This is a genomic window from Georgenia muralis (genome assembly GCF_003814705.1).
Classification (GTDB): Bacteria; Actinomycetota; Actinomycetes; order Actinomycetales; family Actinomycetaceae; genus Georgenia; species Georgenia muralis.
In genome coordinates this window covers 113,789-344,474 of record NZ_RKRA01000001.1, presented here as the reverse complement: position 1 = coordinate 344,474, position 230,686 = coordinate 113,789, and the positions used below count along the sequence as shown (strand labels likewise).

Genomic DNA, 230,686 nt, shown 5'->3' with positions numbered 1-230,686 from the left:
CTGCCGGGCCTGGGCAGCCTGGCCGGACCGGCCACGGTCACGCTCACCAACCCCGGCGAGGACGACGTCGACGTCGAGCTGACACCGGTCGGCGGTGACGCCGGCGACGTCGTCGAGGTCACCGTGCCCGCCCGGTCCACGACCGCGACCGACATCGCCGAGGGCGTCGCGGTGGTCATGTCGGCGGACGCCGGCGTCGCCGCCGCGGTGGTCCTCACGGCGGAGTCCGCCGACGGCGAGCTCATCACCGTGCTGCCCGCCTCGCCGGACCCGCACACGGCCCGCTCGGTGCGCGTCGACGTGCGCTAACGTCGGTCAGGAGGGCCCCGGCCCGCGGGCCCGGACGGCGGGGAGCGAGCAGTGCGGTTCCGGTACGAGACCAGGCCCGCCCGGGTCGTGTTCGGGCGGGGCACGGCGCGCACCGCGCTGGTCGGCGAGGTCGAGCACCTGGGCATGCAGCGCGTGCTCGTGGTCACCGACCGGGTCCACGAGGCGACCGCACACGAGGTCACCGACGGCTTCGCGGACGCCGTCGTCGGACGGTTCGCCGGGGCGGAGCCGCACGTGCCGCTCGCCGCCGCCATGCGTGCCGTCGCCCTCGCCCGGGACCTGCGCGCCGACGGGGTCCTCACCCTCGGCGACGGCGCCGCCACCGGGACGGGCAAGATCGTCGCCCGGGAGACCCGGCTGCCGATCCTCGCCGTGCCCACCGGCTATCCCGCCACGGAGCTCACACCCGTGTGGGCGACGATGTCGGCGGGCCGCCGGGAGACCGGCACCGACCCCGCCGTGCTGCCCCGTTCCGTGGTGCTCGACCCCGACCTCACCGACGTCCAGCCGTGGACGGCGGCGGTCGGCGCGGGGTTGACCGCCGTGGCGCAGGCCGTCGAGGCGCACTGGGCGCCGGGCGCCAACCCGGTGAGCTCGGTCCTGGCGGACGAGGCGGTCTCGGCCCTCGCCGCCGGCCTGCGTGGACGCGCGGCGGCCCCGCACGGCCGGGAGCCGGAGGACGAGGTGGCCGACCCCGTCGGCACGTGGGCCGGGACCTCCCAGGAGGCGGGTGAGCAGCTCCTCTACGGCGTCTTCGTCGCCGCCACGGCGAGGTCGGTGACCGGCACGGGCCTGCACCACCGGGTCTGCCACCTGCTGACGAGCACCTTCGACCTCCCGCTGGCCCAGCTCCACGCCGTCGTCCTGCCGCACGTCCTGGCGTTCAACGCCCCGGCGGTCCCCGCGGCGGCCGCCCGGGTGGCGCGGGCGCTCGGTGCGGACCACCCGGTGCTGGGCCTGCGCGGCCTGTGCGCCGAGGTCGGCGCGCCGCGCGGGCTCGTGGAGCTCGGCATGCGCCGGGACCAGCTCGAGGAGGCGGTCGTCCGACTCTGCGCCGCCCTCCCGCTCGCCAACCCTCGGCCGGTGGGCACCGCGGACGTGCGCGAGCTCCTCACGGCGGCCTACCGCGGTTAGTCGACGGGGGAGCGGTGGGACCGGTGTGTGTGCTCCGCCCGCTCGACGTGCTCCGCCGCGACGGCGACCGCGAGCCGGCTCGAGAGCACCTCCTCCGCCGGTGCGCCGGTCCCGGTCCGGATGAGAAGCGCGCGACGGAGGCAGGACCACGCGTGGCGGTCGCGGCCCTGGTCGAGCAGGACCTTGCCCAGGTGCTGCTCCGCGTAGGCGAGGAGAGCGAGCGCCCGGCGGTCGTCGGGGTGGGCGCGCGCCGCGGCGCCGGCCGCCCCCACCGCCGCTCGCATGAGCTGCTCGGCGGGGACGTGGCGCCCCTGCCACTGCAGCACCTGGCCCAGCCGCAGGGCCGGCGCGACCGCGCGCCAGGGCAGGGTGGGGTCCGGGTCCCCGGCACCAGGGCCGCCCGCCCGCACCAGGACCCGTCTGCCGAGCTCCTCGGCGGCGTCGAGGTCGCCGAGGATCCGCAGCCAGGCGACCCGGTCGCCGTCACCCGCCTCGCCGCCGGCCTCGAGCTCGCGGACGTGCCGCCAGGCGGCGCGCGGGTCGTCCGGCACCTCGCGGAGCGTGACCGGGTCGATGCTGAACGTGGCCCCCACAGGGGGATCGTACGGCGGCGGCTCAGTCCTCTCGCGGGTACTCCGGGTCGATCTCCTCCGGTCCCCGGCCCAGCATCCCGGCCACCTGCTCGACGAGGACCACCCGGACGAGCTGGTCGAGCTCCTCGGTGTCCTCGCAGCGGCCGAGGACGGGGCGCCGGTAGACCACCACACGGTGGCTCAGCCCGGCCGCGGGGTCCGCGGGGAAGTACCGCCCCAACGCCACGGTGCGGTGCTCCCACGGCGCCGGGTCGGACGGCGGGACCTCCTCGACCGCGAACTCCACGCCCTTGAGCTGCTTCGCCCAGCGGCGCTCGAGCCGCTCCACGTTGCGGATGACGACGTCGTCGAAGCGGTCCGCCCGGGTCCGCCAGGCGGGCAGCGTGGGGGGCATGAGCGGCCCCCGCAGGCCGCGCCCGTGCCGGTCGCGCCGGTGGGCGCCGCGGCGCGGGGGGATGCCGGGCACGGGGACCAGTGAGCTCACGCGCACGAGCGTAACGGCGTGGACGGTTCGGCCCGCCGTCGTGAGGCGGTAACGTCGCCTGCTGTGAGAGCCGTCCGCCAGTGCACCAGGTCCGCGTGCGACCGTTCGGCGGTCGCCACCCTCACGTACGTCTACGCGGACTCCACCGCCGTCCTCGGGCCGCTGTCCACGAGCGCGGAGCCGCACGCCTACGACCTGTGCGATGCGCACGCCGGGCGCCTCACCGTCCCGCGCGGGTGGCAGGTGGTCCGGCTCGCGAGCGACTTCGTGCCCGCCGCCCCCTCCGAGGACGACCTCGTGGCGCTCGCGGACGCCGTCCGCGAGGCGTCCAGGTCGGGCCCGCACCACACCAGGCCGGCGCAGCGTCCCGGGTCGGCGGTCCCCGCACCCGTGACGCACCACCTGCCCCAGCCCGCCGACCACGAGATCGGCCGCCGCGGCCACCTGCGCGTCCTGCAGGGCGACGGCGAGTAGGCGTCCGACCACCGGCAGCCCCGGAACGGCTCCGTCCTGCGCCGTGCCGACGCCGTCCCCGCGCCGACCGTGCCGCCGTGCCGACGGTGCCGATCGTGCCGACGATGCCGACCGTGCCGACGGTGCCGATCGTGCCGACGATGCCGACCGTGCCGCCGTGCCGACCGTGCCGACCGTGCCGCCGTGCCGCCGCGCCGACCGTGCCGACGGTGCCGCCGTGCCGCGGGTCCCCCGCGCCGTGCCGGCTTGCCGCCCGTGGCGGCCCTATCCTGGACCCGACCGCCCGACGAAGGAGCCCCCGGCATGACCCACGCGACGATCGACCCCTGGGTGCGTCAGCTCCTGCGCTGCCCCGTCACCGGAGCCGAGCTGGTCGACGCGGTCGGCCCCGACGGCGAGCCCGAGCTCGTCTCGACCTCGGAGATCCACACGCTCGCGTACCCGGTCCGCGACGGCGTCCCGATCCTGCTCGAGGCGGAGGCCAGGGCGGTCAGTCCTCTCACGGACCAGGCCGACTGACCACGTCGACGGCGACCAGGTGGTCCGGCGGGCATGCACGCGACCGGCCGCCCGATGTGAGAAGCAGAAGAGTCCGTCAGGCCCTGCCTGACGGACTCTTCGGTACGAGGCTCTGCTGACCGTCGATGGCACAGGTGGGGGAGCACGGCCGTGGTCGACCGGCCCAGCCCAGCGAGACCAGTGCGAGAGCAACCTGGCGCGCCACAGCGCACGGTGCCAGCGCGACGTGCCGCCACCGGTACCGCAGCGTGATCTCACGGGTGGCGACGACGACGGCGTTGTCCCGCCAGACGTCTGTGTCGGTCCGTCCGTGCGGATGAGCCAGGCGCCCGTCCAGCTCGACCCGTAGACCCAGACCCACGTAGCGGCAGTCCGCCCGGAGCCAGAGCCCGTCGAGGATCTCCCGGACCTGCAGGACCGCCTGCGGCAACCCGTGGCGCCCGGCGAGAGCGTGGTAGCGGAACTCGAGCGGGGACTCGATCCCGGTGTCCACCAGCGGGACGAGCTCCTCGATGAGCGCTCGGTGCCGAAGTCGTCCGCGGGCGCGCGCCGCCCGGCGTAGTGCAGCGAGGTCGACGTTGCGCTGGGCGGCCGCACAGACGAGGGCGACGACGTCGTCGGGCCGGCTCGTGGTCTCCGCGACGAGGTCCAGGACGGTGGAGATCGGCGAGGTCGCCCGCAGGCGACCCCACGACGGGGGCGGGTCGTCCCGGTGGTGGATGCGCAGGCCGGGCTGGTGGCGGACGCGGCGCGTCGAGGGAACGCTGACGTGGACCGTCCTGCCGGGTTCCGGGAGCAGCTGGTGGTGGAACGCCGCCGAGGTGTGGCTCAGCGCTGCCCCGTTACCGGCGTAGAGCAGCGCGGCACGGGCGCGCGACCGCCAGGGCGCGGCGCCGGTGTGGACGAGGTACACCCCGGGGTGGAGCCGCAGCCAGCGGCCCGAGGTGACGCGCCGGCTCATCCAGTCCGGGGTGGCGCCGAGATCGATGAGCTGGCGCCTGGAGAGCACGGCGTCCTGGCGTCGTGCGAGGCGGTCGATGGCGTCGACGTCGGCGTTCACGAGGAAACCGTCCCGTGGTGGCGGCCCCCACCGGGGCGGCTGGGGCGCGGCTGGGGATATCGGTGCCTTCAGACGCCTAGCGGTGGAGGGGTTCGGCATCACGGGGCTGGCCCGGCATCGCCGGGAGGTCCGCCTCGGCATGGCCGGGAGGTCCGCCTCGGCTTCGCCGGAGGGGCGCCGTCTGGTCACAACGCAGAAAGTTCTGTACGGATGATCCGTACAGAACTTTCTGCGTTGTGCCGGGCCGGGCCGGCCCTCGGCCGAGCCGAGCCGGGCCGGGCCTCGGCGGAGCCGGGCCGGGCCTCGGGGGGGCCGGGCCGGACTCCGGGGGCCGGGCCCGGGGCCGGAGTCAGGCCGGACCTCGCCGGCGGCCGAGCGACCTCAGCCGGTGATGCCCTCGACGAAGTCGGGGTTGCCCTCCAGCCAGGCCTCGACCGCGGCGTCGTTGTCCTCGCCGCCCATCTCGTTGAACATGATGTTCTCGAGCGAGAACAGCTGCTCGTCGGTGAGGGTGAAGCCCTCGATCCAGCCCGCGACGTCGGCGTTGTCATCCGAGAAGCCCGCGGTCCCCATGACCTTGATCTCCTCGGCGTCGCCGAGGGTGCCCTCGGGGTCCTCGAGGTCCCGGATCGGGTAGGCGTCGTACGCCCAGTGCGGACGCCACAGCGTGACGGCGATGTTCTCCCCTGCCGCGGTGGCGGAGTCGAGCTCGGCCAGCATGGCCGGGGTCGAGGAGATGAGGTACTCCATGTCCTCCAGGCCGTAGGTCGGGATGACCGCCTCCTGGGTGGTCTCGGTCAGCCCGGCGCCCGCCTCGATGCCCACGAGCCGGCTGTCGAACGCGTCGGCGTTCTCCGCGAGCTCGGCGAGGGAGTCGACCGGAGCGTCCTCGTTCACCGCGATGGTGAGCTTGGCGTCGTCGTACCAGGTGCCGAGCTCCTCGAGCTGGTCGCCGTACTGCTCCATGTAGGAGGCGTGCGTCAGGGGCAGCCACGTGTCGAAGTTGAGGTCGTAGTCGCCCTCGGCGAGGGCGGTGAAGACCACACCTGCGTCGGCGGTCTCGAGGGTGACCTCGTGCCCCTCGCTCTCGAGGATGTTCTTCCACAGGTGGGAGACGGCGATGCCCTCGTCCCAGCCGGAGTGGACACCGATCGTGATGGGGCCGGCGTCCGTCCCGCTCCCGGTGCCGTCGGCGCCGGACTCCGCGTCGGTCCCGCCGCAGGCGGCAAGGGTGAGCGCGAGGGCGGTGCCGGTCGCGATGGCGGCGCCCCGACGGCGCGCGCTGATGTTCATCATCGTGTTTCCTTCCTTGAGCGCGGGTGCGCTCGACGGTCTGGTGTGCGGGTCAGGCGGCCGCGCGGACCTTGAGGGCCCGCGCGACGGGGGATCGGTCGCCCAGGGCGGCGGTGACGCGGTCGAGGTACATGGCCAGGACGACGACGGACAGCCCTGCCTCGAAGCCCAGGCCGATGTCGACCCGCTGCAGGGCCTGGACCACGTCCTGGCCGAGCCCGGCGGCGCCGACCATCCCGGAGATGACGACCATCGACAGCGCCAGCATGATCACCTGGTTGACGCCGGCCATGATGGTCGGCAGGGCGAGCGGGAGCTGGACCTGGCGCAGGATGCGCCCGGGGGTCGCGCCGAAGGCGTGGCCGGCCTCGACGACCTCGCCGTCGACCTGCCGGATGCCGAGCTCGGTGAAGCGCACCCCCGGGGCGAGGGCGAAGATGATCGTGGCCACGAGCCCCGGGACCACCCCGACGCGGAAGAGCACCACGGCGGGGATGAGGTAGACGAACGCCGGCATGGTCTGCATGAAGTCCAGCACGGGGCGCACGGCGGCCGACACCCGCACGTTGCGCGCGGCCCAGATGCCCACCGGGATGCCGACGGCGAGGGCGATGACGCTGGCGACGAGCACCAGTGCCAGCGACGCCATGGCGTTGTCCCACTGGTCCACCCCACGGATCACGGCGAACCCGAGGAGGCTGCCGACGGCGAGGCGCCAGCCCTTCGCGGCGAACGCCGCCGCGGCGAGGACGAGGGCCACCACCAGGAACGGGGGCGTGGCCAGGACAGGGAAGACGAGGTCGTAGGACCCTCGCAGGACGGCGCCGAGCAGGTCGAAGACCGCGCCGAGGGCCGACGTGAGCCAGCCGACGAAGGAGTCGGCCCAGTCGCCGAGCGGGATGCGGTAGGTCATCGGGTCGCTCCTTCGGTCGCGGGGGCCGGTGCCATCGCCTCGAGCAGCGCCACGCGAGGCACCACGCCCTGGAGCCGGTTCTGCTCGTCGACGACGGCCAGGGGCAGCCGCGCCTCGGCGGCCGGGGCGAACATCTCCGACAGCGGGGCGTCGGGTCCGACGGCGGAGGAGTCCGGGTGGACGAGCCCGTCGAGGCTCTCCCGGCCCTCCTGGTGGGCGGCGAGCAGCTCGTCGTCGTAGACCGACCCGTGCAGGACCCGGCGCCGGTCGAGGACGTAGGCGGCGGAGACCTGGGCCTCGCGCAGGGCGCGCAGCGCCACCGACGGTCCGCCGGACAGCGGGACGGTCACGACCGGCCGGGTCATGAGCGAGCTCGCGGTCAGGACGCGGGAGCGGTCGACATCGGCGACGAACTGGGCGACGTACTCGTCGGCGGGGGAGTTCAGGATCGCCTCCGCGGTGCCGATCTGGACGATGCGGCCGTCGCGCATGACGGCGATCCGGTCACCGAGGTACATGGCCTCGTTGAGGTCGTGCGTGATGAAGACGATCGTCTTGCCCAAGTTCGCCTGGAGCTCGACGAGCTGGTCCTGCATCTCGCGGCGGATGAGCGGGTCGAGGGCGGAGAACGCCTCGTCCATGAGGAGGATGTCGGTGTCGGCGGCGAGGGCCCTGGCCAGGCCGACGCGCTGGCGCATGCCGCCGGAGAGCTGGGACGGCAAGGAGTCCTCCCACCCGGCCAGGCCCGTCATGGCGAGCGCCTCCGCGGCCTTGTCGCGCCGGCTCGACCGGTCCACGCCCTGGATCTCCAGGGGGTAGGCGGCGTTGTCGAGCACGGTGCGGTGGGGCAGCAGGGCGAAGTGCTGGAAGACCATCGACACCTTCCGGCGGCGGATCTCGCGCAGCTCGGCGGGCGCGATGCCGGAGATGTCGCGGCCGTCGACGGAGATCGTGCCCGCCGTCGGAGCGAGGAGCCCGTTGAGCATCCGGATCAGCGTCGACTTCCCCGATCCCGACAGGCCCATGACGACGAACGTCTCGCCGCTGCGGACCTCGAAGCTGGCGTCGGCGACGGCGGCCGTCCCCAGGGGGCGGACCTCCTCGCGGCTGTGTCCCTCCTCCAGCCGTCGGACGGCCTCGGCGGACCGTCGGCCGAAGACCTTGTAGACGTGCTCGGCGTGAATGGCGCTCACGCTCACCTCGTTCTTCCTCCGGCGTGAACGGCGCCTGAGCGTCGTCCGCGCGTGATGACAGCGCCCGGACCGGGCGCCGTCGTTGCTGTCGTGCGTGCTGTCCCGACCGTTCGCGGGGCGGCGCACGCGGCCAGCCCGGCCGGCTGGGGCCGACCCGGCAGGGTCCGCGGGCCGCGACCTTCCGGCCACCGCAGCCCATCGGCCGGGCAGCGGCGTCCGGAGGACGAGTCGTCCGGCCACCGCATGGGGCGTCCAGGGCCGCGCACGACCTCCGGCACGGCCAGCACGACGGGACGTCCCACCGTGACATCTCCGGCCGGCGATCGCATCCCCCTCATCCGGCTCACGAGACCGCGCGGAGAGGGGTTTTCCGTTGCGATCGTGCGGCTGAGGCCTTGACGGCACCCCAAGGGGATCGTTACTCCATCGTTACCCTTTGCCGTACCAGCGTGTCCGGAACGAGGCGTTCGTCACGGTCGCACGGGACGAAGGTCCTGGACTCCGCGGAGCGAAATTTGTACGGTCAAACCGTGGAGAAATTGGGTCCCCGTCCGTCCCGCGCCGACCGTCGGGCACAGCTGTCCGAGCCGCGGCGCGCGGTCCTCGACCAGCTGGTGGAGCAGGACGAGCCGCTCACCGTCACCCGGGTGGCCCGGACGCTCGGTCAGCACCCGAACACCGTCCGCGAGCACCTCGAGGCGCTGACCCGGGCGGGCCTGGCGCGCCGCGACCACCTGCCGCCGGCCGGCCGGGGCCGCCCGGCGTCGGTCTACACCTACGCGCCGGAGGCGTCGTTCACGAGCCCGGAGTACGCGGTCCTGGCCCGGGTGCTCGTCTCCTACCTCACCCGCACCGTCCCCGACGGCCCGGTGCTGCGCGACCACGCGCTCGAGGCCGGCCGCTCCTGGGGTCGCGCCATCGTCGAGCGCGACCGCGAGCTGGCCGGTGACCGGACGGCGGACGGCGCCGGTGGGCGTGCTGCGAACGCCGGGGGAGGTGCGGCGGCGAGGGGCGGACGGGCCACGCCGACGGGCGGACCTGCCACGCCGGCGGCCCGGGTGCCCTCCGCTCGCGTGCGTCGTGACGCCGTCGACCGTCTCGCCGCGATGCTCGACCGCGCCGGGTTCGACTCCGGCACCCGCCACGACGGCGCCGTCAGCACGGTTCGGCTGGGGCGCTGCCCGGTGCTCGAGCTGGCGCGGGAGCGGCCGGAGGTCGTGTGCAACGCCCATCTCGGCATGGCGCGGGAGATCCTCTCCTCGTCCGGGGTCGAGCCCGGCCAGGTGAGCCTGGCGGCCTTCGTCGAACCGGGTGCCTGCCTCCTGCACGTCGGGGCCGACGCCGGCGCCGCGGGCCTGCGGGTGGGCCCGGCATGACCGGCACCGTGACGGGCACGTCGGGCACCGCGGCGGCGACGGCTGTGCGCACGGCCGCCCGCCCGGTCGTGCGACCCTGGCGAAGCCGGCCGGCCTTCCGCGGGGCACTGCTCGCCCCCGGCGGGATCGCCCTGATCCTCGGGCTCGACGCCGCGCTCGGGCTGCTCGGCCTCCCGCAGCTCGTCGGCCCGATCCTCGGGCTCGAGCGGCTGCCCGCCGTCCACGGACCGCTGATGGTGCTCGGCTTCGTCGGCACCGTCATCGCGCTGGAGCGGGCGGTCGCGCTCGGCCTGCCGTGGGGCTACGCCGCGCCCGCCGTGTCCGGGCTCGCCGTCCTCGCCCTGGTCTCTCCCCTTCCCCTCGCGGCGGGCCAGGGCCTGCTCGTCCTCGCCCAGGTCCTCACCCTCGCCGTGTACGGCCGGCTCCACGCCCGCCAGCCCGCCCCGGCCGTCACCATCGAGGTGCTCGGCGCCGTCATGGCGCTCGGCGCGGCGATCCTGTGGGCCGGCGGCGTCCCGGTGCCCTCGCTCGTGCCGTGGCTGAGCGGCTACCTCGTCCTGACGATCTTCGGCGAACGGCTCGAGCTCGCTCGCGTCGCCGTGCTCAGCCCGGGAGCCGGGCGGTCGGCGACGGCGCTCGCGATCCTCGTGCTGGCGGCCGCCGCGCTCTCCCTGCTCGCACCCGACGCCGGTCACACCTTGACCGGGCTCGCGCTCCTGGGGGTGGCCGGCTGGCTGGCCCGGCGCGACGTCGCGCGACGCACGGTCACCGGAGCCGGTCTGCCGCGCTTCGTCGCCGTCAGCCTGCTCGCCGGGTACGCGTGGCTCGCGGTGGCCGGGGCGATCTGGGCGCTGGGCGGGGAGGTCGTCGAGGGACCGGCCTACGACGCCGTCCTCCACGCCGTCATGCTCGGGTTCGTCCTGCCGATGATCATGGCCCACGCCCCCGTCATCCTCCCCGCGGTGCTGCGCCGGCCGCTGCCCTACCACCGGCTCATGTACGCGCCGGTCGTCCTCCTGCACGCCTCCCTCGTCCTGCGCCTGGCGGTGGGCGACGCGCGGGGCCTGACCTGGGCGGTCCAGGCGGGCGGCGTCGTCAACATCGTGGCGGTGCTGGCCTTCGTCGCCGTGGCCGCGTGGTCGGCCGTGCGCGGCACGGAGCGCCCGGCATGAGCGCGCCCGGGCTGGACAGGCGCACCTGGCACGTGCGCGTCAACGCCGTCGTCGTCGCCTGGCTCGTCGCCGCGGTCGTCGTCGCCGTCGTCCACCGCTGGGTGCCGGGTGCCGGGTGGCTCATGACCCACCTCCTGCTCCTCGGGGCGGTCGGCTCCGCGATCCTCATCTGGTCCGCCCACTTCGCCGACACCCTCCTCGGCCGGCCCGCCCCCGGCGGCCAGCGGTTCATGGTGGTGCGCCTCGCCGCCCACAACGCGGGGGCGCTGGGCGTCGTCGCCGGGCTGTCGACGGGCCACGAGACGCTGACGACGGCCGGCGGCCTCCTCGTCGCCACCACCGCACTCGTGCACGGCGCGGTCATCGCCCGCCAGCGCCGCGGAGCCCTCATGGCCCGGTTCGGGGCCCTGTCGCGCTACTACCTCGCGGCCGCCGGGGCGCTCGCGACCGGTGCCGTGCTGGGCGTGCTCCTCGCCCGGCCGGGCGCCGACGCCGCCACCCACGCGGGCCTGTACGGGGCGCACGTCACCGTGATGCTGCTGGGGTTCGTCGGGCTCACCGTCCTCGGCACACTCGTGGTGCTGTGGCCGACGATGCTGCGCACGAAGATGGTCGAGAGTGCGCCGCTCGCCGCGGGACGCGCCCTGTGGCTGCTCCTGGCCGGCGTCGCCGTCGCGGCCGCCGGGGCGCTCGCGGGCCTGGCCCTCGCCGTGCCGGCGGGTGTCGCGCTCTACCTGACGGGGCTGGGCGTCCTCGTCCGGCCGATGGTGACCGTTGCCCGGGTGAGCCCGCCCCGATCCTTCGCGCCCCTCTCCGCGGCGGCGGCGGTGGCGTGGCTCGCCGGAACCGCGGCCGCCCTCGGCGTCGTCGTCGCCACCGCTCCGGCGCCGGCCGCCGTGCCGGACCGCCTCGGCGCGCTCGTGGCCCCGTTCGCGGTGGGCTTCGCCGCCCAGGTGCTGCTCGGCGCCCTCAGCTACCTCGCGCCCGTGATGCTCGGTGGCGGACCGTCGGTGGTGCGGGCCGTGAACCGAGAGATGGACCGGGCCGCGGTCGCGCGGGTCGTCGTGACCAACGCCTGCCTCGTCCTCTTCGTCCTGCCCCTGCCCTCGCTCGTGCGGGTGACCACCTCCCTGCTGGGGCTGGCCGCGTTGGCGTCGTTCCTCGTCCTCCTCGCCCGTGCGGGCCTCGAGCGCCGCCGGGCTGCCCGCCGCCGCGACGACGACCTGCTCGCCACGAGCCTGCCGCTGGGCCCGCCGGCGCAGCCGCGCCGGCTCGGCGGGGTGTGGGGCGCCGCGGCTGTCGCCCTCGCGGTGGTGCTCGGGGTCGCGGGCGACCCCGCCGCGGCCGGGCTCGGCACGGCCTCGGCCGCGGACGGTGTCGCAGCGACCGGACGCACCACGACCGTCGAGGTGCGCGTGGAGGGCATGCGGTTCGTCCCCGATGTCGTCGAGGTCCCCGCCGGCGACGAGCTCGTCATCGAGCTCACCAACACGGGCGCCGACGTGCACGACCTCGTCCTGGCCAGCGGGGCGACGACCGGCCGTCTCGGGGTGGGCGAGCGAGCGACGCTCGAGGCAGGGGTGGTGGGCGCCGACCTCGAGGGCTGGTGCTCCGTGGCGGGGCACCGGCAGATGGGGATGACCCTGGACGTCGTCGTCACCGGTTCCGGCGTCCCGCGCGAGCCGGTCACCGCCGGTGACCACGCCGCCTCCGGCGATCTCGCCCCCTCCGGCGATCTCGCCCCCTCCGGTGACCACGCCCCCTCCGGCAGCAATGCCGACGGCCCGGCCGCGGCGGACCTCCTCGACCTCATGGCCACCCCCGGAGCGGACTTCTCCGCCCACGACGCCACCCTGGCGCCGGCGCCGGGCGCGACGGTCCACGAGGTCACCCTCACCGTCTCCGAGACCACGGTCGAGGTGGCGCCGGGCGTCGAGCAGGAACGGTGGACGTTCGGCGGCACGGCACCGGGCCCGACGCTGCGGGGATCGGTCGGGGACGTCTTCGACATCACCCTCGTCAACGACGGGACCATCGGGCACTCGATCGACTTCCACGCCGGCGCCTTCGCACCGGACCGGCCCATGCGCACCATCGCACCGGGGGAGTCCCTCACCTACCGGTTCACCGCGACCCGCAGCGGGATCTGGATGTACCACTGCTCGACCATGCCGATGTCGATGCACATCGCCAACGGCATGTTCGGTGCGGTGATCATCGACCCGCCCGGATTGGAGCCCGTGGACCGTGAGTACGTCCTCGTCCAGTCCGAGGTCTACCTCGGGTCGGTCGGCGGGCCCGCCGACGCCACCAAGATCGGTGCCGAGCAGCCGGACCTGGTCGTCTTCAACGGCTATGCCAACCAGTACGACCACGAGCCGCTGGTCGCCCGGGTGGGTGAGCGGGTCCGGGTATGGGTCCTCGACGCCGGACCGTCCCGCGGCAGCGCCTTCCACGTGGTCGGCGGTCAGTTCGACACCGTCTACACCGAGGGCGCCTACCTGCTCGGCGGGCCGGAGGCGGCGGGCGAGCCCACCGGTGGAGCACAGGTGCTGCCGCTCGTCGCGGCGCAGGGCGGGTTCGTCGAGCTCACGTTCCCCGAGGCCGGCACGTACCCGTTCGTCTCGCACGCGATGGTCGACGCCGAGCGTGGCGCGCACGGCGTCTTCGCCGTGGCGCCGTAGGACCCTGCGGGCCCCGGCCGGGCTCCGGCCCGGTCCAGGCCGGGCTCCCGCCGGGCTCCGCCTGGGCCCGCCGGCTCAGGGGACGGGCGGGTCCTCGTGCAGGTCGGTGTCCGGCTCGCCGTGGCGCACCCCGGTGAAGGTCACCACCGTCCCCGCGCGCTCGGGCGCGCACAGGTACAGGCCGGCGCCCGTCGCGGCCCCCACGTCGAAGGGGGCGACCCGGATCGTCCGCCACGCCTCCCCGTGTGGTCGGGCGCGCAGCGTGACGGCACCCGCCGCCCAGCTCGCGCGTACCGTCACCTCGCGGCCCGCCCAGTCCGGGACTGGCGCGAGCGACCAGTCCGAGCGGCCGTGGGTGACGACGGCGCCGACGTGCGGGGAGCCGTCGGTGATCTCCACCCCGGCCTTGATCCAGTGCGCGGCGTCGTTGCGGAGCATGAGTCCCGCCTGGTCGTAGCGGCCGTCGAAGCTCACGAAGAAGCTGACCTCCAGCGAGCCGGTGGACTCGACCGGGACCAGCAGCGCGTGCCCGGAGTCCCGCGTGAACCCGTAGAGGGTCTCGCGCCAGAAGTCCGAGCCGTGCTCGGCCGTGACGGTCAGCGCGTCGTCGTGCTGGACGACGTCGGCTGGCGGGTTGAGCCACTCGCGGGTGCCGCGCATGACTCGATGGTCCCAGCCGAGGCAGCGTCGCGCCAGGGACCCACAGGGTCCCGGGCAGTGTCTCGTTGTGGCCCCGGTCGGATCGTGGCCCGGGTCTTGATGCGGCCTGGTCCCGTTGCGTCGAAGGCCCGGGTCCGGGTGCTGGTTCGGGGACTGTCGGCTGATCGAGAACCGTGTGCGCCGAAGCGGACGCCGAGTCCGTTCCTGTCACCCACGCTCGATCTCGTTGCAGGCGTTCGTTCGTGCTGAGCGTGCTCAAGGGTGGACTGGGGGCGGACGGAGCGTGCTCAAGGGTGGACTGGGGGCGGACGGAGCGTGCTCAAGGGTGGACTGGGGGCGGACGGAGCGTGCTCAAGGGTGGACTGGGGGCGGACGGAGCGTGCTCAAGGGTGGACTGGGGGCGGACTGAGCGTGCCCCGATCTGCCGACTCGCCGTGCTCGATCTGCCGACGGATGAGCACCCATCGGACGGGGGTGACGTCTGGGCGAACGGGAATTCCGGATCGCCGACATCGCTCCGAGCAACGTCCTGGTGCCCCTGTCTGCGTCGCTGGTCATGAGCCGGAGGCGGCGGGGGCTTCGGGCACGGATGGTCGGCCTCCTCCCGAAACCGCCGGGTCCGCGCGTTCACCCATGGCCCGCGAGCCTGTGGGTGGTCGTTGATTGCGGAGGCTGGGGACGAGGGCGTCACGGCATGCGGTCCTCGGCGATGCTGATGTGGAGGCACGTGCGAGGAGCGGAGGACGGATGTATGAGCACATGGCGTACGAGGGCCTGTTCGACGACCTGCCGGACCTCCGGGCTGGGGGCCTGGGTGCGGTCGTCGCGGCCAACATCCGCTACGAGGCCGCACGTCGCGGGCTGACCCAGCAGGACCTCGGCGAGATCGTCGGACGGTCACGGCCCGCCATCTCCCAGCGGGCCACCGGCAAGGTGCCCTGGTCGCTCGACGACGTCGGCCGGCTCGCCCCGGCCCTGGGCATGCGTCCTGGGGACCTGCTCGTCGCGCCGGAGACGGCACGGGCGCGGTCGGACAGACGGTGGTGATCCCGCATCCGCGGCGCCGTGCCGCATCCGCCCGTGGGGCGCCTCACCGCACCTGCGCCTCGGTGACGCTGTGGCGGTCGAGGAACTCGTAGACCTCGGTGTCGTCGACACCGGGAAACGTCCCGGGGGGGATGGCGGCGAGGAGGTGGCTGTGGGCCCGTGCGCTCGGCCAGGCGTGCGTGGACCACCGGTCGGCGAGCTCCGCCGGTGGCCGGCGGCAGCAGGCCGGGTCCGGGCATGACGATCGTGCCCGCAGCGTCGTCTCCCGGCCCTGGAACCACCTCACGTGCTCGAACGGCACACCGACGTCGATCGCGAAGTCGCCGTCCGCGGTGCGCTCGACGTGGGTGGTGCACCAGTACGTCCCGCGCCCCATGTCGGTGTACTGGTAGTGCGTTGCGTAGCGGTCGGGGTTGTGGAAGACCTGCCGGGAGGCCCAGTACCGGCACACGATCTGCCCCTCGATCGCCCCGGTGACGTCGGTGGGGAAAGTCACCCGGTCGTTCTCGTACGCCTTGTAGATGACCCCGTCCTCACCGACGCGCATGAAGTGCACGGGCAGCTCGAGGTGCTCGGTGGCGAGGTTGGTGAACCGGTGCGCGGCGGTCTCGTAGGAGACGGCGAAGGTGTCCCGGAGGTCGTCGATCGCCAGGGACCGCTCCGCCTTCGCCGCGACGAGGAACTCCACGGCAGGTCGCTCGGGCATGAGCAGCGCGGCGGCGAAGTAGTTCGCCTCGACGCGTTGGCGCAGGAAGTCGGCGTAGCCCGTGGGGTCGGAGTGCTCCAGGGCGAAGTGGCCCAGGGTCTGCAGGACGATCAGGCGGGGGTCGTGCCCGCCGCGGACCTCGACGGGCAGGTAGATCCGGCGGTTGCGCAGGTCGGAGATGGAGCGCGTCGAGCGGGGCAGGTCGGTGACCCGGTGGAGCGTGAAGCCGAGGTGCGCGGTCACCGCGGCGACACCGCGCTCGGTGAGCGGGCCTGCGGTGTGCTCGACCGCAGCGGAGATCGCGGACGCCAGCGACTCGATGTGGGCGAAGTAGTTGTGCCTCGCGCGCATCTTGTGGCGCAGGGCGGCGTTGGCGCGCCGGGCCTCCTCCGGGGTGGCCGCGCGGATCTCGGCCCGGCGCTGCAGCTCCTCGTGGAGGCCGACGAGCGCCTCGAGGGCCTCGTCGGGCACCTTCGCGCCGGCCCGCACCCGCGGCAGGCCCAGCGCCGCATACTGCGGTCGCGCCTGCGCCTGGTCGAGCGCCAGCTCGAGCGCGGCCCGCCGGGACGGAGCCTCGGGACGCATGAGGTCGGCGACCGTGACGCCCAGCTCCCGGGCGACGTGGGAGAGCAGGGCTAGCCGAGGCTCCCGGCGGCCGTTCTCGATCTGCGAGAGCAGGGAGGGCGCCCGCTCCACGCGCGCCGCCAGGTCCGCCAGCGTCAGGCCCGCCTGCTGCCGCGCGTGCCGGACGCGGCGTCCGAGCGTCGGCAGATCTACCTCCGGCTCCTCCAACACTTCTTCTCCCTCCGTGAAGATCGGTCGAACTTCACTCAACCTAGTGCTGTCTGTGAGCCACGTCACGTCGCCAGAGTAGAGGAACGCAGAAGTTCACGGGCTGCGAGCCCCGATCGAGGAGCACACGATGACCACCACCCTGGAACCGACCACCACGACCGCCACCACGACCGCCACCACGACCGCCACCACGACCGCCACCACGACCACCACGACGACCGCCGAGCGCATCCGTACCGAGGCAGCCGAGCTCGAGCGTCGCTGGGCGAGCGACCCGCGCTGGGCGGGGGTTCGGCGCAGCTACACCGCCGAGGACGTCGTGCGGCTGCGCGGGACGCTGCGTGAGGACCACACCCTCGCCCGTCGGGGCGCCCAGCGGCTGTGGGAGCTGCTGCACACCGAGGACTACGTCCACGCCCTCGGCGCGATCACCGGCAACCAGGCCGTCCAGATGGTGCGCGCCGGCCTGCAGGCGATCTACCTGTCCGGCTGGCAGGTGGCCGGTGACGGCAACACGGCGGGCGAGACGTACCCCGACCAGTCCCTCTACCCCGTGAATTCGGTCCCGACGGTCGTGCGCCGGATCAACAACGCGCTACGCCGAGCCGACCAGATCAGCTGGTCCGAGGAGCAGGACGGCACCGACTGGTTCGCCCCGATCGTCGCCGACGCCGAGGCCGGTTTCGGTGGGGTCCTCAACGCCTACGAGCTCGCCCGGGCCATGATCGACGCCGGCGCCTCGGGCATCCACTACGAGGACCAGCTCGCGGCGGAGAAGAAGTGCGGCCACCTGGGCGGGAAGGTCCTCGTCCCGACCTCCCAGCACGTGCGCACCCTGGTTGCCGCCCGCCTGGCTGCCGACGTCCTGGACGTCCCCACCGTGATCGTCGCCCGGACCGACTCCCTCGGCGCAAACCTCATCACCTCCGACGTCGACCCCACCGACCGGCCGTTCCTCACCGGAGAGCGCACCCCGGAAGGCTTCTACCGCACCGAGCCCGGGCCGGATCCCGTCATCGCCCGGGCGCTGGCCTACGCCCCGTACGCCGACCTCATCTGGGTCGAGACCGCAACGCCCGACATCGGCCTCGCGCGGCGGATCGCCGAGGCAGTGCACGAGCGCCACCCGGGCAAGCTGCTCGCCTACAACTGCTCGCCGTCGTTCAACTGGCGGGCCAACCTCACCGACGAGCAGATCGCCACGTTCCAGCAGGACCTCGGGGCGCTGGGGTACAAGTTCCAGTTCATCACCCTCGCCGGCTTCCACCAGCTCAACTACGGCATGTACGAGCTGGCCCGCGGCTACGCCGAGCGAGGGATGAGTGCCTACGTCGAGCTCCAGGAGAAGGAGTTCGCCGCGGAGGAGCACGGGTACACCGCCACGAAGCACCAGCGCGAGGTCGGCGCGGGGTACTTCGACCTCGTCGCCACGGCGATCAACCCCGACAGCGAGACCCTCGCGCTGCGGGGCTCCACCGAGGAGCAGCAGTTCCACTAGGCACGACGAGCACGGAAGGACACCGAGATGACCACCACCGCCGGCACCACCCCCACGCGCCTCGTCGTCGCCCCGCCCCGGCGCACCGCCGACCAGGCCCCGCTGCGGGTGGTCGCCCCCAGCGGCCCGAGCGCCCCCAGCGCGTCCACCCCGCCGTCCGCGCCGGTCCTGGCGCCACGCCCGACGCCACGCCCGACGCCACGCCCGACGCGGGTGCTGACGCCACGCCCGACGCCGGCGGTGGAGGTCCTCGCCGACGTCCCCGGAGCGACGACGGTGCTGACCGTGGAGGCCCTGGCCTTCCTCGCCCGGCTCCACACCCGCTTCGCCGCCCGCCGAGCCGAGCTGCTCACCGCCCGTCACGAACGGCGGCAGCAGCTCGTCGTCGGCAGGCTGCCCGACTTCCTGCCCGAGACCCGCCACATCCGCGACGACCGTTCGTGGCAGGTGGTCCCGCCGGCGCCCGGCCTGGTCGACCGGCGGGTGGAGATCACCGGCCCCACCGAGCGCAAGATGACCGTCAACGCGCTCAACTCCGGTGCGAGGGTCTGGCTCGCGGACCTCGAGGACGCCAACACCCCGCACTTCACCAACGTCATCGACGGGCAGGTCAACCTGCGCGACGCCGTCCGGCGGGAGATCTCCTGGACCTCGCCCGAAGGCCGCGAGTACCGCCTGCGGGAGGGGGAGCTGCCCACGATCGTCGTGCGTCCCCGCGGCTGGCACCTGCTCGAGAAGCACCTGCGCGTCGGGGGTGAGCCGATGGTCGCGGGCCTGGTCGACGTCGGGCTCTACCTGTTCCACAACGCGGCCGAGCTCGTCACCCGGGGCACGGGGCCCTACTTCTACCTCCCCAAGCTCGAGAACCACCTCGAGGCCCGGCTCTGGCACGACGTCTTCGCCTTCGCCGAGGAGGACCTCGGGATCGCCCGCGGCACCGTGCGGGCCACCGTCCTCATCGAGTCGATCATGGCCGCGTTCGAGATGGAGGAGATCCTCTACGAGCTGCGCGAGTACTCCGCCGGCCTCAACGCCGGGCGCTGGGACTACCTGTTCTCGGTCATCAAGAAGTTCCGCGACTCCGGCCCCGCCTACGTCCTGCCCGACCGGGCGGACGTCACGATGACCGCCCCCTTCATGCGTGCCTACACCGAGCTGCTCGTGCGGACCTGCCACAAGCGGGGCGCGCACGCGATCGGCGGCATGTCCGCCTTCATCCCGAGCAAGGACCCCGTGCGCGACGCCGAGGTCGAGTCCCTCGTGCGCGCCGACAAGCGTCGGGAGGCCAAGGCCGGGTTCGACGGGTCGTGGGTCGCGCACCCGGGCATGGTCGGCTACGTGCGCGACGTGTTCGACGACGTCCTGGGGCGGTGCCCGAACCAGCTGTGGCGCACCCGGGAAGAGGTCCACGTCACCGCCCGGAACCTCCTCGACGTCGCCGCCACCCCCGGCCACGTCACCCTCGCCGGGGTCCGGACCAACGTCGCGGCGGCCCTGCGCTACCTCGAGGCGTGGCTCGGCGGTCGCGGCGCCGTGGCGATCGGCGGCCTCATGGAGGACGCCGCGACGGCGGAGATCTCGCGGTCCCAGGTGTGGCAGTGGATCCGCAACGGCACCCGCACCGCCGAGGGTGTCACGGTCACCGGCGGGCTCGTCCGGGGGGTCCTCGACGAGGAGACCGCCGCCCTCACCGCGGAGGCCGCCGGCGATCCCGGGCGCTGCGGGCGGGTCGTGCAGGCCGCCGAGCTCTTCGCCGAGGTCGCCCTCGGGGAGGAGTTCCCGACCTTCCTCACGGTGCCGGCGTACACGCTGCGGGTCGGCTGATCGCCGCCCGCGCTCCCCCTCGCGGCGGAGGAGGGGCCGCTGATCGGTCCCTCCGACGGCGGAGGGGGAGCGCGGGAGCCGCGAACTAGGCTGGCTCCATGCCCAGCACGCTCACCGGCCGGCGGCCGGACCCGCTCACCGGGTCCGCCCCTGCAGGGGTCGAGGGGCTCGGCGACGTCGCGGCAGACCCGCGCGGCGCCCGCCTCAACGCCTGGCTCAACGACCCGGCGGACCCCTGGTGGGAGCGGCCCGGCCCCACGCCGGCCCAGCTGCGCAACGACGTCGCCGGGGCCCTGGCGTTCCTCGTGGTGGCGCTGGCGATGGTGGCCGTGGCCAAGTCCATGGGCATGCGCTACGAGAGTGAGGAGATTTGGCGGGCGTACGTCGCCACCGCCGCGATGATCCTGCCGCTGGCCGCGCGCCGGCGCTACCCCCTCGCGGTCCTCCTGGCATCCTCCGGCCTGTTCGTGGGGCTGTCGTACCTCAGCCCCGAGGCCGCCTTCCAGATCGCCTTCCAGGTCGCCTACTTCACGGCCCTGTACACCGCGGTGGCCTGGGCGCGTGACCGGCGCCCGCTGTGGATCGCGATGGGCCTGGTCCTGCTCGCGATGACGCTGTGGGTGGTCGCGTACTTCACCGTGACCGCCGGCTTCGAGGAGGCGGCGGCCAACTACGGCGAGCCCGACGGGCCGCTCCCGCAGCTGACGGCCGCCGTGCTCTACAGCGCGGTGGTCAACCTCGCCTACTTCGGCGGGGCGATCCTCGTGGGGCGCTCGTCCTGGCGCGGCGCCCTCCAGCGCGAGCGCCTGGCCGCCCAGGCGGCGCAGATCCGCGAGCAGGCGGCCGAGCTCGCCCGGCGGGCCGTCGTCGACGAGCGGCTGCGGATCGCGCGGGAGCTCCACGACGTCGTCGCCCACCACGTCTCGGTCATCGGCATCCAGGCCGCTGCCGCCCGGCGGGTCCTGCCGCGCGACCCCGGGGAGACGGCGCAGGCCCTACGGACGATCGAGTCGAGCAGCCGTGACGCCGTGGCGGAGATGCGCTCGCTGCTCGGCGTGCTGCGCAGCGAGACCGGTGCCGGCCGGGAGGACGGCCGCGCGCCCGAGCCGGGGCTGCGGGAGCTCGCCGAGCTCGCCGAGACCCACCGGGCGGCCGGTCTCGCGGTCACGCTGACGGTGGTGGAGGAGCGGGAGGGCGACCTCCTGGGGCTGTCCGGACCACTGGCCCTGTGCGTCTACCGGGTGGCGCAGGAGGCGCTGGCGAACGTGCGGCGGCACTCCACCGCGGCGCGCGTGAGCGTCACGGTCCGCACCGGCACGGCGGCCGCCGCGACGCGGTGGGTCGAGGTCGAGGTCGTCGACGACGGAGCCTCGCGGCCCGGCACCGCGGGCTCCGGGTACGGGCTCCGCGGCCTGCGCGAGCGGGTGCAGCTCCACTCCGGTGAGGCCGAGATCGGACCCCGGGAGGGGGCGCGCGGCTGGCGGGTGCGCGCCCGGTTGCCCCTGCGGAGCGCCTCGTGAGCGTGCGGGTCGTCCTCGTCGACGACCAGTCCCTCGTGCGCTCGGGCTTCGCCATGGTGCTCTCCGTCGAGGACGACATCGAGGTCGTCGGTGAGGCGGCGGACGGCGCCGAGGCCCTCGCGGTGCTCGCCCGCACCCCTGCCGACGTCGTGCTCATGGACGTCCAGATGCCCGTCATGGACGGCATCGCCGCGACGGCGGAGATCGTCGCGCGCGGTCTCGGCAAGGTCGTCATCCTCACCACGTTCGACCGCGAGGACTACCTCTTCGACGCCCTCGCGGCGGGTGCGAGCGGGTTCCTGCTCAAGAACGCCGACCCCGACGACCTCGTCGACGCCGTCCACGCCGTCGCCGAGGGCCACGCCCTGCTGGCCCCGGAGGCGACCCTGCGGGTGATCGCCCGGCTCGTGGGAGACCACCCGGCGCTTCGGCGGGAGCCGGCAGGAGGGGCAACGGCTCCGCCGACCGCCCCACCCGGCCCCGCCCCGGCCGACCGCCGGGCGATCGAGGCGCTCACCCCGCGCGAACGCGAGGTGCTCGGACTGCTCGCGCGCGGCCTGTCCAACGCCGAGATCGCCGTCGAGCTCTTCCTCGGGGAGTCCACCGTGAAGACCTACGTCTCGAACGTCCTCGCCAAGACGGCTTCGCGCGACCGGGTCCAGGCCGTCGTCTTCGCCTACCGCACCGGTCTGGCCGGCTGATTTCCGCCGCGTCCGGCGGCGGGCCCCCGCCGTGCGGGGGAGCGCCGGGACCGCGATCCCCGTCCCGGGAGGGATCCGCGGCCGGCGGTCCGCTCCCTAGCCTGAGGACAGGTCCACACCTGGAGGAGCACCATGAACGGTTCAGCCGCAGCGCACGGCCCGGCGCCCGCGCTCGAGGTTCGGCACCTGACCCGCCGCTTCGGCGAGCGGACGGTCGTCGACGACGTGACGTTCACCGTCGAGCCCGGCCGCATGACCGGCTTCGTCGGTGCCAACGGTGCCGGCAAGACCACGACGATGCGCATGGTCATGGGGGTCCTGGCCGTCCACGGCGGCGAGGTGCGGTGGGGCGGGCGTGCGCTGACCGCGGCGGACCGGGCCAGGTTCGGGTACATGCCCGAGGAGCGCGGCCTCTACCCCAAGCAGCCGGTGACCGACCAGCTCACCTACCTCGGCCAGCTGCGGGGGATGACCCGTCGCGACGCGCAGGCCGAGTCCGCGCGGCTGCTCGACAGGTTCGGGCTCGGCGGCCGTCGGCACGACAAGCTCGAGTCGCTCTCCCTCGGCAACCAGCAGCGGGTCCAGATCGCCGCTGCGCTGCTGCACCGGCCCGTCGCGCTGGTCCTCGACGAGCCGTTCTCCGGTCTCGATCCTGTCGCCGTCGACTCGATGGTCGACCTCCTGCGCGACCGGCTCGCCGACGGCGTGCCGGTCATCTTCTCCAGCCACCAGCTCGACCTCGTCGACCGGCTGTGCGACTCCCTCGTCATCCTCTCCGACGGCAGGGTGATGGCCGCCGGCCCCGCCGAGCAGCTGCGCTCGGGCGGTCCCCTGCGGTTCCGGCTCACGGCCACCGTCGACGCCGGCTGGGTCCGCGGCGCTCCCGGCGTCCGGGTCCTCGACGTCGAGGGCGCCACGGCGGTCGTCGAGCTTGCCGACGACGCCGCCCGCGAGCCCCTCCTTCGCGCCGCGGTCGAGCGCGGTCTGCGCGAGTTCAGCCCGATCGTCCCCTCCCTCTCCGAGATCTACCGCGAGGCACTGCGATGACCACCACGACGACCGACGCACCTCCCGCCACCGCCGGGCCCGGAACCACCAGCCCTCCGCGGCGGCCGTGGGTCGTGGTGACGGTCCGGGAGATCATGGTCAAGCTCACCGACCGCAACTTCCTCGTCTCGACCGCCGTCACGCTCGCCCTCATCGCCGGCGGCGTCGCCCTGAGCGTCTTCATGGAGGGCCGGGCCGAGGAGTACCGGGTCGCCGTCGCGTCCTCGGAGGGGCGCGGTGCGGTCGAGGCCGCCGCGGCCGGGCTCGAGGGCGACACGCTCACCGCGGTCGAGGTCGGCTCGCCCGCCGACGCCCGGGCCGCCGTCGAGGCGGAGGAGGCCGACGCCGCGCTCCTGGCGGAGGACGGCGACTGGGTGCTGGTGGGCCGGGACGGCGTCGGGGAGACCCTGACTGCGGTGCTCACCGAGGGCGTGCGGACCTACGTCGTCTCCGTCAACGCCGAGGCCGCCGGGACGAGTCTGGACGAGCTCACCGCCGGTGCGGGGCTCACCACGGAGCTGCTCGACCCCGACGCCATGCCGGAGGGCACGATCTACGCGGCGACGTTCGTCTTCGCCTTCCTGTTCTACATGGCGGCGATCATCTTCGGGATGACCATCGCCCAGTCGGTCCTCGAGGAGAAGCAGAACCGGGTGGTCGAGATCCTGGCCGCCGCCATCCCGATCCGGCAGCTGCTGTACGGCAAGGTGCTGGGCAACTCCCTCCTGGCCCTCGCCCAGATCCTCCTGTACGGCATCGTCGCCCTGGTGGCGGTCAACGTCGCCGGCCTGGCCTCGGACCTCGGCGGACTGGTCAGCGTCTCGGGCTGGTTCATCGTCTTCTTCGTCGCGGGCTTCGCGGCGCTGGCGTCGGTGTGGGCGGTGCTCGGCTCGCTCGCCTCGCGCAGCGAGGACCTCCAGAGCAACACCGGTCCGGTCATGGGCGTCATCATGGTCGCGTTCTTCGCCGGCCTGTTCGCCGAGGACGTGTGGCTCACGGTGGCCAGCTACGTGCCGGTCGTCTCCTCGGTGGCGATGCCGGTGCGGATGCTCAGCGACGACGTCGCGCTGTGGGAGCCGGCCGCCTCGGTGCTGCTCACCGCCGTCACCGCCTACGGGCTCCTGCGGGTCGGCGAGCGCATCTACCAGCGCGCCGTCATGCAGGGCGGGACCGCGCTCACCTGGCGCCAGGCGCTGAGGCTCGAAGCCTGACCGGCCGGGCCGGCCGCGCGTCGGGCGCCCCCCGACCGGGCTACCAGGACGGCACGACCTCGATGCCCTCGCGCCACAGCTCGCGGTGCAGGACCGGGTCGCGCAGCAGGCGCAGCTCCCACACCCGTTTGCGGCCCTCGGCCGGGACGAGCCGGCCCGCCCCTCCCGGCGGCGCGGGGTGCACCACCAGCTCGGAGGTGCCCGCGGGCAGGTGCCGCAGCTGGGCGAGGACCGCGGCGCGGAGCTGGGCGTAGGACAGGACCAGGCGTCCGGGCAACCAGCAGCTCACCATCGCCACGGGCAGCGGGACGCCGGAGGCGTCGGCGAGGGCCACGGCCCGGGCGTGGTCGCGGCGGAAGCGCGGCCCGAGCACCGCGGCGGTGCCCAGCCGCCGGGGGATCCGCAGGGCGAGCCCGTGGCGGGCGGCGAAGCGCACGGCCTCCTCGGCGAAGGACCGGCCGTGCATGCCGTACAGGGTGCCGGAGTGGGAGTCGACGACCTCCGGCGCCAGCCCCTCGTCGTGCATCCAGCCCAGCTGGGCGGTCATCTCGTGGACGACGTGGTCCGGGTCGCCCTCCCGCTCTACCCGGGCGGCGGAGACGTGGAAGGCGCCGGCGTCGTCGGTGAGGCTGTGGACCGCGGGGCCCGCGAGCGGGTGCCACGGGGCGAACTCGCGGGCGCCGGTGAGGGTCACGTGCAGGCGCGGGTGCGGCACCGCCCGGGCGAGCACCTGGCGGACGGCGTCCCGAGCCGCGGGCGCCACCGGCATGAGGGTGGCCGCCGAGGCGTGCCCGGCGGCGAGGAGGTCGACGATGGCGGCGTTGGTCTCGGGGTCGATCCCGAGGTCGTCCGCCGTGATGACCAGGCGCCGGCCCAGCGCCCGCCGCGTCTCGAGCCGCCATCCGGGCAGCCGGTCGCGGGCGGCCTCGACGTGCGTGGCGAGGGTCGGTGGCACGAGAGCACGCGGACCGGCGGCCCGGGACGCGGGTGTCCGGGGGACGAGCGTGCCGGGTGTGAGGAGGCGGGGTGCGAGCCTCCGGCGGGCGGGGGTCCGTGGGCCCGGTCCGGCCGGCGTCGGGCGCTCCGGGGTGGGGAGCTCCCCGGTGGCTCGCGTCTCGCCGGTGACCATGCCGATCCCTCCCGCTGCGCGTCGTCGCAGCACCGCCGCGGCGACGCCGCCGTGGAGGTGACCTCTCGAGGATACGCCGCGACCGAGGTCCGTTCCCCTCGTGGCCCGGGGTCGGCACACTGGCTGCATGAGAAGTGCCCTGCTCGTCCTCGGCGCCCAGCGCAACATGCTCGAGGGTGACGGTGCGGTCCCCACGGCGCAGAGCGTCCGGACGGCGGTCGACCGGCTCCTCGCCGCCGCCCGCGCCGCGGGCGCGGTCGTCGTCCACGTCCAGAACGACGGTCCGCGCGGGTACCCCGACGAGCCCGGGACCCCCGGGTGGGAGCTGGCCGTCGCCCCGGCGCAGGGCGAGGTGGTGCTGCGCAAGGACGTCTCCGACGCCTTCGCGGCCAACCCCGGTCTCGCCGCGCGCCTGCGCGAGGAGGACGTCGGCACCGTCGTCGTGGCCGGGATGCAGTCCGACTTCTGCGTCCGGGCCACGAGCCGGTCGGCGCTGCAGGCGGGTTTCGCGGTGGTCCTGGCCAGCGGTGCGCACGCCACCCACGACGACGACGCCTCCGCCGCCGTCCTGTCCCGCGAGGTGGAGGAGGAGCTCGCCGCGGACGGCGTCGCCGTCGTGCCCGCGCCGGAGGTCAGGTTCTGACACCGCGCCGTGCCGGTGCGGCTCAGCCTCGGCGGGAGTCGGGCACCCCGTGGGGCAGGCGGGCGACCGCTGCGGACTCCGCGACCTCGCGCTCGCGCGCCCGCACACCGGTGGCGTGCTCCCGGTCCCGGCGGGAGACGAGGACCGCAGTGAGGAAGCGCTCGGGCGGGGTGCCCCACGGCGGCGGAGGGGCGACGAAGGGCTCCACCTCCGCCGCCAGCGCGGCCCCCATCCGGGCCCGGGCGTCCGCCGTCATCGTGGCGGACCGGCTGAGGTAGGACCGGGCCGCGAGGCCGAGGCCGTCGGGCAGGGAGCGGATGTCGGCACCGACCGCCCAGCCGGCGAGCTCGGGGGGCATGTGCAGGGGCCCGGGACGGCGCTGGCCGCCGCGGACCCGGACGGCGTAGGTGCCGGCGAGGAGGTCGCCGAGGCGCTTCCCGCGGCGGTTGAGGCCGGCGACGACGATGGCCACGGAGCCCGCGGTGAGCCACAGCTCGCCCACCCCGGCCAGCGCCCGGACGAGGGCGTGACGCAGGCGCACCGGACCGCCGTCGTCGCGCACGATCGACGTCCCGGCGGCCAGCCTGCCGAGGGACCGGCCGCGGGAGAGGGTCTCCACGACGGTGGGGGCGAGTACCTGGACCCCGGCGAAGGTGGCCACCTGGACGACGCCGAGCTGGGCGGGGTTGAGCTCGGTGAGCACCCGTCCGGCCGCGACGAGGAGCAGGACGGCGACGCCGCCGTAGACGAGCGCGTCCACGAGGCCGGCGAGGATCCGCACGCCCACCGACGCCGGGCGCACGTCGAGCGCCACGGCCTCACCGGTGACGACGAGGTCGTCCTGGAGCCGGGCTCGGGCGAGCGCAGCCTGGGGCCCGGTGGTCCTGCTCACGTGTGGCAGGGTAACGCTCGTGGACACCGATGCCTTCGCCGCGGTGCACGAGCCGCAGTGGCGCCGGCTCGAGGAGCTCAGCCGCCGCCGGCGCCTGACCGGCCAGGAGGTCGACGAGCTGGTCCGCCTCTACCAGGCCACCGCCGGTCACCTCTCCGCGCTGCGGACCTCGGCCCCGGACCCGTACCTCGTGGGCCGGCTCTCGACCCTGCTGGGCCAGGCCCGGGCCCGGATCGCCGGCGCCCACGAGCTCAGGCTCGCCGACGTGGGGCGCTTCTTCACCACGACCCTGCCGGCGGCGTTCTTCCGGGTCCGCTGGTGGACGGTGGCGGTGATGGTGGCGTGGGTCTGCCTCGCCGTCGTCGTCGGCGCCTGGGCCGCCCGGACCCCGGCCGTCATGGCGCAGCTGGGTACCCCAGCGGAGCTCGAGAGGTACGCGCAGGAGGCGTTCGAGGCCTACTACTCCGACAACCCCGCGCCGGACTTCGCCGCGCAGGTGTGGACGAACAACGCCTGGATCGCCGCGCAGGTCATCGGGCTCGGCATCACCGGAATCTTCCCGCTCTACGTGCTCTACGCCAACGCGGTGGGGGTGGGTCACGCCGGGGCCATCATGGCCGTCCACGGCGACCTCGGGGTGTTCTTCGGGCTGATCCTCCCGCACGGGCTCATGGAGCTCACCGCGATCTTCATCGCCGGCGGCACCGGGCTGAAGCTGTTCTGGACGGCGCTCGCGCCCGGCCGGCGCAGCCGCTCACGGGCCCTGGCGCAGGAGGGCCGGGCGCTCGTGACCGTCGCGACGGGCCTCGTGGTGGTCCTGGCCGTGTCCGGGCTCGTCGAGGGCTTCGTGACGCCGTCGCCGCTGCCGACCGGGCTGAAGATCGCCGTCGGCGCCCTCGTCCTGGCCGCGTACTGGGCCTACACCCTCGTGCTCGGCCGCCGCGCGGTCCGGCAGGGGCACACCGGGGACCTCGCCGACGACCTCGCCGGGCACACCCTCGCCGAGGCGGGCTGAGGGGTCAGCGGACCACGCCGCCGAGGTGGACGAAGCCGTACCCGCGAGCGCGCAGCCCCTCGATGACCGCCGGGAGCGCGTCGGCGTCGAGGGTGGTGCCGTCGTCGGGGTTCGCCCCGACGTGCATGAGGACGATCTGGCCGTCCCGGGCGGTGCCGAGCACCCGGTCGGTGACGACGTCGGCGGTGATCCCACCCTCCGTGCCCTGCCACCCGAGCGTGTCGGTGCTCCACCGGAACGGCACGTACCCCTCGCCGTTGACGACGGCGACGTCGAGGTCGGTCCGCGCACCGAACGGGAAGCGGAACAGCGGCCGGGTGGTCCGTCCCGTCAGCGCCGAGATGGCCGCCTCGGCCCCGGCCAGCTCGGCGCGGATGACCTCGTTCGTCGAGTCGGCGAACGAGGGGTGGGTGTCGGAGTGGTTGCCGACCGGGTGCCCGGCCGCCGCCATGGCCCGCACGGCGTCGGGGTAGGTGCGCGCGAAGGCACCGGTGACGAAGAACGTCGCCGGGACGTCGTAACGGTCCAGGGTCGCGAGGATCGGCGCGACGGCCGCGTCGGACGCCCCGCCGTCGAAGGTCAGCGCCACCACGGGCCCGGCGCCGGGGAGCACCTCGATGTCGGCGCCGCGCCACGCGGCCGGCACCAGCGCGGGTGCGGGTGGGGTGGCGGGGGCCGGGGCGGTCGTGGCGGGCGCGGGGTGCGTCGTGGCGGGCGCGGGCTGCGTCGTAGCGGGGGTCGGGGCGGTCGTGGCGGGCGCGGGCTCGGTGGTGGCGGGCGTGGGCTCCGGGGCGGGGCCGGTCGTCCGCGGGCCGGAGGGGGTCTCGGTGGTGGTGCCCGACGGCCCCGGGTCCGGGTCGTCGGCCGGCAGACACGCGACTGTGACCAGGGTCAGGGCCATGGCGGCGACCGTGGCGAGCACGGCCCGCACCACGTCCCTCCCGGATCCCCGGTCGGCGAGCTGCCTGCCGGCGTCCATGCCTCATTCTGGCGCCTCGTCACGGACGTGACCTGGGACTTTCGTTGCGTTCGGGTCACGATCGGCGCCGTGCCGACGCGGGATGGGGCCGTCCCGCCTCCGTCCCGGCGCCGGGTGACGGCCGCACCGGCCTCAGTGGCCACGCAGCCGGGTGATGTCGCGCCGCTCCCGCTTCGTCGGCCGGCCGGCGCCCCGCTCGCGTCGCGGGACCGCGAACACCTCACGCGGCAGCGGGGCGGGGCTGTGGTCGACCACGGCGGCGGCGGCCGCGGACGCGCCGACCCGCTTGAGCAGGACCTGGACGACCTCGACGTCGCGCTCGCGCTCACCGCCGCGCACGACCACCCGGTCCCCGGGGCCGACGGGTGCCGCGGGCTTGGCCCGCTCGCCGTTGATGCGGACGTGCCCCGCCTTGCACGCCGCCGTCGCGAGGGACCGGGTGCGGAAGAGCCGTACCGACCACAGCCACACGTCGACCCGGGCCGTCGGGGGGGCCTGCGCCGGGCTCATCCGACGAGCCTACGTCTCACAGCCGGCCCGCCGCCTTGAGGGCGAGGTAGGTGTCGGCCAGCGCGGGCGCGAGGTCGTCCGCGGTGGCCTCGACGACCTCCACGCCCCGTCGGCGCAGCCGCAGCGCAGCCGCCCGGCGCTCGAGCTCTGCCCGCTCGGCGGCCGCGGCGTCGAAGACGGCGTCGGTGTCGGAGCGGTCCCGGCGCAGCGCCTCGACCTCGGGGTCCGACGCGGAGGCCAGCACCACCGCGTGGTCCCGCGCCAGGGCGGCGGCCACGGGCAGCAGGCCCGCCGCGACGGCCGTCGGCTCGAGGGCGGTGAGGAGGACGACGAGCGTGCGGTGGGGCAGGTCGCGCACGAGCTGGGTGACGCGGGTCCAGCTCGTCTCGACGAGGGACGGCTCGAGCGGCGCCAGGGCCGACGCCAGCGCGCCGAGGAGCCGCGGACCGGTCTCGCCGGCCACCCGGGCGCGCACCTCGGAGTCGACGGCGACGAGGTCGACCCGGTCGCCGGCCCGTGAGGCGAGGGCGGCGAGCAGGAGGGCTGCCTCGATCTGGGCGTCCAGGCGGGGCGCCTCGCCGAGCCGGGCCGCGGACAGGCGGGCGACGTCCAGGACGAGCAGGACGCGGCGGTCGCGCTCGGGCCGCCACGTGCGCACGACGACGTCGGCCCGGCGGGCGGTGGCGCGCCAGTCGATGGCCCGCACGTCGTCGCCGATGACGTACTCGCGCAGGGAGTCGAACTCCGTCCCCTGGCCGCGGATCAGGACGGCGGTGCGTCCGTCCATCTCGCGCAGGCGCGCCAGGCGGGAGGGCAGGTGACGGCGTGAGGTGAAGGCCGGCAGCACCCGCAGCGTCGCGGGGGCCGGGTGGGAGGCCTGCCGGCCGGCGAGACCGAGGGGGCCGACGGTGCGGACCGTGACGAGGTCGGCCGGCCGGTCCCCGCGCCGGGTGGGGCGCAGGGCCGTGCGCACGCGGCGCCGCTGACCGGCGGGGATGTCGAGCCGGTGCCGGTCGGCCGTGGCGCCCGCCGAGGGCGGCCAGGCGTCGCGGAGGACCCCGCGCAGGCGGCGGCTACCGGTGCTCGTGAGGGTCACCACCGACGTCGCCGCCTCTCCCAGCCGCACCGACGTCCCGACCGACCGGTCGACGGTCACCGCCCGCGGGGAGGCCGCCAGCGCGGTGTCGACGGCGCACCCCAGCACGACCAGGCCCACCCAGAGGCCGACGGTGGTGGTCGTGGGCCACACCGCCGCGGGGAGGGCGCCGAGCGCGGTGACCACGGCCGCGCGCGCCGTGGGGACCATCAGCGTGGCACCGGCACCGTGGCCAGGACCCCGTCCAGGACGGTCTCGGCGGTGACGCCCTCGAGCTCGGCCTCGGCCCGCAGCTGCACCCGGTGCCGCAGCGTGGGGTGCGCGAGCGCCTTGACGTCGTCGGGGGTGACGTACGACCGGCCGCTCAGCCACGCCCAGGCCCGCGACGTCGCCAGCAGCGCCGTCGCCCCGCGCGGGGAGACGCCCAGGGACAGCGACGGCGAGGTCCGTGTCGCCCGGACGAGGTCGACGATGTAGCCGAGCACCTCGGGTGCCACCTCGACGCGGCCGACCTCGGCGCGGGCGGCGGCGATGTCGCCCGGGCCGGCGACGGCCCGTACGCCGGCCCTCGCGAGGTCGCGGGGGTCGAAGGAGTGGGCGTGCCGGCGCAGGACCTCCACCTCGTGCCCCCGTTCGGGCAGCGGCAGGACCAGCTTGAGGAGGAAGCGGTCGAGCTGCGCCTCCGGGAGGGGGTAGGTGCCTTCGTACTCGACCGGGTTCTGCGTGGCCACGACCATGAAGGGCTGCGGCAGTGCCCGCGGCTCGCCGTCGACGGAGACCTGGCGCTCCTCCATGGCCTCGAGGAGGGAGGCCTGGGTCTTGGGCGGGGTCCGGTTGATCTCGTCGGCGAGGAGGAGGTTGGTGAAGACCGGGCCCTCCCGGAAGGAGAACTCGGCGGTGCGGGCGTCGTAGACCAGCGAGCCGGTGACGTCGCCGGGCATGAGGTCGGGGGTGAACTGGATCCGCTTCGTACCCAGGTCCAGGCTCGCCGCGAGGGTCCGCACGAGGAGCGTCTTGGCCACCCCGGGGACGCCCTCGAGCAGGACGTGCCCGCCGCACAGCAGGGCGATGACCAGCCCGGTGACCGCCGGGTCCTGCCCCACGACCGCCTTGCCGATCTCGGCGCGCAGGCCGCCGAGCCGCTCGCGCGCCTGCGAGCCGGCGTGGGCGTGCGGGGCGCGGGCGCCCGGCCCGGCGGTCGGCGGCTCCGGCGGGGGTGAGGCCGGGACGGAGGGGGCGGCCGGGGTCGCAGGCGCAGGGCCGTACGGAGGGGTCGTCACTGGTGGACCTCGCTTTCCAGGGCGTCGAGCTCGGCGGACAGCGCCAGGAGGGCGGCGTCGCTGGTGGGGGGTGGGCCGTACAGCAGCTGCCGCAGGCCCGGGTCGGGGCGGCCGGTGGCGCGTGCCAGGGCGCCGAGGAGTGCGTCGGGGCCCGCCGACCGGGGCAGGCCGAGGGTGCGGGCGAGCCGGTCCGCGGTCCCGGCGCGCAGGCTCGCCGCCGCGTGGTCGTGGGCGCCGGAGCGGCGGTAGAGCCGGCCCCGGCCGCGGGTCGTCTCGGCGGAGCGGACCACCACCGGCATGACCTCGGTGACCACGGGCCCGAGCGCCCGCCCGTGTGCGAGCGCCAGGACGAGGGCGGCGGCGGCGAGGACGGTGAGGGCGGCGGTGGCCGCCGGGGGCACGAGGGGGACCGAGGCCCCGGTGCTCGTGGTGTCGACGGCGCCGGGCAGGAACCACACGAGGACCTCGTGCCGGCCGAGCGCCCGCAGGGTCAGGGCGGCGTTGCCCTCGACGGCGAGGAACTCGTTGCTCATGAGGCGCTCGTCGGCGAGGTAGCGGACGGTCCGCGCGCCGTCCGACCAGACGGCGTACCCGCCGTCGCCGTCGCCGACGGGGAAGCAGACCACCGCCTCGCCGCCGGTGCCGCCGTCCGCGGGACCGACGGAGCCGCGGGTGAAGCCGACGCGCCCGGCGGCCACGGCGTCGGGATCGGCGCAGGCGGCGTCGACGGGGTCTGCGGACCCCGCACCGGAGGTGAGCAGCGGGACGCCGAACCCCTCGAGGTCGGTGAAGGGGTCGCCGGCGATGACGAGGTCGGCCCCGGTGGCCACGATCTCGGCGCGCTGGTCGACGGAGAGCAGGCCGGGGTCGACGACGAGGACGGTCGAGCCCGGTCCGGCGAGCGCGCCGACGTCGGCGAGCGAGGAGGCCGGCCGCACCTCCACCCCCTGGCGCCGCAGGATCTCGGCGGCGGCCTGCGCCCCGTCCGGGCGAGGGTTGTCCGGCGCGAGCGGCCGGTCGGAGCTCCGGACGGTCAGCGCGACGGCGGCGAGCATGAGGACGGCGAACGCGAGCGAGGCAAGCACGGGGAACCTGTTGCGCGACCACCAGGTGGGTCCGCGCTCGACCGCCGGCGCGGCGGTGGCTGCGCTCACGGTGCCGCCGGACCGGTTCTCGTGCCGGCGCCGGCGCCGTGCGGAGCGGCGCCCGCTCCGGCGGTCACCAGCGGGTGCACGGCGGAGGCCCGCGCCGCGAGCGAGCGCATGGCCTCGTCCTCCGCGGGACCGGCCGACGCGTGACCGTACCGGACGTCGTCGAAGAGGCGCCCCGCCCAGCCGAGCGGCCCGGCGAGGTCCGGCAGCGCACCGGCCGCCAGGGCTGCGGCCTCGTGCGCGGTGAGGCCCGCGCGGTCGTCCAGGGCGCCGCGCTCGTCCAGTCGGCGGATGATCGCGCGGAAGCGGTCCAGGACGGCGGCGACGTGGTCGCCGCGACGTGCCGCGGCGTCGGCGGCGGCGTGGAGGTCGGCGCTGCTGCGGTCGTCGTCGAACAGCGCCGTCCCGCCCGGGACGTCTCGCGCCCGGCCGCGGCGCACCCGCCCGCCGAGGACCCTGGCGAGCACGAGCACGACGACGAGGCCCACCACGAGCAGCACCGGCACGACCTCGGGCGGGGTGAGCGTGTCGAGGTCACCCACGCGGCCCAGGATCCCGCCGAGCCAGTCGAGGAAGCGCTCGACGAGCCCGGGGGAGTCGGAGTACGCCGCCTTCGCGAGCTCCTCCTGCGCCCAGCGGCGTGCCTCCTCGGCGTCCGGCCGGACCGGGACGCCGACGGGGAGGAGGACGGCCGGCGCCGGGCTCATGCCCCCGCGGCGCGGGCCAGCTCGACGTCGAGGCCCTCCTTGCGCATCCGCACGTCGATGTAGACCAGGGCCAGCACGGCGGCGAGGAACGGCGTCGTGGCGGCGGAGATGAGGACCGACAGGACGGTCGTGACGACGGTGGCGGTGACGATCGCGTCGGGGCTCGTCGCCACCAGGGCGGTGATGAGGGTGGGCACCACCATGAGGGCGTAGGAGATCACCGAGACGATGATCGACGACAGCACGAGGGAGCCGAAGATGCGCCAGAAGTGCCCGGCGGTCAGCGACCACGAGCGGCGCAGCGACGTCATCACCGAGGCGCGCTCCAGCACGAGGACGGGGGCGGCGAGCGCGAGCTTGATCGACAGCCAGGCGGTCGCGACGACCGCGGCGGCGAAGATCAGCAGGCCGAGGAGGACGAGCACGCCGGCGCTGTCGCCGAGGGCGGTGGCCAGCCCGCCGATGAGCAGGGCGGAGACCACGACGACCAGCGTGATCGCGATCGTCGCGGCGACACCGATGAGCAGCGTGAGCCCGACCAGGGCGCCGAGGCGTCCTCTGGCTCGGGTCCAGACCTCACCGATGCTCACCACCCGGCCGAGGACGGACTGGCTCACGGAGATGATGAGCAGGCCGGTGAGGACGATCGTGGCGAGGAAGACGGCCACGGCGGCCGCGAGGAGGCCGAGCACGCTGCCCGGGCCGACGCCCAGCGCCTCGCTCGCGGTGGCACTGCCCTCGAGGAGGGCCGGGTCGAGCACGGGCATCGCCTGGCCGAGGAAGACCACCAGCACCACGGCCTCGATGACCGAGGCGATGCCCAGGACGAGGAGGGACAGGCCGAACATCACCTTGGGGTTGGCCCGGATCGCGCGGAACCCGCCGTCGAGGATCTCCCCGAGGTTGAGCGGTCGCAGCGGGACGATCCCGGGCTGGACCGGTCCGGCGAAGCCGGCCGGGCCGTAGGGGCGGGCCGAGCCCGGCCCGGCCGGTCCGGGCTGGGGGGCGGAGCCGTACTGGCCGTAGGCGGGCGGGCGCTGCGCGGCGCCCTCCCAGCGCGCGGGAGCGGGCGGCCGGGGGTCCTGCCAGGCTGCGGGGTCCGGCCGCGCCGCGGGGTCCGGCCAGGCTGCGGGGTCCGGCCGCGCCGCGGGTTCCGGCCGGCCACCGACGGGGGCGTACTGGCCGTAGCGCGGCTGCGGGCGCGGGTCGGGGCCCTCGGGCGCACCGGCGTCCGCGCCGTACTGCCCGTAGCGGCCGGGGTCCGCGGACGCGCCACGGGGACCGGGTCTGTCGTCCCGGCCGTCGTCCTCGATCGTCATGCCCTGCCTCCCCTGGGGGCGCACCCCGCCTCGTCTGGGTTCATGGTGCCACGCGCCCCCCACGCCGGTGGCCGTCCCACGGCGGGCCGGGCACGAACCGTGGCCGCGGGATGACACCATGTGGACATGAATGCACGCCTCCTCGTGGTCGACGACGACACCGCGCTCGCCGAGATGATCGGCATCGTGCTCGAGGCCGAGGGCTTCGAGGTCGTCTTCTGCGCCGACGGCGCCCAGGCGCCCGACATCTTCCGCGCCGAGCAGCCCGACCTCGTCCTGCTCGACCTCATGCTCCCGGGCCTCGACGGCATCGCGGTGTGCCGGATCATCCGCGAGGAGTCCGACGTGCCGATCGTCATGCTGACGGCGAAGTCCGACACCCTCGACGTCGTCACCGGCCTCGAGGCGGGCGCGGACGACTACGTCGCCAAGCCGTTCAAGCCCAAGGAGCTCGTCGCGCGCGTCCGCGCCCGCCTGCGGCGCCAGGAGGACCCCGAGCCCGAGCGCCTGCGGATCGGCGATCTCGAGCTCGACGTCGCCGGCCACGAGGTCACCCGGGACGGCGTGCCGATCTCCCTCACGCCGCTCGAGTTCGACCTCATCGTCGCCCTCGCGCGCAAGCCGTGGCAGGTCTTCAGCCGCGAGGTGCTGCTCGAGCAGGTCTGGGGCTACCGCCACGCCGCCGACACGCGCCTGGTCAACGTCCACGTCCAGCGCCTGCGGGCCAAGGTCGAGAAGGATCCGGAGCACCCCGAGGTCATCGTCACCGTCCGTGGTGTGGGGTACCGGGCGGGGGCACCTCAGGGGTGAGCCGGGACGTCGCCCAGAGCCGCGGCGCGAGCCCCCCGGCCGCGCCCGCGCTCCCGCGCGGCTCCGTCCCCCACCGCGCGGGACCGGCCACGACCTACCGGCCGCGCGCCACCGAGCCGCTGCGCCTGCGGGCCCGCCGCAAGATCCTCACGGCCGCCGGCCGGTGGCGCACCTCGCTCAGCGTCCGGGTGGTGACCATCACCGTCGTCGGCGGAGCCGTCGCGCTGGCCCTGCTCGGCGGCGTCATCGGCAACCAGGTCCGTGACGGCCTCTACGACGCCCGGGTCGAGCAGATCCTCGCCGACGCGGCTCTGCGCTCGCGCGACGCGCAGGAGACGTTCGACTCCGCGACGGCGACCACCGGGCAGCAGGTCCAGCAGGTGGCCAACGACTGGATCGACGCGCTGGAGTCCTCCTCCTCCGGCGCGCTCGGCACCGTCCTCATGCGCTCGCCCAACGAGTCGTCGGCGGTGACCATCGCCGAGCCGGCCACGAACAACGCACCCCGCGAGGTCGTCTCCGACCAGATGCGCGCCGCCCTCGCCGCCGAGGGCGGGCAGCACTGGCAGGCGGTGGGTCTGCCGGCCGAGGACGGCGAGGAGCCGGGGATCGTCGTCGGCGCCACCGTCACCCTGCCTGCCGCGGGCACGTACGAGCTCTACACGATCTACACCCTCGCCCCCGAGGAGGAGACGATCCGGCTCGTCCTGCGGGTGCTGTCGGTCGGGGCCCTCGCCCTCGTCGTCGTCCTCGGGGCCATGGTGTGGGTCATCACCCGCTGGGTGCTGCGTCCCGTCCAGGAGGCGGCGCGGGCGGCCGAGCGGATCGCCGACGGGCTCCTCGCCGAGCGGGTCCCGGTCCGCGGCCACGACGAGCTCGCGGTGCTGGGGGACTCCTTCAACGAGATGGCGGAGTCGCTCCAGCGCCAGATCGAGCGCATGGAGGAGCTCTCCCGCCTCCAGCAGCGGTTCGTCTCGGACGTCTCCCACGAGCTGCGGACCCCGCTGACGACCATCCGCATGGCGGGCGAGCTCATCCACGACGCCCGGGACTCCTTCGACCCGGCGGTGCGCCGCTCCGCCGAGCTGCTGCACACCCAGCTCGACCGGTTCGAGTCGATGCTCGCCGACCTGCTGGAGATCTCGCGCTTCGACGCCGGCGCGGCCGCCCTCGAGGTCGAGGAGCGCGACATGCGCGACATCGTCGAGCGGGTGGTCGAGCTCAACGCCATCCTCGCCGAGCGCAAGGGGTCCGAGATCCGGCTCCAGGTGCCGGCCGGGCCGTGCACGGTGGAGGTGGACTCCCGCCGCGTGGAGCGGGTCCTGCGCAACCTCCTGGCCAACGCGATCGAGCACGGCGAGGGCCGCCCCATCGACATCACCGTCGCCGCGTCCGCGACGACGGTGGCGGTGCGCGTCGTCGACCACGGCGTGGGCATGAGCGCCGAGGAGGCCCTGCACGTGTTCGACCGCTTCTGGCGCGCCGACCCCGCCCGTGCGCGGACCACCGGTGGGACCGGCCTGGGGCTGGCCATCTCCCAGGAGGACGCCCGGCTGCACGGCGGCCTCCTCGAGGCGTGGGGGGAGATCGGCGTCGGCGCGTCGTTCCGGCTCACCGTGCCCCGCCACGCCGGCGCGGTCCTCGGCGTCTCTCCCGTGCCGCTGAACCCCCACGAGGAGCCGGCCACGATCACCCAGGAGGTCTCGAGCGCCGCGGGGCCGGAGTCGTGGTCGGAGCTGGCGGAGGAGGGCTCGTGACGCCGCGTCGCAGCGTCCGGCTGCTGGCCGTCCTCGTCGCCGCGCTCGTGGCGCTCGCGGGGTGCGTGAGCCTGCCCCGCTCGGGCCCGGTCTCCGCCTCCCAGCCCGAGCTCCCGCCGTCGGAGGGCATCGGCCTGTTCGCGGCCGGCCCCCGTGAGGGCGCCTCGCCCCAGGAGATCGTCGAGGGGTTCCTCACCGCCTCGGCCGCGGGGTACTCCGACGAGTTCCTCGTCGCCCGGCAGTTCCTCGCCGGGTCCGCGGTCCAGGCGTGGCAGCCGCTCGAGCAGGTGAGGATCTACGCCGACAACCCGGCGCCGTCGTTCGGGCGCACCGACGACGACGGCGTGCGCCTCACGGTCGCCGCGGAGGCCTCGGTGGACTCCGCCGGGCACTACACGGAGTCGCCGCCCGAGACGACGATCGAGGCGGGCTTCACCCTCGTGCGCAACGCCGCGGGGGAGTGGCGCATCGTCGAGCTCGACGACGGGGTCCTGCTGCCGGCCGCGAACTTCCGCTCGCTCTACGCCCAGGGTGCGGTGTACTTCCTCACGCCCGAGCAGGACGCGCTCGTCCCCGACGTGCGGTGGTACCCGCGGGAGAACCAGGCGACGGCGCTGGTCCGCGGGCTGCTCGACGGCCCCTCGCAGTGGCTCTCGCCCGGCGTCGTCACCATGGTCCCGGCCGGCACCCGCATGACCGTCGAGGCGGTCACGGTCGCCGACGGCGTCGCGCGCGTCGACCTCTCCGCCGACGCCCTCTCGGCCGACCCGGAGCAGCGGGCCGCGCTGTACGCCCAGGTCGAGCGCACGCTGCTCGGCGTGCCCGGCGTCCAGCTCATCCAGATCACGGCGGCCGGCGCGCCGTACGAGGTCACCGTGCCGATCCCCGAGCTCTCCTCCTACCCCTACACCACCGGCTCGCTGGTGGTCGTCGCCGACGGCGCGCTCGCCGAGGTGGTGGCCGGCGAGGTCGTCCCGCTGGCCGGCGGCAGCCTCGCGGGCCTGGACGCACGCTCGCCCGCCCTCGGGTACGAGTCCGAGCAGCCCACGCTCGTCCTCCTCGACGGCGCCGACCGGCTCGTCACCGCCCCCGCGGCGCAGTCCCAGTCCTTCCTCCTGGCGCAGGGCTCGGCCCTGGTGGCGCCCTCGGTCGACATCGACGGGTGGGTGTGGACGTCGCCGCAGGAGTCCGCGGGCGACGTCGTCGCCGTCCAGGACTCCGGCACCCGGGTCGCGGTCGACGTGCCGTGGCTCGAGGGGGGCCGGGTCCACGCCCTGCGGATCTCGCGCGAGGGGGCCCGCGCCGTCGTGGTGTGGGAGTCCGGCGGACGCACCCTCGTCGACGTCGCCGCCGTCGTGCGCGGCCTGGACGGCGTCCCGCGCGCCCTCGCCGAGCCGGTGCGCATCGGCGAGCGGATGACCACCGCCACCGACGCCGCCTGGGTGGACGAGCAGACGGTCGCCGTCCTGGGCACCTCCGGCGGCGACGCCGCACCCGTGGTCCACCTGCTGCCCATCGGTGGTCCCACCTCGCGGCTGCCCGCCGTCGACGGTGCCGTGACGATCACCGCGGGCCGGGGCGACCGCTCCCTGGTGGTGGGCACCGAGAGCGGGCGCATCTACGAGCGCAACGGGGCGTCGTGGCGACCGGTGCTGACCGAGGCCTTCTTCCCCACCCTCCCCGGGTAGCCCGCCGTCCACAGCCTCGCCGCCGCGGCGGCCCGGCCCGGCCATGCTCGCCGGTGTGGTGGGCGCCGGCGGACCGGACGGGGCGGGACGGTGGCTCGGCGCCCTGAGGTCCGCGGGGCGGCTCGTCCTGCCCGTGGAGTGCGCCGGGTGCGGGCGGTGGGACGTGGCCCTGTGCCCGCGGTGCCGCGACCTGCTCGCCGCGACCCCGCGGCGGTGCGGGCAGGACGCGCCGATGCTCGCCGGGGACGGCCCGCCGGTGTGGTCGGTGGGCGCCTACGCCGGCGCGGTGCGCTCGGTGGTGCTGGCCTGGAAGAACCACCGCCGCCGGGACATCTCCGCGGCGCTGCTCGGTGCCGTCGCCGGGGCCGCCCGGGCGTGGGCCCTGGACCCGGCCCTGCGTGCGGCTCTGGGACCGGCCGTCGGCGCCTCCCGCACGGTGCTCGTCATGCCCGCGCCGTCGGGCCTGCGCCGCCGGCTGGCGCACCGGTTCGTCGTGGGCGAGCTCGCCGACGCCGTGGCGCGCGGCCTCGCGTCCGGCCTCGCCGACCACCCGGCCGGGGTGGACCGGGTGCTCGTCGTCGACGCCCTCCGGCGCCGGGGTGGCGGCGCCCACCAGGCGGGCCGGGGCGCCCGGTCGCGGGCGCGCAACCGCCGCGGCGGGGTCGTCGTCGCCGCCCCGCTGCCCGCCGGTGCCGCGGTCGTCGTCGTGGACGACGTCGTCACCACCGGGGCGACCCTGGCCGCGTGCGTCAGCGCGCTGTCGGACGCCGGCGCGCACGTCGTGGCGGGCCTCGCCCTCGCCGGCACCCCCGCCCCCGCGCGGCCCCTGCGCGTTCCCGGCGGGAGTGTCCGCGCGGACATGCCCGCGGCCACCAAATGCGACTAACGTTGGTGCATGGAGCACAGCCCGAGGCCGCAGGCGCCGCGCAGGGAAGCGCGACCCGGCCAGGGCCGGGAGGAGGTGGTCCGCACCCCCCTCGCTCGCCCGTGAACCAACCGGCGCGAGATCGTCACGTCCGGGGCCGGAAGAGCCCCCACCTATGGAGGTCACCATGGAGATCGTCGTCAAGGGCCGCAACACCGAGATCGCCGACCGCTTCCGCGAGCAGGTCGAGGAGAAGCTCGGGAAGATCGAGCAGCTGGCCCCCCGGGCGCAGCGCGTGGACGTCGAGCTCACCCACGAGCGCAACCCGCGCCAGAGCGACCAGGCCGAGAAGATCGAGATCACCGTGCGCGACAAGGGGCCCGTGATCCGTGCCGAGGCCAGTGCCTCCGACCGGTACGGTGCGCTGGACCTCGCCGTCGGCAAGCTCGTCGAGCGGCTTCGCCGGGTCCGTGACCGCCGCAAGGACCACCACCGCTACTCGCCCCCGCCGCCCGGGCAGGTTCCCAGCGTCGAGCAGGAGCCCGAGGTCGAGCAGGAGGAGCGGCCCCAGCCACCGACGAGGCCGGGGGAGAGCGTCGAGGCCCAGCTGGGCGACTCCCCGGTGATCGTGCGCCAGAAGCTGCACGAGGCCACCCCGATGACGGTCGACCAGGCCCTGTACGAGATGGAGCTCGTCGGGCACCCGTTCTACCTCTTCATCGACGAGGAGACCGGCCAGCCGTGCGCCGTCTACCACCGCCACGGCTGGACCTACGGCGTGATCCGCCTCGACACGGTCGTGACGGCGTCGAACCACGTCCTCGACCCCGCCGGGCGGCCCGCCTGACCGTCGGGTCCCACCCCTGACCAGTCCCGACCCCGGGGCCCCGTCGCCCGCCGGCGACGGGCCCCGGCCCCGTCCGGCCCCGCCGTGCCCGCCGGTCGTTGCGTGGTCCCGGCCGTCGCACTGCACCCGCTCGCCGCACCGGCCACCCCGATCTATGGTCGGGCCATGGCCACCGTCCACGTCGGCATCTCGGGCTGGCGGTACGCGCCGTGGCGGGGCACCTTCTACCCGCCCGGTCTGGCCCAGCGCCGGGAGCTGGAGCACGTCGCCAGCCGCCTGTCCACGGTGGAGATCAACGGGTCGTTCTACTCCCTCCAGTCGCCGTCGAGCTACCGGGCGTGGTCGGCGCAGACCCCGTCGGACTTCGTCTTCGCGGTCAAGGGCGGCCGGTTCATCACCCACATGAAGAAGCTCGACGACGTGGCGGGGGCACTGGCGAACTTCTTCGCCTCGGGGGTCCTCGCCCTGGGGGAGAAGCTGGGCCCGGTCCTGTGGCAGCTGCCGCCCCAGCTGCCTTTCGACGCCGGCCGCGTGGAGCGGTTCCTCGACCAGCTCCCGACGACGACGGCGGCCGCGGCGGCGCTGGCCCGCGGGCACGACGCCCGGGTGAAGGACCCCCTGACGGAGGCCCCGGCCGACCGGCTGCTCCGCCACGCCATGGAGGTGCGGCACGAGAGCTACCGGGACCCCGACTTCACCCGGCTGCTGCGCGAGCGGGGTGTCGCGCTCGTCGTCGCGGACACCGCCGGACGGTGGCCGCTGCTCGAGGAGGTCACCGCCGACCTCGTCTACGTCCGTCTGCACGGCGACGAGGAGCTCTACGTCAGCGGGTACGACGACGCCGCGCTGGACCGGTGGGCGGACCGGGTCCGACGGTGGCACGCCGACGGCCGCGACGTCGTCGTGTACTTCGACAACGACGTCAAGGTCCGGGCCCCGTTCGACGCCATGGCGCTCGCGGGCCGGCTGGCGGGCATCGCGGCGGAGCCCACCGGGGTCCGGCCGCCGGTCGGGCCCGTCCGGGCGCGGCGGGCGGTCGGTGACGGTGCGCCGGGCGGCTCCGACCCGTCGGCCCCGCCGGATGCGCCGGCCGGGCTGGGCGGGGCGGGCAGTGCGGCACGTCACCGCACTGCCCGCCCCGACCCCCTCCCGGGACGGTGACGCCTCCCCGCTAGGGGAAGGTGATGTCGTCCGCGTAGTAGGTCGTCCCCGACCCCACGGTCCCGAAGTCGAAGAAGATGACCACCCGGTCGTACTCGGCGGCCGGGTCCAGCGGCGTCGCGACGGCGTTCGTGAAGTCGAACGTCAGGGTCTCCCAGGCGCCGGCGACAGTGGTGGTGGCCTCCGTCTCGACGTTGACGGCGGGGTCGGTGCCCTCGACCTTGAGGCGGACGGGGACGCCCGCCTCGGGCGACCACACCCGCACGGTGATCGTCGTGTCCGCGTCGGTGAACGGGATCACCGGGACCCGCAGGTCGTCCTCGGTCGCCACGATCGTGCCCGCCCACACCTCGGGCGGGTTCTTCACGACCCGCAGCACCTCGTTGGCGGGGTCGGTCGGGTCGGTGGCGACCGTGGAGTCCTCGGCACCGCCGAAGCCGAGCAGGTCGGCGCCGGGTCGAACGAGATGACCAGCCCGGGCGCGACCGGGTACCCCAGGTCGTCGAGGTAGAAGGTCGCGGCGGCGTCCTCGGCCGAGTACGCGGTCCCGAAGTCGAAGAACACCGAGACCTTGTCGTAGGTCGCCGCCGGGTCGAGCGCGGCGGTGCCCGGCACGTGCTCGGCGAGGTCGAACGTCAGGGTCTCCCAGGCGCCGGCCGTCGTCGTGGTGGCCTCGGTCTCGACCGAGACGGCGCCGTCCGTGGCGTCCTCCACCTTGAGGCGGACCGGGACGCCCGCCTCGGGTGACCACACCCGCGCGGTCATCGTGGTCGCGACGTCGAACGGGATGGCCGGGACGGTGAGCCCGGGTCCGGTCGAGACCGTGACGCCCGCCCAGAGCTCCGACGGAGCCGACCTGACGATCTGCGCGACCTGGTTGCCGGCGTCGGTCGGGTCCGCGACGACGGCGCCGGCGGCGCCACCGAAGCCGGTCAGCCCCGGCGCCGGCTCCTCGTCGAAGGTGATGACGACGCCGCCGGACGGGGCGGGCGGGGTGTCGTAGGCCTGCCGGGCGCTCGCGCCGGCGGTGTTCGCGTTGCCGGCGAGGTCGCTGAAGGCCCCCGCGGCGACCGCGACCTCGAGGGTCCCGGTGCTGTCGGCCGGCGGACGTGCCACGAGTGTGGCGTGCGTCGCGTCGACCCGGGTGAACGCCCCCTTCGTGCCGCCGGTCAGGACGACGTCGGAGGCGGTGAAGCTGGTGCCCACGTCCTCCGAGAAGGCGAAGGTGAAGGTCACGTCACCGTTCGCGGTCTCGGCCGTGACGTCGTCCGTGATGCTCACCTGCGGCGCGGTGGTGTCGCTCAGGCGCACCTGGTCGAGCAGCACGGTCCCGGACCCGCTCGGGACGCCGAACCCGTAGCCCCAGACCTCGTCGAGACCGAACCCGTCGTCCGGGGCACCCGCAGGCTGGTCCGCGCTGCGCTCGAAGTCGGTGAAGGGGAGCGAGACCTCTCGCCAGCCCGTGGAGTCGTCGACGAAGGAGGCCTCGAAACGCTCGGCCGTGTCCGGACCCTGGAAGACCCGGACGTAGTCCACCTTCATCTCCTGGGGGAAGGTCGTGGCCGGGTCGACGACGCCGCCGAAGCTCCCGCCGACCGCCATGTTGAGGAGCAGGAAGACCGGGTCGTTGAACACCCACTCGTCCGGTGCCACGTCGGCCGGGGTGGCCGTGTGGTAGCGCTCGCCGTCCAGGTACCACTCGATGCGGTCGGGTCCCCACACGACGGTGGTGGTGCGGAACTCCCCGGGCACGCCGCCCTCGACGGTCACGATGTCCCCGTAGGCCTCGCCGCCGGAGTAGCCGGGGCCGTGGACGGTGCCGAAGACCTCGCCGGGGATGCGGCTGACGTACTCCATGAAGTCGATCTCACCGGTCTGGGGCCAGCCGACCTGGTCGATGTCCGTGCCGAGGCTCCAGAAGGCCGGCCACAGGCCGGCGCCGCCGTCCGGCACCTGGATGCGGGCCTCGATGCGGCCGTACGCGAACTCGGCCTTGTGCTTGGACAGCAGGCGCGCCGAGGTGTGCTCGCACTCGCCGTAGTAGCACTGCTCGCCGTCCGCCTCGCGCGCGGTGATGACGAGGTTGCCCTCGCCGTCGGTGGCGGCGTTGTCCGGGCTGTCCGTGTAGTACTGCAGCTCGCTGTTGCCCCAGCCGGGGATGCCGTTGACGGTGCCGTCACCGAGCTCGTAGCCCCAGTTGTCGGGGTTCGGTCGGGTGCCGGCCGCCTCGTCGAACTCGTCCGACCAGACGAGGTCCCACCCCTGCGGGCCCGGGTCGGGGGCACGGTTGTCGAGGACCTCGACGCCGATCTCGTCGCCGCTCCCCTGCCCGCGGTACCAGAACGACATCCCTTCGGTCTCGGACCAGTCCTGACCCAGCGCGAAGTCGCGGCCGAAGCGCTCCTGGGCGGGCAGGTTCGTGATCGCCCGGCCGTCGAAGGTCTCACCGGCCAGGGGGAGCGCCTGGTCGTCGCACGCCAGGCCGGTCTCCTTGGCGCGGACGTGGAGCACGAGGTCCGTCCGCCCGTCGCCGTCGGTGTCCGCCTCGTGGCGCCGCGGCTGGCCCGTGGGGTCGACGTGCGTCTCGTGCGCGTCCCCGAGGGTGACCGTGGTGTGGTCCACGCTCGTGGCGTCGAAGTCGGGGGTGCTGAGCACGCTCACGGTGACGACGCCGTTGCCGGCGTTGCACAGCTGCCCCTCCACCTCGACGTCGACGCCGACCGGCCCGCCGACGGTCGCCGCGAGGACACGCTCCTGCGCGCCCTGACCGGGTACCGCGTCCGGGTCCGCGGAGGCGATCTCGGGGTTGTCCAGGGTCACGGCGTCGCTGCCGTCCCACAGGTCGGGTGCGCGCTCGAAGTCGTCCAGGAGCAGGGGGTCGTACGGCTCGTCGTCGAGGATCGTGCCGGCCGCCTGCATGATGCCCGCCGCGGCGCCGACCGGGTCGGAGAGGCGCAGGATGACGCGTCGGTCGCCGTCGTCCTTGCCGTTGTCGACCGTCTCGAGGGGGAAGGTGAGCTCGCGCGGCCCGTCCTTGGTGAAGGTGAGGGTGCCGGTGACGGGCGTGTAGTCCCGACCCGCCTGCGCGGTGCCCGGCTCGACCGCGTAGCCCACCGTGACCTGGTCCGGGTCCTCCTCCCTCATCGTCCGGTTGAGCCTGACCGTGACCTCACCGGTCGTTCCCTCGGGGACGTCGACGTTCCGGGCGGCGAGGCCCACGGCGAGGTCCGGGACCTCCGCCACGCCGTAGACGCCGACGTTGTCCACCCAGTAGGTGCGCGCTCCGCCGGTGCCGAGGGCGCCGAGGGCCCACCCGTGCACCTCGGTGCCCTCGAAGCCGTCGTCCGGCGCGTTGTTGCCGACGCCCTTGCGGGTGAGCTCGGCGAAGGGGATCGAGATCTCGCGCCAGCCGGTGAAGTCGTCCACGACGTCCACCGACCACCGCTCGGCGTCGTCGCTCGTCGAGCCCGGGTTGCGGTTCTCGAGCAGGTCGACGAACAGCGTGTTCCCGGTCCCGAGGCCGCGGAGCCACATGGTGAAGCCCTTGTAGGCGCTCCAGTCCTGCGGGACCCACCGGTTCACCGCCTCGTTCGGGAACGCGTCGACGACACCGGCGTAGGAGGTCACGTCGACGTCCATCCGGAGCGCCTGACCGTCGACACCGTCGGTGGGCGCGGGCGGCGCGGCGGTGTCGATCGTGACCGTGCTGCCGGCGCCCTGGAACGTGGTGAACCCGACCGGGACGCCGTCCGGGTCGGTGCCGGCCGGCAGGGACTCGAAGTCCTCCACGACGAGCACGGGCGGCTCGGCGCCCGCGGCGCCGGCCACGCCGACCGCCGTGAGGGAGAGTGCGGCCGCGGTGGCCAGCGCGGCCCCTCGCCGCAGGCGTGACGGGGGATGTGTCGAAGCGGTCATGGCATGGGTCCTCTCGATGGGGTCCTTCGTGTGCGGTGCCGGACGTCCCACGGCCGGCCCAGGACTGGTGGGTCGTCCCGGGCGCCCGTCCGTCGGCGACCCGCCCGTGGGCCGACGACGTACGGGCGGCCACGTCCGTGTGAGAGCGCTCTCATCGCTGAGCGCGCTTCGGGACGGTGCCGAGTGGTGGGGGGTCAGGCAGTGAGAGAGCGCTCTCTCGGGAGTGAGCATGGCACGGGGGTGGGTTCCGTCACAAGGGCGGCGTCGACCGGCCGGGTCCACCCGTAGGATTCGGGTGATCCGGCCGTATGCGGCACGTCCCCCGAGGGGAGATCAGGCCCATGCCCCCCAGCGGTCGCGCCGGCCTCGAGCAGGTGGCCGCGCACGCCGGCGTCTCTCGCGCGACGGTCTCGCGGGTCGTCAACGACGTCCCCACCGTGGCGCCCGAGCTCCGGCGCCGCGTCGAGGAGTCCATCAGGGTGCTGGGCTACCAGCCCAACCTCGCGGCGCGAACCCTCGTCACCCGGCGCACGGACACCATCGCCCTCGTCGCCTCCGAGCCGGACGTGCGGGTGTTCGGTGACCCGTTCTTCAGCGGCATCGTCCGAGGGGTCACGATGGAGGCGGGCGCCGCGGGGCTGCAGCTGGTCATCATGATGACCCAGTCCCCGGAGGAGATCCGGCGCGTCTCCCGGTACCTGACGTCGGGAGCGGTCGACGGCGTCCTGATGATCTCCGAGCACGAGAGCGTCGACCCGCTGCCTCCCGCGCTCCAGGCGGCGGCCGTCCCCCTGGTGATCGGTGGCCGTCCGATGCAGCCGGGTGTCTCGGTGCCGTACGTGGACAACGACAACGTCGGTGGGGCCCGCATGGCGGCCGAGCACCTGCGCGGGCTCGGGCGCACCGTGATCGGCACGGTGGCCGGACCTCAGGACATGACCGCCGGGCTCGACCGGCTCGACGGTTTCCGTGACGGGCTCGGCCCGGCGTTCGACCCCGGCCTGGTCGAACCCGGTGACTTCAGCCAGGCCGGTGGCGAGGCCGCCACGGCACGCCTTCTCGCGAGGGCGCCGCACCTCGACGCCCTGTTCGCGGCGTCGGACCTCACCGCGCTGGGCGCACTCAAGGCGCTGCACGACGCGGGACGGCGCGTGCCCGACGACGTGGCCCTGGTCGGGTTCGACGACATCGAGGTCGCCGCCTTCTCGTCGCCGCCGCTCACGACCGTCCGGCAGCGGACCGTCCTCCAGGGCCGTGCCATGGTCCGGCTCCTGCTCGCACGCATCCGGCCCGACCGGGTGGTCGACGGCGACGGCATCCCGGACGCGCGCGGGGTCGACCACCTCGTGCTGCCCGTCGAGCTCGTCGTCCGTGCGTCGACGTCGGGGTGTGAGTCGTGGCCGTGTCGTTGAGGGTGTTTGTGCTGGTGGCTCCATATGCTGATTGTGGGTCACATAATCAGCATCAGGGGGTAGTGATGGGCAAGGACTACTCGAGGAAGAGCGAGCGGGAGCTCGCCGAGCTGCGCTCGTTGGTTCTGGACCGGATCGCCGCGGTGCCGGCGTTCCGGCGCGGGTCGTTGCAGGTCGGTTACCGCAGGTGCGGGCGGGCGACGTGCCGGTGCGCCCGCCCGGGCGAGCAGGGCCACGGGCCGCGCGGGTTGTGGACCCGTACGGTCAAGGGCGAGGGTTCGCGCGGGCAGTACGTCCCGGTCGACCAGATCGACCAGGTCCGCGCCGAGCTGGACCACTACGCCGAGTTCGCGGCGCTGGTGGAGGACTACGTGGAGATCAACGAGGCGTTGTGCCGGGCCCGGGTCGGGCCCCCGGGGCCTCGCTCGCGCCGCGTCGCCCCTTCCGGGACGGACGGGAAAAAAGGGGGCTCTGCGACCCCGAAGAGCTGAGCGTCCTGGCCGAGCGGGTCGGCGAGCTCGCCGCGGCCGAGGCCCGCCGGCTGGTCCATGGCGCGGCCGGCCTGCTGCGCGGCGGGGAGCAGGGCGTGCTGGAGGCGATCGAGCGCGCCGCCCAGCAGGCCGGGGCACGGATCGGGCTGGCCGCGCTCGCCGGGGTCATCGACTGGGCCGGCCAGGACACCCCGACCCAGGCGCCGTGCCCGGGCCAGGGGCACGGCGCGCGGTTGGTCACCCGGCGCGCCCGGACGGTCCGGACCCTGCTCGGCGCCCTGCAGCTCAGCCGTGGCTACTACCACTGCGCCACCTGCCGGGAGGGGTTCGCCCCCCTGGACCTCGTCCTGGACGTGGCCGGCACGAGCCTGTCACCGGGCCTGTCCCGGGCTTGCGCGCTGGCCGGGGCCGAGATGCCGTACGAGAAGTCCAGACAGTTCATCGCCACCGTGACGGGCCTGGACCTGGCCTCGACCTCGACCCTGGCCCGGACCACCCGGGCCCAGGGACGACGGGCCCGGGTCCTGATCGGCGCCGAGCACACCACCGCGGCCAGAGCCACCGCCACGCCCGCGCCCGCACCGGGTGAGGGCCCGGACGTGTGCTACATCGTGCTGGACGGCACCGGCGCCCCCATGCTGCCCAGCGAGACCACCGGCCGGCCCGGCAAGGATGGCGGCAGAGCCGGGACGCGGGAGGTCAAGATCGGCTGCTTCTTCACCCAGTCCGGCCGCGACCCGGCCACCGGCGAGCCCGTGCAGGACCCCGACTCCGCGACCTACATCTCCACCTTCGAACCCGCCGCCACCTTCGCCACCCACGCCAAGGCCGAGTACCACCGGCGCGGCTTCGACCACATCCGCCAACCCATCGTCCTGGGCGACGGCGCCAAATGGATCTGGAACATCGCCGATACCCACTTCACCCACGCGACCCAGATCGTGGACTACTTCCACGCCCGCGAGCACCTCGCCGACCTGACCAAGCTCCTCACCCTCGTCCTGGACGACCCCGGCGCGTTCGAGGCCGACCTCGTCGACCAGCTCGACCTGGGCCACACCGCCGCGATCGCCGCCGCCGTCGACCGCCTCGACCTATCCGACCACGCCCCCGACCTGGCCCGCCCCGCCGCCACCGAGGTCGCCTACTTCACCACCAATCACCACCGCATGCAGTACGCCGATTTCCGCGCCAACGGCTACTACATCGGCTCCGGACCCGTCGAGGCCGCCTGCAACACCATCGTCAAACAACGCGCAAAACGAGCCGGCATGCACTGGACCATCCACGGCCTCGACCCCGTCCTCGCCCTCCGCACCCTCCACCAATCCAGACGCGACGACCTCCTCTGGCCCACGACCACGAGCCCGACACCACAAACCTGACGCACACCCTCGACGTCGTCGTAGGGGCGCCGGTGTCGGTGGTTGGCGGCAGGATGGGGAGATGACCGGAACGACGCCGTCACGCGTGCTCACTCCCGGCCAGGCGCGGCGGGTCGCCGTCGCGGCTCAGCGGCTCGACCGGGCCCGGCCGGTGGGACCGGTCGGCGTCGGGCACGTGACGAGGCTCGTCGAGCGGATCGGGCTGCTGCAGATCGACTCCGTCAACGTCCTCGCCCGCGCCCACCTCCTGCCGGTCTTCTCCCGGCTGGGCCCCTACGACGTCGGCCTGCTCGACCGTCTCGCCGGGCGCCGGCCGAGGCGGCTGGTGGAGTACTGGGCGCACGAGGCGTCCTACGTCCCGCCCGCCACCTACCAGCTGCTCCGGTGGCGGATGGAGCGCCACCGGGAACGCAACCACTGGGGTCGTGAGCTCGCCCACCACCCGGGCGTCGTCGACGCCGTCCGTGGCCTGGTCGCCGAGCACGGGCCCGTCACCGCCACCCAGGTCCACGACCTGCTCGGCCACCGACGGGGCCCTCGGGAGGGGTGGGGCTGGCACTGGACGCCGGCCAAGCACGCCCTGGAGCACCTGTTCAACATCGGGGAGATCGCCACCGCTCATCGCACGCCCCAGTTCGAGCGCGCGTACGACCTCACCGAGCGGGTGCTGCCCGCCGAGGTGCTCGCGCGTCCCGTCCCGGCGGAGGCCGACGCCGTCCGCGAGCTCGTGGCGATCGCCGCCGCCGCGCACGGCGTCGCCACGCTGCGGGGCCTCGCGGACTACTTCCGCCTCCCCGTGGCCCCCACCGCCCGGGCCGTGGCGACGCTCGTGGCCGACGGCACGCTCGAGGAGGTCCGCGTGGCCGGGTGGTCCCGTCCGGCGTTCCTGCAGACCGCGGCGAGGCTGCCCCGGAGCACCCGTGCCCGGGCCCTGCTCGCGCCGTTCGACCCCCTGGTGTTCGAGCGCCGGCGTCTGCACGAGATCTGGGGGATGCACTACCGGATCGGCATCTACACCCCGGTGGCGCAGCGCACGCACGGCTACTACGTCCTGCCGTTCCTCCTCGGTGAGCACCTGGTGGCTCGGGTGGACCTCAAGGCGGACCGTGCCGCGGGCGTCCTGCGGGTGCGGGCCGCGCACGCGGAGGATCCGGCCGGGGTGCCGGGCCTGCCGGCCGGCGGTGCGGGGGTGTGGCCGGGCGCCGCGGAGGTCGTGCGTGAGCTGGCCGCAGAGCTCGCCGTCACGGCGCGGTGGCTGGGGCTGGGACTCGTCGTGGTCGACGGCGACGCAGGCGGCAGCCTCGCCCGCGACCTCGCGGGACACCTCGCCCGTGACGCCGGACACCTCGCGCGCGACGCCGGACACCTCGCCCGCGACGCCGGACACCTCGCGCGCGACGCCGGACACCTCGCCCGGAGCCCCGCCGCAGCCGGTCCCGAGTAGGTGCCCGGGCGCGCCACCGGACCTGTCACGCGGTCCGCGGACGGGCCGGAGCACCTCGTCGCCCGCACCGGCGGGGCGTGTCCGGTTCGCCCGCGGCTGACCCGCGGTCGCCCGGGGCGGCGCTACGCCTACGATGGGGACGGGCGCGCCCGCCGGGGCCGCCCGCGCCGTGCCGTCCGGCCGGCGCCTGGAACACTCACCGGGAGCTCGCGCGTGCCGACGATCCTCGACAAGATCCTTCGAGCCGGCGAGGGCCGTGTCCTCAAGAAGCTGACCGCCATCGCCGACCAGGTGGACGCCCTGGAGGAGTCCTTCGCCGCCCTCACCGACGCGGAGCTGCGCGAGGAGACCGACAAGTTCAAGGAGCGTCTGGCTGCGGGCGAGACCCTCGACGAGCTGCTCCCCGAGGCCTTCGCGACGGTGCGCGAGGCCGCGAGCCGCACGCTGGGCCAGCGTCACTACCGGGTGCAGATCATGGGCGGTGCCGCCCTGCACCTGGGCAACATCGCCGAGATGAAGACCGGTGAGGGCAAGACGCTCGTCGCGACCCTGCCCAGCTACCTCAACGCCCTGACGGGCAAGGGCGTGCACGTCGTCACCGTCAACGACTACCTCGCCGGCTACCAGAGCGAGCTCATGGGCCGTGTGCACCGCTTCCTGGGGATGAGCACCGGCACGATCCTGTCCGGGCAGACCCCGGACCAGCGGCGCGAGGAGTACGCCGCCGACATCACCTACGGCACGAACAACGAGTTCGGCTTCGACTACCTGCGCGACAACATGGCCTGGTCGACCGCCGAGCTCGTCCAGCGCGGCCACAACTTCGCCATCGTCGACGAGGTCGACTCCATCCTCATCGACGAGGCCAGGACGCCGCTCATCATCTCCGGGCCGGCCTCCGGGGACGCGAACAAGTGGTATGCCGAGTTCGCCCGCCTCGTGCGGCGGCTCGAGCGGGAGAAGGACTACGAGGTCGACGAGAAGAAGCGCACCGTCGGTGTGCTGGAGCCGGGGATCGAGAAGGTCGAGGACTACCTCGGCATCGAGAACCTCTACGAGTCCCTCAACACCCCCCTCATCGGCTTCCTCAACAACGCCATCAAGGCCCAGGAGCTGTTCAAGCGGGACAAGGACTACATCGTCGACCGTGGTGAGGTCCTCATCGTCGACGAGCACACCGGCCGCGTCCTGGCGGGCCGCCGCTACAACGAGGGCATGCACCAGGCCATCGAGGCGAAGGAGGGCGTGGTCATCAAGGCCGAGAACCAGACGCTCGCCACGATCACCCTGCAGAACTACTTCCGCCTCTACGGCAAGCTCTCGGGCATGACCGGTACCGCGGAGACCGAGGCTGCGGAGTTCTCCAGCACCTACAAGATCGGCGTGGTGCCCATCCCGACCAACCGGCCGATGGTGCGCAAGGACCAGTCCGACCTGGTCTACAAGGGCGTCACCCAGAAGTACACCGCCATCGTCGAGGACGTCGCCGAGCGTCACGCCAAGGGCCAGCCGGTGCTCCTCGGCACGACGAGCGTGGAGAAGTCCGAGATCCTCTCCGCCCAGCTCAAGGAGCGCGGCATCGGCCACGAGGTCCTCAACGCCAAGCAGCACGCCCGTGAGGCCGCCGTCGTCGCGATGGCCGGACGCAAGGGCGCGGTCACGGTCGCCACCAACATGGCCGGCCGAGGCACGGACATCATGCTCGGCGGCAACGCGGAGTTCATCGCCGTCCAGGCGCTCAAGGCCAAGGGGCTCGACCCGGCCGAGACGCCGGAGGAGTACGAGGCGGCCTGGCCCGAGGCGCTGGAGGCGGCCAAGAAGGCCGTCGCCGCCGAGCACGACGAGGTGGTCGCGCTGGGCGGCCTCTACGTCCTGGGGACCGAGCGGCACGAGTCGCGGCGGATCGACAACCAGCTGCGCGGTCGGTCGGGCCGGCAGGGCGACCCCGGCGAGTCGCGGTTCTACCTCTCCCTCGAGGACGACCTCATGCGCCTGTTCAACTCCGGGCTGGCCATGCGGGTCATGGACGGCGCCTCCTACCCCGACGACATGCCGCTCGAGCACAAGTTCGTCTCCAAGGGCATCGCGTCGGCGCAGGGCCAGATCGAGGCGCGCAACTTCGAGATCCGCAAGAACGTCCTCAAGTACGACGACGTGATGTCCCGCCAGCGCGAGGTCGTCTACGAGGAGCGCCGGCGCGTCCTGCACGGTGAGGACCTCGAGGACCAGGTCGTGGGCTTCCTCGACGACGTCGTCACCGGGCTGGTCGAGGAGCACACCGCCGGTGGGAACCCGGAGAGCTGGGACCTGGACGCGCTGTGGACGGAGCTGAAGAACGTCTACCCGGTCTCGATCACTCCTGAGGAGGTCGTCGAGGAGGCGGGCAACGCCACCCGCGTCACCCCCGAGATGCTGGTGGAGGAGCTGCGCTCCGACATCCACCTCGCCTACGAGGCACGCGAGGCCGAGCTCGGCGAGGAGGTCATGCGCCAGCTCGAGCGGCGCGTCGTGCTGTCCGTCCTCGACCGCAAGTGGCGCGAGCACCTCTACGAGATGGACTACCTCAAGGAGGGAATCGGGCTGCGGGCCATGGCCCAGCGCGACCCGCTCGTGGAGTACCAGCGCGAGGGGTTCCAGCTCTTCCAGGCCATGAACGAGGCCATCAAGGAGGAGTCCGTCCAGTACCTGTTCAACCTTGAGGTCAAGCGTCAGGAGGCGACCGGCGAGGGTGGACCCGTCGTCACCGCGACGTCGGCCGCGGCGACCGCGACGTCGGCGCCGGGTCAGCCCACCGGCCGCCCGGTGCTCGCACCCGGCGCGGCGCCGGCAGGCGGCGGCTCCGCCGCCCCGGCAGCTGCGCCGACGGACCGGGCGGAGCCGGCCCCCGCCGCTGCGCCGGCCGCCGCGCCGGACCTGCTCGGCCTCGAGCCCCCGGAGCGGCCGACGAACCTCACGTACACGGCGTCCGCGCTCGACGGCGACCCGCAGGGCGACGGCGCCGGCAGCGAGAGCGGCGGCGCGAACCGTGAGGCCCGCCGTGCGGCCGCCAAGGCGGCCAAGAAGCGCCACTGAGGACGATGACCGACGGGGCCCGCACCTGCCCCGCGCAGGTGCGGGCCGTCGTCGTCGGGGAGGGAATAGCCGCACCGGGGTCGTCGTTGACGGACACGAACATGCAGGTGCATCGAAGTGGGAGGCGCGATCATGCAGTTCGGGATCTTCACCGTCAGTGACGTCACGACCGACCCGAGGACGGGTCGGACCCCGGACGACACCGAGCGGGTCCGGTCGATCCTCACGATCGCCGAGCACGCGGACCAGGCGGGGCTGGACGTCTTCGCCACGGGTGAGCACCACAACCCGCCGTTCGTGGCGTCCTCGCCGACGACGATGCTGGGCTACCTCGCGGCGCGGACGAAGAACATCGTCCTGTCGACCGCGACGACGCTCATCACGACGAACGACCCGGTGAAGATCGCCGAGGACTACGCGATGCTGCAGGTCATCTCGGGCGGGCGGATGGACCTCATGATGGGCCGGGGCAACACCGGGCCGGTCTACCCGTGGTTCGGCAAGGACATCCGGCAGGGCATCAACCTCGCCATCGAGAACTACGCCCTCCTGCGCCGGCTGTGGGAGGAGGAGGTGGTGGACTGGCAGGGGAAGTTCCGGACCCCGCTGCAGGGCTTCACCGCCACCCCCCGGCCGCTGGACGGTGTGGCCCCGTTCGTGTGGCACGGCTCGATCCGGTCCCCGGAGATCGCCGAGCAGGCGGCCTACTACGGTGACGGGTTCTTCCACAACAACATCTTCTGGCCGATGTCCCACACCAAGCGGATGGTCCAGTACTACCGGGAGCGGTTCGAGCACTACGGCCACGGCCGGGCGGACCAGGCGATCGTGGGTCTGGGTGGGCAGTTCTTCGCCCGGAAGAGCTCCCAGCAGGCCAAGGCCGAGTTCCGGCCCTACTTCGACAACGCCCCGGTCTACGGGCACGGGCCCTCGATGGAGGACTTCACCGCCGAGACCCCCCTGACGGTGGGCTCCCCGCAAGAGGTCATCGACCGCTACGCGGCGATGAAGGACGCGGTCGGGCACTACCAGCGTCAGCTGTTCCTCATCGACCACGCCGGCCTGCCGCTCAAGACCGTGCTGGAGCAGATCGACATCCTCGCCGAGGACATCGTCCCGGCACTGCGCAAGGAGAACGAGGCAACCCGGCCCGCCGACGTCCCGTCCGGCCCCCCGACCCACGCCGAGCGCGTCGTGAAGGCGCGCCAGGCGGGCGCCACCGCCGGTGGCCACGTCGCCGGTGACGACAGGTGGACCGGCAAGACCGCCGAGGACGACACCGAGGCCGCGGACCGCGCCGGCGCCGCGTTCGGGCTGTGAGAGCACGGACCGGGAAGCAGGATCACTCATGACCGAGCGCACCATCGTCGTCGTCTCGGCGGGCCTCGGCCGGCCGTCCTCCACCCGGATGCTGGCGGACCGCCTGGCCGGCGCCACCGTCACCGAGCTCGCCGCCCGCGGGATCACCGCGACGGTCGAGACCGTCGAGCTGAGGGACGTCGCGCACGAGATCGTCAACACGATGCTCACCGGCTTCGCGACCGGGGCACTGGCCGAGGTGATGGAGAAGGTGACCCGGGCGGACGGTCTCGTCGCGGTCACCCCGATCTTCACCACGACGTACTCGGGCCTGTTCAAGTCGTTCGTCGACGTCATCGACAAGGACGCTCTCGTCGGGATGCCCGTCCTGCTGGGCGCCACCGGTGGCACCGCGCGCCACTCGCTCGCGCTGGAGTACTCGGTCCGTCCGCTGCTGACCTACCTGCGGGCCGACGTTGCGACGACGTCCGTCTTCGCGGCCACGGCGGACTGGGCCGGCGAGACGGACACCGTCAACCCCCTGCCGAACCGGATCGGCCGGGCCGGCCGGGAGCTCGCGGAGATGGTCGCTGCCCGCGAGAACGCGGGACCGGCGGACCTCTACGGTGACGTGCCGTCGTTCGACCAGATGTTCCGGAACCTGTAGCCGGTCAGCCGATCTCCAGGGCGGTGGCCCGCCAGCGGCCGCGGTGCGCCTCGAGCCGCACCGCGGCCGCTCGCACACGCTCGCCGTCGTGGACCACCACCGAGGCCTCGACCGTCCCGGGTCCCACCTCGCACACGTGGACCCGCCGCACCATGGCGCGACGTGCGACTGCCGGACGTCCCAGCACCCGCACCGCCAGGCCCGCCCGGCGGGCGAGGGAGTCGTACAGCTCCGCGCTGAGCCAGCGAGCCAGCTGCGCCGTCGGCCGGACGCCGAGCAGGGCCTCGACGGCGGACCGTACGAGCGCCCCTGCCCACTGCTGAGGATCGGGAAGCTCGCCCGGCTCGCCCGGCGGGTCCTGCGATGCCCGCGCCGGTGCCGGGCCGGTGAACCGGACCCGGTCCCACGGGCGGGCGGAGGACGTCCGGGGCACGTCGGTGGCGGCCAGGCCGTGCGGAGGCCGTCGGACCGCGCGGTGCGGTTCGCCCGCCGTGGGGGGCCGGGTGACGGTCGGTGTACTCATGGGATCTCCTCGGTCGGGGCCTGGAGCAGCTGGCCGGGATGGATGAGGTCTGGGTCAGGACCGATGGTCGCGAGGTTGTCGCGGTACCAGCGCGGCCAGGCGGCGGCCACCTCTGCGTCGCTCGCGCCCGCCCCGAGGTGTCCGGCGGCGACGCTCCACAGGGAGTCCCCGGCCCGCACCAGGTGCGCGACCTCGCCGCCGCGGGTGGGCGTCGCCCTGCGGGCGTCCGCGCCGGTCGCGGGACCCGGCACGGAGGCGGGGCCCTCGCCGACGCCGGTCTGTGTGCCGGGTGCGGCTGGTGCGCCCGGCGGGGCTGGTGCGCGCGGTGCAGCTGGTGCGCCTTGTGAGGCCAGTGGCTCGGTCGCGGTTCTCGCGACCGGCGCTCCGGTGGACGCAGCAGCGGGGTGGGCAGGGACAGGTGAGCCGGCCCCTTCGGAGGCCTTCTCGGACGTCGCGGACGGCGCCTCGTCCGGCCGAGGAGCGGACGTCGAGGTCGGGCGGGCTGGCTCGTCCGGACCTCCGGGGTCGGACGCCCCCGGTGCCGCGCTGGTCGCCCTCGGTGCAGGGGTGCTCCCCGCCGGTGCGGCGGGAGCGTCGGCTAGGACGGCGGGGGTGCGGGACGGGGCGGGGGCGCGCTCGTCCGGCCGCGACGGCGCCGGCGCTCCCCAGCCCAGATCGGCCGGCACCGGGTCGACCTGCTCTGCCGACACGGCCGGCACGTCGACCGTGCTCGACGGGCCGTCGGTCGGGGCGGCCAGGGCGCTCGTGCTGACGGCCACGCCCAAGCCCATGGACGCCACCGCTGTGGTGGCGAACGCTCGACGCAGCGCTGGGGCGCCCCAGCGCGTGAGCGACGCCTGGAGCCGGATCGACGCGCGACCGCGGCCCCGCATGAGCAGCAGCGCGGCCGCGGTCAGCGCGCTGAGGAGGTACCAGCCGGCGACCACCGCACCGACGAGCACCATGGCGAGGGCGACCACGTCCGGCACGTCGGAGCTCCGGAGAGGGGCGGTTGCGAGGAGTGCGGCCGCCAGCTCGCGCGCGTGGAGGGTCAGGGTCGAGGTCGCCAGCGCGGAGCCCACGAGGGCGAGGGGCACGGTGACCGCCGCCGCAGCGCCGCCGCGGGCGGTACCGCTCCGGACGGACCCCCTCTCTGCCGCCCTGGTGGCGCCGGTCCGGACGGACCCTGCTTCCAGACCCATGCGTCCTCCGTCCTTCCCAGTGATGGTCGTGGATCAAGAATAGTGCTGTTTGATGCGTTTTGATGACGTTAGGTGTACCGCAGTGGGGGCCCGGCGTAAAGCCTTGGCGGCGGATCTGTGGACGACAGGGCTCCCATCTGGGACGACGTGTGCACTCAAATCGGACCACCCGGTGTCCGAAGTGCCCTACGGTGCACAACGTGCGGTGGGAAACGCTCTTCCAGGACCTCCAGAGCCAGTACGACGCCGCCGCGCGCGAGGAGCAAGACCTCCAGGTCGTCGAGCTGGCCGAGGCAGAGGTCGGGACGGTGCGTCTGTCCGACCGGATCCGCGCGCGGACCGGCTCGGACCTGCGGGTGCGGTTGCGGTCAGGCGACGGCCTGCACGGACGCGTGCTGGACGCCGCCCCGCAGTGGTTCCTGCTCGCGGAGGGCGATCGGCGCACCGTGGTCCCGGTGGACGCGGTCGCGATGGCATGGCCGCTCGGTCGGGCCGCGCCCGAGGCCGGTGTGGCGGAGTCGCGGCTGCGGATCACCCACGTGCTGCGGGGGTTGGCGCGATCGGAGGCCCTCGTGCAGGTCAGCAGCGACGCCGGCCGCTACACCGGCTGGCTCGAGCGCGTCGGGGCCGACCACGTCGACCTGCGCCCGCAGCGCCCCTCGGTGCGCGGGGAGGAGCTGGTCAGTCTGACCCTGACGTCGTTGCTGTCGGTGAGTCATCCATGACGCGCCCGGTCTCGATCCGTTCGCGGGTGCGCGCGTACTGCTGCTGGATGTACTCCTCCAGCGAGGAGATCTCCACCCGCCACTGGTTGCGGCCACCCACCTGGATCGCGGGGAGCTCGCCGGAGCGGACGAGGACCCGGACCTGCGCCACGGAGACGGCGAGCTCCTCGGCGACGTCAGCGAGGGTGAGGAAGCGTTGCGCCATGTCCACATCATCCCACCGTCAACGCGCATCCCGGCGCATCCCGGGGCAGCTGTGGACATCTGACGGCACCACCAGGCATCAACGGGCACGATGGGCCGTGGTCGACGGCGAGGGGGACGACGATGGTGCACGATGACGCGGTGCGGCGACTGCGCCGCCCCACCTGGCGTGACCCGCGGCTCGGGGTCGGGGTGCTGCTCGTCGCCGCCTCGGTGGCTCTGGGAACCTGGGCGGTGCGCGACGCGGCCGACACGGTCGAGGTCTACGCCACCCGCGAGGCCGTCACGCCGGGGCAGTCCCTGGACGCGTCGGCGCTCGTCGTGCAGGAGGTGAGGCTGGGGGCGCAGGAGAGCCTCTACCTGCGGGCGGACGCCGCCCTGCCCGACGGAGCAGTCGCGGTCCGGACCGTGGGGGCGGGCGAGCTCGTGCCGCGAAGCGCGCTCGGGCTCTCCGACGAGGTCGACGCGCGCCCGGTCGTCGTGCCGCTGGACGCGTCGGTCCCGGCGGACCTCGCGGCCGGCTCCGTGGTCGACCTCTGGCTGGCCCCACCACCGCCCGTGAGCGGGCTCGGCGAGGACGAACCCGCGGAGCCGTCGCTGCTGGCGGCCGACCTCGTCGTCTCCGACGTCGTCGAGGACGAGTCCATGTTCACCGGGGGCACCGGCGTGTCGGTGGAGCTGCTCGTCCCGCGGCTCGACCTCCCTCAGGTGCTGGCGGCGCTGCCCGGGGACGGCCACCTCGTCGTCGTTCCGACGTTCGGCGGTGAGCCGTCGGACGTGGCGGTGCCCACCGACGGGGCGACCGGACCGGCAGGGACGGACGGCGGGGCGTGATCGGGGTCCTCGTCGCCCTGACCGGCCCGGAGGAGACCGACGTGGTCCGCCGTCTGGATGCGCCGGGCAGCGGGACGCGGGTCGTCCGGCGCTGCGCCGACGTCCCGGAGGTGCTGGCCGCGGCCGTGGCGGGTCTCGGCGAGCTCGCCGTCCTGGCAGCCGACCTGCCCGGGGTCGACCGGCCGGCCGTGACGGGACTGCGTGCGGCGGGGGTCGACTGCATCCTCGTGGCGGCGCCGGAGGAGCTCGAGCGCTGCGCCGCGCTCGGTGCCACGGAGGTCGTGACGAGCACCGACGCGCTCGTGGCCGCGGTCCTCGACCGGACGGTGCGCGGCCGCGGCTCCGGAGGGGCTCCCGACGGTCACGGCACCGGGGACGCGCCGAGTGCCGCCCCACCCGGCGGCGGGACCGTCCACGCGACGGGCGCCCGGGCGCGAGAGCGCCCGGACCCCGAGCCGGACGGCGCGGTTGGTACCGAGGTCGGTACCCCCGGTCGGGCGTCCCCGCCGCCCGTCGACAGTCCGTTGGCAGTCCCGGACGTGCGCCCACCCGGGCGCCTCGTCGCCGTGTGGGGCCCGCCCGGCGCTCCGGGGCGTACGACTGTCGCGGTCTCCCTCGCCGCGGAGCTCGCGCTGCTCGGCAGGTCAGCGCTCCTGGTCGACGCCGACACCGAAGCCCCCTCGGTCACCCAGACGCTGGGCCTCCTCGACGACTCGTCAGCGGTGGCCGCCGTGGCACGCCACGCCTCTCACGGGCGGCTCGACGCCCCGACGCTGCTGTCCCTGTGTCCCAGGGTCGAGCCCGGGATGCGCGTCCTCACGGGTCTGACGCGGGCGGACAGGTGGCGCGAGCTTCCCGCGGCCGCTCTCGACGTGCTCTGGGAGGTGGCCCGCGAGATCGCCGACGTCACCGTGGTCGACCTGGGACCGGGGCTGGACGAGGCTGCGGGCGCGGACCAGACCTATGGGCCGCGCCGGCACCAGGCCGCCACGTCCGCGCTGGGTGCCGCGGACGTCGTCGTGGTGGTCGGCTCCGGGGAGCCGGTGGGGATGCGGCGGCTCGTCATGGCCCTCGGCCAGCTGACGGAGGCCGGTGTGCAGCCGCCCGAACGGGTCGTCGTGGTGAACCGGCTGCGCGCCTCCGCGGCGGGACCGGCCCCGGACGAGGCCGTCCAGGAGGCGCTCGCCCGGTTCGGTGGGGTGACGGACGCCGTGATCGTCCCCGACGACCGGCCGGCGACGGACCGGGCGCTCCTCCAGGGCAGGACCTTGGCCGAGGTGGCCCCTAGCTCGGCCGCCCGGCTCGCCCTCGAGCAGCTCGCCCGCCGGTTGGCGGGGGAGAGCCGGCCGCGACCTCGGGCCCGGTTCGGGCTGCTCCGCATGGCGCGGAGCCGCTGAGCGCCGATCGCGCCACACTGTGACCATGCGTCTGTACCTGCCCGCCACCTCTGCCGACCTGCGGTCCGGCCTCACGCCGCGATGGGCCCACGCGGTCACGACGGCGTTGCGCGCCGAGCTCCCCGAGGAGGACGACGAGGGCCTGGAGATGGTGGCGACCCTTGCCGCCGCGGACGAGTCCGTCACACTGCTCGCGTCCGGCACACCCCTCGCGGGCGGCCATGTCGCGCCGCGCAGGGTGGTGATCGTCGCCGACCTGCCGGACTCCGCCGTCCTGGTGCCGGAGGTGCTGGGCGAGGAGCAGCTCCCCACGGCGGTCGAGGTCGTCGAGCCGGTGGACTGGTCCGCGGTCGTCGCGATCCTCGTCGACGAGCCGGAGGCCGAGCAGGACGTCCGGGCCGCGGCGGGTGGTGACGAGGAGGCGCTCGAGCGGGCCGCCGAGCGCGACCTCCTGTGGTTCGACGTGGTCGAGCTGGCGGACCTCCGCCGTGACCTCTCCGCCTAGCAGCGCACCCGCAGCGTCGACGCCCCGTCCGGGGTGCGCCGGACCTCGATGCGCTCGGGGATCCGGTCCTTGAGCTCGGTGACGTGCGAGACGATCCCGACGGCACGGCCGCCTTCCCGGAGCCGGCCCAGCTCGGCCATGACCGCGTCGAGGGTGGCCGGGTCGAGCGAGCCGAACCCCTCGTCGACGAACAGCGTGCCGAGCTCGACGCCGCCGGCCTCGGCCCGCACGACGTCCGCGAGGCCGAGGGCCAGGCACAGCGAGACGTAGAACGTCTCGCCGCCCGAGAGGGTGCGCGGGTCGCGGGGGGTCTCGGTGACGTGGTCCTGCACCTGGAGGCCGAGGCCCGCGCGGCGCGAGCGCTGACCACCCTCGCGCTCGTCGATGCGCTCGAGCGAGTATCGGCCGTCCGACATCTCCGCCAGGCGGTCGTTGGCCGCGGCGACGACGTCCTCGAACCGGCGCACCAGCACATAGGTGGCCAGCGTCATGTCGGTCATGTCGGTGGCGTTCGTCAGCGCCGCGGTGCGCAGGAGGGGAGCGGCCTGCTCCACGTCACGCGTGTGGGCGGCAAGGTCCGTCTCGAGTCGGTGCGCGGCGTCGGTGACGCGGGTGGCGGTGAGCTCGGCCTCGCGGGCGGCGGCCGCGGCGTCGGCGAGGTCCGCCATCGCGGCGGCGTGGGCCGCTGCGGCAGCCTCGACGTCCGGCCGCTCGTTGCCCGTGAGACTGCTCACGGCCGGCTCGGCGAGCTCGGCGCTCACCCGTTCGACCGCGCTCTCGTGGCGACGCACGGACTGCTCGAGCCGGGTCCGCTCGTCGGCCGGGAGCGCGCCGCGGCGCGCTGTCTCGGCGTCGGGGAGCCCCGTCTCCGACAGTGCCCTCGCCAGCTGGGCGAGTGCGTCGTCCCGCGCGGCGGTGGCGCTGCGCCGCTCGAGGATGGCGTCGAGGAGGGCCAGTGCGGCCGTGGCGCGACGCTCGAGCGCCCGTGCTCGCTCAGCGACCGAACCGGCCGGGCCGCAGGCGAGCGCACACCGTGCCTGGTCCTCGCGCAGGCGGGCGGCGAGCTGCTCGAGCCGCTCGGTCTCGACGGCGAGCGCGGACTGCACTTTGCCGAGCTCCGCGGTGAGGCGGGCGGTCTCCGCGTCGTGGTCCGCCAGCTCCTGCTCGAGCTCGGCCGAGCGGTAGATGGCGGCCTTAGCGTCCGCCGCGGCCCGCTCCGCATCCTCGAGCCCGCTCCGTGCGGCAGCGACGTCCAGGCCTCCCGCGAGATGGTGCAAGCCGGCCAGCTGCTCACGCAGACCGGCGACGCGTGTCCGGGCGCGGACGAGAACCTCGTCAGCGGCTTCCCGGACCGCCGTGGCCGCTTCGACCTCGTCCTCGGTGGCGTGCTCGGGCGAGAGCTCCGCCGGGGCGGGGTGCTCGCTCGACCCGCACACCGGGCAGGCCGCGTCCGGTACGAGCTCGCGCGCCAACGCGCCCGCCATGCCGGCCACCCACCGACGCCGTGCCGTGTGCTCCGCGTCGGCGGCACGGACCGCCGCGACCGCTCGGTCGGCCATCTCGGCCTCCGCCGCGGCGAGGTCGCGTGACCGGTCGGCGGCCTCGGTCGCGGCGGTGAGCCGGGCGCGTGCGTTCGTCGCGGCCGCCTGCGCCTCGGCGTGGGTCGCCCCTGCGTCCCGGAAGGCGCTCAGGGTCTCGACGAGCAGCTCGCGTGCGGCAGGGCGCTGGTCGAGCCGGTCCTGCGCGCGGGCGTAGGCCAGTGTGTCGGCCTCGTGCTGCGCTCGGGCGTCGGACAGACCGGTTCCGCGGGCAGCGAGGCCGTCCTCCAGCGTCACCAGTGCCGAGAGCGAGCCCAGCTCCGCGGTGACGGCGTCGTGGGCGGCGCGAAGGTCGTCGACGTCGTCGAGAGAGGCCAGGTCGGCGTCGGGGCCCAGGTCGAGACGTTCGCACGCCTCGTCCGCCTCCACGAGGCTGCGGCGTGCCCGGTCGAACAGATCCAGCACGGGCGCGACCGCGGCGGCGCGACCGGCGAGGCCGAGCCGGGCAGCGGCGCTCCTCACGGCCCCGTCCCGTGCGGCGAGCCCCTCCTGCTCGGCCAGGAGCTCGCGCCGGCGCTCCACGAGGCGGGCGAGCTGCTCCTCGGCGTGGAGCCGCGTCCTCGCACGCTCCTCGGCGACCCGCGTCTGCGTGCGCAGCGCCGCCGAGACGTCCACGAGTCTCCGGGCGGACGAGCGCTTCTCCGCGGTGATCCGGCACAGCGCCCGGTGGTCCATCCCGGCGGCGGCGTCCAGCACACGGCGGGTCGTCTCGTCCTCGGCCGGCACTGCGTGACGGGGCTCCTCCTCCTCGTGGCCGGCACCGGTCTCCTGGCGGGCCGCTGTGACGTGCAGGGCGGCCTCGGCGAAGGAGCGAGCCGAGGCCAGGACCTCGGCGCGGGCCCGCTCGACCGCCGCCCGCGTGTCGCGTGCCATCTCGGCGAGCGTGCGCTGGAGCTGCTCGTAGACCTCGGTGCCGAAGACGTCCTGCAGGACGGTGCGGCGGTCCTCCGGACGTGCCCGCAGGAACGACGCGAACTGGCCCTGTGGGAGGACCACGGTCTGGGTGAACTGCGCCCGGTCGAGGACGACGATCCGGCTCAGCTCCGTCCCGACCTCCTGGACGTGGGCGGAGACCGGCTCACCCTCGTCGCCGACCGCCACGAGACGCCAGAGCCGAGCCCGGGCGTTCTGCTGCGTGAAGCCGCCCCCGCGCTTCTTGGGCCGAAGGTAGGCGGGTGAGCGCCAGATCCGGAAGATGCCGGCAGCCGTCGAGAAGGTCAGCTCGACGGACGGCTCCGCCTCGGGACCGGCGAAGTCGGAGTGGAGCCGGTCGTCGGAGGCCTCGGCGCCCGCGACCTTGCCGTAGAGGGCGAAGACGACGGCGTCGATCACGGTGGACTTGCCGGCACCGGTCGGCCCCTCGAGAAGGAACAGCCCCGAGGTGGCCAGGGCGTCGAAGTCGATCTCGTGACGGCCGGGGAAGGGACCGATGGCCTCCAGGACGAGGCGGTGGATGCGCATCAGGCGCTCCGATCCCCGGCCAGGACGGACTCGTAGGCCCGGCGCAGGACCTCCAGCTCGGCCTCCTCCGGGGCGCGGCCCCCGGCGGTGAGGAGGAACTGGGCGGCGACCTCGAGCGGGTCCTGCGCGGCGGTGACGGCGCTCGGGCCCGAGGTCTCCAGGAGCCGCGCGGGCCGGTGCTGGACCACGAGGGCGTGGGGGAACCGTCGGGTGACCGTCGCCCACAGGTGCTCCGGCCGGGCGTCGTCGGTCACGGTGACCCGTAGCCAGTGGTCGGCACGGTCGTCGTAGGCGCGGGAGAGCAGCTCGCTCATCGTGCCCGTGACGTCACCGAGCCGGCGCGGGACCGGCGCCTCGAGCAGCCGGACGTCGCGGACACCGTCGGGACCGAGGTCGACCAGCGTCGTCGACTTGCGGTGGTGCTGCTCGGAGAAGGAGAAGGCCAGCGGCGACCCGGCGTAGCGCATGACCGGGTCGGTCCCCTCACGGCCCACGCGCTGGGGTCCGTGGAGGTGGCCCAGGGCGACGTAGTCCAGGCTGCCGAGCGGCCCGTAGACGCCCGAGGGGACGCTGTCCACCCCGCCCACCCGGATGTCGCGCTCGGACTCGCTCACGTCCCCGCCGGTGACGAACGCGTGCGCCAGGAGGACGGCCGGGACGCGCCGCCCGTCCGAGGAGCGGCGCGGCGCGAGGTCCGTCTGCACGCGCCGCACGGCGGCGGACGTCACCGCCTCGTGGCACCGTGCCGGCCGGACGGCCCGACCGTCCGGTCCGTCGTCGGCGAGGTGGTCGCGGGCCATGTCGGGGTCGAGGTAGGGCAAGGGGTAGACGTACGCCCCGGCGTCGCCGTCACGGTCGGGCAGGGTGACCGGCGTGCCGATCTCCGCCACGCGCGAGCGAACCGACAGCCGGTTGCGGAACATCGCGGCCCCGAACCCGAGCCGGGCGGCGGAGTCGTGGTTGCCGGGGGTGAGGACGACGTGGGCGGCCTCAGTCAGCCGGGCGAGGGTCTCGGAGAGCAGCTCCACCGACCCGACCGGGGGGACGGCACGGTCGTACACGTCACCGGCGACCACGACGGCGTCGACCGCCTCGTCGCGCACCACCTGGACGAGGTGCTCGAGGAACGCCTCGTGGTGGACACCGAGGTCCACCCCGTGCAGGGTGCGGCCCAGGTGCCAGTCGGAGGTGTGGAGGATCCGCATGTTCGTGACGCTAACCCGACCCACCGACATCGACGCCGAGTGACACGGCGGGGGACGCCCGGTCCTCGGGCGGCTCAGTCCTCCTGGGAGGCCAGCTCGGCGAGGACCGCCTCGTGGAGGAGGGAGTTCGTCACGACCGCGCTGCCGCCCCAGGGTCCGTCCACGCCTTCGAGGCTGGTGAACCGCCCGCCCGCCTCGGTGACGATCGGGACGAGGGCCGCCATGTCGTACAGCTCGAGGTCCGGCTCGCAGGCGATGTCGACCGCCCCCTCGGCCACGAGCATGTACGACCAGAAATCGCCGTAGGCGCGGGTGCGCCACACGTTCTGGGCCAGGCCGAGGAACGCGCGCAGGCTGCCCCGGTCCGCCCACCCGTCGAGCGAGGAGTAGCTGAGGGAGGCGTCGGCCAGGTCGCCGACGGCGGAGACGTGCAGCTGACGCGCCGCGGAGAGCGACCGGCCCGTCCAGGCGCCGGAGCCCCGCGCCGCCCACCAGCGCCGGTTCAGCGCCGGTGCGGAGACCACTCCGAGGACGACCTCGCCGTCCTCGACCAGCCCGATGAGCGTGGCCCAGACGGGCACGCCCCGGACGAAGTTCTTCGTCCCGTCGATGGGGTCGATGACCCACTGCCTCGACGAGTGACCGGTGGTGCCGAACTCCTCCCCGAGCACCGAGTCGCGCGGCCGGGTCCGGGCGAGCTGCGCCCGGACGATCTCCTCGGCGCTGCGGTCGGCGTCCGAGACGGGGGTGAGGTCGGGCTTGGACTCCACCCGGAGGTCCTGCGCGCCGAACCGGGACATGGTCTGCCCGTCGACCTGGTCAGCGACGACGTGCGCGAGGCGCAGGTCGTCGGTGTAGCGGCTCGCGGCTTGCTGCATGGCTGGCACCGTACCGCGCCCACGCGGTTCGGCCGGTCAGGCCTCCGCGGCGCCGGAGCGTGCGGCGAGGAGACGTCGGAACGAGTCCAGCCTGGCGCGGCCCGCGTCCCCGGCCGAGCCGCTCCGCACCCACTCGTCGAGGGCGCAGTCGGGGGCGTCCTCGGCATGGCTGCACCCACGCGGGCACTGCGCGGCGACCTGGGCGAGGTCGGCGAAACCACGCAGCAGGTCGTCCGCGCCGACGTGGCTCAGGCCGAACGAACGCACCCCCGGGGTGTCGATCGCCCACCCGCCGCCGGGCAGGGGCAGGGCGACGGCGGACGAGGAGGTGTGCCGGCCGCGTCCGGTGACGACGTTGACCACGCCCGTGGCGCGGAAGGCGTCGGGCACCAGGGCGTTGACCAGCGTCGACTTGCCCACCCCCGAGTGCCCGATGAGTACGGAGACCCGCCCCGTCAGGCGGTCGCGCAGGGCGTCGAGCCCACGGATCTCGTCCCCGACGATCGAGGTGACCAGCGCGGTGACGTCGAGAGCCTCGTACTGGGCGAGGAACGGTCCGGGGTCGGCCAGGTCCGCCTTGGTGAGGCACAGGACCGGCTCCATCCCCGCGTCGTAGGCGGCGACGAGCGTGCGGTCGACCATGCGTGGGCGTGGCTCGGGGTCGGCCAGTGCCGTGACGATGACCAGCTGGTCCGCGTTCGCGACGATGACGCGCTCGACCCCGGGGGCGTCGCCGTCCTCCGCCGAGCGGCGCAGGACCGCCGTCCGGTCCTCGAGCCGGACGATGCGCGCGAGGGAGTCCTTGCGGCCGGAGACGTCGCCGACCACGCCCACCCGGTCGCCGACGACGACGGCGGTCCGGGCCCCCCGGCCGAGCTCGCGCGCCTTCATCCCTGTGACGCGTGTGCCGTCGTCCGTGAGGAGGTGGTAGCGCCCCCGGTCGACGCCGAGGACCATCGCGCCCACGGCGTCGGCGTGGTCCGGACGGTTCTTGGTCCGGGGCCGGTTCCCGCGGGGGTTCGGCCGCACCCGGACGCGGTCGTCGTCGGTGCCGGTGTCCCGGGCCATCAGCGGGTCCTCATCCGACGAGCATCCCGTGCCACATGCCGGTGAAGTCGGGCAGCGTCTTGGCGGTCGTGGCGACGTCACGGACCCGCACCCCCGGTACCCGCAGCCCGATGATCGCGGCGAAGGTGGCCATCCGGTGGTCGGCGTACGTCTCCAGCTCGGCGCCGTGCAACGGCGACGGGTCGATCTCGACGCCGTCCGCCGTCTCGCGGGCCCGACCGCCCAGCCGGCCGATCTCCGCGACGATCGCCGCGAGGCGGTCGGTCTCGTGGCCCCGCAGGTGCGCGATGCCGCGCAGCCGTGACGGCGTGACGGCGAGGGCGCACAGGGCGGCGATCGTGGGGGCGAGCTCGCCGACGTCGTGCAGGTCCGCGTCCAGGCCCAGGATCCGTCCGTCGGCGGGGCCGGTCACGCTCAGCGTCCCGTTCTCGAGGTGCACCCGGGCACCCATCCGGGCCAGGAGGTCACGGAGCCCGTCGCCCGCCTGGGTGGTGGTGGCGGGCCAGCGGGGCACCCGCACGGTGCCACCGGCCGCCAGGGCGGCCGCGAGGAACGGGCCGGCGTTGGACAGGTCGGGCTCGACGACGATGCGCCCGCCCCTGACCGGTCCGGGATGGACCCGCCACCGCGTGGGTGCCCACTCGTTCGTCCCGCCGGCCGGAGAACCCTCCTCGGTGAGCTCGTCGACGCGCACCCCGCGCTCGCGCAGCAGGGCCACCGTCATGGCGACGTGCGGCAGCGACGGCAGGGTGGCCCCGGTGTGCCGGAGGTCGATACCGGCGTCGTAGGCGGGTGCGGCGAGGAGCAGGGCTGAGACGAACTGGCTCGACCCGGAGGCGTCGACGTCGACCGCGCCGCCTGGCAGGGAACCGGCGCCGTGAACGGTCATCGGCAGGACGGCGTCTCCGCCCGGGTCCGTCGCGCTGTCGACACGCGCACCGAGATCGCGCAGCGCCCGGACGACGGGCCCCATGGGGCGCTGTCGGGCCCGCGGGTCACCATCGAGTCGGACGTCGCCGTCGGCGAGGACGGCCAGCGCCGGGACGAAACGCATGACGGTGCCGGCCAGCCCGCAGTCGACGTCGGCCGGCCCGCGCATCCGGGCGGGCGTGACGCGCAGGTCCGCGCCGGTCTCCTCGATGGAGACGCCGAGCGCCCGGAGCGCACCGACCATGAGCGCCGAGTCGCGGGAGTGGAGAGGCGCCACCAGCTCGGTGGGCCCGTCGGCAAGGGCCGCGAGGATCAGGTACCGGTTCGTGAGGGACTTGGAGCCGGGGACGTCGACAACGGCGTCGAGCGGTCCCGTGGCGACGGGAGCGGGCCAGGGATCCACAGGCGTCGTCATGGTTGCGAGGGTAGTGCGCGGGGCCGACGTGGGCGGTGCCGTCTCCCGAGGCCGGGCGGACGCCCGACTGCCCGTGGCCCGGTAGGCACCAGCGGTCAGCTCTTGTACCGCTGCTTGAGCGTGGTCCTGACCTCGCGGAGCTCGGCGCGCTGATCCTTGGCGTTGGCGAAACGCCACGAGAGGGAGGGCCTGCCCGCCAGGTCGGCGGCCGCGAGGAGGAGGCCGCCCGCGATCCCGGCTCCGCGCAGCAGCCCGGAGAGTTGTTCCTTGCGCTCGGCGGCCGATCGGGCGGTCCAGGCGGGGTTGTTGACGATCGTCAGCGGGATGTTGATGACCGCCAGGGTCAGCGCTGCAGACCGGGGGTTCCGGCCGGTGGCGAGCATGAGGCCGGACAGTGCGCTGATGACGCCGACGGCGCGCGTGAGCATGGTGGCGTCCGCGGTGAGGACGGGCGGGAGCCCGGCCCTCTCCATCGCGGGGGCGACCTTCTTGAACCTGGCGACGTGGCCTGCCGGACGGAGCGCGGCGTCGACGCCGTCGACGATGAAGGCGGAGGCGAGCAGGGGCCGGGCGACCAGACGTGTGAGGCTCATAACACATTGCTACCGCACCAGCGGCCGGCCGGCGACCTGATCGGCCGCTCGATCGTCGACCCGACGGGGGAGAGGTGACGGTTACCGCCGGCGGTCGGACGACGACACGGCGGAAGCCCTGTGGATTGGCGCGGTTTTCCACAAATTGAAGTACACGAGTCGGACCTCTTGCGGTGTCGAACGTGCGTTCCATATCGTGGTGGGAAGGAGAGGGACCGGACCCGGGAAGGGGTGGGGTGGATGAGCACCGACGGCACCGACGGCGTCTCGTCCGAGGCCGGCCGCCCGGGGGCCGCGCCGGCCGCGTCCGAGTCGTCTGGGCCGGTGTCGTTGTCGGTGGGGTTGGCGCGGGTCGCGGTCGAGGTCGCGGCGGTGCTCGAGGTCGACGTGCTGGGCGCGGCGGGGCAGGAGGTCCTGGACGCGGTCACCGTCGTGGAGGGGCTGCGCCGTCAGGTCGAGGCCCTCGCGGGCCGGGTCCTCGCGGCGGTGGACGCCCACGGGCTGTGGGCGGCCGACGGGGCCCGGTCGCTGCCCGCGTGGTACCGCGCCCGGACCGGGCGTACCGACGTCACCGCCCGGGTCGAGGTGGCCCGGACCCGGGCCCTGCGCGACCACCTGCCCGCCACCGCGGCGGCGCTGGCCGCCGGGCGGGTCAGCCCCGACCACGCCGCGGCCCTGGTCCGCCACGCCCTGACCACCGACACCCTGCGGGGGCGGTTGGCGGACCCCGACACCGGTGAGGACTTCCTCCTGGGCCACGCCCAGGGCATGGACGCGTCCGCGTTCACCCACCTGGTCAAGGCGTGGGCGATCCGGGCCGACCCGGCCGCGGCGGACGAGCGCTACCGCGCCGAGACCGACCGGGAAGAGCTCTACCTCTCCCGCACCACCGGCGGGTGGTCCCTCAAGGGCTGGCTCTCCGAGACCAACGGGGAGGTCCTCAACACCGCCCTGACCGCCCGGACCGGCACCCCGGCCCACACCGACCCGGCCACCCCGGCCCAGCGCCGCGCCGGGGCCCTGACCGGCATCGCCCGCCTGGCCCTGGACTCCGGGACCCTGCGCCCCCACGCCCGCACCCGCCCCCACCTGAGCGTGATCGTGCCCTTCGAGACCCTCCACCGCCTCACCACCACCGGCCCCCACCACCGCGACACCACCGGGGCTGGGGCTGCCGGGGCTGCCGGTGGGGCGGGCAGCGCGTTCCACCCGCCGGCCGCCCCGGCCGGGTGCGGGTGCGGCCAGAGCGGGTGCGGGACGGTGATCTCCACCGACTACGACACCACCACCATGGTCGACGCCGACCCCGCGACCCTGGCCGACGGCACCCCCCTGCCGCACGCCCTCCTGGCCCGCCTGGCCTGCTCCTCCGCGCTGCACCGGGTCATCTTCGGCCCCGACTCCCAACCCCTGGACGTCGGCCGCGAGGAACGCCTGTACACCACCGCCCAGACCCGGGCGATCATCGCCCGCGACCGGCACTGCCAGTACCCCGACTGCACCGCCCCACCCGGCGAGGGCGAGATCCACCACAACCTGTGGTGGTACGCCCACCACGGCCCCACCGACACCAACAAAGGCATCCTCCTCTGCTGGCACCACCACGACCACGTCCACGCCCGCCGCATCACCATCACCCGCGAGCACCACCGATGGCGATTCCACCGCCACGACAACACCGAGATCCTCCCCACCACCCACCACCTCGCCGCCTGACCCCGAGCGCACGCGCTTGTCGGGGTTTCCCGGCGCGCTTCTCGGAATGCCCCGACGCGCGGTTCGGTTGTAGGAGACATGACCGCGACGCTCCAGGCTCTGGCCCCGAACCTCGCGCCGCTCCATCCCTTCGCACTGACGGTCCGGTCGGCGAAGGCGGCAGCCGGCTTCTCGCTGGCCGAGCCGGCCGAGAGCGGCACCGGCTTGCAGGCCGGGCTAACCTGGATGTCGATGACCGAGAGCCACGAGGGTGACCTCGACCGCACCTCCGACGGCGAGACCGACGCCGAGCGGTCGCTCCGCTTCGAGCAGGACGCGCTGCCCTATCTCGACCAGCTCTACGGCGCGGCCATGCGGATGACGCGGAACCCGGCCGACGCGGAGGACCTGGTCCAGGAGACCTTCGCCAAGGCGTTCGCCGCCTTCCACCAGTACCGGCCGGGCACCAACCTCAAGGCCTGGCTCTACCGGATCCTCACCAACACGTTCATCAACTCGTACCGCAAGAAGCAGCGCGAGCCGCTGCAGTCCGACGCCGACTCCGTGGAGGACTGGCAGATCCACCGGGCCGCCTCGCACACCTCGACCGGTCTACGTTCGGCGGAGGCGGAGGCGCTCGACCTCCTGCCCGACTCGGAGATCAAAGACGCGCTCAACCAGCTTCCAGAGGACTTCCGCCTCGCCGTCTACCTCGCTGACGTCGAGGGCTTCGCGTACAAGGAGATCGCCGAGATCATGGCCACCCCGATCGGGACGGTGATGTCCCGGCTCCACCGGGGACGACGGCAGCTGCGGGAGCTGCTCGTCGACCATGCCCATGAGCTCGGACTTCGGACGGAGGCCAAGGCATGACCGAGGACAATCCCGACCTGATCGACCGCGCCGAGCGAGCGGTGCGTGAGCGTTCCGGAGATGGTCGCTGCACGTGCGAGGAGCTCCTCGACAACCTCATGGAGTTCCTCGACTCCGAGCTCGACGAGGACCAGTGCGCGCGATTCCGCGCCCATGCCGACAACTGCCCCACCTGCCACGAGGCAGCTGATGCGGAGCAGCACCTCCGGGCGCTGCTGCGACGGTCCTGCTCCGAGGTCGCGCCCAGCTCGCTTCGCGTCCGGGTCGCCTCCCAGCTCAGCGTGCTGCGGGTGACGAGCGTCCGAACCGTGGAGTGACGTACACGCGGTCCGGCGACGTTCGTACGTCCGGGTGACGTCCGCATGCCGGGTGGCGTCCGCACCGATCCCGAGTGGCACCGGCCTCGGTGAAGCGCGCCGAGCGCGAAGTGTGGGATCATGATCGGCGAGATTTCGCCCGTCGCCCGGCGGACGATGAGCCGAGCAGCAGGAGACAACCATGAGCAAGCGCGGTCGCAAGCGCCGTTCCCGCAAGGGGAGCGCCGCCAACCACGGCAAGCGTCCCAACGCCTGAGGACTCGTCCTCCTAGACGGGCCGGTCCCCGCAGAGGTGACCGGCCCGTCGCCGTCCCCGGCCCTATCGTGATGGCCATGCGATGCGCCTACGTGAGGACCCAGAGCGCCGACGACCCGCTGTCCGGGCTCGTGGTGGGGGACCTGCCGGACCCTGGGTCGCCGGCCGAGGGCTGGCTGCCCGTCGACGTCCGCGCGGCCGCGCTCAACCACCACGACCTGTGGTCCCTGCGCGGGGTGGGCCTCCCGTCCGAGCGGCTCCCCATGGTCCTCGGGACCGATGCCGCCGGCACGCTGGGGGACGGCACCGAGGTGGTCGTGCACGCGGTGATCGCCTCCTCGTCGTGGACCGGTGAGGAGACTCTCGACCCGCGGCGCACCCTTCTCTCCGAGCTCCACCCGGGCACGCTCGCCGAGCGGGTCTGGGTGCCCGCGCGCAACGTCGTCCCCAAGGCTCCCGAGCTCTCGTGGGCCGAGGCGGCGTGCCTTCCGACGGCGTATCTCACCGCCTACCGCATGCTCTTCGACGCCGCTGATCTCCGGCCGGGGCACACCGTCCTCGTCCAGGGCGCGGGCGGTGGGGTCGCGACCGCCGCGATCGTGCTGGGCCGGGCCGCGGGCCTGCGGGTGTGGGTGACGTCCCGCAGCGAGGCCAAGCGCGACCGGGCGCTCGAGGTCGGCGCGCACCAGGCCTTCCCCGTCGGGGCGAGGATGCCCGAGCAGGTCGACGCCGTCCTCGAGACCGTCGGCGAGGCCACCTGGGGGCACAGCCTGCGGTCCTTGCGACCCGGCGGCACGGTCGCGGTCGCCGGGGCCACCTCGGGAGCGATGCCCCCTGCCGAGCTCAGCCGGGTGTTCTTCCGCTCCCTGCGCATCGTCGGGACGACCATGGGCACTCGCGAGCAGCTTCGTGATCTCCAGCAGCTCCTCGTCGCCACCGGTACCCGGCCTCTCATCGACACCGTGGTCCCGCTCGCCGAGACCGGCACCGCACTCGGCCGGATGGCCTCCGGCGAGGTCAGCGGCAAGCTGGTCGTGGACATCGTCGGCGAGTCCGGGCCGCAGCGCTGATCGCCGCAGCGCTGATCGCCGCAGCGCTGACGCCGCGGCCTCCCGGTCATCGCCCTCCGGTGATCGACAGCGCTGCGCACCCGCCGGGGCTCCCGAGCCGCCCGCGACCGCTGCCACACCGCTCCGGGCAGCCTCGGCGCGCGTTACCGTGGCGCCATGGCTACGCGCTCGTGGATCGTTCCCGGACCGGCACGGCACGACGTCGAGGGGGTTGACGCACTACGGGTCCAGCTCGTCGCCGGAAGCGTCTCGGTCCACGGCCACGACAGCGACCACGTGCACGTCGAGGTTGCCGAGGTGACCGGCAACCCGCTCGAGATCTCGGTGGAGGGGACCCGTCTGAGCATCGGTTACCCCACGCTCGGCTGGGACGGCTGGGCCCGCCGCCTGGGCTCGTACAGCTCCTCCGACGTCGCCAGCCTCACCGTGCACGTCCCGCACGGAACCACCGTCCACGTGGCGACGGCCACGGCCGACGCGACGGTCTCCGACGTCGCGGAGGACCTCACGCTCATGACCGCCTCCGCCGCCCTCCGGGTGCTCCGGTGCCGCGGGGCGGCCACCCTCCGTTCGGCGTCGGGCACCGTGGAGGTCAGCGACCACGTGGGCCCCGTCCGGGTCTCCACCGCCGCCGCGCGCACCGAGGTCACCGGAGAGCTGCCGCGCACCGAGGTCACCTCGGTGGCGGGCAGCATCTCCGTCACGACGACGGCGCACTCGGCCATGGCGGACCTGGCCACGGTCTCCGGCGCGATGCGGGTGCAGCTCCCGGCCGGGACGGGGCTGTCGATGACGGCACGGACGGTGACGGGCCAGGTGCGGGTCGACGGCGTCGACCGCAGGCCCGGCGGGCTCACCCCCACGACCGTGGAGGACCGGGGCGACGGCGCGGTGTGCTTCCTCACCACGCGCTCGGTCGCCGGTTCCCTCGACGTCGTCCGTGGTGCCCTGGGAACCTCCGCGTGAGCGGCGGGGCAACGGGCCCGGCCGGCGCCGGCCCCGACGGACGTGTGGCTCCGGTGGAGGGCATCGGTGACGACACCGTCGCCTCCTTCCACGCACAGGTGGCCCAGGCGGCCCGCGACCGGGCCGGCTCCTGGGACGTCGTCGCCGAGATCCTCGACGGCCCCGACGCGAGTCTGGCGGAACGGTTGCGCTCAGGAGAGCTCGCGACCCGGCTCCGCCTCGCCGCACGCTGGCTGGGCGGTGACGCCGAGATCTTCGCCGGCGACCTCATGCGGCTGGACGTGCACGCCCGCGGGGCGCGACGACGGTCCCTGGACGCCGACCTGGCGTCGCTCGCCGCCGACCACCACCTGCTCGGTGACGACGTGCCTGGTCTCGTCGCCGGCGCCCGGCAGATCGCCGCGGCCTGCCACGAGGAGGCGGCCGCCTGGGCGGCAGGGGACACCGCCGGCGGTCGCTCGCTCAGGGCGCGCGAGCAGGAGCTCATCGCCGGCCGTCTGCTCCCCGCCCTTCCCGACGCCGCGGGGCGGCTGGCCCGCGACGGCGCGTCGGTGGTGACGCGGGCCCTGGGCTCCCTGGTGCTGGCCGTGCTCTCCGTGGAGAGCGGACGGGACTACCAGCGCGCCGTTCTCCGTCCGGACGCGTGAGGACGGTGCCCTCCGGCAGGGTCACCGCCGATCAGGTCAGCGGCGCCGTGCCCGCCTGACCCGGGCTGTGACGATCGTGCGCGCCCGGTCGGTGAGGATCGTCGTCAGCACGCCGGCGCGGAAACGCAGCTCGTCGGTCTCGGGCATCACGCCCAGCTGCTGGAGCAGGGCGAAGGTGTCGAACGTCGTCGTCCACTCGCCCACGGCCTCGTCCCGGAGCCGCATGAGGGTGGTGCCGCGGATGTGGAAGGACCGGCCCGTCACCGGCAGACCCATCTCCAGGTGACCGCTCAGCGTGCCGGTAGCCGTCCACGTCGCCACCACGGCCGGCGGGTCGAGCCGGGTGAAGATCTCGATGTCCTCGACCGGGAAGTGGATGTCGGGGAAGCCGGTGAAGGTGTCGGTGAGCTCCTCACGCACGGCGTCCTTGCCGTACAGGCCCACGCTGACCGGCCAGTCCCACAGGACGTCGCCGGCGAGGTACCCGAGGACGGCGTCGACGTCGTGGTCGTTCCAGGCGCGGAAGACCGCCAGGGCGGTGCTCCGCAGATCGGCCTCGCTCAGCGGCATGGCGGACCCTCCCGTCCCGGCCGCGGGCGGTGCGCGGCTCTGACAGAAGGCTCGCCCCATGGTCGGGCGCCGGCAAGGGACGCAGGTCCTTCGGTGCCCCGGCCTGTTGCTCAGACGGGTCGGGCGGCAGCCGGGCGCCCGGGGGCGGGCACGCTCCCGAAGGGGTTGCGCCGCCGGAAGTCGCACACCGGGCACCAGGCGCCACCCGAGGTGGTGGGGAAGCGGGTGCCGCAGCGTCGGCACCGCGCGGTGGCGAGGGTGACCACCGGCACGGGCACGCCCGAGAGGACGTCCGCCCAGCTCCGCTGACCCTGCTCCGTCAGGGCACCGGCCGGGCACAGCGTGACACACCGCAGGCACCCGTCGCACGCCGCCGTGAGCTGCTCCAGCGTGGCCAGGACCGGGTCGGTGCCGGACTCGCGCCACCCCAGCGCCCCCGCCGGGCAGGCCTGGACGCAGACGCCGCAGGCCGTGCACCCGCGTGCGCCCAGGTGGCTCGCCGGCGCCGGGTACGCCTCCAGACCGTCGGTGCCGGCGGGGACGACGGCGGCCACCGCAGCGGCGAGTCGTCCCGGCGCGGGACCGTCCGGCGGGAGCTCCCGCCCGGTGCCGGAGCCCAGTCCGAGGAGCCCGCGGCGGGAGACCGGCATGTGTGAGGCGTCGAGCACCCGCCGGCGCCTGTGTCGGGACGGCGGGGAGGGGTGGGGACGACGCGTGGTGCCAGGACGGACGGTCGGACGAGGGACCGCCCCCCCGGGCACGGCCGTGGCGGTGCCCGCAGACGCGACGGCGCGCTCGTCCTCGTCGGTCGAGGTGTCGGCCGGGTCGTCCCCGTTCGCTGACGAGGTGTCGTCCGGGTGGCCCGACGCACGCGCGCCGAGGACGAGGCGTCCGGGCGCGCCGGCAGCGACGATGGCGCCGACGGGACCGAGGTGCGCGAGGGCGCCGTCCGCGTCGGCGCAGCCGTCGAGGTCGACCCGCACCCGGCGCGCCCCGAGGCCGAGCAGCTCGACGAGCTCGTACGGCGCCACGGTGGCGGCGCACCCCGGCAGGCGCACGAGGGTGCCCGCACCAGCCCCGTCACGACGGGCACGCGCGCCCGCATCCGCCGGTGCACCTCGCCCCGGGTCGGGGTGCTCGGCGCACACCAGCTCGAGGTCGACGGGCTCGGGCTGGTGGGAGAGCCAGACCTGGAGCGACCGGAGGGTCACCGGCTCAGGCGAGGAACGTCGCCCGGGCGGAGGTGAGGGTGCCGAGCCCGAGGGCGGCGACACCCTGGTAGAAGAAGGTGGTGGACGCGTTCGCCGCCTGGGTGAGGCACCGCGGGGCCCACACGAGCAGGTGGTCCGCGAGGAACGAGACGAGGCCGCCCAGCAGACGGCGGAGCTGGTCGTCGCGCCGGGACTCCAGCGCATCCATCGCGCGTTCGCACAGCGCGGCGACGAAGCTGAGCTCGAGGCCGATGTGGTCGTCCGGCTCCTTGTTCAGGCGCGGCGCAGCGAGCCCGAAGGCGGCGTAGGAGGCCCGGACCTGCATGGTCTCGGCCTCGAAGAGCAGGTGCTCCTCGGAGCGGTGCACCGACTCGTAGGGCGGGGCCTTCATGCGCTCCGGGCCGACGAAGAGCCGGTTGTAGTCCCGGTGGACGACGTCCTGCTTCTCCCCGGCCAGGGCCGACTCGGCGAGCAGCGCGGTGCCCCGGCGGCAGTCCGCGTCCATGAGCAGCGGCCACTCCTCGAGCAGCTCGGGGTCGCGCACCCGGGCGAGGACGTACGCCGTCGGCGCGGTGAGCAGGAGCCGGGAGAGGGTGGTGAACGCCGCGGCGTAGTGGTCGAGCGTGACGGCGAGGAGGCTGCGGTCCTCGAGCAGGCGGTCGACGCTCGCCTCGACCGTGGTGTCGGGGCTCGCGGGTGGCAGCGGCTGCACGGGTTCGATGGCGGCGGTCATGACCATTCCCTCCGGTGGCTGCGTCCGGAACCGGGCGCACTCCTCATGGTGCCCCGGACCTTCGGACGCCCTGTGGGCCTTTCGCCCCAGCGGCGCCCCCGTGCGGCGAGGCGTCCGTCTCCGTCCAGTGGTGACGAAGGGCCCAGGACGGGTGTGCCACCATGGCCGCACGCCCGTCGCGACGGCGCGGACGGACCCGTGGGAGGAGCACCTTGAGGGGCGACGAGACCGAGAAGATGGCCGCGATGAACCGCTGGCTCGACGCCGTGTGCGCCGAGCTCGAGGTGGACCGGTCGGTGATGGACGCCAACTCCGCCGCGCTGCTCCGGCTCATCAGCGACGTGGCGCACGGCCCCAGCCGCCCGGGGGCGCCGCTGACGGCGTTCCTCGTCGGCCTCGCCGGGGCGAGCGCGCCGGGACCCGCCGCGCCGGCCGTCGGCGAGCGCATCGAGAAGGTGAGCCGGCTCGTCGAGTCCTGGCCGGGCGCCGGGGCGCCGGCGTGACCCCCGACGGCGCGGCGGTCCCGGACCGCCTGACCGAGCCCGGTCACCGCGTCGCCCTGGCGGACGTGCGCGAGGGTCTCACGACCGTCGCCGAGTGCGCCGACGCCGTCGAGGACGCCGCGGCGGGGGCCGTGGTGACCTTCGGCGGGGTGGTCCGCAACCACGACGGCGGTCGTGCGGTCACCGAGATCGAGTACGTCGCGCACCCCAGCGCAGCGGCCCTCGTGGCCGACGTCGCGGCCGACGTGGCGAGGCGGTTCCCCGTCGACGCGGTCGCCGTCGTGCACCGGGTCGGCGTGCTGCGCGTGGGCGACGTCGCGCTCGCGGCCGCCGTCTCCGCGGCGCACCGCGCGGAGGCGTTCGCGGCCACCGCCGAGCTGGTCGAGGAGGTCAAGCGGCGGCTCCCGGTGTGGAAGCGTCAGGTCTTCGACGGCGGCGAGCACGAGTGGACGGGCAGCGCCTGACAGCGCCCGGGCACGCCGACGCGGCCTGTCGTGCACCGGGGCGCCGGCGTCGTCACGGCGCCCCGGTGCAGCTGGCCTACATGCCGATGCGGGTCATGGAGTCGTAGAACTGGGACCGGCCGATGAGCTCGCCGGCGAGCACGAGCGCGAACGCGGCGGTGGCCAGGACCGCCAGCGTGCGCGGCCGGGCGTCGGGGGAGGCGTAGCGGAAGAGCAGGACCGCCAGCAGGCCGGCCCCGAGGAAGACCAGCACGAGGCGAGCGACGAACCACGCACCGGTGAACACCTCGGCCGAGGTGGCTGCCGCCCCGCCGGCTCCGGCGAGGTTGGCGATGTGCAGCGGGATGATGAGGAACTCCGCCCCGAGCAGGACGACGGCGGCGATCCCGATGCCCTTGAGGGTGCCGGCGACGAGGGAGCTGTCGGCGAGGTCGGCCGTGGTCGCCCCGCCTCGGCGGCGTCGGACCATGAGCGTGGCCATGAGCGCGGCGCCGACGGCCAGCGCCCCGAGGAGCAGGGCCGTCGTGAAGAACTGCGCCGGGGTGGTCCAGGAGTGCCACGCCGGGACGGCGACGAGCGAGTAGTAGATCATCGACATCGACCACACCAGCACCAGGCCCACGAGGGCGGTGAGCGCCGCGAGGCCCTGACGCTGGCGGGAGGTGCCCCAGCGGAACCACTGCGCCGCGGCGAAGAGGAACCCCAGGGCCGCGAAGCCCGCGCCGAAGAGGATCTCCCGGCTGAGCCACGAGGTGGCGACGTGCCGCAGCACGTTGAGCGTGTTGCCGACGTCGTTCATGTGGAACATGGACGCGACGAGCCCGAGGACCATCACCGGTCCGATGGCGTAGAGGACGGGGTCGGTGATCGTGTCGACGGCCTCACGGCCGTACCGGCGGGCGGCGACCAGCTGGACGACGCCGAGGACGACGAAGGCGCCCACGCTCATCTGGGCGAAGAGGTGAAGACCATCATGGGCAGCTCGTGGGTGTTCACGTCACAGCTCCTCGGGGTTGGCCAGGGCGCCGGTGCCGGCCCCGCTGGGCTGGGCGTCGCGGTGCGGGGTGATGACGAGGTTGGGGCGGGTGATCGACGGGTCGGGCAGGGGCTCGACGCCGGCGAGCGTGCCGTGCTCCGCGCGCAGCTCGTCGATCGGGCCCCAGGCCAGGGCCCGGGACGGGCAGGCCGCGACGCACGCCGGGTCCTGACCCTCCGCGCGGTAGTCGGCGCACATGTCGCACTTGGACATGTGCCCGGTCGCGGGGTTGAACTGCGGCGCCGAGTAGGGGCACGCCCACTCGCAGTAGCGGCACCCGACGCACTTGTCCTCGTCGACGGTGACGATGCCGTTCTCGTCCTTGTGCATCGCGGTGGTGGGGCAGACCTGCACGCACACGGGGTTCTCGCAGTGGTTGCACGAGATCGAGGTGTAGTACGCGAAGACGTTGGGGACGAACGTGTCCCCGTCCTGCTGCCAGGTGCCGCCGGAGTACTCCGCGACGCGGCGCCAGGTGACGCCGACCGGTAGGTCGTTCTTGTCCTTGCACGCGACCTGGCAAGCCTTGCAGCCGGTGCACAGCGTCTGGTCGAAGAGGAAACCGAGCTGGGTTGCCATGATGATCTCCTTCCTCAGGCCTTGACGATCTCGACGAGCGTGGTGTGCTGGGCGTTGCCCTTGGCGATGGCGGTCGGGTGCCACGAGGTCAACGTGTTGACCGACCCCCCGACGTCGACGCCCTGGGCGTCCGGGGTGTACCAGGCGCCCTGCGGGACGGACACGACGCCGGGGGCGATGCGGGCGGTGACCCTGGCGGGGAGCCGGATCCGGCCGCGGTCGTTGAAGACGTCCACGAGGTCACCATTGACGATGCCGCGGTCGGCGGCGTCACCCGTGTTGATCCACACCACCTGCGGGTGGGCCTCCTGCATCCAGTCCACGTTCCCGTAGGAGGAGTGCGTCCGCTGCTTGTAGTGGTGGCCGATGCACTGGAGCGGGTGCTTGGCGTTCGTGCGTGCCTCCTCGGCGCCCTCCCAGGTCGCGACGTACTCCGGCAGCGCCGTGATGACGTCACCCTCCGGCAGCTCCCAGGTTTTCGCCATCTCCCACAGCCGGTCGGAGAAGATCTCGATCTTCCCCGACGGCGTGGTCAGCGGGTTCGCCACGGGGTCGTCGCGGAAGTCCTTGAGGCCGATGTAGCTCTCGCCCTTGACCTTCCACACACCCATCTCGCGAAGCTCGTCGAACGACGGCAGACCAGGGACCGCCTCGCGCGAGTCCTCGACGACCTGACGGACCCAGTCCTCCTGGGTCCTGCCCTCGGTGAACTCCTTCTCCACACCGAGCCGGGCGGCGATCTGGCTGCACATCTCGTAGACGGTCCGGCAGTCGAACAGCGGGTGGATCACCTGGTCGGCGACGATCGCGTACCCCATGTTCCCGGCGCTGCCCTGCTGGACGACGTCGAGCTGCTCGGCGTTGGACACGTCCGGCAGGAGGATGTCGGCGTAGCGGGCCGAGACGGTCATCTGGTTGTCGATGACGACGATGAGCTCGCACTTGGTGTCGTCCTCGAGCAGCCTGACCGTGCGGTTGATGTCGGCGTGCTGGTTCACGAGCGCGTTGCCGGCGTACTGCCAGATCATCTTGATCGGGACGTCGAGACGATCCTTGCCCACGACGCCGTCCGCGAGTGCGGTCATCTCGGGACCTCGCTCGATGGCGTCGGTCCAGCCGAAGACCGAGATGGCGGTCTCGACGGGGTTGGTCGTCGCGAAGGGGTTGGCCATCGGCAGGCCGTAGGAGCCCTCGCGCTCACCGGTCCCGCCCCCGGGGACGCCGATGCTGCCCGTCATCGCGGCGAGCACGAAGATCGACCGCGCCTGGTTCTCGCCGTTCGCGTGGCGCTGCGGACCCCAGCCCTGCGTGATGTGCACCGGCCCCGAGGTGGCGATCTCCCGCGCGAGGCGGACGATCGTCGAGGCGGGGATGCCGGTGATCCGGGCGGCCCACGCGGGCGTCTTCTCGGTGCCGTCGGGCCCGTCGCCGAGGATGTACGAACGGTAGGAGCTCCCCGCGGGGATGCCCTCGGGGAGGTGCTCCTCGTCGAAGCCGACGCAGTAGGTGTCGAGGAAGTCCTGGTCGTGCAGGTCCTCGCTGATCATCACGTGGGCCATGCCGGCCACGAGGGCGGCGTCGGTCCCGGGTCGGATGGGCACCCACTCGTCGGCCAACGACACGGCCGAGTCGGTGTAGCGCGGGTCGATGACGATGACCCGCTGGCCGTTGTCCTGGCGGGTGCGCTGGGTCACGAAGGTCTCCCCGCCGCCGCTCATGCGGGTCTCGAGCGGGTTGTTGCCGAACAGCACCTGCAGCCGGGAGTTCCTCGCGTCGTCGAACGAGTTCGACCCGATCCACGAGCCGAACGTGTAGGGCGCAGCCTGCTCGATGTTCGCCGCGCTGTAGTCGCCGTAGTGGTTGAGGTACCCGCCCACGCAGTTCATGAGCCGGGCGATCGGTGTCTGCGAGGGCGGCCAGCTCCGGGTGATCGTGCCGCCCAGGGTGCCGGTCCCGTAGTTGAGGTAGATCGACTCGTTCCCGTAGTCCTTGACGAGCCGTTGGATCGTCGAGGCGATCTCGTCGTAGGCCTCCTCCCAGGAGATCTCCTCCCACTCGCCGCCGCCGCGGCGGGTCCCCGGCCGGCGCCGCATCGGCGTCTTGAGCCGGTCGGGGTTGTAGATGCGGTGGCGCATCGAGCGGCCCCGGACGCACGCCCGGATCTGCTGCGTGCCGATCTCGTCGTCGCCGGTGTCGTCCGGCAGCACGCGCACGATCCGGCCGTCCTTGACCTGCATGCGCAGGGGGCACCGGGACCCGCAGTTGACGTTGCAGGAGGACCAGACCGTCCGGTCGACGTCCAGGCCGCTCGCCGCCGTCGCGGCGCTCGCGGGACCGACGCCGGGCAGGCCGCCGAAGTACGCGCCCGCGCCGACGAGCGCGGCTCCACCCCCCGCCGCGGCCGACCACTTGAGGAACGACCGGCGCGGGACGGTGGTGGTCACCGGCGGGACGGGGGGCGCGCTCATGAGGGGTCCTCTCGGAAGGGATAGGTCGGGTTCGGGACCAGGCTTCCCGACGCCCGGACGCCTCCCGTGGGGCGACCGTCCCCGTCGGCGCAGGACGAAGGGCCCGCCGGGGTGCTGCGGGGCGCGCGGTGCGCTCGGCGAGGTCGGCTGCCGGCCGGCGAGGTGGGCTGCCGGCCGCCGAGCTGGGCTGAAGGTCGCCGCAACGGGTGGCCGGACCGCGTCCCCGCGGGTGGTCGCGTCCCGGTCCACCGGCGCCCGGCGGCATGACGACGGAAACCGACCGCGCCGTCGCGCGGTGTGCCGGACGAGCGGGGAGCGGCTCCGTCAGCCGCCGGCGAACGGCGGCAGGACGTCCACGCGCACGACCGGGCGGTCACCGGCGGCGAGCGGCCCGTCGAGCTCCTCGCGGACGACGTCGTCGACGAGGAGGCTGGAGATGCCCAGGATCCGGCCCAGCTCGGACCCGTGCCGGACGGCGAGCAGGTCGGCGAGGTCGGCGGCGGTGGCAGCCGCGGGGAGCGTGAGGTCCTCGGCGGCGACGCCGGCCGCCTCGGCGGCGGCGGCGAAGTACCGCAGGTGGACGGTGAGGGTGGTGGTGGTCGCGGCAGTCACGTCAGCCTCCGATCGCGCTCATGGGCCGCTGGGGCTGCAGGAAGCCGGGGTCGTCGATGCCGTGGCCCGCGAGCTTGCCCCACATCGCGGTGCGCCAGGCCGCGGCGATCTGCTCGTCGTCCGCCCCGCCGCGGACCAGGCCGCGCAGGTCGGTCTCGGTGCGCGAGAAGAGGCAGGTGCGCACCTGCCCGTCGGCGGTCAGCCGGGTGCGGTCGCAGGCGCCGCAGAACGGCTGGGTCACCGAGGCGATGATGCCCACGGAGCCGCCGGGCAGGTCGCCGGAGGGAGCGACGCGGAACCGCTCCGCCGGTGCGGCACCACGCTCGGCGGCGTCGGTGGGCGTGAGCTCGAAGCGCTCGCCGAGGGCGGCGAGGATCTGCGCCGCCGTGATCATCTCCCCGCGCACCCAGCGCTCCGGCGGGCCCAGCGGCATCTGCTCGATGAAGCGGAGCTCGAACCCGCGGCGCAGGGCGTAGGCGAGCAGCTCGGGCGCCTCGGTGTCGTTCACCCCGCGCATGAGCACGGCGTTGATCTTCACCGGTGTCATGCCGGCGGCCTCGGCGGCGTCGATCCCCGCCAGGACGTCGGGGAGCCGGTCCCGACGGGTGAGCGTGGCGTAGGCCTGCCGGTCGAGGGAGTCCAGGGAGACGTTGACCCGGCGGAGCCCGGCAGCGGCGAGCCCTGCGGCCCTGCGGTCCAGGCCCAGCCCGTTGGTCGTCAGCGAGGTCTCGGGCACGGCGCCGTCCACGGTGCGCAGGGCCGTCGTCGCCGCCACGATCCGCTCCAGACCCTTGCGCAGGAGCGGCTCCCCGCCGGTGAAGCGGACCTCCCGCACGCCGAGCCGCTGGACGGCGACCCGGATGAGATGGATCACCTCGTCGTCGGAGAGGACCTCGCGGGGCGGCAGCCAGTCGAAGCCCTCGGCCGGCATGCAGTACTCACAGCGCAGGTTGCACCGGTCGGTGAGCGAGACGCGCAGGTCCTGGGCGACCCGGCCGAAGCGGTCCACCAGCGCGGGTGTCTCCGGTCGGTCCGGCGACGCGGCGTCACGCGCGCCCGCGTCGCGCACTGCGCGGGCGCCGGGCATACCGAGCTCGACCGACATCCCACCACTGTAACGACTGCCCGGTGGGACCTCGGCGGTGGAGCGTCGGGTGAGGTCTCGGCGCGCACCCTGCCCGCGCACCCGACCCGGGCGCCGCGGCCCGGGACAGCCGTCCGGCGGGGGAGGTCAGGAGGCCGGCTCGGCGCCCAGCCAGTCGTGCCAGCCCGAGTGCAGCACGAGCCAGGCGAGGAGCCCGTAGCCGGCCTGCCCCGGGTGCGTGCCGTCGCCCGCGGCGACGTCCGCGTGCCACTGCTCGTGGGTCCGCAGGGGTTCGAAGGTCTCCGCGTAGGGCACGTGGCGGCGCTGGCAGACGTCGGCGTACGCCTGCGACAGCGCGGCCAGCGCCTCCGGGTCGGCCGCGGGGCGCGGCGGGGGCCCCACGACGAAGCAGCTCACCCGCGACGCGGCGGCGCCGTCGAGGATGTTCGCGAGGTTGAGCCGGGACCGCGCCAGCGAGAGGCCCTCGTCGAGGTCGGTGGAGCCCAGGCCGATGACGAGCCGGTTGTCGGTGTGGGCGCCGAAGCGGCGACGGCACTCGGTCTCCCAGCGCGCCGACAGGGCGGTGCTGGACTCGCCCGGGACGGCGAGCTGGGCCACGAAGGCCGGCTCCTCCGTCGTCGTGCGCGCCATCACCCGGCCGACCCAGCCCAGGCCCCGGGCGTCGCCGGTGCCCGCCGTGAGCTCGTCCCCGATGACGCAGATCCGCAGCTGTCCCTCGCCCACCGTGCTCCTCCCGTGATGCTTCGGTGTCCCCATCCTGCCCGGTGGAGCCGCGCACGCCCCGCAGCACGCGCGGGAGCGCCGACGGGCCGGGACCTCGAGGTCCCGGCCCGTCGGCGGTGCTCAGCGGGCGAAGGCCTGCCGCATGAGCTCGGCGTTCTCCTCCACATGACGCTTGTGCGAGCCGGTCGACGGCGACGCGGCCGCCGGCCGCGAGACCACCTCGAGCGCGCGACCGTCCAGGGCGGGGGCCAGGTGGTCGGAGACGAAGGTCCACGGACCCTGGTTCTCCGGCTCGTCCTGCACCCAGACCACCCTGGCGTTGGGGAAGGCGGCGAGCTCGGACCGCACCGCGTCGAGGTCGAGCGGGTAGAGCTGCTCGAGCCGGGCGATGGCGACACCGGAGTCGTCGGCCTTCACCCGCTGCGCGGCGAGGTCGTAGTAGATCCGGCCGGAGCACAGCAGGAGCTTCTCGACCTGCTCGCCCGCCGTGCGCACCCGCTCCTCCACCTCGCCGATGACCGGGCGGAAGGTGCCCGAGGTGAAGTCCTCCACAGGGGAGGCCGCCGCCTTGAGGCGCAGCAGCTGCTTGGGCGAGAAGACGATGAGGGGCTTGCGCGGCCGGGCGTAGGCCTGCCGCCGGAGCATGTGGAAGTGGTTCGCCGGCGTCGACGGCTGGGCCACCACCCAGTTCTCCTCGGCGCTCATCTGCAGGTACCGCTCGATGCGCGCGGAGGAGTGGTCGGGGCCCTGCCCCTCGTAGCCGTGCGGCAGCAGCAGGACGAGCGAGGACCGCTGGCCCCACTTCTGCTCGGACGAGGAGATGAACTCATCGATGACGGTCTGGGCGCCGTTGGCGAAGTCGCCGAACTGGCCCTCCCACAGCACGAGGGCGTCGGGCCGCTCGACCGAGTAGCCGTACTCGAAGGCCATCGCCGCGAACTCGCTGAGCGAGGAGTCGTAGACCCAGAACTTGGCCTGGTCGGGCGTGAGGTACATCAGCGGCGTCCACTCGGCGCCGTTGGTGTAGTCGTGCAGGACGGCGTGGCGCTGGGTGAACGTGCCACGCCGCGAGTCCTGCCCGGACAGCCGCACCGGGGTGCCCTCCATGACGAGGGAGCCGAAGGCGAGGATCTCCCCGAAGCCCCAGTCGATCCCGCCCTCGCGGGTCATCTCGTCGCGGCGGTGGAGGAGCTTGTCCAGCTTGGGGTGGACCGAGAAGCCCTCGGGCGGGCGCACGTGCGCCTGCCCGATCCGCTCGAGCACCTCGGGGCCGACGGCGGTCTGCCAGCCGACCATGACGCCGGCGTCCTCGAGCTGGGACTCGGGGCGCTCGAGGCCCGCGACCTGCTCGTCCGCGGTCTCGGGCGGGGTCCACCCGCCCTCGCGGGTCTCGGTGAAGGCCTTCTCGAGCTCGCGCTGGTAGTCCTTGAGGGCCTCCTCGGCCTGCTCGGCCGTGAGGTCCTTCCGCCCGATGAGCGACTCGGTGTAGAGCTTGCGCACCGAGCGCTTGTTCTCGATGAGGTTGTACATCACCGGCTGCGTCATCGAGGGGTCGTCGCCCTCGTTGTGGCCGCGCCGGCGGTAGCAGACGAGGTCGACGATGACGTCCTTGTGGAACTTCTGCCGGTAGGCGTACGCCAGCTCCGCGACCCGGGCGACGGCCTCGGGGTCGTCGCCGTTGACGTGGAACACCGGGATCTGCAGACCCTTGGCGATGTCCGTCGGGTAGTAGGACGAGCGTGAGGACGACGGGCCGGTGGTGAAGCCGATCTGGTTGTTGACGATGATGTGGATCGTGCCGCCGGTGCGGTACCCGCGCAGCTGGGAGAGGTTGAGCGTCTCGGTGACCACGCCCTGGCCGGCGAACGCGGCGTCGCCGTGGATGAGGATGGGCAGGACGGAGAAGCCGTCCTCGCCGAGGTCGATCCGGTCCTGCTTGGCCCGGACCACGCCCTCCAGGACGCCGTCGGCCGCCTCGAGGTGCGACGGGTTCGCCGCGAGGTAGACGGCGGTCGTCTCCCCGTCCGGTGCGGTGAACGTGCCCACGGTCCCGAGGTGGTACTTCACGTCGCCGGACCCCTGGACGGTGCGTGGGTCCTGGTTCCCCTCGAACTCGGAGAAGATCTGCCCGTAGGACTTCCCGGCGATGTTGGCGAGCACGTTGAGGCGCCCGCGGTGGGCCATGGCGATGCCCACCTCGTCGAGTCCGTCGTCGGCGGCACCGGTGAGGATGACGTCGAGGAGGGGGATGAGCGACTCGGCGCCCTCGAGGGAGAAGCGCTTCTGCCCCACGTACTTCGTCTGCAGGAACGTCTCGAACGCCTCGGCGGCGTTGAGCTTCTTGAGGATCTGCAGCTGCTGCTCGCTCGACGGCTTGGCATAGGGCGTCTCGAGCTGGCTCTGGAACCACCTGCGCTGGCTCGGGTCGCCGATGTGCATGTACTCGATGCCCACGGTCCGGCAGTACGCGTCCCGCAGGAGCTGCAGCACGTCGCGCAGGCTCGCCCGGGACGTCCCGCCGATCCCGCCGGTGGGGAAGGTGCGGTCGAGGTCCCACAGGGTCAGCCCGTACGCGGCGACGTCGAGGTCCGGGTGCCGGCGCTGGCGGTAGGCGAGCGGGTCGGTGTCGGCCATGAAGTGGCCCCGGGAACGGTAGGCGTGCACCAGCTCGGCGATCCGCGCGGGCTTGCCCAGCTCGGTCTCCGGGTCGTACTCGATGTCCTGGAGCCAGCGCACCGGCTCGTACGGCACCCGCAGGGAGGTGAAGACCCGGTCGTAGAAGCCGTCGGTGCCCAGCAGCTTGGTGTGGATGATCTTGAGGAACTCGCCGGAGGCCGCGCCCTGGATGATCCGGTGGTCGTAGGTCGAGGTGAGGGTGAGGACCTTGGAGACGCCGATCCGCGCCAGGCGCTGCTGCGAGGCACCGGCGAACTCGGCCGGGTAGTCCATCGCGCCGACGCCGAGGATCGTGCCCTGGCCCTTCATGAGCCTCGGGATCGAGTGCACCGTGCCGATGCCGCCGGGGTTGGTCAGCGAGATCGTCGTCCCGGCGTAGTCCTCGAGGGTGAGCTTGTTGTTGCGCGCCTTGCGCACGAGGTCCTCGTACGCGCCCCAGAAGCCGGCGAAGTCCATCGTGTCGGCGGCCTTGACGGAGGGCACGACCAGGCTGCGGGTGCCGTCGGGCTTCGGCAGGTCGATCGCGAGGCCGAAGTTGACGTGCGCCGGCTGGAAGACGGCGGGCTTGCCCTCCTCGGTCTCGGCGTAGGAGTAGTTCATCTCCGGCATCTCCGACAGCGCCTCGACCATGGCGAAGCCGATGAGGTGGGTGAAGGAGACCTTGCCGCCGCGTGAGCGGGCGAGGTGGTTGTTGATGACGATCCGGTTGTCGACCATCACCTTGGCGGGGACGGCGCGCACGCTCGTCGCGACGGGGAGCTCGAGGCTGGTCTCCATGTTCTGGACCGTGCGCGCGGCGACGCCGCGGAGCTTGACGGTCTCGTCCTCGGCCGGGCTCTCCGCCGTCGGGGAGGGACGCCCGGTGCGCTCGACGTAGGCGGAGGTGGGGGGCTGGGCCGAGACGGGCGGCGCGGGCGGCAGGTCGTCGCGCACGGTCTCGACCGACTGGTCGGCGCGGGCGCCGGGGGAGGGCGTGCCGGCCGAGCGCGCGGCGCTGCGCGGCGGTGCGCCGGGCTCGGTGGGGGCCGGGCGGGCCGGGCTCACCACGGAGGGCGCCCCGGCCGACGGCCCGGGGTCGGCGGGCACGGTGCGTCCGGCCGGGGCGGCCTGGCCCGTCTCGGCGCCGGGTGCCTGGTCCGCGTCGCCGCCGTTGCCCGCGCTCTCGTAGTCCTCGAAGAAGTCCCACCACGCAGGGTCGACGGACCTCTTGTCCTTCTTGTACTTCTCGTAGAGCTCCTCGATGAGCCACTCGTTGGCGCCAAAGGTGGAGCTGATGTCGTGTTCCTGCGTGGACACTCGCTGTTCGCCCTCTTCCAGGGGTGTGATGAAGATCGCCTACAACCCTAGGCGACCTGCTCCTCCGACCCCACATCGAGAACGACTCCCGGCCCGAATTCGGGCGGCCTCGGCGGCCGCTGCGCCGACTCGCTCAAGAGCCGGTCAACGGGGCGTCACACGCGCCTAGGACGAACGTCCCGAACGGGTGATGTCGGGATGCACCGTCCGAGCGGGTCGCTACCATCGAGCCACCATGCGTCGCTCACGCCGCGGTCGACATCCCGCCGACCCTCCTGAACCCCCGCCCGCGGATGACACGCGCGGGTCCCGCCGAGCCACCGGGCGGGCGAGGCCGTGCTGACCGAGTGGCTGCTCGTCCTCCTCGGCGTCGTCCTGACCGCCGGGACCGCCGTCTTCGTCGCGGCGGAGTTCTCCCTCGTCGCGCTCGACCCGGGCACCGTCGACCGGCGGATCGCCGCGGGCGACAAGCGTGCGGTCGGGGTCGGCCGCGCCCTCAAGCACCTCTCGCTCGAGCTCTCCAGCGCCCAGGTCGGCATCACCGTGACGACCATCCTGCTGGGCTACACCACGCAGGCCGCCCTGGCGACGCTCCTGGCCGGCCCGCTCGGCAGCGCCGGCCTCGCCAGTGCCGCGGCCACCGCGACGGCGGTGGTGCTCTCCCTGGTGGCGGTCAACACCTTCTCGATGGTCTTCGGCGAGCTCGTGCCGAAGAACCTCGCCCTCGCCGACCCGCTCGTGACCGCAGGTCACGTCGCCCCGCTCCAGCGGGTCTTCACCCGGGCCCTGCGCCCGGTCATCACCGGCCTCAACAACTCCGCCAACGCGCTCCTGCGACGCTTCGGGGTCGAGGCCGCCGAGGAGCTCTCCGGCGGCCGCTCCGCCTCCGAGCTCGCCGCGCTGGTGCGCCGCTCCGCGGAGCAGGGCACGCTCGACGTCTCGACCGCGACGCTGCTCACCCGCTCGATCGGCCTGGGCGCCCTCACCGCCGTCGACGTCATGACCGACCGCGGCCGGATCCACGCGCTGAGCCGGGAGGACACCGCGGCCGACGTCGTCGCGCTGGCCCGGGCCACGGGCCACTCGCGCTTCCCCGTCTTCGGTGAGGACCCCGACGACGTCGTCGGGCTGGTCCACCTGCGCCGCGCCGTGGCCGTGCCCTACGAGCGCCGTGTGGACGTGCCGGTGGCCTCGTCCTCGCTCCTGGTCGAGGCACCCCGCGTGCCCGAGACCGTCGCGCTGGGCCCGCTGCTCGTGCAGCTGCGCGACGAGGGGCTGCAGATGGCCGTCGTCGTCGACGAGTACGGCGGGACGTCGGGCATCGTCACGCTCGAGGACGTCGTCGAGGAGCTCGTCGGAGACGTGGCCGACGAGCACGACCGCCGCCGCTCGGGCACGCACGCCGGCCCCCGCGGCACGTGGGTGGTCCCCGGGGTCCTGCGCCCGGACGAGCTCGCCGACCAGACCGGCCTGCGCGTTCCGGACGACGGCCCGTACGAGACCCTGGGCGGGCTCGTCATGGACCGGCTCGGCCGGATCCCCGGCGAGGGCGACGAGGTCGCCGTCGGCGACGTCCTGCTCACGGTGGAGCACATGGAGGGCCGGCGGGTGGACCGCCTGCGGGTCCGCCCCGTCCCGGCCGGGGGTGCGGCATGAGCACCTCCACGGCGCTCGTCGTCGGCCTCGTCCTCCTCGCGCTCAACGCCTTCTTCGTCGGTGCGGAGTTCGCCGTGATGTCCGCGCGGCGCTCGCGCATCGAGCCCCTGGTCGAGCAGGGGCGCCGGGGCGCGCGGAGCGTCCTGTACGCGATGGAGAACGTGACGATCATGCTCGCCTCCGCCCAGCTGGGTGTGACGGTGTCCTCGACCGGTCTGGGTGCGGTGGCCGAGCCGGCCATCGCCCACCTCGTCCAAGGACCCCTCGAGGCCGCAGGCCTGCCCGCCGAGGCGGGGCACGTCGTGGGGTTCACCCTCGCGCTCGCGCTGGTGGTCTACCTCCACGTGGTGCTCGGGGAGATGGTGCCGAAGAACCTCGCGGTGACGTCCCCCGAGAAGGCCGCGCTGATCTTCGCCCCGCCCCTGGTGTGGATCTCCAAGGTGCTGCGACCGGTCGTGGGGGCCCTGAACTGGTTCGCCAACCTCGTGCTGCGGCTGGTCGGCGTGGAGCCGAAGGACGAGGTCGTCTCGGCCTTCACCGCCGAGGAGGTCGCCTCGATCGTCGAGCGCTCCCAGGCCGAGGGGGTCCTCAGCGACGACCTGGGCCTGCTCACCGGCGCGATCGAGTTCTCCGAGCGCACGGCCGCCGAGGTCATGGTCCCGGTGGACGAGCTCGACGCGCTGCGCGTGGGGTGCACGCCCGCGGAGGTCGAGCGGGAGGTGGCGCGGACCGGGTTCTCCCGGTTCCCCCTCGTCACCGGGACCGGCGAGCTGGCCGGCTACCTCCACCTCAAGGACGTCCTGTACGCCGAGGGCGACGCGCGGGACCTGCCCGTGCCGCCCTGGCGGGTCCGGGCGCTCGCGGCGGTGGCGCCCGATGACGAGGTGGAGGACGCCCTGGCGGCGATGCAGCGCTCGGGCGCGCACCTGGCGCGCGTGGTCGCCCCGGAGGGCGACGCCGCGTCCCTGGGCGTGGTGTTCCTCGAGGACATCCTCGAGGAGCTCGTCGGCGAGGTGCGCGACTCGATGCAGCGCGAGGAGTACCGCACGCAGACGTGATGCGGACCGGTGTGTGAGCCAGGTCACGTGCGTCAGGTCGGGGATCGTCCGGTTCGTCGACATCGGTCCGTTACTGTTTCGTCACCAACCCAACTTCGGGGCTCGCGCCCCTCGTGCTCCCGCTCGGCCGTCGACAGGCCGGCGCCCTCCGGAGGTCCTCGTCGATGTCAGGTCCCGCTGTGCCAGAACGATCGGCACCGCCGACCCGGCGTCAGCTCCGCGAGGCTGAGCGGGCCCGCCTCGAGGCCCTCGTCGGTACGCCCGCGCCGGTGAGGTCGCGACGCGACCTGCGCGTCGCCACCGCCGGCGGGCAGGCTCGGCCGGCCGAGGTGGGCGCCGCCGCCGTCCCGGTCGCGGACGTGCGCGCCACGCCCGCTCCTGCTGCCGCGCCCGACGGTGCGCACGTGCGACCCCGCTCCCGACGTGAGCTGCGCACGCGCGCCGAGCAGGTGGCCCCGGCCGGTGCGGCGGCGCCCGAGCAGGTCGCCCAGGCAACGGCTCCGGCGCTTGCCGAGCAGGTCGCCCCGGCGCCCGCGCCGACCGCCGTGCCCGTCGAGGCCGTGGTCTCCGTGACGCGGCCGAGCGTGTCGGCGGCCGTCCCGGTGACGGCCCCCGCCCCGTCCGCGCCTCGTGGCAGCCGCCCGGCCCCCCAGCCCAGCCCCGTGCGTCTCGCGCCGGGCACCGTCGCCGGTCCCGCGCCCAGCCCGGCTCCCTCGTCCCCCGCGGACGACACGGCCACCTGGACCATCGCCCTGCCGGGACTCCTCCCGGCCACCCGGGAGTCGGCCCCCATGCTCTCCCGGCCGCCAGCGCGCCGGCAGCGCCGTCCGCCCGCCCCGGCCGCCGGCCGTCGCCCCGTCGCCGGCTGGGTGCCGCGAGCCGCCGTCCTGTCGGCCCTCGGCGTGCTGACGATCGCCGCACCGATGGCCGGGTTCGCCACCCCGGCGGACAGCACCCGGGCCGAGATCCCGGTGACCGCCAGCGCCATGGCGCGCCTCGACGCGGCCGCCGTCGCGCTCGCCGGCCCCGCGCCGGCGGCGCTGCTCGCGGACCCCGCGGCCGCGAGCCGGGCGGAGGTGCTGCAGACCTCCCGCGCCGCCGACCGCGACGCGCTCCGGTGCGCACCGGTGACGGGCGCCAGCGGGACGCGCGCCGCCGTGGCCGAGGAGCGCGCCGAGCTGGTCATGCCGATGGCGACCGGGACCTATCGCTTCACCTCGAGGTACGGCAACCGCTCGGACCCCCTCAGCGGGATCTTCGGTATGCACACCGGTAGCGACTTCGCCGGGTCCATCGGCACCCCGATCTACGCGGTGGCTGACGGGACGGTGGAGTACGTGGGTGCCGGCAAGGACGGCCGGTCGGGCACGCTCGTGGTGATCCGGCACGAGCTCGACGGCGCCACCTTCTACAGCTGGTACGGGCACATGTACGCCTCGGGCGTCCTCGTCGACGTCGGTGAGGAGGTCGAGGTCGGGCAGCACATCGCCGGGGTGGGCAACAACGGGCGGTCCACGGGTCCGCACCTGCACCTCGAGATCCACACGGACGACCAGCTCACCACGGTCGACCCGGTCGCCTGGCTCGCCGAGCACGGCGCGCAGGAGCCCTCACCCACCTGCTGAGGCACGCCGCGGGGTCAGGACGGGACCCGTGTCGTCACGTCGCGCACGAGCCGCAGGCCGTCAGTCGGGGTGCCGGACGAGCGCCTCGAGCCGCAGCGCCAGCTGGACCTCGAGACGGCGCTCCGGCGCCGACCAGTCGGCGCCGAGCAGCCGTGTCACGCGGTCCAGGCGCTGGGTGACCGTGTTCGCGTGCAGGTGCAGCGCCGCAGCGGTGCGGGCCACGGCGGCGCCCTCGGCGAAGTACGCGCGCAGCGTCGCGACCAGCTCGGTCCCGCGCCGCTCGTCGTAGTCGAGGACGGGCCCGAGCACCGAGCGCACGTACGTGGGCACGTCCCGGTCGTCCGCGAGGAGCAGCCCGACGAACCCGAGGTCGGCCGAGCCGGCCGCCTCGCCCGTGCGGCCCAGCGCCTGCAGGGTGCGCAGGCAGCGCAACGCCTCGGCGTGCGCCGCGCGGACCTCGTGGCTGCCGGCCGCCGGCCCGGCGACCCCTGCCGTCGGCGACCGACCGGTCCGCCGGGCCACCTCGGCCGAGACCAGGGCGCCCGCAGCGGCGGGGGAGAGGTGGGGCAGCACGATGACCAGGCGGCCGTCGTGCACCGCCGAGAGCCCGCCCCGGGCGGCGGCGACGGAGGCGCCGGCGTCGGCGGCCAGGCCGCGCTGACCCGCGATCTCGGCGACGACGACGGCGTGCGGGACGGACAGGTCGATCCCGGCCCGCCGGGCACGCGCGGGCAGGCCCGACCCGTCGCGGTCGAGCAGCACGTCCTCGAGGAGCTCACCGCGCAGACGGTCCTCGGCTGCCGCGACCGACCGCCGGAAGAGCAGCAGCAGCGCGCTGACGAGCGCCGCCCGTTCGAGGATGCGCCGGTCGGCCTCCTCCAGCGGCTCGCCCCGGCGCAGCAGGAGCGCGCCGAGGACGTCCGCCCCGGCCACGACCGGCGCGGCGTGCACGCCCTCGGCGCGCAGCGTCCGGCCGGCGGTTGCGGCGCGGCGGGCGAGCGCTGCCTCCGCGGCGGTGGGGCCCGCCGAGGACCCGGCCGCGGCGAGGACGGTGCCGTCGGCGTCGACGACGAGGACGTCGCCGGCGAGGAGCGTGCGGACCTCGGCGGCGACGGCGGCCGCGTCCCCGCCGCGCAGGACGAGACCGAAGAACCGGTCGTGCGCCTCCGCCGCGCGCTCGACGGCGACCGTCCGGGCGCGGAGCATCTCGTCGGCGACCTGCAGGTCCCGCAGGGCCGCCCGGGTCTCGCTGAGCGCCCGGGCCTTGTCCAGGGCGATCGCGGCGTGCGCGGCGAAGGAGGTGAGCAGGGCGATCTCCGCCGCCGCGAACGGGCGCACCGAGCGGTGCGCGGCGTACAGGACCCCGATGAACTGCCCGCCCAGGACGAGGGGCACCCCGAGGATCGCGCTCAGCCCCTCGTCCGCGACGGCCGCGTCGATGGTGGCGGTGTGGTCGATGCGGTGGTCCTCGAAGTACGCGGAGGTCGCGTACGCGGTGCCGGTCTGCGCCACCATCCCGCCCAGGCCGGCCCCGAGGGAGAGCCGGACCGCGCGGAACAGCTCGGAGGTGCAGCCCACGGTGACCCGCATGTAGGTGTCCCCGGCGGCGGCGTCCATGAGGGAGAGGTAGGCGACGTCGCTGTGGAGGAGGTCGCGCGACCGGCTGACGATGGCGTGCAGGACGGCGTCGACGTCGGTCAGCGAGGCGAGGTCGCCGGCCGTCTGGAAGAGGGCTGACAGCTCGTGCTCACGCCGGCGGCGGGCCTCGAGGACCTCGCGCACGCGCAGCGCGGACTCCCGGGCCCGTTCGACCTCGGCGACCGCGGCCGGGTCGGCGCCCGCGCGACGCGCGGCGTCGACCGGCCGGTCGAACTCCGCCGGGTCGGCGTCGCGCGCGAGCAGGTCGAGGTACGCCGTCGTCCACACGGCCGACATTCTTCCCGACCGGACCGCCGCGACGTGGCGCGACGACACGAGGAGGGGATCCGGGGCGCCGGGCGGCGCGGTGACGGGGTCCGGTGCGGGGCGTCGGAGGTGGCGGCCCGACGGGACGCGGCGGGCACCGTGCGGTGCCCGCCGCGTCAGCGCCGGCCGGGCGCGACGCCCCTCAGCGCCGCTGCCGGGCGTCCGCCCGGGCGATGGAGGCGTCGAGGTCGGCGGGGGCGGTGCCCTCGCCGGGGATCTCGCTCAGCCCCTCGGTCACCACCACCCGCGGTCCCTGCACGCCGTCGGGCTCGGCCTCCTCGGCGCTCTGGTCGCGGACCGCGGCGCGGTCGATCCGCACCTGCTCCACACCGACGCCGTAGTAGGCCGCCTGCATCATGTCCTTCATGTCCTTGACCATCGGCAGACGGGGGTTGGCCGGGGCGCACTGGTCCTCGAAGGCCCGCATGGCGAGCGTGTCCAGCGCGGGGACGAAGGCCTCCTCGGCGATGCCCATCTGGGCGAACGAGCCGGGCATGCCCAGCGAGGCGCGCAGCTCCTCCACGGCCCGGGCGTAGGCCTCGACGGCCTCCTCCGGCGTGGCGGCCGGCAGGCCGAGGTGGGCCGCGATCTGCTGGAAGCGCTGCGGTGCGGTGTAGGTCTCGTACTTGGGCCAGTTGCTGAGCTTGGTGGGGACCTGGCCGTTGTAGCGGATGGCGTGGGGGAGCAGCACGGCGTTGGTGCGTCCGTGGACCTGGTGGTAGGTCGAGCCCACCGTGTGCGCCATGGCGTGCACGACGCCGAGGAAGGCGTTGCCGAACGCCATGCCCGCGATGGTCGAGGCGTTGTGCATCCGCTCGCGGGCCTTGCCGATCACCGTCGCGGCCAGCCCGTCGCGCTCGCCGTTGACCGAGGTGGCGATGTTGTCGAAGACCATCTTGATCGCGTGCAGCGCCAGGGCGTCGGTGAAGTCGTTGGCGTAGACCGAGACGTAGGCCTCGGTGGCGTGGGTGAGGGCGTCGAAGCCGGAGTCCGCGGCGAGGCTGGAGGGCATCCGGGCGGTGAGCTCGGGGTCGACGATCGCGACCGACGGTGTCAGGGCGTAGTCCGCCAGCGGGTACTTGTACCCCGTCTCCGGGTCGGAGATGACCGCGAAGGGCGTCACCTCCGCACCGGTGCCCGAGGAGGTCGGGATGCAGACGAGCTTGGCGAGCTCGCCCAGCGCGGGGAAGCGGAACGCCCGCTTGCGCACGTCGAGGTACTTCTCCCGCAGGTCCTCGAACCGGACCTCGGGGTGCTCGTACAGCAGCCACATCACCTTGGCGGCGTCCATGGGTGAGCCGCCGCCCAGGGCGATGATGGTGTCCGGGCGGAACGAACGCATCGACTCCGCGCCGCGGCGCACCGTGCCGATCGACGGCTCGGGCTCGACGTCGTCGATGACCTGCAGGGCGACGGGACGGGCTCGGCGGTCCAGGACGTCGCGGATCTTGTCCACGTAGCCCAGCCGGGTCATCGTCGCGTCCGTGACGATCGTGACCCGGTCGATGCCCTCCATGTCGTAGAGGTAGCGGATGGCGTGCGGCTCGAAGTAGGTCTTGGCCGGCACCTTGAACCACTGGAGGTTGTTGGTGCGCCGGCCGATGCGCTTGATGTTGATGAGGTTCACCGCCGAGACGTTGTTGGACACGGAGTTGTGGCCGTAGGAGCCGCACCCGAGCGTGAGCGAGGGGATGAAGGCGTTGTAGATGTCGCCGATGCCGCCGAGGGACGAGGGCGCGTTGGTGATGATGCGCACGGCCTTGACCCGGGCGCCGAAGCGCTCGACGAGCGCGGTGTCGCTCGCGTGGATGACGGCGGAGTGGCCGAGCCCGTCGAGCTCGACCATGCGCTCGGCGAGGGTGATCCCCTCCTCGGTGGAGCCCGCGCGCACGACCGCCAGGACGGGGCACAGCTTCTCCCGGGTCAGCGGCTCGTGCGGGCCGACGCCGGAGACCTCGGCGAGGATGATCGAGGTGTCCTCGGGGACGGTGAAGCCGGCGTGCCGCGCGATCCAGCCCGGGGACTTGCCCACGACGGCGGCGTTGAGGCGGGCCTCGCCGCAGTTCTCCGAGTTCGCGCCGACGCCGAAGATGAACTCCTCCAGCATCGCCTTCTCCTCGGCGGTGGCGCGGTAGGCGTGGAGGCGGTCGAGGTGGGTGAGCATCTCGTCGTACACCGCGTCGTCGAGGATGACGGCCTGCTCCGACGCGCACACCATGCCGTTGTCGAACGACTTCGACATCACCAGGTCGGTCGCGGCCCGCTCGAGGTTCGCGCTGGTGTGGACGTAGGCGGGGACGTTGCCCGCACCGACGCCGAGGGCGGGCTTGCCGCAGGAGTACGCGGCCCGGACCATCGAGTTGCCGCCGGTGGCGAGGATGAGGGAGACCCCGGGGTGGTTCATGAGCGAGCCGGTGGCCGCCATGCTCGGCTCGCTCACCCACTGGATGCAGTTCGCCGGCGCCCCGGCGGCGACGGCGGCGTCGCGCACGACGCGGGCGGCGGCCACCGAGCAGTCCTGCGCGCCCGGGTGGAACGCGAAGATGACGGGGTTGCGGGTCTTGAGGCAGATGAGGGCCTTGAAGATGGCGGTCGAGGTCGGGTTGGTCACCGGGGTGACGGCGGCGACGACGCCGACGGGCTCGGCGATCTCGACGATGCCCTTGAGCTCGTCGCGGTGGATGACGCCGACGGTGCGCAGGTCGCGCATCGAGTACGTCACGTGCTCACAGGCGAAGATGTTCTTGGTCGCCTTGTCCTCGAAGACGCCGCGGCCGGTCTCGGCGACGGCGGCCTCGGCGAGGACGCCGTGCTGGTTCAGCGCCGCGACGGACGCCTTCTTGACGATGCGGTCGACGTCCTCCTGGGTGAGCGAGGCGTAGTCGGCGAGGGCCGTGAGGCCCTTCGCGACGAGCTGATCGATCTCGGGGGTGTCCACTGGTGCTCCTTCGACGGTCCCGGCGCCGGTCGCCGGCCTGCTGCTTGAAAAAGTAGGTCGGAGATCCGGCGCCGAGGCGGGCTTCGGTCCCACGGCCCAAGGTCCTGCGCCCTTGGTCCCGGCGCCACGAAGCCGCAGGATCACGCCGTTCCGCGGCCCGGCGCGGGGCACGCCGGGAGCCTCGTGCGAGCGTCTTTGGTGAACTTCCCCACCGCCCCGTGAGGGGCGCGCGGGGTCCCGCGGCGTGCTCGCGGCCCCGGTACGGGCAGGATGGGCCCGTGAGCTCCTACCTCGACGGTCCCGGCCCGGTCGCCCTCGCCCACCGCGGCGGGGCCGGTGAGGTCCCCGAGAACTCCCGAACCGCCGTCGAGCACACGGTCGCGCTGGGCCTGCGCTACCTCGAGACGGACGTGCGGGCCACCTCCGACGGCGTCGTCGTGCTCAGCCACGACGAGACCCTCGAGCGGGTCGCCGGTGTGGGCTCCGCCGTCGGGGAGCTGACGTGGGCGGAGGTCTCCCGCCTGCGCGACGCGGCCGGCGAGCCGCTCCTGCGCCTGGACGAGCTGCTGGGCGACTACCCGGACCTGCGGGTGAACATCGACGCCAAGGACGACGCCGTCGTCGGGCCCCTCGTGGAGGTGCTCGACCGTACCGGCGCCGCCGACCGGGTGTGCCTGGCGTCCTTCGACGACGCCCGGCTCGAGCGGCTGCGCGCGCTGACCGGGCCCGGCGTGGCGAGCTCCCTGGGGCGCCGGGCGGTGGTCCGGCTCGTCGCCGGCGGTGCGGTCGGGGTGGTGCGCGGGGTCCCGGGCCCGGAGGTCGGGGTCGTGTGCGTGCAGGTGCCGGTGCGTCACCGCGGCGTCCCCGTGGTGACCGCGCCGTTCCTGCGTGCCGCCCACCGTCGCGGTCTCGCCGTGCACGTCTGGACGGTCGACGAGCCGGCGGAGATGACGCGTCTGCTCGACCTCGGCGTCGACGGGCTGGTCTCCGACCGCCCCCGGGTCCTGCGCGACGTCCTGACGGCGCGCGGTCCGTGGCACTGATGGCGCACAGCCCCCACTTCGCACGGCATGATGTGTCCCATGACTGACGAGCAGGCCAGGGTCGACCCGAGGACGCGCCGCACCCTGGAGGCCCTCACCGCCGCGATGGCGGAGCTGCTGCCCACGACGCCGCTGCGGCAGATCAGCGTCGCGCGCCTGTGCCGCACGGCCGGGATCCACCGCACGACGTTCTACAAGCACTACGACACGGTGGGCGAGGTCGCCGCGGTCGTCGTCGAGGACCTCACCGAGGGACTCAGCCCCACCACCGGCGGGAGCGACGACACCTTCGCGCAGTGGCTCGACGCCCTGCTCGGCTACGTCGGGGCCCGGCGCGTCGTCCTGACCGGTCTGCTCGGCCCCGAGGGCGACCCCGCCCTCGTGCGCGCCCTGTGCGACCACCTCGTCGACCGAGCGGAGGACTACCTCCGCGCGGCGGTCGCACGGCAGGGCGGGGAGGACGTCGGGACGGACCTGCGCACGGCCGCGCGCGTGGTCGGCTTCGCCTCCTACGGCGCGGTCGAGGCCACCCTCGCCGACGGCCTCGAGGTCCGGGCGGACTCCTACCTCGCGGCGCTGCCGATGCCCTGGTCCGACCTGCTCGCCCCGGTCCCCGTCGGGGTCTGAGGGCGTCCCCGAGACCTGCCCGTCGGGTCCGTCGCCGCGAGCCGCGCCGGGCACCCGCGAGCGGACCGGCCCAGCGGGAGGAGTACCTGCGACGAAGGCCCGGACCAGGTCCGGGCCTTCGCGTCGGTGCCCCCTACTGGATTCGAACCAGCGACCTTCTGCTCCGGAGGCAGACGCTCTATCCACTGAGCTAAAGGGGCCCGCGCCGCTCTCGCAGCGCCAGGTGATGCTATCAGTCCGGCAGGGCCGCCTTCACCTCCGTGGTGCCCGCCGCGCGGCCGTGACCAGCGTCACGATGCCACCGCGGACGGCGGCGACCGTGCACGGCGGTCGGCGCCTCGGTGCCCCGGCACGGCCGGTACGTCGGCACGGCCGGTACGTCCGCACGGCCGGCACGCGCCGGCGCCCGCCGTCGCATCGCCCCCCGATCGTCGGCGAGCGGGCGCGCCCCGCCCTAACCTGTCGGGAGGAGACGGCGAGGAGGCACACCATGGGCGCGACCCCGGGCCACGGCCGGCCGCCGGAGCGCACCGGAGCGCCGCGCCGGCTCCTCCTGGCGGTCGTCGGTGCGGTCGTCGTCGTCGCCGCCGTCGTCCTGGCGCTGCTGTACCTGCCGGGCGACCGCGGCGCCACCGATGGCGCGACCGGCGCCGGTCCCTCCTCCGGGCCCACGGCGACGGCCACCGGTGCGGGCACGACCGGGCCGACCGCCGGCCCGAGCGCGACCCCGTTCCCCGACCGCACGGTCGACCCGGCCCCGCTCGCCGACCGGCTGGGCACCGAGGTCGTCGACGCCGTGGACCCCGGCGTGCCCTTCACCCTCGATGACCCGGGCTGGGCGCCCGTCGACGACGCCCCCGACGGCGCCCGGGAGGCGGTCACGGGCACCCTCACCGACGGCACCGACACGGTCGGTCTCACCGCGGTCGCCTTCGACAGCATCGCGGAGCAGGACGTCCACGCCGAGGAGGTTGTCGCCGGGCTGCGCGCGGACGGCGCGACGGTCATCTCCGAGGGCACCGTGTACTCCGACGGCTCAGGCCGGCACTGGGCCTTCCTCATGCCCGACGGCGTCTCCTCCACGGTCGTGTGGCGTACCGACGACGGCGTCGTCCTCACCCTCACCGGCCCCCTGCGGGTCACCGAGGTCGTCTACTCCGACATGCTCGTGTGACCGGGCGGTGTGACGAGCCCCGCACCTCCCGGACGCCGGCCGGCCCGGCGGGCGTGTCGGGGCGACCACTACCCTGAGGCGGGTGACCCCAGCCGAGCTCGCAGCCCTCATCCGCTCCGTCCTCCTCGACGCCGTCGACGCCGGCGACGTCGCGCTCGCGGCCGGCGACGTCCCCGAGCCCCGGGTCGAGCGGCCCCGTCAGCGCGAGCACGGCGACTGGGCGACCAACGTCGCCATGCAGCTGGCCAAGCCGGCCGGCACCAGTCCCCGGGCGCTCGCCGAGCTCCTGGCGGCGCGTCTGACCGCGGCCCCGGGCATCGCCTCGGCCGAGGTCGCCGGGCCGGGCTTCCTCAACATCCGCCTCGAGGCGGGCGCGGCGGGCGAGCTGGCCCGCGCGATCGTCGAGGCCGGGCCGGGGTACGGGCGCAACGACGCCCTCGCCGGGCAGGTCATCAACATGGAGTTCGTCTCGGCCAACCCGACCGGGCCGCTGCACATCGGCCACACCCGGTGGGCCGCGCTCGGCGACGCCCTCGTGCGGCTGCTGCGCGCCTCCGGTGCCGAGGTGACGCCGGAGTACTACATCAACGACGCCGGCGCCCAGATGGACAAGTTCGGCGCCTCCATCCTCGCCCGCGCCACCGGCACCGAGGTGCCCGAGGGCGGCTACCAGGGGGAGTACGTGGGCGAGCTCGCCACGCGGGTGCTCGCCGAGCGGCCCGACCTCGCCGACCTGCCCCACGACGAGGCGGTCGCCGCGGCGCGCGAGCTGGGGTACCGGCTGCAGATGGCCGAGATCGAGGAGACCCTCGCCCACTTCAACGTCCACTTCGACGTGTGGTTCTCCGAGCGCGAGCTCCACGAGGGCGGCGCCGTCGAGCAGGCCGTCGCGCGCCTGCGCGAGCAGGGCCACGTCTACGACGAGGGCGGCGCGGTGTGGCTGCGCACCACCGACTTCTCCGACGACAAGGACCGCGTGCTCGTCCGCGCCGACGGCACCCCGACGTACTTCGCGGCGGACGCCGCCTACTACCTGTCCAAGAAGGACCGCGGCTTCCCCGGCAAGATCTACCTCCTCGGCGCCGACCACCACGGCTACGTCAACCGGCTCAAGGCGATCGCCTCGTGCGCGGGCGACGACCCGGAGGCCAACATCGAGGTGCTCATCGGCCAGCTCGTCTCGGTCGCCGGGGCGCGGATGAGCAAGCGCGCGGGCAACATCATCGAGCTGCGCGACCTCATCGAGTGGATCGGCACGGACCCGGTGCGCTACACCCTGGCCCGCTTCCCCGCGGACTCGCCGCTGACCCTGGAGGGGGAGAAGCTGCGCGAGCAGAACCTCGACAACCCCGTCTACTACGTCCAGTACGCCCACGCCCGCACCCGCAACGTCGCCCGCAACGCCGCCGACCACGGCGTCACCCGCGACGACTTCGACCCGGCCACCCTCGACCACGAGGCGGACGCGACCCTCCTGGGCGCCCTGGGGGAGTTCCCGGGGGTCGTCGCGCACGCCGCGCGGCTGCGGGAGCCGCACCGCGTGGCCCGCTACCTCGAGCAGCTCGCCGCGGCCTACCACGCCTGGTACGGGCAGTGCCGGGTGACCCCGCGCGGGGAGGAGCCCGTCGAGGCCTCCCACCGGGCCCGGCTCTGGCTCAACGACGCCACCACGCAGGTCCTCGCCAACGGCCTGGCCCTGCTCGGCGTGGGCGCCCCGGAGCGGATGTGAGCGCCGCGCACGCGGCCGCCCCGCCGCCGGCCGCACCCGCCCCGGAGCCGGACGGCACGAGCACGGGGGTGTGGCCGACCTCGGTCCGGCGCGGGGATGACGGCGCGCTCGTCGTCGCCGGGGTCGACGTGCGTGACATCGCCGCCGAGCACGGCACCCCGGCCTACGTGCTGGACGAGGCGGACCTGCGCGGCCGGGCCCGGGCCTACGCCCGCGCCTTCGCCGCGGCGTTCGCAGACCTCGCGGGCGCGGACGTCTACTACGCCGGCAAGGCGTTCCTCAGCGTGGCGGTGGCCCGGTGGGTGCACGACGAGGGCCTGCGGGTGGACACCGCCACCGGCGGCGAGCTCGCGGTCGCCCTGCGCGCGGGCGTCCCCGGCGGGCACATCGGCCTGCACGGGAACAACAAGTCGGTCGACGAGATCGTCACGGCTCTCGAGCAGGGTGTCGGCCGCATCGTCGTGGACTCCCTCGCCGAGGTCGACGTCGTCGCCCGGCTCGCCGCCGAGCGCGGGGTCCGCGCCCCCGTCATGGTCCGCGTCACCACCGGCGTGCACGCGGGCGGGCACGAGTTCATCGCCACCGCGCACGAGGACCAGAAGTTCGGCCTCTCCCTGACCTCCGGTGCGGCGCGCAAGGCCGTCGACGAGATCCTCGCCCGGCCCGACCTCGACCTGGTGGGTCTGCACTCCCACATCGGCAGCCAGATCATGGACCTCGCCGGCTTCGAGGTCGCCGCCCGTGCGGTGCTCGGCCTGCGCGCCCAGGTCGCCGCCGACACCGGGTACCTCATGCCCGAGGTCGACCTCGGCGGCGGGTACGGCATCGCCTACACCGGCGCGGACGCCACCCCGCCCACCCCCGAGGAGGTGGCCGCCGCGCTCGCCGGCGTCGTGCGGCGCGCCTGCGCCGAGCTCGGCACCGCCGTGCCCCGGGTCTCCGTGGAGCCCGGCCGCTCGATCGTCGGCCCGTCGGCGCTGACCCTGTACACCGTGGGCACCGTCAAGGACGTCCAGCTCGACGACGGCGGCCGGCGCACCTACGTCAGCGTCGACGGCGGGATGAGCGACAACATCCGCCCGGCGCTGTACGAGGCCGACTACACCGCCGCCCTGGCCGGGCGGGCCTCGGCCGCCGAGGCGGTCCCCTCGCGGGTGGTGGGCAAGCACTGCGAGAGCGGGGACATCGTCGTGCGCGGCGTCGCCCTGCCCGCGGACGTCGCCGCCGGGGACCTCCTCGCCGTCCCCGCCACCGGTGCGTACGGGCGCTCGATGGCGAGCAACTACAACCTCGTGCCCCGCCCGCCCGTGCTCGCGGTGCGCGACGGCGCCGTCCGCGTCCTCGTCCGGCGCGAGACCCTCGAGGACCTGCTCGCGCTCGACCAGGGCTGATCGTGGACACCTCGGCCCGGCGTCCGGACCGGCCCCTATGCTGGCGGGGCCCGCGCGCCGCGCGGGGTCGAGCCGGCCCGACAGGAGAGACCGCGTGAGCGCAGCGAGAACCGAGGACCGCACCGCCGGTGCCGAGGACCGGACCGTGCGGGTCGCCCTGCTCGGCTGCGGGACCGTCGGCAGCCAGGTGGTGCGCCTGCTGCGCGAGCACGCCGACGACCTCGCTGCCCGCAGCGGCGCCCGCCTGGACCTGGTGGGCATCGCCGTGCGCGACACGGCCGCCGACCGTGAGCCGTGGGTGCCGCGCGAGCTGCTCTCCGACGACGCGCAGGGCCTCGTGCGCCGCGCCGACGTCGTCATCGAGCTGGTCGGCGGCATCGAGCCCGCCCGCACGCTGGTCCTCGCCGCCCTGGGCGCCGGGGCGAGCGTCGTCACCGGCAACAAGGCCCTGCTCGCCGCGCACGGCCCCGAGCTGCACGCCGCCGCCGAGGCCAGCGGCGCCGACCTGTACTACGAGGCCGCGGTCGCCGGCGCCGTCCCGGTCGTCTACGCCCTGCGCGAGTCCATGGCCGGGGACAACGTCACCGCCGTGCTGGGCATCGTCAACGGCACCACGAACTTCATCCTCGACGAGATGGCGACCCGCGGGCTCGGCTTCGACGAGGCCCTCGCCCTCGCGCAGGAGCTCGGGTACGCCGAGGCCGACCCCACCGCCGACGTCGACGGCCACGACGCCGCCGCCAAGGCCGCGATCCTCGCCTCGCTCGCGTTCCACACGCGGGTCGGGATCGACGACGTCCCGGTCGCCGGCATCCGCTCGGTCACCGCGCAGGACATGGCCGAAGCCCGCGACGCCGGCTACGTCATCAAGCTCCTCGCCGTCGCCCGCCGGGTCGGCGACGACGGCGCGCGGGGGATCAGCGTGCGCGTCCACCCGGCCCTGCTGCCCGCCACCCACCCGCTCGCCGCGGTGCGCGGCGCGTTCAACGCCGTCGTCGTGGAGTCCGAGGCCGCGGGTCGGCTGATGTTCTACGGCCAGGGCGCCGGCGGGGCGCCCACCGCCTCGGCGGTCATGGGCGACGTCGTCGCCGCCGCCGCCCACCGGGTCGGTGGCGGCAACGCCCCGCGCGAGTCGGTCTACGCCCAGCTCCCCCTCCTGGCGCCGGAGCAGACCCCGGCCCGCACCCAGGTGCAGCTGCTGCTGGCGGACCAGCCCGGCACGCTGGCGGCGGTGGCGGGGATCTACGGCGCCAACGGGGTCTCCATCGAGAGCGTGCGCCAGTCGCGCCCCGCCGAGGGCGAGTCCCAGGCCCGGATCACGATCGTCAGCCACGAGGCGAACGAGGCCGCGCTCGCGCGGACCGTGGAGCAGCTGGCGGAGGAGCCGCGGGTGCGCGAGGTCCTGTCGGTCATGAGAGTCGAGGGGGAGTGATGGCCCACCAGTGGCGAGGCGTCGTCGAGGAGTACCGGGACCGGCTGCCGATCGCCGACGGCGACCCGGTGGTCACCCTGGGGGAGGGCGGCACGCCGCTCGTGCACGCCCCCGCGCTCTCCCGCGCCACCGGTGCGGAGGTCCACGTCAAGGTCGAGGGCGCCAACCCCACGGGCTCGTTCAAGGACCGCGGCATGACGATGGCGATGTCGAAGGTGGCCGCGACCGGCACGAAGATGGTCGTCGCCGCCTCCACCGGCAACACCTCGGCCTCGGCCGCGGCGTACGCGGTGCGGGCGGGCCTGGGCTGCGCCGTCGTGCTGCCCTCGGGGAAGATCGCCGCGGGCAAGCTCGCCCAGGCGATCGTCCACGGCGCGACGCTCGTGGCCGTCGACGGCAACTTCGACGACTGCCTGCGCATCGTGCGCGAGCTCTCCCGGGCCTACCCGGTGGCGCTGGTCAACTCGGTCAACCCCTTCCGCCTGCAGGGTCAGAAGACCGCGGCGTTCGAGATCGTCGACGCGCTCGGCGACGCACCGGACATCCACGTCCTGCCGGTCGGCAACGCCGGCAACATCTCGGCCTACTGGATGGGCTACAACGAGTACGCCGGGCGCACCACGTCCGCCTCGGTCGACGACGCCGCCACGTCGATGCCGCCCGTCGCCACCCGCACCCCGGCGATGTGGGGCGTCCAGGCCGAGGGGGCCGCCCCGTTCGTCAAGGGTGCGCCGGTGGAGCACCCCGAGACCGTCGCGACGGCCATCAGGATCGGCAACCCGGCCTCGTGGGACCACGCGATCGCGGCACGGGACGACTCCGGCGGCCGCATCGACGCGGTCACCGACGCCCAGATCCTCGACGCGCAGCGGCTGCTGGCCGCCGAGGTCGGCGTGTTCGTCGAGCCGGCGTCGGCGGCCTCGGTCGCCGGCCTGCTCCAGGCCGCGGAGCTCGGGCTGGTCCCCGCCGGGGCGAGGATCGTGTGCACGGTGACCGGCAACGGCCTCAAGGACACCGCGACGGCGCTGGGCGAGACCCGGGTCGAGCCGCAGGTCATCGCCCCCACCCTCGAGGCCGCGGTCGCGGCCCTGGGTCTGTAAGCCGCCGTGCGCCTCGTGCGCGACGTCGTCACCGTGCGGGTGCCGGCCACCTCGGCGAACCTCGGCCCCGGCTTCGACGCGCTCGGCCTCGCCGTGGGGGTCTGGGACGAGGTGACGGTGCGCGCCGTCGCCGGGCCCACGACCGTCACGGTCCGCGGTGAGGGGGCCCACGACCTCCCCGACGGCGAGGAGCACCTCGTCGTGCGCGCGGTCCGGGCCGGGCTCGACCTCGCCGGCGCCCCGCAGGCGGGACTGGAGCTGACCTGCACCAACGCCATCCCGCACGGACGCGGGATGGGCTCGTCCGCCGCCGCCGTCGTCGCAGGGCTCGTCGCCGCCCGGGCGCTGGTCTCCGAGCCCGAGGTCCTCGACGACGCCGCGGTGCTGGGCCTGGCCACGCAGATGGAGGGCCACCCGGACAACGCCGCGTCCGCCCTGCTCGGTGGGGCGACCGCGGCGTGGGTGGATGCCGGCGGCGCCCACGCGGCCTCGATCCCGCTCGACCCGGGCCTGGGTGTGAGCGTGCTCGTGCCGCAGGCACGGCTGCTCACCCGAACCGCCCGGGCCGTCCTGCCGGCCGAGGTCCCGCACAAGGACGCCGCGTTCAACGCCGGGCGCACCGCGCTGCTCGTCCTGGCCCTGGGGGGGCGGTCCGACCTCCTCGTGCCGGCCACGGAGGACCGCCTGCACCAGGACTACCGGGCCGACGCCATGCGGCCGACGGCCGAGGCCGTGCGGGCGCTGCGCGCGGCGGGGTGGCCCGCGGTCGTGTCGGGCGCGGGCCCGAGCGTGCTCGTCCTGGACCGGCTCGACGAGGTCACGACCGCGATGCTCGCCTCCCGCGGCTGGCGGGTGCTCTCGCCGGGCGTCGCCGAGCGCGGGGCGCACCAGGTGCCGTGACCGCCGCGCGGTGACGAACCGGTCACGAATTCCCCCGGAACCCGCGTCGGCTGGTAAAGTGTGCCCTGCACCGACTCCCTGCGGACGTCTTCCGCGCACCTGGGTGCGTCCAGTCGTCGTCGCAGAGGCGGAGCACCGCCCCGACCGCAGCACGATCGAGCGTGCCGCGCGCGTGCGACCCTCATCCGCCCAGCCTCCCGGCTGGGATCTCACACGTGTCCCCGAGACCGCTCGGTGGACTCTTCCGAGGGAAGGAACCTCGTGACCGAAGCCGTCGACGCCCCCCGTGGGGGCTCGTTGACCACCATGCGTCTGCCCGAGCTGCAGGCGATGGCCGCCCAGATGGGCCTCAAGGGCATCGCGAAGATGCGTAAGAGCGACCTCATCGCCGCGATCCGCGAGTCGCGCTCCCGGAACGCCGCGACCGGCGCCCACCAGCCGGCCGGGCAGACGGCGCTGCCTGTCCCCGCCGACCGGGACGAGAGCGCCACGTCCTCCCGCCAGGAGCAGCCCGCCACCCGCCCCCGTCAGGACGAGGCGGCGGCCGGTCGCGCCGGCGAGAACGAGCCCGTCCGACGCACGCGCCGGGTGGAGCAGCCCGAGGTCGACCGCGGCCGGGAGGAGACCCCCGCCCGCTCGCGTCAGGACGAGGCCCGCCGCGCCGACGGGCAGGACCCCGCCGCCCGCGCCGACGGGCAGGACCACGCCGCCCGCGCCGACGGGCAGGACCCCGCCGCCCGCGCCGACGACGCGGCCAGGTCCGCCGCTGAGGCCCCCCGCCGACGTGGCTCCCGCCGGGTGACCGCGCCCGCCGGCCAGGGCGTCCCCGCCACGAGCCCCGCCGACGACGCCTCGCACGACGAGGCCAAGGAGGCGCTCAAGCGTGAGCTGGCCGCTCGCGCCGCGAGCGCGGGGCGTGGGGACCAGAGCGACGAGGAGCGCGCGCGGCGCGCCCTCGACGCCGTCGGGGAGGCGGCCGCCCGCCGCCGCGAGGGCGACGGTGGCGGCCAGCAGCCCCGCCGGTTCGACGACGCCGAGGACGAGCGCGGGGGCCGCAGCCGCCGCCGCAACCGCGACCGGGGGCGCGACCGCAAGCGCCGGACCGGGCGCCCGGGCGAGTACCAGGACGACCAGGAGGTCGAGGTCAGCGAGGACGACGTCCTGCTGCCCGTCGGCGGGATCCTCGACATCCTCGAGAACTACGCCTTCGTGCGGACCTCGGGGTACCTGCCGGGTCCGAACGACGTCTACGTCACGCTCAACCAGGTCAAGAAGTACGGCCTGCGCCGGGGCGACGCCATCACCGGCGCCGTGCGCCAGCCCCACGAGGGCGAGAACCCGCGGCAGAAGTTCAACGCCCTCGTCCGGCTGGACAGCATCAACGGCATGAGCGTGGAACGGGCGCGCCAGCGGCCCGAGTTCAGCAAGCTCACGCCGCTGTACCCCCAGGACCAGCTCCGGCTGGAGACCACGCCGAAGGCCATCACCCCGCGGGTCATCGACCTCGTGGCGCCGATCGGCAAGGGCCAGCGCGGTCTCATCGTCTCCCCGCCCAAGGCCGGCAAGACGATCATCATGCAGCAGATCGCGAACGCGATCTCGGTCAACAACCCCCAGGTCCACCTCATGGTCGTGCTCGTCGACGAGCGCCCCGAGGAGGTCACGGACATGGAGCGGATGGTCAAGGGCGAGGTCATCGCCTCCACCTTCGACCGCCCGGCCACCGACCACACCATCGTCGCCGAGCTCGCCATCGAGCGGGCCAAGCGGCTGGTCGAGCTGGGCCAGGACGTCGTCGTGCTGCTGGACTCCCTCACCCGGCTCTCCCGCGCCTACAACCTCGCGGCACCGGCGTCGGGGCGGATCCTCTCCGGCGGCGTGGACGCCTCGGCGCTGTACCCGCCGAAGAAGTTCTTCGGCGCGGCCCGCAACATCGAGAACGGCGGCTCGCTGACCATCCTCGCCTCCGCGCTGGTCGAGACCGGCTCGAAGATGGACGAGGTGATCTTCGAGGAGTTCAAGGGCACGGGGAACATGGAGCTGCGGCTCTCGCGCCAGCTCGCCGACAAGCGCATCTTCCCGGCGGTGGACATCAACGCCTCGGGCACCCGGCGCGAGGAGCTCCTCATGCCGCCGGAGGAGCTCAAGATCGTCTGGAAGCTGCGCCGGGTCATGGGGGCGCTGGACCAGCAGCAGGCCATCGACCTGCTCCTGGGCAAGCTGCGGGGGACGACCTCCAACGCCGAGTTCCTCATGACCGTCCAGAAGACCACCCCGAGCCCCACCCACGAGCCGGAGCTGGCCATCCACTGACCCGCGGGCGGGGGGCGTGCCCGATCTCACGCCCCCGCCGCGTTTCGTCCCCGGACCTCCGTGGGGCACAATGTCTCGTCGGCCTCCGGTTCACGTGCGCCACGCGGCGTGCGACCCGGGGCACCACCGAACCTAGGAGAGAACCATGAAGCAGGGCATCCACCCCGAGTACGTGACCACCACGGTCACGTGCACCTGCGGCAACACCTTCACCACGCGCTCGACCGCGACCTCCGGCCAGATCCACGCCGACGTCTGCAGCGCGTGCCACCCGTTCTACACCGGCAAGCAGAAGATCCTCGACACCGGTGGCCGCGTCGCCCGCTTCCAGGCGCGCTACGGCAAGAAGGACGCCTAGCACCACACCAGCGCCGGCGGTGACGCCGCGGCCCCCCGGCCGCGGCTCCCGCCGGCGCTGTCGTGCATCCGGGCGCCTGCGGCGCCCACGGGCCGAGGAAGGGGCACGGACGTGAGCGAGGACTTCGACGGCGTCGCACCGCTGATCGCCGAGCACGAGGAGATCGAGCGGGCGATGGCCGACCCGGCCGTGCACGCCGACCCCGGGCGTGCCCGCACGCTCGGACGGCGCTACGCCGAGCTCGGCCGCGTCGTCGCCGCCTACCGCGCGTGGGAGGCGGCCACCGGCGACCTGGCCGCCGGCCGCGAGCTCGCCCAGGGCGACGACGCCTTCGCCGAGGAGCTCCCCGCCCTCGAGGCCTCCGCAGCGGCGGCCGAGGAGCACCTGCGCCGGGTCCTCGTGCCCGCCGACCCCGACGACGCCCGCGACGTCATCCTCGAGGTCAAGGCCGGCGAGGGTGGGGAGGAGTCCGCGCTCTTCGCCGGCGACCTGCTGCGCATGTACCTGCGCTACGCCGAGCGGCAGGGCTGGACCACCCAGGTCCTCTCGGCCACCGAGTCCGACCTGGGCGGGTACAAGGACGTCTCCGTGGCGGTGAAGACCCGCGGCGTGCCCACCGACCCCGCCGACGGCGTCTGGGCGCACCTGAAGTACGAGGGCGGCGTCCACCGTGTCCAGCGGGTCCCCGTCACCGAGTCCCAGGGCCGGATCCACACCTCCGCCGCGGGCGTGCTCGTCCTGCCCGAGGTCGACGACCCCGGCGAGGTGGAGATCGACGCGGGCGACCTGCGCATCGACGTCTACCGCTCCTCCGGCCCGGGCGGGCAGTCGGTCAACACGACCGACTCGGCGGTGCGCATCACCCACCTGCCCACCGGCATCACCGTCTCGATGCAGAACGAGAAGTCGCAGCTGCAGAACCGTGAGCAGGCCATGCGCGTGCTGCGCGCCCGGCTGCTGGCCGCCCGCCAGGAGGAGGCCGCCGCCGTCGCGTCGGAGCAGCGCCGGTCCCAGGTGCGCACCGTGGACCGGTCCGAGCGGATCCGCACCTACAACTACCCCGAGAACCGCATCGCCGACCACCGCACCGGTTACAAGGCGTACAACCTCGACCACGTGCTCGACGGCGACCTCGGTCCCGTCATCGCCTCCGCCGTCGAGATGGACGAGGCGGCCCGGCTCGCCGCGGCCGCCGGCGGGCAGTGAGCGAACGGCCGGCCGGCGCCGGCGGCCGGGCCGGCCGGACCGTGACCGTGCGCGAGGCGGTGCGCGGGGCGGCGGCGCTGCTCGCGGAGGCGGGCGTGCCCTCGCCCGAGGTCGACGCCCGGCTCCTCGCCGAGCACGTGCTCGGCCGCGCCCTCTACCTGCTGCCCGCGGGCGCCACCTTCGACCGTGCCGACGGCGGGCCCGACCTCCAGGCCCGCTTCGCCGACCTCGTGGAGCGGCGCCGTCGCCGCGAGCCGCTGCAGCACCTCACCGGCGCCATGGCGTTCCGTCACCTCACCCTCGCCGCCGGGCCGGGCGCGTTCGTGGTGCGGCCGGAGACCGAGGTCGTCGCGGAGGCGGCCATCGACGCACTCCGGCGGGCCGGTTCGGCCGTCCCGGTCGCGGTGGACCTGTGCACCGGCTCGGGCGCCATCGCCCTGGCGGTGGCCACCGAGGTCCCCGGCGCGCTCGTCCACGCCGTCGAGCTCTCACCCGCGGCGGTGGCGGTGGCGCGGCGCAACGTCGCCGCGCTCGCCCCGTCGGTGCACCTGGTCGAGGGCGACGCGGCCACCGCGCTGCCCGAGCTCGACGGGAGCGTCGACGTCGTCGTCGCGAACCCGCCGTACATCCCGCCCGGCGCGGTCCCGCGCGAGGTCGAGGTGCGCGAGCACGACCCCGACCTGGCCCTCTACGGCGGGGGCGCCGACGGCCTGGACACCCCTCGCGCCGTCGTCGCCCGCGCGGCCCGGCTGCTGCGCCCGGGCGGGGTCCTGGTCATGGAGCACGCCGAGGTCCAGGCGGCGGCCGTGCGCGACCTCGTCACCGGTGCCGGGTTCGTCGACGTGGTCACCGGCACGGACCTCACGGGCCGGGACCGCTACGTCACCGCCCGTCGCGCCGGCTGAGCCACCACGCGGCCAGGAGGCCGGCGACGACGCCCGCGACGTCGGCGGCGACGTCCCCGCCGTCCCCGGTGCGCCCGGCGAGCAGGACGTGCTGCAGGGCTTCGCTCACCCCGGCGTGCGCCAGGCCGTAGGCGGCCACGACCCAGCCCGAGAGCCCCGCACGCAGGGCGGTCAGGGTGACCGCGGCGAACACGGCGGCGTGGACGACCTTGTCCGCGCCGGGCACCGAGGTCCCGGGCACGTCCGGCACGGCCGGCGCGTAGAGGACGACGAGCTGGACGGCCAGGGCGAGGACGAGCGCCACGACCCACGCCCGGCGCCGTGGCGCGGCGACGGTCGTGCCCGCGGTGGCGGGGGGACGGGCGGGTGAGGGAGGCATCTCACCGCAGAGGATGTCACGACGGCCGCACGGGCCGTGCGAGACTCGCCTGCGTGAGCGTGTACGACTGCCATGACCCCGAGCAGCGCAGCGCCGGCCTCGACGAGGCGGTCAACGCCCTCGGGCGGGGAGCGCTGGTCGTGCTGCCCACCGACACCGTGTACGGCATCGGTGCCGACGCCTTCGACGCCCGGGCGGTCGCCGCGCTGCTCGCCGCGAAGGGCCGCGGTCGCCAGATGCCCCCGCCGGTGCTCGTGGGCAACCTCGGCGCCCTCGACGGCCTGGCCACCGAGGTGCCGGAGGTCGTCCGGGACCTCGTGCGCGAGTTCTGGCCCGGCCCGCTGACGGTCGTCTGCCTCGCGCAGCCCTCGCTGGCGTGGGACCTGGGCGACACCGACGGCACGGTCGCCCTGCGGATGCCCGCCGACGAGACGGCCCTGGCGCTGCTGCGCCGCACCGGCCCGCTCGCCGTCACCAGTGCCAACCTCACCGGCGAGCCGGCGGCCGAGACCGCCCAGGAGGCGGTGGACTACTTCGGCGACGGCGTCGCCGTCTACCTCGACGCGGGCCGAGCGGGCGGCGGGACGGCGTCGACCATCGTCGACGCGACCGCCGAGCGGCTGACCGTGCTGCGCGAGGGCGCCCTCACCCGGGCCGCGCTCGCCCGCGTGGCCCCGGAGCTGGCCGAGGACGCGGGGGAGGGGACTGCGCCCGCCGAGAGCGGCGGCCCCCCGGCCGCGGAGACCGACAGGATCCCGGGCGACGTCGCTGTCGATCCCCCGCCCGCCGGGACCGACGGGACCCCGGGCGACGTCGCTGTCGATCCCCCGCCCGCGCGCACCACGGAGCCCGGGTGAGGGTCTACCTCCTCGTCCTGCTCACCGCCGCGGCCGTCACCTTCCTCACGACGCCGGCGGTGCGGCGGGTCGCGCTGATGACCGGCGCCCTGACCCCGGTGCGGGTGCGTGACGTCCACACCACGCCCACGCCGCGGCTCGGCGGCGTCGCGATGCTCGCGGGTCTCGCGGTCGCGATGGTCGTCGCCTCCCAGGTGCCGTTCCTCCACGAGGAGTTCTACGGCACCTCCATGGCCTGGGGGATCCTCGGGGGCGGAACGCTCGTGGCCCTGCTCGGCGTGGCCGACGACATCTGGCAGCTGGACTGGATGACCAAGCTCGTCGGGCAGGTCCTCGCCGCCGGGTTCATGGCCTGGCAGGGCGTCCAGCTCATCACCTTCCCGGTGTTCGGCCTGACGATCGGGTCCAGCCGGCTCTCGCTGGTCGCCACCGTCCTGGCCGTGGTGGTGGCCATCAACGCCGTGAACTTCGTCGACGGCCTCGACGGCCTCGCCGCGGGGATGATCGCGATCGGCGGCGGCGCGTTCTTCCTCTACACCTACCTCCTCACCCGCGACGCGTCACCGGGCAACTACGCCAACGTCGCCACCGCGGTCATGGCCGCCGTCGTGGGGGTGACCCTGGGCTTCCTGCCGCACAACTTCCACCCCGCCCGGATCTTCATGGGCGACTCCGGCTCGATGCTCCTGGGGCTGACGGTCGCCGGGGTCGCGATCGTCGTGACCGGGCGCATCGACCCCGCGGCCCTGTCGGGCAGCCAGGTGCTGCCCGTGTTCGTGCCGATCCTCCTGCCCGTCGCGGTGCTCCTGCTGCCGCTGGTGGACATGACGCTGGCCGTCCTGCGGCGCCTGCGCGCCGGTCAGTCGCCGTTCAAGCCCGACCGGCTGCACCTGCACCACCGGCTGCTCGACGCCGGGCACTCCCACACCCGCGCGGTCCTGGTGATGTACCTGTGGACCTCGGTGTTCGCCTTCGCCGCGGTCGCCCTCGCGGTCTACACCCCTGCCCAGGTGGCGGTCGGCACGGCGGTCGCCGTGGCCCTGGCCGTCGCCGTGACCTACGCCCAGCTGCCCGGCCTGCGCCGCCGGGTCCGAGAGGACCGACGATGACCGAGACCGACCGGACCATCCGGACGATGTACGAGCGGATCCTGCGGCGCCTCGCCGTCCTCGTCGGCGCCCTCGCGGTGGGCGGCGCGGGCGTCGGGTGGCTCGTCGCCGGCCTGCCGGGGGTCTGGGGCGCGCTCATGGCCGCGGGCATCGCGACGCTGTTCATGCTCGGGACGGTCGTGACCATGATGGTCACCGCCGACAAGCCCCTGCCCATCGCCAGCGCCGCGGCGGTCGGGGGGTGGCTGGTGAAGATGGTCCTCCTCTTCGTCGTCCTCGTCCTCGTCCGCGGGCGGGACTTCTACCACCCGGGTGTCTTCTTCGTCGTCCTCGTCCTGGCGATCCTCGGCTCCCTCGCGATCGAGTCGGCCGCGGTCCTGCGGGCCCGCGTGCCGAACGTGGAACCGGGCCCCGGCGCCCCGGGCGCCCGCTGAGACGGGTCGGGAGCACCACCGCCCATGCGTTAGGCTCATCCCGTCCCCAGCACGTCCGCGTCGCTGCACGGTGCCTGGGACACGCCCTTTGCCCGATCACGAGGAACACCGGGGGGACGTCCTGTCTGCCGCATCTCTGCTGACACTTCCCACCTCGGCGCACGTCGTCGCCGCCGAGGAGGGGGCGGGCTTCCACGGCCCGTCGCTCGCGGACTTCTTCCCGCCCGCGATCCTCTTCGACGGGACGATCTTCGAGTTCAACCGCATCGCGCTCGTCCGGCTCATCGCCGTCGGGCTGCTGGTGCTGCTGTTCTGGCTGGCGGCCCGCCGCACCACGCTCGTGCCCAGCCGCGGTCAGTCCCTGGGCGAGATGGCGATCGACTTCGTGCGCACGGGCATCGCCGAGGAGTCCCTGGGCAGGGAGCTCGGCCGGCGTTACACCCCGGTCCTCGTGGTGATCTTCTTCGGCGTGCTCGCCATGAACATCACCGGCATCATCCCGTTCCTCAACATCGCCGGCTCCTCGGTGATCGGTGTGCCGCTGATCTTCGCCCTCATCGCGTACGTGACGTTCATCTACGCGGGTGTCAAGGCCATGGGCGGCGGGCACTTCATGAAGTCCCAGCTCTTCCCGCCCGGTGTGCCGTGGCCGATCTACCTCATCCTGACGCCGATCGAGTTCCTCTCGACGTTCATCATCCGGCCCGCGACCCTCACCGTCCGTCTCCTGGCCAACATGCTCTCCGGGCACCTGCTGCTCGTGCTGACCTTCAGCGCGACGAACTACCTCTTCTTCGAGGCCGCCGGCGCCATGGCGCCGCTGGGCGCGCTGACCTTCGCCGCCGGGTTCGCCTTCACGCTGTTCGAGATCTTCGTGGCCGCCCTCCAGGCCTACGTCTTCACCGTGCTCACGACGGTGTACATCCAGCTGTCCGTCGAGTCGCACTGATCGGCGGCCGGGCCCACGGGCCCGACCACAGGCACTGAAAAACGACGCGGCCGGGACGTCCCCGGCCCGCCACAAAGGAAGGAAGACCTCCTCATGGAGATCACCGGCGACATCGCGACCATCGGCTACGGCCTCGCCACCATCGGCCCCGGTATCGGCATGGGCATCCTGGTCGGCAAGACCCAGGAGGCTGTCGCCCGTCAGCCCGAGCTGGCCGGTCCGCTGCGCATCAACATGTTCATCGGTATGGCGCTGGTCGAGGCCCTCGGTCTGATCGGCCTCGCCGCAGGCTTCGTCTTCTGATGACCCCCACGGCCCTGGTGCTGGCCGCGGAGACGCAGAACCCGCTGCTCCCGGCCACCTACGACATCGTCTGGTCGCTGGTCGCGATCGCGATCATCGCGTTCTTCCTCGTGAAGTACGCGGTGCCGCGCCTGACCGCGGTCCTCGACGAGCGCGCCGCCAAGATCGAGGCGGGTCTGACCCACGCCGAGCGCGCGGAGCAGGCCGCGGCCGAGGCCGAGGCCCGCATCGCCGAGGAGCTGACCCTGGCCCGCCGTGAGGCCGCCGAGGTCCGCGACAACGCGCAGGACGAGGGCAAGGCCATCGTCGCGGAGGCGCGGAACAAGGCGCAGGCCGAGGCCGACCGGGTCACCGAGGGTGCCGCCCGCCAGATCGAGGCGGACCGCCAGGCCGCACAGATCTCGCTGCGCACCGACGTCGGCATGCTCGCCACCGAGCTGGCAGCCCGGATCGTCGGGGAGTCGGTGACCGACCAGGCCCTGCAGTCCCGCGTCATCGACCGCTTCCTGGACGAGCTCGAGACGGCCCCGGCGCCGGTGCGGGAGGCGTGATGCGCGCGTCCAGCCAGGCGGCGCTCGACCAGGCACGGGAGCGGTGGGAGCCGGTCCTGCGGCAGGTGGGCGGCCGGGGCGTCGCCATCGGCGAGCAGCTCTTCGCCGTCGTCGACCTGCTCGACGGCTCCGCCTCGTTGCGTCGCGCGCTCACCGAGCCCACCCGGTCCGGCCAGGACAAGGCCGGTCTGGTCCAGCACCTCCTCGGCGCGCGGGTCGACCCGGAGGTCGTCGACCTCCTCGGCGGGCTGGTGCGCGAGCGCTGGTCCACCGACGCGGACCTCGCGGACGCGGTGGAGTCCCTCGCCGTGACCACGGTGCTGGCCGCCGCGGAGAGCGCGGGCCGCCTCGCCGTCGTCGAGGACGAGTCCTACCGGCTCGCCCGGATCCTCACCGACGAGCGCGAGCTGCGCCTGGCGGTGTCGGACAAGCACGCCGACCCGGCCCGCCGGGCCGAGCTCGTCGAGACCGTCCTGGCGGGCAAGGTGGCGCCGGAGACGGCCATGCTCGCCGCCCGTGCGGCCCGGGCCCCCCGGGGCCAGCCGGTGCCCTCGCTCCTGCGACGCGTGGCCGAGCTGGCCGCCGCCCGGCGCGAGCACGTGGTGGCCTCGGTCACCTCGGCCGTCCCGCTGACCCGCGAGCAGATCGATCGCCTCGCCGCGATCCTGCGGCGCCGGTACGACCGTGCCGTGCAGGTGCACGTGGGGATCGACCCGGCCGTGGTCGGCGGCCTGCGTGTGCAGGTCGGCGACGACGTCATCGACGCCACCCTGGCGAGCCGCCTCGCCGAGGTCCGACGCCGCGTCGCCGGCTGAGCCTCACCGACCCATGACTGACGGACCGCGACCGCGGTCGCCAAGAGACGAAGGAAGAGCAGATGTCTGAGCTGACGATCCGGCCGGAGGAGATCCGCGCCGCGCTGGACAGCTTCGTGAGTTCCTACGAGCCCGCCCAGGCCGTGAGCGAAGAGGTCGGCCACGTCACTCTGGCCGGTGACGGCATCGCGCAGGTCGAGGGCCTGCCCGGTGCCATGGCGAACGAGCTGCTGCGGTTCGAGGACGGCACGCTCGGCCTGGCCATGAACCTCGACGTGCGCGAGGTCGGTGTCGTCGTGCTGGGCACCTTCACCGGCATCGAGGAGGGCCAGGAGGTCCGCCGCACCGGCGAGGTGCTCTCGGTGCCCGTCGGCGAGGGCTACCTCGGCCGTGTCATCGACCCGCTCGGCCAGCCGCTGGACGGCCTCGGCGAGATCACCGGCGTCGAGGGACGTCGCGCACTGGAGCTCCAGGCACCCGGCGTCATGATGCGCAAGAGCGTGCACCAGCCGCTGCAGACCGGCCTGAAGGCCATCGACTCGATGATCCCCATCGGCCGCGGCCAGCGTCAGCTCATCATCGGCGACCGCCAGACCGGCAAGAGCGCCATCGCTCTGGACACGATCCTCAACCAGAAGGCGAACTGGGACTCCGGCGACCCGGAGAAGCAGGTCCGCTGCATCTACGTCGCCGTGGGCCAGAAGGGCTCGACCATCGCCGCGGTGCGAGCCACCCTGGAGAAGGCCGGCGCGCTGGAGTACACGACGATCGTCGCGGCGCCCGCGTCCGACCCGGCCGGCTTCAAGTACATCGCCCCCTACACCGGCTCGGCGATCGGCCAGCACTGGATGTACCAGGGCAAGCACGTCCTCATCGTCTTCGACGACCTGTCCAAGCAGGCCGAGGCCTACCGCGCCGTCTCCCTCCTCCTGCGCCGCCCGCCGGGCCGTGAGGCCTACCCCGGCGACGTCTTCTACCTGCACTCCCGCCTCCTCGAGCGCTGCGCGAAGCTCTCGGACGAGCTCGGGGGCGGCTCGATGACGGGCCTGCCGCTCATCGAGACCAAGGCCAACGACGTCTCGGCGTACATCCCGACCAACGTCATCTCCATCACGGACGGGCAGATCTTCCTCCAGTCCGACCTGTTCAACGCCAACCAGCGTCCCGCCGTCGACGTCGGCATCTCGGTCTCCCGCGTCGGCGGTGACGCCCAGATCAAGGCCATGAAGAAGGTCTCCGGCACGCTCAAGATCACCCTGGCGCAGTACCGGTCCATGGCGGCGTTCGCGATGTTCGCCTCCGACCTCGACCCGACGACGCGCCAGCAGCTCATCCGCGGCGAGCGCCTCATGGAGCTGCTCAAGCAGCCCCAGTACACCCCGTACGACGTGGAGGACCAGGTCGCCTCGATCTGGACCGGCACCAACGGGTACCTCGACGACGTCGAGGTCAAGGACATCCCGCGGTTCGAGGCCGAGCTGCTCGACCACCTGCGCCGTCACTCCGACGTCCTGACCACGATCGCCACCACCGGCAAGCTCGAGTCCGACACCGAGGACGCCCTGCGCGCCGCGGTCGAGGACTTCCGCAAGGGCTTCGTCGACGCCGCGGGCAACCCGCTCGGCGCCGAGCCGGAGCTGGGCGGGGACGAGGTCGAGGCGGAGCGCGCGCAGGAGCAGATCGTCTCGACGAAGCGAGGCTGACCGTGGCGGGATCCCAGCGTGTCTACAAGCAGAAGATCAGGGCCACGCAGACCCTGAAGAAGGTCTTCCGTGCGATGGAGCTCATCGCGGCCTCACGCATCACCAAGGCACGGAAGAAGGCGCAGGGGCGCGACCCCTACACCCTGGCGCTGGTCCGGGCAGTCTCGGCCGTGGCCGAGCACGCCAACCTCGACCACCCCCTCATCAAGGGCCGGCAGGACACCAACCGGGTCGCGGTCCTGGCCATCACCTCCGACCGCGGCATGGCGGGCGCCTACTCGGCGACCGTCCTGCGCGAGACCGAGCGCCTGCTCGAGCGGCTGGAGTCCGAGGGCAAGGAGCCGGTGCTGTACGTCTCGGGGCGGCGTGGCGAGAGCTACTTCCGCTTCCGCGGGCGTGAGGTCGTCCGGTCGTGGACCGGCAGCTCGGACAACCCCGACGCCGAGACGTCCACGGAGATCGCGGACGAGCTCCTCGCGGCGTTCCTCGCCCCGGCCGAGGAGGGCGGCGTGGGCGAGCTCCACGTCGTCTTCACCCGGTTCGTCTCGATGGTCTCCCAGGTGCCGCAGGTCCGCAGGATGCTGCCCCTGGAGGTCGTCGAGGGTGTCACCGAGGCCGGCGCACACGCGCTCCCGCTGTACGAGTTCGAGCCCAGCCCGGACGAGGTGCTCGACGCGCTCCTGCCGCTGTACGTGCGCAACCGGATCTACGCCCAGCACCTCATGGCGGCGGCGTCGGAGCTGGCCGCCCGTCAGCAGGCCATGCACACGGCCACGGACAACGCCGAGGACCTCATCCGCGACTACACGCGGCTGGCGAACCAGGCCCGCCAGGCCGACATCACCTCTGAGATCACCGAGATCGTCTCCGGAGCCGACGCGCTCGCGTCGAGCCGGTGAACAGCGAAGGAACAAGGACAATGACTGCCACTGACACCGACACGACGAAGCAGGGTGCGGCCGGCGTCGGCCGGATCTCCCGCGTCACCGGCCCCGTCGTCGACATCGAGTTCCCGCCGGACGCCATCCCGGAGATGTACAACGCCCTCACCACCGAGGTCGACCTCACCGGCCAGGGGGAGGGCGAGGGCAGCGGCAAGCTCCACATGACCCTCGAGGTCGCCCAGCACCTGGGCGACAACCTCGTCCGGGCGATCGCCCTGAAGCCGACCGACGGCCTCGTGCGCGGCGCCAAGGTTCTCGACACCGGCGCGCCCATCTCGGTGCCCGTCGGCGACGTCACCAAGGGCCACGTCTTCAACGTCACCGGCGAGGTCCTCAACCTCGCCGAGGGCGAGCAGCTGGAGATCACCGAGCGGTGGCCGATCCACCGGGAGCCGCCGCGCTTCGACCAGCTCGAGTCGCGGACCCAGATGTTCGAGACCGGCATCAAGGTCATCGACCTGCTCACCCCGTACGTCCAGGGCGGCAAGATCGGCCTGTTCGGCGGTGCGGGCGTCGGCAAGACCGTCCTCATCCAGGAGATGATCCAGCGCGTGGCGCAGGACCACGGCGGTGTGTCGGTGTTCGCCGGCGTCGGCGAGCGCACCCGTGAGGGCAACGACCTCATCGCGGAGATGGAGGAGGCCGGCGTCTTCGACAAGACGGCCCTCGTCTTCGGCCAGATGGACGAGCCGCCGGGCGTGCGCCTGCGGGTGGCCCTGTCCGCGCTGACGATGGCGGAGTACTTCCGCGACGTGCAGAAGCAGGACGTGCTGCTCTTCATCGACAACATCTTCCGCTTCACCCAGGCCGGCTCCGAGGTCTCGACCCTCCTCGGTCGCATGCCCTCCGCGGTGGGCTACCAGCCGAACCTCGCCGACGAGATGGGTCAGCTCCAGGAGCGGATCACCTCGACCCGCGGGCACTCGATCACCTCCCTCCAGGCGATCTACGTCCCCGCGGACGACTACACCGACCCCGCCCCCGCGACGACGTTCGCGCACCTGGACGCCACCACGGAACTCTCCCGCGACATCGCCTCGCGCGGCCTGTACCCCGCGGTGGACCCGCTCACCTCGACCTCGCGCATCCTCGACCCGCAGTACGTGGGCCAGGAGCACTACGACGTCGCCACGCGGGTGAAGTCGATCCTGCAGAAGAACAAGGAGCTGCAGGACATCATCGCCATCCTCGGCGTCGACGAGCTCTCCGAGGAGGACAAGGTCACCGTCGCCCGCGCGCGCCGGATCGAGCAGTTCCTCTCGCAGAACACCTACATGGCCGAGAAGTTCACCGGTGTGTCCGGCTCGACCGTGCCGGTGAGCGAGACCGTCGAGGCGTTCAAGAAGATCGCCGACGGCGAGTTCGACCACATCGCGGAGCAGGCCTTCTTCAACATCGGCGGCCTCGAGGACCTCGAGCGGTCCTGGGCCAAGCTCCAGTCCGAGCTGCGCTGACGGAGGGCACCGACATGATGAAGGTAGAGGTCGTCTCGACGGACGCCTCGCTGTGGAGCGGCGAGGCGACGAGCGTCGTCGTGCCCGCCGCCGGCGGCGACATGGGCATCCTCACCGGCCGGCAGCCGGTGCTCGCGGTGCTGCGCCCGGGCAAGGTGCGCATCACCCCGTCCTCCGGCCAGGTCGTCACGCTCGACGTCCACGAGGGGTTCGTCTCCGTGGACGAGGACATCGTGACGGTCGTGGTGGACAACAGCGCCGCCGACCGGGCGAGCTAGGACGACGTTGTCAGGGGCGGGCGCCGTGTGGGGCATCCTCACGGCGCTCGCCCTCGTCGTCCTGGCGGTCATCGCCCTCACCGGGCGGGTGCGCCACCTCGGCCGGCGCGTCGGCTCGTTCGAGTGCGCGCTGCGACGGCCCGGGCAGCGTGACTGGACGTCGGGGATCGCCGTCTTCGGCTCGGGCCGCCTCGACTGGCACCGGCTCGTCTCCCTCGCCCACCGGCCGGCCCGCAGCTTCGTGCGGCGCGACCTGGAGATCGTCGGTCGCCGGCCCCGGGGGCCGGGCCCGCGCGGCGTGAGGGTGGTCGAGGTCGCGTTCCGGTACCGGGGCGAGGACCTCGAGCTCGCCATGGGCGACCAGGCCCTGGCCGGCCTCGTGAGCTGGCTGGAGGCCGCACCGCCCAACGAGGGGCGTCCGTGAGGGGCGCCGGAAGGTAGGGTTCCACCCCGTGCGTGTCGTCATCGCGAAGTGCTCCGTGGACTACTCCGGTCGTCTGGACGCCCACCTGCCCCTCGCCACCCGGCTGCTCATGGTCAAGGCCGACGGGTCGGTGCTCGTCCACTCCGACGGCGGCTCCTACAAGCCGCTGAACTGGATGAGCCCACCGTGCCGGCTCGACGTCGCCGCGGCGGCCGGGCCGGACGCCGCGGCCGGGGCCGTCGAGGTCTGGACCGTGCAGAACGCCAAGACCGACGACCGCCTGGTCGTGCGGGTCCACGAGGTCCACGCCGACCACAGCATCGAGCTCGGGGTCGACCCGGGCCTGGTCAAGGACGGCGTCGAGGCCCACCTGCAGAAGCTCCTCGCCGAGCAGATCGCCCTTCTCGGCCCCGGCCACCAGCTCGTGCGGCGCGAGTACCCGACGGCCATCGGCCCCGTCGACATCCTGGCCAGGGACCCCGCCGGCGCCAGCGTGGCGGTGGAGATCAAGCGGCGCGGCGACATCGACGGCGTGGAGCAGCTCACCCGCTACCTCGAGCTGCTCAACCGCGACCCCCACCTCGCCCCGGTCCGGGGGGTCTTCGCCGCCCAGGAGATCAAGCCCCAGGCCCGGGTCCTGGCCACCGACCGGGGGATCCGCTGCCTCGTCCTGGACTACGACGCCATGCGCGGCCTGGACGACGTGGGCTCGCGGCTGTTCTGACGGTGTTGGATAGGGCCATGACTGTGCTGCGCGGGCGGGTGGTGACCCCCACCGGCGTCCTCGACGACGGCGTGGTCCTCCTCGACGGCGACCGCATCGCGCTCGTGGCCGACCTCACCACCCCGGCCGGCCGCGGCGCGGCCGAGGCGGCGCTGGCCGCGGCGGGCGAGGCCCTGCCCGACCCTGACGGCGGCCTCGTCCTGCCGGGCCTGGTGGACCTGCACTGCCACGGCGGCGGGGGAGCGTCCTTCCCGGACGCCACCGACGCCGACGAGGCGCTCCGGGCCGTCGCCGAGCACCGGCGGCACGGCACCACGACGCTCGTGGCCTCCCTCGTCACGGCCGCCCCGCACACCCTGCGGGAGCGGGTCGCGCTCCTCGCCGACCTCGCCGACGCCGGCCAGGTCGCCGGGATCCACCTCGAGGGCCCGTTCCTGTCCACGGTGCGCTGCGGGGCCCAGGACCCCGCGCTCATCGCCCTGCCGGACGTCGAGCTGACCGAGGAGCTGCTCGCGCTGGCTCGCGGGCACCTGGTCTCCATGACGCTCGCACCGGAGCACGCCGGCAACCTCGACGTCGCCGCACGGCTCGTGGCGGGCGGGGCGCTGCCGTCCTGGGGTCACACCGACGCCGGGCCCGAGGAGACGCGCGGCGCGCTCGCGGCGTCCGCGGCGCTGCTCGCCGGCGGGGGGCGGTCGCCCCGCGCGACGGTGACGCACCTGTTCAACGGCATGCACCCCTGGCACCACCGCGAGCCCGGCCCGGTGGGGGAGTTCCTCGCCGCCGCCCGGCGCGGCTCCGCCGTCGTCGAGCTCATCGGCGACGGCACCCACCTGCACCCCGCGCTCGTCCGGGAGGTCCACGAGCTCGTCGGGCGCGAGGGCGCGGTGCTCGTCACCGACGCGATGGCGGCCGCGGGCATGGCCGACGGCAGCTACCGGCTGGGCTCGCAGGACGTCACCGTCTCGGGCGGCGTCGCGCGCCTGACCGACGGCGGCGCCATCGCCGGGGGCACCGCGCACCTCCTGGACGTCGTGCGCACGACCGTCGCGGGCGGGGTGCCCCTCGCCGACGCCGTCCACATGGCCTCGGCGGGTCCGGCAGCCGTGCTCGGCGCGGACGACGTCGGCGCGCTCGAGGCGGGCCGCCGCGCCGACGTCCTCGTCACCGACGCCGACCTGCGCCCCCTGCGCGTGCTGCGCGGCGGCGTCGAGGTGCCGCTCCCGCAGACCCCCGCACCACCGACCGACGAGAGGCCAGCGACATGAGCGAGCGCACGTTCCCCGAGGACTTCGTCTGGGGGGCGGCCACGGCGGCCTACCAGATCGAGGGTGCGGTGACCGAGGGCGGCCGCGGGCCCTCGATCTGGGACACCTTCTCCCACACCCCGGGGCGCACGCACGAGGGCGACACGGGCGACGTCGCCGTGGACCACTACCACCGCTGGCGCGAGGACGTCGCGCTCATGGCCGGGCTCGGCCTGGACGCCTACCGCTTCTCGATCTCGTGGCCGCGGGTGCAGCCCGGCGGGCGCGGGCCGCTCAACCCCGAGGGCGTCGGGTTCTACCGGGCCCTGGCGGGCGAGCTCGCCGCGGCGGGGATCAACCCGGTCGTCACGCTCTACCACTGGGACCTGCCCCAGGAGCTCCAGGACGCCGGCGGGTGGACCAACCGGGAGACGGCCTACGCCTTCGCCGGGTACGCCCGTGCGATGGCCCGCGAGCTCGGCGACCTCGTCGAGGTCTGGACGACGCTGAACGAACCCTGGTGCAGCGCCTACCTCGGGTACGCCTCCGGCGTCCACGCCCCCGGCGTCACGGACCCGGCGGCCGCCCTGGCCGCCGCGCACCACCTCAACCTCGCGCACGGCCTGGCCGCGGCGGCCATCCGCGAGGAGCTGGGCGACGACGCCAACGTCTCCATCGCCCTCAACCTCCACGTCACCCGGCCGGCCGACCCCGAGCGTGCCGCCGACCTCGAGGCCGCGCACGAGGTCGACCTCGTCGGCAACCACATCTTCCTCGGCCCGCTGCTCGACGGGTCGTACCCCGTCGAGCTGCGCGAGCTCACGTCCTCGGTCACCGACTGGTCGTTCGTCCAGGAGGGCGACCTCGCCCTCATCCGCCAGCGCCTGGACGTGCTCGGGGTCAACTACTACTCCACGAACTACGTGCGCCGGCTCGGTCCCGGTGAGCGCCCCACCGGCACCGGCGGCCACGGCGACTCGGCCGCCAGCCCCTGGGTCGGGCTCGACACGGTGGAGTTCCTGGCGCCGCGCGGTCCGGTCACCGCGATGGGCTGGAACATCGAGCCCGAGGGGCTGCACGAGCTCCTCACCGCCCTGACGATCGCCTACGACGGGCTGCCGCTCATGATCACGGAGAACGGGGCGGCCTTCGACGACACCGTCGGCGCGGACGGTGCGGTCCAGGACCCCGAGCGGCAGGACTACCTCTACCGGCACATCGACGCCGTCGGGCGCGCGATCGACGACGGCGCGGACGTGCGCGGCTACTTCCTGTGGTCCCTCCTCGACAACTTCGAGTGGGCGTACGGCTACGCCAAGCGGTTCGGCATCGTGCGGGTGGACTACGCGACCCAGGAGCGCACCCCCAAGGCCTCGGCGCGGTGGTACTCCGAGCTGGTCCGCTCCGGCGTGCTGCGCCCGCCCGCCTGAGATGCCCTCCTCCCGACGCTCGCGGCGCCGTCCCTACGGGGACGGGCACGTGCCGCTCGACCCCGACCGGCTCGGTGGGCTGACCCGCAGCGAGTCGGGCCCCGGGGGGCAGACCTTCGCCGTGCGGCGCGTGCGCGGGTCGGACAAGAGCTACCGGTGTCCCGGGTGCGACCAGATCGTCGCGCCGGGGACGCCGCACGTCGTGGCCTGGCCCACGGAGCACCTCCTCGGCGCCCAGGCCGGCCTGGACGACCGCCGGCACTGGCACGCGGCCTGCTGGCAGGCGCGGGAGCGGCGCCGGCCGACCCGCTGACCTCACGAGGGTCGGAGGGGACCGCGGGGTCGAGGGGACCGCAGGGTCCGAGGGCCGACTGTCGCGGACCGACCAGGCGGCCCCAGGAGTGGGGGCGCCGACGGTGCCGGGCCGTGCCATGCTCGGGACATGAGCCTGGCACTGCACCACCACGGCCCCGACTCCGACCTCCCCCTCGTCCTGCTCCACGGCTTCCCGCTCGACTCCTCGATGTGGGACGACGTCGTGTCGCACCTCCCCGACCTCCGCGTCGTCACCGTCGACGCCCCCGGTTTCGGCTCCTCGCCCGCGGGCAGCGCCGTCTCCGAGGCGCTCGGGCACCCGCGCCGGCCGGCCCTGACCACGTACGCGGACGCCGTGGCGGCCGCGCTGGACGGGGCCGGGATCGGCCGGGGCGTCGTCGCGGGGCTGTCCATGGGTGGCTACGCCGTCCTCGCCCTCGCCGAGCGTCACCGGGGCCTGCTCGCCGGCATCGGGCTCCTCGACACCCGTGCCGGCGCCGACGACGAGACGGCGCGCCGGAACCGCCTCAAGGTGGCCGAGGCCGCCCTGGGGGCCGCGGGCTCGTCCGCCGTCGCGCCGATGCTGGAGAAGGTGGTCGGGCCGACGACGCTGGCCGAGCGGCCCGAGGTCGTCGAGCGGCTGCGGGCCGCCCTGGCCGCGGCGCCCCCCGGCGGCATCGCCTGGGCGCAGCACGCGATGGCCAACAGGCCCGGCCGGCTGGCGGTCCTGCGCGACCTGGACGTCCCGGCACTGGTCCTGCGCGGCGCGGAGGACGAGATGAGCCCGCAGGCGGCCGCCGAGGAGATGGCCCACGCCCTCACCGACGTCGAGGTCGTGGTCGTCCCGCGGGCCGGCCACATGAGCGCCCTCGAGGCGCCCGCGGAGGTCGCCGTCGCGCTGCACCGGCTGCACGAGCGGGCCGCGCAGCGCTGAACGGGACGGCCCCGGCCGGCGGTGTGCCGGTCGGGGCCGTGTGCGGCGCGCGTCAGACCTTGATGAGCCCGTGCGGGTCGAGGACGTACTTCTTGGCCGCGCCGGAGTCGAACTCGGCGTAGCCCTGCGGCGCCTGGTCCAGCGGGATCGGCGTCGCGTGGACGTTCTTCGCGATCTGCACCTTGTCGTGGAGGATCGCCATCATCAGGCCGCGGTGGTAGCGCATCACCGGACACTGGCCGGTGGTGAAGCTCAGCGACTTGGCCCAGCCCGTGCCCAGGCTGATCGACAGGGTGCCGTGCTTGGCCGCCTCGTCGACCGCCCCGGGGTCACCGGTGACATAGAGGCCCGGGATGCCCAGCGCCCCGCCGGCCGCGGTGATGTCCATGATCGAGTTGAGCACGGTGGCCGGGGCCTCCTTGGCCGACCCGGCTCCGTGCCCGCGCGCCTCGAACCCGACGGCGTCGACGGCGCAGTCCACCTCGGGCACGCCGAGGATCTGCTCGATCTGGTCCTTCGGGTCGCCCTTGGAGACGTCGACCGTCTCGCAGCCGAACGCCCGTGCCTGGGCCAGCCGCTCCTCGTTGAGGTCGCCGACGATGACGACGGCGGCGCCGAGGAGCTGGGCCGACGTGGCCGCCGCGAGACCCACGGGCCCGGCGCCGGCGATGTAGACCGTGCTGCCGACCTTGGTGCCCGCGGTGTAGGCGCCGTGGAAGCCGGTGGGGAAGATGTCGGAGAGCATGGTCAGGTCGAGGATCTTCTCCATCGCCTGGTCCTTGTCGGGGAACTTCAGCAGGTTCCAGTCGGCGTACGGCACGAGGACGTACTCCGCCTGGCCGCCGACCCAGCCGCCCATGTCCACGTACCCGTAGGCCGAGCCCGGCCGGTCGGGGTTGACGTTGAGGCAGATGCCGGTCTTGCCCTCCTTGCAGTTGCGGCAGCGACCGCACGCGATGTTGAACGGCACGGACACCAGGTCACCGACCTTGATGAACTCCACGTCGGAGCCGACCTCGACCACCTCGCCCGTGATCTCGTGACCCAGCACGAGCCCCTCGGGAGCGGTCGTGCGGCCCCGGACCATGTGCTGGTCCGAGCCGCAGATGTTCGTGGACACCACCTTGAGGATCGCTCCGTGGTTGACCTTCCGGCCCACGTTGGCCGGGTTGACCCCCGGTCCGTCCTTGAGCTCGAACACCGGGTAGTCGATGTCGATGACCTCGACCTTGCCCGGACCTGCGTAGCTGACTGCCTTGTTGCCCACCTGGGGCCTCCTTCTTGTCGGACGTCGTCGTACGAACTTCGGAGTCCGGCCCCGGGCACAGTCGTCCGCGGCCGGACCCTCACCCTCCCACGCCCGTCCGCTACTGGGAAGGGTGGTCAGTCCCGGGCGCCCCAGCCGGGCAACAGGCGCTCGAGGGCGGTCGCGAGGTCGATCGAGTCGCCGTCCTTGCCGCCGGAGCCGATGACGAGCGGGGGCTCGGCGGGGCGGAGCGTCACCCCGCGCAGCCGGTCCGTGACGGAGAGGCGTGCGGTGAGGACGTAGAAGGAGCCGTCCGTCCCGACCGCGACCGTGCGGTCCGCGCGGAGGTACCAACCGGTGGTGTCCGTACGGGCCGAGCCGCGCCCGCCGTAGCCCTGGACCCGCAGGGCCTCGGCGGGCAGGCCCGCGGCGGCTGCCGCGGCGGCGAAGCCGTCGAGCATCTCCTGCGCACGCCGGGCGTCGGCCCGCCGGCGCCGGTCGAGGGCCTCGGCATGGGCACCGGCCGCCTCCCGGCGCCGGCGCGACCACTCGTCGGTGTCCATGGTCGACAGCGTACGACCGGCGTGACGATCGCCACCGATACCCTGGGACCGTGCCCGCCCTGCCCTCCGCCCGGATCCGCCCGGCGTCGGTCCTCGACGCCGCGGCGCTCGCCCGAGTGCACCAGCAGGGCTGGCGCGAGACCTACCGCGACCGGGTCCCGGAGACGGTCTACACCGAGCGGGACCACACCCTCGAGGGCCAGTGGGCGGCCCGCCTCGCCGACCCGGGCGACACCCACACGTGGATCGCCGAGCGGGACGGCGAGGCCGTGGGCCTCGCGAGCGCCCGCGCGACGGGACCGGGCCAGGTCCGGCCCCTCGAGCTGACGCTGCTCTACGTCCTCGCCGCCGAGCAGGGCCGCCGCACGGGCCTGCACCTGCTGCGCCTGGCCGTCGGGGACGCGCCGTGCTTCCTGTGGGTGGTCGAGGACAACGACCGGGCGGTGGCCTTCTACCGGCGCCAGGGGTTCGAGCTCGACGGTGCCCGCCGCGAGCAGGCGGCGCACGGGCTCCTGCCCGAGGTGCGGATGGTGCGCTGAGCGCGCTCCGTCGTCAGGCGGGCGGCGGTGGGGGCGGGCCCCCGACCGGACGGGCGCCGGACGGGCGTCCCTTGCCGGGGCGGGCTCCGGGGCTGCCGGGAGGCCGCCCCGGTCCCTCGGCGGGCGGCTGGTCGGCGGAGCTGTCCTCAGGCGCGGGGGGAGACCCCTCCTCCCGGGCAGCGAGCAGGCCTCGAAGGTCCTCGACGTAGCCGGCGATGGACTCACGCTGCCTGCTCAGCTCCTCCACCTGGCGCTGCGCCGTCGTGCGGGCCTGCTCCGCCTCGTCGACGGCCTCGGCGCGTATCCGCGCGGCGTCGGTGCGGGCGTCGGCCAGCAGCTGCTCGACCTCGCCGTGGGCGGCGTCGAGGCGGGCGCGCACCTCGTCATCCGTCTCGACCCGGAGCCGTTCCGCGCGCTCCAGCGCCGCGGCCAGGCGCCGCTCCGCCTGCTCGGCACGTTCCTGGGCGTCCCCGAGCATCGTGCGTGTCTGCTCCACGGCGGCGGCGTGGGTGTCGGCGGCGGCCTGCTCGGTCCGGGCGCGCAGCTCGGTGGTCTCGGTCTCGGTCCGGGCGCGGAGCTCGGTGGTCTCGGTCTCGGTCCGCGTGCGCAGCTCGGTGGTCTCCCGCTCCGTCAGGGCACGCAGGAGCCCCAGCTCCCGCTCGAGGCCGGCCCGCCGCTCGGAGGTCTCGGCCGTGACGGCGGCCGTGACCCGGCCGGCCTCCCGCTCGGCGGAGGCGACGAGCTCCTCGGCGCGGTGCCGGGCGTTGGTCATGGCGGTGTCGGCCTGGGCCCGGGCGTGGGTCGAGAGCTGCTCGACCTCGCGCCGCGCGTCGGCGAGGAGGGCGGCGGCCTCCTGCTCGGCCCGTTCGGTGAGGGCGCCGGCGTTGGCCCGGGCGCGGTCGAGGATCCGCTGGGCGTCGGTGTTCGCCCGCCTGACGACGTCGAACGCCTGCTCCTCCGCGGACCGGAGCAGCTGCTCCACGCGTGAGCCGAGACCGGCGTAGGTGGGGCGCTCGTTCTCCCGCAGGAGCCGCTGGGCCTCGGCGAGCTCGCCGGCGATCTTCAGGGTGCGGGCGTCGAGCGCCTCGACCTCGTGCCGAGCCTCCGCAAGGGCGCTCTCGAGGGCGTGGATCCGCTGGTCGACCTGGGCACGGTCGTAGCCGCGCATCACCACCGGGAACGCCGGGCCCTCCTCGCTCATGGCAACCTCCTGCGATCGTCGTCGCCGCGGTGGCGGAGCCCGGACGCCCTGCCCACGTCGGCCGTCCTCAGGGTAGCCGGGCCCGTGACCGGCACCACCGCCGGGCCGTCGAGCCGCCGTCCCCGGCGGGTCCGGGCCGCCCGCACCGGGGGCGCCGGCAGGTCCCCGGGGGCGCGAGGGGACGGCGCGACGTATTCTGGCTGGTTGACGATGCCACACAGGGCATCCTGAACGGGAGGACACCCACCCTCGTGACACGTCGGATCATCTCTGTCGCGCTCATCGTGCTCGGCGTCGTCGCGATCGCGCTGGCGATCGCCTCCGCCACGGTGTGGCGTCCCACGGACACCGCCACCCTCACCCTGCCCGACCGCCCCGAGGCGCCCGTCGTCGTCTCGGACCCCGGGGTCCTGGACGCGGTCGCCGAGGACGTCACGATCACGGCGACGGCCGGCGACGACGAGCCGGTCGTCCTGGTGGTCGCCCGGAGCGAGGACGTCGACGCCTGGGTCGGTGAGGACGCTCACGTGCGCATCACCGGGCTGAGCTCGTGGGAGCAGCTCGACGCCGAGACCCGGGGCGAGTCCGCGGAGGCTCTGCCGAACCCGGCCGGGTCAGACCTGTGGCCCGTCGAGCAGACCGGGACGGGCACCGCCGAGATCGAGTGGGAGGACGTCGAGGGACGATGGAGCCTCCTCGCCGCCACCGACGGCGAGTCCCCGGCGCCGCAGGTCGCGCTGAGCTGGCCCGTCGAGGTGCGCACGCCGTGGTTGGTCCCCGGACTCGTCGCCGGCGCGGTCCTGCTCCTGGCCGGCCTCGCGCTGCTGGCGCTGGACCTCCTGACCCGCCGGGAGGCCGGCCGCCGTACGGCCGGTCCCCGGTCCACCGCGGACACCACGACCACGTCCGAGGTGCCCACCACGGCCGCGGCAGGTCTGACGCGGCGGGAGCTGCGCGAGCGTGCGCGCGCCGAGGAGGGCCGCGGCCGCACGGGAGAGATCCCGGTGGTGGCCGGGATCCCGGGCGAGGACGTCCGCGACCAGGGCGACGCCGGGGCTGCCCGCGGGGCCGCAGTGGTACCGGGCTCGATCCGGTCCGCCGAGCTGCGCGCCACCCGGACCTCGGTCGCGTCCGCGCCGGGTGCCGACGACGCCGCCACAGGCACCGGCGACGGCGACACCGACCAGCCCGAGATCCACGCCGGCGACGGCGACACCGACCAGCCCGAGATCCACGCCGGCGACGGCGAGCGCGTGGCCGCCGGCACCGCCCGCGGAGCGGGGATCGTGCCCGCCTCGCGGCGCGCCGATGAGTACCGAACCGCTCGCGCCGACCGGTCCGTCACCGACGCGCCGGTCCCGGCGGGGCCAGCACGCGGTGCCGAACACACCGGCGGTGCTGCCGCCGGTACCGAGCACACCGGCGGTGCTGCCGCCGGTACCGAGCACACCGGCGGTGCTGCCGCCGGGACGACCGACGAGGAGGCACCGAGCTGGCGAAGCATGTGGGGATTCAGGGAAGCCCGGGACGAGGGGGAGCAGCGATGAGGCGCATCACGCACCGTCGCGCCGTGGCCGGCGGCGCCGTCGTCGTCGCCCTGCTCGCGGGATGCTCCCCGGCGGAGCTGCCGCAGCCGGACCCGGACCCGGTGGCCGAGACGCCGGCGCCGGTCCTCGACGCGAGCCGCACCGAGCGCATCCTCCAGGAGATTGCGGACGACATCGCGGCGGGTGACGAGGCGCAGGACGTCGAGGCCATGTCCTCCCGCGTCATCGGGCCCGCCCGGGACATCCGCCAGGCCGAGTACCGGCTGGCCGAGGCCACCGACGGCGACGCGGCCGCCGGCCCGCTGACGACCGAGCCCCAGGTGGAGGCGGTTGCGGCGACCGCCGAGTTCCCACGCACCGCGATGGTCATCACGCAGGTGCCGGAGGGGGCCAACCTGCCGCTGCTCATGGCGCTGACCCAGGGCAGCGCCCGGCAGCAGTTCGCGCTGTGGGGCTGGGTCGAGCTCTTCCCCGGCACCGAGACGCCTGCCCTGGTGCACCCGGACACCGGCTCGGCGCAGGTGCCCAACGACGCCACGGGCCTCGCGGCCGCGCCGGCGGAGGTCGTCGACCGCTACGCCGAGGCGCTGACCGACCCCGAGGGCGAGGCGGCGGACCTCTTCGCCGAGGACCCGTTCGCGACGAGCGTGCGCGAGGGGGTCACCGGGCTGGATGACGCTGTCGAGGCGGGTGGTGAGGCGACCCTGGGCGCCGAGGCCGGCGACGACGGCCCGGTGGCACTGGCCACGGCCGACGGGGGCGCGATCGTCATGGGGGAGATCACCACGGCCACCACGATCCGCAAGACCGTCGCCGGCGCGACCGTCACCGCCGGCGGCGCCCTCGGCAGGCTCCTGGGGGAGGACGCCGAGGTGCGAGGCACGGTGACCGGGACCTCGCTGGTGCTGCTGGCGTTCTACGTCCCGCCGGCCGACGCCGAGGACCAGACGATCCGGGCGCTGGGCGCGAACACCGTCCTCTCCGAGGTGACCAGGGACGACGCCGCTGCGCCCGCCGAGGAGCCCGAGGGCTGACCCGACCGCGCCGCGGTGCGGCGCGAGCACGATGACAGACGAACGAAGGAACCACCCATGAGCCAGCCCATGCCGCGGATGAACCTCGCCGGTGCCGTGGACCTGTCCACGCTCCGCGCCCCCTCACCCGGCGGTGCGCCGGGTTCCGCTCCCGGCGCCCCCGCCCCGGGCGCTCCCGGCGCGACAGTCCCCGGGCCACTGGTCACCGACGTGACCGAGCAGACGTTCGGCGCCCTCGTCCAGCTCTCCTCGCAGGTCCCGGTGGTGCTCGAGCTGTGGTCGCCGCGGTCTGCGGCGAGCGCACAGCTCACGGAGGTCCTCGAGGGCCTCGCCCGCGAGTACGCCGGGCGCTTCCAGCTGGCGAAGGCCGACGTCGACACGGCCCCGCAGATCGCGGCGGCGCTGCAGGTCCAGTCGGTCCCCACCGTGGCGGCCGTCGTCGCCGGCCAGCCCATCCCGCTGTTCCAGGGTCTCTACCCCGCCGAGCAGCTTCGCCAGGTCCTCGACGAGGTCCTGCGGCTCGCCGCCGAGAACGGCGTGACCGGTGTGATGGCCGGCGAGGAGGAGCCGCTCCCGGAGCCGGAGGAGCCACCGCTGCCGCCGCTGCACGCGGAGGCGATGGAGGCCCTGGAGCGCGGCGACCTGGCCGCCGCGGAGGACGCCTACCGACGGGCGCTGAAGGAGAACCCGGGTGACGCGGAGGCGCACGCGGCGATGCTGCAGGTCCAGCTGCTCCAGCGGGCGGACGCGGCTGACGCGGCGCAGGCGCTCGCCGCGGCGGACGCCGGCGGGCCCCGCGACGTCGACGCGGCGCTCACCGCGGCGGACGTGGAGGCGGCCGTCGGCGACTTCGGCGCGGCGTTCGCGAGGCTCCTCGCCTCCGTGCGCGTCACCGCCGGGGACGACCGGGAGCGCGTGAGACAGCGACTGGTCGACCTCTTCGAGATCGCCGGCCCGGGGCACCCGGAGGTCGCCCCTGCCCGCCGCAACCTGGCGAGCGCGCTGTACTGATCACGACGGACGAAGGGCCCGGAGCATCCGGGCCCTTCGTCGTGTCCGGGGACGGTCAGCGCGGGGCGACGCCGGAGGAGGGTCACATCGGGTGCGTGCGGGCCGGCCCTGTGACGTTGTGGCGCGAGGGCGGGCCCTGTGACGCTGTTGCTGCCGTGCGGGCCGGCCCTGTGACGTTGTGGCGCGAGGGCCGGCCCTGTGACGCTCCGACGGCCGTTCTCGTCAGCGGCCGGCCGGGACCAGCCAGACCGCCCCGAGCGGCGGCACGCGCAGCGCGACCGAGTGCTGCCGACCGTTCCAGCTGACCTCCTCGGCCTGCAGGGTGCTTGGGTTGAGGACGCCGGAGCCGCCGTAGGACTGGTCGTCGGAGTTGAGGACCTCCACCCAGTCGCCGCCGTGCGGCAGCCCGGTGCGGAACCCCTCGTGCGGTGTGCCCGCGAAGTTGATGATGCAGACCACGAGGTCCTCGCCGTCGGCGCTTCGACGGACGAAGGAGATGAGGTTGTGGTCCCCATCGGTGCTCTCGATCCACTCGAAGCCGCGGTGCGAGAAGTCCTCCGACCACATCGCCGGGTGCGCGCGGTAGACCTCGTTGAGCCTCGCCACGAGCCGGGCGACCCCCTGGTGCTGGGGGACGTCCATGTGCCACCAGTCCAGGCCGCGGCTCTCGTCCCACTCGGCGCCCTGGGCGAACTCCTGGCCCATGAAGAGCAGCTGCTTGCCGGGGTGCGCCCACTGGTAGGACAGCAGCGCCCGGACGTTGGCCAGCTGCTGCCAGTAGTCGCCCGGCATCTTCGACAGGAGCGACCCCTTGCCGTGGACGACCTCGTCGTGGCTGATCGGCAGGACGAACTGCTCGGAGAAGGCGTAGACGAGGGAGAACGTCAGCTCGCCGTGGTGGTAGCGCCGGTTGATCGGCTCCTCGGCGACGTAGCGCAGGGTGTCGTTCATCCACCCCATGTTCCACTTGAGGCCGAACCCGAGCCCGCCGCGGGAGGTCTCGGCCGTGACGCCGGGCCAGGCCGTGGACTCCTCGGCGATCATGACGATGCCGGGGACCCGCTTGTACGCCGTGGCGGTGGTCTCCTGGAGGAAGCTGATGGCTTCGAGGTTCTCCCGGCCGCCGCGGGCGTTGGGCCGCCACTCGCCGGGCTTACGGGAGTAGTCGAGGTAGAGCATCGAGGCGACGGCGTCGACGCGCAGACCGTCGACGTGGAACTCCTCGAGCCAGTACAGGGCGTTGGCCACGAGGAAGTTGCGGACCTCGCGCCGGCCGAAGTTGAAGATGTGGGTGCCCCAGTCGGGGTGGTCCCCGCGCAACGGGTCCGGGTCCTCGTACAGGGCGGTGCCGTCGAACCGGGCCAGGGCCCACGCGTCCTTGGGGAAGTGGGCGGGCACCCAGTCCACGATGACGCCGATCCCGGCCTGGTGGAGGCGGTCGACGAGGTGGCGGAAGTCGTCCGGCGTCCCCAGCCGGGACGTGGGGGCGTAGTAGCCGGTGACCTGGTAGCCCCACGACCCGCCGAAGGGGTGCTCGGCGACGGGCATGAACTCCACGTGGGTGAAGCCCAGCGTGGTCACGTACTCGATGAGCTCGTCGGCGAGCTCACGGTAGGACAGCCCCGGACGCCACGAGGCGGCGTGCACCTCGTACACGCTCATGGGCCCGGTGTGGGGGTTCGTGGTGGCGCGGCGGGTCATCCACGCGTCGTCGGACCAGGTGTACGAGGACTCGGTCACCACGGACGCGGTCGCGGGCGGCACCTCGGCGTAGCGGGCCATGGGGTCGGCCTTCTGGTGCCAGGAGCCGTCGCGGTAGCCGATCTCGAACTTGTAGCGCTCGCCGGCGCCGATCCCCGGCACGAACAGCTCCCAGATCCCCGAGCCGCCGAGGGAGCGCATCGCCGTGCCGGCGCCGTTCCAGGAGTTGAAGTCACCGACGACGCGCACGGCCCGGGCGTTCGGCGCCCACACCGCGAAGCTCACGCCGGTGACGTCGCCGAGCTCGCCGGGGTAACGGCGCACGTGGGCGCCCAGGACGTTCCACAGCTCCTCGTGCCGGCCCTCGGTGATGAGGTGCTGGTCGAGCTCGCCCAGGGTGGGCAGGTAGCGGTAGGGGTCGTCCACGGTCGTGGTGGTCGCGCCGTACGTGACCCGGATCCGGTAGTCCGGGACCGTCGTCCCCGGCAGCACGGCCACCCACACGCCGTCGTGCTCGTGGTGGGCCTCGTACACGTCGTGGGCGGTGACGACGGCGACGGCGTCGGCCAGGTGGCGCACCGTGCGCACGGTGACCGCACCGTCCCCGACGTGGGCGCCGAGGACCGAGTGCGGGTCGTGGTAGGCGCCGTACGCGACCTCGTGCAGGACGCCGGCGTCGACCGGTCGGGCGGCGGGGGGTCTGGTTTCACGATCCATGGGTCAACTCTCTCCCATCAGGGGGCCGCTCGCGCGGTTTGTGGCCCCGGCGGCCGAGGGGTCGGCGGGGGTGTGTCGGTGGGTCAGGTGCCGCCGGCCCCGGCGAGGATCCGCTCGATCCCCGCCACCGGGATGGGCAGCCAGTCGGGTCGGTTGCGCGCCTCGTAGACCGCCTCGTACAGCGCCTTGTCGAGCTCCAGGGCGCGCAGCAGCTCGGCCCCGGCGCGGGGGTCGCCGCCCGAGACCGCGGCGTAGCCGTCGAGGAACGCCTCGCGCGCGGCGCCGGCCCAGCCGGCCGGGGCGCCGGCGGCGGAGGCCGCGGCGTAGTCGAACGACCGCAGCATCCCGGCGACGTCGCGCTGGGGGAGGTCCGGCTCCGTGCGCTCGGCGAGGGGACGCAGGGGCTCGCCCTCGAAGTCCAGGAGGACCCAGCCCCGGCCGGGGACGTCGAGGACCTGCCCGAGGTGGTAGTCGCCGTGCACACGCTGCAGCCGCGGCCACGGTGCGCCCGCGCCGGCGCGCAGCACGGCGCCGATCTCCTCGGCCCGGCCGGCGAGCGCCGGCACGTGGGCGACGGCGTCGCCCTGGCGGCCCTGCCAGCCGCGAAGCGTGGCCGCCCGCGCGGCGTCGTCGGCCGTGCGGGTGGGCAGCACCCGGGCGAGGACCGCGTGGACCTCGGCGGTGGCCTCGCCGAGGGCGCGGGCCCGGTCGGTGAAGTCCTCGCCCTCGGTGGCCGCGCGCAGCGCGACGCGCCACGCGTCCTCGACCCCGGGCAGGAACTCCTGGGCCAGGGCCAGGTGCCCCTCGACCAGGGTCTCGCCGGCGCCGGCGCCGGTCACCACCCCGGGCGAGCCGGCGTCGCGGACCGGCCAGCGACCGACGAGGTCGCCCACCGGCCGGGGGACCCGGGCGGACCCGGCCGAGGCGAGCGCCTGCTGGACCTCGACGTCGGGGTTGTACCCGGGGTGCAGGACACGGAAGACCTTGAGGATGACCGGCTCGCCGTCGGCGACGTCGTAGATGACCGAGGTGTTGGACTGTTCGCCGGTGAGCACCCGCGACCCGGTGGGGACCGGGGCCGGTCCCGCGCGGTGCCCGGTGCCCAGCCCGCGGCCGTCGACCGGGTCGAGGCGGCGTTCCTGGGTGATCGCCCGGAGGAGGGCTGCGGCGCCGTCGGGGTCCTGGCAGCCGTCGTAGACCCAGCCGGCGGGCCCGGCGGCCACGAGCGCGCCCTCGAGCCCGGCGACCGGTGCCCCGTGGCGCGTGAGCGGGACCTGGTAGAGCACCGGCTCGGGGCCGGCGTCGTCGCGCACCAGCCACGTCTGCGACAGCTCGTCCAGGCGCAGGCCGGAGACCGCTGTCAGGCGGGGCGTGCGCCCCTTGCCGGTGTACCACCGCCGCCCGGCGAGCCACGTGCCGAGGGCGCCGAGGACCTCGGCATCGAGGATGCTCATGCCGTCCCCTCCGGGGTCGCGGCGCTGGGGTCGGAGAGCCGGGGCGCCGCCGCGGCGGGGTCGGCGCCCCGGGCCCCGGCGGGCGGCGCGACGGCGTCGGTGGGTCGCGGCCCGGCGGGCCCGTGGCCGGCCGCGGGCGCGGTCAGCACGGGCATCCCGGCCGGCGGCGTGGGCGGCCGGTGGTCGGACGGCAGGACCGGGGCCCGGGGGCCGGTGCCGTCCGGGGTGACGTGGTAGGACTCCGTGCGGTGGTGCTCCTCGCCCTCGGCGGGCGCCGGGCGCACGTGCGCGGGCAGGCCGCCCATGGGTGCGCTCACCGCCTCCTCGGGGCGGGTGACGACGAGCCAGAAGAAGTCGCGCGAGCCCAGGGTGAAGGTGACCGTGCCGTCGGCGGACACCGCCGGGAAGCGGGCGCCCCCGAACACGTCGGTGAGGTGGTGACCAGCGTGGTCGGGCATGCGCACGGTCGTCGACCGGGCGGTGTTGGCCATGTTCATCACGCAGAGCACCGTCTCGTGCCCGTTCGAGCGGGTGAAGGCCAGGACCGCGTCGTTGTCCACCCGCAGCGGGACGAAGTCGCCGTTGCCGAACACGGGATGCTGGCGTCGCACGTCGAGGATGCCCCGGACCCAGTGCAGCAGCGACGTCTTCTGCGCGATCTGCGCCTCGACGTTGACCGCCGCGTAGTGGTTGACGAGGGACTGCACGACCGGCAGGTAGAGCTTGCCCGGGTCCGCGGTGGAGAAGCCGGCGTTGCGGTCCGGGGTCCACTGCATGGGGGTGCGCACCGCGTCACGGTCCGGTAGCCAGATGTTGTCGCCCATGCCGATCTCGTCGCCGTAGTACAGGCACGGCGAGCCGGGCAGGGACAGCAGGAGCGCGTGGGAGAGCTCGATCTCGGCCCGCGAGTTCCCCAGCAGCGGCGCCAGCCGGCGCCGGATGCCGACGTTCGCCCGCATGCGGGGGTCCTCGGCGTACCAGCCGTACATGGCGGCGCGCTCCTCGGTGGAGACCATCTCCAGCGTCAGCTCGTCGTGGTTGCGCAGGAAGGTGCCCCACTGCGCCCCTGCGGGGATGGGCGGGGTGTCGGCGAGGATGTCCCGGATCGCGCTCGCCCGCTGCTCGCGCAGCGAGAAGTACAGACGCGGCATGACCGGGAAGTGGAAGCACATGTGGCACTCGGGCCGCTCCTCGCTCCCGTAGTACTCCACCACGTCCTCGGGCCACTGGTTGGCCTCGGCGAGCATGACGACGCCGGGGAACTCGGCGTCGACCATGGCGCGCAGGTCCGCGAGGAACTCGTGGGTGCGGGGGAGGTTCTCGCAGTTCGTCCCCTCCTCCTCGAAGAGGTAGGGCACGGCGTCGAGCCGGAACCCGTCCACCCCCACCTGGCACCAGAAGCGGACGACGTCGAACATCGCGTCGCGGACCCTGGGGTTCTCGAAGTTGAGGTCGGGCTGGTGGGAGAAGAACCGGTGCCAGAAGTACTGCCGGCGCACCGGGTCGAACGTCCAGTTCGACGTCTCGGTGTCGACGAAGATGATCCGGGCGTCCTCGTAGCGCTCGGTGGTGTCGGACCAGACGTAGAAGTCGCCGTAGGGCCCGTCGGGGTTGGACCGCGACGACTGGAACCACGGGTGCTGGTCGCTCGTGTGGTTCATGACGAGGTCGACGATGACGCGGATGCCGCGGGCGTGGGCCTCGCGCATCAGCTCCTCGAAGTCCTCGATGGTGCCGTACTCGGCCGCCACGGAGGTGTAGTCCGAGACGTCGTACCCGCCGTCGCGCAGCGGCGAGGGGTAGAACGGCGGGAGCCACAGGCAGTCCACGCCGAGCCACTGGATGTAGTCGAGGCGGTCGATGAGCCCGCGCAGGTCGCCCGTGCCCGAGCCGCGCGAGTCGGCGAACGCGCGCAGGAGCACCTCGTAGAACACCGCCGTGCGGTACCACTCCGGGTCCTCGGAGAGGCCGGGCCGGTGCCCGTCCTGCAGCGCCGCGACCGGCTCGACCGGGGCGGGCAGGGCGCCCTCGGGGGCGGGGACGGTCTGCGCGGGGACGGTGGTCTGCGCGGGGGCAGCCGCACCCGCGGCCGTCTGCGCCGTCACAGCGGCCTCACGCTCAGGACGTGGGCCACCTGGGCGTGCGGATCCAGCCGGACGAACGGGTCGGGTCCCCAGTAGTACGTCTGGCCGCTCAGCTCGTCGCTGACCGCCATCGCGGGGGCGCCGGGCTCGCCACCCGGCGTGACGCCCAGGGCCGCGAGGTCGAGGTGGAGGACGCCCTCGCGGGTGAGGAAGGGGTCGAGGTTGACGACCACGACCACCGTGTCCGCCGTCCCGGTGGGCGACTGGTCGGCGGGGACGTGCTTGGAGAAGCACAGGATCCCGTCGTCGCTGGTGGGGTGGACGGTGACGTTGCGCAGCCGCTGCAGGGCGGGGTGCGCCCGGCGCAGCCGGTTGAGGGCGGTGAGCAGCGTCGCGATGCCGTGGTCGCCGGCGCGGGCGAAGTCGCGCTCCTTGAACTCGTACTTCTCGTTGTCGATCTGCTCCTCGGCACCGGGCCGGGCGACGTGCTCGACCAGCTCGTAGCCGGAGTAGATGCCCCACGTGGGTGAGCCGGTCGCCGCCAGGACGGCCCGGATCGCGAACGCGGTGACCCCGCCCTGCTGCATGTAGGGCGTGAGGATGTCGTGCGTGGTGGGCCAGAAGCTCGGCCGGACGCGGGCGTCGGTCTCCCGGGCGAGCTCGAGCAGGTAGTCGCCGATCTCCTCCTTGCGGGTCCGCCAGGTGAAGTACGTGTAGGACTGGTGGAAGCCGATCGCACCGAGCGTGCGCATCATCGCCGGCCGGGTGAAGGCCTCGGCGAGGAAGATCACCTCGGGGTGACGCTCGTGGAACTCCGCGAGCAGGCGCTGCCAGAAGCTCAGCGGCTTGGTGTGCGGGTTGTCCACGCGGAACGCGGTGACCCCGTGCTCCACCCACAGGTCGAGCACGTCGCGGATCGCGACGTAGATGCCCTCGGGGTCGTTGTCGAAGTTCAGCGGATAGATGTCCTGGTACTTCTTCGGGGGGTTCTCGGCGTAGGCGATCGAGCCGTCCGCCCGCGTGGTGAACCACTCCGGGTGCTCGCTCACCCACGGGTGGTCGGGGGAGGCCTGCAGGGCGATGTCCAGGGCCACCTCCATGCCCAGCTCCCGTGCCCGGCCCACGAAGGCGTCGAAGTCCTCGAACGTGCCCAGGTCCGGGTGGATGGCGTCGTGCCCGCCCTCCCACGAGCCGATCCCGTACGGCGAGCCCGGGTCCTGCTCGTTCGCCCCAAGGGTGTTGTTGCGGCCCTTGCGGTTCGTCAGGCCGATCGGGTGGACGGGGGTGAGGTAGACGACGTCGAACCCCATCCCGGCGATCCGCGGCAGGTCCTGCGCGGCGGTGCGCAGGGTCCCCGAGGTCCAGGTGCCGGTCTCCTTGTCCAGGTGCGCCCCGACGGACCGGGGGAACATCTCGTACCAGGACCCGTACAGGGCGCGCTCGCGGTGCACGACGACGGGGTAGGTGGCCGACGCCGAGACCATCTCCCGCAGGGGGTGCGCGGCCAGCACCGCGCGGACGTCGGGGGACGTCGCGGCCGCCATCCGCGCCTGGGGGGGCCGGCGCGCGTCGCGCAGGGCGGCGACGGCGTCGGTGAGGACGGCCCGGGCGCCGTCGTCCAGGCCCGGGGCCTCGGCCGCCCGGTCGAGCACCAGCGCCCCCTCGGTCATCATGAGGCCGACGTCGACGCCGGCGTCGACCTTGATCGTGGCGTCGTGGGCCCAGGTGGCGTACGGGTCGGACCAGCCCTCGACCCGGAAGCCCCAGTCGCCGGGCGCGTCGGGGACCAGCCAGGCCTCGTAGCGGTCGAGTCCCGGGGCGACGTCGCGCATCGCCGCCCAGGAGTGGTCCGTGCCGTCGGGCGCGACGAGGACCGCCGTGGCCGCGACCGCGTCGTGCCCCTCGCGGAAGACGGTCGCCCGGACCGGGAACGCCTCGCCCACGGTGGCCTTGGCCGGCCACCGGCCGTCCTCCAGGACGGGGGAGACCTCGACCACCGGGATGCGCCCGACCGGGGCGAACGGCGCCGGCACGGGAGCGGGCACCGGGGCGAGCGGGTCGGCGACGTCGGGTGCCTGCTCGGCGGGGGAGGCAGGTGCCTGCTCGGCGGGGGAGGCGGGTGCCTGCGCCGCGGCGGGGGAGGCCGGCGTCTCGGTGGCCCCGGGTGCACCCGCCCTCTCGGCGGGGGCGGCGGGCTGCGAGCCGGCGGGACGGTCGGAGCGACGTCGGGCGGGCTGCTGCGGCTTCGAGGTGTGCACGGACCGAACCTACCGAGGACGGGCCCGGATGGCAGGTCCAGGGGAGGATCCGCGGCACGTGTCCCGCCGACGCCCCCAGAGGTGCCGCCACCGTGCCCCCGGATGTAACGCAGTGCAAGCGTTGCAGTGATTTCCCCCTACACTGGCGCGCGTGAGAGCCATCCGACGATTCACCGTCCGCACCGTCCTGCCCGAGGCGCTGAAGCCCCTGGACACCCTCGCGCAGAACCTGCGGTGGTCCTGGCACACGCCGACCCGGGAGATGTTCGCCTCCCTCGACCCGCAGCTGTGGGAGGAGGTCCACGGCGACCCCGTCGCGCTCCTCGGCGCGCTGGACCCGAGGCGTCTCGAGAAGCTCGCCGCCGACCGCGCGCTGGTCGCGCAGATCCGCGAGCTCGACGCCGACCTCGCCCGTTACCTCAGCGAGCCCCGCTGGTACCAGCGGGACTACGCCGACGCCGACAAGCCGGCCGCGGTGGCGTACTTCTCCGCCGAGTACGGCATCACCGCCGTGCTGCCGCAGTACTCGGGCGGCCTGGGCATCCTCGCGGGCGACCACCTCAAGTCCGCCTCCGACCTCGGCGTCCCGATCGTGGGCGTGGGCCTGCTCTACGGCGCCGGCTACTTCAAGCAGTCCCTCACCCGTGACGGCTGGCAGCACGAGACCTACCCCCTGCTCGACCCCGACAACCTGCCGCTGACGCTCCTGCGCGAGCCGGACGGCACCCCCGCGCGCGTCTCGCTCGACATGCCTGGTGGTCGCACCCTCAGCGCCCAGGTGTGGCTGGCCCAGGTCGGTCGTGTGCCGCTGCTCCTGCTCGACTCCAACATCCTCGACAACGACGAGCAGGCCCGCCGGGTCACCGACCGCCTCTACGGCGGCTCCGCCGACCACCGCCTGCGCCAGGAGCTCCTCCTGGGCATGGGCGGTGTCAAGGCCGTGCGCCTGTACTCCCGCCTCACCGGCTCGCCGAGGCCCGAGGTGTACCACTGCAACGAGGGCCACGCCGGGTTCCTCTCCGTCGAGCGGGTGCGCGAGCTCGTCGAGGCCGAGGGCCTGACGTTCGAGGCCGCGCTCGAGGCCGTCAAGGCCGGCACCGTCTTCACCACCCACACCCCGGTGCCCGCGGGCATCTCCCGGTACAGCACCGACCTCGTCGCGCAGTACTTCGGTGGCGGCGCGGAGATCCCGGGCATCCCCCTGGAGAAGGTCCTCGCGCTCGGCGCGGAGGACTTCGACGGCGGTGACCCGGGCGTGTACAACATGGCCGTCATGGGCCTGCGGGCCGCCAAGCGCGCCAACGGCGTGGCCAAGCTCCACGGGCGGGTCTCGCGCGGCATGTTCCACCAGCTCTGGCCCGGCTTCGACGTCCGCGAGGTGCCCATCACCTCCGTGACCAACGGCGTCCACGGCCCGACCTGGACCGACCCGGCGTTCGCCGAGATGGCCGAGCGCCACCTCACCCCCGAGCAGCTCGCGACCGGCGAGGGCTGGCTGCTCGGCCCCGACGCCGGCGGCGTCGACGACGCCGAGCTCTGGGCGGTGCGCCGCACCCTGCGCAGCAACCTCGTCACCGAGGCGCGGCGCCGCGTGCGCAAGTCGTGGATCGACCGCGGGGCCTCCCCGGCCGAGCTGGGCTGGACCGACGACGTCCTCGACCCCGACGTCCTCACCATCGGCTTCGCCCGACGGGTTCCCACCTACAAGCGCCTGACGCTCATGCTCTCGGACCCCGAGCGGCTCTCCCGCCTGCTCACCGACCCCGAGCGCCCGATCCAGATCATCGTCGCCGGCAAGTCCCACCCCGACGACGAGCTCGGCGTCACCCTCATCCAGAAGCTCGTCCAGTTCGCCGACCAGGTCGGGGTGCGCGAGCGGATCGTGTTCCTGCCGAACTACGACATCGCCATGGCCCAGTCCCTCATGCCCGGCTGCGACGTGTGGCTGAACAACCCGCTGCGCCCGCTCGAGGCGTCCGGCACGTCGGGGATGAAGTGCGCCCTCAACGGCGCGCTCAACCTCTCCATCCTCGACGGCTGGTGGGACGAGTGGTTCGACGGGCGCAACGGCTGGGCGATCCCCACCGCCGACGGCGTCGAGGACCCCGCCGAGCGCGACCGGCTCGAGGCGGCCGCCCTGTACACCCTGCTCGAGGACACCGTCGTGCCCCGCTTCTACGAGCGCGACGCCGACGGGATCCCGCGGCACTGGATGGAGATGGTCCGCCACACCCTGGCCACGCTCGGGCCGAAGGTCCAGGCCACCCGGATGGTCCAGGACTACGTGCGCAACCTTTACACGCCCGTCGCGGTGTCCTCGCGCCGGCTCGACGGCGCGCACCAGTACGTCGGCGCTGCCGCGCTCGCGGACTGGAAGGCCGGGGTCCGGGCCGCCTGGCCCGGCGTTCGGGTCGATCACGTCGAGGCGTCCGGCGTCGCGGACGTCGTCAACGTCGGTGACACGGTCTCCGTCACCGTCTACGCCCACCTCGGTGAGCTCTCACCGGCCGACGTCCAGGTCCAGGTCGTCGGCGGCCGCGTGGACGAGGAGGACAACCTCACCGAGTTCCGGGTCTTCGCGCTCGAGCCCACCGAGGCACTGGAGGGTGGCCGGCACGCCTTCACGGGCTCCTACACCCTGGAGTTCGCCGGGCCCTTCGGCTACACCGCCCGGATCGTGCCCAGCCACCCCGACCTGGCGTCCTTCACGGAGCTCAGCCTGGTCACCAGCGCCGAGCACTGACGCACCGGCCCGGCCGGCCCGTGACGGGGCGCCCGGGATGCGGACGGGCCCGTCCTCCTCGCGGAGGACGGGCCCGTCCGGCGTCGTGCGGTGGTTCCGTGGTGCGGTGGTTCCGTCGTGCGGTGGTTCCGGCGCGGCGGTGGTGCGGGCCCGCGGCCGGTGTCAGTACACCATCTGCATGGCCGCACGGACCTCGTCGAGCGTGGCGTCCGCGACGGCGCGCGCCCGCTCGTTGCCCGCGCGCAGGACGGCGAGGAGGTGTCCCTCGTCGGCGACGAGCTCGGCCCGCCGGGCCCGGACCGGGGCGAGCATCTCGTTGACGGCCTCGGTGGCGGCGCGCTTGAGCGCCGCGCCGCCGCCGTCGCCGATCTCCCGGGCGACGTCGTGGGGGTCCCGGCCGCTCGCCATCGCGGTGAGCTGGACGAGGTTGGACACCTCCGGGCGACCGACGGGGTCGTAGGTGATGTGCCGGTCGGCGTCGGTGACCGCCCGCTTGAGCAGGCGGGCCGTGGTGTCGGCGTCCATGCCGAGCTCGATGGCGTTGCCGCGCGACTTCGACATCTTCTGCCCGTCGGTGCCGAGCACCGAGGCCGCCTCGGAGAGCAGGGCCTCGGGCCGCGGGAAGACCGGGGCGTCCCCGGCGCGGCCGTAGCGCTCGTCGAAGCGCCGCGCCACCACGCGAGCCTGCTCGAGGTGGGGGAGCTGGTCCTTGCCGACCGGCACGAGGTTGGCCTTGCAGAAGAGGATGTCCGCCGCCTGGTGCACGGGGTAGGTGAGCATGAGGCCGGACATCGGCCGGTCGCCCGTGGCCTCCATCTCCGACTTCACGGTGGGGTTGCGGCGGAGCTCGGCGTCGGTCACGACGCTGAGGAAGGGGAGCATGAGCTGGTTGAGCGCCGGCACGGCCGAGTGGGTGAAGATCGTCGAGCGGTCGGGGTCGATGCCGACCGCGAGGTAGTCCGCGACCAGGGAGAGCACCCGCTCGCGGATCGGCCCGACGCCGTCACGGTCGGTGATGACCTGGTAGTCGGCGACCAGCACCATCGTCTCCACGCCCGCGTCCTGCAGGCGGACCCGGTTGAGGAGGCTGCCGAAGTAGTGGCCGAGGTGGAGGTTGCCGGTGGGGCGGTCCCCGGTCAGGACGCGGAAGCCGGTCGGGTCGGCGGCGATCTGGGCCTCGATCTCCTCGCTGCGCCGGCGGGTGCGCTCGAGGGAGGCGTCGGTGGTCGCCTCGGCCAGGTCGTTGCCGGCCTGGTCGGCGGGGGTCTGTCGGGGCTCGGACGTCAGGGGCTGTGCGGGCACGCGGGCCACCCTACCGTCGCGGCGGCCGCCGCCGTTCAGGGCATCGAGAGGTACAGCCGCATGCTCAGCGACTCCATCTCCACCGCCTCGTGGGGGGAGGCGATGAGGCTCAGGGGGTCGGAGTCGGAGGTGGTGCGCTGGTACTCCGGGCGCTCCCACGCCGAGTCCCAGACGAGCTCGTAGTCCCCGCCACGACCCTCGGCGAGGGTGACCATCTGCTGGTCGAGCGAGCCGTTGATGAGGACGAGGGCGTCCCGGTCGGCCGAGCGCCGGCCCGAGCGCAGCATCTGCAGGACACGGTTGTGGACGTCGTGCCACCGGTGGGCCGTCATCGCCAGGCCCGCGCCGTCGAACCAGGCGAGGTCGGCGACGTCGTCGCCGGGGTCGGGCCGGCCGGTGGCGAAGCGGGTCGGCCGCAGGACGGGGTGCTCGGCCCGCAGCCGCAGGAGGTACTGGGTGGTCTCGAGCATGTCCCGACGCCACGGTGCGAGCTCCCAGCCCACCCAGGAGATCTCGTTGTCCTGGCAGTAGGCGTTGTTGTTGCCGTGCTGGCTGCGCCCGAACTCGTCCCCGGCGGTGATCATCGGGGTCCCCGCCGAGAGCAGGAGCGTGCCCATGAGGTTGCGCATCGAGCGCCGGCGCAGCGGCAGGATCGGCGCGGCGATGGAGTCCTTCACCGCGCCCTCCACGCCGTGGTTCCACGACCGGTTGTCGTTCGTGCCGTCGTGGTTGCCCTCGAGGTTGGCCTCGTTGTGCTTGTGGTCGTAGGCCACGAGGTCGGCCAGGGTGAAGCCGTCGTGGGCGGTGACGTAGTTGACCGAGCTGAGCGGACCGCGCCCCCCGGGGACCTCGCCCAGGCCGAACAGGTCGGCCGAGCCCGACATGCGGGTGGCCAGCTCGCGCAGGTCGTGACCGGTGTGCCCGTGGGAGGCCGCGCCGGCGTCGGCGAGCCAGAAGGTGCGCACGGCGTTGCGGAACTTGTCGTTCCAGTCCGCCATCGGCGCGGGGAACTGCCCGGTGCGCCACCCGCCCGGCCCCAGGTCCCACGGCTCGGCGATGAGCTTGACCGAGGAGAGCACCGGGTCCGTGACCATCGCGACGAGGAAGGGGTGGTAGGGCGTGTAGTCACCGCCGTTGCGGCCCAGCGTCACCGCCAGGTCGAAACGGAAGCCGTCCACGTCGACCTCCTCCACCCAGTAGCGCAGCGAGTCCAGGGCGAGCTGGACCACCCGGGTGCGGCGGAAGTCCAGGGAGTTGCCGCACCCGGTGACGTCGACCAGCCGGGCCGGGGCGACGCCGTCGTGGAGGTAGTACCCGGTGTTGTCCAGCCCGCGCAGGCTCAGCGACGGCCCGTGGGCGCCGCCCTCGCAGGTGTGGTTGTACACGACGTCGAGGACGACCTCCAGGCCCGCCGCGTGCAGGAGGGCGACCATGCCCTTGACCTCGGCGAGCACCGCCTGGGGGCCGGCCTCCCGGGCCGCCCGCGTGGCGTAGCGCGGCTCGGGGGCGAAGAAGGCCAGGGTGTTGTAGCCCCAGTAGTTGCTCAGCCCCTTGGCCGTGAGGAAGGGCTCGGACATCGACGCGTGGATGGGCAGCAGCTCGATCGTCGTCACGCCCAGGGACTTCAGGTGCGCGATCGTCACCGGGTTGGCCAGGCCTGCGTAGGTGCCGCGGAGCTCCTCGGGCAGTCCCGGCAGCCGCATCGTCAGGCCGCGCACGTGCGCCTCGTACAGCACGGTGCGCGACCACGGCACGCGGGGGCCCGGGACGCGCCCGTCGAACGCGTCGTCGACGACGACGCCGTGGGGCACGTAGGGGGCCGAGTCGGCCGGGTCGGCGCTCGCCCCGCCGTCGAGCGGGGCCAGGTCGGGCCCGACGAGGTGGTCGTGGATCTGGGGGACGAGGGCGACCTCCCCGTCGATCGCACGGGCGTACGGGTCGAGCTGGAGCTTGGCCGGGTTGTGCCGCAGCCCCGTCGCGGGGTCCCAGTGCCCGTGGACGCGGAAGCCGTAGCGCTGGCCCGGTCCCACCCCGGGGACGTGCCCGTGCCAGACCCCCGCCACCGGGCCGCGGAGCAGGTAGCGGCGTTCGGTGAACGTGCCGTCGCTGGCCGGGTCGAGCAGGCACAGCTCGACCTCGCGGGCTCGGGAGGCGACGACCGCGACGTCGACGCCGTCCCCGACGAGGTGGGCGCCGAGCCGGCGCGGGTTGGCGGCGTGACCGGCGCGCCGGACCTCCACGGGGGCCGGCGGCGGTGCCGGGGCGGGCGGCGGTGCGGGAGCGGTCGCCCGCGGCTTCGTGGCCGGCCGGGGGGCCGGGCGGGCGGCGGGGCGTGCGGTACTCACGGTCCCATTCAACCTCAGCGCACCCCGGGCGTGAGGCCGACCACACCGCTGCCGTGCGGGGCGGCTCGATTGCCGGCACCGGCGCACCAGGTGGCAGGCTGGGGGGCATGAGGATCGTCGTGTGCGTCAAGCACGTCCCCGACCTGCAGGCCGAGCGCTCGCTCGACGCCGCCGGGCACCTGGTGCGCGGAGACGACGACGTGCTCAACGAGCTCGACGAGAACGCGGTCGAGGCCGCGCTCGCGCTCGCCGAGGCCGTCGGCGGCGAGGTGGTCGCCCTGACCATGGGGCCCGACGACGCCGTCGACGCCGTCCGCCGCGCGCTGCAGATGGGCGCCGCCTCCGGGGTGCACGTCGTCGACGAGCGCGCCGCCGGGTCCGACGTCGTCGGGACGGCCCGGGTGCTCGCGGCCGCGGTCCGCAAGGTCGGGGAGGAGGCCCCGGTCGACCTCGTCGTCACCGGCATGGCGTCCATGGACGGCCTCACCGCGATGCTGCCCTCCGCGCTCGCGGCCTCGCTCGAGCTGCCCCAGCTCACCCTCGCCGGGCGGGTGGCGATCGACGGCCGGACCGTGACGGTCACCCGGACCATCGGCGACGCCGACGAGGTCCTCGCCGCCGAGCTGCCGCTGGTGCTGTCCGTGACCGACCAGGCCAACGAGCCGCGCTACCCAAACTTCAAGGCGATCATGGCGGCGAAGAAGCGGCCCGTGGCCATCTGGGACCTCGACGACCTCTCCCTGGCCTCCACCGGCGCGGAGGCCGACGGCGGCCCCGAGGTGGGCACCGCGGGGGCGGGGGCCGTCGTCGTCTCCGCCGCGCCGCGCCCACCGCGCGAGGCCGGCCGCGTCATCACCGACTCCGGCGACGCCGGTACGCAGCTCGCGGCGTACCTCGTCGAGAACAAGCTCGTCTGAGGCAGGGAAGAGACATGACCACGCTCACCGGAACCGTCCTCGTCGTCGTCGACCACGCGGGCGGCGCGCTGACCGGGCCGTCGGCGGAGGTGCTCACCCTCGCTCGGGGCCTGACCACCGGCGACGTCGACGCCGTCGCCCTCGCCGAGCCCGACACCACCGCCCTCGCCCGCCTGGGCGTGGCCACCGTGCACGTGCCCGACCTGGGCCCCCTCGCCCCCGAGATCGCCCCGGTGGCCGCCGAGGCCGTCCTCGCCGTCGTCGCCGCGGTGCGCCCCGAGGCGGTGCTCCTCGTCTCCAGCTTCGCCGGGAAGGAGGTCGCCGCGCGCCTGGCGGTCGCGCTCGGCTCCGGTGCCGTCGTCGACGCCACCGCCGTCTCGGTGGACGGCGGCGGTCGCCTCCTCGCCTCCCGCTCGGTGCTCCAGGGCACCTGGGAGACCAGCTGCGCGGTGCGTCGCGGGCTGCCCGTGGTGGCCGTCAAGCCGACCGCGGTCGAGGCCGCCGACGCCCCGGTCCCCGGGCCGGCCACCGTCTCCGCCGTCCCGGTGACCTTCTCCGCGGTCGCGCGCGCCGTCCGGGTCGTCTCGCGCACCGCCCACCCCGGCGGGAGCCGGGCGCCGCTGGGGGAGGCGAAGGTCGTCGTCGTCGGTGGCCGCGGCGTCGAGGGCGACTTCTCCCTCGTCGAGCAGCTCGCCGACGAGATCGGCGGCGCCGTCGGCGCCACCCGGGTGGCCACCGACGAGGGCTGGATCGACCACTCCGCCCAGGTCGGCCAGACGGGGGTGACGATCTCCCCGCGCCTGTACGTCGGGCTCGGGGTCTCCGGTGCCATCCACCACACCGCGGGCATGCAGACCGCGGAGACGATCGTCGTGGTCAACAACGACCCGGAGGCGCCGATCTTCGAGATCGCCGACCTCGGCGTGGTCGGCGACCTCACCGAGGTCGTGCCCCAGGCCGTCGCCGAGCTGCGCCGCCTGCGCCAGGGCTGAGCGTTGGGCGCCCGGCACTACCTCGACCACGCCGCCACCACCGCGGTGCGGCCCGAGGTCGCCGCGCGCTACGCCGAGGAGCTCGCCCAGCTGGGCAACCCCTCCTCCCTCCACAGCGCGGGTCGCGACGCGCGCCGGCGCCTGGAGGAGGCGCGCGAGCAGCTCGCCGCCGCGCTCGGCGCGCACCCGGGGGAGGTCGTCTTCACCTCCGGCGGGACGGAGGCGGACAACCTCGCCGTCAAGGGGGCCTGGTGGGCCCGCCGCGCGGACCGCGACGCCCTGGCGGTCTCCGCCGTCGAGCACCACGCCGTCCTCGAGGCCGCGGCCTGGCTCGCCGCGCACGAGCACGCGCAGGTGGACCTGCTGCCCGTGGGGCCGGACGGGGTCCTCGACCTCGGCGCCGCCGAGGACGTGCTCGCCCGGCGCGCCGGCCGTGTGGCGCTCGTCTCGGTGATGTGGGCGAACAACGAGACCGGCGTCGTCCAGCCCGTGCCGGGGGTCGTCCAGCTCGCCCGCCGGCACGGTGCGGCCGTGCACACCGACGCCGTCCAGGCGGTCGGCCACGTCCCCGTGGACTTCGCCGCCGGAGGTCCGGACGCCCTGACCCTCTCCGGGCACAAGCTCGGCGCGCCGGTCGGCACCGGCGCGCTCCTCGCCCGGCGCGAGCTCGCCCTCGCGCCGGTGGAGCACGGGGGCGGGCAGGAGCGCGGCGTGCGCTCGGGGACGATCGCCGTCGCGGGCGCCCGCGCGCTGGCTCTCGCGGTCGAGCTCGCCGTCGCCGAGGTCGCCGACGAGGGCCGGCGGCTGCGCGCGCTGCGGGACCGGCTGGCCACCGGGGTGCTGGCCACGGTCCCCGGCGCACGGCTGACCGGCCCCCCGCCGGGCAGTCCCGACCCGCGCCTGCCCGGGACCGTCCACGTCACCGTCGACGGCGCCGACGCCGACGCGCTGCTCCTCGGGCTGGACCTGGCCGGCGTCGCCGCGTCCTCCGGCTCCGCCTGCCGGGCGGGCGTGCAGGAGGCCTCCCACGTCCTGCTCGCCATGGGCCGTGACGAGGACACGGCCCGCTCGGCCCTGCGCCTCTCGCTCGGCCGGACCAGCACCGACGCCGACGTCGACGCCGTCCTCGCCGCGCTGCCCTCGGTCGTCGACGGCGCCCGGCGGGCCCACGAGGTGCGCACCCGGCGCCGCGCCGCCGCGGCCCGGCCGGCCCGGACGGCCCTGTGATGCGCGTCCTCGCGGCCCTGTCCGGCGGGGTGGACTCCGCCGTCGCGGCGGCACGTGCGCTCGACGCCGGGCACGACGTCGTCGGTGTCCACATGGCCCTGTCCCGCTCCCCGGCCCAGCACCGCACCGGCTCGCGCGGCTGCTGCTCCATCGAGGACGCCGGCGACGCCCGCCGGGCGGCCGACGTCCTGGGCATCCCCTACTACGTGTGGGACCTCTCCGAGGAGTTCGAGGAGACGGTCGTGGCGGACTTCCTCGACGAGTACGCCGCCGGGCGCACCCCCAACCCGTGCGTGCGCTGCAACGAGCACATCAAGTTCTCGGCCCTGCTCGACCGCGGCCTCGCCCTCGGCTTCGACGCCGTGGTGACCGGGCACTACGCGCGCATCACCGAGGCCACCGGCCCCGCCGGCCCCCGCCGCGAGCTCCACCGCTCCGCCGACCCCCTCAAGGACCAGTCGTACGTGCTGGCGGTCATGGGCCCCGAGCGCCTCGCCCGCTCGATCTTCCCCCTCGGGGACGCCCCGTCGAAGGACCACGTGCGGGCCGAGGCCGCCGCCCGCGGCCTGAGCGTCTCCGCGAAGCCGGACTCCTACGACATCTGTTTCGTCGCCGACGGCGACACCCAGGGCTTCCTGCGCTCGCGGCTCGGCGCCCGGCCCGGCGCCGTCGTCGACCCCGACGGCGCCGTCCTGGGCCGGCACGAGGGGGCCTACGCGTTCACCGTCGGCCAGCGCAAGGGCCTGGGTCTGCCCGGCCCGGCCCCCGACGGGCGGCCCCGCTACGTCCTGGAGGTCCGGCCCGCGTCGAACGAGGTGGTCGTCGGGCCCGCCGAGCTGCTCAGCGTCGACGACCTGACCGCCACCGCCACGGTCTGGCTGGCCGACGACGTGCCCGCGGGGGCGTGGACGGGCGCGGAGGTCCAGGTCCGCGCCCACGGAGAGCCGGTGCCGGCGCGGGTGCGCCGCACGGGGGACGAGCTCCGCGCCCACCTCGAGCGGCCGTTGCGCGGGATCGCGCCGGGCCAGTCCCTCGTCGTCTACGCCGGCACCCGGGTGCTCGGCCAGGCGACCCTCGCCCGCGCGGGTCGTCTCGGCGCCGCCAGCCGCGCCGGGTGAGCACGGCCGCCGCCCTAGGGTGAGCAGGTGCGCGCCGACCTCCCCCTCGCCCGGTCCACCGTCGACCCCGACGCCGTCTCGCGGTCGCGGCCGGGGCTCGTCACCGCCCTCGCCGGCGAGGCCGGCACGCGTGTGCTCCTCCTGCGCCACGGGCACCTCGCGCTGCGCGGGACCGCGCTGGACCTGCGGCCGGCCGCCGAGCTCCCGGCCCTGGACCCCGAGCACGCGGTGTACCTCGGTCGCGACCAGGACGGCGCCTACCTCGCGCTGACCCTCCCCGAGGACCTCGGCGACGAGCGTGACCTCGACGGGGTGCCCGTCGTCGGCGACGCCGCCCTCGTCGACCTCGTCGCGGGGCTGACCTTCGGGCACCTGCGCGACGTCGGGGACTCCCTCGGTGACCGGGACGCCGGGCTGGCCACCACAGCCGTCGCCGTGGCGTCCTGGCACGCCCGTCACCCCCGGTGCCCGCGGTGCGGGGAGCTGACCGAGGTCGTCGACGCGGGCTGGGTGCGGCGCTGCCCCGCGGACCACTCCCTGCACTACCCCCGCACGGACCCCGCCGTCATCATGGCCGTCACCGACGGCCGCGACCGCATCCTCCTCGGCCACGCCGCCCACTGGCCGCAGCGGCGGTTCTCCACCCTCGCCGGCTACGTCGAGCCGGGCGAGTCGGTCGAGGCGGCGGTGCGGCGCGAGGTCCTCGAGGAGGCCGGGGTCGTCGTGACCGACGTCGAGTTCGTCGCCTCCCAGCCGTGGCCCTTCCCGGCCTCCCTCATGCTGGGCTTCCGCGCCCGCCTCGCCGAGGCGGACCCGGTGGTGCAGGTCGACGCCGAGGAGATCACGGAGGCGCGCCTGTTCACGCGGGCGGAGCTGCGGGCGGCGGTGGAGGCGGGGGAGGTCCTCCTGCCCACCCGGGCCTCGATCGCCCTGGCCCTCATCGAGGACTGGTACGGCGACACGCTGCGGCACTGATTCCCGCGCGCAGCGCGCGTGCGCACCTCGTCCCCCGCCCGGTCCACGCATCGAGGCCCTCTCGCCGCGTTCGCGCGCGCGGACGGCTCCGGGAAGAATCGGACCGGAAGGGATGTTGAAAGGGCAACGACCGAGAGGAACTCCATGACCACCCCCGCCGCCGGCACCGTGACGATGTACTCCACGACGTGGTGCGGCTACTGCCGCCGCCTGAAGTCGCAGATGGACGCCGAGGGCGTCAGCTACGTCGAGGTCGACATCGAGGACGACGCCGACTCCGCCGCCTTCGTCGCGTCGGTCAACGACGGCAACCAGACCGTTCCCACCGTGGTCTTCCCGGACGGCTCGGCCCTGACCAACCCCTCCCTCGCCGAGGTCTCGCGCCGCCTGGGTCGCCTCAGCGCCTGAGCCGCCGGCGCGGTGCGGCCCGCGACCACGCCCGGGTCGGGGTGACGCGCAGCGCGGTGTCCGGGGGGCCTGCGACACTGGCGGTGATGAGCACCGACGACCTCCTGGCAGCCCTCGACGACGACCAGCGCGCCGTCGCGGACCACCTCACCGGCCCGCTGTGCGTCCTCGCCGGCGCCGGCACGGGCAAGACCCGGGCGATCACCTACCGCATCGCCAACGGGGTCCGCACGGGCACCTACGACCCCCGCACGGTCCTCGCCGTGACGTTCACCGCGCGGGCGGCGGGGGAGATGCGCTCGCGGCTGCGCGACCTCGGGGTCGGCGGCGTCCAGGCGCGGACCTTCCACGCCGCGGCGCTGCGCCAGCTGTCCTACTTCTGGCCGACGGCGGTCGGCGGCCAGCTCCCGCGCATCGCCGAGCACAAGGCCTCCCTCGTCGCCGAGGCCGCGGGGCGTCTCGGGCTCGGGGCCGACCGGGTGGCGGTGCGCGACCTCGCCGGTGAGGTCGAGTGGGCGAAGGTCTCCCTCGTCACCGCCGATGACTACGTGGCGCGCGCGGCGCGGGCGGGCCGGGAGGCCGTGGCGGGGCACGACCACGCGACCGTCGCCCGGCTGCTCTCGGTGTACGAGGACGTCAAGGGCGAGCGCGGGGTCATCGACTTCGAGGACGTGCTCCTGCTCCTCGTGGGGGTCCTCCTCGAGCGCGACGACGTCGCGGCCGAGGTCCGCCGGCAGTACCGCCACTTCGTCGTGGACGAGTACCAGGACGTCTCCCCGCTCCAGCAGCGCCTGCTGGACCTGTGGCTCGGGGGCCGGCGCGAGCTCTGCGTCGTCGGTGACGTCTCGCAGACCATCTACTCCTTCACCGGGGCGACCCCGTCCTACCTCACCGAGTTCCCGCGCCGGTACGAGGGCGCCGCCGTGGTGCGCCTCGTGCGCGACTACCGCTCGACGCCCCAGGTGGTGGACCTGGCCAACAAGGTCCTGGCCCGCGCGGGGCGGCACCGCAACGCCGCCGCCGTCGAGCTCGTCGCCCAGCGCCCGTCCTCGGTGCCGGTGCGGTTCGAGACCTACGACGACGACCTGGCCGAGGCCCGCGGGGTGGCCGAGCGCATCACCGCCCTCGAGCGCGAGGGGGTGGCCCTGTCCGAGATCGCGGTGCTCTACCGCACCAACGGCCAGTCCGAGGCGCTCGAGCAGGCTCTCGCCGACGCCGGGATCGGCTACCTCGTCCGCGGCGGCGAGCGGTTCTTCTCCCGTCGCGAGGTCCGCGAGGCGATCGTCCTGCTGCGCGGCGCGGTCCGGGCGAGCGCCGAGCAGCCGATGCCCGCGGCGGTGCGTGACGTGCTCTCCTCGGTCGGCTGGGCGCAGGACCCGCCGGCTGCGCGGGGCGCGGCGCGGGAGCGCTGGGAGTCGCTGAGCTCCCTCGTCGGCCTCGCCGACGACCTCCACGCCGCCCGGGGCGCCGACATGGCCGGGCTGGTCGCCGAGCTCGACGACCGGATGGCGGCGCAGCACGCACCGACCGTCGCGGGCGTCACGCTGGCGTCGTTCCACGCCGCCAAGGGCCTGGAGTGGGACGCGGTGTTCCTCGTCGGGGTCAGCGAGGGGCTGCTGCCCATTTCGCTCGCCGAGGGCGACGACGCCGTCGCCGAGGAGCGCCGCCTGCTGTACGTGGGGGTCACGCGCGCCCGGGAGCACCTGCAGATCTCCTTCGCCCGGGCGCGCACCGTGGGCGGGCGCGCCTCGCGCAAGCGCTCGCGCTTCCTCGACGGCATCTGGCCCGAGGGCACCGGCGCGGGAGGGGCCGGGCTCTCGCGGCGCGGCGCCGCCCGGGCCCGCACCGAGTCCTTCCTCTCGGACAACCCCGCCGATGCCGAGCTCTTCGAGCGGCTGCGCGGCTGGCGCGGCGACGTCGCCCGGGCGATCAGCAAACCGGCGTACACGGTCCTGCACGACACGACCCTCCAGGCGATCGCGACGGCCAAGCCCAAGGACCTGCGCCAGCTCGGCGTCCTGCGGGGGATCGGGGCGACCAAGCTCGAGGCGTACGGCCCCCAGGTGCTCGCCGTGGTGCGCGGTGAGGACGTCGACGTCGAGGCCTGGCTGGCGCGCTGAGACCGTCCGCGGAACCCGCCGAAAAGTCGTCGCGAAAAAGGATTGCCCGCCGATCCGGCGCGGGTCTAGGCTTCCCATGTCCGATTCGACCGGGTCCTGCCTAGCCAGCACAGAGGATCCCCCACGCCGGAGGAGGTGCTCGAGAGTGATGCTCACCAACGCCACGTACGCGATTGCCCGGTTCAGCGTCGCGCCCAGCCTCGGCACCTCCGTGGCTGGCGCGCGCCCGCGCACGCTGCGCATCGCCGCCCTCGGGACCGCGACCCGGACCTAGACCTCGTTCAGCACGAGCTCCGGCCGCGTTCCCACTGGGACCGCGGCCGTCGTCGTCGTACGACACCCGGCCCCTCCCCGGACATTAGACGACACGCATCAGGAGCAGGCTCGTGCAGCTCACCGCCCTTCTCGACCAGATCAGCCAGGGATCATCCACCACCTGGCCGGCCGCTCCGGCGGACCTGACGTTCGCCGGCGACCCCGGCTGGGGCGTCCTGTCCACCCCGGGCCGGCCCGGGGCCGTCGCGACCCCCTGCCAGGTCGCGGACGACACCGACCTGTGGTTCGCCGAGCGCACCGCCGACGTCGAGCGCGCCAAGGCCCTGTGCCAGGCCTGCCCGGTGCGCGAGGCCTGCCTCGCCGGTGCCGTCGAACGTGCCGAGCCGTGGGGCGTGTGGGGCGGCGAGGTGTTCGTCGACGGCGTCGTCGTCGCCCGCAAGCGCGGCCGCGGTCGCCCGCGCAAGCAGGACGTCGTCGCCTGAGCGGACCCGCCCCACGAGGGCAGGACGTGCGTGACAGGGCAGGACGGCCGTGACGCCGGTGGTCAGCCGGGGCCGAGCGCCCCGGCCGCCACCGGCGTCCGCGCGTCCTCCCCGACCCGGTCGCACCCGCACCGCGGGTGCACGGTCCAGCGGCGCACCACGGGCACCGGGTCCAACGCGCTGACCTCCAGGCTGGCAGCGTTCACGCCGACCTCCCGGCCGTCGATCGCGGCCAGGACCTGGTGGGCCGCCAGCGCCGAGCCCAGCGCCGCGACGGTGACCTCCGTGCCCGGCGCAGGCGCGACCCGCAGCTGGGTGGCGAGCGCCGGCCACGCGTCGTCGGCGTCGGTGCGGTGCAGGTCGAGGCAGCGGGTGCACGGCCCCCGACCGGGCACCACCAGGGGTCCCACCACGACGTCGACGTCACCGACCACCACCGGGAGGTGGACGACGTCCTCGCGCAGCAACGGGCGCAGCCGGACCGGGTCGGGCACGCCGTAGGACACCGCCACCAGGACGTCGGGGCGCGTGCCCGCCGGGGCGGAGGTCCGCAGCGCGGGGAACGCCGACCGCAGGTGCTCGGTCGCGCAACGCCCCCGGCGACGGCCCACGTCCCGCGGGTGGAAGACGCCCAGGTCCGCCGTCGTCACGGGGGCGTCGTCGTCGAGGAGCAGCGTGCCGACGCCTGCGGCGGCCAGCGTGACCGCCAGCGCCATCCCCAGCCGGTCGACCCCGCGCAGGGCCACCCGGGCGGCCGCCCGCGCCGCCATGACGGCGCCACCGTCGCCGTCGGCCCGCAGCCGCGACCAGTAGGCCTCCTCGGGCGGGACCGGGCCGTGCCCGGGCGCGTCGGAGGGGTCGAGGACGCCGGAGCGCTCGAGGAGGGCCGTGAGCTCCCGCACGCGCTCGGGCGGCACGCCGCGCGTGCGGCCCAGCCGCAGCAGGTCCGCCGCGGTCGGGCTGCGCCGCAGCGCCTCCACGAGCCACTGCTCGCCCTCGGTCAGCCCCTCCAGGACGACGGCGCAGCGCGGGTCGGTGCCGACCTGGCTCTCACCGGGGCGGCGCCACAGGACCGTCAGTCCGGGTCGCAGTCGCACCGTGCCCTCCCTCCCGCCGGTGGCCCGGCGTACGGGAGGAACGGTGGCACGTCACGGCGCCGGCCCGCCGGCGTCGTCCACAGGCTCAGGCGCGGGGCGTCCCGCCCGGCTCGTCGCCGGCCCCGTGACCCGTCCCGCCCGGCTCGTCGTCGGGCTCGTCGCCGGTCGCGGTCCCCTTCGTGCCCTCGTCCCGTTCGGCACCTCCGCGGTCGTCGCCGCCGCCGGCGAGCGTGCCGTCGAGGAGGGCGGCTAGTGCCTCGTCGACGTCGTGCTCGGCGTCGCGCGCGGCCTGGCGCGAGCTGACGAACCCGCCCGGGTCGTCGAGCTCCTCCGGCGTGGGCATGAGGTCGGGGTGCGACCAGAGCGCGTCGCGGTCGGCCACGCCCCGCTGCGCGCCCAGGCTCGCCCACAGCGAGGCGGCCTCGCGCAGCCGCCGGGGCCGCAGCTCCAGCCCGACGAGGCTGGCGAAGGTCTGCTCGGCCGGTCCGCCGCTCGCCCGGCGCCGGCGCAGCATCTCGCGCATCGGCACCCCGGCGGGCAGGTGCGGCGCGACCGCCTGGGCCGTCACCTCCTCGACCCATCCCTCGACGAGGGCGAGCGCCGTCTCCAGACGGACCAGGGCCGCCTCCTGAGCGGGGGACCGGTCGAGGGCGAAGACACCACCGGCGAAGGCCTCGCGGAGCTGCTCGGGGTCCGTCGGGTCGATGCCGCGCACCGCCTCCTCCATCGCGCCGGTGTCGATGGTGATCTCACGGGCGTAGGAGGCGACGATGCCCAGCAGGTGCCCGCGCAGCCACGGCACGTGGGTGAAGAGCCGGGCGTGGGCGACCTCACGGACCGCGAGGAAGAGGCGCACCTCATCGGCCGGGACGTCCAGGCCCTCGGCGAACTCCGCGACGTTGGCCGGGACCAGGGCGACCACCGGCTCCTCCACCAGCGGCAGGCCGGTGTCGGAGGTGCCGAAGGCCTCGCGTGCCAGCGCGCCGACGGCCTGGCCCAGCTGCATCCCGAAGACGGCGCCGCCGAGCTGGCGGAGCATGCCCTGCGCCGCGCCCACCTGCTCGGCCATGGCGCGGACCTCGGGGGGCAGGTGCTCCGCCTGAGCGGCGATGGTGTCCACCAGGGCCTGGGAGAGCGACGTCGCCACCGGCTCGGAGAGGCCCTTCCACGCCGGCAGCGTGCGCTCGACCCAGTCCGCCCGGCTCCACGCCTCGTGCCGGCCGCCCGCGGGGCCGAGCTCGGTGGCCGCGTCGAGCCACAGCTCGGCCACCGACAGGGCCGAGCGCACCTGCTCGGCCTGGGCGGCGGTGACGGCGGGGTCGCCGCCGGCGAAGGCGCTCTGGCGGGCGAGGGACTGGGCGAGGTCCCAGTTGACGGGGCCGCCCCCGCCGGAGGCGAGCAGCTGCTGCATCTGCCCGATCAACATCATCAGCTGGTTGCGATCGGTGGGGAGCCCGGCCGCCTTCGACATGGCGTCCGGGTCCAGGCCGGACGCGCGCATCGCGCGCATCGCCTCGGCGGCCGCCTCCGGTCCCATCATCGAGCGCAGGAGCTGCTCCCAGCTCGCGGGCTCGCCGCCGGCCGGCTGGTCGGGGTGCTGGCTCATCGCTGCTCCTTGGTCGTGGACCACCACGGTAACCGCCGGGGTCCCGGCGGGTCCCGGCCCGGGCCCACGCGCCGGGCCCGGTTCGCTCAGGGCGCACCGCCGGGGCCGGTCCGGCGCTCCGGCCATCCTCCTCCGGGAGGCCGGCCCGGCGCTCCCGACATCCTCCTCCGGGCGGTCCGGCGCTCCCGGGATCCTCCCGGGCGGCCCCCGGGGTTCTCCCAGACTCGTGCGGCATGATGTCCCGGTGATCGAGCAGGAGACCGCCGCAGCGGGCGGGGTCGGAACCCGCGACGGCGAGTCCCTCGTGCCCCGGCGCGCGGTGACCCTCGTCGTCTCCGGCGCCCTGGTCGCCCTGCTGCTCCTCGTCATGGCCATGGTGCCGCTGCCCTACGTCGTCCAGCAGCCCGGACCGACGGTCGACACCCTCGCCGAGCACGACGGCGAGCCGCTCATCACGGTCGAGGGCGCCGAGACCTACCCCACGAGCGGCGAGCTGCGCCTGACCACCGTCTCCTACCTCGGGGGCCCGGGTTTCCGCCCGGTGAGCGCGCTGCGAGCCCTGGGGGCATGGCTCGACGGGACCGAGGTGGTCCTTCCGCGCGAGGCGGTCTACCCCGAGGGCGTCTCGCGCGAGCAGCTCGAGGACCAGTCCTCGGCCCAGATGACGTCCTCGCAGACGAACGCCACCGTCGCGGCCCTGACCGAGGTGGGCTACGACGTCCCCATGGTCATGACCGTGGGGGAGGTCGCCGAGGGCTCGGGCGCCGACGGCGTCATCCGCCCCGGCGACGTCATCACCTCCGTCCAGCCCGCCGGCGAGGCGCGCTCCGACGTGGCCGACTTCGCCGACCTCGTCGGCGTCCTGGACGTCACCCCGCCCGGCACGGTGGTCCGGGTCGGCGTGGACCGGGACGGGATGGCGGAGGTCGTCGAGGTCACCACGACCGCGCCGGTGACCGCGCCCGACGTCGAGGCGCCGCAGGGCAGCCTCCTGGGTGTGGGCCTGCTGCCGGACGTCGAGCTGCCCGTGGACGTCTCGTTCGACATCGACAACATCGGCGGACCGAGCGCCGGAACCATGTTCGCCCTCGGGATCATCGACACCCTCACCCCGGGAGAGATGACCGGTGGGGAGGTCGTGGCCGGCACCGGCACCGTCGACCTCGCCGGCGGGGTCGGCGCCATCGGCGGCATCCGGCAGAAGCTCGTCGGTGCCCGCCGGGACGGTGCCGAGTGGTTCCTCGCCCCTGCGGGCAACTGCGCCGAGGTGGTCGGGCACGTGCCCGACGGCCTGCGCGTGGTGCCGGTGGGCACCCTCGCCGAGGCCCGGGCCGCCGTCGAGGAGATCGGGACGGGCGGCGGGGACGGCCTGCCCTCCTGTACGGGATAGGCCACCCGCGGCGGCGCCGGACGGCGGCGGCCGGTCAGCGGAAGGTGTCGCGTAGCGCCTCGACCAGGCCGGGCACGGCGTCGGGGGAGCCGCCGACCTCGTCGTCGGAGTCGTTGGCCCGGGTGCGCAGCGCGCACCACGACTCCCCGGTGCGCAGCACGCCCGCGGCGATCCGCACGTCCTGCCGGTCGGGGTGGGCCATGAGGTACTCCACCGCGGCGTCGGCCTCGCGGGGCATCCCTGACTCGGCCTCCGGCGGCACGACCATGCGCTCGACGACGATCGCGGCGCCGTCGACCTCCTCGGGCCACGCGAGCCGGCCGAGGAGCTCCTCGAGGGTGGCGGACTCCGGCAGGCCGTCCTGCTCGATGCTGGTGAGGTGCTCGGGGTCCTCCTGGGCCGCCAGGACGGCGTCGGTGGGCAGGTCCCGCTCGAGGGCCGGGTTGGCGGCCAGTGCCCCGGCGGTGTTCACGAGGGCGAAGACGAGGACGGGGGAGTCCCAGCCCAGGCCGGCGACGTGGCGCTCGATGTCACGCACGGCCGTGCGCAGGGCCTGGAGACGGGGCGTGGGCAGCTGGGGGGCGTCGGTCATGACCCCATGATCGCGCACGGGCCGCCGCGGTCCGCGCCGCCGGTCGGCGCCGGGCAGGGCCGGTGGTGTGGGAACCTTGGACCCGGGCGGCACGTTGAGCACGCAGGGCACGCGCGCGAGGCGCCCGTCCCCGTAATGCTCGACCAATCAGCTGAGGTGCTGCTCCGTGACGTCCCCATCCGTCCCCCGTCCACCGAGCCAGAACGGACCCGCGCCGCGGCGGGGGGCGCTCGTCCCCACGATCGTCGTCCTCGCCGTCCTCGCGGCCGTCGTCATGGGGCTCGCCCAGGTGTGGACCGAGATCCAGTGGTTCAACCAGCTCGGCTTCACCGACGTCCTCATCCGTGAGTGGACGACCCGCGGGGCGCTGTTCGCCCTCGGCTTCCTGCTCATGGGCGGGGCGGTGTGGCTCAACCTCCACCTCGCCTACTCCCAGCGGCAGGTCTACCCGCCCACGACGCCGGAGGAGCGCAACCTCGACAAGTACCGCGAGTCGATCGAGCCGCTGCGCCGCCTCATCATGATCGGCGCCCCGCTGGTGCTGGGCCTGTTCGCGGGGTCCTCGCTCTCCGCCCAGTGGCGCGAGGTGCTGACGTTCCTCAACCGTGAGCAGTTCGGGATCGACGACCCGCAGTTCGGGCTCGACATCGGCTTCTTCGTCTTCACCCTGCCCGTGATCCGGATGCTCATCTCCTTCCTCATGACCGTGGTGTTCCTCTCGGCCGCCGCGGCCGTGGTGACGCACTACCTCTATGGCGGGATCTCCCTGGCGCCGCGCGCCCAGCGCATCTCCCCGGCCGCCCGTCTGCACCTGGGCATCCTCGCGGCGGTGTTCGTCCTGCTCATCGCGGCCAGCTACTGGCTCGACCGGTACTCCGTGCTCGTGGGGGAGAACGCCCGCTTCGCCGGGGCCTCCTACACCGACGTCAACGCCAACATCCCGGCCAAGGCGATCCTCGCCGGGATCGCCGTCGTCGTCGCGGTGCTGTTCGTCGTCGCCGCCTTCCGCGGCACCTGGCGGCTGCCGGTCGCCGGCATCGGGGTCATGATCGTCTCGGCGATCGTCGTGGGCTCGGCCTACCCGGCTGTGGTCCAGCGCTTCCAGGTGGAGCCCAACGCCATCGAGCTCGAACGGGAGTTCATCCAGCGCAACATCGACGGCACGCTCGCCGCGTACGACCTGCAGGACGTCGAGGTCGAGACGTACTCGGCCACCACCGAGGCCGAGGCCGGCCAGCTCCGTGAGGACAGCCAGTCCACCGCCTCGATCCGGCTGCTGGACCCGCAGATCGTCGCGCCGACGTTCAACCAGCTCCAGCAGAACCGCCAGTACTACGGCTTCCCGACCACCCTGGCGGTGGACCGGTACGAGATCGACGGCGAGAGCCGCGACACCGTCATTGCCGTGCGCGAGCTCAACCAGGACGGTCTCGGCGCGGAGCAGCGCACCTGGGTCAACGACAAGACCGTCTACACCCACGGGTTCGGCGTGGTCGCCGCGTACGGCAACACCACGCGCTCGGACGGGCGTCCGGCGTTCTTCCAGCAGGGCATCCCGAGCACCGGTGAGCTCGGCGAGTACGAGCCGCGGGTGTACTTCGGCCAGTTCAGCCCCGACTACTCCATCGTGGGGGCGCCCGAGGGCACCGACCCGTGGGAGCTGGACTACCCCGACGACGACGCGCCCAACGGCGCCGTCAACAACACCTACACCGGCGACGGCGGGCCGTCGATCGGCAACATCGCCGCCAAGCTGCTCTACGCGCTGAAGTTCGGCGACATGCAGATCCTCTTCTCCGACCGGGTGACCGAGGAGTCGCAGATCCTCTTCGACCGCGACCCGCACCAGCGGGTGTCCAAGGTCGCCCCGTACCTCACGCTCGACGCCAAGGCCTACCCGGCGGTCGTGGACATGGACGGCGACGAGGCCACGCCGAAGGAGCTGGTCTGGATCGTCGACGGGTACACCACGACGAACGACTACCCCTACTCCGCCCGCGAGTCGCTCGAGGAGGCGACGACGGACTCCCTCACCACGGTCAACGGGGTGCCGGCCGCCGTCGGCGTGGCGCCGGCCCAGGTGAACTACATCCGCAACTCCGTCAAGGCGGTCGTCAACGCCTACGACGGCGACGTCACCCTCTACGAGTGGGACGAGGACGACCCGATCCTGGACACGTGGCAGAACATCTTCGGCGACCACGTGCAGCCGGTCGAGGACATCAGCGGTGACCTCATGAGCCACCTGCGCTACCCCGAGGACCTGTTCAAGGTCCAGCGGCAGCTCCTCAGCGAGTACCACGTCACCGACGCGGCGTCGTTCTACTCCGGGTCGAACTTCTGGAACATCCCGACGGACCCGACGGCCGCCGCCGGCGTGCCGCAGCCGCCGTACTACCTCACCATGCAGATGCCCGCCCAGGACGAGGCGCAGTTCTCCCTGACGTCGAGCTTCATCCCGGGCGGCCAGACCGACCGCAACATCCTCACCGGCTTCCTCGCCGTGGACTCCGAGACCGGGGACACCGCCGGCGAGGTGCGCGAGGACTACGGGCAGATGCGGCTGCTCGAGCTGCCCTCGGACCTCACCGTGCCCGGTCCGGGCCAGGTGCAGAACAACTTCAACTCCAACCCGGCCGTCTCCTCGGAGCTGAACCTGCTGCGGCAGGGCAACTCGGACGTCCAGCTCGGCAACCTGCTCACGCTACCCGTCGGCGGCGGCCTGCTGTACGTCCAGCCCGTCTACGTCCAGTCGGCGCAGGGCACGTCCTACCCGCTGCTGCAGCGCGTGCTCGTCTCCTTCGGTGACGAGATCGGCTTCGCCTCCACGCTCGACGAGGCCCTCGACGAGGTCTTCGGCGGCGACTCCGGTGCCGAGGCCGGCGACGCCGAGGTGGCCCCGCCGGAGGAGACCCCCGATGGCGAGGAGCCCGATGGCACCACCGAGGTGCCTGCCGCCGCCCAGGAGCGTCTCACCGACGCCCTCGCCGACGCCCAGCAGGCGATCGCCGACGGCAACACCGCTCTCGCGGAGAGCGACTGGACGGCCTACGGCGAGGCGCAGCAGCGCCTCCAGTCCGCCATCGAGGACGCTCTCGCCGCCGAGGCCGAGATCGCCGACGCGACCGGGGAGGTCGCGCCCGACGACGAGGCCACGGCGGAGCCGACGGCCGAGGCCACCGAGGAGGCGGCCCAGGGCTGACGCGTGTGACCCAGGGCACGGCCCCACGATTTGCTCCGCGAGGAGCCGGGGACGTAACCTGGAGTCACCGACGCGGGGTGGAGCAGTTCGGTAGCTCGCCGGGCTCATAACCCGGAGGTCGCAGGTTCAAATCCTGCCCCCGCTACGAATCAGGCCCGGGAATCTGCGGATTCCCGGGCCTGAGGTGTCTAGAGATTTGATCCACCCTCCACAAACCCTCCACTTTGACCTCTCCGTCGAGGTCGGGTCGGGTCGGCCGTGCGGTCGACGCCGGTCGCTGCTGGGGTGTCACGGCTGCCACGGCGTGCCCGGCGCACCTGGCAGGCATGGGAACCTCAACGACACAGTGGGGCGGGCTGGACCCGCTCCTGGGCGTCCAGGACCTTGCCGAGTACCTCGGCGTGCCTGTGCGGACGATCTACGACTGGCGCCAGACCGGGCACGGCCCGCGTGGCTTTCGGGTCGGCCGGCACCTGAAGTTCGCCGTCTCCGACGTCGTGGCATGGTTGGACGCCCAGCGGGCCGCGACGCCACGCGATCGTCTGGCGAGGTGACCTGAGGTGGCACGGCCCCGCACCCCGATCGGCACGTTCGGTGACATCGAGTTCACCGCCCTGGCGAACGGGGTGGTCCGCGCCCGGGTGCGCGTCAGGGACCTCGACGGTCGACTCCGGCGGGTCGAGGCCAGCGGCACGACGCGCAAGGCGGCAGAGCACCGCCTCAAGGAGAAGCTCGCCCGCCGGGCCGACTACGCCACCGGGACCGGAGAGCTGACCCCCGACACCTCCTTCGGGCACCTCGTCGACATCTGGCTCGAGGATCTCGACCTCGAGGGCAAGCTCGCACCGAGCACCAGAGCGCTCTACGAACGCAACATGCGGCAGCTGGTGATGCCGGCCTTCGAGCACTACACCTTGCGCGAGATCAGCGTCCGCAAGGTCGACAGGTTCATCAAGGCGCTGGCCACCACCAGGAGCTACAGCATGGCCAAGCAGGCGCGCACCGTCCTCAGCCTCGCCCTCGGCCTGGCGGTCCGCTACGACGCGCTCAGGGAGAACCCGGTGCGGGACACGGCCCGGCTCAGGAAGCCGCCGACTCGGGCGATGGCCCTGACCCTGGACCAGGTCGACGCGATCCGGGCCGCGGTGCGGGGATGGCGCCGAGAACCAGGGATGCCCGGACCGCCGCCGGACGGCCAGCTCGACCAGATCATCGAGGTCATGCTCGGCACCTCGGCCCGGATCGGTGAGGTGCTGGCGATCCGCAAGTGCGACGTCGACGTCACCGTCTCGCCCGCCACCGTGCGGCTCAGCGGGACGATCGTCTCCCCGACGGGTAAGCCGACCCATCGGCAGCCGCACCCCAAGACCGCGAAGTCGGCCCGCACCGTGGCGGTGCCGTCGTTCACCGCTGAGGTGCTGCGCCGGCGGCTCGTCGCGATCGCCGACGAGGACCCGGAGCACCTGATCTTCTTCAGCCGCAACCACACCCCGCTGACCACCAACAACGTGCGCCGTCGCCTGCGCGCCATCCTGGACGAGGCCGGCATCGCGGGTGTCACGCCGCACTCGTTCCGTCGGACCGTCGCGACGGTGATCGACCGGGCGGGCGGTGCGGACCTCGCGGCCGAGATGCTCGGCCACACTTCGTCCCAGATCACCAAGGAGCACTACATCGAGCCCGACGAGAAGGTGAACCCGGTGACCGCCGAGATCCTCGAGTCACTGGCTCCTCGTGACAGCAGCAACGACGAGAACTGAACGCCCGGCGTGGTCGTGAGGAGTCCTCACCACCGCTCTCTTCCCCCGAGGTGCCGGCCCCACCGCGCACTTACCCGGGGATGGTGGCCGCGTCTGCGGTCGTGACGAGTCGTCACCACCGCTCTCTTCCCCACGGGTGCGGTCGTCGGGGAGCGTCGCGTTGCCGGCGTCCGGCTCATGTGTGCGATCGCGGGTTCCATGGGTCTAACTCTCGCGTGGGTGCGTTGCCGAGAACGTACGGGGTGCCTGACCCCGTACGCACCCCGTACGCACCCCGTACGCACCATGGCGGCGCATATCGGCCCAGGCCAGGGTGCGTACGGGGAAAGGTCGCCGCGTGTTGGCGACCGGACCTGAGGTCACTCCTCTCCGCCTTCCTGCGGTAGCTGGTCGACCAGCGCGCCCACGCCGGCGACAACGTCCGAGATGGTCCGTTCGACTATCAGGTGTGCCTACGACGCCAGAGGCCCATGCCACCGACGTGCCGTCCGTCCGGTGTCGCCCGGGAGACGCGTGGCGGAGCCGACCTCCGCGTGGACGGCTTGCCCGCGTCCCGGCCACCCGGGAGGGTCCGCGACGGTCGCCGGTGGTGGTCCTCACACCTCTGGCACCCGAGGTGGACTGGGTCGCGCACCTGGTGGGTGTGACGGTCTCGATGCGGGTGGTCTCGGCGGGCAAGGGGTACGGGTACCTGCTGCGGTCGGTGGTGCAGGGCGACGGCGACGCCGCCCAGGCGACGGCGCTCACCACGCGGTACTTCACTGAGGCGGGCACACCGCCGGGGGTGTGGATGGGGAAGGGGGTCGCGTTCTTCGGGGCGGGGGAGCTGCGCCCGGGGATGGCGGTGACTCCCGAGCAGCTGCAGACGCTCCTAGGGCGCGGCAACGACCCGGTCACCGGGGCGAGCCTTGGTCAGCCTTTTCGGGAGTACCCGAGCGTGGTCGAGCGGACCGCGGCGCTGACCGCCCGGGTGGACCGGGCCCTGCCGGCGGGGGAGTTCGACGCCGAGGTGACCCGCATCCAGGCCTCGCAGGCCGCGCGGGGGCCGCAGACCGCGACGGCGGGGTTCGACCTGACGTTCTCGGTGCCGAAGTCGGTGTCGGTGCTGTGGGGCCTGGCGGACGCGAACACCCAGGAGCTGATCGTCGAGGCGCACCAAGCCGCCGTCGCGCAAGTGCTCGACTTGTTCGAGCGGGAGGTCGCGGCCACCCGTACCGGGCACGCCGGCATCGCGCAGGTGCCCGTCGTCGGGGTCGCCGCGACGGCGTATGACCATTGGGACTCGCGCGCGAATGACCCCCAGCTCCACACCCACGTGGTGGTGTCGAACAAGGTCATGGCCGCCCACGACGGGCGGTGGCGGACCCTGGACTCCCGGGCGGTCCACCACGCGATGGTCGGCCTGTCCGAGCACTACAACGCCGTCCTGGCGGACCGGCTCACGGGCACGTTCGGTTTGTCGTGGGAGCGGCGCGAACGGGGGGAGGACCGCACTGCGCAGTGGGAGATCCGCGGCGTCGGCGAAGACCTGATCGCCGCGTTCTCCAGCCGGGCCCGGGCGATCGACGTCGCCACGGACGCGAAGATCGCCGCCTACGTGGCCGAGCACGGGCACCGCCCCACCGGCCGGCGGATCGTGCAGCTGCGTGCGGAGGCCACCCTGGACACTCGGCCCGAGAAGACCATCCGTGCCCTGTCGGAGCTGACGGCCGAGTGGCGGACACGCGCGCGGGACCTGGTGGGGGGCGACCCCACGGCGTGGGCACGCAGCCTCACCACGACCCGAGAGCCCGCGCGAACGCTGACCGGGGAGTCGGTGCCGATGTTCCTGATCGACCAGGCCGCCGCCGACGTCGTGGACGCGGTCTCGGAGCGGCGATCGACCTGGCGGCACTGGAACCTGGCCGCGGAGGCCTCGCGCCGGACGCTGGGCTGGCGCTTCGCCACCGCCGCGGATCGCGAACAAGCCATGGCGCTCATCACCGAAGCCGCCACCCGCCGGTCGGTCCAGCTCAACCCGGGCGAGGTCGCCATCACGCCAGCCGGGATGCGACGGGAGGACGGCACCAGCACCCTGCGGCCCCGGCACTCGACCTACTACTCGAGCGAGCGGCTGCTCGGCGCGGAGGACCGGCTGCTCGCCCTCGCCGAGGACCACGATGCGGCGCTCGTCGTCCACAAGCACACGGTCGAGACCACGGCCGGAGCTCGGGGTGGCGGCGTGGTGGTCGACGGGGAGCAGGCCACCGCCATCACGCAGATCCTGACCTCGGGTCGGCGGCTGGATGTGTTGGTCGGTCCGGCCGGAACCGGGAAGTCGACCGCGATGGCCGCCCTGGCCGCTGCCTGGACCGCGGCGCACGGACCCGGGTCCATGGTCGGGATGGCGCCGTCGGCCGCCGCCGCCCAGGTGCTCGCCGGCGACCTCCGCATCGGGTGCGACAACACGGCCAAGTGGGTCCACGATCACGCTCGCGGCCGGGCGGACTTCCGCCCGGGCCAGCTCGTCATCCTCGACGAGGCCACCCTCGCCTCCACCCGCACCCTGGACGCCATCGCCACCCGCGCCGCCGAGGTCGGCGCGAAGACCGTGCTCGTCGGGGACCCGGCCCAGCTGCAGTCCGTCGACGCCGGCGGCACGTTCAACATGCTCACCCAGGCCCGCGGCGCCGACCTGGCACGGCTGGTCGAGGTGCGGCGGTTCATCCACGAGTGGGAGAAGACCGCGTCCCTCGCCCTGCGCGACGGCGACCCGACCGCGATCGACGCCTACGACAGCCACGGCCGCATCGTCGAAGGCAGCACCGACGCCATGGTCGACGCCGCCTACCAGGCGTGGCAGCACGACCTGGCCGCCGGGCGGTCCTCCATCCTGGTGACCGAGGCCGCGGAGTCCGTGCGGCACCTCAACGAACGCGCCCGCGCCGAACGCATCCAGCTTGGCCTGACCGCCACCGGCCGCCAGGTCCGGCTGCGCGACGACGCCCGCGCATCCGTCGGCGATGTGGTCATCACGCGCCGCAACGACCGTCGCCTGCGCACCGGCCCCGGCACCTGGGTCCGCAACGGCGACCGGTGGACCGTCACCCACGTCGGACGCGACGGCACACTCGACGTCCGCCGGGCCGGCGGCACCGGTAGCGCGGGCGTGAGGCTGCCGGCCGGGTACGTCGCCCGGCACGTCGACCTCGGCTACGCCGTCACCGCCCACCGCGCCCAGGGCCTGACCGTCGACACCGCCCACGTCGTCGTCTCGCCGTCCACCACCCGCGAGAACCTCTACGTCTCCATGACCCGCGGCCGCCACGCCAACACCGCCTACGTCGCCATCGACCAGCCCGACCCCCTCCACGCCCCTCGAGCCGAGACCGAAACCTCCGCGCGGACCGTGTTGTTCGGAGTGCTCAACCACTCCGGGCTCGAGCTCTCCGCCCACCAGACCATCACCGCCGAGCACGAACGGTGGACCGGCATCGCCCAGCTCGCCGCCGAGTACGAGACCATCGCCGCCACCGCCCAACAAGGCCGCTGGACCAGGCTCGTCACCGACACCCTCACCGGCACAGGCGGGCTCACGACGGCCAAAGCCGCCCAGGTCACCGAGTCTGAGGCCTTCACCGTCCTCACCGCCGAGCTGCGCCGCGCCGAGGCCAACCGCCACGACGTCGCCACCCTGCTGCCGCGCCTGGTCGCCCAGCGGACCCTGCTCGACGCCGACGACGTCGCCGCCGTCCTCGCCGCCCGCCTCGCCCGAGCCACGGCGCGGCCCGCACCTGGCACGACCCCGGACCTCGTCGCCGGACTCATCCCCGCCGCATCCGGCCCGCTACCCCCCGATGCCGCCCTCGCCCTGGCCGAACGCCGCCACCTCATCGAGACCCGCGCTCACACCCTCGCCGAGACTGCGATCCGGGACCGGGCACCCTGGGTGTCCCGAGTCGGGGAGCGACCAACCGGAGCCGGCAGTTATGAGCGGTGGCTGAACCAGCTCGCCGTCGTCGCCGCCTACCGCGACCGGTACACCATCACCAGCCGCGCACCGCTCGGACCCTCGACCCACACCCTCGCCCAGGAACGCGACCGGCACCGGGCCGCCGAAGCCCTGCACCTCGGCCAGGCCATCACCCACACCCGCAGGGCCGACGTGATCAGGGCGCAAACCCACACGCGCAGCTTCTAGCCTGTCGCCGGCCCGTCCGAATCGGGCGCGCGTACCTGCCCGAGGAGAACGATAGCGTCCGACAATGGGACCCGTCCGCGCTCGGAGCTTGTGGCCTCGCCCCGGTCGAACTGCTGCCACCCCCGGCTCGGTGATCTACGGCCGATACGTGGGGCGGTGTCCCGGCCGGCCACGCGACCTTGGCCTGCGCGCTCTCGGGCCGGGTGGTCCGTCCGGTCCCGGAGAACCCCACGGAGATGACGCGGGAGTCGATCACGTCCGCGGACGTTGCCGTTGAGGCCGACCTGTTCCGCACGTTCGCCGAGGATCTGGGCCTCGACGTGGCGACCTACGACCGGGCGGTCGCGGACCCGGCGACGCTCGAACGGGTCCAGCAGGACATGAACGACGCTCTGGCGCTCGGGGTGCAGGGCACACCGACGTTCTTCCTCAACGGCAAGATGATCGCACCGGCGACCACCGACGAGTTCCGCAAGTTGATCGATGACGCCCTTGAGGGCTGACGAGGTGTCGCCGCAAGCCCAACGAGGTGACGGCCTGGGCGACGTCTCCGCCCACGCCGGCGGTGGTACGACGCGCCAGCTCGCACTGCTGCTGGCTCTGGGAGGGCTGGTGGGTCTGGTCTCGGCAGTGGTGCTGCTCGTGGAGAAGATCGCCCTGATCGCCGACCCCCGCTACGTGCCCAGCTGCAGCATCAACCCGGTCCTGAGCTGCGGCTCGGTCATGACGACCCCGCAGGCCGAGGCCTTCGGCGTGCCGAACCCGCTCATCGGTGTCGCGGGCTTCGCTGTCGTCACCACCGTCGGTGTGGGACTCCTTGCCGGTGCTCGGTACCGGCGTTGGTTCTGGCTGGGCCTCCAGGCCGGCGTCAGTTTCGGTGCCGTCTTCGTGCACTGGCTGATCTTCCAGAGCCTGTACCGCATCGAGGCGCTGTGCCCCTACTGCATCGTGGTGTGGATCGTGACCATCGCGCTGTTCTGGTACACCACTCTGCGCAACCTCACCGCCGCCCACGCCTCCCTGCCCCGACTGACGCGCCGGGCGACCGAAGTCGTCGCCGGTTACCACGGGGTCGTGCTCACCGGCTGGTACCTGACCATCCTGGCGCTCATCCTGTTCCAGTTTCGGACGTACTGGCAGACCCTTCTCTGACCCGGGCGTGACGTCCTGGGCGCGGCGCACGGGCCGTGATCGAGAGCAGGTCGTGCCGCTGCACGCTCAGCGATCCGGCTCAACGACGCCGGCCAGCCGTCCGACGCCAGGTACGAAGCGTCCTGCGGTCCGGGCGTAGGTAAGGTATGCCTTCCCGTGCACCCGCACCAGGTACGGCTCCTCGACGAAGCGAACCTGCAGCTCGACCGCGACCACCAGGGCGAGCAGGGCGGCCATGGTCACGACACCGGGAACCATCAACATCATGCCCAGCAGGGCCGTGACCATCGCGGAGAAGACGGGGTTGCGAATCTTGGCGAAGGGCCCGGAGGTCACCAGGTCGGTGCGCTCGCTCGCGTCGACGCCGATACGCCAGGAGCTGCCCATTCCTCCCTGAGCGATCAGCACACCGACCATGGCGGCGGCCACTGCGAGCAGACCTACCCAGCTGAGCCATCCCGGCGTCCACGCGAACACCTCGACGGTGCCCGACAGGGCCAGGGCAGGACCCAGTGAGCCAAGCACCAGCGCCGCGGCGAAAAGGACGCCGCCCCACCACTCGAGCGACCCGATCGGGCCGGAGATCCCTCGGAACCCGCTCGAACCGGTCCGGCGGCGATGCACCCACGACCGATTCACGAACGCCGCCACGAGACCGGCGCCGTACAGGCCCAGGGCCAGCCACGCGGCCACACCCGTCGACATCATCCTGCGCCATCCCTTCGCGGCTCCGCGGCCCACGGTCGAGGTTGATCCACGACCGGGCACCGCCTAGTATCGCTCTATGACGATGCAAGCAGCAAACTCCGATTTCAGCGGCGAGCGAGGTGTGGTCGACCCCGCCGTTCTCGCACCGGCGGCGGCGTTGTTCCACGGGTTGTCCGACCCGGCCCGGTTGGCGATCCTGCAGCACCTGACGATGGGGGAGCACCGGGTGCGGGACCTGACCGAGCACCTGGGTCTGGCCCAGTCGACGGTGAGCGCGCACCTGGCGTGCCTGCGCGACTGCGGTCTGGTGACCTCCCGCCCGGAGGGACGGGCGTCGATGTTCACCCTGACCACCGCCCCGGAGCTGCTTGCGGTCCTTGCGACGGCGGAGCAGCTGCTGGCCTCCACCGGGTACGCCGTCGAGCTGTGCCCCAACTACGGCATCGGGGCCACCACCACGCCGGATGCCGAGCACCTGCAGCCGCACCAGAACCTGGAGACCGCCCGATGAGCGACGCCTGCTGCGCACATCCCGAGGACGAGCACACCGACACCGGCGACGAGCACCGCGACGGGCCTGGCGAGTCCGTCGAGCGGCTGTGGGACGTCGACGACATCCGCGGGGCCGCTCTCTCGGGCGTGCTGCTCCTCGCGGGCTTCCTGCTCTCCTGGACCGGGCAGGACGGCTGGGCGCTCGGGCTGAACCTCGCCGCCCTGCTGGCGGGCGCGGCCACCTTCGTCCCCGGCACGCTCCGTGCCCTGGCCAAGGGCCGGATCGGGGTCGGCACCCTGATGACCATCGCGGCGGTCGGGGCGGTGCTGCTCGGTGAGATGCAGGAGGCCGCGATGCTGGCGTTCCTGTACTCCATCAGCGAGGGCCTGGAGGAGTACTCCCTGGCCAAGACCCGCGGGGGTCTGCGCGCGCTGCTCTCCCTCGTGCCCGAGCGAGCCACCGTGCGCCACGACGGCATCGAGGTCAGCGTCGCACCCAAGGACCTGCGCGTCGGCGACCTCATTATCGTCAAGCCCGGTGAGCGCCTCGCCACCGACGGGACCATTCTCGCCGGGCGCAGCTCGCTGGACGTCTCGGCCATCACCGGGGAGTCCATGCCCGTCGAAGCCGGCCCGGGCGCGGAGGTCTACGCCGGGTCCATCAACGGCACCGGCGCCCTCGAGGTCGAGGCCACCACGACCGCGGAGAACAACTCCCTGGCACGCATCGTGCACATTGTCGAGGCCGAGCAGTCCCGCAAGGGGGCGACCCAGCGCCTGGCCGACAAGGTCGCCAAGCCGCTCGTGCCCGGCATCATGATCCTCGCCGCCCTCATCGCCGTCATCGGCTCCCTCGCGGGCGAGCCCGGGTTGTGGATCGAGCGGGCCCTGGTGGTCCTCGTCGCCGCGTCCCCGTGCGCCCTGGCGATCTCCGTCCCGGTCGCGGTGGTCTCCGCGGTCGGTGCCGCCAGCAGGTTCGGTGTGCTCATCAAGGGCGGGGCCGCCCTGGAGACCCTCGGCCGGGTCCGCACCATCGCCCTGGACAAGACCGGGACCCTCACAGCGAACCGGCCGGTCGTCGTGGAGGTCGCCACCGCCAGGGGAGCCACCCGCGAGGAGGTGGTCGCGCTGGCGGCCGGGCTCGAGGCCCGCAGCGAGCACCCCCTCGCCCGGGCCATCGTCACAGCCGCCGACACCGTGCCGGCGGCGGCCGACGTCGAGGCCGTCACCGGCGCCGGACTGACCGGCACCATCGGCGACCGCCGGGTGCGCCTGGGACGCCCCGGCTGGATCGAACCCGCCGGGCTGGCGGCCGAGGTCACCGCCATGCAGCAGGCCGGCGCCACCGCCGTGCTCCTGGAGGTCGACGACCGGGTGCTCGGCGCCATCGCCGTGCGCGACGAGCTGCGCCCCGAGGCCCCCGAGGTCATCGCCCGCCTGGGCCGCGAGGGCTACACCCTGACAATGCTGACGGGCGACAACACGGCCACCGCCCAGGCGCTGGCCGCCGAGGCCGGCATCACCACCGTGCACGCCGAGCTGCGCCCGGAGGAGAAGTCCCGCCTCGTCGGGACGCTCCGCGCTCGGGGCGTCACGGCGATGGTCGGGGACGGCGTCAACGATGCACCCGCCTTGGCCACCGCGGACCTCGGTGTGGCGATGGGCGCCATGGGCAGCGACGTCGCGATCGAGACCGCCGATGTCGCCCTGATGGGCGACGACCTCCGGCTGCTGCCCCAGGCCCTCGCGCATGCCCGCCGCTCCCGGCGGATCATGCTCCAGAACGTCGGCCTGTCGCTGGTCCTGATCGCCGTGCTCATCCCGCTCGCCCTCGCCGGTGTCCTCGGCCTTGCCGCGGTCGTCCTGGTCCACGAGCTCGCCGAGGTCGTCGTCATCGCCAACGGCGTCCGGGCCGGTCGGTCCACGGACCTGCGCACCATTGCCGCACGGACGGGGTCCCCCGCCGCGGTGCCCGTCGCCACCCACAGCTGACGAGCACGGGGGCCGACGGGCACACCCGCCGGCCCCAAGAGTCCCCTAGGAATCCCCGCCGGGTAGGGCCGTGGTCGCACGACCACGGCCCTCTTCCGTGCCCCGGTCCTCGCACACCCGTGCCGGCACCAGCGCCGGCGCTTCACCGAAAGGCAGTCATGGACCTGCTCGCCCCGATCCTGCAGGCGATCGGCCTGTTCCTGGTTACCAACATCGACGACATCATCGTGCTGTCGTTGTTCTTCGCCCGCGGCGCCGGCATGCGTGGCACCACGGGCAAGATCATCGCCGGTCAGTACCTCGGCTTCGGTGCCATCCTCGTCGCGTCGGTCCTGGTCGCCCTGGGCGCGGCCACCTTCCTGCCGCAGGAGGCGATCGCCTACTTCGGACTCATCCCGCTGGCGCTCGGACTGCTTGCGGCCTGGAACGCCTGGCGCGGGGTCGATGACGACGACGATGAGAAGGTCGCCGGCAAGGCGATCAGCGTGTGGACCGTCGCCGGCGTCACCTTCGCCAACGGCGGGGACAACATCGGCGTCTACGTCCCGGTCTTCGTCACCGTGGGCACCGGCGCGATCGTGGCCTACTCCATCGTGTTCCTGGCCCTCGTGGCCGTGCTGGTGCTGCTGGCGAAGTTCGTCGCCACCCGCAGGCCCATCGCGGAAATTCTGGAGCGCTGGGAGCACGTGCTGTTCCCGCTCGTCCTGATCGGCCTGGGCGTGGTCATCCTCGTCGAGGGCGGCGCCTTCGGCCTGTAGGCCAGGGCGACCTCGGCGAGCTTTCGAAGGAGCATCCGTGATCCACTCGCACCCGCACCTCACCGACCGCAGACGGCTGGCAACCGCCTCCACGATCACCCAGCTTGCCGAGGTCGTCGGCGATGACACCGTGGTCTTCTCGTCGCCTGCCCGGGCGGTCGAGGTTCATGAGATCACCAAGGATGAGGGAGTGTTCTCGTGACCACACAGGAATCCACGAAGGCGATCGGGGTGACCCGGGCGCGGGCCGCCTTGGTTGCCATCGTGACGCTGCTGGCCGCGGTGGACCTCAGCCTGAAGCAATGGGCGGGCGCGGCCCTGGCCGACGGCCAGGCGGTGGACCTGGGGCCCGTCGAGCTCCGCCTGGGTTTCAACTCCGGGGTGGCGTTCAGTCTCGGCGCCGACCTGCCCGCCGGTGTCGTGCTCGGCATTACCGGGTTGATCGTTGTCGCGCTGGCGGCCTTCGCCTGGCGGGCTACCCGCACCGCGACGGTGCCCGTGCGGCTAGCGCTGGCGGCGATCCTGGCAGGCGCGGTGGCCAACCTGCTCGACCGGGCCGGTGACGGGGTGGTGACCGACTACCTGCACAGCGGCTGGTTCCCCACCTTCAACCTGGCCGACGTCTTCATCACCGCCGGCGCTGCGGCGCTGGTCCTGGTCAGCCTCACCGGCAGCGACAGGGCCGAGGACTAGCGTGACCGGCCACGGTGAGCGCGCGGCGGTGAGGCGGGGGCTGACCCTGGCGTGGTTCATCGTGGTTGGGACATTACCGAGTGCGTCGTCGCCGTGACCGCCGGGGTGATGGCAACTCCAACCGCGTCGAGATCCGTCTCGGCCATGCAATCCGGGCAACCCCGCCGGCCGGTCAGGTCACCGACCACGAGCGCGCACGCCAACACCGGCAGCTCGGATCACCAACGACGGGCTTGCGGTCCGGAGATATCGAGGACGACGGCGCAGTCGGTGACACCGATCAGGGGTGTTGGAACCGGGCCCCTCCGGTGGCCGGATTTCGCAACGATCCCCGCAATCGGTCCATCACCGTCCTGCTAACCGGGCGCCAGCGTCCGGACGACTTCGCCAAGACAGTTCGGCGTAAGGCTCGGTCGGCATTGCCTGACAGGGGCATCACGACTTACCCGACGTGCGGGTCAGCGCACACACGGGTTGCCGGGATCATGACGTGGGTGCACCAAGCGGTCTGTTCGGGCCCCGCTATTCGCCCAGGTAGGCCGAGATGGCGGCGAAGAGCGCGAAGCCGGCGACGAGGGCTAGGGCGTTGAGCCGGGGCTCCTCAGTGTCTTCCTCGCCGTTCTCCCTGCTCGCGGTGTGAGCCTCGGGGACCATCTCTTCGATCACCACGGCGGTCAGGGCGCCGCCCGTGAGTGCGAGTACGGAGAGGGTGACCAGCTCCGGCGCGGAACGCAGGGCGAAGTACCCCAGGGTGGCGCCGATCAGGATCGGGATGGCGAAGGCGGCCGCCAGTGCAAGGCGCCGACTGCGCGAGACCCCCGCTCGGCGCAGGGTCGCCACCGCTGCGAAGCCCTCGGGGATATCGGCCGGCACCTGGCCTGCGGCAAGCAACAGGCCCAGCGCGGGGTTGACGACGGTGCCAGTACCGATCATCACGCCGTCGCTGAACAGGTCGAGCGATACCCCGGAGAAGATCGCCCACGGACCCGACTGTCCGTCGGGGGCGAACCTGGCCTGGACATAGCCGATCACCTTGTCCAGAGCGAGGAAAAACCCGCCGCCGCCGACGAACGCGACGATCGGCACCCACGGTGTGGACGACGCCAGCGCCTCCGGCATCAGCTCGAGACCGACGACGGCGAGGACCACCCCAGCAGCGGCGTGTAGGGCGACACCCAGTCCGTTGCCCGAGACACGGAACGCCTCCGAGGCCAGGCCGCCGAGGAAGTTCCCCGCCGCGGGCAGTGCCGCCAACGCCAGGACAAGCAGGTATCCCTCCATCCGGCCGATCCTTGCAGCACCTGGTCAGTACGGCATTCCACCGGAACCGAGCACTGGTTTCCCCGGCCCTGCTCAAAGTGCCGTCACGGGCCGCATCCCGCGGGCAAGCCGCGCGTACGACGGGCTGCCGTCCGCAACGCCCGGATGAGAGTCGGGAAGCTGCGGATGATGGGATCAGCCAGAACGCGGGGCGTACATGATGACGGCGACCCCTGCGAGACAGAGGACCGCGCCGGTGAGGTCCCAGCGGTCCGGGCGGAAGCCGTCGATGAGCATGCCCCATGCGAGTGAGCCGGCGACGAACACTCCGCCATAGGCGGCCAGGATGCGGCCGAAGTTGGCGTCGGGCTGGAGGGTGGCGACGAACCCGTAGAGCCCGAGGGCGATGGCTCCCGCGCCGATCCACACCCATCCCTTGTGCTCTCGTACTCCCTGCCAGACGAGCCAGGCGCCGCCGATCTCGAACAGCGCGGCGATGACGAACAGCAGAACGGAGCGCAGCGGCATGGGTGGTCCCCTCTCGACCTCGAGGAGACGCTATCGGGAATGAGTTGTCTCCATCCGCACCCGGCAGGGACCAAGGTGCTTGCGAGTCGATGAGGGACGGCGCGGAGGATGGGCGGACGCATCGCTGACACGAGCCGGCGAGGTTGGCCTCTGCGGTCCACGATGGCCGACGCATTCATGCTGCTCATGACCGCCAGACCGCGGCCACCGCGACCCCGCGGCCTCTCCGGCTGTGCCCCGCGACGGCGATTTGCTGCGTCCGTGCAGGACGCCGGCGGCGTGTGTTGCCCAGCAGGCGCGCGGTTGACTCGATGGCCCTCCACTTACCCTCCAGATTGAGTCGTCACAGACCGTCATCGATCGGCTAGAGTCGGAGCTGCCAACTAGGAGATTTCCTGATCAATACAAGCGAACCCGCTCTTTCCCGAGCCAACCGGCGGTAGCCGAGAGGCCCTCGATTCGTTCCGGAGGTCGCAGGTTCAAATCCTGCCCCCGCTACCGATGACGAAGGCCCGGACCACATGGTCCGGGCCTTTGTCGCTGCCGTCGCGGAGGACGGCGTCGGGGCGGCGATCTTGTTCGCCGCGTCCCAGGACGCCGAAGTCGTTGGTGGTGAAGTACAGGATGTCGTCGGGCCCCTGCTCGATGTCCTCGAGGAAGCAGTCGCAGTCGACCCGCAACTCGGTGATCTCGCCGGTGGGCACGATCATCCCGATGATGCTGTGGAACGTGCCTGCGCCATCGGGGTCGGGGCCCGGCGTGAAGTCCTGCCCGCCTTCGGTGAACCAGAGGTTCCCGTCGGAGCCCGGGGTGATGAACCTCGGCTGGCTCACCTCGGTCGGCACCTTACGTCTTGTACTTCATGACCCCCGCGGCCTGGACGGGGAGCGTTCCCAGGACGACGGCGCCGCCCACCAGCGCAGCGAAGAGCGCGGTGGCCGAGCGATGCGCCTCTCGGCGCCGGTACGGCGGCTCCCTTCGGGACAGTCGTCGGCCGCCTCCGCCCTCGGGCCCGGCGTGTGGTGGCGGGCAGGGGGACATGGGGCCTCTTCGTCGTGGCCTGCTCCCGGGATCCGGGAGGTGCAAATGTCCGCTCCGGGGGGTCGGCTGTCAAGACTCGTCAGCTCCGGCGCGACCATGCGCTCCGGGCCCGGCCCCGGCCCCGGCCTCGTCCGCGTGACGCGGAATACTCGGCACTCGTATTGAGTTGAACGTTCAAGTACGTGTACCGTGACAGCATTCCGACCGACGACCGAGGGACCAGACCCATGAGCCAGACCGTCGCGCCGATCTCAAACCGGCCCGTCGAGGACCTCCTGCCCGCAGCCACCGCCATGGGCAGCGTCACGTTGCTCGTCGGCGACCTCGACCTCATGACCACCTACTACCGCGACGGCGTCCTGCTCCAGGTGCTGCGTGCCGAGGGTGACGAGGTGTCGCTCGGCCGGCACGGCGTCGAGCTCCTCGTGCTGCGCCACGACCCGTCGCTGCCGCCCGGGTCCCCCCGCAGCGCGGGCCTGTTCCACACGGCGTTCCTCTTCGAGGACCACGCGTCGCTCGCGGCCGTCGTCGCGTCGCTCGCCGTCCGGGCCCCCCGCACCTTCGCCGGGTCGAGCGACCACCTGGTGTCCGAGGCGTTCTACTTCACGGACCCTGAGGGCAACGGCGTCGAGCTCTACGTCGACCGCCCTCGTGACGCGTGGGTCTGGACCGGCGACCGCGTGAAGCAGGTGGCGATGGCCACCCACTACCTCGACCCCAACCGCTTCCTCGCCGAGCACCTGACGGACGAGGCTCGTGACCTCATCACCACGACGGACCGGACGGTCCCCGCGACGCTGCCGGGTGCGGTCGTGGGGCACGTGCACCTGCAGGTGGGCGACGTGCCCACGGCCCGGGACTTCTACGTCGCCATGCTCGGCTTCGAGGAGACCACGACCTACGGCACCCAGGCGCTGTTCGTCGCGGCGGGCGGCTACCACCACCACATGGCCATGAACACCTGGAACAGTGCTGGCGCCGGGCCGCGCGTGCCGGCTCTCGGCCTCGGCACGGTGGACATCGTCGTGCCCACCGCGCAGGACGTCGCGGCCCTGTCCGAGCGCATGCGCGGTCACGGCGTCGACGTCCGGCACGACGGCGCGGTCCTGCGCCTCAACGACCCGTGGAACAACCTCATCGAGGTCCGCGCGGCCTGACCGGCGGCCTGACGGCGGGTCCGGCCGGCGGTTAGGCCCGCTGTCTGACTCGGGCGCGTGGCGCAGGCGTGAGCCTGCCGCCCCGCGAAGTCAGGCGCGCCCGTACGTCGTGAACCGGTAGCGCAGCCCGTTCGCCGCGGTGTGCCAGCCGCGGTCGGGGTCGGCCGACAGGACGGCCCAGACCGCGTCGTCGATCGCCGGGGCCCGGGTGTCGCCGTCGACGTCGATGTCGATGTCGGTCACCACGAGGGTGTCGGCCCGGTCGATCACCTGGGCGAAGACCTCCGCCCCGCCGATCACCCACACGTCCCCGTCGCCCGCCCGGGCCAGGGCGACGTCGAGGTCGTCGGCGAGGAGTGCTCCGTCGACCTGTGCACCGCGACGGGAGAGCACGACGTTGGTCCGGCCCGGCAGCGGTCGGTAGCGCGGGTCGAGGGAGTCCCAGGTCGCCCGGCCCATGACCACGGCCGAGCCGGTCGTGGTCCGGCGGAAGTGGGCGAGGTCCTCCGGCAGGTGCCAGGGCATGGTGCCGCCGGCGCCGATGACGCGGTCGTGGGCCTGGGCCCAGATGAGGCCGAGCATCACACGGCCACGGGGGCCTTGATGGCCGGGTGGTGGCGGTAGCCCACGACCTCGACGTCGTCGTAGGAGTACTCGAACAGGCTCGGGGCCTTGCGCAGCTCGAGCGTGGGGAAGGGGTACGGCTCGCGGGAGAGCTGCTCGCGCACCTGGTCGACGTGGTTGTCGTAGATGTGGCAGTCCCCGCCTGTCCAGACGAGGTCGCCGACCTCGAGACCGGCCTGCTGGGCCATCATGTGCGTGAGCAGCGCGTAGGAGGCGATGTTGAAGGGCACGCCGAGAAAGAGGTCCGCGCTGCGCTGGTAGACCTGGCACGAGAGCCGGCCCTCGGCGACGTAGAACTGGAAGAAGGCGTGGCACGGCATGAGCGCCATCTGGTCCAGCTCGGCGACGTTCCAGGCCGAGACGATGATCCGGCGCGAGTCCGGGTCGGAGCGCAGGGTGTCCAGGACCTGCTGGACCTGGTCGACGTGGCCGCCGTCGGGGGTGGGCCAGGAGCGCCACTGGACGCCGTAGACGGGACCGAGCTCGCCGTCGTCGTCGGCCCACTCGTCCCAGATGTGCACACCCCGCTCCTGGAGGGTGCGGGCGTTGTGCTCCCCGCGGAGGAACCAGAACAGCTCCTCGGCCACCCCGCGTAGGAACACGCGCTTGGTGGTCACCAGCGGGAAGCCGGCGGTGAGGTCGAAGCGCATCTGGTGGCCGAAGACGCTGCGTGTCCCGGTGCCCGTGCGGTCGCCCTTGGCGGTGCCGTGGGCCAGGACGTGCCGGAGGAGGTCCTCGTAGGCGGTGCTGCTCGCCGTGCCGGGCTCGCCGACGGTCGTGGGCTCGGCGGTGGTCTCGACGTCGCGGGTCTGGCTCACCGGGTCATCGTAGGCGCGGGCCACGGCGCGCTGCGCGTCCCGGGCCGCGCCGTGTCGTGTCGTGGGGCGCCCGGCACGGCGGGTGGACGTGCGGAGGGCGCGGCGCGCGGTGCGCGCCGCGCCCGTGAGCTGGACCCGGTGGATCAGGCGGTCGAGCCGGACTCGATCGTGCGTGCCTCACCGCGGTCGAGGGCCGGGGTGTGCGCGACCTCGATCTTGCGCGGCCTGGCCTCCTCCGCCATGGGCAGGGTGAGGGTCAGCACGCCGTCGGCGTAGCCGGCGTCGATGTTGTCGAGGTCCACCCCGTGACCGAGGGTGAGCTGGCGGGCGAAGGTGCCCGTGGGGCGCTCGCGGGAGAGCCACTGCAGGCTCTCGGGCTCCTCGGCCGCCCGCTCGGCACGGATCGTGAGCGTGCGGTCCTCGACGTCGATGTCGATCGTGGCGGGGTCCACCCCCGGCAGGTCGACCCTGGCGACGAAGGACTCGCCGTCGCGGTACAGGTCCATCGGCATCGGGTGAGCCGTGGGCACCTGACGCAGGACCGTGTCGAGCCAGCGGTCCATCTCTCGGAAGGGGTCGGTTCGCAGGATCATCTCAGTCACCTCCAGGTGCTCGGGCCCGGGTGTCCCGGGCCCTGGCGGGCACCGGCCCGAACTGGTGCCGGGCCGGTGTGTGGTCGGGTGGTCGCGGGTGCCGGCTTGCAGGCCGCGGTGGGGCACCCGTCGGCCGGACTACTGGTCGATCGTCGCCGTGGACCCGGTGTGCGCGACCTGGATCTTGCGCGGCTTGGCCTCTTCGGCGACCGGGATCGTCAGGGTCAGCACGCCGTCGGCGTAGCCGGCCTCGATCTTGTCCAGGGCCAGGCCGGTGCCCAGGGTGAGCTGCCGGGCGAAGGTGCCGCTCTGCCGCTCGTGGGAGAGCCACTGGACCTCGCCGGCGGTGGCGGTGCGCTCCGCGCGCACGGTCAGCGTCCGGTCGTCGACGTCGATGTCGATGGACGACGGGTCCACACCCGGGAGGTCGAACTTTGCGACGAACGCCTCGCCGTCGCGGTACAGGTCGAGCGGCATCCCGGGGGAGGAGGGCGTCTGGCGCATCGTGGCCAGCATCTGGTCGATGTCGCGGAACGGGTCGAATCGGTTGGCCATGGTTCCACCTCCACGTCTGGTGGGCCCGGGCGGTCCGGGCCGCGTCGCCCGCCGGGGTCCGGCGGTGCTTCCGAGATCAGTTCTAGCACTCTCAGCTGGTGAGTGCTAACGCTTGGAGGGTCTGTTTCGCTCAGGACGAAAAAGTTGAGCATGATCGACTCAAGTCCGGACGTTATCGCAGGTGAGCCCGGCACCTATGGTGCACCAGACGCCGGCGCGTGCTGTGCCAGGTCTCCGCTCATGACGGTCGCGACCCGGCTGATTCCTCCGTCCCCGACTGAGAGTGGTGGGCGGGGATCGTTCGGTCACCGGGGGATCGTTCGGCGACGAGGGGATCGTTCGCCGGGGACGTCCCGGCTCCCGTGGATCGTTCGGCGACGAGGGGATCGTTCGCCGGGGACGTCCCGGCTCCCGTGGCTGAGAACGGCCGCGCGAGGGAGGACCACGCCGGGGTGACGCTCCAGGGGGCCCTTGGTCCCTGTCTTGCCCGGCACCGGTGACGGCACGGTGGTGGGACGGATGCCGGAGGAGGTGCGTGATGCGCGTGCTCGTCAGCGTCGCCAGCAAGCACGGCGCCACGGCCGAGATCGGCGAGCAGATCGCCGAGGTCCTCGCCGCCGCCGGCCACGAGGTGGTCGCCAGGGCCCCACAGGACGTCGCCGACCTCGAGGGCATCGACGCCGTGGTGCTCGGCAGCGCGGTCTACGTCGGCCGGTGGATGGCACCGGCGCGTGAGCTCGTCGAGAGGCTGGGCGCGGACCTGGCACGCCGTCCGGTCTGGCTGTTCTCGTCCGGGCCGGTGGGGGATCCGCCCAGGCCCACGGAGGAGCCCGCCGACGGCGCGGCCGCGGTCGAGGTGACGGGCGCCCTCGAGCACAAGGTCTTCGCCGGCCGCATCGAGCGGACGAGGCTCGCCTTCGGTGAGCGCACCATCGTGCGGACCCTGCACATCCCGGACGGCGACTTCCGCGACCGCGACGAGATCGCCGACTGGGCCCGATCCGTCGCGCGCCGGCTGGACACCCCCGCCTGAGCGGCGTCGCGGCGGGGGCCGCGACGCCGCAGCGAAAGCGCCTACGCCCGCGTGCGGGCGGGGACGCCGAAGCGACGGCTGATCCCACGGGGCGGGCACGCCGCCGAGGAGGCGCACGCCCGCTTACGGGCTGGGGGCGGCGGACCCGGTCCCGTGCGGCGGCCTCACCCCGCCGGGGCGCCTCAGGCGGGGACGGGGTCGGCGAACCGCGCCGGTACCGGGCCGAGCGCCTGCGCGGTGCCCTCGACCACGTTGCGGGCGAAGACCCGTGTGCCGTAGAAGCCGACCACGGCACCGACCCCGAAGGGGGCCAGCCGGCCCAGCGCCAGGGCGCCGACCCGTCCCACCCCCCAGGTGAGCAGGCGACCGGTGAGTCCGCGGTTCACCGCCCGGACCGTCCCGAGCGGCAGCTTGGTCAGCGCACCCTTCGCCCAGTAGAGCGTGCCCAGGCCGAGCTGGCCCTGAACAGCGGCGGCGCCCTCCTCGCCGAGGAGGGAGGCCAGCAGCAGCAGCCGGCGACGCTCGGCGTCGTCGACCTCCACGCCGTGGAGGGACGCCACGGCCATGACGTAGTCGCCGGAGGCGTTGAGGAAGCTCCCGAGCTGCCCGGCGGTGAGGACCCCCGCGGTCACGGTCCCGAGGGCGGGTACCGCCGCGACTGCGCCGACCGCGCCACCGAGCCGGGCGACGCGCTTGACGTAGCGCTCGTCGAGGAGGCGCAGGACCTGCCCGGGGGTGGCGCCGGGGTTCTCGCGCCGCAGCTCGGCGAGCACCTCGTCGGCGCGGTCGCTGCGCGCGACGGCCCGGTCGAGGAGCCGGTCGACGGCCGCCCGTGCCGCCCTCATCGGGGGGTCTCGCTTGTGAAGACGGTGCGGTAGGTGGCACCGGCGCCGAGGGTCCGCCCGACGGTGCAGCCCCGCTCGATCGCGGAGGTGCCCCGCTCGACGGCCTTGTCCCGGGTGGCCTCGTCCACCGAGCCGAGGTCCGCGATGACCTCGACGTCGAAGGACTCGTAGCGGTTCTCGTCGGCGTTCTTCTCCACCGACACCACCACCGTGCCGTGGAAGTCGTCGCCGAGGGCGTGGGCGAGGCGGTGGTCGGTGGACTGTCCGACGCAGCCCGCCAGCGCGATCTGGAGCAGCTCGCCCGGGGTGAAGACGCCGGGCGCGTCACCGTTGCCGATGAGCACCTCGGCGCCTCGGAGGTTGCGTCCGGTGAAGGTGCGGGTACCGGTGCGCTCGGCCCACAGGGCCGGCCGATCGGTCTCGTCGGGTTCGCTCATGGGCCGATCGTCGCACGTCCCCGCGCCGCCGTCGCGACGACCGCGCGCCGCCGTCGCGACGACCGCTCGCCGCCGTGGCGACGACCGCGCGCCGCCGTGGCGACGACCGCTCGCCGCCCGCCACGCCCGCCGATACGTTGAACCCGTGCCTTCGAACCAACCCGCGCTGCCCGAGTCCGTCGTCGTCGTCCTCTTCGGCGCCACCGGCGACCTCGCGAGCCGCATGGTCCTGCCCGCCCTGCACGAGGTGCACGACCGTGGCCTGATGCCGGCGCACTGGCGTCTCGTGGGCTGTGCCACCGACGTCCTCGACGACGACGGGTTCCGCGACCTCGTCCGCGCCTCCCTGGAACGCTCCGAGCTCGGCGTGCCCGCCGGGTGGGACCCCTCGGCCGTGCGCTACGCCGGCGGGGGCTTCACGGCCGAGGACTCCGGCGAGCTGCCGACGGTGCTGGCGCAGGTCCGCGAGGAGCTCCGCGACACCGCCGGTACCGAGCCGGTCGTCCTGCACTTCCTCGCCGTGCCCCCGGTCGCCTTCGCCGCCATCACCAAGGGACTGGGAGCCCACGGCCTCGCCGACGGTGCCCGGGTGGTCTTCGAGAAGCCCTACGGCACCTCCGCCGAGTCGTTCAAGGAGCTCGACGCCCTCGTGAAGGAGGTCCTCACGGAGGACCAGGTCTTCCGGATCGACCACTTCCTGGGCAAGGAGGGCGTGCAGACCATCTACGTCCTTCGGTTCGCGAACCAGCTCTTCGGCTCGGAGTGGAGCCGGGCCAGCATCGACCAGGTCCAGATCGACGTCCCGGAGGATCTCGACGTCGCCAACCGGGCGACGTTCTACGAGGCCACGGGCGCCGCCCTGGACATGCTCGTCACCCACCTGTTCCAGGTGGCCGGGCAGGTGGCGATGGAGCCGCCCGCCGACCTGCGCGACCCGGAGTCGGTCATCGCGGCTCGTGAGGCGGCGCTGCGCGCGTTCCGGCCGCTCGACCCGGTCGAGGACGTCGTCCTCGGTCAGTTCGAGGGCTACACCGACATCGAGGGTGTGCCCTCGGACTCGGTGCAGGACACCTTCGTCGCCGCCCGGCTGTGGGTGGACACCGAGCGGTGGCGCGGCGTCCCGTTCCTCCTGCGGACCGGCAAGCGCATGGCACGCAAGACCCAGCGGATCACGCTCGTCCTCAAGCCGCCGTTCGGCCCGCTCGCCGGGGAGCTGTCCGAACCCAACACCATCGAGATCTGCTTCGCCGGGGACGGCGAGATCCGCCTGGGCATCACCGTCAAGACGCCCGGTCCCGACCTCACCTTCTCCCCGGGCAAGGCGGTGCTCGAGCTCGACGACGTCCCCGGCGGCGAACCGATCTCGCCCTACGCCTCGCTCATCCACGACGCCCTGATCGGCGACCGGTCGCTGTTCACGACGGCGGAGGGCCTGCGGGCCGCGTTCGCCGCGTTCGCACCGCTCCAGGGTGAGGCGCGGCCGCAGCCGGAGCCGTACGCCCCCGGCACGTGGGGGCCGGCCGCGGCGCACCGCCTCGCCGCCCCGCACCGATGGATGCTGGGGGAGTAGGAACCTGTGGCCCACGTCACGGACGGAGTAGGGTGTGGGCCGCACCTGGCTCAACGGCGAGCCAGGCGCCCTCGACCTGGGCGGCACCTCGGCCCCGATCCGACCGGCACCGTCAGGCGCGATCCGGGCGGCACCGTCAGCGGGCGAGGTGCTCCAGCCCCAGCTCGCGCTCGACGTCGACGACCTGCTGCACCGTCCGCACGGCGGCCTCCTCGATCGGCCCGCCGAACAGGGGCACCGACGCCGTGACCTCCCCGGCGTAGGTCTCGGTGCAGCCGGCGGCCGTGGCCTCGAGGCGCTGGGTCCCCGCCACGCGGACCGGCACACCGTGGATGTCCAGCGCGAGGGTGGAGTGCCGGGCGCCCCCCGCCCCCGGCTCCTCCCACGCCTCGACCATCCGCACGTCGAGGGAGTCGCCGACGACGGAGCGGAAGGCTGCGGGCACGATCGTCGTCGGCATCTTCATCCGGGTGGTGATGGTGAACGCCCGCCCCTCGCGGTGGACCTCGACCCGGTGCTCGAGCGCGCCGGCCCGCTCGGCGCGCGCGCCGGCGAACTCCTCGTCCGCGAGCATGGCGGCGACGGTCTCGACGTCGGCGGGGTAGTCGATCGTGGCGGCGAACTGCACGGGGCGCTCCTCGGTGCGGCGGCCGGTCCGGGGCGAGGGACCGGCCGTCAGCGTAGCGGGGGGTGTGCGCACCCGCCGCCGGACCGCGTCGCCGGCTCCCCTACGCTGGAGCGGTGCCGACCCTCGCCAACATGATCGCGATCGCCTCACCTCTCGAGCCCGCAGAGGTCGACTGCATCCACCAGCTGGTGGGCGACTGGCAGGTCGTCGCCGACCTCGCCTTCGCCGACCTCGTGCTGTGGCTGCCCACCGAGGACGGCTCCTTCGTGGCGGGCGCGCAGTGCCGGCCCTCGACGTCGGCGACCATCCACTACGACGACGTCGTGGGGTCGGTGCCGAGGGAGCCGCGGCGCCAGCTCATGCGCCAGACGATGGCCGACGGCGGGGTCCACCTGCGTGCCGAGCACGACCGGTCCGAGCGGGGTATCCGCGAGGTCGTCGTCCCGGTCGTCCACGAGCACCGGGTCATCGCGATCATGACGCGGGAGTCGGCGCTGCCGGCCTCGCGGGTGCCCTCACGGCTGGAGATCTCCTACGTGGAGATCGCGGACGTGCTGTGCGCGATGATCGGACGCGGCGAGTTCCCCCAGCCGCAGGCCCCGGCGGGCAGCCGGCGCGGTGCGCCGCGCGTGGGCGACGGCCTCGTGCGGCTCGACGCCGAGGGACGGGTGGTCTACGCCAGCCCCAACGCGGTGAGCAACTTCCACCGTCTCGGGGTGATCGGCGAGCTCAAGGGAGAGGTCCTGGCAGAGGTCGTCACCTCGCTCCTGGAGGACCACAGCACGGTGGAGGAGACCCTCGCCGTGGTGATCATGGGCCGGGCCGCATGGTCCACCGAGGTCGAGGCGCGCGGGGTGAGCCTGTCGCTGCGGGCGGTGCCGCTGACCGACCACGGCGAGCGGCGCGGCGCCCTGCTCCTGTGCCGCGACGTCTCCGAGGTCCGTCGGCGCGAGCGCGAGCTCATCACCAAGGACGCCACGATCCGCGAGATCCACCACCGGGTGAAGAACAACCTCCAGACGGTCTCCGCGCTGCTGCGCCTGCAGGCCCGGCGCTCGACCAACGCCGAGACCAAGTCGGCGCTCGGTGAGGCGACCCGGCGCGTCGCGACGATCGCACTGGTCCACGAGACGCTCTCGCAGAACATCGACGAGGTCGTCGACTTCGACGAGGTGTTCGGCCGGGCGCTGCGCCTGGCGGCCGACGTCGCCTCGCCGGACTCCTCCGTGCGGACCGTCGTCGACGGCACCTTCGGGGCGGTGGGGGCGGAGGCGGCCACGGCGCTCGCGGTGGTGCTCACCGAGCTCGTCACCAACGCCGTCGAGCACGGGCTCAAGGGCCGCTCGGGGACGGTCACCGTCCACGCCGAGCGTGAGGGGTCACACCTGCACGTCTCCGTCCGCGACGACGGCGTCGGCCTGGACACGGACCGGGTGCACTCCGGTCTCGGCACGCAGATCGTCTCGACCATGGTGAACAACGAGCTGCGCGGGAAGATCAGGTGGAAGGCGGTGCCCACGGGGGGGACGGAGGTCGTGCTGCGCGCGGACCTCAGCGCCCGCTGACACGACGACGCCGCCGGGCGTAGGCCCGGCGGCGTCGTCCTTGTCGGTCGTTCAGCCGGCGCGGCGGGCGCGCGCGGTGCGGCGCTTGAGGGCGCGGCGCTCGTCCTCGCTCAGGCCCCCCCACACCCCGGAGTCCTGCCCCGTCTCCAGCGCCCACTTCAGGCAGGTGTCGACCACCGGGCAGCGCTGACACACGGCCTTGGCCTCCTCGATCTGCACGAGGGCCGGACCGGTGTTCCCGATCGGGAAGAACAGCTCGGGGTCCTCGGTCAGGCAGGAAGCGCGGTGACGCCAATCCATAGGGCTTGCTCCTTCGGGCACACGTCGGAAGCACTCGTTCACCATTCGGGGGGAGCAGCTTCCGACAAGGGGTGTTTGCTGCTGCCACCAAGGTTGACACGGCGTCCGGTGGGCCACAAGAGGTTTCAGGAAAATGTCCGTCGGGTAACGGGGGTGGTGTTACTCACAGGGTTTCACCGCTGCCGCCGCCGCTCCCGCGACCGGCGGCAATGCGTACGCTCGTGGATGTGACACGCCCTGCGACGCCCTCGGCCGCCGTGCCCGGCAAGGCCGGCCCGACCCCGCCCGCGCCCCTCCTGGGCGCCCTGCTGGTGGTCGCCCTCGAGGCCCTCGCGCTCGTGGTCGCCGCGGTCGTGCTCGTGGCCGAGACGGTGCGCGGGCTGGCGCTAGACGTCGGCTCCGCGGTGGCGCTCGCGGTGTTCTTCGTCGGGTTCGCGACCCTCCTCGGCGGGGCGGGCCGGGCCCTGTGGCGCGGCAGCAGGTGGGGCCGCGGGCCCGTCATCACCTGGCAGCTCCTCCAGGTCGCCACCGCGCTCGCGCTGGCGGGCTCCCTCCCCGCCTGGTTGCCGGTGGTCCTCGTGGCCGGTGCCGTCGTCGTGGTGGTCGGTGTGCTGTGGCCCTCCTCGCGCGTCCACGCCTCACGGACGAACGCCCCCGACGCCGTGGCCTGACGCCCTGGCCGGCCGCGGTGCCTCGGCCGGTGGCCGTGGACCGCGGGTGCTCGCCTGCGGACGCCGGTGGCCACCCGGCGCGCCGGTGACCGGCACGGCTGGCACAGTGGGCGCGTGAGCGAGCAGAGCAGGACAGCCGTCGTCGTGGTCACCGGGGCCAACGGCCTGGTGGGTGCGGCCGTCTGCCGCGCGCTGGTCGCGCGGGGCGCCTCCGTCCGGGCCGTGGTCCGGCGCGCCGGGACGGCCCCCGGCCTCGCCGGCGTGGAGGAGCGCGTGGGGGAGCTCGACGACCCCGCCCTCGCCGCGACCGCCGTCGCGGGCGCCGACGCCGTCGTCACCACCGTGCACCCGATGGGGTCCGACCGGGCGACGCAGCACCGGATCGGCGTCGAGGGGACCCGGTCGGTCGCCCGCGCGGCCCGGGATGCCGGCGTCGCACGCCTGGTCCACGTCTCCACGGCCGCGGTCTACCGACGCGGGCCCGACGTCGGTGACGTCGACGAGTCCGCCGCGCTCGTCGACGACGCCGCGGGCGCCTACGCGGTGACCAAGCGGGACGCCGAGGCCGCCCTTGCTGACGTGGGCGGGATCACCCGGGTGCTCCTCCGTCCGCCCGCCATCCTGGGCCCGGGACCGACCTCGGTGTGGAACACCCTGCGGCCCGATGCCATGCGCCGCTCCGTGGACGCCCGGCGCGCGAACCCGTCCGGGACGTTCGCGTGGGTGCACGTCACCGACCTCGCCGCGGTGGCCGCGGACGTCGCCACCGGCCGGGTCACAGCATCGGCCGACCCCGACCACGGTCCGGTCGAGGCCGGGTGCACCGCCCTCGACGTCGCGGCGGGGCCGGCCACCGCGCGCGACTACTACGGGACGGTCACCCGCGCCCTGGGGATCGACCCGGTCTGGGACGACGATCCCGCCTGGACCGGTCGGATCCGCGCCACGCGGGCCCACGCCTGGGGGTGGACGCCGTCCGTCGACCTCGACCAGGCGCTGGCCGAGATCGACGAGGGACTGCGCCGGTAGGCCCGCCGGCGGGCGATCCGGAGGGTCAGGGCGTCGCGACCTGGACCGGGATGGCGCGACCCCCGCGGACGAGGACGGCCAGCCCGGCGTGACGTGGCCGCACCGGGTCGAGCGCACCGCGGACGTCGACGTCGGTGACCTGACCGGCCAGTGGGTGGCCGGGCCGGAGCAGGACGAGGTCCGCACGTCCGCGCCAGGTCGTCAGCGGGCCGCGAAGCGTGGTCGCCGCCGCCTCCGTGCGCGCCGCGGCCAGCACCGTGACGGCGGTGAGGTCCGGTAGCGCGGCGAGGGGATCGAGGTCGTCGAGGACGACGACGTCCCCCGGCCGGGCTCGGGCGGCGTCCGCGGCGACCGTCCGGCCGGCGCGCCGGAGCTGCCGGGCGAGGACCTCCAGGGCCGTGGTCCGGCCGCTCCCGGGCGGCCCGACGACCAGCACCCGTTCCCCCGGGGCGCACCCGAGCGTGACCCAGCCGGCGTCGTCCCCACCCCGGCCGAGGACGACCCCGAGTCCCACCGGTGCGTCCGAGAGCCGCACGACGCCCGGGAGCGGGCGGAGCAGCGGGACGCCCGCCGGCGGTTCCCGCGGGGCCGTGGCCGGCCGAGCGCCCGGTCCGGCGAGCGCGACCTGGAGCAGGACCGCCCCCTCGGGTCGCACGAGCACGCCCCGGCCGGGCGGCCCGCCGCGCAGGCGCAGCGCCGCAGGGACCCCGGACAGCAGGGCCTCGGTCTCGTCGCGGGGGGACAGGACGACCCGGGTCCGCACCGCCTCGAGCCACCGCGCCCCGGCGAGCGTGGGCGGGCCGGCCAGTGCGACGGCGACGCCGTTGCGGCGGGCTCCGCGCACCGCGGCGCCCAGCAGGGCCGGGCCCCGTCCCGGCCCGGTGAGGTCGAGGTTCTCGGCGACGTCGTCGGCGTCGTCGACGAGGAGGACCTGCGTGCCGTCCACGGCGTCCCCCAGCAGGTCGAGCAGGCGGGCGACCAGCCGGGGGTCGCCGGCGGGGACGAGCGAGCCGGCGGCCCGGTCGTGGACGTCGGCGAACGCCGCCGGGTCGGCGGCGACGACATGGACGGGGACCCCCGCGGCGCTCGCCGAGGCGGCCACGGTGCGCAGGGCCTGGGTGCGACCCGTGCCCGGCCCGCCCGTCACCAGCAGCGCGGGGCCGGACCACGACCAGGTGCCCAGCCGCTGCTCGTCCGGCAGGTCGGTGCGGGCCAGGGGCAGCGCGACCGGGGCCCGGACCGGGCGGGGCGGGGCCGCCGCCGCAACCGGTGCGGCTCGTGCTGCTGGCGGCGGTCCCGCCGGTCCGCCCGGCCGGGCGATCTCGTCCAGCGACACCACGGCGGGCAGCGGAGGTGCCCACGGTGGGGCCGTCGCGGCGGCGGGACCGCGGCGTTCCCAGGCGAGTGCCGCCCCGGCGACCACCTCGCGGACGAGTCCCTGGCCCGGGGGGCCGGCCCAGGCCACCTGGAGCTCACGCACGCGGTCGGTGCGCAGCAGCGCGCGCCCGGGGCCGTCGAGACCGGCCGCCCGCGGCGTGCCGACGACCTCGACCGAGTCCGCCGGCTCCACGACCCGCAAGCACACCCGGACGCCGAGGTTGGCGCGGATCTCCGGGCCGACGGCGCCACCCGGCCGCTGGGTGGCCAGGACGAGGTGGAGGCCGAGCGAGCGTCCCTGGGCGGCCAGCCGGACGAGGGCGGAGAGGACCTCGGGGTGCGCCTCGGCCAGCACGCGGAACTCGTCCACCACGACGAGGAGCCGCGCCAGCCGGTGACCGGCGGCGGTGTAGGAGGCGATGTCGGGCGCACCGGCGCCGGCGAGCAGGGCCTCGCGCCGCCGCACCTCCGCGCGCAGGCTGCTCAGGGCGCGCTCGGTCCCCGCGGGATCGAGGTCGGTGAGCACCCCCGCGGTGTGCGGCAGCCCGGCGAGGGGCGCGAAGGTGGCGCCGCCCTTGTAGTCCACGAGCACGACCTGGAGCGTGGCCGGGGAGCACCGCACGGCCAGGGCCGTCAACCAGCTGAGGAGGAGCTCGGACTTGCCCGACCCCGTCGAGCCCGCCACGAGCGCGTGGGGACCGTCCAGGGCGAGGTCGAGCTCGACGACCCCCTCCGCGCCGACGCCGACCGGTGCGGCCAGGCCCGGGAGGCCGCGGTCCCAGGCCGCGGCCAGCCGATCGGCCGTGGCGACGACGTCCGGGCCTCCCGCCCCGAGCCCGAGGAGGTCGGCGAGGAGCGCGACCCGCGGCGGGGCGGCCGCCCGCGGGCCGCCGGTCAGGGCGGCGGCCACCGCGACGCACCAGCTCGGGCCCGGCAGGCCCGGTGGCGTGCGGGGCAGGTGGACCACCCGCGAGCACCACGGGGGGATGGCGGCGACGTCCGCGGCCAGGACCAGACCCGGCGCGGCGACGAGATCGGGCCGGGCGACGGCCACGCGCAGACGTGCGGTGCCCTCCTCGGGGCCGGCCGAGCCGCCACTCGGCCCCGCAGCGGCCGTGCGGTGGGGCAGCCGGGACGCCCACCGCCATGACGCCGGCAGGTCCAGGGCCAGCTCGCCGGGCCGGTGGTGGGCGGCGAGCTGGCACACCAGCCAGCCGGCGACGGCCTCGACGACCGCCGGTGGTCCGACCAGGGCCACGGGGCCACCCGTCAGGTCGAGCGGGGCGGGGCCCCGCCGTGGCCGGCGCGCCCCGCCGGGATCCACCGAGACGTCCAGCTGCGCCGGGCGCCCGCTCACGTCCGTCGTGCCCGGGCCGGCGCCGGCGAGGAGGAGCACGGCGCCGGGGTCCGGCAGGGGCCCGGGCGGCTCGCTGCCGCGTCCTGCGCGTACCGCCGACCACAGCAGCGCGACCGGCACCAGGAGCAGCAGCCAGCGCCACGGACCGGCCGAGGAGGAGATGACCATCGGGACGGTCGTGACCGCCATGAGGCCGGGCAGGAGGAGCCGGCCGGTGTCCCGACCGGACCGTGCCCTCCGGTCCGCCCCGTCGGAGGCGGGGCGAGCCGCCTCGACGGGGCGTGGTCGCAGCTGGAGGTGGGTGGACCCGATCTCGAGCACGTCCCCCTCGCTCAGCGCGCGCCACCGCGTGCCCAGCCGGCGACCACGGCCCGGTCGGCCGTGCCGGGCCGCCCAGGGGCGACGCGCCCGCCCCCACGGCGGGCGCAGCGACGTCCCCGGCCACCGGAGTGCGGCCCGCCGCAGGCGCGTGCCGTTCGCCGAGCCGGCGTCCCTGGCCTCGACCCGGCCCCGCCGCAGCCGCACCTCCAGGTGCCGGGCCGAGACCAGCGGGTCGCCGAGGACGTCGGTGCGGCCCACGAGCGCCGTGCCCGGCTCGAGCCCCAGGCACCTGCCCGCGCCCGGACCGGTGAGGACCGCCAGGTGCCATGCGCAGCGCAGCACCGCGGGCGGCTCGGCCGGGGGCCGGCGCGGTGCCCGGGCCGGTCCGGACACGAGGGCCTGCGTGGTCATGGCGTCACCCTCGTCCGCCGACCGCGGCCCCGGTCGGCCCGCTGGGGACCGGCGCCCGCCGCCGGCGCCTGTGGACGGCCGGGGCGGGACGTGGGGCTCCTGGCGCCGGGGGTGCGGCATGATGGGCACACCTGGTCGAGGAGGATGGCATGGCCGAGGACGCCGGCGAGGGCACCGCCGAGATGGCGGTGGGTCTGCGCGAGGCCGTCGGCGTCGCGCTCGATCCCACCGAGCCGCTGTTCGGGTACGACTCCTCGGCGCGCTTCCTCGAGGAGTTTCTCGAACCGTTCCTCTCGGTCCTGCAGGCCTCCGGACCGGTCCAGGGCTGAGCCGCCCCGGCCGACCTCCCGGGCGGATGTCGGGGGCCTGAGCCATGATGTCCACCGTGAGCGACCAGAGCCCTGACGACGACGAGGTTCCCGCCGGCGTGCCTGCGGCCGCCGTGCCTGCGGCCGCCCGGGCCGAGGCGCGGCAGCGGTGGCAGCACCTCGCCGAGCAGGTCGAGGCCGCCCAGTTCGCGTACTACGTGCGGGACGCGCCCACCCTCTCCGACGCGGAGTACGACCGTCTCCTGCGCGACCTCGAGGCGCTCGAGGCCGAGCACCCGGACCTGAGGGTCCCCGAGTCGCCGACCCAGCGGGTCGGCGGGACGTTCTCCACCGACTTCGCCACCGTCGAGCACCGGCAGCAGATGATGAGCCTGGACGACGTCTTCTCGCTCGAGGAGCTGCGCGAGTGGGCGGCGCGGGTGCACGCCGAGGCCGGGCGCAGCGACGTCGTGATGACGTGCGAGCTCAAGGTCGACGGGCTGGCGGTGAGCCTGACCTACGAGGACGGCCGCCTGGTGCGGGGCGCGACCCGCGGGGACGGGCGCACCGGCGAGGACGTCACCCTCAACGTGCGCACCGTGGTGGGCGTCCCGCACCAGCTCGCCGGTGGGCCCCACCCGGCGAGCATCGAGATCCGCGGCGAGGTCTACTTCCCGGTGGAGGCGTTCGAGGCCCTCAACGCCTCGCTGGTGGAGGCGGGCAGGGCCCCGTTCGCCAACCCCCGCAACTCCGCGGCCGGCTCCCTGCGGCAGAAGGACCCGCGCGTCACCGCCTCGCGCCGCCTGGCGATGGTCGCCCACGGCATCGGCGCCGTCGACTGGGGACCGGTGGGTGCGGCCGCCCCGGCCACGCAGTCCGCGCTGTACGAGACGCTGCGCTCGTGGGGGGTGCCGGTCTCGGACCGCACGCGGGTCGTGGACAGCGAGGCCGGCGTCGAGGAGATGATCGCCTACTTCGGTGAGCACCGGCACGACGTCGAGCACGAGATCGACGGCATCGTCGTCAAGGTCGACGACTTCGCGCTGCAGCGCCGCCTGGGCGCCACGTCGCGGGCGCCCCGCTGGGCCGCGGCGTACAAGTACCCGCCGGAGGAGGTCAACACCCGGCTGCTGGACATCCGGGTGCACGTGGGCCGCACCGGCCGGGTGACGCCCTACGGCGTCATGGAGCCGGTGCTCGTGGCAGGCTCGACCGTGGCGATGGCCACCCTCCACAACGCCAACGAGGTGCGTCGCAAGGGCGTGCTCATCGGTGACACGGTGGTCCTGCGCAAGGCCGGTGACGTCATCCCCGAGATCGTCGCCCCCGTCGTCGACCTGCGCGACGGCAGCGAGCGGGAGTTCGTCATGCCCGAGCGGTGCCCCTCCTGCGGCACGCCGCTGGCTCCGGCGAAGGAAGGCGACGTCGACCTGCGCTGCCCCAACGCCCGCTCGTGCCCCGCCCAGCTCACCGAGCGGGTCGCCCACATCGCCGGGCGCGGGGCGCTGGACATCGAGGCGCTCGGCGGCGAGGCCGCGCTGGCCCTGACCGACCCCGAGGCGGGTCGCGAGGAGGCTGCCCTCGCGCTCGCCGTCGAGGCCGGGCACGGACCGGTGCCCACCCCCGACGACCTCGCCGCGGCGGACGCCCGCCTTCCCGGGCGTCAGCAGCCGGTCCTCACGACGGAGGCGGGGCTCTTCGACCTCACCCCCGACGCCCTCTCCGACGTGCGCGTGTGGCGCGAGATCAAGAAGGCGGGCGTCGGCACGGGCCGCTGGGAGCAGCGGCTGTTCTTCTGGACGGCACCGACCTACAAGCGCGACGGCACGCTGGCCCGCCCCTCGAAGCCGACGGCCACCACGGAACGGATGGTCGCCGAGCTCGACAAGGCCAAGGACAAGCCCCTGTGGCGGGTGCTCGTCGCGCTGTCCATCCGGCACGTCGGACCCACGGCCGCCCGGGCCGTCGCCACCGAGTACGGCTCGCTCGAGGCGATCCGCGCCGCGACCGAGGACGAGCTCGCCGCCGTCGACGGCGTCGGTCCCGTCATCGCCGCGGCCCTCAAGGCCTGGTTCGAGGAGGACTGGCACCTCGACATCGTCCAGCGGTGGCGCGCCGCCGGCGTGCGGATGGCGGACGAGCGCGACACCACGGTCGAGCGCACCCTGGCGGGGCTCACCGTCGTGGTGACCGGCTCGCTCGAGGGCTTCAGCCGCGACTCGGCGAAGGAGGCCATCATCGCCCGGGGCGGCAAGGCTGCCGGGTCGGTGTCGAAGAAGACCGACTTCGTCGTCGTGGGGGAGAACGCCGGGACCAAGGAGGACAAGGCGCGCGCCCTGGGGCGGCCCGTCCTCGACGAGGCGGGCTTCGTCAGCCTCCTGCAGGGCGGTCCGGCAGCGGTGGAGGGCGTCGTCCCGCAGGCCTGACGTCCGGCGATAATGAGGCTGTGACCCGCACCGCGCGCCTGGCCGTCGACCTCGTCCGGCCCGAGGAGCACGCCCGCGTGGGCGAGCTGTGCGTGGACGCCTACCGGGCCGCGGCGATCCTGGCGCACGACGACGGCGGTTACGCGGCCACGCTGCGCGACGTGGCCCACCGCGCAGCCGAGACCGTGGTCCTCGTCGCGCGGGAGGGCAGCCGCGTCCTCGGCACCGTCACGCTGGCGCCGCCCGGCAGCGGCTACGCCGACATCGCCGCGGGGGACGAGCTCGAGGTGCGGATGCTCGCGGTCGACCCGGCCGCGCAGCGGCGCGGCGTCGCCGAGGCGCTCCTGCGCGGCGCGGCGGAGTGGACCCGCGAGCAGGGCTATCCCGCGCTGGTCCTCTCCGTGCTCTCCGTGGCCGGCCCGGGCACCCCGCACCGGCTCTACGAGCGGGTGGGGTACCGGCGCGTGCCGGCGCGCGACTACATCGGCGCGTGGGACCCGGCCGCGGTGATGTGGTTCTACGAGCAGCGGGTCTGAGCCGCCGGCGCCGCCATCACGCGACCACGGGTGTCCCCGCGACCGTCACAGGAGCGGCCCCAGCGGCTTGAGGATCCGCTCGAGCACCCGGCTGACGCGTCCGCGGGCCTCCCACTCCTCGACGGTGAGCCGGCGCGCGTTGGTCATGTCCACCTCGAAGATCCGCTCCATCTCGGCGGCGAGGTCGTCGTCGTGGAGCTCGAGGTTGATCTCGAAGTTCCCGGTCATCGACATGCGGTCGATGTTCGTCGTCCCGACCGTGGTCCAGCGCCCGTCGACCGTCATCGTCTTGGCGTGGACCATCGCTCCCTGGAAGAGCCAGATGCTCACCCCCGCCTCCAGGAGGCGGGAGTAGTAGGTCCGGGCGGCCCAGTCGGCGAGGATGTGGTTGGAGTACTCCGGGATGAGCACCCGCACGTCCACCCCGCGGCGGGCGGCGGCCACCAGACCGGCGAGGATCTCCCGGTCGGGGATGAAGTAGCCCTGGGTGATGTAGATCCGGTGCTGGGCCCGGTCCATCGCCTCGAGGTAGATCCCCCGGACGGGGAAGATGAGCCGGTTGGGGGAGTTCTGCGCCGCACGGATCCGGGCGTCCCAGGACCGGGCGCCCCGGTCGGGGATGAGCGGGTGGTGCTTGCGGCGGTGGTCGTTCCAGAAGTCGACGAACGCGTTCTCCAGCTCCCACGCGGACGGGCCCTCGACCCGCACGTGGGTGTCGCGCCACTGCGTGGCGTAGAGGTCGCCGATGTTGTACCCGCCCACGTAGCCGACGCGGCCGTCGACGACGAGGACCTTGCGGTGGTCGCGGCCCGTCTTGCGGAGGTTGAACGTGACCAGGCCCGGGCGGAACAGGGGGAAGCGCAGCACGTGCAGCCCCGGCAGGTCCGGGAAGCGCTTGAAGGCCGGGGGGACGACGAGGTTGCCCCAGCTGTCGTAGACGACGTAGACGGTCACCCCGCGCCGGGCGGCCGCGACGAGGGCGTCCTTGAAGGTCTGGCCGACCGTGTCGGACTTCCAGATGAAGGTCTCGAAGTAGATCGTGTCCCGGGCCCCGTGGATCGAGGCCAGCATGTCCTCGTAGAGGTCGGCGCCGTAGGTGAACGTGCGCACGCGGGAGTCCGCGACCTCGACCTCGGCCGGCTCCTTGTGGGGGAACTCCCCGGTCGGCGGCTCGCGGTGCTTGCGTACCCGGTCCACGGCCAGGACCGTCACGACCGCGGCCGTCTGCGCGGCGGCGGTGGCCGCGACGTAGAGGCGGGCCGCCCGCCACACGTGGCGCACGGTCAGGTGGGGCCGGGTCAGCAGGGCGTGGCCGAGGCGCTGGGTGAGCGTCATGGCGCCAACCTATCGGTGGTGGCCCCCGCCGTCCCGGGGGCCGCCGTCCCGGGGCGCGCAGGCCCGGCTCGGGCGATACTGGAGCGATGACCACCACCACGACGACGATCTCCACCGACCTGGCCCGGCGCCTGCGGGCGGCGGGCGTGCGCTGGCGGCCGGCGTCGGGGGACCGCTTCCTCGTCGACGCCCCCGAGCTCGCGGGGGAGGTCTTCACCCTCTCCGAGATGACGATCGAGGCGCGCCGGTACGCCACCGGCACGGTCCTGGCGTTCAACGGCACGACGGAGTGGGCCCTGGACTCGGTGATGATCGAGCGCACCCTCTGGCTGCCCCGGGAGGACCAGCTCCGCGAGCTCCTCGGCGGGACGTTCCGCTCGCTGCGGCGCGAGGACCTCTACGTCGTCACCACCGTGGTGCCGGAGGGCTCGCGGGAGGTCGAGGTCGAGCACCGGGCGCCCGAGGCGGCCGACGCCTACGCGCTCGCCGTCCTGGACCTCGTGGGCCGCGCCGCCGGCTGAGCCGACCCCGGCCCGGCGTCTAGACTCGCGGGCATGTCCACCATCTCTTCCGACGAGGTCGCGCGCGTCGCGGCCCTCGCCCGCATCGAGCTGACGCCCGAGGAGGTCGACCGCCTCGCCGGCGAGCTCGACGTCATCGCCACCGCGGTGGCCCGGGTCAGCGAGGTCGCCACGCCCGAGGTGCCCGCCACCTCCCACCCGATCCCGCTGACGAACGTCATGCGCGAGGACGTCGTGGTCGCCACCCTCGACCGCGACGCCGTCATGGCGGCGGCGCCCGCCGCGCAGGACGGGATGTTCGCCGTCCCGCAGATCCTCGGCGAGGACGCATGAGCGCCGACCTCACGCGCCGGACGGCGGCCGAGCTGGCCGCCCTCCTGCGTGACGGCGACGTCTCCAGCGTCGAGGTCACGCGCGCCCACCTGGACCGCACGGCCGCCGTCGACGGCGCCGTCCACGCCTTCCTCCACGTCAACACCGACGAGGCGCTGGCCACGGCCGCGGACGTCGATGCCCGTCGCGCCGCCGGGGAGGAGCTGCACGCCCTCGCGGGTGTGCCGATCGCGGTCAAGGACATCGTCGTCACCCAGGGGCAGGTGACCACCGCCGGCTCGAAGATCCTCCAGGGCTGGGTCCCGCCCTACGACGCCACCGTCGTCACCCGCCTGCGCGCCGCCGGCATGCCGATCCTCGGCAAGACGAACCTCGACGAGTTCGCCATGGGCTCCTCGACGGAGCACTCCGCCTACGGCAACACGCACAACCCGTGGGACCTCGACCGGATCCCGGGCGGCTCCGGCGGCGGCTCCGCGGCCGCGGTCGCGGCCTACGAGGCGCCGCTGGCCATCGGCACCGACACGGGCGGGTCCATCCGTCAGCCGGCCGCGGTCACCGGCACGGTCGGGGTCAAGCCCACCTACGGCTCCGTCTCGCGCTACGGGCTCATCGCGCTGGCCTCCTCCCTGGACCAGGCCGGGCCCGTCTCGCGCACCGTGCTGGACTCGGCCCTGCTGCACGAGGTCATCGGCGGGCACGACCCGCTGGACTCGACCTCCCTGCCGGGCCAGGCGCGCGGCTACGCCGACGCCGCCCGCGACGGTGACCTCGCCGGCGTGCGCGTGGGCATCGTGCGCGAGCTCGGCGGGGAGGGCTACCAGGAGGGCGTGCGCGCCCGGTTCGAGGAGGCCGTCGCCCTGCTCGAGCAGGCCGGCGCGGAGGTCGTGGAGGTCTCCTGCCCGAGCTTCGACTACGCCCTGGCCGCCTACTACCTCATCCTGCCGGCCGAGTGCTCGTCGAACCTCGCCAAGTTCGACGGTATGCGCTTCGGGCTGCGGGTCGAGCCGGCCGACGGCCCGGCCACCGCCGAGCGCGTCATGGCCGCCACCCGCGGCGCCGGGTTCGGCGACGAGGTCAAGCGCCGCGTCATCCTCGGCACGCACGCGCTGTCCGCGGGCTACTTCGACGCCTACTACGGCTCCGCGCAGAAGGTGCGCACCCTCATCCAGCGCGACTTCGCGGCGGCGTTCGACCAGGCCGACGTCCTCGTCTCGCCGACCACGCCGACGACGGCGTTCCGGCTGGGGGAGAAGCTCGACGACCCGCTCGCCATGTATCTCAACGACGTCGCGACCATCCCGGCGAACCTTGCCGGGATCCCCGGCATGTCCCTGCCCGCCGGCCTGAGCGACGACGGCCTGCCCGTCGGGTTCCAGATCCTCGCCCCGGCGCGTGAGGACGCCCGGCTCTACCGGGTGGGGGGCGCGCTCGAGCGCCTGCTGGAGGAGAGGTGGGGCGGGCCGATCCTCGGCCGTGCCCCGGAGCTGGAGGTGGCCCGATGAGCGCGGCGCTGGTGGACCTCGACGAGGCACTCGACCGCTACGACCCGGTGCTGGGGATCGAGGTCCACGTCGAGCTCGGCACGGCCTCGAAGATGTTCGACGGCGCCCCGCAGACCTTCGGCGCGGAGCCGAACACCGCCGTCACCCCGGTCTCGCTCGGCCTGCCGGGCGCCCTGCCGGTCGTCAACGGCAAGGCGGTGGAGTACGCGGTACGTATCGGTCTGGCCCTGAACTGCCGGATCGCCGAGACGTGCCGCTTCGCCCGGAAGAACTACTTCTACCCCGACGTGCCGAAGAACTTCCAGACCTCCCAGTACGACGAGCCCATCGCCGCCGACGGTCACCTCGACGTCGAGCTCGAGGACGGCACGGTCTTCCGGGTGGAGATCGAGCGCGCCCACATGGAGGAGGACGCCGGGAAGAACACCCACGTCGGCGGGTCCACCGGACGCATCCACGGGGCGGAGTACTCCCTCGTGGACTACAACCGTGCGGGCATCCCCCTGGTGGAGATCGTCACCCGGCCGATCGAGGGGGCCGGCCGGCGTGCGCCGGAGGTGGCCCGGGCCTACGTCGCCACGCTGCGCGACATCTTCCGCGCCCTGGGCGTCTCGGAGGCGCGCATGGAGCGCGGCAACGTCCGGGCCGACGTCAACGTCTCCCTGCGCCCGAGCCCGGACGCCCCGCTCGGCACCCGGACGGAGACCAAGAACGTCAACTCCTTCCGCTCCGTCGAGCGCGCCGTGCGCCACGAGATCTCGCGCCAGGCCGCCGTGCTCGACGCCGGGCAGAGCGTGGTCCAGGAGACCCGGCACTGGCACGAGGACTCGGGCACCACCTCACCCGGCAGGGTCAAGTCCGATGCCGAGGACTACCGGTACTTCCCCGAGCCGGACCTCGTGCCGCTGGCCCCGCCCCGGGAGTGGGTCGAGGAGATCCGGGCCTCGCTGCCCGAGATGCCCGCCGTGCGCCGTCGGCGCCTCCAGGCGGAGTGGGGCTTCACCGACGCGGAGATGCGCGACCTCGTCAACGCCGGCGCCGGGGACCTCGTCGAGGCCACCGTGACCGCGGGGGCGAGCCCGGCTGCGGCCCGCAAGTGGTGGATGGGCGAGCTGTCCCGCACCGCCAAGAACGACGGGGTCACCCTCGAGGAGCTGGCCGTCACCCCGGGCCAGGTCGCCGCGCTGGCCGCCCTGGTCGAGGCCGGCCGCATCAACGACAAGCTCGCGCGGCAGGTCCTCGAGGGCGTCCTCGCCGGTGAGGGTTCGCCGGAGGATGTCGTCGTGGCCCGCGGGCTCGAGGTCGTCTCCGACGACGGCGCGCTCGAGGCGGCCGTGGACGAGGCCATCGCCGCCAACCCCGACGTCGTGCAGAAGATCCGCGGCGGCAAGGTCCAGGCCGCGGGCGCGATCGTCGGCGCCGTCATGAAGAGCACCCGCGGCCAGGCCGACGCCGGCCGGGTCCGCGAGATCCTCATGGCGCGCATCGGCTGAGCCTTCGCCGCGCGGCGCCGTCGCGCGACGAGAACGGAGCGGGGCCCCGGTCGTGAGGACCGGGGCCCCGCTGGCGTTCAGGACGTCGCGAGTGTCAGCGGAGCCAGCCGTTGCCGACCTTGCCGGCCCACCACTTGCCCAGGCCCCAGGTGTCACCGGAGAGCGTGACCGCGGAGATGACCAGAGCCGCAGCCTCGAGCCAGTGGGATGTGGTGATCGGGTTGGTGCCGCCGAGAGCGGCGGGGAACTGGGACAGGTACATGAAGAACAGCAGGAGTGAGCCGCCGACCGCAGCGATCTTCAGACCTGCGCCGACGACCATCGCGATGCCGATCCCGGCGAGGCCGAACATGAAGAGGAAGTCGCCGACCGGGTTGGCGAAGACCTGGAAGAGGCCGGCGAACGGGCCCTCGATGCCCGACATGTACCCCTGGGCGGGGCTGCCGCCGTTGATCCAGGCGCGCTCGGACGGTGTCGCGAAGCCCAGGCCGAACAGCTTGTCGACGAAGGCCCAGAGGAAGGTCCAGCCGATGATGATGCGGCCGACGGCGAGGGTCTTGCGGACGGCCGAGGAGGTGACGATCTCCTCCTGGAACATCGTCGTCCCTGCGGCGGTACGGTTCGGGGTTGCAGTTGCCATGGTTGCTCTCCTTGTGAGCAGCGGGTGAGCCGTGTGGTGGCTCTTGACATGAATCGTGGCAGGGCGCAATGTCCGATTCTTGGGGCGAAAGTCCCGGTCCGCCGTAAATTCCCTGCTCGTCCCCTCCCGAGGCGTGGGGGCCCCTTCTCCCGCGAACGGCCATCCGACCGCCTGACCTGCGGAGATCCCCTGAAGGGAGGCGAAATGGAACAGCCCGCCGCCGGCCGCGGTGGCGCACCGCCGGGTTTCCCTCGACGGACATTCTCGGCGATTTCCCGCCCGCGCGGCCTTGACAGCGGTGGGCCGACACGCTTGGATTCATGCCACGGAACTTACGTTCCGGCAGACGGAAGTGGGGACGGAATGGTCGACCTGCCCGACGGTCTCGCGCGGTTCAACGGCGCCTCGCCGGAGGACGCGCTCGCCACCGCGATGAGCTGTGCGGCGGTGCCCCGGTGGGCGCGGGACGTGGCTGCGGGGCGACCGTACCCCGACGTCGCCGCCGCCCTCGAGCGCGCACGCGGATCGGCGGTGCCGTTCACCGACGACGAGGTCGGCGCCGCCCTGGCCCGGCACCCGCGCATCGGGCAGCGCCCGACCACGGTCGGGCGCGACGCGGAGCACTCCCGGCGCGAGCAGGCCGGCGTCGGCGTGGACCCGGAGAGCGCGCGGCGGCTCGAGGAGGGCAACCGGAGGTACGAGGACCGGTTCGGCCACGTCTTCCTCATCCGGGCGGCCGGCCGGGACGCCGCGGAGATCCTCGCGGCGCTCGAGGAGCGCCTGGGCAACGACCCTGCCACGGAGCGTCGGGTGGCCGCCGAGCAGCTGCGCGAGATCGCCGTCCTCAGGCTCGAGGGAGAGCTGTCGTGACCTCGCACGTCACGACCCACGTCCTCGACGCCGTCGCCGGCGTGCCCGCTGCGGGCGTCGCGGTGTCCCTGGCCCGTCACGACGGCGCCGGCACCACCGAGGTGGCCGCCGCCGTGACCGACGCCGACGGGCGCTGCCACGAGCTCGGGCCCGCCCGGCTGGAGCCGGGGACCTACCGTCTGGTCCTGGCCACGGGGCGGTACTTCGCCGCCCGGGGTACCGAGACCTTCTACCCGCAGGTCACCGTCGACTTCCGGGTCGAGGAGGGGCGGGACCACTACCACGTCCCGCTCCTGCTGAGCCCGTTCGCGTACACCACCTACCGCGGCAGCTGAGCGCCGCCCGAGACCGGACCACCGAGGAGCGAGCATGACCGAGAGCACGGCGACGCCCACGATCGCGCTGGGCGAGAACCAGTACGGCAAGGCCGAGGTGCGGCTGGTGCGCATCGACCGCGACACCGAGCGGCACCGCATCACGGACCTGTCGGTCACGTCCCAGCTGCGCGGGGAGTTCACGGTCGCCCACACCGAGGGTGACAACGCCCCGGTCGTCCCGACCGACACCCAGAAGAACACCGTGTTCGCCCTCGCCCGCGACGGCGTGGGCGCGCCCGAGGCGTTCGCCCTGCGCCTGGCCGAGCACTTCACGTCGTCCTTCGACTGGGTGACCGGCGGGCGGTGGGCGGTCCAGCAGTACACCTGGGACCGCATCCCGAGCGCCCTGACGTCCCACGTCACCGACGGCACGCACGACCACGCCTTCGTCCGGGGCGGCACCGAGACCCGCACCGCCGTCGTCCAGCGCGACGGCGACGACGTCTTCGTCGTGGCGGGGCTGGAGGACCTGGCGGTGCTGAAGTCCACCGGGTCGGAGTTCCACGGGTTCCCGAAGGACCGTTACACGACGCTGCCCGAGACGACCGACCGGATCCTCGCGACGTCGGTGACGGCACGCTGGCGCTACCTCGGTGAGGTCGACTACGACGCGGTCTTCGCCGACGTCCGCCGGATCATGCTCGAGACCTTCGCCGACGTCCACTCCCTCGCCCTCCAGCAGACGCTGTACCGGATGGGCGAGCGGGTGCTGGCCGAGCACGGCGAGATCGGGGAGATCCGCTTCTCCATGCCGAACCTCCACCACTTCCTCGTGGACCTGGAGCCCTTCGGCCTGGACAACCCCGGCGAGGTCTTCTACGCGGCGGACCGGCCGTACGGGCTCATCGAGGCCGAGGTGCGCCGCACCGACGTCGCCCCGGAGCCGCGCGCCTGGGCGAGCGTGACCGGCTTCTGCTGAGCGGGGCGGTCAGTGGGTCCCGAGCAGCTCGGCCGTGATGCGGGCGGCGACCTCCTGCAGCACCGGGACCGCCCGTTCGCCGAACGTGTCGGTCACCCGCACCGCGGGCCCGGAGATGGACACCGCGGCCGGGGTGGGCGCGTCGGGCACGGCGACCGCGTAGCACCGCACCCCCAGCTCCTGCTCGCCGTCGTCGACGGCGTAGCCCTGGGCGCGGATCCGGTCGAGCTCGGCGATGAGCGCGTCCGGGTCGGTGATGGACAGCTCGGTCTGGGCCGGCATCCCCGCGCGCGCGACGATCTCGCGGACCGTCTGGTCGGGGAGCTGGGCGAGCACGGCCTTGCCCACGCCGGTGCAGTGGCAGAACACCCGGCGTCCCACCTCGGTGAACATCCTCATCGAGTGCCCGGAGGCGGCCTGCGCGACGTAGACGGCCATGTCGCGGTCGATCATCGCGAGGTTGACCGTCTCGCCGAGCTCGCGCGCCACCTGCTCGAGGTGCGGCCGGGCCCCGGCGCCGAGCTGTCGGCCGGCCCCCTCGCCGAGCCGGATGAGGTTGGGGCCGAGGGTGTAGCGGCGGGAGGGCGCCTGTCGGGCGTAGCCGCGGGCGACGAGAGTGCGCATGAGCCGGTGGATGGTCGGCATCGGCAGACCCGAGGCCGCCGCCAGCTCGCTGAGGGTGGCGTCGCCGCCGAGGTCGGTCATCGCCTCGAGGAGGTCGATCGCCCGGTCCACCGACTGCACGCCCTGGTTGCTCGCCACCTGCTGCTCCTCCTGCTGCCGGCGGGAACCGGCTCCACCCACGTCCTGCCACCACAATGCCTACCAGAGTTCGCTTGGCAGAACTAGTCTTCCAGATAACGAAATCACCGGCGGTGACGACGTCGCCCCCGCCCGACAGGAACGAGAACGCCATGGTCATGCCCAGCCCCAGCTACACCATCACCCTGCGGGTGGAGGTCCCCGCCTCCCAGCGCGCCACGTCGACCGTCGTCTCGACCGTCGCCGAGGCCGGCGCCGCAGTGATGGGCGTGGACATCGCCCACTCCACCCCGACGAAGCTCATCGTCGACGTCACCTGCGACACCGTGGACACCGAGCACGGCGAGCGGGTCGTCGCGGCCCTCAACGCCCTCGAGGGCGTGCACGTCCTGAAGTGGTCCGACTCGACCTTCCTCATGCACCTCGGCGGCAAGATCGAGGTCAACGCGAAGGTCCCGCTCAAGACCCGCCGCGACCTCTCGCGCGCCTACACCCCGGGCGTCGCACGGGTGTGCCTGGCCATCGCCGAGAAGCCTGAGGACGCCCGGCGCCTGACCATCAAGCGCAACACCGTCGCCGTCGTCACCGACGGCACCGCCGTCCTCGGCCTGGGCGACATCGGCCCCGCGGCGGCGCTGCCGGTCATGGAGGGCAAGGCGGCGCTGTTCAAGGAGTTCGGCGGGGTCGACGCGTGGCCGGTGTGCCTGGACACCAAGGACACCGAGGAGATCATCTCCATCGTCAAGGCCCTGGCACCGGTCTACGGCGGGGTCAACCTCGAGGACATCTCGGCCCCGCGGTGCTTCGAGATCGAGGCGCGGCTGCGCGAGGAGCTCGACATCCCCGTCTTCCACGACGACCAGCACGGCACCGCCATCGTCGTCCTCGCCGCGCTCATCAACGCCCTCAAGGTCGTGGACAAGAAGCTCGAGGACGTGCGCATCGTCGTCTCCGGCGTCGGCGCCGCGGGCAGCGCGATCATCCGGCTGCTCAAGGCCCAGGGGGCCCGGCACGTCATCGGCTTCGGCCGCAACGGCGCCCTGCACCGCGGGGAGACCAACGGCGACGTGTACCGGCGCTGGATCGCGGAGAACACCAACGAGGAGGGCTTCACGGGGACGCTCAAGGAGGGCATGGCCGGGGCCGACGTCTTCATCGGCGTCTCCGCCGGCAACATCCTCACAGGCGCCGACGTCGCCACCATGAACGACGACGCCATCGTGTTCGCCCTGGCCAACCCCACCCCCGAGGTCGACCCCATCGACGCGGGCGAGACGGCCGCGGTCGTGGCGACCGGCCGGTCGGACTACCCGAACCAGATCAACAACGTCCTGGCCTTCCCCGGTCTCTTCCGCGGCCTGCTCGACGCCGGCGCCCACGTCATCAGCGACGAGATGCTGCGGGTGGCGGCCGTGGCCATCGCCGAGGTCGTCGGCGACGACGAGCGCAACGGCGCCTTCATCATCCCCGGCGTCTTCGACCACCGCGTGGCCGAGGCCGTCGCCGAGGCCGTGCGCTCGCAGACGGTGGCCGAGAAGGGCGGGTCCGCCGCCGAGGCCGAGCGGTGACGGCCCGCACGGTCCTGGGCGGCGCGGACCTCGCCGCCGTCGACGAGCTCCTCTCCGCGGCCGACGCCCACCTCGCCGGGGCCTACCCGGGCGACGACGGCTCCCGCCAGCCGGTCCACACCGTCTACGTGCCCGCCGACCGCTACCGGGCGGGTCTGGCGCAGGACTGGGGTCGCGAGGCGCTGGAGGCGGTCGACGCCGCGGGCGGCCCGGCGGCGCTCGTCGAGGCGGTGGGTGTGGCGGACCCGCTGCGCGAGGAGGTCGCGCGGCGGGTGGGGGAGAAGCTCGGGCGGGAGCCGGTCGAGGACCTGCGCATCGACCTCGAGGACGGCTACGGCGACCACGGCGACGCCGAGGACGACGTCGCCGTCGCCGCCGCGCGCCACCTGCGGGCCGAGCTGGACGCGGGCACCGCCACGCCCTTCGTGGGGATCCGGTTCAAGAGCCTCGAACGGCCCACCCGCGCGCGCGGCCTGCGCACCCTCGACCTGTTCCTCTCCGGCCTGGCCGGCTCCGGGGACCTGCCGGGCGGCCTCGTCGTGACCCTGCCCAAGGTGACGTCGGTCGACCAGGTCCGGGCGATGGTCCTCGTCTGCGCGGCCATCGAGCGGGCGCACGGGCTGGCGCCGGGGCGTCTGCGCTTCGAGGTCCAGGTCGAGACCCCGCAGGCGATCCTCGGCGCCGACGGCACGGCCCCGGTCGCGGCCATGGTGCACGCGGGGGCCGGGCGGGTGAGCGGGCTGCACTACGGGACCTACGACTACTCCGCGGCCCTGGGGATCGCCGCGGCCCACCAGTCCATGGAGCACCCCGCCGCCGACCACGCCAAGGCCGTCATGCAGCTCGCCGCGGCCGGCACCGGCGTGCGCCTGTCCGACGGCTCCACGAACGTCCTGCCGGTGGGCGGGCCGGGCCGGGTGCGCGAGGCCTGGTCGCTGCACGGCCGGCTCGTCCGGCGCTCGCTCGAGCGGGGCTACTACCAGGGCTGGGACCTCCACCCCGCCCAGCTGCCCAGCCGGTTCGCCGCGACGTACGCGTTCTACCGCGAGGGCCTCGCCGCGGCCACGGACCGGCTGCGCGCCTACCTCGACGGTGCCGCGGGCGGCGTCCTCGACGAGCCGGCCACGGCGCGCGCGCTGGCGTGGTTCCTCCGCCGCGGTCTCGACTGCGGCGCCGTGGACGGAGAGGAGCTGCGCTCGGCCGGTCTCGACCCCGCCGAGGTGGGAAGGCTCGCGACCGGGCGGGGGTGATCCGCCCGGGGTTGACCCGTGGGACGGTCACCCTTAGGCTTTCACAACTAGGAAGCAAGATTCCATGATGTGGAAGTGAGGTCCGGGGTGACCGTCCCGTACACCGTGAACTGCTCGATCCTCCTCACGGACCTGCCGCTGCTCGAGCGCCCCGCCGCAGCCCGCGCCGCGGGCTTCGACGGGATCGAGCTGTGGTGGCCGTTCCCGACCTCGGTCCCCGATGCCGACGTCGTCGACGCGCTCGTCCGCGCGATCGACGACGCCGGGGTGGCGCTCACCGGCCTGAACTTCAACGCCGGTGACATGCCCGGCGGTGACCGTGGCCTCGTCTCCTGGCCCGAGCGCTCCGAGGAGCTGCGCGCGAACCTCGACGTCGTCACCGCCATCGGCGAGCGCACCGGCTGCCGGGCGTTCAACGCCCTCTACGGCAACCGCGTCGAGGGCGCCGACCCCGCCGCCCAGGACGCGGTCGGTGCGGAGAACCTCGCCCTGGCCGCCCGGGCGGTGGGACGGATCGGCGGGACGGTCCTGCTCGAGCCGGTCTCCGGGACGCCCGCGTACCCGTTGAAGTCCTCCGTCGACGTCGTCGCCGTGCTCGACCGCGTGGCGCAGGAGCACGGCGAGACCAACCTCGGGCTCCTCCTCGACGTCTTCCACATCTCCGTCAACGGTGGGGACGTCGACGCCGACCTGGCCGCCTACCGCGACCGTGTCGCGCACGTCCAGATCGCCGACGCCCCGGGGCGCGGCGCCCCCGGGTCGGGCGAGCTGCCCATCTCCCGCTGGATCGAGGACCTGCGCGCCGGCGGCTACACCGGTCCCGTGGGCCTGGAGTACAAGACGACCGACGCCGACCCCTTCGCCTGGCTCCCGCGCGAGCAGCGCGCCGCCCGGGCCTGAGCGCCACCGAGACGGAAGGACCTCCATGAAGATCGCATTCATCGGCCTGGGCATCATGGGCAGCCCGATGGCCGTCCACCTGCAGAACGCCGGGCACGACGTCACCGGGTACAACCGCAGCCCGGAGAAGACCCGTGCCCTGGTCGAGGCCGGCGGGACCGCCGCGTCCTCGGTCGCGGACGCCGTCGCCGGCGCCGAGGTGGTCGCCGTCATGGTGCCGGACTCCCCGGACGTCACCGAGGTCCTCGCCGGCGAGGACGGGGTCTTCGCCAACGCCGCCCCGGGCGCGCTGGTCATCGACTTCTCCACCATCCGTCCCGACGTCACCGCCGAGCTGGCGGAGGAGGCCCGGGACAAGGGCTTCCGCCTGCTCGACGCCCCGGTCTCCGGCGGCGAGGCCGGCGCGCAGAACGCCGCCCTGTCGATCATGGTCGGCGGCTCGGCCGAGGACTTCGCGGCCGCGCAGCCGGTGTTCGAGGCGGTCGGGAAGACGATCGTCCACGTGGGACCGTCGGGCTCGGGACAGACCGTCAAGGCCGCCAACCAGCTCATGGTGGCCGGCAACATCGCCCTCCTCGCCGAGGCGGTGATCTTCCTCGAGGCCTACGGCGTGGACACCGCCGCCGCGGTGAAGGTCCTCGGCGGCGGGCTCGCGGGGTCCGCCGTGCTCGACCAGAAGGCCCAGAAGATGCTGGACCGCTCCTTCGAGCCCGGGTTCCGCATCGAGCTGCACCACAAGGACCTCGGCATCGTCACCTCCGCCGCGCGGGAGGCCGGCGTCGTCACCCCGCTCGGGGCGGTCGTCGCCCAGCTCATGGCCTCGGCCCGCGCGAACGGCGACGGCAGCCTCGACCACTCCGGGCTCCTCCGCGTGGTCGAGCGGCTCTCCGGCCGCTCGGGCTGACCGACTCCCGCCCCACCACCCGCCCGGCCCCACCGCCCGCCGGCCCACCGCCGGCGGGCGCACCGACCCACCCCCCGCCGGCCCCACCGCCGGGGCGCCACGTGTGGCCGTCACGACGCCGTGACGACGCCGCGTCGGCGCCGCACCCATCCGAGCACCCAGCGGGCCCAGCCCGCCGCAGAAGAATCGAGACCGACATGCCTCGCATGCGAGCCGTCGACGCCGCCGTCGCCATCCTCGAGAAGGAGGGCGCCACCCAGGCCTTCGGACTGCCCGGCGCCGCGATCAACCCGTTCTACGACGCGATGCGCCGCCACGGCGGCATCCGTCACGTCCTGGCCCGCCACATGGAGGGCGCCTCCCACATGGCCGACGGGTTCTCCCGCGCGGCCCCGGGCAACATCGGCATCTGCGTGGGCACCTCCGGTCCCGCCGGGACGGACATGATCACCGGCCTGTACGCCGCTCACGCCGACTCCGTCCCGATGCTGTGCATCACCGGCCAGGCGCCGGTGGCGAAGCTGGACAAGGAGGACTTCCAGGCCGTCGACATCGCCGCCATCGCGGCCCCCGTGACGAAGATGGCCAAGACCGTCCTCGAGGCGGGGCAGGTCCCCGGTGTCCTCGCCCAGGCGTTCCAGCTCATGCGGTCCGGCCGGCCCGGCCCGGTGCTCATCGACCTGCCGGTCGACGTCCAGACCGCCGAGATCGAGTTCGACCCCGACACCTACGAGCCGCTGCCCGTCCTCCGTCCCGCCGCGACCCGTGCCCAGGTGGAGAAGGCGCTGGACATGCTCGGCGCCGCCGAGCGCCCGCTCGTCGTGGCCGGCGGGGGCATCGTCAACGCCGGCGGCGAGGACCTCCTCGTCGAGCTCGCCGAGACCCTCGACGTCCCCGTCGTCCCCACCCTCATGGGCTGGGGCGCCATCCCCGACGACCACCGCCTCGCGGCCGGGATGGTCGGCATCCAGACCTCCCAGCGCTACGGCAACGCGACGTTCCTGGAGTCCGACCTCGTCCTCGGCGTGGGCAACCGGTGGGCCAACCGCCACACCGGCGGCCTGGACACCTACCGCCGCGGCCGCACCTTCATCCACGTCGACATCGAGCCCACCCAGATCGGGCGTGTCTTCGCCCCCGACTACGGGATCGTCTCCGACGCGAAGGCCTTCCTGGCGCTCGCCGTCGAGGTCGCCCGCGGGCGGCGCGACGCCGGGGCCCTGCCGGACCGCTCGGCCTGGGTGGAGGCCACCGCCGCCCGCAAGCGCGAGCTCGGACGCCGGACCGACTTCACCGACATCCCCATCAAGCCCCAGCGGGTCTACCAGGAGATGAACCGCGCGTTCGACCGCGACACCGTCTACGTCACCACGATCGGGCTCTCCCAGATCGCGGGCGCCCAGCACCTGCACGTCTACCGGCCCCGGCACTGGGTCAACGCCGGGCAGGCGGGGCCGCTCGGCTGGACGGGTCCCGCCGCGCTCGGGGTGGCCACCGCACGCCCCGACGCCGAGGTGGTGGCGCTGTCGGGCGACTACGACTTCCAGTTCATGCTCGAGGAGCTCGCGGTCGGCGCCCAGCACCACCTGCCCTACGTCCACGTCGTGGTCAACAACGCCTACCTCGGGCTCATCCGGCAGTCGCAGCGCGCCTTCGAGATGGACTACCACGTCTCCCTCGCCTTCGAGAACATCAACTCCCCCGACGGGGGCGGGTACGGCGTCGACCACGTCAAGGTCGCCGAGGCGCTCGGGTGCAAGGCCATCCGGGTGACGGATCCGGAGGACCTGGCCACCGCGTTCACCAAGGCCCAGGCCACCGCGCAGGAGTTCCGTGTCCCGGTGGTCGTGGAGGTCATCCTCGAGCGGGTCACCAACATCCCCATGGGGGCCGAGCTCGACGGCGTCAACGAGTTCGAGGACATCGTGCTCTCGGCCGAGGACTCGACCAGCGCCGCCGCGCTGCTGGACTGAGCCGTGCCCCCGACCGGGCAGACCCCGCCGCCCTCTGCTGGGATGGGTACATGAAGGTCGTCCTCGCCCCCGACAAGTTCAAGGGCTCGCTGACGGCCGCGGAGGTGGCCGCCCACCTCGCGGCCGGCCTGCGGCGGGGCGTCCCGGACCTGGACGTCGACATCCTGCCGGTCGCCGACGGCGGTGAGGGGACGGTCGAGGCCGCGCTCGCCGCCGGGTTCGAGCCGGTCGCGGTCGATGCCACCGGCCCCCTGGGTGAGCCCGTCCACGCGCGGTACGCCCGCCGTGGTGCCACGGCAGTGGTGGAGATGGCGGCGGTGACCGGTCTGCAGATGCTCGACCCCGACCCCACGACCGCTCGGCGTGCCTCCTCACGGGGGCTCGGCGAGGTCGTCGCCCACGCCCTCGACGCGGGGGCCCGGGAGGTCGTCGTCGGCATCGGCGGCTCGGCCAGCACCGACGGCGGCGCGGGGATGCTCGCCGCCCTCGGGGCCCGCCTCACCGGTCCGGGCGGGGAGCTGCCCGACGGCGGGGCGGCGCTGGCCGACGTCACCGGCGTGGACCTGAGCGGCCTCCACCCGGGCCTCCGCACGGCGGCGCTCGTGCTGGCCTCCGACGTGGACAACCCCCTCCTCGGCCCGCACGGCGCCGCCGCCGTGTACGGCCCGCAGAAGGGTGCCGACCCCACCGCCGTCGCCGAGCTCGACGCCGCGCTCGCCGCCTGGGTCCGGGCCCTGACGCGCGCCGGCGCGCACGACGCGCAGGACCTCGCGGCGGCGCCGTCGGCCGGTGCCGCCGGGGGCGTCGGGTACGCCCTGCTGCTGCTGGGCGCCCGACGGCGGGCGGGCATCGAGGTCGTGCTCGACCTCGCCGGTTTCGCCGGGCGCGTCCACGGCGCGGACCTGGTGGTCACCGGTGAGGGCCGCCTCGACGAGCAGTCCCTCCACGGCAAGGCCCCGGTGGGCGTGGCCGCCGCGGCGGGCGACGTGCCCGTCGTCGCCGTGTGCGGGTCGTCCGCGCTCGACCCGGCGCGCGCCCGCGCCGCCGGCATCGCGGCCGTCCACGCCCTGACCGACCTCGAGCCCGACGTCGCCACGTGCATCGCGCAGGCGGGCCCGCTCCTGGAGCGGCTCGGCGAGCGGATCGCGGCCGAGCACCTGGGCGCCGGCCCCACCGACGCGTCGACCCCACCCGCCACCGCACCGCTGGACCTCGTCGTGCGCGGCCGCCGGGTCCTCACCCCTCAGGGGTGGCGCGCGGCCGAGGTGGGCGTGCGGGACGGGGTGATCGTCGAGGTCGCCGACCTCGGTGCCGGCCTCGACGCGACCGAGACCCTCGAGCTGGCCGAGGACGAGGTGCTCATCCCGGGCCTGGTGGACACCCACGTCCACGTCAACCAGCCCGGCCGCACGGAGTGGGAGGGCTTCGCCAGCGCCACCCGGGCCGCCGCCGCCGGGGGCGTGACGACGATCGTGGACATGCCGCTGAACTCCGTCCCGCCCACCACCGACGTGGCGGCGCTGGACGTCAAGCGCGCCGAGGCCGAGGGCGGCGTCCACGTCGACGTCGCCTTCTGGGGCGGCGCCGTCCCGGGCAGCGCCGCCGACCTCGCCCCGCTGCACGACGCCGGCGTCATGGGCTTCAAGTGCTTCCTCGTGGACTCCGGGGTCGAGGAGTTCGGCCACCTCGACGCCGCCGAGCTCGAGCGGGACCTGGCGGAGCTGGCGCGGCTGGACGCCCTCATGGTCGTCCACGCCGAGGACCCGGGCGTCATCGGCGCCGCGCCCGAGCCCCACGGCCCCCGCTACGCGGACTTCCTGGCCTCGCGCCCGCCCGCCGCGGAGGAGGCGGCCATCGCCACCCTCCTCGGTGCCGCGGCGAGGACCGGCGCCCGCGTGCACGTCCTGCACCTCTCCGACGCCGCCGCGCTGCCCCTCATCACCCGCGCCCGCGCCGAGGGCGTGCGGGTCAGCGTCGAGACCTGCCCGCACTACCTCACCCTCGAGGCCGAGGACGTCCCGGACGGCGCCACCGCGTTCAAGTGCTGCCCGCCCATCCGCGGCGCCGCCAACCAGGACGCGTTGTGGCAGGGCCTGCTCGACGGCGCCATCGACATCGTCGTGACCGACCACTCGCCCTCGACCCCGGACCTCAAGGCGCTCGACACCGGCGACTTCGGCGAGGCCTGGGGCGGCGTCGCCTCGCTCCAGCTCGGCCTCGCCGCGGTGTGGACCGAGGCCCGGTCCCGGGGGGTGGCGCTGGAGCAGGTGGTGCGCTGGATGTCGACCTCGCCGGCCGCCCTGGTCGGGCTGGACCGCAAGGGTGCGATCGCCCCGGGCAAGGACGCCGACCTCGCCGTCCTCGCCCCGGAGGACTCCTTCGACGTCGACCCGGCCCGCCTGCACCACCGCAACCCGGTCACCCCCTACGCCGGCCGCCGCCTGACCGGCGTCGTGCGGCGCACCCTGCTGCACGGCCGCACCATCACCGACGTCCCCACCGGGACGCTGCTACGACGAGGAGACGCATGAACCACGCCGCCGACGCGGGCGCCCCCGACTTCACCGCCCTGACCGACCTGGCGTCCCGCTCGCTCGGCGCCGGCGTGATCGCCGCCAACGACGAGCTGTTCGCCCAGCGGGAGAACCTCATCAACCCGTGGCCCGCGGCGTTCGACCCCGGCGAGTTCGGCCACAAGGGCAAGGTGTACGACGGCTGGGAGACCCGCCGTCGACGCGAGCCCGGCAACGACTGGGCCGTCGTGCGGCTGGGGGCACCGGGGGTCGTGCGCGGCGTCGTCGTCGACACCGCCTGGTTCCGCGGGAACTACCCACCCTTCATCTCGGTCGAGGCCACGGCCGCCGACGGGTACCCGTCCGTGGCCGACCTGGCCGAGGCCGAGTGGACCACCCTCGTCGCCAGGACCGACTGCGCCGGCGACACCAAGAACTACTACGCGGTCGAGGACGGCCGCTGGTGGACCCACGTGCGCCTGTCGATCTATCCCGACGGCGGGGTGGCCCGCCTGCGCGTCCACGGTGAGGTGGTGGAGGACCCCCGCTTCCTCACCGGCACGATCGACCTCGTCGCCGCGGAGAACGGCGGGCGCCTCGCGGCCACGTCCGACGCCTTCTACTCCTCGCCGGCGCAGATCATCATGCCCGGCCGGGCCCGCAACATGGGGGAGGGGTGGGAGAACGCCCGCCGCCGGGGGGACGGCAACGACTTCGCCGTCTTCGCCCTCGGCCGCCGCGGGACCGCCCGCCACCTGGAGATCGACACCGGCTACTACGTCGGCAACGCGCCCGGCTGGGTGCGGGTGAGCGCGGCCGACGTCCCGGACGGCGACCTCGAGGGCGCCACCTGGACGGAGATCCTGCCCCGGGTCGCCGTCCAGCCGGACACGCGGCACCGGTTTCTCACGGCGGTGGCCGCCGAGGCCACCCACGTCCGCCTGGACGTCTACCCCGACGGCGGTCTGAGCCGGTTCCGGGTGTGGGGCGAGGTCGCGGCCGAGGCGCTGGAGGAGGCCCGGCAGCGGTGGGCGGAACGTCGGTGAACGGACCCGAGGCGGCCGCGTCACTGCTCCGGCCGCCCCGGGCCGCTCGCGTTGACCAGGGGTGAGCCCCCGTCTACTGTTTCCACTGGGAAGACATGTCGTTCCGTATCGTGAAAGTAGGGGAGCCATTTGACCACCACACAAGGTCTCGAGATCACCGGACCGACCAGCGAGAGGTACGAGGAGGTGCTCACCCCGGCCGCGCTCGACCTCGTCGCACGGCTGCACCGTGAGCTGAACGCCAGGCGCCTGGAGCTCCTCGAGGCACGCCGGGCGCGGGTCGCCGACCTCGCGAACGGCGGCACCCTGGACTTCCTGCCGGAGACCGCGCACGTGCGCGAGGACGACAGCTGGCAGGTGGCCCCGCCGGCCCCCGGGCTCGTCGACCGCCGGGTGGAGATCACCGGCCCCACCGACCGCAAGATGACCATCAACGCCCTCAACTCCGGCGCGAAGGTCTGGCTCGCCGACCACGAGGACGCCAACACCCCGCAGTGGGAGTCCGTGGTGGGCGGCCAGCTCAACCTGCTCGACGCGATCAACCGCACCATCGACTACACCGCCGAGAACGGCAAGGAGTACAAGCTCCGCCCCGACGAGGAGCTCGCCACCATCGTGGTGCGCCCGCGCGGCTGGCACCTGCCCGAGAAGCACATCCTCGTCGACGGCGAGGAGACCTCCGGCTCCCTCGTGGACTTCGCGCTGTACATCGCCACCGCGGGCCTGCGCCAGATCGAGAAGGGCCTCGGGCCGTACTTCTACCTGCCGAAGATGGAGTCCCACCTCGAGGCGCGGCTGTGGAACGACGCGTTCAACCTCGCCCAGGACGCCCTGGGGGTCCCGCGGGGCACCATCCGCGCGACCGTCCTCATCGAGACCTACCCCGCGGCCTTCGAGATGGAGGAGATCCTCTACGAGCTGCGCGAGCACTCCGCGGGCCTCAACGCCGGACGGTGGGACTTCATGTTCTCCGTCATCAAGTCCTTCCGCACCCGCGGCGAGGAGTTCATGCTCCCCGACCGCAACGCGGTGACCATGACGGTGCCGTTCATGCGGGCCTACACCGAGCTGCTCGTCCGCACGTGCCACAAGCGCGGCGCCCACGCCATCGGCGGCATGGCCGCCTTCATCCCCTCCAAGGACCCCGAGGTCAACGCCGCGGCCTTCGAGAAGGTGCGCGCGGACAAGACCCGCGAGGCCGAGGACGGCTTCGACGGCTCGTGGGTGGCCCACCCCGGCATGGTGGAGCTGTGCAAGGAGGTCTTCACCGACAAGCTCGGCGACCGGCCCAACCAGCTCGACCGCAAGCGTGAGGACGTCCACGTCACCGCGGCCCAGCTCCTCGACGTCTCCGCCACCCCCGGCGACGTCACCGAGGCGGGGTTGCGCAACAACATCTCCGTCGGCATCCAGTACCTCAAGGCGTGGCTCGAGGGGCTCGGCGCGGTGGCGATCTTCAACCTCATGGAGGACGCCGCGACCGCCGAGATCTCACGCTCGCAGGTGTGGCAGTGGCTCCACAACGACGTCACCCTCGCCGACACCGGGCACAAGGTGACCCGGGAGCTCATCGACCGGATCGTCGCCGAGGAGATCGCCAAGCTCCCGGGCGAGGCTGCGGACTACGACCGCGCCAAGGAGACGTTCCTCGAGGTCGCCGTCGCCGACGACTACGCCGACTTCCTCACCCTCCCGGCCTACGAGCGGATGCCGTAGACCGCACCGCGGCGGGACAGGCCCCGCCGCACGGGCGCGGCGGGAGCTCCCCGCCGCGCCCCGCACGGCCCCACCGGCTGTCGCCGGCGGGTGCGGGCCCGGCACTCCCGGGCCCGTGACGACCCCTCCCCGGACGGGGAGCAGGCACCAAGGAGGCTGCCATGGACCCGCTGCAGCAGGTCACCGCCCGGCTCACCGCCGAGCTCGGCGACGAGCAGGTCATCACCGACCGTCAACGGCTGCGCACCTACGAGTGCGACGGGCTCGCCCAGTACAAGGTGGTCCCCGGCCTGGTGGTCCTGGCCCGTGACGCGGCCGACGTCGCGACGGCCGTGCGCGCCTGCGCGGACCTGCGGGTCCCGTTCGTCGCGCGCGGCTCCGGCACGGGCCTGTCCGGCGGGGCGCTGCCCCGCGCGGAGGGCGTGCTCGTCGTGATGTCCCAGATGCGCGAGATCCGCGAGATCGACGCGGCGAACCAGCGCGCCGTCGTCGACCCCGGCGTCATCAACCTCCGCCTCACCCAGGCCACGACGCCCGACGGCTACTACTTCGCGCCCGACCCCTCGAGCCAGTCGGTGTGCTCCATCGGCGGGAACGTCGCGGAGAACTCCGGCGGCGCCCACTGCCTGAAGTACGGCTTCACGACCAACCACGTCACCGGGCTCGACCTCGTCACCCCGGGCGGGGAGCTCGTCGAGATCGGCGGCAAGGCGCCCGACCCGCCGGGCTACGACCTGCTCGGTGCCCTCGTGGGCTCCGAGGGCACCCTCGGGATCGTCACCGCCGCCACCGTGCGCCTGACCCGCCTGCCCGAGGACGTCCGCACGATCCTCGCCGGGTTCGCCTCTACCGACGACGCCGGGGCGGCCACCTCGGCGATCATCGCCGCGGGCGTCATCCCCGCCGCCATCGAGATGATGGACGCCCTGGCCATCGAGGCCGCCGAGAAGGCGGTCCACTGCGGCTACCCCGCCGGCGCGGGGGCCGTCCTCGTCGTCGAGCTCGACGGCGCGGCCGCGGACGTCGAGGGGGAGTTCGACGAGGTGGTGCGCCACTGCCAGGAGGCCGGTGCCTTCGAGGTGCGGGTCGCCGCCGACGACGTCGAGCGCGCCCTCATCTGGAAGGGCCGCAAGTCCGCCTTCGCCGCCGTCGGGCGGATCAGCCCCGACTACATCGTCCAGGACGGCGTCATCCCGCGCACCGCGCTGCCGAAGGTGCTGCGCGAGATCGCCCAGATGTCCGCCGAGCGCGGGGTCCGGGTCGCCAACGTCTTCCACGCCGGGGACGGCAACCTCCACCCCCTCGTCCTCTTCGACGACGCCGAGGAGGGCGCGGCAGAGCGGGCCGAGGAGGTCGCCGGCGGCATCCTCGACCTGTGCATCGCCAACGGCGGGTCCATCACCGGTGAGCACGGCGTGGGCTCGGACAAGGCGAAGTACATGCCGCGCATGTTCTCCGAGGACGACCTGGCCACCATGCAGGCGGTGCGGTGCGCCTTCGACCCTGCCGGCATCTCCAACCCGGGGAAGGTCTTCCCCACGCCGCGGCTGTGCGGCGAGCGTCCTGGTCGTCACCAGGGCGCCCACCCCCTGCAGGAAGCCGGACTGGCGGAGGTCTTCTGATGAGCATCGACATCACCACGCTGGCCCGCAGCCTCGACGGCGCGGGCGAGGTCCGCCCCGCGCAGGACACCGACACCGTCGACGGCGTCACCGCCGCCGCCGTCGCCCGGCCCACCTCGGTCGAGGCGACCTCCGCCCTCCTGCGCGAGGCCACCGGGCAGGGCCTGGTGACGGTCGCCCGCGGGGCGGGCACGGCGCTGACGTGGGGCGTCCCGCCCGAGCGGGTCGACCTCATCCTGGACACACGCGGTCTGGACCGCCTGGTGGAGCACGAGGCGGGCGACCTCGTCGTCGTCGCCGAGGCGGGGCTGGCGCTGAAGGACCTCCAGGAGGAGGTCGGCCGGGCCGGGCAGGAGCTCGTGGCGGACGTGCCGCGCGAGCGCCTCGAGGCCGGCTCGACGATCGGCGGCGCCCTCGCGACCGCCGCGACGGGGCCGCGCCGGCTCCAGCGTCTCGCCCTGCGCGACCTCGTCCTGGGCACCACGGTCGTCCTGGCGGACGGCACGGTGGCGACGTCGGGCGGCAAGGTGGTCAAGAACGTCGCCGGGTACGACCTGGCCAAGATCATGACCGGCTCCTACGGCACCCTCGGGGTCATCGTGCGCGCGGCGTTCCGCCTCCACCCCGTGCGACCGGCCCGCCGGTTCGTCCTGCGCACCGCTCCGCTCGCCGAGGCGGCCGAGCTCGCGCGCACCGTCGTCGCCTCCCGGCTCGCCCCCGCCGCGGTGGAGATCGACCGCCCCGCAGGCAGCGACGAGGCCACGGTCGCGGTGCTCCTGGAGGGCACCGAGGAGGCCGTGGCCGCGCGCGCCGAGGAGACCGTCGCCCTGGTCGGCGGCGAGATCGGTGAGCCGCCGTCGTGGTGGGCGCGCCTGCCCGGCGGGGACGTGACCGCCAAGGCCACCGCCACCCTCACCGGTGTCGCGGACCTCCTCGCCGCGGCGCGCTCGAGCGAGGAGCGCCACGGTGCGTCCGTCGCGCTGCGCGGCAGCGCGCTCGGCGTGCTCCACGCCGGTCTCACGGCCCCGGCGCCGGACGCCGTCGCCGGGGTGCTGGCGGACCTGCGCGCGGCGGCGCCGAGCCCGCGGGAGGGCACCGTCGTCGTCCTCACTGCTCCGGCCGAGCTGCGCGACGGGCTGGACGTGTGGGGGCCGGTGGCCGGTCTCGGCCTCATGCGTGGCATCAAGGAACAGCTCGACCCCGGACGCAACCTCGCGCCGGGCCGGTTCGTGGGAGGTATCTGATGAGCGTCGACGCGACGAAGGGGACCATGGGGTCGGCGGAGCCGGCGCAGTCGGGCACGACGCTGCCGGACGTGCTGGGGCTCGCCGCCTTCGACGACCACCACCCGCCCGCTCGCGAGCTCATCGACGACTGCGTGCACTGCGGGTTCTGTCTGCCGGCCTGCCCCACCTACAACCTGTGGGGCGAGGAGATGGACTCCCCGCGTGGGCGCATCTACCTCATGAAGGAGGGGCTCGAGGGCGAGCCGATGAGCCCGTCGATGGTCGAGCACATCGACAACTGCCTCGGGTGCATGGCGTGCGTGACGGCCTGCCCCTCGGGCGTGCAGTACGACAAGCTCATCGAGGCCACGCGCCAGCAGGTGCAGCGGCGCGGCTCGCAGCACCGTTCGGTGGGGGAGCGGGCCGTCCGCGAGGCGATCTTCGCGCTGTTCCCCCGGCCGGACCGGCTCCGGCTCATGCGCGGACCGCTGGCCCTGTACCAGCGCAGCGGGCTGTCCAGGCTCGTCCGCGGCTCGGGCGTCCTGGAGCGGATCTCCCCGACGCTGGCCACGATGGAGGCCATCGCCCCGCCCGTGCAGCGCCAGGTGCGCATCCCGGAGGTCATGCCCGCCAAGGGGCCCCGCCGGATGACCGTGGGGATGCTGCTCGGCTGCGTCCAGCGCGAGTTCTACCCCGGGGTCAACGCCGCCACGGTGCGGGTGCTCAACCTCGAGGGCTGTGACGTCGTCACCCCGCCCGCGCAGGAGTGCTGCGGGGCGCTGTCCGTCCACGCCGGGCGCGAGGAGGAGGGCCTGCGGTACGCCCGTGCCCTCATCGACGCGTTCAGCGACGCCGGCGTCGAGCGCATCGTGGTCAACTCCGCGGGCTGCGGCTCGACCATGAAGGACTACGCGCACCTCCTCGCGGACGACCCCGCCTACGCCGAGCGTGCGCGGGCGTTCTCGGACAAGGTCCGCGACATCTCCGAGATCCTCGTCGAGCTCGGTCCGGTCGCGCAGCGGCACCCGTTGCCCGTCACGATCGCCTACCACGACGCGTGCCACCTCTCGCACGCCCAGGGGGTGCGGGCGCAGCCCCGTCAGCTCCTTCGCGGGATCCCCGGGCTGTCGCTCAAGGAGATCGCCGACGGCGACCTGTGCTGCGGGTCTGCCGGCATCTACAATCTCGTGCGTCCCGAACCGGCCCGCGAGCTGGGCGACCGCAAGGCGACGAACGTCGCGGCCACCCAGGCCGAGCTGCTCGTGACGTCCAACCCCGGGTGCCTGCTGCAGATCACCGACGCCCTCGGGCGCCAGGGCAAGCACATGGCGACGGCGCACATGATCCTCGTGCTCGACGCGTCGCTGCGCGGGCTGCCGGTCCAGACACTCCTGGAGAACCCGCCGCGCAAGGACCCGACCCGGCCGAAGGTGGGCCGGTTCGGCGCGGGACCCGCGCCGGAGGCGGTCCCGGCCGCCGCGGACGCGGCGGGCGGCGGGTGCGGGACGTGCGCCTGCGGCGCAGGTGGGTGCGGCTGATCCCGGCCCAGAGCGGATCGGCACCCTGAGCGCCGACCCTGGCCTGAGCGGCGTCGCGTGAGCGGCGCCGCTCCTCGGCGTGCCCGCGTTCTCGCCCTTCCTGGCGAGCCGGGTGGCTCTGGCGTGCCCCCTGGCTCGCCCTCGGCGTGCGCCCGCCGGGGGCACCCCTGCACCGGCGCGCTTGCGGGGGCAGCCGTCCGCCGCCCGCCGCAACGTTCTCCCCCTCCCCGCCCGACTCGTCCTGGTTGACGCGGGCAGCCCTGCGACCCTTGTTATCGGAACTCGTCTGGGGTATTGCCCTCGCGGTGTGATGCGGACTACTGTCCTGTCGTTACTCCGGTACGTGAACCATAGTTTCCGTATCGTGAAATTCACGGACATGACCGGCGAGGGTGCCGGTCCCTGGGAGGGCTCGTGGACAACCTAGCTGTACTGGCACTACTCGCAGCGTTGCCGATCATCATCGTCGGCACGCTCCTCATCGGATTCCGCTGGCCGGCCAAGTACGCCATGCCGGTCGGCCTCGTGGCCGTGGTGATCATCGCCGCGGCGGTCTGGCAGATGAGCTGGAACGCCATCGCCGCCTCGACGGTGCAGGGCGTCCTCATCGCCATCGGGCTGCTCTGGATCGTGTTCGGGGCGCTGCTGCTGCTCGAGACCATCACCAAGAGCGGAGCCCTGGACACCATCCGGGCCGGCTTCACCCGGATCAGTGCGGACCGTCGCATCCAGGTCATCATCATCGCCTGGCTCTTCGGCTCCTTCATCGAGGGCGCCGCCGGCTTCGGCACGCCGGCCGCCGTCGTCTCGCCCCTGCTGCTCGCGCTGGGCTTCCCGGCCATGGCGGCGGTCATGGCGGGTCTGATCATCCAGTCCACCCCGGTGAGCTTCGGCGCCGTCGGGACGCCGATGAACGTCGGCATCGGCACGGGCCTGTCGGGCACCGACGGCACCCTCGTCGAGAACGCCGCCGCACGTGCGGGGGCTCTCGGCCTGGACCAGAGCGAGTTCATCGCGCACACGGCCACCCAGGTGGCCACGATCCACGCCATCGTGGGCCTGCTCGTCCCGCTCTTCATGGTGACGCTCATGACCGGCTTCTTCGGCGAGAAGCGCGACTTCCGAGCCGGCCTCGCCGTGGCCCCCTTTGCGCTCTACGCCGCGCTGGCCATGATCCTGCCCTACCTGGCGGTCGCCTACCTGCTGGGCCCGGAGTTCCCCTCCATGCTCGGGGGGTTCATCGGCCTGGTCGTGGTCATGTACACCTCGTCCAAGGGCTTCCTCATGCCCAAGGACGTCTGGGACTTCCCGCCGCGGGAGCGGTGGAGCCCCCGGTGGATGGGAACCGTGGACCCCCTTGAGGAGGCGTCGCACCTCACCAAGCGGATGTCGATGACCCGGGCGTGGGCGCCCTACGTCATCGTCGCCGCGCTGCTCCTCATCACCCGCAACATCCCCGCCGTCAAGGCGTTCCTCACGGGTCCGGCGGTCATCAAGGTCCAGGACATCTTCGGCTCGGGCATCTCGCAGAACATGGACCTGCTGTACTCCCCGGGCGCCATCTTCCTGCTCGCGATCCTCATCACCTACGTGCTGCACCGGATGAACAGCAAGAAGATCGCCGCGTCCTGGAAGGTCGCCAGCGGCCAGCTGCTCGGGGCGGCCTTCGCGCTGCTGACGGCCCTGCCGCTCGTCCGGATCTTCATCAACTCCGGGACCAACTTCAACGACTCGGGGTACAACTCCATGCCGCTCACGCTCGCCGAGGGCGCTGCGGATCTGATGGGGCAGAACTGGCCCGTCATCGCCCCGACCATCGGCGCGCTCGGCGCGTTCGTCGCGGGGTCGAACACGGTGTCGAACATGATGTTCTCGCTGTTCCAGTTCTCCACCGGTGAGGGGATCGGGGCGTCCAGCCCCGAGACCGTCGTGGCCGCCCAGGCCGTCGGTGGCGCGGCCGGCAACATGGTCGCCATCCACAACATCGTGGCCGCCGCAGCCACGGTGGGCCTCCTCGGCCGCGAGGGCGACCTCATCCGCAAGACCATCATCCCCATGACCTACTACGTGCTGGCCGCAGGTGCCATCGCGTACATGTGGATCTTCGGGATCGGCCTCAACATCGGCCTCGTCCTCTTCGTCGCGGTCTACCTCGTCCTCGCTGTCGTCGCGCGGAAGCTCTGGACCGCCCCGCAGGTCGACAACAAGGAGCTGCAGCTCGCGAAGATCTGACCCCGTCCGGCCGCCTCACGGCCGGCTGCTCGACCGACGACGCGACCCCCCGGCCGGGGGGTCGCGTCGTTGCGGACCGGACCTCATCCGCCGGCCCACCGGAGGTCGACTCGTGCTCGGTCCACGCGAAGCCAGCTCCACGGGTGCGGGACACCGCGACCACCGGCGTCACGGGCGACGTCTGCCGGTGCTCGGGAAGTGGCGCCACGACTCGCTCGCCTCGTTCGGGTGGTGTGGGGGGGGCGGTCGGGTGGCGTGTGGCGGCTGGGTGGTGGGGGTGTGGTGTAGGCCATGGTGGGTGGGTTTGACGGTGGGGGTGGGGGCTGCTTAATATTTCTGAGTCCCGCCAGGGAGGTACGGACACCGTGATGGTGGCCGTTCCCGCGGGACTTTCCCTCTTCGGTTCGTGGTGTTGTGCTGCGGTCGTTGGTGGGGTGCCTGGCCGGCGTGGTTCGGTCGATGGAGCTGGGAGACTGGTGAAGTTGACTGGGTGCGGTGGGGGGTATAAGTTAGAGAGGTTGCCCCAGTTCGGGTCCGAGGGTTGTTTCGGGTCTGGGTGGTGTGTGTCTGTTTCTTGAGAACTCAACAGTGTGCCAAGTTTTTGATGCCATTTGATTCTGGGTGTCGTGGCTGGTCTTCCTGCTTTTTGTGGGTGGGGGGGTTGGTTGTGGTGTCTGGGGTCTTTGTTTTGTTTTGGTTATCGCGCCTGGTCCTGGCCCCCGGTTGGGTCTGGGTGTGTGTAGTCATGGGTTTGCTCTTGGCCTGCTTTGGTGGGTTGGGGGTGTGCTCTTCGTATGGTTTGTCGGCCGCGCTTTTGGGTGTGGTTTGGCGAGTGTTTTTTAACGGAGAGTTTGATCCTGGCTCAGGACGAACGCTGGCGGCGTGCTTAACACATGCAAGTCGAACGATGATGCCAGCTTGCTGGTGGATTAGTGGCGAACGGGTGAGTAACACGTGAGCAACCTGCCCCTGACTTCGGGATAACCGCGGGAAACCGTGGCTAATACCGGATATGACGCGCTATCGCATGGTGGTGTGTGGAAAGATTTATCGGTTGGGGATGGGCTCGCGGCCTATCAGCTTGTTGGTGGGGTGATGGCCTACCAAGGCGACGACGGGTAGCCGGCCTGAGAGGGTGACCGGCCACACTGGGACTGAGACACGGCCCAGACTCCTACGGGAGGCAGCAGTGGGGAATATTGCACAATGGGCGCAAGCCTGATGCAGCGACGCCGCGTGAGGGATGACGGCCTTCGGGTTGTAAACCTCTTTCAGTAGGGAAGAAGGCCTTCGGGTTGACGGTACCTGCAGAAGAAGCGCCGGCTAACTACGTGCCAGCAGCCGCGGTAATACGTAGGGCGCAAGCGTTGTCCGGAATTATTGGGCGTAAAGAGCTCGTAGGCGGTTTGTCGCGTCTGCTGTGAAAACGCGAGGCTTAACCTCGCGCCTGCAGTGGGTACGGGCAGACTAGAGTGCGGTAGGGGAGACTGGAATTCCTGGTGTAGCGGTGGAATGCGCAGATATCAGGAGGAACACCGGTGGCGAAGGCGGGTCTCTGGGCCGTTACTGACGCTGAGGAGCGAAAGCATGGGGAGCGAACAGGATTAGATACCCTGGTAGTCCATGCCGTAAACGTTGGGCACTAGGTGTGGGACCCATTCCACGGGTTCCGTGCCGCAGCTAACGCATTAAGTGCCCCGCCTGGGGAGTACGGCCGCAAGGCTAAAACTCAAAGGAATTGACGGGGGCCCGCACAAGCGGCGGAGCATGCGGATTAATTCGATGCAACGCGAAGAACCTTACCAAGGCTTGACATACACCGGAAACATCCAGAGATGGGTGCCCCGCAAGGTCGGTGTACAGGTGGTGCATGGTTGTCGTCAGCTCGTGTCGTGAGATGTTGGGTTAAGTCCCGCAACGAGCGCAACCCTTGTCCTGTGTTGCCAGCGGGTTATGCCGGGGACTCATGGGAGACTGCCGGGGTCAACTCGGAGGAAGGTGGGGATGACGTCAAATCATCATGCCCCTTATGTCTTGGGCTTCACGCATGCTACAATGGCCGGTACAAAGGGTTGCGATGCCGTGAGGTGGAGCGAATCCCAAAAAGCCGGTCTCAGTTCGGATTGGGGTCTGCAACTCGACCCCATGAAGTCGGAGTCGCTAGTAATCGCAGATCAGCAACGCTGCGGTGAATACGTTCTCGGGCCTTGTACACACCGCCCGTCACGTCACGAAAGTCGGTAACACCCGAAGCCGGTGGCCCAACCTCTTGTAGGGGGGAGCCGTCGAAGGTGGGACTGGCGATTGGGACGAAGTCGTAACAAGGTAGCCGTACCGGAAGGTGCGGCTGGATCACCTCCTTTCTAAGGAGCTTCACAGCGCATCCGCGTCCCTGTTCGGGGGGTGGGTGTTTGTGGCTGCTGTCGGTGGCGAGTGTTCACCGGGCAGTTCGCTCACGGGTGGAACGTCAAGGACTTGTGCATGCTGTTGGGTCCTGAGGGAACAGGCCCGCGCCGACCGGTTGTGCCGGTGGGTGTGGTGGCTGGCCTTCTGGTGACCATTCCTGGTCCGGTCCCCCGTGTTGGTTGGGGGGTTCGGGCGGGTGTTGGTGCGTTGTTTGAGAACTGTACAGTGGACGCGAGCATCTTTGATCTTTTGTGGCAAGTTTTTAAGAGCATTCGGTGGATGCCTTGGCACCAGGAGCCGAAGAAGGACGTTGTAGCCTGCGATAAGCCTCGGGGAGCTGGCAAACGAGCTGTGATCCGAGGGTGTCCGAATGGGGAAACCCGGCCAGAGTCATGTCTGGTTACCCGCGCCTGAATATATAGGGCGTGTGGGGGGAACGTGGGGAAGTGAAACATCTCAGTACCCACAGGAAGAGATATTCCGTGAGTAGTGGCGAGCGAAAGCGGATGAGGCTAAACCGGGGGTGTGTGATAGCCGGCGGGCGTTGCACCTTCGGGGTCGTGGGACCTGCTTACCGTCTCTGCCGGGGCGGTGTGGAGTGAGAAAGTCGTGGTGTAGTCGAACGGTCTGGGAAGGCCGGGCGTAGTGGGTGAGACCCCCGTAGACGAAACATCGCGGCCTCCTTGGAGGTATCCCGAGTAGCACGGGGCCCGTGAAATCCCGTGTGAATCTGCCAAGACCACTTGGTAAGCCTAAATACTACCTGGTGACCGATAGCGGACTAGTACCGTGAGGGAAAGGTGAAAAGTACCCCGGGAGGGGAGTGAAATAGTACCTGAAACCGGATGCTTACAATCCGTCGGAGCCTCCATGGTTGGGGTGACGGCGTGCCTTTTGAAGAATGAGCCTGCGAGTTAGTGGCATGTGGCGAGGTTAACCCGTGTGGGGAAGCCGTAGCGAAAGCGAGTCCGAATAGGGCGTCTTTAGTCGCGTGCTCTAGACCCGAAGCGGAGTGATCTACCCATGGGCAGGTTGAAGCGCGGGTAAGACCGCGTGGAGGACCGAACCCACTTAGGTTGAAAACTGAGGGGATGACCTGTGGGTAGGGGTGAAAGGCCAATCAAACTCCGTGATAGCTGGTTCTCCCCGAAATGCATTTAGGTGCAGCGTCATGTGTTTCTTGCCGGAGGTAGAGCTACTGGATGGCCGATGGGCCCTACAAGGTTACTGACGTCAACCAAACTCCGAATGCCGGTAAGTGAGAGCATGGCAGTGAGACTGCGGGGGATAAGCTTCGTAGTCGAGAGGGAAACAGCCCAGACCACCAGCTAAGGCCCCCAAGCGTGTGCTAAGTGGGAAAGGATGTGGAGTTGCACAGACAACCAGGAGGTTGGCTTAGAAGCAGCCACCCTTGAAAGAGTGCGTAATAGCTCACTGGTCAAGTGATTCTGCGCCGACAATGTAGCGGGGCTCAAGCACACCGCCGAAGCTGTGGCATTCACGCATACCCCAGCACCTACTTGATGGGTGTTCAGGGGCGTGGATGGGTAGGGGAGCGTCGTGTGGGAGGTGAAGCTGCGGGGTGACCCAGTGGTGGATCCCACACGAGTGAGAATGCAGGCATGAGTAGCGAATGACGGGTGAGAAACCCGTCCGCCGAATGACCAAGGGTTCCAGGGCCAGGCTAATCCGCCCTGGGTAAGTCGGGACCTAAGGCGAGGCCGACAGGCGTAGTCGATGGACAACGGGTTGATATTCCCGTACCGGCGAAGGACCGACCATACCGAGCCCGGTGATGCTGACCACCCAAACTTGTCTTCTGGCCTTCGGGCCGGGCGGCGAGGGCGCGTGGGACCCGATCCGGTAGTAGGTAAGCGTGTTAACAGGGGTGACGCAGACAGGTAGCCACCGCGTGCTTAATGGCAATGCACGTCTAAGGATGCAGGGCGGGGTGCAGGCAAATCCGCACCCCATATGAGCCTCAGATCCGATAGTGACCCCGTAGGGGGGAAGTAGGGTGATCCTATGCTGCCTAGAAAAGCCTCGACGCGAGGGACTAGCCGCCCGTACCCTAAACCGACTCAGGTGGTCAGGTAGAGTATACCAAGGCGATCGAGAGAATCGTGGTTAAGGAACTCGGCAAAATGCCCCCGTAACTTCGGGAGAAGGGGGGCCTGAGGGGTGAAGCCACTTGCTGGCTAGCCTTTGAGGGCCGCAGAGACCAGGGAGAAGCGACTGTTTACTAAAAACACAGGTCCGTGCGAAGTCGCAAGACGATGTATACGGACTGACGCCTGCCCGGTGCTGGAAGGTTAAGAGGACGGGTCAGCCGCAAGGCGAAGCTCAGAATTTAAGCCCCAGTAAACGGCGGTGGTAACTATAACCATCC

Annotated in this window: 196 protein-coding genes, 2 tRNA genes, 2 rRNA genes and 2 pseudogenes (2 of these 202 cut by a window edge); 132 read left to right on the top strand and 70 right to left on the bottom strand. The window is 73.8% G+C overall.

Annotated elements, in window-relative coordinates:
- Positions 1-309 carry the 3' end of a DUF5719 family protein gene (locus EDD32_RS01520; protein ID WP_123913999.1) on the top strand. 1,530 nt of this gene lie to the left of the window's left edge, so only the last 309 of its 1,839 coding nucleotides appear in the window; its start codon lies beyond the left edge, outside the window; it ends in the stop codon at positions 307-309.
- A gap of 51 nt (positions 310-360) precedes the next feature.
- Positions 361-1,464, top strand: coding sequence for an iron-containing alcohol dehydrogenase (locus tag EDD32_RS01515; protein ID WP_123913997.1), 1,104 nt, complete (start codon positions 361-363; stop codon positions 1,462-1,464).
- Here EDD32_RS01515 and EDD32_RS01510 read toward each other — a convergent pair.
- A complete protein-coding gene (locus EDD32_RS01510; protein WP_123913995.1) occupies positions 1,461-2,057 on the bottom strand; it encodes a hypothetical protein in 597 nt (198 codons plus the stop codon). The genes EDD32_RS01515 and EDD32_RS01510 overlap by 4 nt on opposite strands.
- 22 nt (positions 2,058-2,079) lie before the next feature.
- Positions 2,080-2,541, bottom strand: a complete 462-nt coding sequence (locus EDD32_RS01505; RefSeq protein WP_246005921.1) for a metallopeptidase family protein — start codon at positions 2,539-2,541, stop codon at positions 2,080-2,082.
- 63 nt (positions 2,542-2,604) lie between these two features.
- Between EDD32_RS01505 and EDD32_RS01500 the strand changes: the two genes are divergently transcribed.
- Both EDD32_RS01500 and EDD32_RS01495 read left to right on the top strand, forming a co-directional pair.
- Positions 2,605-3,015, top strand: a complete 411-nt coding sequence (locus EDD32_RS01500; RefSeq protein ID WP_123913993.1) for a DUF3499 domain-containing protein — start codon at positions 2,605-2,607, stop codon at positions 3,013-3,015.
- 303 nt (positions 3,016-3,318) lie between these two features.
- Entirely contained in the window at positions 3,319-3,534 is a 216-nt protein-coding gene (locus EDD32_RS01495) for a Trm112 family protein (RefSeq protein ID WP_123913991.1), read from the top strand.
- 76 nt (positions 3,535-3,610) lie between these two features.
- Here the strand turns inward: EDD32_RS01495 and EDD32_RS01490 are convergent, their stop codons facing one another.
- The 4 genes from EDD32_RS01490 to EDD32_RS01475 form a co-directional block, all read right to left on the bottom strand.
- The gene (locus EDD32_RS01490) at positions 3,611-4,594 is read right to left on the bottom strand and encodes a type IV toxin-antitoxin system AbiEi family antitoxin domain-containing protein (RefSeq protein WP_123913989.1); all 984 of its coding nucleotides are present in this window, start codon (positions 4,592-4,594) and stop codon (positions 3,611-3,613) included.
- Positions 4,595-4,975: 381 nt separating this feature from the next.
- Positions 4,976-5,890, bottom strand: coding sequence for a glycine betaine ABC transporter substrate-binding protein (locus EDD32_RS01485; protein WP_342771386.1), 915 nt, complete (start codon positions 5,888-5,890; stop codon positions 4,976-4,978).
- A gap of 49 nt (positions 5,891-5,939) precedes the next feature.
- Positions 5,940-6,800: an ABC transporter permease gene (locus EDD32_RS01480; protein WP_123913987.1), complete on the bottom strand. Its 861-nt coding sequence runs from the start codon at positions 6,798-6,800 to the stop codon at positions 5,940-5,942.
- Positions 6,797-7,993 carry a quaternary amine ABC transporter ATP-binding protein gene (locus EDD32_RS01475; RefSeq protein ID WP_123913985.1) on the bottom strand — a complete coding sequence of 399 codons (1,197 nt, stop codon included), beginning with the start codon at positions 7,991-7,993 and terminating at the stop codon, positions 6,797-6,799. The genes EDD32_RS01480 and EDD32_RS01475 overlap by 4 nt, the downstream gene beginning before the upstream one ends.
- Before the next feature lie 530 nt (positions 7,994-8,523).
- On the opposite strand from EDD32_RS01475, the gene EDD32_RS01470 reads away from it, so the two are divergent.
- Genes EDD32_RS01470 through EDD32_RS01460 form a run of 3 tightly spaced genes read left to right on the top strand, consistent with a single transcriptional unit; the run spans position 8,524 to position 13,225 of the window.
- The gene (locus EDD32_RS01470) at positions 8,524-9,369 is read left to right on the top strand and encodes a helix-turn-helix transcriptional regulator (protein ID WP_170175157.1); all 846 of its coding nucleotides are present in this window, start codon (positions 8,524-8,526) and stop codon (positions 9,367-9,369) included.
- Positions 9,366-10,541: a hypothetical protein gene (locus EDD32_RS01465; protein ID WP_246005920.1), complete on the top strand. Its 1,176-nt coding sequence runs from the start codon at positions 9,366-9,368 to the stop codon at positions 10,539-10,541. Before EDD32_RS01470 ends, EDD32_RS01465 begins: the two co-directional genes overlap by 4 nt.
- Positions 10,538-13,225, top strand: coding sequence for a multicopper oxidase domain-containing protein (locus EDD32_RS01460; RefSeq protein WP_211338690.1), 2,688 nt, complete (start codon positions 10,538-10,540; stop codon positions 13,223-13,225). Before EDD32_RS01465 ends, EDD32_RS01460 begins: the two co-directional genes overlap by 4 nt.
- Before the next feature lie 75 nt (positions 13,226-13,300).
- Here EDD32_RS01460 and EDD32_RS01455 read toward each other — a convergent pair whose 3' ends face one another.
- Entirely contained in the window at positions 13,301-13,885 is a 585-nt protein-coding gene (locus EDD32_RS01455; RefSeq protein WP_123913981.1) for a DUF1349 domain-containing protein, read from the bottom strand.
- Positions 13,886-14,632: 747 nt separating this feature from the next.
- Between EDD32_RS01455 and EDD32_RS01450 the strand changes: the two genes are divergently transcribed.
- Positions 14,633-14,932 carry a helix-turn-helix domain-containing protein gene (locus EDD32_RS01450; RefSeq protein ID WP_123913979.1) on the top strand — a complete coding sequence of 100 codons (300 nt, stop codon included), beginning with the start codon at positions 14,633-14,635 and terminating at the stop codon, positions 14,930-14,932.
- 43 nt (positions 14,933-14,975) lie between these two features.
- On the opposite strand, the gene EDD32_RS01445 is transcribed toward EDD32_RS01450, so the two are convergent.
- A complete protein-coding gene (locus tag EDD32_RS01445) occupies positions 14,976-16,433 on the bottom strand; it encodes an XRE family transcriptional regulator (protein ID WP_246005919.1) in 1,458 nt (485 codons plus the stop codon).
- A gap of 127 nt (positions 16,434-16,560) precedes the next feature.
- On the opposite strand from EDD32_RS01445, the gene aceA reads away from it, so the two are divergent.
- The 6 genes from aceA to EDD32_RS01415 all read left to right on the top strand — a co-directional run bounded on the left by aceA (position 16,561) and on the right by EDD32_RS01415 (position 24,234).
- Positions 16,561-17,931: an isocitrate lyase gene (gene aceA / locus EDD32_RS01440; RefSeq protein ID WP_123913977.1), complete on the top strand. Its 1,371-nt coding sequence runs from the start codon at positions 16,561-16,563 to the stop codon at positions 17,929-17,931.
- A gap of 216 nt (positions 17,932-18,147) precedes the next feature.
- Positions 18,148-19,755: a malate synthase A gene (gene aceB, locus EDD32_RS01435; RefSeq protein WP_454778683.1), complete on the top strand. Its 1,608-nt coding sequence runs from the start codon at positions 18,148-18,150 to the stop codon at positions 19,753-19,755.
- Positions 19,756-19,853: 98 nt separating this feature from the next.
- Positions 19,854-21,275 carry a sensor histidine kinase gene (locus EDD32_RS01430; protein WP_123913973.1) on the top strand — a complete coding sequence of 474 codons (1,422 nt, stop codon included), beginning with the start codon at positions 19,854-19,856 and terminating at the stop codon, positions 21,273-21,275.
- Between the two features lie 53 nt (positions 21,276-21,328).
- The gene (locus EDD32_RS01425) at positions 21,329-21,976 is read left to right on the top strand and encodes a response regulator (protein WP_123920041.1); all 648 of its coding nucleotides are present in this window, start codon (positions 21,329-21,331) and stop codon (positions 21,974-21,976) included.
- Positions 21,977-22,108: 132 nt separating this feature from the next.
- Positions 22,109-23,023 (top strand): ABC transporter ATP-binding protein, encoded by a 915-nt coding sequence (locus EDD32_RS01420; RefSeq protein ID WP_123913971.1) that lies wholly within the window; start codon positions 22,109-22,111, stop codon positions 23,021-23,023.
- On the top strand, positions 23,020-24,234 hold the full coding sequence (locus EDD32_RS01415; protein ID WP_123913969.1) for an ABC transporter permease: 1,215 nt from the start codon (positions 23,020-23,022) through the stop codon (positions 24,232-24,234). The genes EDD32_RS01420 and EDD32_RS01415 overlap by 4 nt, the downstream gene beginning before the upstream one ends.
- 40 nt (positions 24,235-24,274) lie before the next feature.
- Here EDD32_RS01415 and EDD32_RS01410 read toward each other — a convergent pair whose 3' ends face one another.
- On the bottom strand, positions 24,275-25,189 hold the full coding sequence (locus EDD32_RS01410; RefSeq protein ID WP_170175156.1) for a carbohydrate deacetylase: 915 nt from the start codon (positions 25,187-25,189) through the stop codon (positions 24,275-24,277).
- 301 nt (positions 25,190-25,490) lie between these two features.
- On the opposite strand from EDD32_RS01410, the gene EDD32_RS01405 reads away from it, so the two are divergent.
- Complete coding sequence (locus EDD32_RS01405; protein WP_123913965.1) at positions 25,491-26,006, top strand: isochorismatase family protein; 516 nt, start codon at positions 25,491-25,493, stop codon at positions 26,004-26,006.
- Between the two features lie 22 nt (positions 26,007-26,028).
- Here EDD32_RS01405 and EDD32_RS01400 read toward each other — a convergent pair whose 3' ends face one another.
- Entirely contained in the window at positions 26,029-26,898 is an 870-nt protein-coding gene (locus tag EDD32_RS01400; protein ID WP_123913963.1) for an RDD family protein, read from the bottom strand.
- A gap of 19 nt (positions 26,899-26,917) precedes the next feature.
- Here EDD32_RS01400 and EDD32_RS01395 point away from each other — a divergent pair, with 19 nt between their 5' ends.
- Positions 26,918-27,913 (top strand): stage II sporulation protein M, encoded by a 996-nt coding sequence (locus tag EDD32_RS01395; protein ID WP_123913961.1) that lies wholly within the window; start codon positions 26,918-26,920, stop codon positions 27,911-27,913.
- Positions 27,914-27,917: 4 nt separating this feature from the next.
- Here EDD32_RS01395 and EDD32_RS01390 read toward each other — a convergent pair whose 3' ends face one another.
- The 7 genes from EDD32_RS01390 to EDD32_RS01360 form a co-directional block, all read right to left on the bottom strand.
- On the bottom strand, positions 27,918-28,892 hold the full coding sequence (locus EDD32_RS01390; protein ID WP_246005918.1) for a polysaccharide deacetylase family protein: 975 nt from the start codon (positions 28,890-28,892) through the stop codon (positions 27,918-27,920).
- A gap of 132 nt (positions 28,893-29,024) precedes the next feature.
- A complete protein-coding gene (locus EDD32_RS01385; RefSeq protein ID WP_123913959.1) occupies positions 29,025-29,402 on the bottom strand; it encodes an RNA-binding S4 domain-containing protein in 378 nt (125 codons plus the stop codon).
- 16 nt (positions 29,403-29,418) lie between these two features.
- Complete coding sequence (locus tag EDD32_RS01380) at positions 29,419-30,708, bottom strand: DUF58 domain-containing protein (protein WP_123913957.1); 1,290 nt, start codon at positions 30,706-30,708, stop codon at positions 29,419-29,421.
- Complete coding sequence (locus EDD32_RS01375) at positions 30,708-31,778, bottom strand: AAA family ATPase (RefSeq protein ID WP_123913955.1); 1,071 nt, start codon at positions 31,776-31,778, stop codon at positions 30,708-30,710. The genes EDD32_RS01380 and EDD32_RS01375 overlap by 1 nt, the downstream gene beginning before the upstream one ends.
- On the bottom strand, positions 31,775-32,932 hold the full coding sequence (locus EDD32_RS01370) for a DUF4350 domain-containing protein (RefSeq protein WP_123913953.1): 1,158 nt from the start codon (positions 32,930-32,932) through the stop codon (positions 31,775-31,777). Before EDD32_RS01370 ends, EDD32_RS01375 begins: the two co-directional genes overlap by 4 nt.
- On the bottom strand, positions 32,929-33,636 hold the full coding sequence (locus tag EDD32_RS01365) for a DUF4129 domain-containing protein (protein ID WP_211338689.1): 708 nt from the start codon (positions 33,634-33,636) through the stop codon (positions 32,929-32,931). Before EDD32_RS01365 ends, EDD32_RS01370 begins: the two co-directional genes overlap by 4 nt.
- On the bottom strand, positions 33,633-34,955 hold the full coding sequence (locus EDD32_RS01360; RefSeq protein ID WP_123913951.1) for a glycerophosphoryl diester phosphodiesterase membrane domain-containing protein: 1,323 nt from the start codon (positions 34,953-34,955) through the stop codon (positions 33,633-33,635). The genes EDD32_RS01365 and EDD32_RS01360 overlap by 4 nt, the downstream gene beginning before the upstream one ends.
- A gap of 126 nt (positions 34,956-35,081) precedes the next feature.
- Between EDD32_RS01360 and mtrA the strand changes: the two genes are divergently transcribed.
- The 6 genes and pseudogenes from mtrA to EDD32_RS01330 form a co-directional block, all read left to right on the top strand.
- A complete protein-coding gene (gene mtrA / locus EDD32_RS01355; protein WP_123913949.1) occupies positions 35,082-35,765 on the top strand; it encodes an MtrAB system response regulator MtrA in 684 nt (227 codons plus the stop codon).
- Entirely contained in the window at positions 35,762-37,522 is a 1,761-nt protein-coding gene (gene mtrB / locus EDD32_RS01350; RefSeq protein WP_246005917.1) for an MtrAB system histidine kinase MtrB, read from the top strand. The genes mtrA and mtrB overlap by 4 nt, the downstream gene beginning before the upstream one ends.
- Complete coding sequence (locus EDD32_RS01345; protein ID WP_170175155.1) at positions 37,519-39,210, top strand: LpqB family beta-propeller domain-containing protein; 1,692 nt, start codon at positions 37,519-37,521, stop codon at positions 39,208-39,210. Before mtrB ends, EDD32_RS01345 begins: the two co-directional genes overlap by 4 nt.
- Positions 39,211-39,253: 43 nt before the next feature.
- Entirely contained in the window at positions 39,254-40,096 is an 843-nt protein-coding gene (locus EDD32_RS01340) for a ComF family protein (RefSeq protein ID WP_123913945.1), read from the top strand.
- A gap of 166 nt (positions 40,097-40,262) precedes the next feature.
- Positions 40,263-40,922 (top strand): ribosome hibernation-promoting factor, HPF/YfiA family, encoded by a 660-nt coding sequence (hpf, locus tag EDD32_RS01335; RefSeq protein ID WP_123913943.1) that lies wholly within the window; start codon positions 40,263-40,265, stop codon positions 40,920-40,922.
- A 165-nt stretch (positions 40,923-41,087) separates the two neighbouring features.
- Positions 41,088-41,909, top strand: a pseudogene (locus tag EDD32_RS01330) (DUF72 domain-containing protein); the annotation flags it as partial.
- A gap of 184 nt (positions 41,910-42,093) precedes the next feature.
- On the opposite strand, the gene EDD32_RS01325 reads toward EDD32_RS01330, so the two are convergent.
- Positions 42,094-42,450 carry a hypothetical protein gene (locus EDD32_RS01325; protein ID WP_123913939.1) on the bottom strand — a complete coding sequence of 119 codons (357 nt, stop codon included), beginning with the start codon at positions 42,448-42,450 and terminating at the stop codon, positions 42,094-42,096.
- Positions 42,447-45,998 (bottom strand): carbohydrate binding domain-containing protein, encoded by a 3,552-nt coding sequence (locus EDD32_RS01320; RefSeq protein WP_170175154.1) that lies wholly within the window; start codon positions 45,996-45,998, stop codon positions 42,447-42,449. Before EDD32_RS01320 ends, EDD32_RS01325 begins: the two co-directional genes overlap by 4 nt.
- 341 nt (positions 45,999-46,339) lie before the next feature.
- Between EDD32_RS01320 and EDD32_RS01315 the strand changes: the two genes are divergently transcribed.
- The 7 genes from EDD32_RS01315 (at position 46,340) to EDD32_RS01285 (ending at position 55,768) form a co-directional block, all read left to right on the top strand.
- Positions 46,340-47,410: a LacI family DNA-binding transcriptional regulator gene (locus EDD32_RS01315; protein WP_123913935.1), complete on the top strand. Its 1,071-nt coding sequence runs from the start codon at positions 46,340-46,342 to the stop codon at positions 47,408-47,410.
- A 65-nt stretch (positions 47,411-47,475) separates the two neighbouring features.
- Positions 47,476-47,901, top strand: a complete 426-nt coding sequence (locus EDD32_RS01310) for a DUF6788 family protein (RefSeq protein ID WP_123913933.1) — start codon at positions 47,476-47,478, stop codon at positions 47,899-47,901.
- On the top strand, positions 47,802-49,286 hold the full coding sequence (locus EDD32_RS01305; RefSeq protein ID WP_123913931.1) for an ISKra4 family transposase: 1,485 nt from the start codon (positions 47,802-47,804) through the stop codon (positions 49,284-49,286). The genes EDD32_RS01310 and EDD32_RS01305 overlap by 100 nt, the downstream gene beginning before the upstream one ends.
- Before the next feature lie 61 nt (positions 49,287-49,347).
- A complete protein-coding gene (locus EDD32_RS01300) occupies positions 49,348-50,730 on the top strand; it encodes a winged helix-turn-helix domain-containing protein (protein WP_123913929.1) in 1,383 nt (460 codons plus the stop codon).
- A 213-nt stretch (positions 50,731-50,943) separates the two neighbouring features.
- Positions 50,944-53,802 carry a preprotein translocase subunit SecA gene (secA, locus tag EDD32_RS01295; protein ID WP_123913927.1) on the top strand — a complete coding sequence of 953 codons (2,859 nt, stop codon included), beginning with the start codon at positions 50,944-50,946 and terminating at the stop codon, positions 53,800-53,802.
- A 132-nt stretch (positions 53,803-53,934) separates the two neighbouring features.
- Positions 53,935-55,122, top strand: a complete 1,188-nt coding sequence (locus tag EDD32_RS01290) for an LLM class flavin-dependent oxidoreductase (protein ID WP_123913925.1) — start codon at positions 53,935-53,937, stop codon at positions 55,120-55,122.
- Between the two features lie 28 nt (positions 55,123-55,150).
- Entirely contained in the window at positions 55,151-55,768 is a 618-nt protein-coding gene (locus EDD32_RS01285) for an FMN reductase (protein WP_123913923.1), read from the top strand.
- Positions 55,769-55,772: 4 nt separating this feature from the next.
- Here the strand turns inward: EDD32_RS01285 and EDD32_RS01280 are convergent, their stop codons facing one another.
- Entirely contained in the window at positions 55,773-56,291 is a 519-nt protein-coding gene (locus tag EDD32_RS01280) for an Rv3235 family protein (protein ID WP_123913921.1), read from the bottom strand.
- Positions 56,288-57,493 carry a hypothetical protein gene (locus EDD32_RS01275; protein ID WP_148087400.1) on the bottom strand — a complete coding sequence of 402 codons (1,206 nt, stop codon included), beginning with the start codon at positions 57,491-57,493 and terminating at the stop codon, positions 56,288-56,290. The genes EDD32_RS01280 and EDD32_RS01275 overlap by 4 nt, the downstream gene beginning before the upstream one ends.
- 200 nt (positions 57,494-57,693) lie before the next feature.
- Here EDD32_RS01275 and EDD32_RS01270 point away from each other — a divergent pair, with 200 nt between their 5' ends.
- A complete protein-coding gene (locus EDD32_RS01270) occupies positions 57,694-58,218 on the top strand; it encodes a hypothetical protein (RefSeq protein WP_123913917.1) in 525 nt (174 codons plus the stop codon).
- Here the strand turns inward: EDD32_RS01270 and EDD32_RS01265 are convergent.
- Positions 58,175-58,423, bottom strand: coding sequence for a helix-turn-helix domain-containing protein (locus EDD32_RS01265; RefSeq protein WP_123913915.1), 249 nt, complete (start codon positions 58,421-58,423; stop codon positions 58,175-58,177). The genes EDD32_RS01270 and EDD32_RS01265 overlap by 44 nt on opposite strands.
- Before the next feature lie 122 nt (positions 58,424-58,545).
- Here EDD32_RS01265 and EDD32_RS01260 point away from each other — a divergent pair, with 122 nt between their 5' ends.
- The 3 genes from EDD32_RS01260 to EDD32_RS01250 are packed head-to-tail and all read left to right on the top strand — an operon-like array spanning position 58,546 to position 61,158.
- Complete coding sequence (locus EDD32_RS01260; RefSeq protein ID WP_123913913.1) at positions 58,546-59,256, top strand: hypothetical protein; 711 nt, start codon at positions 58,546-58,548, stop codon at positions 59,254-59,256.
- Complete coding sequence (locus tag EDD32_RS01255) at positions 59,253-60,653, top strand: CpaE/TadZ family protein (protein ID WP_211338688.1); 1,401 nt, start codon at positions 59,253-59,255, stop codon at positions 60,651-60,653. Before EDD32_RS01260 ends, EDD32_RS01255 begins: the two co-directional genes overlap by 4 nt.
- A 25-nt stretch (positions 60,654-60,678) precedes the next feature.
- Positions 60,679-61,158 carry a DUF6912 family protein gene (locus tag EDD32_RS01250; RefSeq protein ID WP_123913911.1) on the top strand — a complete coding sequence of 160 codons (480 nt, stop codon included), beginning with the start codon at positions 60,679-60,681 and terminating at the stop codon, positions 61,156-61,158.
- Here the strand turns inward: EDD32_RS01250 and EDD32_RS01245 are convergent.
- The 6 genes from EDD32_RS01245 to EDD32_RS01220 form a co-directional block, all read right to left on the bottom strand.
- Positions 61,155-64,217, bottom strand: coding sequence for an AAA family ATPase (locus tag EDD32_RS01245; protein ID WP_123913909.1), 3,063 nt, complete (start codon positions 64,215-64,217; stop codon positions 61,155-61,157). The two genes, EDD32_RS01250 and EDD32_RS01245, sit on opposite strands and share 4 nt — an antisense overlap.
- Positions 64,217-65,422, bottom strand: a complete 1,206-nt coding sequence (locus tag EDD32_RS01240; RefSeq protein WP_123913907.1) for an exonuclease SbcCD subunit D — start codon at positions 65,420-65,422, stop codon at positions 64,217-64,219. The genes EDD32_RS01245 and EDD32_RS01240 overlap by 1 nt, the downstream gene beginning before the upstream one ends.
- A 74-nt stretch (positions 65,423-65,496) precedes the next feature.
- Complete coding sequence (gene hisN, locus EDD32_RS01235) at positions 65,497-66,300, bottom strand: histidinol-phosphatase (protein ID WP_123913905.1); 804 nt, start codon at positions 66,298-66,300, stop codon at positions 65,497-65,499.
- A gap of 36 nt (positions 66,301-66,336) precedes the next feature.
- On the bottom strand, positions 66,337-67,371 hold the full coding sequence (gene rsgA, locus EDD32_RS01230; RefSeq protein WP_123920035.1) for a ribosome small subunit-dependent GTPase A: 1,035 nt from the start codon (positions 67,369-67,371) through the stop codon (positions 66,337-66,339).
- 7 nt (positions 67,372-67,378) lie between these two features.
- The gene (aroA, locus tag EDD32_RS01225; protein WP_211338686.1) at positions 67,379-68,713 is read right to left on the bottom strand and encodes a 3-phosphoshikimate 1-carboxyvinyltransferase; all 1,335 of its coding nucleotides are present in this window, start codon (positions 68,711-68,713) and stop codon (positions 67,379-67,381) included.
- A gap of 95 nt (positions 68,714-68,808) precedes the next feature.
- Entirely contained in the window at positions 68,809-69,306 is a 498-nt protein-coding gene (locus EDD32_RS01220; RefSeq protein WP_123913903.1) for a DoxX family protein, read from the bottom strand.
- Between the two features lie 240 nt (positions 69,307-69,546).
- Between EDD32_RS01220 and EDD32_RS01215 the strand changes: the two genes are divergently transcribed.
- The 7 genes from EDD32_RS01215 to EDD32_RS01190 all read left to right on the top strand — a co-directional run bounded on the left by EDD32_RS01215 (position 69,547) and on the right by EDD32_RS01190 (position 75,130).
- Positions 69,547-71,022: an HNH endonuclease signature motif containing protein gene (locus tag EDD32_RS01215; protein ID WP_123913901.1), complete on the top strand. Its 1,476-nt coding sequence runs from the start codon at positions 69,547-69,549 to the stop codon at positions 71,020-71,022.
- A gap of 78 nt (positions 71,023-71,100) precedes the next feature.
- Complete coding sequence (locus EDD32_RS01210; RefSeq protein ID WP_454778318.1) at positions 71,101-71,874, top strand: sigma-70 family RNA polymerase sigma factor; 774 nt, start codon at positions 71,101-71,103, stop codon at positions 71,872-71,874.
- Positions 71,871-72,191 (top strand): mycothiol system anti-sigma-R factor, encoded by a 321-nt coding sequence (gene rsrA / locus EDD32_RS01205; RefSeq protein ID WP_123913899.1) that lies wholly within the window; start codon positions 71,871-71,873, stop codon positions 72,189-72,191. The genes EDD32_RS01210 and rsrA overlap by 4 nt, the downstream gene beginning before the upstream one ends.
- 181 nt (positions 72,192-72,372) lie before the next feature.
- A complete protein-coding gene (locus EDD32_RS19955) occupies positions 72,373-72,447 on the top strand; it encodes a 50S ribosomal protein bL37 (RefSeq protein ID WP_156968370.1) in 75 nt (24 codons plus the stop codon).
- 77 nt (positions 72,448-72,524) lie between these two features.
- Positions 72,525-73,517: a zinc-binding dehydrogenase gene (locus tag EDD32_RS01200; protein ID WP_123913897.1), complete on the top strand. Its 993-nt coding sequence runs from the start codon at positions 72,525-72,527 to the stop codon at positions 73,515-73,517.
- A gap of 156 nt (positions 73,518-73,673) precedes the next feature.
- Positions 73,674-74,483, top strand: coding sequence for a DUF4097 family beta strand repeat-containing protein (locus EDD32_RS01195; RefSeq protein WP_123913895.1), 810 nt, complete (start codon positions 73,674-73,676; stop codon positions 74,481-74,483).
- Positions 74,484-74,536: 53 nt separating this feature from the next.
- Positions 74,537-75,130 carry a hypothetical protein gene (locus tag EDD32_RS01190; RefSeq protein ID WP_148087398.1) on the top strand — a complete coding sequence of 198 codons (594 nt, stop codon included), beginning with the start codon at positions 74,537-74,539 and terminating at the stop codon, positions 75,128-75,130.
- Between the two features lie 36 nt (positions 75,131-75,166).
- Here EDD32_RS01190 and EDD32_RS01185 read toward each other — a convergent pair whose 3' ends face one another.
- From EDD32_RS01185 to EDD32_RS01175, 3 genes are all read right to left on the bottom strand, one after another.
- A complete protein-coding gene (locus tag EDD32_RS01185) occupies positions 75,167-75,700 on the bottom strand; it encodes an ester cyclase (RefSeq protein WP_170175153.1) in 534 nt (177 codons plus the stop codon).
- Between the two features lie 110 nt (positions 75,701-75,810).
- Positions 75,811-76,911, bottom strand: a complete 1,101-nt coding sequence (locus EDD32_RS01180) for a 4Fe-4S dicluster domain-containing protein (RefSeq protein ID WP_123913889.1) — start codon at positions 76,909-76,911, stop codon at positions 75,811-75,813.
- Between the two features lie 4 nt (positions 76,912-76,915).
- Complete coding sequence (locus EDD32_RS01175) at positions 76,916-77,644, bottom strand: TorD/DmsD family molecular chaperone (RefSeq protein ID WP_123913887.1); 729 nt, start codon at positions 77,642-77,644, stop codon at positions 76,916-76,918.
- A gap of 212 nt (positions 77,645-77,856) precedes the next feature.
- Between EDD32_RS01175 and EDD32_RS19300 the strand changes: the two genes are divergently transcribed.
- Both EDD32_RS19300 and EDD32_RS19295 read left to right on the top strand, forming a co-directional pair.
- Positions 77,857-78,147, top strand: a complete 291-nt coding sequence (locus tag EDD32_RS19300) for a DUF6457 domain-containing protein (RefSeq protein ID WP_246005916.1) — start codon at positions 77,857-77,859, stop codon at positions 78,145-78,147.
- Positions 78,144-78,611, top strand: a complete 468-nt coding sequence (locus tag EDD32_RS19295) for a molybdenum cofactor biosynthesis protein MoaE (protein WP_246005915.1) — start codon at positions 78,144-78,146, stop codon at positions 78,609-78,611. The genes EDD32_RS19300 and EDD32_RS19295 overlap by 4 nt, the downstream gene beginning before the upstream one ends.
- A gap of 76 nt (positions 78,612-78,687) precedes the next feature.
- Here EDD32_RS19295 and EDD32_RS01160 read toward each other — a convergent pair whose 3' ends face one another.
- The 7 genes from EDD32_RS01160 to EDD32_RS01130 all read right to left on the bottom strand — a co-directional run bounded on the left by EDD32_RS01160 (position 78,688) and on the right by EDD32_RS01130 (position 89,106).
- Positions 78,688-79,560, bottom strand: coding sequence for a dimethyl sulfoxide reductase anchor subunit family protein (locus EDD32_RS01160; protein ID WP_123913885.1), 873 nt, complete (start codon positions 79,558-79,560; stop codon positions 78,688-78,690).
- 48 nt (positions 79,561-79,608) lie between these two features.
- A complete protein-coding gene (locus tag EDD32_RS01155; RefSeq protein ID WP_123913882.1) occupies positions 79,609-80,226 on the bottom strand; it encodes a DMSO/selenate family reductase complex B subunit in 618 nt (205 codons plus the stop codon).
- 14 nt (positions 80,227-80,240) lie between these two features.
- Complete coding sequence (locus tag EDD32_RS01150) at positions 80,241-82,694, bottom strand: DMSO/selenate family reductase complex A subunit (protein ID WP_123913880.1); 2,454 nt, start codon at positions 82,692-82,694, stop codon at positions 80,241-80,243.
- 324 nt (positions 82,695-83,018) lie between these two features.
- Positions 83,019-83,306 carry a MoaD/ThiS family protein gene (locus EDD32_RS01145; RefSeq protein WP_123913878.1) on the bottom strand — a complete coding sequence of 96 codons (288 nt, stop codon included), beginning with the start codon at positions 83,304-83,306 and terminating at the stop codon, positions 83,019-83,021.
- A 1-nt stretch (position 83,307) separates the two neighbouring features.
- Positions 83,308-84,411 carry a GTP 3',8-cyclase MoaA gene (moaA, locus tag EDD32_RS01140; protein WP_123913876.1) on the bottom strand — a complete coding sequence of 368 codons (1,104 nt, stop codon included), beginning with the start codon at positions 84,409-84,411 and terminating at the stop codon, positions 83,308-83,310.
- Between the two features lie 126 nt (positions 84,412-84,537).
- Positions 84,538-85,167, bottom strand: a complete 630-nt coding sequence (locus EDD32_RS01135; protein ID WP_123913874.1) for a GDSL-type esterase/lipase family protein — start codon at positions 85,165-85,167, stop codon at positions 84,538-84,540.
- A gap of 87 nt (positions 85,168-85,254) precedes the next feature.
- Positions 85,255-89,106, bottom strand: coding sequence for a multifunctional oxoglutarate decarboxylase/oxoglutarate dehydrogenase thiamine pyrophosphate-binding subunit/dihydrolipoyllysine-residue succinyltransferase subunit (locus tag EDD32_RS01130; protein WP_123913872.1), 3,852 nt, complete (start codon positions 89,104-89,106; stop codon positions 85,255-85,257).
- A gap of 339 nt (positions 89,107-89,445) precedes the next feature.
- Between EDD32_RS01130 and EDD32_RS01125 the strand changes: the two genes are divergently transcribed.
- From EDD32_RS01125 to EDD32_RS01115, 3 genes are all read left to right on the top strand, one after another.
- Positions 89,446-90,762, top strand: coding sequence for a hemolysin family protein (locus tag EDD32_RS01125; protein ID WP_123920026.1), 1,317 nt, complete (start codon positions 89,446-89,448; stop codon positions 90,760-90,762).
- Positions 90,759-91,820, top strand: a complete 1,062-nt coding sequence (locus EDD32_RS01120) for a hemolysin family protein (RefSeq protein ID WP_123913870.1) — start codon at positions 90,759-90,761, stop codon at positions 91,818-91,820. Before EDD32_RS01125 ends, EDD32_RS01120 begins: the two co-directional genes overlap by 4 nt.
- 269 nt (positions 91,821-92,089) lie before the next feature.
- Positions 92,090-93,445, top strand: coding sequence for a peptidoglycan DD-metalloendopeptidase family protein (locus EDD32_RS01115; protein WP_123913868.1), 1,356 nt, complete (start codon positions 92,090-92,092; stop codon positions 93,443-93,445).
- Positions 93,446-93,505: 60 nt separating this feature from the next.
- Here the strand turns inward: EDD32_RS01115 and EDD32_RS01110 are convergent, their stop codons facing one another.
- Both EDD32_RS01110 and adhE read right to left on the bottom strand, forming a co-directional pair.
- Entirely contained in the window at positions 93,506-95,380 is a 1,875-nt protein-coding gene (locus EDD32_RS01110) for a helix-turn-helix domain-containing protein (RefSeq protein WP_123913866.1), read from the bottom strand.
- Positions 95,381-95,552: 172 nt separating this feature from the next.
- Positions 95,553-98,441 carry a bifunctional acetaldehyde-CoA/alcohol dehydrogenase gene (gene adhE, locus EDD32_RS01105; protein ID WP_123913864.1) on the bottom strand — a complete coding sequence of 963 codons (2,889 nt, stop codon included), beginning with the start codon at positions 98,439-98,441 and terminating at the stop codon, positions 95,553-95,555.
- A gap of 185 nt (positions 98,442-98,626) precedes the next feature.
- On the opposite strand from adhE, the gene EDD32_RS01100 reads away from it, so the two are divergent.
- Both EDD32_RS01100 and EDD32_RS01095 read left to right on the top strand, forming a co-directional pair.
- On the top strand, positions 98,627-99,391 hold the full coding sequence (locus EDD32_RS01100) for a glycerophosphodiester phosphodiesterase family protein (RefSeq protein ID WP_123913862.1): 765 nt from the start codon (positions 98,627-98,629) through the stop codon (positions 99,389-99,391).
- Between the two features lie 39 nt (positions 99,392-99,430).
- Entirely contained in the window at positions 99,431-100,018 is a 588-nt protein-coding gene (locus EDD32_RS01095; RefSeq protein WP_123913860.1) for a TetR/AcrR family transcriptional regulator, read from the top strand.
- A 127-nt stretch (positions 100,019-100,145) separates the two neighbouring features.
- Here EDD32_RS01095 and EDD32_RS01090 read toward each other — a convergent pair.
- A tRNA-Arg gene (locus EDD32_RS01090) sits at positions 100,146-100,218 on the bottom strand.
- Positions 100,219-100,508: 290 nt separating this feature from the next.
- Here EDD32_RS01090 and EDD32_RS01085 point away from each other — a divergent pair.
- From EDD32_RS01085 to prmC, 10 genes are all read left to right on the top strand, one after another.
- A complete protein-coding gene (locus EDD32_RS01085) occupies positions 100,509-101,192 on the top strand; it encodes a hypothetical protein (RefSeq protein WP_123913858.1) in 684 nt (227 codons plus the stop codon).
- Between the two features lie 82 nt (positions 101,193-101,274).
- A complete protein-coding gene (gene argS, locus EDD32_RS01080) occupies positions 101,275-102,921 on the top strand; it encodes an arginine--tRNA ligase (protein WP_123913856.1) in 1,647 nt (548 codons plus the stop codon).
- Entirely contained in the window at positions 102,843-104,312 is a 1,470-nt protein-coding gene (lysA, locus tag EDD32_RS01075; protein ID WP_454778682.1) for a diaminopimelate decarboxylase, read from the top strand. Before argS ends, lysA begins: the two co-directional genes overlap by 79 nt.
- A gap of 94 nt (positions 104,313-104,406) precedes the next feature.
- On the top strand, positions 104,407-105,744 hold the full coding sequence (locus EDD32_RS01070; RefSeq protein ID WP_246005912.1) for a homoserine dehydrogenase: 1,338 nt from the start codon (positions 104,407-104,409) through the stop codon (positions 105,742-105,744).
- The gene (thrC, locus tag EDD32_RS01065) at positions 105,744-106,844 is read left to right on the top strand and encodes a threonine synthase (RefSeq protein WP_123913850.1); all 1,101 of its coding nucleotides are present in this window, start codon (positions 105,744-105,746) and stop codon (positions 106,842-106,844) included. Before EDD32_RS01070 ends, thrC begins: the two co-directional genes overlap by 1 nt.
- A gap of 6 nt (positions 106,845-106,850) precedes the next feature.
- Complete coding sequence (thrB, locus tag EDD32_RS01060) at positions 106,851-107,744, top strand: homoserine kinase (RefSeq protein WP_123913848.1); 894 nt, start codon at positions 106,851-106,853, stop codon at positions 107,742-107,744.
- Between the two features lie 261 nt (positions 107,745-108,005).
- A complete protein-coding gene (gene rho / locus EDD32_RS01055) occupies positions 108,006-110,057 on the top strand; it encodes a transcription termination factor Rho (protein WP_425459465.1) in 2,052 nt (683 codons plus the stop codon).
- Between the two features lie 145 nt (positions 110,058-110,202).
- Positions 110,203-110,415: a 50S ribosomal protein L31 gene (rpmE, locus tag EDD32_RS01050; protein ID WP_123913846.1), complete on the top strand. Its 213-nt coding sequence runs from the start codon at positions 110,203-110,205 to the stop codon at positions 110,413-110,415.
- Between the two features lie 111 nt (positions 110,416-110,526).
- Entirely contained in the window at positions 110,527-111,621 is a 1,095-nt protein-coding gene (gene prfA / locus EDD32_RS01045) for a peptide chain release factor 1 (RefSeq protein ID WP_123913844.1), read from the top strand.
- The gene (gene prmC, locus EDD32_RS01040; RefSeq protein WP_123913842.1) at positions 111,618-112,526 is read left to right on the top strand and encodes a peptide chain release factor N(5)-glutamine methyltransferase; all 909 of its coding nucleotides are present in this window, start codon (positions 111,618-111,620) and stop codon (positions 112,524-112,526) included. Before prfA ends, prmC begins: the two co-directional genes overlap by 4 nt.
- Here the strand turns inward: prmC and EDD32_RS01035 are convergent.
- Positions 112,504-112,905, bottom strand: coding sequence for a VanZ family protein (locus EDD32_RS01035; RefSeq protein ID WP_123913840.1), 402 nt, complete (start codon positions 112,903-112,905; stop codon positions 112,504-112,506). The two genes, prmC and EDD32_RS01035, sit on opposite strands and share 23 nt — an antisense overlap.
- 53 nt (positions 112,906-112,958) lie before the next feature.
- Between EDD32_RS01035 and EDD32_RS01030 the strand changes: the two genes are divergently transcribed.
- The 17 genes from EDD32_RS01030 (at position 112,959) to EDD32_RS00950 (ending at position 127,376) form a co-directional block, all read left to right on the top strand.
- Positions 112,959-113,762 carry an L-threonylcarbamoyladenylate synthase gene (locus tag EDD32_RS01030; RefSeq protein ID WP_123913838.1) on the top strand — a complete coding sequence of 268 codons (804 nt, stop codon included), beginning with the start codon at positions 112,959-112,961 and terminating at the stop codon, positions 113,760-113,762.
- A complete protein-coding gene (locus EDD32_RS01025; protein WP_123913836.1) occupies positions 113,759-114,871 on the top strand; it encodes an MraY family glycosyltransferase in 1,113 nt (370 codons plus the stop codon). The genes EDD32_RS01030 and EDD32_RS01025 overlap by 4 nt, the downstream gene beginning before the upstream one ends.
- The gene (locus EDD32_RS01020) at positions 114,868-115,305 is read left to right on the top strand and encodes a Cg1360 family ATP-synthase-associated protein (protein ID WP_123913834.1); all 438 of its coding nucleotides are present in this window, start codon (positions 114,868-114,870) and stop codon (positions 115,303-115,305) included. Before EDD32_RS01025 ends, EDD32_RS01020 begins: the two co-directional genes overlap by 4 nt.
- A 121-nt stretch (positions 115,306-115,426) precedes the next feature.
- Positions 115,427-116,254 (top strand): F0F1 ATP synthase subunit A, encoded by an 828-nt coding sequence (gene atpB, locus EDD32_RS01015; protein WP_170175364.1) that lies wholly within the window; start codon positions 115,427-115,429, stop codon positions 116,252-116,254.
- A 93-nt stretch (positions 116,255-116,347) separates the two neighbouring features.
- Positions 116,348-116,557, top strand: coding sequence for an ATP synthase F0 subunit C (gene atpE, locus EDD32_RS01010; protein ID WP_211338682.1), 210 nt, complete (start codon positions 116,348-116,350; stop codon positions 116,555-116,557).
- Complete coding sequence (locus EDD32_RS01005; protein WP_123913832.1) at positions 116,557-117,108, top strand: F0F1 ATP synthase subunit B; 552 nt, start codon at positions 116,557-116,559, stop codon at positions 117,106-117,108. Before atpE ends, EDD32_RS01005 begins: the two co-directional genes overlap by 1 nt.
- Positions 117,108-117,923: a F0F1 ATP synthase subunit delta gene (locus EDD32_RS01000; protein ID WP_123913830.1), complete on the top strand. Its 816-nt coding sequence runs from the start codon at positions 117,108-117,110 to the stop codon at positions 117,921-117,923. The genes EDD32_RS01005 and EDD32_RS01000 overlap by 1 nt, the downstream gene beginning before the upstream one ends.
- Before the next feature lie 62 nt (positions 117,924-117,985).
- Positions 117,986-119,626: a F0F1 ATP synthase subunit alpha gene (atpA, locus tag EDD32_RS00995; protein WP_123913828.1), complete on the top strand. Its 1,641-nt coding sequence runs from the start codon at positions 117,986-117,988 to the stop codon at positions 119,624-119,626.
- Between the two features lie 2 nt (positions 119,627-119,628).
- Positions 119,629-120,525, top strand: coding sequence for a F0F1 ATP synthase subunit gamma (locus tag EDD32_RS00990; RefSeq protein WP_123913827.1), 897 nt, complete (start codon positions 119,629-119,631; stop codon positions 120,523-120,525).
- Positions 120,526-120,545: 20 nt separating this feature from the next.
- A complete protein-coding gene (atpD, locus tag EDD32_RS00985; RefSeq protein ID WP_123913825.1) occupies positions 120,546-122,024 on the top strand; it encodes a F0F1 ATP synthase subunit beta in 1,479 nt (492 codons plus the stop codon).
- Between the two features lie 14 nt (positions 122,025-122,038).
- Entirely contained in the window at positions 122,039-122,302 is a 264-nt protein-coding gene (locus tag EDD32_RS00980) for a F0F1 ATP synthase subunit epsilon (protein WP_123913823.1), read from the top strand.
- A gap of 25 nt (positions 122,303-122,327) precedes the next feature.
- Positions 122,328-122,726 carry a DUF2550 domain-containing protein gene (locus tag EDD32_RS00975; RefSeq protein WP_123913821.1) on the top strand — a complete coding sequence of 133 codons (399 nt, stop codon included), beginning with the start codon at positions 122,328-122,330 and terminating at the stop codon, positions 122,724-122,726.
- 28 nt (positions 122,727-122,754) lie between these two features.
- Entirely contained in the window at positions 122,755-123,450 is a 696-nt protein-coding gene (nucS, locus tag EDD32_RS00970; RefSeq protein ID WP_123913819.1) for an endonuclease NucS, read from the top strand.
- Between the two features lie 17 nt (positions 123,451-123,467).
- A complete protein-coding gene (locus EDD32_RS00965) occupies positions 123,468-124,718 on the top strand; it encodes an N-acetylglucosamine-6-phosphate deacetylase (RefSeq protein WP_123913817.1) in 1,251 nt (416 codons plus the stop codon).
- Positions 124,715-126,127 (top strand): GH1 family beta-glucosidase, encoded by a 1,413-nt coding sequence (locus EDD32_RS00960; protein ID WP_123913815.1) that lies wholly within the window; start codon positions 124,715-124,717, stop codon positions 126,125-126,127. The genes EDD32_RS00965 and EDD32_RS00960 overlap by 4 nt, the downstream gene beginning before the upstream one ends.
- Before the next feature lies 1 nt (position 126,128).
- Positions 126,129-126,440 carry a hypothetical protein gene (locus EDD32_RS00955; RefSeq protein ID WP_123913813.1) on the top strand — a complete coding sequence of 104 codons (312 nt, stop codon included), beginning with the start codon at positions 126,129-126,131 and terminating at the stop codon, positions 126,438-126,440.
- A gap of 129 nt (positions 126,441-126,569) precedes the next feature.
- Entirely contained in the window at positions 126,570-127,376 is an 807-nt protein-coding gene (locus EDD32_RS00950) for an alpha/beta fold hydrolase (RefSeq protein ID WP_123913811.1), read from the top strand.
- A 52-nt stretch (positions 127,377-127,428) separates the two neighbouring features.
- Here the strand turns inward: EDD32_RS00950 and fdhA are convergent, their stop codons facing one another.
- Together fdhA and EDD32_RS00940 are read right to left on the bottom strand one after the other, a co-directional pair.
- Complete coding sequence (gene fdhA, locus EDD32_RS00945) at positions 127,429-128,643, bottom strand: formaldehyde dehydrogenase, glutathione-independent (protein ID WP_123913809.1); 1,215 nt, start codon at positions 128,641-128,643, stop codon at positions 127,429-127,431.
- A gap of 116 nt (positions 128,644-128,759) precedes the next feature.
- Positions 128,760-129,185, bottom strand: a complete 426-nt coding sequence (locus tag EDD32_RS00940) for a hypothetical protein (RefSeq protein ID WP_123913807.1) — start codon at positions 129,183-129,185, stop codon at positions 128,760-128,762.
- A 50-nt stretch (positions 129,186-129,235) separates the two neighbouring features.
- Between EDD32_RS00940 and EDD32_RS00935 the strand changes: the two genes are divergently transcribed.
- Entirely contained in the window at positions 129,236-129,724 is a 489-nt protein-coding gene (locus tag EDD32_RS00935) for a GNAT family N-acetyltransferase (RefSeq protein WP_123913805.1), read from the top strand.
- A 13-nt stretch (positions 129,725-129,737) separates the two neighbouring features.
- Here the strand turns inward: EDD32_RS00935 and EDD32_RS00930 are convergent, their stop codons facing one another.
- A complete protein-coding gene (locus tag EDD32_RS00930) occupies positions 129,738-130,925 on the bottom strand; it encodes a coiled-coil domain-containing protein (RefSeq protein ID WP_123913803.1) in 1,188 nt (395 codons plus the stop codon).
- A gap of 251 nt (positions 130,926-131,176) precedes the next feature.
- Here EDD32_RS00930 and EDD32_RS00920 point away from each other — a divergent pair, with 251 nt between their 5' ends.
- From EDD32_RS00920 to EDD32_RS00910, 3 genes are read left to right on the top strand one after another with little or no spacing between them, the layout of a single operon-like run.
- Positions 131,177-132,472, top strand: coding sequence for a hypothetical protein (locus tag EDD32_RS00920; RefSeq protein ID WP_170175152.1), 1,296 nt, complete (start codon positions 131,177-131,179; stop codon positions 132,470-132,472).
- Positions 132,469-133,506: a DUF8094 domain-containing protein gene (locus EDD32_RS00915; protein WP_123913797.1), complete on the top strand. Its 1,038-nt coding sequence runs from the start codon at positions 132,469-132,471 to the stop codon at positions 133,504-133,506. Before EDD32_RS00920 ends, EDD32_RS00915 begins: the two co-directional genes overlap by 4 nt.
- 57 nt (positions 133,507-133,563) lie before the next feature.
- Entirely contained in the window at positions 133,564-134,517 is a 954-nt protein-coding gene (locus tag EDD32_RS00910; protein WP_211338681.1) for a tetratricopeptide repeat protein, read from the top strand.
- A gap of 222 nt (positions 134,518-134,739) precedes the next feature.
- On the opposite strand, the gene glgB is transcribed toward EDD32_RS00910, so the two are convergent.
- The 4 genes from glgB to EDD32_RS00890 all read right to left on the bottom strand — a co-directional run bounded on the left by glgB (position 134,740) and on the right by EDD32_RS00890 (position 142,518).
- A complete protein-coding gene (glgB, locus tag EDD32_RS00905) occupies positions 134,740-136,935 on the bottom strand; it encodes a 1,4-alpha-glucan branching protein GlgB (RefSeq protein WP_123913795.1) in 2,196 nt (731 codons plus the stop codon).
- Between the two features lie 83 nt (positions 136,936-137,018).
- On the bottom strand, positions 137,019-138,389 hold the full coding sequence (locus tag EDD32_RS00900) for a maltokinase N-terminal cap-like domain-containing protein (RefSeq protein WP_123913793.1): 1,371 nt from the start codon (positions 138,387-138,389) through the stop codon (positions 137,019-137,021).
- Positions 138,386-140,410, bottom strand: a complete 2,025-nt coding sequence (treS, locus tag EDD32_RS00895; protein ID WP_484103611.1) for a maltose alpha-D-glucosyltransferase — start codon at positions 140,408-140,410, stop codon at positions 138,386-138,388. The genes EDD32_RS00900 and treS overlap by 4 nt, the downstream gene beginning before the upstream one ends.
- A gap of 80 nt (positions 140,411-140,490) precedes the next feature.
- Positions 140,491-142,518: an alpha-1,4-glucan--maltose-1-phosphate maltosyltransferase gene (locus tag EDD32_RS00890; RefSeq protein ID WP_246006227.1), complete on the bottom strand. Its 2,028-nt coding sequence runs from the start codon at positions 142,516-142,518 to the stop codon at positions 140,491-140,493.
- A gap of 364 nt (positions 142,519-142,882) precedes the next feature.
- Between EDD32_RS00890 and glgP the strand changes: the two genes are divergently transcribed.
- Positions 142,883-145,474 (top strand): alpha-glucan family phosphorylase, encoded by a 2,592-nt coding sequence (gene glgP / locus EDD32_RS00885; RefSeq protein WP_123913789.1) that lies wholly within the window; start codon positions 142,883-142,885, stop codon positions 145,472-145,474.
- A gap of 162 nt (positions 145,475-145,636) precedes the next feature.
- Here glgP and trpS read toward each other — a convergent pair whose 3' ends face one another.
- Together trpS and glgX are read right to left on the bottom strand one after the other, a co-directional pair.
- Positions 145,637-146,761 (bottom strand): tryptophan--tRNA ligase, encoded by a 1,125-nt coding sequence (gene trpS / locus EDD32_RS00880; RefSeq protein WP_123920018.1) that lies wholly within the window; start codon positions 146,759-146,761, stop codon positions 145,637-145,639.
- Positions 146,762-146,811: 50 nt separating this feature from the next.
- Positions 146,812-149,016: a glycogen debranching protein gene (gene glgX, locus EDD32_RS00875; RefSeq protein ID WP_484103610.1), complete on the bottom strand. Its 2,205-nt coding sequence runs from the start codon at positions 149,014-149,016 to the stop codon at positions 146,812-146,814.
- Between the two features lie 212 nt (positions 149,017-149,228).
- On the opposite strand from glgX, the gene EDD32_RS00870 reads away from it, so the two are divergent.
- The 9 genes from EDD32_RS00870 (at position 149,229) to EDD32_RS19705 (ending at position 157,636) form a co-directional block, all read left to right on the top strand.
- On the top strand, positions 149,229-150,038 hold the full coding sequence (locus EDD32_RS00870; RefSeq protein WP_123913785.1) for an electron transfer flavoprotein subunit beta/FixA family protein: 810 nt from the start codon (positions 149,229-149,231) through the stop codon (positions 150,036-150,038).
- Positions 150,039-150,052: 14 nt separating this feature from the next.
- Positions 150,053-151,030 (top strand): electron transfer flavoprotein subunit alpha/FixB family protein, encoded by a 978-nt coding sequence (locus EDD32_RS00865; protein WP_123913782.1) that lies wholly within the window; start codon positions 150,053-150,055, stop codon positions 151,028-151,030.
- A gap of 3 nt (positions 151,031-151,033) precedes the next feature.
- Positions 151,034-152,257 (top strand): cysteine desulfurase family protein, encoded by a 1,224-nt coding sequence (locus tag EDD32_RS00860; RefSeq protein WP_123913780.1) that lies wholly within the window; start codon positions 151,034-151,036, stop codon positions 152,255-152,257.
- Positions 152,257-153,375, top strand: a complete 1,119-nt coding sequence (gene mnmA, locus EDD32_RS00855) for a tRNA 2-thiouridine(34) synthase MnmA (RefSeq protein WP_123913778.1) — start codon at positions 152,257-152,259, stop codon at positions 153,373-153,375. The genes EDD32_RS00860 and mnmA overlap by 1 nt, the downstream gene beginning before the upstream one ends.
- 27 nt (positions 153,376-153,402) lie before the next feature.
- On the top strand, positions 153,403-154,350 hold the full coding sequence (gene nudC / locus EDD32_RS00850) for an NAD(+) diphosphatase (RefSeq protein ID WP_123913776.1): 948 nt from the start codon (positions 153,403-153,405) through the stop codon (positions 154,348-154,350).
- A 144-nt stretch (positions 154,351-154,494) separates the two neighbouring features.
- Positions 154,495-154,758, top strand: coding sequence for a mycoredoxin (locus tag EDD32_RS00845; RefSeq protein ID WP_123913774.1), 264 nt, complete (start codon positions 154,495-154,497; stop codon positions 154,756-154,758).
- 86 nt (positions 154,759-154,844) lie between these two features.
- Positions 154,845-156,878 (top strand): ATP-dependent DNA helicase UvrD2, encoded by a 2,034-nt coding sequence (locus EDD32_RS00840; protein WP_123913772.1) that lies wholly within the window; start codon positions 154,845-154,847, stop codon positions 156,876-156,878.
- 148 nt (positions 156,879-157,026) lie between these two features.
- On the top strand, positions 157,027-157,152 hold the full coding sequence (locus tag EDD32_RS19710; RefSeq protein WP_281274835.1) for a hypothetical protein: 126 nt from the start codon (positions 157,027-157,029) through the stop codon (positions 157,150-157,152).
- Positions 157,153-157,264: 112 nt separating this feature from the next.
- Positions 157,265-157,636 (top strand): WhiB family transcriptional regulator, encoded by a 372-nt coding sequence (locus EDD32_RS19705; protein ID WP_123913770.1) that lies wholly within the window; start codon positions 157,265-157,267, stop codon positions 157,634-157,636.
- A 62-nt stretch (positions 157,637-157,698) separates the two neighbouring features.
- On the opposite strand, the gene EDD32_RS00830 is transcribed toward EDD32_RS19705, so the two are convergent.
- Positions 157,699-158,733 carry a thiamine biosynthesis protein ThiF gene (locus EDD32_RS00830; RefSeq protein ID WP_123913768.1) on the bottom strand — a complete coding sequence of 345 codons (1,035 nt, stop codon included), beginning with the start codon at positions 158,731-158,733 and terminating at the stop codon, positions 157,699-157,701.
- 85 nt (positions 158,734-158,818) lie between these two features.
- Positions 158,819-160,339, bottom strand: coding sequence for a zinc-dependent metalloprotease (locus tag EDD32_RS00825; protein ID WP_123913766.1), 1,521 nt, complete (start codon positions 160,337-160,339; stop codon positions 158,819-158,821).
- Positions 160,340-160,583: 244 nt separating this feature from the next.
- Here EDD32_RS00825 and EDD32_RS00820 point away from each other — a divergent pair, with 244 nt between their 5' ends.
- Positions 160,584-161,729: a YlbL family protein gene (locus EDD32_RS00820; RefSeq protein ID WP_246005911.1), complete on the top strand. Its 1,146-nt coding sequence runs from the start codon at positions 160,584-160,586 to the stop codon at positions 161,727-161,729.
- A 34-nt stretch (positions 161,730-161,763) separates the two neighbouring features.
- Here the strand turns inward: EDD32_RS00820 and EDD32_RS00815 are convergent, their stop codons facing one another.
- On the bottom strand, positions 161,764-162,321 hold the full coding sequence (locus tag EDD32_RS00815; RefSeq protein WP_123913764.1) for a PPA1309 family protein: 558 nt from the start codon (positions 162,319-162,321) through the stop codon (positions 161,764-161,766).
- Positions 162,322-162,487: 166 nt separating this feature from the next.
- Between EDD32_RS00815 and EDD32_RS00810 the strand changes: the two genes are divergently transcribed.
- The 7 genes from EDD32_RS00810 to EDD32_RS00780 all read left to right on the top strand — a co-directional run bounded on the left by EDD32_RS00810 (position 162,488) and on the right by EDD32_RS00780 (position 172,615).
- Positions 162,488-165,523 carry a UPF0182 family membrane protein gene (locus EDD32_RS00810; protein ID WP_123913762.1) on the top strand — a complete coding sequence of 1,012 codons (3,036 nt, stop codon included), beginning with the start codon at positions 162,488-162,490 and terminating at the stop codon, positions 165,521-165,523.
- 71 nt (positions 165,524-165,594) lie between these two features.
- Positions 165,595-165,668: transfer RNA gene (locus tag EDD32_RS00805), tRNA-Met, on the top strand.
- 181 nt (positions 165,669-165,849) lie between these two features.
- On the top strand, positions 165,850-166,077 hold the full coding sequence (locus EDD32_RS00800; RefSeq protein WP_123913760.1) for a helix-turn-helix transcriptional regulator: 228 nt from the start codon (positions 165,850-165,852) through the stop codon (positions 166,075-166,077).
- A 6-nt stretch (positions 166,078-166,083) separates the two neighbouring features.
- Positions 166,084-167,283 (top strand): tyrosine-type recombinase/integrase, encoded by a 1,200-nt coding sequence (locus EDD32_RS00795; protein WP_123913758.1) that lies wholly within the window; start codon positions 166,084-166,086, stop codon positions 167,281-167,283.
- Positions 167,284-167,872: 589 nt separating this feature from the next.
- Positions 167,873-171,463 (top strand): MobF family relaxase, encoded by a 3,591-nt coding sequence (gene mobF, locus EDD32_RS00790; protein WP_211338680.1) that lies wholly within the window; start codon positions 167,873-167,875, stop codon positions 171,461-171,463.
- 236 nt (positions 171,464-171,699) lie between these two features.
- Complete coding sequence (locus tag EDD32_RS00785; RefSeq protein ID WP_123913756.1) at positions 171,700-171,966, top strand: DsbA family protein; 267 nt, start codon at positions 171,700-171,702, stop codon at positions 171,964-171,966.
- Complete coding sequence (locus EDD32_RS00780; protein ID WP_123913754.1) at positions 171,947-172,615, top strand: vitamin K epoxide reductase family protein; 669 nt, start codon at positions 171,947-171,949, stop codon at positions 172,613-172,615. The genes EDD32_RS00785 and EDD32_RS00780 overlap by 20 nt, the downstream gene beginning before the upstream one ends.
- Before the next feature lie 66 nt (positions 172,616-172,681).
- Here the strand turns inward: EDD32_RS00780 and EDD32_RS00775 are convergent, their stop codons facing one another.
- A complete protein-coding gene (locus EDD32_RS00775) occupies positions 172,682-173,320 on the bottom strand; it encodes a methyltransferase family protein (protein WP_123920012.1) in 639 nt (212 codons plus the stop codon).
- A gap of 79 nt (positions 173,321-173,399) precedes the next feature.
- Between EDD32_RS00775 and EDD32_RS00770 the strand changes: the two genes are divergently transcribed.
- The 5 genes from EDD32_RS00770 (at position 173,400) to lspA (ending at position 177,258) form a co-directional block, all read left to right on the top strand.
- The gene (locus EDD32_RS00770; protein WP_123913752.1) at positions 173,400-173,834 is read left to right on the top strand and encodes an ArsR/SmtB family transcription factor; all 435 of its coding nucleotides are present in this window, start codon (positions 173,400-173,402) and stop codon (positions 173,832-173,834) included.
- Positions 173,831-175,807 (top strand): heavy metal translocating P-type ATPase, encoded by a 1,977-nt coding sequence (locus EDD32_RS00765; RefSeq protein ID WP_123913750.1) that lies wholly within the window; start codon positions 173,831-173,833, stop codon positions 175,805-175,807. The genes EDD32_RS00770 and EDD32_RS00765 overlap by 4 nt, the downstream gene beginning before the upstream one ends.
- Positions 175,808-175,965: 158 nt before the next feature.
- Entirely contained in the window at positions 175,966-176,565 is a 600-nt protein-coding gene (locus tag EDD32_RS00760; RefSeq protein WP_123913748.1) for a cadmium resistance transporter, read from the top strand.
- Between the two features lie 37 nt (positions 176,566-176,602).
- Positions 176,603-176,767: a hypothetical protein gene (locus EDD32_RS18680; RefSeq protein ID WP_170175151.1), complete on the top strand. Its 165-nt coding sequence runs from the start codon at positions 176,603-176,605 to the stop codon at positions 176,765-176,767.
- Positions 176,764-177,258 (top strand): signal peptidase II, encoded by a 495-nt coding sequence (gene lspA / locus EDD32_RS00755; protein ID WP_454778306.1) that lies wholly within the window; start codon positions 176,764-176,766, stop codon positions 177,256-177,258. The genes EDD32_RS18680 and lspA overlap by 4 nt, the downstream gene beginning before the upstream one ends.
- A 522-nt stretch (positions 177,259-177,780) precedes the next feature.
- On the opposite strand, the gene EDD32_RS00750 is transcribed toward lspA, so the two are convergent.
- The 3 genes from EDD32_RS00750 to EDD32_RS00740 all read right to left on the bottom strand — a co-directional run bounded on the left by EDD32_RS00750 (position 177,781) and on the right by EDD32_RS00740 (position 179,891).
- Positions 177,781-178,539 (bottom strand): ZIP family metal transporter, encoded by a 759-nt coding sequence (locus EDD32_RS00750; protein WP_123913744.1) that lies wholly within the window; start codon positions 178,537-178,539, stop codon positions 177,781-177,783.
- Positions 178,540-178,713: 174 nt separating this feature from the next.
- Positions 178,714-179,046, bottom strand: a complete 333-nt coding sequence (locus EDD32_RS00745; RefSeq protein ID WP_123913742.1) for a YnfA family protein — start codon at positions 179,044-179,046, stop codon at positions 178,714-178,716.
- Between the two features lie 479 nt (positions 179,047-179,525).
- The gene (locus EDD32_RS00740) at positions 179,526-179,891 is read right to left on the bottom strand and encodes an NHL repeat-containing protein (protein ID WP_123913740.1); all 366 of its coding nucleotides are present in this window, start codon (positions 179,889-179,891) and stop codon (positions 179,526-179,528) included.
- Between the two features lie 423 nt (positions 179,892-180,314).
- On the opposite strand from EDD32_RS00740, the gene EDD32_RS00735 reads away from it, so the two are divergent.
- Entirely contained in the window at positions 180,315-181,244 is a 930-nt protein-coding gene (locus EDD32_RS00735) for a VOC family protein (protein WP_246005908.1), read from the top strand.
- Between the two features lie 90 nt (positions 181,245-181,334).
- On the opposite strand, the gene EDD32_RS00730 is transcribed toward EDD32_RS00735, so the two are convergent.
- The 4 genes from EDD32_RS00730 to EDD32_RS00715 form a co-directional block, all read right to left on the bottom strand.
- A complete protein-coding gene (locus tag EDD32_RS00730; RefSeq protein ID WP_123920008.1) occupies positions 181,335-181,826 on the bottom strand; it encodes a dihydrofolate reductase in 492 nt (163 codons plus the stop codon).
- Positions 181,826-182,584 (bottom strand): thymidylate synthase, encoded by a 759-nt coding sequence (locus EDD32_RS00725; RefSeq protein WP_246006223.1) that lies wholly within the window; start codon positions 182,582-182,584, stop codon positions 181,826-181,828. Before EDD32_RS00725 ends, EDD32_RS00730 begins: the two co-directional genes overlap by 1 nt.
- A 245-nt stretch (positions 182,585-182,829) precedes the next feature.
- Complete coding sequence (locus tag EDD32_RS00720; RefSeq protein WP_454778680.1) at positions 182,830-183,276, bottom strand: Hsp20/alpha crystallin family protein; 447 nt, start codon at positions 183,274-183,276, stop codon at positions 182,830-182,832.
- Positions 183,277-183,417: 141 nt separating this feature from the next.
- Positions 183,418-183,834 carry an Hsp20/alpha crystallin family protein gene (locus EDD32_RS00715; protein ID WP_123913734.1) on the bottom strand — a complete coding sequence of 139 codons (417 nt, stop codon included), beginning with the start codon at positions 183,832-183,834 and terminating at the stop codon, positions 183,418-183,420.
- 538 nt (positions 183,835-184,372) lie between these two features.
- Between EDD32_RS00715 and EDD32_RS00710 the strand changes: the two genes are divergently transcribed.
- Positions 184,373-184,867 (top strand): flavodoxin domain-containing protein, encoded by a 495-nt coding sequence (locus EDD32_RS00710; protein WP_123913732.1) that lies wholly within the window; start codon positions 184,373-184,375, stop codon positions 184,865-184,867.
- Positions 184,868-185,049: 182 nt separating this feature from the next.
- On the opposite strand, the gene EDD32_RS00705 is transcribed toward EDD32_RS00710, so the two are convergent.
- Together EDD32_RS00705 and EDD32_RS00700 are read right to left on the bottom strand one after the other, a co-directional pair.
- Positions 185,050-185,712 (bottom strand): hypothetical protein, encoded by a 663-nt coding sequence (locus tag EDD32_RS00705; protein ID WP_123913730.1) that lies wholly within the window; start codon positions 185,710-185,712, stop codon positions 185,050-185,052.
- A complete protein-coding gene (locus tag EDD32_RS00700) occupies positions 185,709-186,149 on the bottom strand; it encodes an OsmC family protein (protein ID WP_123913728.1) in 441 nt (146 codons plus the stop codon). The genes EDD32_RS00705 and EDD32_RS00700 overlap by 4 nt, the downstream gene beginning before the upstream one ends.
- Before the next feature lie 145 nt (positions 186,150-186,294).
- On the opposite strand from EDD32_RS00700, the gene EDD32_RS00695 reads away from it, so the two are divergent.
- A complete protein-coding gene (locus EDD32_RS00695; RefSeq protein ID WP_246005907.1) occupies positions 186,295-187,719 on the top strand; it encodes a glucose-6-phosphate dehydrogenase in 1,425 nt (474 codons plus the stop codon).
- Between the two features lie 136 nt (positions 187,720-187,855).
- On the opposite strand, the gene EDD32_RS00690 is transcribed toward EDD32_RS00695, so the two are convergent.
- The gene (locus tag EDD32_RS00690; RefSeq protein ID WP_246005906.1) at positions 187,856-188,347 is read right to left on the bottom strand and encodes a DUF2505 domain-containing protein; all 492 of its coding nucleotides are present in this window, start codon (positions 188,345-188,347) and stop codon (positions 187,856-187,858) included.
- A gap of 131 nt (positions 188,348-188,478) precedes the next feature.
- Here EDD32_RS00690 and EDD32_RS00685 point away from each other — a divergent pair, with 131 nt between their 5' ends.
- Positions 188,479-189,912, top strand: coding sequence for a sensor histidine kinase (locus EDD32_RS00685; RefSeq protein WP_123920004.1), 1,434 nt, complete (start codon positions 188,479-188,481; stop codon positions 189,910-189,912).
- A gap of 51 nt (positions 189,913-189,963) precedes the next feature.
- On the opposite strand, the gene EDD32_RS00680 is transcribed toward EDD32_RS00685, so the two are convergent.
- Positions 189,964-190,212 carry a WhiB family transcriptional regulator gene (locus EDD32_RS00680; protein ID WP_123913725.1) on the bottom strand — a complete coding sequence of 83 codons (249 nt, stop codon included), beginning with the start codon at positions 190,210-190,212 and terminating at the stop codon, positions 189,964-189,966.
- A gap of 227 nt (positions 190,213-190,439) precedes the next feature.
- Between EDD32_RS00680 and EDD32_RS00675 the strand changes: the two genes are divergently transcribed.
- Positions 190,440-190,883: a hypothetical protein gene (locus EDD32_RS00675; protein ID WP_123913723.1), complete on the top strand. Its 444-nt coding sequence runs from the start codon at positions 190,440-190,442 to the stop codon at positions 190,881-190,883.
- 114 nt (positions 190,884-190,997) lie between these two features.
- A complete protein-coding gene (locus EDD32_RS00670; protein WP_123913721.1) occupies positions 190,998-191,912 on the top strand; it encodes an NAD-dependent epimerase/dehydratase family protein in 915 nt (304 codons plus the stop codon).
- Positions 191,913-191,937: 25 nt separating this feature from the next.
- Here the strand turns inward: EDD32_RS00670 and EDD32_RS00665 are convergent, their stop codons facing one another.
- Positions 191,938-195,378 carry an FtsK/SpoIIIE domain-containing protein gene (locus EDD32_RS00665; RefSeq protein WP_123913719.1) on the bottom strand — a complete coding sequence of 1,147 codons (3,441 nt, stop codon included), beginning with the start codon at positions 195,376-195,378 and terminating at the stop codon, positions 191,938-191,940.
- Positions 195,379-195,527: 149 nt separating this feature from the next.
- On the opposite strand from EDD32_RS00665, the gene EDD32_RS00660 reads away from it, so the two are divergent.
- Genes EDD32_RS00660 through EDD32_RS00650 form a run of 3 tightly spaced genes read left to right on the top strand, consistent with a single transcriptional unit; the run spans position 195,528 to position 198,648 of the window.
- Positions 195,528-195,707, top strand: coding sequence for a hypothetical protein (locus EDD32_RS00660; RefSeq protein WP_123913717.1), 180 nt, complete (start codon positions 195,528-195,530; stop codon positions 195,705-195,707).
- 47 nt (positions 195,708-195,754) lie between these two features.
- Entirely contained in the window at positions 195,755-198,112 is a 2,358-nt protein-coding gene (gene ligA, locus EDD32_RS00655; RefSeq protein ID WP_123920002.1) for an NAD-dependent DNA ligase LigA, read from the top strand.
- A 20-nt stretch (positions 198,113-198,132) separates the two neighbouring features.
- Positions 198,133-198,648, top strand: coding sequence for a GNAT family N-acetyltransferase (locus tag EDD32_RS00650; RefSeq protein ID WP_211338679.1), 516 nt, complete (start codon positions 198,133-198,135; stop codon positions 198,646-198,648).
- A 45-nt stretch (positions 198,649-198,693) separates the two neighbouring features.
- Here EDD32_RS00650 and EDD32_RS00645 read toward each other — a convergent pair whose 3' ends face one another.
- On the bottom strand, positions 198,694-199,983 hold the full coding sequence (locus EDD32_RS00645; RefSeq protein ID WP_123913715.1) for a phospholipase D-like domain-containing protein: 1,290 nt from the start codon (positions 199,981-199,983) through the stop codon (positions 198,694-198,696).
- Between the two features lie 86 nt (positions 199,984-200,069).
- Between EDD32_RS00645 and EDD32_RS00640 the strand changes: the two genes are divergently transcribed.
- Genes EDD32_RS00640 through gatB form a run of 4 tightly spaced genes read left to right on the top strand, consistent with a single transcriptional unit; the run spans position 200,070 to position 203,835 of the window.
- The gene (locus EDD32_RS00640) at positions 200,070-200,504 is read left to right on the top strand and encodes a pilus assembly protein CpaE (protein WP_123913713.1); all 435 of its coding nucleotides are present in this window, start codon (positions 200,070-200,072) and stop codon (positions 200,502-200,504) included.
- A 33-nt stretch (positions 200,505-200,537) separates the two neighbouring features.
- Entirely contained in the window at positions 200,538-200,837 is a 300-nt protein-coding gene (gene gatC, locus EDD32_RS00635; RefSeq protein ID WP_123913711.1) for an Asp-tRNA(Asn)/Glu-tRNA(Gln) amidotransferase subunit GatC, read from the top strand.
- Positions 200,834-202,342, top strand: coding sequence for an Asp-tRNA(Asn)/Glu-tRNA(Gln) amidotransferase subunit GatA (gene gatA, locus EDD32_RS00630; RefSeq protein ID WP_123913709.1), 1,509 nt, complete (start codon positions 200,834-200,836; stop codon positions 202,340-202,342). The genes gatC and gatA overlap by 4 nt, the downstream gene beginning before the upstream one ends.
- Complete coding sequence (gatB, locus tag EDD32_RS00625) at positions 202,339-203,835, top strand: Asp-tRNA(Asn)/Glu-tRNA(Gln) amidotransferase subunit GatB (protein WP_123913702.1); 1,497 nt, start codon at positions 202,339-202,341, stop codon at positions 203,833-203,835. The genes gatA and gatB overlap by 4 nt, the downstream gene beginning before the upstream one ends.
- 94 nt (positions 203,836-203,929) lie before the next feature.
- On the opposite strand, the gene EDD32_RS00620 is transcribed toward gatB, so the two are convergent.
- A complete protein-coding gene (locus EDD32_RS00620; protein WP_246005905.1) occupies positions 203,930-204,475 on the bottom strand; it encodes a DoxX family protein in 546 nt (181 codons plus the stop codon).
- A gap of 363 nt (positions 204,476-204,838) precedes the next feature.
- On the opposite strand from EDD32_RS00620, the gene uraD reads away from it, so the two are divergent.
- Genes uraD through pucL form a run of 3 tightly spaced genes read left to right on the top strand, consistent with a single transcriptional unit; the run spans position 204,839 to position 206,641 of the window.
- Positions 204,839-205,345, top strand: a complete 507-nt coding sequence (gene uraD / locus EDD32_RS00615; RefSeq protein ID WP_123913700.1) for a 2-oxo-4-hydroxy-4-carboxy-5-ureidoimidazoline decarboxylase — start codon at positions 204,839-204,841, stop codon at positions 205,343-205,345.
- A complete protein-coding gene (gene uraH, locus EDD32_RS00610; protein ID WP_123913698.1) occupies positions 205,342-205,680 on the top strand; it encodes a hydroxyisourate hydrolase in 339 nt (112 codons plus the stop codon). The genes uraD and uraH overlap by 4 nt, the downstream gene beginning before the upstream one ends.
- A 34-nt stretch (positions 205,681-205,714) precedes the next feature.
- Positions 205,715-206,641 carry a factor-independent urate hydroxylase gene (gene pucL / locus EDD32_RS00605; protein WP_123913696.1) on the top strand — a complete coding sequence of 309 codons (927 nt, stop codon included), beginning with the start codon at positions 205,715-205,717 and terminating at the stop codon, positions 206,639-206,641.
- Between the two features lie 9 nt (positions 206,642-206,650).
- Here the strand turns inward: pucL and EDD32_RS00600 are convergent, their stop codons facing one another.
- Positions 206,651-207,403 (bottom strand): IclR family transcriptional regulator, encoded by a 753-nt coding sequence (locus tag EDD32_RS00600; RefSeq protein WP_123913694.1) that lies wholly within the window; start codon positions 207,401-207,403, stop codon positions 206,651-206,653.
- A gap of 152 nt (positions 207,404-207,555) precedes the next feature.
- Between EDD32_RS00600 and EDD32_RS00595 the strand changes: the two genes are divergently transcribed.
- From EDD32_RS00595 to EDD32_RS00530, 15 genes and pseudogenes are all read left to right on the top strand, one after another.
- Positions 207,556-208,971, top strand: a complete 1,416-nt coding sequence (locus EDD32_RS00595; RefSeq protein ID WP_123913692.1) for an NAD-dependent malic enzyme — start codon at positions 207,556-207,558, stop codon at positions 208,969-208,971.
- A complete protein-coding gene (locus EDD32_RS00590; protein WP_123913690.1) occupies positions 208,968-210,221 on the top strand; it encodes a DUF6986 family protein in 1,254 nt (417 codons plus the stop codon). The genes EDD32_RS00595 and EDD32_RS00590 overlap by 4 nt, the downstream gene beginning before the upstream one ends.
- Positions 210,222-210,296: 75 nt before the next feature.
- Complete coding sequence (locus EDD32_RS00585; protein WP_246005904.1) at positions 210,297-211,121, top strand: hydroxypyruvate isomerase family protein; 825 nt, start codon at positions 210,297-210,299, stop codon at positions 211,119-211,121.
- A 25-nt stretch (positions 211,122-211,146) separates the two neighbouring features.
- Positions 211,147-212,025 (top strand): 2-hydroxy-3-oxopropionate reductase, encoded by an 879-nt coding sequence (locus EDD32_RS00580; RefSeq protein ID WP_123913688.1) that lies wholly within the window; start codon positions 211,147-211,149, stop codon positions 212,023-212,025.
- Between the two features lie 197 nt (positions 212,026-212,222).
- Positions 212,223-213,998, top strand: a complete 1,776-nt coding sequence (gcl, locus tag EDD32_RS00575) for a glyoxylate carboligase (RefSeq protein ID WP_123913686.1) — start codon at positions 212,223-212,225, stop codon at positions 213,996-213,998.
- Between the two features lie 50 nt (positions 213,999-214,048).
- Positions 214,049-215,137, top strand: a pseudogene (locus EDD32_RS20075) (glycerate kinase); the annotation flags it as partial.
- 66 nt (positions 215,138-215,203) lie between these two features.
- The gene (gene allB / locus EDD32_RS20070) at positions 215,204-216,529 is read left to right on the top strand and encodes an allantoinase AllB (RefSeq protein ID WP_170175363.1); all 1,326 of its coding nucleotides are present in this window, start codon (positions 215,204-215,206) and stop codon (positions 216,527-216,529) included.
- Positions 216,526-217,557, top strand: coding sequence for an allantoicase (gene alc, locus EDD32_RS00565; protein WP_123913682.1), 1,032 nt, complete (start codon positions 216,526-216,528; stop codon positions 217,555-217,557). The genes allB and alc overlap by 4 nt, the downstream gene beginning before the upstream one ends.
- 129 nt (positions 217,558-217,686) lie before the next feature.
- On the top strand, positions 217,687-219,273 hold the full coding sequence (gene aceB, locus EDD32_RS00560; protein ID WP_123913680.1) for a malate synthase A: 1,587 nt from the start codon (positions 217,687-217,689) through the stop codon (positions 219,271-219,273).
- 161 nt (positions 219,274-219,434) lie between these two features.
- Complete coding sequence (locus EDD32_RS00555) at positions 219,435-220,895, top strand: FAD-linked oxidase C-terminal domain-containing protein (RefSeq protein ID WP_123913678.1); 1,461 nt, start codon at positions 219,435-219,437, stop codon at positions 220,893-220,895.
- The gene (locus EDD32_RS00550) at positions 220,895-222,139 is read left to right on the top strand and encodes an FAD-binding oxidoreductase (RefSeq protein ID WP_123913676.1); all 1,245 of its coding nucleotides are present in this window, start codon (positions 220,895-220,897) and stop codon (positions 222,137-222,139) included. Before EDD32_RS00555 ends, EDD32_RS00550 begins: the two co-directional genes overlap by 1 nt.
- 26 nt (positions 222,140-222,165) lie before the next feature.
- Positions 222,166-223,659, top strand: coding sequence for a glycolate oxidase subunit GlcF (gene glcF / locus EDD32_RS00545; RefSeq protein WP_454778679.1), 1,494 nt, complete (start codon positions 222,166-222,168; stop codon positions 223,657-223,659).
- Positions 223,660-224,073: 414 nt separating this feature from the next.
- Positions 224,074-225,891 (top strand): L-lactate permease, encoded by a 1,818-nt coding sequence (locus EDD32_RS00540; RefSeq protein WP_123913674.1) that lies wholly within the window; start codon positions 224,074-224,076, stop codon positions 225,889-225,891.
- Between the two features lie 839 nt (positions 225,892-226,730).
- Positions 226,731-228,254: ribosomal RNA gene (locus EDD32_RS00535) — 16S ribosomal RNA — on the top strand.
- Positions 228,255-228,549: 295 nt separating this feature from the next.
- Positions 228,550-230,686 (top strand): 23S ribosomal RNA (locus EDD32_RS00530); it runs 979 nt beyond the window's last position.
- Together the 16S and 23S rRNA genes form the textbook arrangement of a ribosomal RNA operon.

What these genes read in the sequence shown, in the direction of transcription:
- EDD32_RS00765 (WP_123913750.1), top strand. Translation starts at nt 173,831, where the DNA reads ATGAGCGACGCCTGCTGCGCACATCCCGAGGACGAGCACACCGACACC.
- EDD32_RS00815 (WP_123913764.1), bottom strand. Translation starts at nt 162,321, where the DNA reads ATGACCGACGCCCCCCAGCTGCCCACGCCCCGTCTCCAGGCCCTGCGC.
- EDD32_RS01035 (WP_123913840.1), bottom strand. Translation starts at nt 112,905, where the DNA reads ATGCCTCCCTCACCCGCCCGTCCCCCCGCCACCGCGGGCACGACCGTC.
- EDD32_RS00840 (WP_123913772.1), top strand. Translation starts at nt 154,845, where the DNA reads ATGAGCACCGACGACCTCCTGGCAGCCCTCGACGACGACCAGCGCGCC.
- glcF (WP_454778679.1), top strand. Translation starts at nt 222,166, where the DNA reads ATGGGGTCGGCGGAGCCGGCGCAGTCGGGCACGACGCTGCCGGACGTG.
- EDD32_RS00785 (WP_123913756.1), top strand. Translation starts at nt 171,700, where the DNA reads ATGACGCGGGAGTCGATCACGTCCGCGGACGTTGCCGTTGAGGCCGAC.
- EDD32_RS00730 (WP_123920008.1), bottom strand. Translation starts at nt 181,826, where the DNA reads ATGCTCGGCCTCATCTGGGCCCAGGCCCACGACCGCGTCATCGGCGCC.
- EDD32_RS01340 (WP_123913945.1), top strand. Translation starts at nt 39,254, where the DNA reads ATGCTCGCCGGTGTGGTGGGCGCCGGCGGACCGGACGGGGCGGGACGG.
- EDD32_RS00710 (WP_123913732.1), top strand. Translation starts at nt 184,373, where the DNA reads ATGCGCGTGCTCGTCAGCGTCGCCAGCAAGCACGGCGCCACGGCCGAG.
- EDD32_RS01160 (WP_123913885.1), bottom strand. Translation starts at nt 79,560, where the DNA reads ATGAGCGTGGGCGCCTTCGTCGTCCTCGGCGTCGTCCAGCTGGTCGCC.
- EDD32_RS01455 (WP_123913981.1), bottom strand. Translation starts at nt 13,885, where the DNA reads ATGCGCGGCACCCGCGAGTGGCTCAACCCGCCAGCCGACGTCGTCCAG.
- EDD32_RS01120 (WP_123913870.1), top strand. Translation starts at nt 90,759, where the DNA reads ATGAGCACCTCCACGGCGCTCGTCGTCGGCCTCGTCCTCCTCGCGCTC.
- mtrA (WP_123913949.1), top strand. Translation starts at nt 35,082, where the DNA reads ATGAATGCACGCCTCCTCGTGGTCGACGACGACACCGCGCTCGCCGAG.
- EDD32_RS00775 (WP_123920012.1), bottom strand. Translation starts at nt 173,320, where the DNA reads ATGTCGACGGGTGTGGCCGCGTGGCTGGCCCTGGGCCTGTACGGCGCC.
- EDD32_RS01365 (WP_211338689.1), bottom strand. Translation starts at nt 33,636, where the DNA reads ATGAGCCCGGCGCCGGCCGTCCTCCTCCCCGTCGGCGTCCCGGTCCGG.
- EDD32_RS00640 (WP_123913713.1), top strand. Translation starts at nt 200,070, where the DNA reads ATGACCACCACCACGACGACGATCTCCACCGACCTGGCCCGGCGCCTG.
- aceA (WP_123913977.1), top strand. Translation starts at nt 16,561, where the DNA reads ATGACCACCACCCTGGAACCGACCACCACGACCGCCACCACGACCGCC.
- EDD32_RS00700 (WP_123913728.1), bottom strand. Translation starts at nt 186,149, where the DNA reads ATGAGCGAACCCGACGAGACCGATCGGCCGGCCCTGTGGGCCGAGCGC.
- EDD32_RS00705 (WP_123913730.1), bottom strand. Translation starts at nt 185,712, where the DNA reads ATGAGGGCGGCACGGGCGGCCGTCGACCGGCTCCTCGACCGGGCCGTC.
- EDD32_RS00645 (WP_123913715.1), bottom strand. Translation starts at nt 199,983, where the DNA reads ATGACGCTCACCCAGCGCCTCGGCCACGCCCTGCTGACCCGGCCCCAC.
- EDD32_RS00865 (WP_123913782.1), top strand. Translation starts at nt 150,053, where the DNA reads ATGACCACGCTCACCGGAACCGTCCTCGTCGTCGTCGACCACGCGGGC.
- gatA (WP_123913709.1), top strand. Translation starts at nt 200,834, where the DNA reads ATGAGCGCCGACCTCACGCGCCGGACGGCGGCCGAGCTGGCCGCCCTC.
- EDD32_RS01005 (WP_123913832.1), top strand. Translation starts at nt 116,557, where the DNA reads ATGACCCCCACGGCCCTGGTGCTGGCCGCGGAGACGCAGAACCCGCTG.
- EDD32_RS00580 (WP_123913688.1), top strand. Translation starts at nt 211,147, where the DNA reads ATGAAGATCGCATTCATCGGCCTGGGCATCATGGGCAGCCCGATGGCC.
- EDD32_RS00620 (WP_246005905.1), bottom strand. Translation starts at nt 204,475, where the DNA reads ATGGCAACTGCAACCCCGAACCGTACCGCCGCAGGGACGACGATGTTC.
- alc (WP_123913682.1), top strand. Translation starts at nt 216,526, where the DNA reads ATGAACCACGCCGCCGACGCGGGCGCCCCCGACTTCACCGCCCTGACC.
- EDD32_RS00665 (WP_123913719.1), bottom strand. Translation starts at nt 195,378, where the DNA reads ATGACCACGCAGGCCCTCGTGTCCGGACCGGCCCGGGCACCGCGCCGG.
- EDD32_RS01240 (WP_123913907.1), bottom strand. Translation starts at nt 65,422, where the DNA reads ATGCGGATCCTCCACACCTCCGACTGGCACCTGGGCCGCACCCTGCAC.
- EDD32_RS01135 (WP_123913874.1), bottom strand. Translation starts at nt 85,167, where the DNA reads ATGGGGACACCGAAGCATCACGGGAGGAGCACGGTGGGCGAGGGACAG.
- ligA (WP_123920002.1), top strand. Translation starts at nt 195,755, where the DNA reads ATGTCCACCGTGAGCGACCAGAGCCCTGACGACGACGAGGTTCCCGCC.
- EDD32_RS01200 (WP_123913897.1), top strand. Translation starts at nt 72,525, where the DNA reads ATGCGATGCGCCTACGTGAGGACCCAGAGCGCCGACGACCCGCTGTCC.
- atpA (WP_123913828.1), top strand. Translation starts at nt 117,986, where the DNA reads ATGTCTGAGCTGACGATCCGGCCGGAGGAGATCCGCGCCGCGCTGGAC.
- rsrA (WP_123913899.1), top strand. Translation starts at nt 71,871, where the DNA reads ATGACCGAGGACAATCCCGACCTGATCGACCGCGCCGAGCGAGCGGTG.
- EDD32_RS01175 (WP_123913887.1), bottom strand. Translation starts at nt 77,644, where the DNA reads ATGACCGCCGCCATCGAACCCGTGCAGCCGCTGCCACCCGCGAGCCCC.
- EDD32_RS00800 (WP_123913760.1), top strand. Translation starts at nt 165,850, where the DNA reads ATGGGAACCTCAACGACACAGTGGGGCGGGCTGGACCCGCTCCTGGGC.
- EDD32_RS01215 (WP_123913901.1), top strand. Translation starts at nt 69,547, where the DNA reads ATGAGCACCGACGGCACCGACGGCGTCTCGTCCGAGGCCGGCCGCCCG.
- EDD32_RS01245 (WP_123913909.1), bottom strand. Translation starts at nt 64,217, where the DNA reads ATGCGCATCCACCGCCTCGTCCTGGAGGCCATCGGTCCCTTCCCCGGC.
- EDD32_RS01260 (WP_123913913.1), top strand. Translation starts at nt 58,546, where the DNA reads ATGGTGCACGATGACGCGGTGCGGCGACTGCGCCGCCCCACCTGGCGT.
- EDD32_RS01415 (WP_123913969.1), top strand. Translation starts at nt 23,020, where the DNA reads ATGACCACCACGACGACCGACGCACCTCCCGCCACCGCCGGGCCCGGA.
- EDD32_RS01185 (WP_170175153.1), bottom strand. Translation starts at nt 75,700, where the DNA reads ATGCCGCTGAGCGAGGCCGATCTGCGGAGCACCGCCCTGGCGGTCTTC.
- EDD32_RS01465 (WP_246005920.1), top strand. Translation starts at nt 9,366, where the DNA reads ATGACCGGCACCGTGACGGGCACGTCGGGCACCGCGGCGGCGACGGCT.
- hisN (WP_123913905.1), bottom strand. Translation starts at nt 66,300, where the DNA reads ATGCAGCAAGCCGCGAGCCGCTACACCGACGACCTGCGCCTCGCGCAC.
- EDD32_RS01095 (WP_123913860.1), top strand. Translation starts at nt 99,431, where the DNA reads ATGACTGACGAGCAGGCCAGGGTCGACCCGAGGACGCGCCGCACCCTG.
- EDD32_RS00595 (WP_123913692.1), top strand. Translation starts at nt 207,556, where the DNA reads ATGGTCATGCCCAGCCCCAGCTACACCATCACCCTGCGGGTGGAGGTC.
- EDD32_RS01425 (WP_123920041.1), top strand. Translation starts at nt 21,329, where the DNA reads ATGGTGCTCTCCGTCGAGGACGACATCGAGGTCGTCGGTGAGGCGGCG.
- aroA (WP_211338686.1), bottom strand. Translation starts at nt 68,713, where the DNA reads ATGACGACGCCTGTGGATCCCTGGCCCGCTCCCGTCGCCACGGGACCG.
- EDD32_RS00735 (WP_246005908.1), top strand. Translation starts at nt 180,315, where the DNA reads ATGAGCCAGACCGTCGCGCCGATCTCAAACCGGCCCGTCGAGGACCTC.
- rpmE (WP_123913846.1), top strand. Translation starts at nt 110,203, where the DNA reads ATGAAGCAGGGCATCCACCCCGAGTACGTGACCACCACGGTCACGTGC.
- EDD32_RS01405 (WP_123913965.1), top strand. Translation starts at nt 25,491, where the DNA reads ATGAGAAGTGCCCTGCTCGTCCTCGGCGCCCAGCGCAACATGCTCGAG.
- EDD32_RS00910 (WP_211338681.1), top strand. Translation starts at nt 133,564, where the DNA reads ATGAGCCAGCCCATGCCGCGGATGAACCTCGCCGGTGCCGTGGACCTG.
- EDD32_RS01210 (WP_454778318.1), top strand. Translation starts at nt 71,101, where the DNA reads ATGACCGCGACGCTCCAGGCTCTGGCCCCGAACCTCGCGCCGCTCCAT.
- EDD32_RS01195 (WP_123913895.1), top strand. Translation starts at nt 73,674, where the DNA reads ATGGCTACGCGCTCGTGGATCGTTCCCGGACCGGCACGGCACGACGTC.
- EDD32_RS01450 (WP_123913979.1), top strand. Translation starts at nt 14,633, where the DNA reads ATGTATGAGCACATGGCGTACGAGGGCCTGTTCGACGACCTGCCGGAC.
- EDD32_RS00770 (WP_123913752.1), top strand. Translation starts at nt 173,400, where the DNA reads ATGACGATGCAAGCAGCAAACTCCGATTTCAGCGGCGAGCGAGGTGTG.
- EDD32_RS00550 (WP_123913676.1), top strand. Translation starts at nt 220,895, where the DNA reads ATGAGCATCGACATCACCACGCTGGCCCGCAGCCTCGACGGCGCGGGC.
- EDD32_RS01000 (WP_123913830.1), top strand. Translation starts at nt 117,108, where the DNA reads ATGCGCGCGTCCAGCCAGGCGGCGCTCGACCAGGCACGGGAGCGGTGG.
- EDD32_RS00660 (WP_123913717.1), top strand. Translation starts at nt 195,528, where the DNA reads ATGGCCGAGGACGCCGGCGAGGGCACCGCCGAGATGGCGGTGGGTCTG.
- EDD32_RS01155 (WP_123913882.1), bottom strand. Translation starts at nt 80,226, where the DNA reads ATGGCAACCCAGCTCGGTTTCCTCTTCGACCAGACGCTGTGCACCGGC.
- EDD32_RS00780 (WP_123913754.1), top strand. Translation starts at nt 171,947, where the DNA reads ATGACGCCCTTGAGGGCTGACGAGGTGTCGCCGCAAGCCCAACGAGGT.
- EDD32_RS01265 (WP_123913915.1), bottom strand. Translation starts at nt 58,423, where the DNA reads ATGGCGCAACGCTTCCTCACCCTCGCTGACGTCGCCGAGGAGCTCGCC.
- EDD32_RS00940 (WP_123913807.1), bottom strand. Translation starts at nt 129,185, where the DNA reads ATGGACACCGACGAGTGGTCGCGCCGGCGCCGGGAGGCGGCCGGTGCC.
- EDD32_RS00555 (WP_123913678.1), top strand. Translation starts at nt 219,435, where the DNA reads ATGGACCCGCTGCAGCAGGTCACCGCCCGGCTCACCGCCGAGCTCGGC.
- atpD (WP_123913825.1), top strand. Translation starts at nt 120,546, where the DNA reads ATGACTGCCACTGACACCGACACGACGAAGCAGGGTGCGGCCGGCGTC.
- moaA (WP_123913876.1), bottom strand. Translation starts at nt 84,411, where the DNA reads ATGTCGGTCGAGCTCGGTATGCCCGGCGCCCGCGCAGTGCGCGACGCG.
- EDD32_RS01310 (WP_123913933.1), top strand. Translation starts at nt 47,476, where the DNA reads ATGGGCAAGGACTACTCGAGGAAGAGCGAGCGGGAGCTCGCCGAGCTG.
- EDD32_RS01460 (WP_211338690.1), top strand. Translation starts at nt 10,538, where the DNA reads ATGAGCGCGCCCGGGCTGGACAGGCGCACCTGGCACGTGCGCGTCAAC.
- thrC (WP_123913850.1), top strand. Translation starts at nt 105,744, where the DNA reads ATGGCCCACCAGTGGCGAGGCGTCGTCGAGGAGTACCGGGACCGGCTG.
- EDD32_RS01280 (WP_123913921.1), bottom strand. Translation starts at nt 56,291, where the DNA reads ATGAGTACACCGACCGTCACCCGGCCCCCCACGGCGGGCGAACCGCAC.
- EDD32_RS00960 (WP_123913815.1), top strand. Translation starts at nt 124,715, where the DNA reads ATGAGCGAGCGCACGTTCCCCGAGGACTTCGTCTGGGGGGCGGCCACG.
- EDD32_RS01300 (WP_123913929.1), top strand. Translation starts at nt 49,348, where the DNA reads ATGACCGGAACGACGCCGTCACGCGTGCTCACTCCCGGCCAGGCGCGG.
- EDD32_RS00980 (WP_123913823.1), top strand. Translation starts at nt 122,039, where the DNA reads ATGATGAAGGTAGAGGTCGTCTCGACGGACGCCTCGCTGTGGAGCGGC.
- EDD32_RS01480 (WP_123913987.1), bottom strand. Translation starts at nt 6,800, where the DNA reads ATGACCTACCGCATCCCGCTCGGCGACTGGGCCGACTCCTTCGTCGGC.
- EDD32_RS00950 (WP_123913811.1), top strand. Translation starts at nt 126,570, where the DNA reads ATGAGCCTGGCACTGCACCACCACGGCCCCGACTCCGACCTCCCCCTC.
- gcl (WP_123913686.1), top strand. Translation starts at nt 212,223, where the DNA reads ATGCCTCGCATGCGAGCCGTCGACGCCGCCGTCGCCATCCTCGAGAAG.
- atpE (WP_211338682.1), top strand. Translation starts at nt 116,348, where the DNA reads ATGGAGATCACCGGCGACATCGCGACCATCGGCTACGGCCTCGCCACC.
- EDD32_RS00685 (WP_123920004.1), top strand. Translation starts at nt 188,479, where the DNA reads ATGATCGCGATCGCCTCACCTCTCGAGCCCGCAGAGGTCGACTGCATC.
- EDD32_RS01380 (WP_123913957.1), bottom strand. Translation starts at nt 30,708, where the DNA reads ATGGTCCCCACGGCGCGCGCGGCCGTGGTCACCGCGCTCGGCGCCCTC.
- glgB (WP_123913795.1), bottom strand. Translation starts at nt 136,935, where the DNA reads ATGGATCGTGAAACCAGACCCCCCGCCGCCCGACCGGTCGACGCCGGC.
- mnmA (WP_123913778.1), top strand. Translation starts at nt 152,257, where the DNA reads ATGCGCGTCCTCGCGGCCCTGTCCGGCGGGGTGGACTCCGCCGTCGCG.
- EDD32_RS01085 (WP_123913858.1), top strand. Translation starts at nt 100,509, where the DNA reads ATGGGCGCGACCCCGGGCCACGGCCGGCCGCCGGAGCGCACCGGAGCG.
- EDD32_RS01290 (WP_123913925.1), top strand. Translation starts at nt 53,935, where the DNA reads ATGCAGTTCGGGATCTTCACCGTCAGTGACGTCACGACCGACCCGAGG.
- EDD32_RS00900 (WP_123913793.1), bottom strand. Translation starts at nt 138,389, where the DNA reads ATGAGCATCCTCGATGCCGAGGTCCTCGGCGCCCTCGGCACGTGGCTC.
- EDD32_RS00715 (WP_123913734.1), bottom strand. Translation starts at nt 183,834, where the DNA reads ATGGCCAACCGATTCGACCCGTTCCGCGACATCGACCAGATGCTGGCC.
- uraD (WP_123913700.1), top strand. Translation starts at nt 204,839, where the DNA reads ATGGTCGACCTGCCCGACGGTCTCGCGCGGTTCAACGGCGCCTCGCCG.
- EDD32_RS00965 (WP_123913817.1), top strand. Translation starts at nt 123,468, where the DNA reads ATGACTGTGCTGCGCGGGCGGGTGGTGACCCCCACCGGCGTCCTCGAC.
- EDD32_RS00825 (WP_123913766.1), bottom strand. Translation starts at nt 160,339, where the DNA reads ATGAGCCAGCACCCCGACCAGCCGGCCGGCGGCGAGCCCGCGAGCTGG.
- EDD32_RS01420 (WP_123913971.1), top strand. Translation starts at nt 22,109, where the DNA reads ATGAACGGTTCAGCCGCAGCGCACGGCCCGGCGCCCGCGCTCGAGGTT.
- EDD32_RS00955 (WP_123913813.1), top strand. Translation starts at nt 126,129, where the DNA reads ATGCCCTCCTCCCGACGCTCGCGGCGCCGTCCCTACGGGGACGGGCAC.
- EDD32_RS01285 (WP_123913923.1), top strand. Translation starts at nt 55,151, where the DNA reads ATGACCGAGCGCACCATCGTCGTCGTCTCGGCGGGCCTCGGCCGGCCG.
- EDD32_RS00870 (WP_123913785.1), top strand. Translation starts at nt 149,229, where the DNA reads ATGAGGATCGTCGTGTGCGTCAAGCACGTCCCCGACCTGCAGGCCGAG.
- EDD32_RS01320 (WP_170175154.1), bottom strand. Translation starts at nt 45,998, where the DNA reads ATGACCGCTTCGACACATCCCCCGTCACGCCTGCGGCGAGGGGCCGCG.
- EDD32_RS00930 (WP_123913803.1), bottom strand. Translation starts at nt 130,925, where the DNA reads ATGAGCGAGGAGGGCCCGGCGTTCCCGGTGGTGATGCGCGGCTACGAC.
- EDD32_RS01275 (WP_148087400.1), bottom strand. Translation starts at nt 57,493, where the DNA reads ATGGGTCTGGAAGCAGGGTCCGTCCGGACCGGCGCCACCAGGGCGGCA.
- EDD32_RS00915 (WP_123913797.1), top strand. Translation starts at nt 132,469, where the DNA reads ATGAGGCGCATCACGCACCGTCGCGCCGTGGCCGGCGGCGCCGTCGTC.
- EDD32_RS19710 (WP_281274835.1), top strand. Translation starts at nt 157,027, where the DNA reads ATGCTCACCAACGCCACGTACGCGATTGCCCGGTTCAGCGTCGCGCCC.
- EDD32_RS00680 (WP_123913725.1), bottom strand. Translation starts at nt 190,212, where the DNA reads ATGGATTGGCGTCACCGCGCTTCCTGCCTGACCGAGGACCCCGAGCTG.
- EDD32_RS00745 (WP_123913742.1), bottom strand. Translation starts at nt 179,046, where the DNA reads ATGCCGCTGCGCTCCGTTCTGCTGTTCGTCATCGCCGCGCTGTTCGAG.
- EDD32_RS01430 (WP_123913973.1), top strand. Translation starts at nt 19,854, where the DNA reads ATGCCCAGCACGCTCACCGGCCGGCGGCCGGACCCGCTCACCGGGTCC.
- EDD32_RS01315 (WP_123913935.1), top strand. Translation starts at nt 46,340, where the DNA reads ATGCCCCCCAGCGGTCGCGCCGGCCTCGAGCAGGTGGCCGCGCACGCC.
- EDD32_RS01150 (WP_123913880.1), bottom strand. Translation starts at nt 82,694, where the DNA reads ATGAGCGCGCCCCCCGTCCCGCCGGTGACCACCACCGTCCCGCGCCGG.
- EDD32_RS00760 (WP_123913748.1), top strand. Translation starts at nt 175,966, where the DNA reads ATGGACCTGCTCGCCCCGATCCTGCAGGCGATCGGCCTGTTCCTGGTT.
- EDD32_RS01250 (WP_123913911.1), top strand. Translation starts at nt 60,679, where the DNA reads ATGCGTCTGTACCTGCCCGCCACCTCTGCCGACCTGCGGTCCGGCCTC.
- EDD32_RS01390 (WP_246005918.1), bottom strand. Translation starts at nt 28,892, where the DNA reads ATGGACGCCGGCAGGCAGCTCGCCGACCGGGGATCCGGGAGGGACGTG.
- EDD32_RS01360 (WP_123913951.1), bottom strand. Translation starts at nt 34,955, where the DNA reads ATGACGATCGAGGACGACGGCCGGGACGACAGACCCGGTCCCCGTGGC.
- hpf (WP_123913943.1), top strand. Translation starts at nt 40,263, where the DNA reads ATGGAGATCGTCGTCAAGGGCCGCAACACCGAGATCGCCGACCGCTTC.
- EDD32_RS01020 (WP_123913834.1), top strand. Translation starts at nt 114,868, where the DNA reads ATGACCGAGACCGACCGGACCATCCGGACGATGTACGAGCGGATCCTG.
- gatC (WP_123913711.1), top strand. Translation starts at nt 200,538, where the DNA reads ATGTCCACCATCTCTTCCGACGAGGTCGCGCGCGTCGCGGCCCTCGCC.
- EDD32_RS01495 (WP_123913991.1), top strand. Translation starts at nt 3,319, where the DNA reads ATGACCCACGCGACGATCGACCCCTGGGTGCGTCAGCTCCTGCGCTGC.
- EDD32_RS01220 (WP_123913903.1), bottom strand. Translation starts at nt 69,306, where the DNA reads ATGAGCCTCACACGTCTGGTCGCCCGGCCCCTGCTCGCCTCCGCCTTC.
- gatB (WP_123913702.1), top strand. Translation starts at nt 202,339, where the DNA reads ATGAGCGCGGCGCTGGTGGACCTCGACGAGGCACTCGACCGCTACGAC.
- EDD32_RS01385 (WP_123913959.1), bottom strand. Translation starts at nt 29,402, where the DNA reads ATGAGCCCGGCGCAGGCCCCCCCGACGGCCCGGGTCGACGTGTGGCTG.
- EDD32_RS01110 (WP_123913866.1), bottom strand. Translation starts at nt 95,380, where the DNA reads ATGTCGGCCGTGTGGACGACGGCGTACCTCGACCTGCTCGCGCGCGAC.
- EDD32_RS00750 (WP_123913744.1), bottom strand. Translation starts at nt 178,539, where the DNA reads ATGGAGGGATACCTGCTTGTCCTGGCGTTGGCGGCACTGCCCGCGGCG.
- EDD32_RS01485 (WP_342771386.1), bottom strand. Translation starts at nt 5,890, where the DNA reads ATGATGAACATCAGCGCGCGCCGTCGGGGCGCCGCCATCGCGACCGGC.
- pucL (WP_123913696.1), top strand. Translation starts at nt 205,715, where the DNA reads ATGACCGAGAGCACGGCGACGCCCACGATCGCGCTGGGCGAGAACCAG.
- EDD32_RS00845 (WP_123913774.1), top strand. Translation starts at nt 154,495, where the DNA reads ATGACCACCCCCGCCGCCGGCACCGTGACGATGTACTCCACGACGTGG.